The organism is Ahrensia sp. R2A130, assembly GCF_000179775.1.
Taxonomy (GTDB): domain Bacteria; phylum Pseudomonadota; class Alphaproteobacteria; order Rhizobiales; family Rhizobiaceae; genus Pseudahrensia.
This window is the reverse complement of the sequence record NZ_AEEB01000022.1, coordinates 57,672-288,357: the sequence shown is the minus strand read 5'-3', so window position 1 is coordinate 288,357 and position 230,686 is coordinate 57,672. Positions and strand designations below refer to the sequence as shown.

Genomic DNA, 230,686 nt, shown 5'->3' with positions numbered 1-230,686 from the left:
GCAACGTCCAATGTCGATCCTGACCTGCTTTACAAAGACGGTCTTAACCGTTCGTTCTTCCTGCCGTTCATCGATGTGGTGAAAGACCGGATGCATGTTGTGGAACTGGCTTCCGACACCGATCACCGTATGGAAAAGCTCATCAACACCGACGTGTATTTCGTTGATGATCGCGCCGGGTTCGACGCTTTGTGGGCCGATATGCGCGGCGAGAAACCGGAAGGCGAAGCCGAGATCGAATTGCGCGGGCGCAAACTATCCGTCGATAAAGCAGCCGGTGGCGTGGCGCGTATGGGTTTCGATGCGCTGTGCCGCGCGCCACTTGGTGCGGGCGATTATCTTGCGCTGGCCGAACGCTTCCACACTCTGTTTATCGACGGTATTCCGGTGATGGAACATGCCGACCGCAACGCCGCCAAACGCTTCATCACGCTGATCGACACTTTGTATGAGGCACGTCGCGTGGTGATCGTGGAAGCGGCAGCGCGGCCATCGGGCTTGTACCCCATTGCCCACGGCACAGAAGCCTTTGAATTCGATCGCACCATCTCGCGATTGCGCGAAATGCAGTCGCGTGAATGGCTGGATGGCGCGAAAAGTTAGAGCCTCGCGCGCCATCCATGTTTTATTCGTTCGGCAAATCATTCCAATCGGAAGGTTTGATCGAGCCTATGATGTCGAACTCACCATTCGTCCTCGGCTTCAAGATGTAAGCCACGCCCTGCGGTTCTGGATATATGCCGGTTGCTGCCTCGAACGGATCATCGTGGCCGACTATAACAGTATTGGTGCCGTCAGCCGGTGCGGTGGTGAGGAAGGGTATGACCCTGCCGCGCATAGCCTCCATCTGCTCGGGCGTGAAGTCTTCAGCCGGTTCGAAATTCAACGCGGCTGTCTTTACTGGCGTACCGAAAGCCAGCCGTGCTGTCTGCCATGCGCGGCAATACTGGCTTGAATAGAGTGCGCCAACCGGCAGATCGAGCCTGCGGAACGCTGCTCCTATGCCTTCCGCTTCCCGCCAGCCGTTCTCGCTCAAAGTGCGCTGGGTCGAACAATCGTTGGGGTCTGCTTTTACCTGATCGGCATAGTCTTTTTCTGTGCTGGCATGGCGAATATAGATAATGTGCCCGCCGGTTTTCAAAGTGCTGGCTATCTGGGCAGGTGTTGGCCCGTCCGCTGCGCCTGCCGGTGAACAAGTGGCCAGCGCAATCAGCATGGCCGCCATGGTGGATGGCCACATGGTTGATTGTTCGATGGGGCGCGGGGCTTCGTTTTCGAATGTCATGGTCGTCTCCAATAAGCGGGGTTCAAAGCCCCGCAACCAAAGTTTGCCTGTCGTTACGACCATGCAAATATGTTAAAATCAACAATAAATCAGTAGGTTAGAATTTTTCTATTTCTAAATTAGATTATTATAATCCAGTTTAATGCGTTCTATCAGCTGCTTGACCAACACGATTGCAGAAATCCCGATGAAATTTTTTTTGTGGGCTTCGCCAATTCAAACGATGCAGTGCCAGTTCATACGTTGGGTGCGGTTGCCTTAGCCGGTGGGTTTTGCAAGGTTCCCCGCGACCGCAGCGGGGGCAAACCCGACTGCAACAACAGCACTGTTTCCACGAAGGATTTCTCCATGGCTCGCAATAAGATCGCACTCATCGGCTCCGGCATGATCGGGGGCACGCTCGCCCATTTGGCTGGCATGAAGGAACTGGGCGACGTTGTGCTGTTCGACATCGCGGAAGGCATTCCGGAAGGTAAGGCGTTGGATATCGCCGAATCCTCCCCCGTCGATGGTTTCGATGTGAAACTGTCCGGTACACAGTCCTATGAAGCGATTGCCGGTGCCGACGTTTGCATCATCACCGCAGGCGTTGCCCGCAAGCCGGGCATGAGCCGCGATGACCTGTTGGGCATCAACCTCAAGGTCATGGAGCAGGTGGGTGCTGGCATTAAAAAATACGCGCCCGACGCTTTCGTCATCTGCATCACCAACCCGCTGGATGCGATGGTCTGGGCGCTGCAGAAGTTCTCCGGTCTGCCCAAGAACATGGTCGTCGGCATGGCCGGTGTGCTGGATTCATCCCGCCTCAAGCACTTCCTTGCCGATGAATTCGACGTGTCCATCAAAGACGTGAACGCCTTCGTGCTGGGTGGCCACGGCGACACCATGGTGCCGATCGCCAAATACACCACGGTTGCCGGTATCCCGTTGCCCGACCTCATCAAGATGGGCTGGTTGACCAAGGACCGGATGGAAGAAATCTTCGACCGCACCCGTAAAGGCGGCGGCGAGATCGTGGCCCTGCTGAAAACCGGCTCCGCCTATTACGCGCCCGCTGCGTCCGCCATCACCATGGCCGAAGCCTATCTGCGCGACCAAAAGCGCGTGCTGCCCTGCGCTGTGAACCTGAAAGGCGAATACGGCATTCAGGACATGTATGTCGGCGTTCCCGTCATCATCGGTGCCGGTGGCGCAGAGCGCGTTCTGGAAATCGAAATGAGCAAGAGCGACGAGAAAGCGTTTGCGAAATCCGCTCAGGCGGTTGCTGATCTGTGCGAAGCCTGTGCCGAGATTGCGCCTAACTTGAAGTAGTTGCTTGAACTCTTTTCACTAGTTTCGATAGCTCTTGCTCTGGGGCACGTGATCGCGCCGTGGATTTGTCTGAACTCGGCGAAGCGAATGATATTTGCTTACGCCAGTTCTTTGGCATTATTCATCGTCGCCATTTCAGTGTTTGTTCGAGTGCACAGTAGCTTCTCCGAAACCGAGCTACCTGAAGATGATTCTGACCTAGGGTTGGCTCTCACTTTCGGCTACACATTGGTAGCCGGGGGCTTGTCTATGATGCTTGCCTTGGTGAGTCATCTTGCGCGTAAGTATCTCAGAGGGCGGTGATGCGGCAGTGATTTCTCTCAGCTTCGTTTTCCTGCTGGTTCTCATCCCACTGTGCTGGCCCGGCATTCTTAAGAATAAGAAGCTGCGTAACATTCGGCGTTTTTTGCTGGTGGCCTATGCGCTCGGATTGCTCTCGCTTGCAGGGTATTTGTTCTTTGGGAGTGACTTCGAACATCGGGAAGAGCTTGGTATCGTGATGATGCTGGTTCTCGCTACAGCGAGTTTGCAGATTGTATTGGCGTCTCTGTTGGCAATAGCGGCGAACAAGGCGCGGCCTACAGAAACGCCGGAGGCGCTGAATCTATAGGCTCGCATTGTGACATCGCTCACAGTGCGCACCACAAAAACATTGCAGGCTGGGCCGGTGTTCATCACTTGTCCGGCCTTTTTCATGCGCTTTTCAATTGCTCTTGCCGCTCTGCTTCTCGCCCCGACCCTTGCCACCGCGATGGATCGCACCAGCGTCTACACAAAGCTCGATAGTGCCGACTGTACGCAGTACGCCCCGCCTGCCGTGGCTGAAGACGAGCCTACGCTGGAAGAGGGCAAGCTGGTTTGTCAGGGGCCGGGGCAGATGACAGCTACGATCAATGTCTATGACGGTCGTTCTTATATGTCGTTCGGTGAAGATGATGTGCGTGAGCGGTTGTTCATGTCTTTCGATCATCCCGGTCCTGCGATGGAATGGCGACTGCATGACGGGGTGCCGGTGGCGATGATCTTGCGGTTCAAGCTGGGCGGTCTTTCGGTGGGTGGTAACGATAATGTGCAGGGCAATGTGTTGGTGGTTCACCGGCTCGTTAGTAAGGCGGGTTCGTCCTGTTTGGTCGGTTGGGTGGACGCCAGTGCCAACAAGGCTGCCAATGAAATGGCGCGGGAAATGGCCGATGCTGCCGCCGCTTTTCGCTGCGGAACAGACAAGCCGCACACATTCGGCGAGCGTTCGCCGCTGATCGAAATGGAGGCAGAGGCGGCAGGGTTGGAGCCTCTCTAAAACCGGCCCCTCTCAATCATATCGATTGAAGATCGTGCCCCACCGGAAAACCGCCGAAAGTCGAACTGTTTCAGGCCTTCGCGTCCTTTCATCCTTGGGAAAAGGTCTCTAGGGTTCCCTCGTCTTTCAGGCGCACCGTTCGAGGCGAACGGGCTTGCGCGGTCCACACAATACGGTCGTTGCGACCGGGGAGCCCTCCATGAACATTCACGAATATCAGGCCAAACAGGTTCTTGCCGGTTTTGGCGCTCCCATCGCACAGGGCGTGCCGATCATGACGGCAGCCGATGTGGATGCTGCTATAGAAGCGCTGCCCGGCCCGCTTTACGTGGTGAAATCGCAGATCCACGCCGGTGGACGCGGCAAGGGCAAATTCAAGGAACTGCCGGAAGACGCAAAGGGGGGCGTTCGCCTCGCCTTTTCGCCGGACGAAGTGCGTTCCCATGTGGCTGAAATGCTCGGCAACACGCTGGTCACGAAACAGACCGGGCCGGAAGGCAAGCAGGTCAACCGGCTCTATCTGGAAGACGGGGCCGATATCGACCGCGAACTCTATTGCTCCATCCTCGTGAACCGCGAAACCGGCAAAGTGTCCTTCGTGGCCTCCACCGAAGGCGGCATGGACATCGAAACGGTGGCCGAAGAAACACCGGAGAAAATCCACACCATCGACATCGACCATTCCGCCGGTGTGACCGATGCGAACGTTGCTTCGCTGGTTTCCGCCTTCGACCTTTCCGGCACGGCTGCTGACGAAGCGCCGACCCTTTTCCGCCAGCTCTATAAAGCCTTCACCGATACCGACATGGCGATGCTGGAAGTGAACCCGTTGATCGTGATGGAAAACGGTTCGCTGCGCGTGCTGGACGCCAAGGTCTCCTTCGACGGCAATGCAGAATTCCGCCAGGCGGACATTCAGGAATTGCGCGACCTTACCGAGGAAGACGATAAGGAAATCGAGGCTTCCAAATACGACCTCGCCTATGTGGCGCTGGACGGTGATATCGGCTGCATGGTCAACGGCGCGGGCCTTGCCATGGCGACCATGGACATCATCAAACTCTACGGCGCAGAACCTGCCAACTTCCTCGACGTGGGTGGTGGTGCCACCACTGAAAAGGTGACGGCAGCGTTCAAAATCATCACCGCCGACCCCAAGGTGAAGGGCATTCTCGTCAACATCTTCGGCGGCATCATGCGCTGCGACACGATTGCCGAAGGCGTCGTGACAGCAGTGAAAGAGGTCGGCCTGCAGGTGCCGCTCGTCGTGCGTCTCGAAGGCACGAAGGTCGAAGAAGGCAAAGCGATCCTGAACGGCAGCGACGTCGATGTGGTTGCAGCCGATGATCTAGACGATGCCGCGCAGAAGATTGTGAAGGCGGTGAAGGGTTAGTGGCAGGCGGCGAACATTTGAGCAGCCAGATGCTTGCCTTTACCGCGCTTTCAGCGCCGACATGGGCTACTGCCGGAAGTTTTCTCGTAACTGAAAACCCTCGCGGCCCCTGGATAGGCGCTGTTATAGGTTGGGCTCTGCCAGTGTTGTCTCTTGCATATTTGGCATATTGGAGAAATGACGGAATTTCCGTTCAAGATGCTTCAACACTGTTACTGGTGGCGGCGCTGTTTGCCCTTGTTTCGGCACTTTGCGGTTGGATCGGAACGCACGCTATGAACAGGATTGCCAGTCGATGAATTTTGTTCGCCAAGGCATTGGGTCAATGGTTCTTGGTGGCTTCGCCCTGCTGCTAACGGGGTGTGGCGATGCCGTAACCGTGACCGCAGAGGAGCGGTCTGCGTGCGACGAGAAAGTGAAAGAACTATTTGGCCGAGCAGGCGTTGGCGAGCAGGTTGGCTACCACGTCAGGACTACTAATGGGACGAAAACTGCACGACTGATTTACCAGCAGACAACTGATTTTCCCGGCGCTCAATGCGACCTCCTCGAGGGGAAAGTGGTCAGCGTCGTGAAATTTGAGCAAATCTTTCCGACGCCCGGAGACAAAATCTAATGCTGCCGTTCCGTTTTCTTTTAGTTGTGCTGGCTTCACTCGCTCTCGGTTTTCCGAGCGCCCACGCCCAACAGGCCAACACGACCCTCGGCCAGACCGACGAAAACCCTGACCCGGTGTTCGTCTTCAACCGCATCTGCTATTCGCAGGTGCCGAGTGTGAAGGCGATTTCGGATATGGCGTTGAAGCTGGCTTGGAAGAGTGTCGACCGCACGGAGGTCGAGCAGTTCCGGTCCTATCCCGACCCGACCACGCTGGAAGGCTGGGACGTGCAGGTTGGGGAACGGTTGTTCCGCGTGGGGCTGACGCAAGCTGCGCCGCCGCCTGAGATGGTCGAGGGGCTTTCCGGCTTCGACAAAGGCACGGCCACGTCATGCTCCATCGTGTTGGACGATCAACAGGATGCGGCGGACTTCATGCCCAACATGCAGACGCTTGCTGGCAAGGAACCCGTATCGCGCGATGTGCCGGAAGGCCTGTTGCAGACGACAACCTGGGCGGGCGGCAATGATGACATCAAGGTTTTCCTCATCGCCAAAGCGCCGCCCACCGGCAAGGGCGGGTTGCTGAACGTGACCATTTTGCAGAAGTGATGGAGACGTTCTTTGCCTTTCTGCCGCTCATCATCATCTTCGCAGCGCTGGCATGGCTGGCGCGGTGGCAGATGCGGACCTACAGCACCCACATCGCGCACGTGAACACGATCAACCAAGAAATTCTCAATTCGAACCGCGAGATGATTGCGGAACTGAAAACACTCAATCAGACCCTGAAAGACCGAGGCTAATGTCCATTCTCATCGACAAGAACACCAAGATCATCGTGCAGGGGCTGACCGGAAAAACCGGCACGTTCCACACCGAGCAGGCGCTGGCCTATCACGGCACGCAGATGGTGGCCGGTACGCATCCCAAGAAGGGCGGCACCGATTGGGAATCTGCTGACGGTGCGAAACTGCCCATCTTCACCACCGTGGCCGACGCCAAGGAAAAGACCGGCGCGAACGCCTCCGTCATTTACGTGCCGCCAGCGGGTTGCGCGGCTGCCATCGAAGAAGCGATCGATGCGGAAATTCCGCTCATCGTTGCCATCACCGAAGGTGTGCCGGTTCTCGACATGGTGCGCGTGAAGGAAAAACTCGACAAGTCGAAGTCGCGCCTCATCGGCCCGAACTGCCCCGGCGTCATGACACCGGACGAGTGCAAGATCGGCATCATGCCCGGCTCCATTTTCAAGGACGGCAATGTCGGCATCGTCTCGCGCTCCGGTACTTTGACCTATGAAGCCGTGTTCCAGACCACCAATGCTGGCCTTGGCCAAACCACCGCTGTGGGCATCGGTGGCGATCCTGTGAAGGGGACGGAATTCATCGACATGTTGGAAATGTTCCTGGCTGATGAAGAAACCAAAAGCATCATCATGATCGGCGAAATTGGCGGCTCCGCCGAAGAAGACGCCGCGCAGTTCCTGGCCGATGAAGCCAAGAAGGGCCGCATGAAGCCCACCGTCGGTTTTATCGCCGGTGTCACCGCGCCTCCAGGTCGCACCATGGGCCATGCCGGTGCTGTTGTGTCCGGCGGTAAAGGCGATGCACCGTCGAAGATCGCTGCCATGGAAGCTGCCGGTATCCGCGTGTCACCATCGCCTGCCAAACTGGGCGAAACGCTGCTGGACCTTCTTAAAGGCTAGGCGCACACTGAAATCCTGCGGCCTGCACATGCCGCGCTGAACACCACTGAGGGAAACGGGCCAAACCGCCCGCGCACATATCATGGCAAGAGAAGCCGCTAACGAAGCCTTCGCCAACTCCTCGTTCCTGTTCGGCAGCAATGCCGGATATATCGAGGAACTTTACGCCCAGTGGCAGGACGATCCTGCCGGCGTTACCGGTGAATGGCAGGAGTTTTTCTCAAGCCTTGGGGATGATGCTGCCGATGTGCTGAAGAACGCCGAAGGTGCGTCGTGGAAAAAAAGCCATTGGCCGATACATGCCAATGGCGAGTTGGTTTCCGCGCTGGACGGCCACTGGGCAGATGATGATGTGCCGTCCGACAAAAAGGTGGCCGACCGTTTGGCAGCGGCCACTGGCAAAGCCGCGTCTTCCGAAGATGTGCAGCAGCAAACGCGGGACTCCATACGCGCCATCATGATGGTGCGCGCCTACCGGATGCGCGGTCATCTGCACGCCAATCTCGACCCGCTGGGTATTGCAGGGCCGAAGGACGATCACAACGAATTGCACCCGTCCGCCTACGGTTTCACCGAGGCTGACTACGACCGCGAAATTTTCCTCGACCATGTGTTGGGGCTGGAATTCGCCACCATTCCGCAGATGCTGGAAATCCTGAAGCGCACCTATTGCTCGACGCTCGGCACCGAGTTCATGCACATCTCGAACCCCGACGAAAAGTCGTGGATTCAGCAGCGCATCGAGGGGCCGGACAAGAGCATCGAGTTCACCGAGAACGGCAAGAAGGCCATTCTCAACAAGCTGGTGGAAGCGGAAGGTTTCGAGAAATTTCTCGACGTCAAATATAAAGGCACCAAGCGTTTCGGCCTCGATGGCGGCGAAAGCCTCATCCCCGCGCTGGAGCAGATCATCAAGCGCGGCGGGCAGCTTGGCCTGCAAGACATCATTTTGGGCATGCCCCACCGTGGCCGCCTGAACGTGCTGACCAACGTGATGGGAAAGCCGCTGCGCGCGGTGTTCCACGAGTTCATGGGCGGCTCGTTCAAGCCGGAAGCTGTCGAAGGGTCCGGCGATGTGAAATACCATCTCGGTGCTTCTTCCGACCGCGAGTTCGACGGCAACAATGTTCATCTGTCGCTGACGGCGAACCCCTCGCATCTGGAAATCGTGAACCCCGTTGTGCTGGGCAAAGCGCGGGCCAAGCAGGACCAGCTTCGCCCCAAACGCGAGGACGGTACGCGCGATCGTTCCACCGTTCTGCCACTGCTGCTGCACGGCGATGCGGCATTTGCCGGTCAGGGTGTGGTTGCAGAATGCCTCGGCCTGTCGGGCCTTAAGGGTCACATCACCGGCGGTTCGATCCATGTGATCGTCAACAACCAGATCGGCTTTACGACGAACCCGCGCTTCTCGCGTTCTTCGCCTTATCCGTCAGACGTGGCGAAAATGATCGAAGCGCCGATTTTCCACGTGAACGGCGATGATCCTGAAGCCGTGACTTACGCGGCCAAGATCGCCATCGAGTTCCGCCAGAAGTTCGGCAAGCCGGTCGTCATCGATATGTTCTGCTACCGCCGTTTCGGCCACAACGAAGGCGACGAGCCATCGTTCACGCAGCCGATCATGTATCGCAAGATCAAGGATCACCGCTCGACGCTGACGCTTTACGGCGAACGGCTTCAAAAGGAAGGCGTGATCGGCGAGGGCGCCATCGACGAAATGCGTGCAGAATTCCGCGCAATGGTCGACACCGAATTTGACAATGCTGATGGCTACAAACCCAACAAGGCCGACTGGCTGGATGGTGCATGGTCCGGCATGAAGGCGGCTGAACGGACAGACGACCCGCGCCGTGGTGCTACCGGTATCACCATGGATCGCTTGCGCGATCTGGGCGCTCAAATTACGAAAATTCCCGACGAATTCGAAGCCCATAAAACGATCAAACGCTTCATGGGCAACCGCGCGAAAATGATCGATACGGGCGAAGGCATCGACTGGGCGACCGCCGAAGCTTTGGCCTTCGGTTCGCTGCAACGCGATGGCCACAAGGTTCGACTGTCCGGTCAGGATTGCGAACGCGGCACGTTCTCGCAACGTCACTCGGTGCTCTACGATCAGCGCAACGAGAACCGCTACATTCCGCTCGACAATTTGACCCCCGCGCCTGCTGACCAAGGCGGTGCAGATACTGTTGCTGGTTACGAGGTCATCAACTCGATGCTGTCTGAAGAAGCGGTGCTGGGTTATGAATACGGTTACTCGCTGGCGGAACCTTCCGCACTCGTGATCTGGGAAGCGCAGTTTGGCGACTTTGTGAACGGCGCGCAGGTGGTGATCGACCAGTTCATTTCCAGCGGCGAACGCAAGTGGCTTCGCATGTGCGGCCTCGTGATGCTTCTGCCCCACGGTTACGAAGGGCAGGGGCCGGAACATTCCTCAGCCCGTGTCGAGCGCTTCCTGCAGCAATGTGCAGAAGACAATATGCAGGTCGCCAACTGCACGACGCCTGCCAACTATTTCCATATTCTGCGTCGCCAGATGAAGCGGGAATTCCGCAAGCCGCTCATCATGTTCACGCCGAAAAGTCTGCTGCGTGCCAAACGTGCCGTCTCGAAGCTGGAAGAGTTCGGCGATGATAGCAGCTTCCACCGTTTGCTGTGGGATGATGCGGAAGCGAATCCGGATGCTGGCGAGATCAAACTGGTGGCTGACGACAAGATCCGCCGCGTCGTGATCTGCACCGGTAAGGTGTACTACGATCTTTACGAAGAGCGTGAAAAGCGCGGCATCAACGACATATATCTGCTGCGCATGGAACAGCTTTACCCGTTCCCGAAAAAGGCGCTCACCACTGAACTCGCCCGTTTCAAAGGCGCTGAAATGGTGTGGTGCCAGGAAGAGCCGCGCAATATGGGCGCTTGGGAATACGCCAATCCACGCCTTGAAAAAGTGCTTGTGGATATCGGTGCCAGCCACACCCGCCCGCGCTATACGGGCCGCAAGGGTGCTGCATCTCCAGCCACTGGCCAGATGTCATTGCACTTGAAACAGTTGGCAGAATTCCTCGAAGACGCACTCGGCTAGAGCGCTTCTCGACAAGACAAACCGGCCATCCGGCCTGACTAAAAAGACGTAAAAAGGAAGCCGAAATGGCCGACGACGAAGGTGAACTGATCGACGTGATTGCTCCAAGCGCGGGCGAATCCGTGACCGAAGCGGAAATCGGAACGTGGCACGTCAAGGTCGGCGAAGCGTTGGCCGTCGATGATCCGGTGGTTGAATTGGAAACCGACAAAGCGGCCATGGATGTGCCCGCGCTGCGGGCTGGTACGCTGGCTGAAATTCTGGCTGAAACCGGCACGATCGTCGAGCCCGGCGATGTGATCGGCCGCATTAAAATCGGCGGTACGGCTGCTGCGCCTGCTGAAGCAAAAGCTGCGCCAGCCAAAAGTGAAGCCGCGCCGGAAACCGGCGATAAGGATCAGGCTGCCAGCTACACAAAACCATCGCCAGCCGGTTCCATGGAGCCTTCCCCTTCTGCATCGAAGATGATTGCGGAAAAGGGGATCGACTCCACGAAGATAGAAGGCTCCGGCAAACGCGGTCAGGTGCTCAAGGGCGACGTTATCGACGCTATCGAAAAAGGCTCTGCCGCGGCTCCGGCAAAGACGGCTGATGTACCACGCACCAAACCGTCTGAGCAGGACGAAGTGCGCGAAGAACGTGTTCGCATGACACGCCTGCGCCAGACCATCGCGCGCCGCCTGAAAGACGCGCAGAACACCGCCGCCATGCTGACCACCTTCAACGAGGTGGACATGGGTCCGGTGATGGACCTGCGGAAGCAGTACAAGGAATTGTTCGAAAAGAAGCACGGCGTGAAACTCGGCTTCATGGGCTTCTTCGCCAAGGCTGTGTGCCACGCGCTTAAGGAAATTCCTGCGGTGAACGCTGAGATCGACGGTACCGACCTCATCTATAAGAACTATGCCCATATCGGTGTTGCTGTCGGTACCGATAAAGGCCTTGTGGTCCCTGTCGTGCGCGATGCCGACCAGATGAGCATTGCTGAAATTGAACAGGAAATCGGCAACCTTGGCCGCAAGGCGCGGGAAGGGAAACTGTCCATGGCCGACATGCAGGGCGGTACGTTCACCATTTCCAACGGTGGTGTTTACGGCTCGCTCATGTCGACGCCGATTTTGAACGCACCGCAATCCGGTATTCTCGGCATGCACAAAATCGAGAACCGCCCGGTCGTCCGCAACGGCGAAGTCACCATCGCACCGATGATGTATCTTGCCCTGTCCTACGACCACCGCGTCATCGACGGCAAAGAAGCCGTGACGTTCCTGGTGCGCGTGAAAGAAAGCCTGGAAGACCCGCAGCGTTTGGTGCTGGATCTTTAGGTCGGCACGCTAGGACGACAAGATGACCAGAACCTACCTCATCACCGGCGCGTCTCGCGGAATTGGCGCGGCTTGCGCCAAGCTCGCAGGCGCTGAAGGTGCGAATGTGGTGGTGAACTACGTCGCAAATTCCACCGCTGCAAATGACGTCGTCACGGCGGTTGAAGCTGTTGGTGGCAAGGCGATTGCCGTGCAGGGCGATATGTCGAAAGAGGCTGATATTCTGGCCGTCTTCTCCGCTTGTGATGAAGCGTTTAGCAAGCCTGATGTCGTCATCAACAACGCTGGCACCGTGGCGACCGAGGGCCGGTTGGATACGATGGATGGCGACCGCATTTCGCGCATCATCGACCTGAACACCACTGGCGCGATCATCGTCGCGCGGGAAGCGGTGAAGGCCATGTCCACCAAGCATGGCGGTAAGGGCGGCGCACTGGTGAACATTTCATCGAAGGCCGCACTGCTCGGCTCGCCCAACACCTATATCGATTATGCGTCGGCCAAGGGCGCCATCGACACGCTGACCTGGGGTCTGGCGCAGGAAGTCGCGCGCGAGGGAATTCGCGTCAACGGCATTCGGCCCGGCTTGATCGACACTGATATTCACAGCGCTGGCGGCAACCCGGATCGCGCTGCCAAGCTGGGCGATACTGTGCCTATGGGGCGTGCCGGTACTGCCGAGGAGGTGGCGAAGGCTATCCTCTGGCTGGCATCGGATGATGCGTCATATGTCACCGGCTCGACGCTGGATGTTGCAGGCGGTCGTTAACAACCACACATCAATAATACAGGTCTCGTATCGGGGCCAAAGAGGGAAATCATGTCCGACCAATATGACGTCATCATCATCGGCTCTGGCCCCGGCGGCTATGTTTGCGCGATCAAATGTGCGCAGCTGGGCATGAAAACTGCCATCATCGAGAAGTGGCCGACGCTGGGCGGCACGTGTTTGAACGTGGGCTGCATTCCGTCGAAGGCACTGCTGCACGCTTCTGAAATGTTCCACGAGGCTTCGCACGGGTTTGAAAAACTGGGCATCGGCGTCGGCACGCCCAAGCTCGATTTGAAGGCGATGATGGCGCACAAAGACGGCGTGGTGAAAGCCAATGTTGATGGCGTGTCTTACCTGATGAAGAAGAACGGCATCGACGTTCACCACGGCTTCGGTAAGCTGTCCGGCGATACGGAAGTGACCGTGACTGCAGATGATGGTGCTGAAACAAAACTGGCCGGTAAGAACATCGTGATCGCCACAGGGTCCGAAGTGGCGGGTATTCCCGGCGTCGAAGTTGAGTTCGACGAAGACACGATCGTTTCTTCCGACCACGCTATCGCGCTGCCGAAGGTGCCGAAAACCATGGTCGTCGTCGGTGGCGGCGTGATCGGATTGGAACTTGGTTCCGTCTGGGCGCGGCTGGGGGCAGAGGTTACGGTTGTCGAATACCTCGACACCATTTTGGCAGGTATGGACAAGGGCACGGCCAATGCCTTCCAGAAAATTCTGAAGAAGCAAGGGCTGAACTTCCACATGAAGTCCAAGGTCACCGGCGTTGCCAAGAAGGGCAAGAAAGGCACCGTGACATTCGAACCCGTAGCCGGTGGCGACGCGCAGACCATCGAAGCCGATGCGGTGCTTGTGGCGACAGGCCGTCGCCCGTTTGCCGATGGCGTGGGCGCGGAAGATTTCGGTATCGAGATGGAACGTGGCCGCGTGAAGACCAACGCCCAGTGGCGCACCAACAAGCCGAACATCTACGCCATTGGCGACGTGACCGAAGGTCCGATGCTGGCGCATAAGGCAGAAGACGAAGGCGTTGCGGTGGCGGAAACCATCGCCGGTCAGCACGGCCATGTGAATTACAACGTCATTCCCGGCGTCGTTTACACCATGCCGGAAGTGGCTTCGGTGGGCGCGACGGAAGAGCAGTTGAAAGCCGATGGTGCCGATTACGTGGTCGGCCAGTTCCCCTTCATGGCCAATGGCCGTGCGCGGGCGATGAATGCGACCGAGGGCTTTGTGAAGTTTCTCGCCGATGCCAAAACTGACAAGGTTCTGGGCGCTCACATCGTCGGCTTCGGCGCTGGCGATCTCATCCACGAAGTTGCGGTCTTGATGGAATTCGGCGGCTCTTCGGAAGACTTGGGCCGAACATGCCACGCGCACCCGACGTTATCTGAAGTTGTGAAAGAGGCGGCGCTCGCCACCTTCGACAAGCCGCTGCATATCTGATGATCCTGCACTGCGTGCTGCTGGACCTGCGCGATGAAGCGGGTGCTGAACTGTCGGACGCCATGCACCGCCTCACCGCACTGGTGGGCGTCATTCCCGGCATGACCGCGTTTCGCCACGGCCCCAACCGCGATTTCGAAGGCTTGTCGCAAGACTATGCCTACGGTTTCGTCGTTGAATTCGACAATGCGTCCGATCTCACCGGTTACGCAGAACACCCTGAACACAAGGCTATTGGCGAAGTGCTGGTCGGTCTGTGCGCCGGTGGCGTCGCGGGTATTCAGGTGTCCGATATCGACGTCGCTTAAAACTAAAAACCCCGCATCGCCGTCAAGCAATGCAGGGGTTTCCTGTGTCCTCACAGATGAGGCGACGTTGTTTACTCGGCTTCGAGCTCTTCCAGCGGTGCTTCGGTGGCTGCTTCAGCTTCGGTGTCGAAGGCTGGTTTTTTGTCCGGGTCGAATGTCGACATAGCGGTGACTGTTTTCTCTTCCACCTTCACCGATGCGGTTACTTCATGCTTCATCTTGGCGGATTTATAACCGCCGCAGCCCTCGGCCAGAGCCGGGGAGGCGAAGAGGGCGGTTGCGAAAAGCGCAGCGAGTGTCGTCTTCATGGCAGTCTCCTTTTCAAGCGCATCATCATGATTGCGACCAAAGGCTAACAGCGGACGGCGAAATCACCAAACCCGCCCGCTGCGTCATTTCGGAACACTCTTTTTGAACTCACGCTGTCGGGCTTCGCCCTGCGCTGCGTTGGCGCGGCGCATTAGCGCCGGTCTGTTTTTGCGTTCACGCTGTCAGCCCTTTGGACTTTCGCTCCACGGGGGCGGCGCGATTGCGCGCCGGACGGCTCTTCGCCATCTTTTGCCTGATCGTTGTGTGGCGTCAGTAACCGCAGGTGTTGTCGGCAGCGCGGCCAGCATCGCGGGTGCAGCGCAGTTTGCTGTCGCAGAACAGGCCTTCATGCTTGGAATAGGTGATGATGCCCGCGCGAACCTTGTTGCCCTTACGCTCGCAGCGCAGGACGATTTCAAGGATGAGGCCTTTGTCCGTCACCATCTCTACAAAGGCGTCGCGGTCGAGAAAGCCGGGATACAGCGTGAAGTTCGCGGCCTGTGCCGATGAGGCGGCGCTGGCGGAAAAGATGAGGGCGGCGGCAAGAAGGGTACGCATGAAACAAGCTCCGGTTGGCAAGGCGCGGTAAGCGCCGTTGTCCGAAGTGTTGCAATCATCGTGCCAGCTTTTGCGTCCCGTTTCGGGACGGTAACGCCAAACACCATTGTCATCCCCGCGAAGGCGGGGACCCACTTTTCAACAAATGACTATTTGGAAAGAGGGATGCGGTGTTGCACCGGCGATGCGACTAACAAGCTGCCGCATTTGTCGATGAGTGGGTCCCCGCCTGCGCGGGGATGACAGCGGTGGAGGTTGGAGAATTTGGTCTTACGGTCGTTCTACCGTGAACCCCTTGTCTTCCAGCAGCTTCAACACGCCCTTTTCACCGGGCAGATGCAGTGCGCCCATGGCGATAAAAGCGCCGCCTTCCGTGGCGAGCTCTGCGGATCGCTCGGCCATGCCGACGTTGCGGTTGTCCACGATGGCCACCTGAAACTGGGTGTAGGAGCTTTCCGTCGATGCCTCCACATCAGCATCCGCAAAGGCATTGGCTTGTTCCAGCTTGGTCAGCATGGTCCATATTTTTGCGATCTCACCTTCGGTGTAGAGCACCAGCATGGTCTCGAAGAGATCGTCGATCCGCTCGCCCATTTTGGCAGTGTCCACCAGCGCTTTGATCATCATGTCTTCCGGCAGCGATGACATGGCTTTCAACTGGCCTTCCAGCGACTCCAGCCCTTCGATGCGCTTGCCATCCGCCTTGGCGCGGTTACCGAGGTCCATATCGAGGAAGGGTTTACCAGCACGTTTTCGCGCGAGCTCGCAGCCGGGAAGCGCGATGGCACCCATCACGGTCCATGGTTTCAGTTTTGCAGCAACGCTCCACGGCAGGCCCGCTGCTTCGCGTAGGCGTTCCGTCACCATGGCGATGTCATCAGGCTTCATGCGGCTGTCGAGTGTCGAGCCGTCGAGATAGGCGGTGTATTGCATCATCATCATCGCCTGACCGGCCATCTTGGACGGGTCGAGGATTTCGGTGATTTCCAGCGCCAACGTTGTGGATTCTGTGAATGCGGCCTCAGCTTTTTCCGGCAGTTCCAAAAGGCGCGGGTCGGACATGTGCATGGTGCCGAAAATGTAGGACGGCTTGGCGTCGCCCTTCGTCACCTTCCAAAGCAGGCCTTTGCCGTAGGGGACTTCGGCGGCGGCCTTGTCGATCTCGTCGGCGAGTTCCGGTTGGGTGCGGGCGATCTCTTCCATCAGGTTCTGGCCGGTGCAGACGAACTCTGCGGGTGTATCGGCCTTGGGCGTTTCTTCCGCAAAAGCTGCGCCGGAAAGGGCAAGCGTGAGACTTGCTGCGAGGGTGAGTGATTTCAGCATGGTAATCGGTCCGGTTACTGGAAAGAGGTTTACGCGCGTGGGTGAGCGGCGGCCCAACTGGCCATCAGGCTTTCGGTGTCCACGGCGGTGTATTTTTGCGTGGTGGACAGGCTGGCATGGCCCAATAATTCCTGGATGGTTCGCAAGTCACCGCCATTACCCAACAGATGCGTGGCGAAGGAATGGCGAAGCGCGTGTGGCGTTGCTGTGGATGGCAGGCCGAGCGCACCGCGCATCCGCGCCATGGCCCGCTGGAATACCGCCGGTTGCACCGGCCCGCCGCGCATGCCGCGAAAGATCGGGGCGTCGGCTTCGATAACGTGCGGGCAAAGGCGCAGGTAGCTTGCGATTGCTTCGCCCACCACGGGCAGCAGAGGCACCAGCCGTGTTTTGCCGCCCTTGCCGGTGATGCGGAGTGTATCGGTGGTGACAGTGGGTGCGGCCATGTTGGTGATGCCGAGATCAAACGGCGTGAGACCCAACGCTTCGCCAAGCCGCAATCCGCAGCCGTAAAGAAGTGTCATGAGTGCCGCATCGCGGGCCGCGATCCATGGCTCTTCGTGAAGCTGCTCGCTAGTTTCCGTTAAACGCAGGGCTTGGTCAGCGCGCACCGGCTTGGGCAGAGTACGCGGCTGGCGTGGCGCGCGCATGGCTGTGATGCCCGCAGATGATGCCAAGCCTTGTCGCTCCAGATGGCGAATAAAAGATCCGATGCCCGCCAGCCCACGCGCCAAGGTGCGTGGCCCCGCACCGGTGTTACGGCGTTGGGCGAGATAGGCGCGCAGTGATATGGGGCGAAGGTCTGCAAAGTCTTTCACCTTGGCGGGGCGGCCATGATAGTCGGTCAGGAACAGGCAGAACTGTTGAAGGTCGCGGTCGTAGGCTTCCATCGTGCGCGCTGCCATGCGGCGTTCGGTTTCCATCCAGCGCAGCCAGCGCTCGCGGGCTTTCTGTTGGCAGGAGGCGGCACAGACCAGAAGGTCCGGCTGCTTTAGGGCGGTGGAATCGACGGTGTTCATGGTGCCAAACTGCTGCGTCAGTCTTGATATTTCGTGCATTTGCGTCGCTCATTTCACCACGTTGTGATCGTGATGGACGGTAAGTCGCGGCAGTTGACCGCAGGAGCGCTGCAAGCATCTCGCCAACGCCGCATTTGCTGATAGAGTGGTGGGATGATCGATGCGCCCCACATAGATGGCGACCGCAACAAGGTCGTCGATAAGAGCCGCCTCCAACGCGCCCGTCAGGCTGCGCGCTCTGCATTGGTGTGGGAGCGGCTTTGGCCGGTTTTAATGCCGTTCGCCATGGTTGTTGCGCTGTTTGTTGCGGCCTCGCTGTTCGGGCTTTGGCCGCGCGTCTCCGACACCGTCCGTTATCTGGGTCTTGCTGCTTTTGCCGCCGCTGCCGTCTGGGCATTGCTTCCCCTTCGCGGTTTGCGCGTTCTTCCAACCGCTACCGAAGTCGATGCCCGCATCGAACGTGCCTCCGCGTTTCAACACCGGCCCGTTACGGCACAGGCCGACAAGCAGGCCGATATGGGCGCAGAAGATGACACATTCACCCGCGCTTTGTGGGCGGAGCATCGTCGCCGTGCCGCATCGCAATTAGGGCCGCTGCGCTCCGGTAAGCCGGACCCGCAGGTTTCCGCGCGCGACCCCTACGCGCTGCGCGCGGTTGCTATTTTGCTGTTGTTCATGGGCGCTGCTGCAGGGTGGGGCCAGTGGGGCAACCGCATGGGCGACGCCTTCCGCAGCCACGTCGTCGTGGCGGAAGTCGATACCGGTCGCATCGATGCCTGGGTAACACCGCCTGCTTATACAAACCGTCCCCCGATCACGTTGACCCGAGGCGGTTCCAGCGACGATGGACGCCTTGCCGTTTCCGTGCCGGAAGGCAGCGAGTTGGTCATCCGTGTGTTGGGTATCGACCAGCCGAGTGTAACCGTTGGCGGTGTGTTGCTCGATGCTGACGGCGAAACCGACGCTAAAGATGCTGCCAGCACGACTTATAAAACCACCGTCGAACGCGAGGGCGCTGTCGAGCTGAAATCCGGTGAGGCGCTTGCTGCCCGCTGGCAATTCACGGTCATCGCAGATGAAAACCCGACGATTGCGTTTGAGGGCGAACCGGCCACGGCCACCCGTGGTGCGCTGGAACTGAACTACCGTGTGGGTGATGATTACGGCATCGCGTCTGCCCGTGCCATAGTCGAACAGGCATTGCCGCCGGAACAAATGACCGCCGGTCGCAAGCCGCGCCCGCTGGTGGAAGCGCCCGAAATCGCGCTCGGCCTGCCGCGTCGCAACGCCAAAGAAGGTGTTGCCAAGATTAGCAAAGACCTGACCGCACATGCCTGGGCGGGTGCCGAAATCGAACTGACATTGGAAGCCACGGATCAGGCCGGTCAGCTAGGGGTTAGCGATGCCGTTCGTATGACATTGCCGGAACGTGTCTTCATCAAACCGCTGGCTCAAGCTATCGTCTTTGAGCGTCGCCGCCTCGCGCTGGACGCCAACACATCGCGCCGTGTTGCCCGCATGTTGGGTATCATTACCGATACGCGGCCTGACATTTTCCTGCCGGATGTGGGCGTTTACACCAGCCTGCGTGTTGCGCAGAAAATGATCGCTCGCGCCCGGTTTGACGACATCGAAGAAGGCGACAAACAGCTTCGTGATGCGATGGACCTGCTGTGGGAGATCGCGCTGAAAGTAGAAGATGGTGATTTGTCTGCCGCTGAACGCCGGTTGCGGGACGCGCAGGAGCGGTTGGCCGAAGCGCTGGAAAATGGTGCGTCGGATGAAGAAATCGAACGGCTGATGGATGAGCTTCGCCAAGCCATGTCGGAATTCATGCAGCAGATGGCCGAGCAGATGCAGCGCCAGCAGCAGAACCAGCAAGCCATGCCGATGGACCCGAACACGCAGGTTATGCGCCAGCAGGATATCGAGCGCATGATGCAGCAGATCGAAGATCTGGCGAAGTCCGGCTCCAAGGATGCAGCACGGCAACTGCTGGAAGAGTTGCAACGCATGATGAACAACATGCAGACCGCGCAGCCCCAACAGCAGCAGCAACAGGGGCAGGACGAGTTCAGCGAGCAGATGAACAAGCTGTCAGACATGATGCGCCAGCAGCAGCAGTTGATGGACGAAACATTTCAGATGCAGCGCCAGCAGCAGCAACAACAGCAGGGCCAGCAAAATCAACAGCAAGGTCAGCAGCAGCAACAAGGCCAACAGCAAGGCCAGCAACAACAAGGCGAAGGCCAGCAGCCCATGACGGCTGAGGAGTTGGCCGAGGCTTTGAAGGAATTGCAAAAACGCCAAGGCGAGTTGCAGAAGCAGATGGATGAAACAATGCAGGCGCTGCGCGAGCAGGGCCTCGACCCTGGTAAGCTGGGCGAGGCCGGTGAAGCTATGGGTCAGGCTGAAGGCGAGCTTGGCCAAGGTGAAACCGGTAAGGCCACCGGCCAGCAGGGCCGGGCGCTACAAGCAATGCGCGAAGGCGCGCAGCAGATGATGCAGAACATGCAAAATCAGGCTGGCGAACAAGGCCGTCGCGGTGAACGCGGTCAGCACGGTGAACAAACACGCGGCGAGCGCGATCCGCTTGGTCGCCAAAGCCGTAGCCGCGGCCCGCAACTTGGTGATGAAACGCAGGTGCCTGACGAGATAGACGCCCAACGCGCGCGCGAAATTCTGGAAGCTATCCGCGAACGCCTCGGCGAACAGTTCCGTCCGAGCCTTGAACTGGACTATCTCGACCGGCTGTTACCGACGCGCTGAGCTTTATGATGCTGGCATAAAACTCGTGGATCAAATGGGTGCCCGAGCCCTTATGGGAAGCACAGTTGAACGCTTTTGATATCGCCTGTTTGGAAAGTGGCCTGAAAACAGCTTCACAACCGACCCGTTAGTGGAACGCTGGATTGATCTATCAGGCAGATTTCTGGCTGAGCGGCCTATCATTCATGGCCAGTTTGGGAGCGGCATTCTCGATGAGGCTAACGTTTGGCACGGTTTTGTCGAAATCAGCGAAAGCTGGCATGTCGGAGACCGGGCCGAACATTTCCCGAAGTTCTATGGGATGAACACGCCAGAACGGGTTGCGCGTCAGCACTTCATCCCAGACTTCGCGAATAGTGCAGGTGGCGATAACCAGTTCCACGTCCAACGGTTCGTAAAGTTTCGGTGGGGCCAGTGGCTTGGCGCGAAACATACGACGGTAGAATGGCGCGTGGGAGCGGCGCACAATGGACAGACATTCGTCAGCCGGGAAATGCTGACAGGCAGCCACCGGAATGCGCATCATAAGGAATGGCAGCTCCGGGCAACGGTCTGCGACTTCGAGGTCTGCCACCAGACGGGCAGGGTCGATCAGTGTCTTGCCACTGCTCAATAATCGCTTCATTTCGTTGGGGAAGAATTCGCCCCATTGGCTTTGCGGATAGGCGGAATTGATGATCGATACTTTGCAGGCTCCAACCAACACGCGATCAAGAAATAGCCCAATGGTGACTGCGTTCTGCTCGTCGGGAGAATCCATGAAATTTTCGACGAAGGCGTTGGTGTCTCCGTTATGACGACCGTAGGCGCGTTTGCGCAATTCAAGCACGGCGTTGCGGTCTTCGATGTCTTTCATCCGGCGATATTCAATCCGGTGATCCAGCGCTGCGATGCGCTGGGCCAGTGATAGCCTTACATTCCCGTCAGGTTCGACCCTCTTGATTAAGGGGGGGGAATTCGAGTCTGGATGATACATCGCTTGAAGCTCCGGATAACAGTTCGCCCTTGCGACCACGACTGTGCTTCCGTCGTGATCAACTGACCGGGTTTCCCCGATAAGGAATTATTAACTGTGTCTGAGCGGCGGTAAAGGCTGTGGCGGGTTATCCTTAAAATTTACTTAAAATGAGGTTAACAGGCCGCAGTCAGGCTGCGATAAGCTTGCTGTTGCTCTTCGCTGTTCTCATCATCCGCATCATTTCTGCACGGTCTGCGGATCCGGATACAAGTTGGCGCGCAACAGCTGATGCATCTTGTGGTCTTGAGAAATGGTAGCCTTGAATTTCATCGACCGGCGCTTTCGCCAACAGTAGAGCCAGCTGTTCGTCCGTTTCGATACCTTCAACCACGACCTTGAGGCCGAGTTTTTGCGACAGTGACGTGACTGCTTGAACCATGGATACCGACCGTTCGTCCGTCTGAAGATTGACCACAAAGGAGCGGTCGATCTTCACTTTGTCCAACGGCAGTTGGTTCATGTAGCTGAGGCTGGAATAGCCCGTGCCAAAATCATCAAGTGAGATGCGGACGCCTCGGTCTTTAAGCGACTGCAGCACGGAGATGGTCGCTTCGACATCATTGAGCATCAGGCTTTCGGTGATCTCCAGCTCTAGCCGGTCGGCTGCGAGGCCGGACTTGATCAGTGCCTCATCTACAACCCTTAGCAGTTTGCCGTTGTGGAATTGTAGCGGTGATAGATTGACCGCAACACGAATGTTGTCCGGCCACGTTGCGCAAATTTTGCAGCTTTCATGAATGATGAAATCGCCGATTGAGCTAATCAGCCCCATCTCTTCTGCAACCGGGATGAAGATGCCAGGTGGCACCAGATCGCCATTGGCACGGCGCCAACGCAACAGGGCTTCGCAAGTGGTCACTTGCCCGGTGACTGTGGAAACAAGGGGTTGGAAAAAGGGCTCAAGCTCGCCGTTATCAAGTGCAGAGCGCAGGTCTTCTTGAAGCTTGTGTTGCTGCTCCATATCCTGACGCATCTGTTGGTTGAAAATCTGCCAATTGCTGCTTGCGCTGCGTCGTGCAACTGCCATGGCAACCGCAGCCTCTGTCAGCAAAGCGTCGCAATAGCTGGGCTTGCGGTGATTTTCCTCATCCGACACCGCGATGCCGATCGATGTGCCTACATCAAGTTTTTGCTTTGTAGGGCCAACTATCCAGGGCATGTCCGTCGCTTCGCTCACCAGATCTGCGACGTGGCGAGCAAGGTCGGCGCACCGCGGAGCGCGCAAAACGACGACGAATTCGTCTCCACCAAAACGGGCGCAATTGCCTCGTGGCCCCACGATTTGTTCCAGTTTTTCTGCAAAGGCGCAGACCAGATCGTCGCCAATGCGCATGCCGTGCAAATCGTTCAATTCCTTGAAGCGGTCGATGTTGAACACCATCACCGCAACCTGCTGGCCGGCAATTGCATGGTTTAGTTCTGCTGTAATATGATTTGGCACCTCGTTGCGGTTCATCAGGCCGGTGAGGGTATCAAAGCGCTTCATGTAATCGATCTGGCGGGCAGCGCGCACCTCATCAGTTACATCGTCCATGGTGATGACGATGCCGCCATTTTCCAAGCGAACGGATTTGAAGCGAACAGTGCAGGTGCCCTTGCGTTCCAGCGTGAAGGTGGCTGAGAAACTGGATCGTTCACCGGACGCCATCCACTGGTCGTAACGGTCGAATGTTTCTCGGTCGAGATTGAAGGCACTCTGAAAGCGCAGAGCAAGTTCCGGCAGCGGCTTGCCCAGCAGGTCGTCCTGAGACATGCCCACGAAGCGCGCGATTTGTTCGTTCACCACCTGCGTGGTTCCATCGGCATCGAACATGCACATGCCCTGCGGGATATTTTCCAATGCTGTATGGATGCGGCTGGCAAGGGCTTGCGCTGTTTGGCGCTGGATGACGTTTTCCAACAAATTGCCGCGCTGGCGCTGTGCCAGAAGCATTACGCTTATGAGATATGGTGTTAGGAGTATGGCCAGCCAAGCATACATGCCTCCAATCCATACCAAGCAGGCAATCAGCGGCACACTTGCCGCAATGGCCTGTCCATTCACCAAGCGCTTAATCGGAAATGCTCGCCCGCTCACGCCTATAAGGTTGGCGAATGTCACAGTGAATGCGGTGAACAGGGCGAATTGATTGCCGGTATATGTTGCCACTGCGCACCATGCACCGAACATCAAAGCGTAAAATGTGGCCAGAAGCGTGTGATGAAGTTCCCAGCGCCTATAGGCCCAGGTGTTGCGACCAAGCTTTTCCTGGGCCGCTTCAAAGCGTTTGCCCATGATGTAGCGGCCCAAGCCTATGACGAACATCATGGCGGCCACGGCATAAAGTGCCGGAGATTTAGCGGCGTAAGCGGTCAGCATAACAGCAAGCGCTGTTGCCGGTACTCCGACCATGTTCAACCGATAGTCCTGAAAAACAGCGCGCACAAATGTGCGGTAAATCGCTTGTTTATCAATCCTTTCGGTTCTGACCCCTTGCTGCATATGGATAGTCCCGCGCCCTGGCTACACCCAATTTCACCGACCCCTTTTGGGCAGGCTTGTTGGTAACATGCCCGGAGATCGTAAAAATCCCGTTCACTTGTTACAATTGATTACAAATTTCATTTGTCACACAACGGCTTGAGGCTTTTCGGGCTCTCCGCTAGTCTCCGGCTCTACGACGACACTGCAACGCGCGGCGGTTCCCTCCGATGAAACGGCTCGATGACGCCCGCATTCTCATGTACAGCCATGACACGTTTGGACTCGGCCATTTGCGCCGCAGTCGGGCTATTGCTCATGCGCTCGTGGATCGCTTCAAGGGTCTGAATATCCTTATTCTTTCCGGCTCACAGATCGCCGGTGCCTTTGACTTCAAAGCGCGGGTGGATTTTGTGAAAGTTCCCAGTGTCATCAAGCTGTACTCCGGTGAGTACACCTCGGTTTCTGACCACATCGACATTGCCGACACTCTCGCCATGCGGGAAAGCCTGATCCGTAAGACGGCCAAGCTCTTCGATCCTGACATCTTTATCGTCGATAAGGAGCCGATGGGATTGAAGGGTGAAATCGAAAGCACATTGGAAATGTTGCGCGAGCGCGGCTGCAAAACTGTGCTTGGCTTACGTGACGTAATGGACGCGCCACATTTGCTGGAAGAGGAATGGCGCAAGAAAGAGGTGATGGACAAGATCGCCGCGCTCTATGACGATATCTGGATTTACGGCCCTGCAGATTTTTACAATCCGCTGACGGGCCTTGATGTGCCGCAAAGTGTGACCGATCGTCTGACCTATACCGGCTTTCTGGAGCGCGATATGCCTGCGACCGAAAAAGCCCTGCCGTTGCATATTGCGCCGGGAACGATCCTCGTCACGGCCGGTGGTGGTGGGGACGGCGCAGATATTATGGCAATGGTGTTGGCCGCCTGCGAACACGACCCCAGCCTGACCACACCGATGTTGCTGGTCTGCGGCCCCTTCATGGCGGCAGAACAGCGCGACGAAATTCACGCACGAGCAGCAAAGCTTTCCCAAGTCGAAGTGCTGGATTTCGACAACACGATGGAAGCTATTTTAGAGCGCGTGTCAGCGGTGGTGGGCATGTGCGGCTACAACACGTTTTGTGAAATTCTGTCGTTCGATAAGCCGACGCTTTTCGTGCCGCGCACTCACCCGCGTCAAGAACAACTGATCCGTGCCAACCGTTCTGCCGAGCTTGGCCTGACACAGGTTATCGATGCCGATACGGCGCAAGACGTTAACCAGATGGTTCGGGCACTGCATGCTTTGCCGCAAGCGGCTGCGCCGTCTCAAGCTGCTGGTGAAATTGACCTCGGCGGTCTCGATGCCGTCTGTGACCGTGTGGAATTGTTGTTGTCTGGCGCTGGCGCATGAACGGTACGTTGGTCATTTTCTTGAAGGGTTATCCGCGTCTTTCGGAAACCTTCATAGCGCAGGAAATTCTCAATCTGCAAAAGGCGGGACTGAAGTTGCAGTTGGTGTCTCTGCGACACCCGACAGACACCAAGCGTCACCCCGTTCATCACGAAATCACAGCGCCGGTGCTTTATCTGCCCGAATATGTGCACGATGAATGGAAGCGGTGTTTGGCCGGTTGGTTGAAGGCGAGGCGATTGCCCGGTTACCGGCAGGCCCGCAACATTTGGCTGAAAGACCTCCGCCGTGACTTTACCCGTAACCGCGTGCGCCGTTTCGTGCAGGCCATGGTTGCCGCTGTTGAAATTACAGAAGATGCCGGTTGGTTCTACGGCCATTTCATCCACACGCCCGGTTCGGTGACACGTTACGCCTCAACCATGCGGGGCCTGTCGTTCTCTATTTCGGCTCATGCGAAAGACATCTGGACGTCGCCTGACTGGGAGCTTTCTGAAAAACTTGATGATGCCCGCTGGACAGTCACCTGCACCGGAGGTGGCGCGTCTCACCTTCGTGGCTTGGCTGCTGGCGAAAATGTTCATCTCGTCTATCACGGCCTCGATCTGTCGCGCTTTGCGCCAAACGACCAGCCGTCTTCCACCCGTGATGGTTCGGATGCTTCGGACCCCGTGCGCTTGTTGAGCGTTGGTCGTGCGGTGGAAAAGAAGGGGCTCGACACGCTGCTTGATGCGTTGGCGCAATTGCCTGCCAAGCTGCATTGGCGGTGGACTCACATTGCTGGTGGCCCGCTATTGGCGGAGTTAAAAGCGCAGGCGGAACGACTTGGCATTGCCCACAAGTGCCACTTTGCAGGCGCACAGGCGCAGGCCGACGTGCTGGCCGCCTACCGCGATAGCGATATGTTTATTTTGCCATGCCGGATCGCTGCTGATGGCGATCGTGACGGTTTGCCCAACGTCATCGTTGAAGCGCAGAGCCAGCGGATGCCGGTTATCTCCACGCCGATTTCTGGCATTCCTGAACTCATCGTGGACGGAACGAACGGTGCTCTTGTGCCGCCGAATAATGTTGGCGCTTTGGCGCAAGCCATCGAGCGCCTTGCTCGCGATCCGTCACTGCGCGCTTTGATGGGGGAGGCGGGTGAGACGAGAGTTCGCAGTGAATTCGACGCTGCCCGTGAGATAGACCAGCTGCTCGAATTGTTCGGCGCTGATAGCCGCCCCGCCGCTGATGGCTAACCGTCCGCACCTGCTGTTCTATTTCCTTCACCTGCTTGGCGTCGGCCACGTTTTTCGCGCACAACGGTTAGTGAAAGCGTTTCTGAACGCGGGCTTCGATGTGGATATCATCTACGGTGGCAAGCCGGTTCCGGGCTTCGATCCCGGTGACGCGCGCGTTCACTATTTGCCACCGATTTCTGCAGCTGATGCGAGTTATAGCCAATGGCTGGATGGCAATGGTGATGCGCTTGGTGATGACTGGATGGAGAAACGCTGTGCGGTTTTGCTTGATGCAATTGCATCGTTGCAGCCGGACGCCGTCCTAACCGAAGCATTCCCCTTTGGCCGTCGTGTGGTGCGTCACGAAGTGACCGCGATGCTGGATGCGCTTGCCGCCAAATCGAGACCGCCATTGGTCACTTCGTCGGTGCGCGATATTCTACAGCCACGCACAAAACCGGGTCGCGATCAGGAAACGGTTGATGTTCTCCACGCCCGCTATGACCAAGTTCTTGTCCACAGCGACCCCGCCTTAGTGACGTTGGAAGAGACGTTTCCCCTGACCTGTGAGATTGAACCGATGCTTGGCTATACAGGCTTCGTCGTGCCGGCGAACTTGCTGGAAATCGAACCTTCGGGCGCAGCAGTGGATATAGTCGCTACGGCTGGTGGCGGTGCTTTCGGAGGAGAGATGCTGGACGTCGTCGTGCAACTTGCAGCTCTGCGACCGGAGCTGAATTTCCTTATCGCAACCGGATCTGAAGCGAAAGAAGGCGCGATAGCGAAGCTTATCGAACTGGCAGGACCAAACGTGCGGATCGTTAAGCGTATCAATGGTTTGGCTGGTCAGATGGCCGCGGCGCGCCTCTCGATTTCGCAATGCGGTTACAACACCGCGATGGATGTTCTGGCATCACGCAGCCGCGCAGTGTTCGTGCCTCACGATACAACGGGTCAGAAAGAACAAGCTCTTCGGGCGGCAGTGTTGGAGCGCGCGGGCGTTGCTGTGTCCCTGCCCCAATCGCGATTGACGCTGAAAGCATTGAGCGATGCTGTCATCCAAGCCCTGGTCTTGCCGAAGCCTGCCCTCGACGTCGACTTTGATGGCGCAGCCAATTCCGCAAAGTTGGTGAAGCTTTGGTTGGCTGCACGGGCATGACGCGGCTGGCGTTTCACGCGGCCATCAAACCGCCGGACCATCCCATCGCGTCCGGTGATCGTTTGATTGCGGCAAACCTGATGAAAGCGCTTGGGCTTGCTGGTTATGATGTGGAGCTCGCCTCCCGCTTCATCGCTTATTCCAAGCGTCCTGAAGCAGACATTCTGGCCGCGAGAAAAGCCGATGCTTTGCAGGAAGCGGATCGTATTATCGCCGATTGGCAGAAACGGCCCTCAATCAAACACCCTTCTGCATGGATCACCTACCACCCCTACTGCAAAGCGCCGGATTGGCTCGGCCCGCGTGTGGCGGAAGCTTTCGATATTCCGCTCATTACGGTTGAAGCTGCACGAACAGGGCAGGGGTTTGAAAATGGTGGCGACCTTTGGGCGAACTGGCGGACGGAAGCCCAGATTGGCCTTCGAGCGGCAGATATGCATCTCGCTTTCAAGCGCGATGATGCTGACTATCTGCTGTCGCTGGGCATTCCCGACGAACGCATCACCATGATCGCTCCTTTTATCGAGGTTCCGGTGAACCTGCCGTCCCGCGCTTCATCCGACCCGCCTGTTCTGCTGGCGGTCGGGCAAATGCGGCCCGGTAAGAAATTGCGTAATTACGAGATTTTGGCGCAGGCTTTGACGATGTTGCCCGACATGCCTTGGCGTTGTTTGCTGGTGGGTGACGGACCGGAACGGGACAATATTGCGGGGCTTTTTGAACCTTTTGGCAATCGCGTCACACTCACCGGTGCTATTCCTCATGATGAGGTGTTGCAGCATATGGCCAGCGCCTCGCTGTTCGTTTGGCCGGGTTGGAAAGAACCCATCGGCATGGTCTATCTCGAAGCGCAAATGCTGGGCCTGCCTGTCGTGGCGTTTGACGAAATGGGGCCGCCTCTTGTTGTGGCCAATGGCGAAACGGGCGTGCTGACCAAAGCTGATGATGTTGCCGGTTTTGCTAAAGTCATTAGCGATTTGCTGCGTGATGATTATGGCCGCAAACGCCTTTCAGCGAATGGTCCCGCCCATGTGAAAAAGCAACATTCTCTCACATCTGCTGCAATCGCCCTCAAAACGACCCTTTCCGCTGCTGGACTTGCGCCTTAAAGAAAGGCATCGCTCCAAAACACGATATGCACATGCGCTCCATCATAGCTTTTTTCCTGACCGCTTGGCTGGCTTTGCCCGCCCACGCCTTGCCGCATATTTCTGTAGATCTGGATTCTGGTCGCGTGCTGTCTGCGCAGCAGGCTTTCGACCTGTGGCATCCGGCTTCTTTAACGAAATTGATGACAGCGCTGGTCGCTTTCCGCGCCATCGAGTCCGGTCGGTTGACGGCGGACCATCCGGTTATTGTGAGCGATAATGCGCGTAAGGCGCCGCCATCGAAAATGGGTTATTCGCGCGGCACTACGATGCGGCTGGAAGATGCGTTAAAGCTGCTGCTCATCAAATCTGCCAACGATATTTCGATTGCATTGGCTGAATCAGTTTCCGGTTCGGTGCCGGCCTTTTCGCAGGCCATGAATGCAGAAGCTGCGCGTCTCGGCATGACGGGGTCCAACTTCGTCAATCCCCATGGATTGCATGACCGTCGGCAGGTCACCACTGCGCGGGATATGGCTATCCTGCTGCGGGTTCTGCACAAGCAATATCCGCAATATAAAGCGATGCTGTCGACGCCTTCGCTGCTGGCGCCCAGCCGCACAAAAAACGGCAAGACGATCCAGCGCGTTTATTACTCCTACAATTTACTGCTGGAGCGGTTTCGCGGGGCGGATGGATTCAAGACCGGATTTGTGTGCGCGTCCGGTTACAACTTCGCCGGTGCTGCCACGCGCTCAGGCCGTCGTATTGCAGCGATTGTTCTCGGCAGAGACGGGCAGACATCGCGGGCGGTGGACGCAGCGAAATTAATCGAAGAAGGCTTCCGGCTTCCCACCACGACTGGCACACCAATTACAGAATTGAAGCCCAACGGCGCGGTTCCCTCAGGTCCACGCAATATGCGCAGCGTGATGTGCACCGAGGCCGCACGTGCTGCCCGCTATGAACCGGGCGCAGGGCAGGCGGTGATCGATTCTCCGTGGCTGCAGGAGCGCAAGGTGATGGGCTCTCCTCTGGTGGTGAAATTGCTCGGTCGACAGGCTGCGGCGCTGGCGTCCGCCCGTGTGACGCTGCCAAGCTTCCGTCCTGATTTTACGTCGGTTGCTGTCGCTGAGATCCGTACCGCTCCGGTTAACGTTGCGCCGGTTGATGCAGCGCCCGTGACCCCTGTGGAAGTGCCAGAGCCAACTGCTGCACCGATTGCCAACATTATCGAAGCATCGAACCGTCCGGTGGCTCTCCCGACATTCCGGCCAGCATCGTGAACGCCATTCCGGTATCTGTATTGACGGGGTTTTTGGGTTCCGGAAAAACGACATTGCTGAACCGGCTTATCAAGTCGGGTGGTCTGTCGGACACCGCGTTCATCATCAACGAATTTGGCGATGTTGGGATTGACCATCTGCTCGTGGAACAGTCGGACGAAGGTATCGTCGAATTGTCCGATGGTTGCCTGTGTTGCACCATTCGGTCCGACCTCGTGGACACGCTGACACGTTTGCTTAACCGCGACGGTGGTGCGCCCGCCCGTATCGTTATTGAGACGACCGGCCTCGCTGACCCTGCGCCCGTGCTGCACGCGCTTATGGCGCACCCCGTACTGTCAGATCGACTTAGGCTCGACGGTGTTATCACCACCGTTGATGCTGTGAATGGTTCAGCCACGTTGGACGCACATGAAGAAGCGGTGAAACAGGTTGCTATGGCTGATCGGCTGGTGGTGACAAAGACGGACCTCACGAAAGCGGAAGACGTTACAGGCCGTCTGCGCGCGCTTAATCCGTCTGCTCGCATAGTTATGCCAGACGCCGGTTTTGCTGAACTCTTCGATTGTGGTCTCTACAACCCGGCCACGAAGACTGCGGATGTTTCGCGCTGGTTGGGAGAAGAAGCGGCGAAGGACGGCCATCATCATCACCACCATGATGTGAACCGCCACGACGCCCGCATTCGTGCTTTTACGCTGGCAACTGACGATGCTGTGGACTCTGTTACGCTGGCCGGTTTTCTTGATTTGCTACAAGCTGCCCACGGCCCGAACCTGTTGCGGGTGAAGGGTATCGTTCGGTTGAAGGAAGACCCTGATCGACCCGTGGTGATCCACGGAGTGCAACAGGTGTTTCACCCGCCCGCGCAATTGCCTGCGTGGCCCGATGATGACCACCGCACACGGTTGGTGATGATCACCCGCGATCTCGAACCAGACTTCGTACAGCGTCTGTTTGATGCGTTCACTGGGAAACCGCAGATCGATATGCCGGACCGGGCTGCAATGATGGACAATCCGCTCGCGGTGCCTGGCGTCAAACTCTAGCTTTTACAGCTTGCCTTCGACGCGGCGGATTGTGAAACGGTTTACGTCGTCGCCCTCGCTCGTCTGGGTTACCAATTCTTGTTTCTGCTCGTTGCAGAACGCTGGAATATCTAGACCTGCTAGCGGATCGTCAGTCAGAACCTGAAGCTCGTCGCCCGCTGCAAGTTTCCGTAAGCGTTGGCGCGTTTTCAGCACCGGCATGGGGCAGCGCAGGCCGCGCAAATCTAAAATGGTTTCGTCGCTCATGGTGAAATCCGGCTGGCTTTTGCTGCTGTTGGGCATAGATTGTTCCCATGCCCTGCCGCAAGAGACCGGACGACACATGAGCCAAGATCCATCCGCCGCTGACATCATCGCTTTTTGGAAAGAGGCTGGCCCGAAGAAGTGGTGGAGCAAGGACGAGGGGCTGGACGCGGAAATTCGCGAACGCTTCTTCGGCCGTCATTCCCACGCTGCTAACGGTGCCTTGGATCACTGGCAGGACACGGCAGAGGGTGCGCTGGCGTTGGTGCTGTTGCTGGACCAGTTTTCCCGCAACCTGTTTCGCGAAACGGCACATGGTTGGGCGTTTGATCGGCAAGGTTTAGCGGTGGCGAAAAGGGCCATTGCCGACGGTTTGGATATGGAGATGGACCCTGACTTACGCAACTTCATCTACCTGCCTTTCATGCATAGCGAAGTGTTGGCAGACCAACGCGCCTGCCTTCGTCACATGGAGCGCGGTGGTGAAGAGGGGAACATCAAAGCGGCGCTAGAGCATCTCGATATCATCGAGAGATTTGGTCGCTTTCCCCATCGCAACGTGCGTCTTGGGCGCAAAACTAGCCTTGAGGAACAGGCGTTTCTTGATGGTGGTGGTTTCAAAGGCTGATGTCTTGGTAAGCTGTTAACCCCGTTACCAGTTGGCCCTGCTGTCACCACGGTAGGGCCTCAAAACGCCTAAAATCTTAAACGAATTGCGCGAGGCTTGTCTGGTCTTAGTGCGTGCTTTTGCGCGTGGTTTTCAATTCGGAAATTTCTTCGTGTCCACATTTGTGCCTTCACATTTTGTCGATCTTGTCGTTCCTGGTGCGGTGAAAAACCGTCTTGGCGAGCGTTACGAAAAAGCTTTGCGTAAGGGCGATGCGATCTGGCGCGGTGACGACGAGGAAGCCGTTTCAGCCCGCAATGCGATGTTCGCATTTTCCATCCGTATCGCGTCGGCCTTCATTGCTTATTTAAGCCAGGTGTTAATGGCCCGCTGGCTGGGTGCCTATGAATTCGGCGTTTTTGTTTGGGTGTGGACCGCAGCCTTGTTGATTGGCTCGCTGGCCTGCATCGGACTGTCTACGGCTATCCTGCGCTTCATTCCGGAATATCGAACGGCGGGCGATGGGTCCGCACTGCGCGGCGTCATATTCGGCTCGCGGGTCTATTCTTTTGGCATAGCAACTCTGATTGCGCTTCTTGGGATGGGCGCGATATCACTGTTCGGCGATAGCATGTATCAGGCTCATGTGATGCCGCTGTTTCTCGCGCTCATCTGCGTGCCAATGATCGCTTTGGGCGACATACATGATGGTATCGCGCGGGCAAATGACTGGATGAAGCTGGCGCTTTCGCCGACATTCCTGGCAAGGCCGGTGGTTATTCTGATGATTATGGCGGCTGCACTGGCGGCTGGTTTCCCGCATACGGCGAGCACTGCCATGGGCGCGACCATCGTTGCCGTCTGGTTGGTCGGTTTCATTCAGATGCTGGTTCTTAGCCGTAAACTGTCGAAAGTGGTCGAGCCTGGTTCGCGCAAGATGCAGACCGGCTTCTGGATCAAGATCGCGCTACCGATTTTCCTAGTCGACGGGTTTTTTAACCTGTTGTTCAATGTCGATATTCTGATGGCGGGAATGCTGCTGTCGCCCGACGAAGTGGGCGTCTATTTCGCCTGCGTGAAGGTGTTGGCGCTTATTCATTTTGTCTATTTTGCCGTTCGGGTAGCCTCCGCCCACCGCTTTTCGCAATATCATACGGAAGGCGACAAGCTTCGGCTGGATGCATTCGTGCATGATACAGTGCGGTGGACCTTCTGGCCGTCGCTGGTGATGGCGTTGTTCCTGATTGTTATCGGTAAGCCGGTCTTGATGTTGTTCGGTCCGGCCTTTGCGGACGGCTATCACCTGTTGTTCATTCTGGCGATTGGCATTGTTGCCCGTGCAAGTGTTGGCCCCGGCGAGGCCTTGCTCAGCATGTCTGGTCACCAGAACGTTTGCGCGATGCTGTACGGCGTCACGCTCGTTGTTGCAGTCGTTTTGAACCTTGCTTTCATCCCGCTCTATGGCCTCACGGGTGCTGCAATCGCTACTGCATCAGCGATGATATTCGAGGCCCTGGCTTTATATTCGGTCGTGATGCGGCGGTTGGGTCTCCACCTTTTTGTCTTTTTTCATCCGGCAAAACCTGCACCGGAGGCACGCTGAACAATGAGTGTTTTTGAAACCGTGATGAAAGAAGCCAGCCGTAAACGTGACGGTTTGGGTGGCGTTTTGGACCGGCGTAGCGAAGTGCGTATGCCGTGGTTGCGGGCTTCACAAACCGGGTTGACCAGCCATCTGTGGGAGCTGGAATTGGTGCCTGCAAAGTCGCTCGACCGCATCATGGGTCCACTTGAAAAATTGGCTTTGCGGTCGATTGATCACAATATTTTCTTTGCCCCTAAAGTGCTGGAAGCGGCTTGGCCCCGCCTCGTCAATCTGTTGGCGCCTAAAGGGTGCTGGATGGCAGCGGTTTGGGAGACGACCGGTGAAGGCCGCGAGATGCGGTTGTTCGTTCCATTACAGATCGTGACACAAGGCGTGCCTCGCCAGCGCATGTTGAAAGTGCTGTCGAACCCTTTCATGCCGCTTGGCACGCCGCTGATGGACCCCGATTGCGCTGGCGAAGCGTGCGAAATGCTGTTGCGTCTGCTGGGTGATCCGCAGCTCGGCCTGCCGCCGGTTATAAACTTCAGTCATCAGGACGAGGGTGGCGACAGCTTTGCCCTGCTGCGTGACGCAAGTCGTTCGCTCAGCCTCGCTTCAAGTGAAGTCGACAGTTATGCGCGAGCTGCACTGCTGGCGCGCCAACCGTTTGATGAAGACGCTACTGCTGATGATATGATCCGCGCCGTTTGCGGGAGAAAACGCACGCGGGAAAGCGCGCGCAAGCGTCGTCGTTTTGAAGATGATGGCCATGAATTGAAGTTCAAATGCGCACGCGATCTGGAAGACGTACTGGATGCATTCGAAGCTTTCATGACCATGGAACTGCGGAGCTGGAAAGGGCGCAAGGGTACGGCGCTTTACAATCATAAAAAAATCTCTGCCTTTTCCCGCGAGATTATTGCCAAGCTCGCGCAAACAGGCTCATGCGAAATTTTTACGTTGGAGGTCGATGGTAAGCCCGCGGCCGCTCTTATCGTGTTGGGCCATGGTGGTTATTACGTGCCGTGGAAAATCGCTTTTGATGAAGGTCAACATGCTATCTCTCCGGGCGAACAGGTGATGATGTACGCCACTGGCGAGTGGCTCACCCGCGCGGATTTCATCGCGGCTGACTCTCTCGCGGTTCCTGGCCACGGCATGGCCGAGCAATTGTGGAGCGACCGTATTGGCATCACCGATTGGTTGGTTGCCCTGACGCCGGAAGCAGCCACAAATTTGCAGAACACCCGCAAGGCGCTCACACGTTTGTCGGACATCAAAGACAAGCTCCGCCCGTTTGCGCAAAAGCTGGGTTTGCGCTGACGGCAAGCAATTGCTGAAGCATAGTTGCCTTTGCGGTCGACTATCTAGCCACGCAAACTTGATGCTGGTGTCCGTACCTATAATCTGTGACACCCAAATAATGGGGTGTTGGCGTTAGCGACCCGTCGCAACGCAGTGCGCTATTATCAAGGGATGTCGTATTGCGTCCTTAAATGCCGAGTTCTCTGTTCCTTACAAGCGTATGCTAGCGCTTCACGGTATGGTTCTTTTAATCGCCAGTCCGCTCACTCGCTTGGTGGTGTTTCGGTTGCTGGATTATTTTTCGCTTGTTTTTTAGTCCTGTCATCCGGTTTTTCAGCTATGGCGCAGGAGCATTCGATACAGGCATGCCGTGCCTTTCAAACTGCGTTTTACGACAGCCTATCCCATCGCAAAGCTCTATCGCAGACCATCGGTAAATCCTCAGTCTCGGATCTGGTGGAAGAGCTCCGGTCATCCATAGTCGCGATGAAGGCGCTGCCATATTTCCAGCAGCTGAAAATTGAGAAGAGTGAAAGTGTTCCGGCTGCGCTAACGGTGAAGTTCATTATCGAGACCCAGAGTCTGTTGCAGCGGTATCGTGGTGGTGCGCGTCTGGATAAGAGGCAATGGCTTGCGTCTTCGGCCATGGAAGACGTGGTGGTCTCGCAACTTTGCAATACGGAAAAAGATATGGCCCGCGCCGATAGCGGGTTTCGCGTTCTGGACTACGCTTTGGCGCAGAATTATGATCGGACCATTTCCAAACCGCGCCCGACCGAAAACAAACCATCCGATCTGGGCTTCACATCCGGATCGAAGCCAGCCGCGATTTTCTTGGGCGTTTTGGCACTCGGTTTAGTGCCTGCGTTGATTTTTCTCGACAAAATGGAAAGCCGGAAGGCGCGGCGCTATAAACTATCGCTGGAAGCGGTCATGGTGCTTGAAGGGCGTGAGACAATCGCCTTTATCATTGATCTCAGCAGTAGTGGTGCGAAGTTGGAGTGTATTGCGACGGTCGAAAAAGATACCCGCATCAAGCTTCTGGTTGATGATCTCGAAATTCCTGCGCGTGTCGTATGGAGCGGCGGCGGCAACATCGGCCTACAGTTCACCACACCGTTACCCAAGCGAGCAGTGAAGGACCTGCGTGGGGCCAGCCGGACTAAGATCAGACGCCGTTGACGCGGCTAACCCTATCAAAACTGAGATGAGTTCATCGCAGATTCCAGCGCTGCAGAAGCAAGCAATGTTGTTGCTGATGTAGCAGACGGATGGTTACGCTTCTCCTGATACTTGGGCCACCATCGTGGTGGCTGGCGGGAGATGGTTTGGCATGTCGAAACGCAGTGGTGGTCGGGCGCAACGCTACATTCAACGGGCGGCAAAGCTGGCGCTCAAGACGACGGCAAAGGAAGGGTCACTTTTCCCCGCTCTCTCGTAGAAGACGCGATTGCAAAAGCGGCCAAGTCGTTCACGCTAAATGGTCGCGATGAAAGCCGCTCAATTGAAGTTGGTGGCAAGTAGGTATATTTAGGCACCGGCGGTGCGGCGGTTCAAACGCGTGACCTGGATAGTTGCCTCTACTGTCCGTCCACCCTTGCCGATCTGCATGACTTGACGCCTCTGCAGGACACGTTGGCCAATGTTAGCTGATACACGCGCTGCTATGTGGCGACCGATGTGCCGGATAATTTTGACCTCGACGTCAACACTGCATACGCGCTGCTGCGCAATACTCGAAGCCGCCGGCAACGTCGTTCACGCTGGCGGAATACGTCGATCCTGTCGTTATAATGCTCGATATAGCAGCAGGCGGGGAAGGGGAGTTTTTCAAAGCGTCCCTTCATGAAGGTGCATATAAGCCCCGTCATTTCACGCATGCGCTACGGCGAGTATGCGGGTGATGTTGTCTACGTATGCATCAAGCACAATATCCCGATGTTTTGTATTACAACGGCGCAGGCAGGTGCTACTGCCCCGGCGATCATGGCCGGATTTCTCGCCCAATCACTGGCGGAGACGCTGGCCAGTTTGGTGATGGTGCATGGCATCTCGCCGGGCTACCCGATGGTGTTTTCCAATTGGCCGTTGGTGATCGACTTGCGGACCGGCGCATTTTCCGGCGACAGCGGCGAAAGTGCACTGTTAAACGCCGCATCAGCGCAATTATCGAATTGGCTCGATCTACCTTCCAGCGTGGCGTGTTCGATGACTGATGTCAAAGCCATCGATGCACAATACGGCGTTGAGAAAGGAATTAGTTCGCTTGTCGCTGCGTCGGCTGGCGGCAACTTGATTTACGAAAGCTCAGGCATGACTGCATAGCTTTTAGGTGCAAGCTTCGAAGCCTTCTTCCTTGACGAGGAAATGCACTCAAACACTTACCGCACGTTAAGCGGAATCGAGGTGAGCAACGACAATTTGGCGTTCGACGCTATCAACGAAGCTGTTCTGGGAGTAGGCCATACGATTGCGGCCATGGAGCGCGACTATTTCTACACATCACTGGCCGATCGTTTGGAATCCAGGACGTTGGCAGAGAACGGCGCGAAGGATGCCTGGACTGTTGCGCGTGAGCGGGTGCGGGACGTGTTGGCCAACTATCATCCCGATTATCTATCTAGCGATCAGGACGCTGCGATACGCCGACGTTTCGACATTCTCTGAATTTTCAAAACTCACTGCAGAGTAGCGAAGCGACAATCTGTGAGCGTTTTTGTTGTGCGCATCGTAATGGTAGTTGTTTTAGGGTTGTAAGAAGCAGTCAAGTGGCCCCGCCACACTCCTACTGGAAGTCTAATATTCTGTAATATATGTGAAAAATATCGTCGTATTCGGTAAGGTACCCCCAATTATACCCCCAAAACGTATTTTGGGTGCCTTTCAACCGCTGACTTCTGAGCTCTCAAATTCCATTTCTATAGTTTTCATGATGCGGTCGGTCTCCGACAGGATTTTGATGATCTTCTGGTAGTGACGGATATCGTCGAAGGACAGGGTGCGACCCTTTCGGTCCTTCAGCCATTTTTGCGCTGGTTGGTAGCCGCCGATGAAGAACTCCCACGCGATTTTCGGCACGTTTTGGAAATGCTGGCCCGGCGATGATGCGGTGCCGTTGATGGCCACGAGACCTGTCCCTTTCCCCGTTTCCACGAACTGCGGCTTGGCCACGCTGCCGTCTTCACCGTCCGGTGCCTCGCCCTCGAAGGGGAAGGGCGTATCACCGATTGCGGCCTCTTCCATCAGGTGCAACCGGCGCAACTGCGTGCCCTTGGCGGAAATATCGGCGAAGGTTTCCGGTGAGGCGGGATAGAGAATGCGCGGGAAATCTATCTTGAGAAATTCCGCATAGGTTTCGCGATAGGCGGGGCAGTGCAGCACGCCGTAGATATAATCGAAGATCGCCACCTCATCCGGCACGTCCCCACCATCAGACGTCGCGGCCTTCTCGATCTCTGCGCGGATTTTCGGATCGAAGTTCACGCGCCGGGTTTGGTCGAGTTCGGGCTCGTCGGGATAGAGGTAGAGGGGGAAAACTTGGTTCGCCTCGCGGCTTTTTGTCGAAACAAAGCAGTCGTTTGCAGGATATTTCGCTGTAAACGCATGACGGAAGCCAACCGTTGATTGCTGCCTCGATACAGTAAGAGCCAGATTGTCTAAACCTAGAAAGTTCTTCACAATTTCTGTTCGTGGGTAGTCCATCGTGACTTCATCCAGAAAGCAATAGCGCGTGTCGAATGGTCGATAGTCGCAAAGGGAAACAAAATCGTTTGGTTTCTCATATTGAGCTAACCGTTCTCGGGCTTGCGACAGGTTCCAATCTCTGTTGTCTCGAACCTTATATTTTTCCCTTAGAGTAGCGTCGGTGAGATTTTTATTTGAAAGATCTTCAATTCGAGAATTTAGTTCTTTCAAAGTTTCAGCGATTGCAAAACCATCTCGGTGAGTTTGAAATCCCAGTACATTAGAAGAAAACAAATTGGGTAACGAAAAACCCTTTTGGTAAGTCTCGTTCAGTTCGTGATCAAACTGTGTGAGACTGAACCATGGTGCACGGGGGTCCAAAGTAGTGGGCTTAAGCGACTTGAGTCCGCTGCGCTTAAGACTGTCATACTTTGATTTTCTGGTACCCCAGAGATCGCTTCGAAGAACCGATTTGGCTTTTGGTCTGTTCTGACGTTTGACTGCAATTATCATTGCGACGCCCGGCATTATATCGAAGACATTCGTATCGGCCGACCCGTCCGGCGAAACCTCTTTCTTCTTTGAACTTCCGTGCAGGTCGATCACCCAAATCTTGTCGAAGGTGTTCAGCAGGTGCCAGCGCATTCCCCGGAAGGTCGGGTTGTCGAGATAGCCGTGGTTGGTGATGAAGCCCAGCACGCCTTCGCCCGTCTTCTCGATCATGTGTTCGGCAAAGCGGATGAATTTGACGTAGTCGTCATTGATCCATTTTGGGTTGCGCTCTTTCAGTTTTTCCTTGCCGCCCGGTTCCTTCTTGTAGGCGTCCATCAGGTCGGTAATCCATTCGAACCCTTTGCCCTTGTTGGAGCTTTCGCCCGAATAGGGCGGGTTGCCGATGACGCACATGATGGGGGTCTGGTTCTTCACGTCGTTGGCGGCGCGGGCCTCTTCCGACAGCCAGCGGGCCATCAGCAGGTCCGGCACCTCGCGCTCGCCCTCTTCCAGCGTGTTGGTCAGATAGACGTTCAGGCGCGGCGGTGTGGCGGTGGGTTTGTAGTCGAGATCGGACAACATCATGTCCAGTTTCATGTGGCACATTGCGTAGCTTGCCATGAGCAACTCGAACCCGTGCAGGCGCGGGATGAGGTGCTCTTCCACATAGCGGTTCCAGGTGGCCCCGCCAGTTTGTTTGATGCGCGGCGCTATCTGCTTGATGACCTCGGCAAGGAATGTGCCCGTGCCCGCTGCGGGGTCAAGAATCTGGACGCGATGAACGTCTTTTTTGACGATCTCTGGAACCCGGACATCGGCCATCTTGCCAGTCTTCTGGTTCTTGCGTTTTACGGTAATTTCATTGCCGGTATCCCAATCCACGGAAACCTTTGACGTATCGGCCAGTCCGTCTTGAAGGCCGAATTCTTCCTTCAACACATCATCGACAGCACGCACGATGAAATTCACCACAGGTTCCGGCGTGTACCACACACCACGCGCCTTCCGTTTCGCCGGATTGTACGCAGCAAGAAAGGTTTCGTAGAAATGGATGAATGGGTCGTTGCGCTGTGTGAATGAACCGAAATTCTCAAACAGCTTTTCCAGATCGGTGGCCTGGAAAATTTCGGCCAGTTCGTCAACGGTGATGGCCAGCGCCGGGTTCAGGCTTGGCCCTGCTACGAATTCGAATAGCTTTCGTAGGAACGGGTTGGATTTTGGCAGCAACGTCAACGCTTCGCTGCGTGAAAATGTGGCTTTCGTGTCGTCGTGCAGCCGCGCAGCGAACATTCCGTAGGCGATAGTTTCAGCATAGATATCGGCAAATTGTTCGATATCTAGATCGTGAATGAGCTGGCTTTTGAAGGCGCTGAATTGACCGGCCAGTTCGGTGGTCAACTCAGCATCCGCCTCCAGCGCCTTTAGCAACACGTCGCGGGTCAGCAGGGCCTTTCCGGCCATCATCTGCGCTAGGCGCTCCGCAGAGGTGATGGTCTGCATTCGCTCGGCCACAAAGTCGCGAAGCAGATTCCATAACGGTGCGAACTGATCCGGCTTCGGTTGGATACCCATAAGCATGTCAGCGATAGTGATCTCGCCCACCAGTTGCGGCTTGCCGTCTTTGTCGTGGCGGTAGAAACGCCAGTCCAGACAATTGGTGTAAATCAAATTGGGCAACGCGCGACTGTAGCGGTCGAATTGGTCCTTGTTGGTCCCCTTCATGCCGCGTGGCGAGATATCCAGTCCAATATCCTTGGCCTCGCAATGGCCGGTGGTTATCGCTGTTCCATCCTCCTGCTGGCGCAGGAAAACGAAATCCGGTCGCCCGCTTTTGCCTTGGCTTGGTTCGTTGACCGTGGACACATCAGCAGTGATAGAATCGAACAATTCCCCCAGCGCTCGTCGGTAGGAGTGTTCTGTGGCGTGGCCCTGCTCATGCAGGCGCTGAACTTCGGCGACAAATTCCGCAATCGTCATAAATCGATATCCTTAGCTGACAGTTCAAATAGTCAGCTAGGTGAGGAAATTGAAAGACCAAATGTCAGGGTCGCATCCCGCGAATAATCTCAGCCTGCCGTTCAGGAGAGACCGGCATGTAGGAACCGACCGACGTCACGACGCTGGTGTGTCCAATGTTCACGGACCAAGCCTTGAACGACTCGCGGTCCTTGCAATGTTTGTCTCCAAACATGATCAAAGTTTTTCGGAAGCTATGGGGGCCAAAAGCTGGCAATCCTGCACTGGTGAAGGCATTTTTGATGATGCTGCAGATCTTTGCTCCGCTTGCATAGCACTCGCGGGATAGGCCCAAGACGGCAAACCCGCCGCTTTCGCCTAAACCCATGGCGGGCTTTGGAAATAAAACATCGTCGTGGCCAAACAAATTGTCATGGCGCAGCTTGTTCACCCAACTTTCAAAACAGTCGTAATAGGCACGATCAAAGGGAAGAAACGTGGTCGTGATGGTTTTCGAGTTCTTGGTGTCAACGTCGCGGCCATCCTGAAAAACCGAACCGGAAACAAGATCGATATGCTTGAGCCTCAAGGTCGCGATGGCACCGTCTCGCGCGCCCGTTAGCATCAGGAAAGCGAAGATCGCCCTGTTGCGCTGATCGAAAATGGTTTCGCTCGGCATGAGGCTAAAGGCGTGCCTTGCCTGTTCCATCGTGGGATATGGAATGTCGCGCTTGGTGTGAGCTGCACGTGCGTCCTTCATGTTGTTGTTAAAATACTCGCAATCCGCATGTTTGATCCGGGAAGTGTAGCCGGGCTTGTCTGCCAGCCATTTGAAGAACGTCTTCACACAGCGGAGCGTGCTGTCGATTGTCGCCTTGCTTAATGGATTGCCGGTGCGCTGGTTCTTCGACTTTGCCAAGAACGATTTGAACCCGGTTGCTTGGTCAATGTGGAAGGCTTTGAAGTTCTTGGATTTGGTGCTTTCCTCAAAGCGGAGAATGGCGGAAAGAGCCTTTTCGACAGATGTGTTGTCTTGCCCTTTTGCCTCTCTCAACCAAATGCCGTGGCGACGTTTGATCCGTTCATTCTCGTCGTTGATTTTGCGCATCATCTACCGATCCTTTCGAAGTGATAGTTTTAGGGGGGATTGCTGGTATCGTTTAGGGGCACTCAGCGCGCCGTACGGCGACATCCAGAACCGCCTCGTATTCAATCAATTTGGCTTGGTTGACGAAGAGCTGGACTGGTCTTTCACAGTCGGCACATAGACCCGCCAACTGCCCTCTCATCGCCGTCGTTGGCACGTAGTCCGCCATGTCGCCCATAGGCTTCACAGGTTGCCTACAGGGCGCGCAGTAGAATTGGCCTTCAGCCAAGGGACGTTTGCGGGAAGCGGCTTCGTTCAGCAGAAACTCTTTCAGGACAGAGCCCACGATCAAGTAGGGTCGTTGATCCTTGATCAGATGCAATCCACGCGCTTCCCAGCTTCTCACTGTGACAATTGAAACGCTCAACAGTTCCGCTGCTTCCTCAATTGTGTAGGTCCGCATCGACTTGACTGCGCGCGCGTTGGCTCGCTTAGGCATGATGATCGTCCGCCGTTGTGAACAACGCCCGAATGTCTTCTGCGCGCCAGACGGTCGTTCGGGGGCCTAGTTTGTGGGGCTGGGGAAAACGCCCATCCTTTACGCCCTGCCACCAGGTTGATTTGGAAACTGGGATCGGGCCGCGCGGGGCTAATATGTGCGCAAGCCGAACTAAGCCCGTATTTGGAAAGCTGGGGGTATCAATTTGGGGGGCGGGGGTACCGCTGGGGGTATGCATGTTTATGTTCTCCGGACCGATAGTGGTCGAAGAACATTTGGCAGGTCCGATAGGATGGGTGGACGAATGGTGATGGGCTAAGCCGAATAGAAATTTACAGACTTATTCGGCCAAAGCTGCACTCTTAGCCTGAGTTATTCGTCCTTAGCGGCCTCTGGGAGAATAGCTGCCGCTTCTCGCAACCACTTGCGAATTGTGGCTGGGTCCATGTCTAACCCATTCAACTGCATGGCACTTCGGATTTGATTCGGAATCGGGCTTTTTACTGCCTTCGGATCGTATCCGTAGCCATCTACAGCCAAGATGATAATCAACTTAAGCAGGCTATCTCGCTCTCGTCCTTCAAGAGATTTTTCGGGCAGTGAGTGCGAAGTCGGTTCAGGACTATCGGTCTTTGCATTCAATAACGCTAAAACTTCTGAAATCATTTCATCAGGGATTTCGATCTTCTTCTCAATTGCCCAGCGGCAAAAATCGAGCGGTGCTACCGGCTCGAGGACTTGTAAGGAAAATTGCTTTCTGAAAAATTTGAGGCGAACCAGTTCTTGTCGGCGCTCAAAGAACTTTAATGCCCTAGGGTCCATCCTTTCCGCATAGGGGCTCTCGCTGAAATCTTCAGGCTCGACGCCGATCGATAGGCAAGTTGCTTGGGTCAATCCCCAACCCTCCATCTTCGCCCAATATTCGAAATCAGCTTCATGTCCAGCAACTCCAAATCCACCCGCATACCATTCCGGCGGTTGGCTCAGTTCTTTTCGTAAGTCAAAGACTTCGCACCGAGCCGCATCGGCTTTGGATGAAACCTGAAAATCAAACCCACCGCGAAACAAGTATGCATATACTTGGCTTAATTCAGGTGAGCTTAGTGCAGAAAGTGCCGTGTTTGCGGCACCTAAGACGAATTTGATGTTAGACGCGTGCGTGACAAACGCGTCATCGTAAAATGGAGATGGGCTATTTATTCGCGTTGGTTTTTCCCAATCGAGCGTTTCGCCGAAAACTCTTTCAATTATCGCGTCCTTTTGTTCTTGTTCGGTCATTCTGTTTCTCGGGGCGCTTAAGTCTGGACGTATTCATTGTGTCCTCAAATCTGAGAGCAAGCCAGACCACCAGTTGGCCATCCTGACTCTTTCATCCCAATACTGCCCCCGCGCATATGCGCCGCGCACCTTGTTGGCTTCGACGTGAGCCAGTGCTTTCTCGATAGCATCAGGGTTCCACAGACCGCTTTCGTTGGCGATTGTTGAGAACGTGGCCCGAAAGCCGTGTGAGGTCATTTCATCGCCGCCGTAGCCCATGCGTCGTAACGCGGCGTTCATGGTGTTTTCGCTCATGGGGCGAATGCTTGATTTGATTGACGGGAGAACCAGTTGGCCCCAGCCGTTTAGCATTCGAAGCTCTTCAAGGATTTCCAGTGCTCTAGCTGGCAACGGTACAAAGTGAGGTTTGCGCATTTTCATGCGTGGTGCAGGAACTGCCCAAACTGCTTGGTCGAAATCGAATTCCTCCCACCGCGCATGTCGCAATTCGCCCGGGCGAGTAACGACAATTGCTAGCAGTTCCATCCCTAGGCGAGTTGTCGTTTGACCATCAAAACCGTCGATAGAGCGCATAAGCCCACCGAGAACTGCTTTGTCCAAAATTGCCGCTCTAGGTGTGGCTTTGACGTTCACTAGCGCGTCACGAAGAGCAAATGTTGGATCGTTTTCAGCTAGGGCATTGGCAATCGCGAAACGAAAGACTGCTCCAATTTGGGAGCGCAGACGTTTTGCAGTCTCATAGTTTCCCTTGGTCTCTACCTTCTTCAGGGTATGCAAAACCATCGGTGAAGTGATCTCGGTAATGGGCTTCGAGCCTAGATCGGCATTTGCCATATCCATAAGCCAATCGATCTTGGCGAGTGTCGATTCTGCTCTGCCTTCTTTGATGATTTTCGCCATGTATTGTTCGGCAATCTTCGAAAACGAATTTCCATGGCTGATCTTTGCCGCAAGGGTCTTTTGGCGCTTCGTATCGTTGGGGTCTTGCCCTTGGGCTAACCGTTCTCTTGCGTCGTCCCGTGCCTGGCGGGCATCTGCCAAACTCACAGACGGGTACTTTCCCAGCGTCAGCAAGCGCTCTTTGTCCATGAAACGGTACTTTAGCCGCCAGAGCTTCGAGCCATTGGGATTGGTGAGAACGTAGAGGCCGTCATAGTCCGCCGTCTTGAACGGCTTTTCGCGTGGTTTCAGATTGCGAATTCGCGCGTCGGTGAGTGCCATCTGGGGGTACTGCCCTTTCAAATGGGGGTATCATACCCCCAGAGAGTTTTGGCCTTACCCCCGATTGTACCCCCAAAGCGGCTGGATACCCCCAGACTGCTTCGGATACTATCGGACAATGTAGAGCCGCAAGCCCATGTGTATCATGGGTTTGTCGGCTTTTACAGGATTTGATTGGATAGCTTGGTGGTGCCCCCCGCCGGAATCGAACCGGCACTCCGTTAGGAACGGGATTTTGAATCCCGCGCGTCTACCAATTCCGCCAGGGGGGCGAACCGGGTGTATGCGGGCGGAGATATAGTATTCGGGGCGGGTTATGCAACCGGTTCGATGGTCAATTTGCAACGGCCATGTTGTTGCCACGGCGGCTTGGTGTAGGAAGCGACGACGCCACCATTTCCACCGGTAGAATTGAACATGCAAACCCTCGCATTTCGCTGGGCCGAAAGGCCGATGACCGCTGGTCCTTCGCAGGCTGCGGCCATGATGGTCGTGCTTGCGGGAATGGTTGCTGTGGTGGGGGGAGCCTTGGCCTTTGAGCATATCGGTGGCTATGCGCCGTGTGCGCTGTGTCTGGAGCAACGCACTCCCTACTATTTAGGGATTCCATTTCTTGCGTTGGGCATCATCGGCCAATGGTCGCGTTTGCCTGCCAGCGTGCCGCGTGGGGCGTTGACTATTGGTTTGGTGTGTTTGCTGGCGACCGGCGCGCTGGGTTTTTATCACTCAGGTGTCGAATGGGGATTTTTCGAGGTGCCAGCGACTTGCGGTGCAGGAATCACCGGTACGAGTAGCGATGCGGGCAGCCTGCTGGACAGCCTGTCCAACGCCAAACCGCCGCGTTGTGATGATGCGGCAGGGCGGTTTCTCGGACTGAGCTTTGCAGGCTGGAATGTAGTTGCTGCTGCTGGTCTTGCGGCTGTCGCAGCAAAGGGCCTGTTCGGTAAGCCGGTCTAGTGTGAAGAGTGGGTTCTGTTCGCTGTCGCGAGACACACGCAGCTCAGATCAATTTATAGAACAGCAACCAAACTATCGAAATGCAGCAAACACTCCTCTTTCCGGTGCGCCCGTATTAAGGCGGGTAAGCCCGCCCGGCGATAATTCGCCGCCGCCGCGGAGCGCCTGCGAAGCAGGCTGCGCGAGCGCAAACCAAAAGCCTTTGGAAGCCTACGGCTCCACCTTTGATCTCGCCTACGGCTCGAGCGGCGCGTCCCAATACAAATAATCCATCCAGCTTTCGTGTAGGTGGTTGGGCGGGAATTTGCGACCTGCGTTATGCAGGTCGTGAACCGTCGGCACCCACGGCTTGCGGTTGGGTGTCATGCCAGCATCTTTCGCCAGCTTGCCACCTTTGCGCAGATTGCACGGTGAGCAGGCGGTGATGATGTTTTCCCACGTTGTTTGTCCGCCGAGCGAGCGGGGGATGAGGTGATCGAAGGTGAGGTCTTTTTCTTCGACACCGCAATATTGGCATGTGAACCCGTCGCGCAGGAACAGGTTGAAGCGGGTGAAGGCCGGGTTTCGCTGGGGCTGGATGTATTGCTTCAAGGACACGACGGAGGGCAGTTTCATCTGGAAGGATGGGGACGACACGGCAGCATCGTATTCCGACACGATGTTCACACGGTCGAGAAAGACGGCCTTGATGGCGTCCTGCCAAGACCAAAGCGAGAGCGGATAATAGGACAGCGGGCGGTAATCTGCGTTCAGCACCAGTGCGGGGTGCATTTCCGGATTGACGGCAATCGTCACCGATTGGCTCCTTCAAAAAATTCGGGCGTGCCAGGCCGCGTAAATTAATAATGTCGAAGCGAGTGTAGGACCGTTGCGACAGGAATGTGAAGGCGCATGAATGCCGCATTCCACCATTTGTTTTGAGGCTGGTTTTGGCTTGCGCTAGACGGGCAAAGCGCCACGCCTAAGCCTGGCGTAACGGGCATAGAACAGGCGGGCGGCGGCGCTGCGGTGGGGTTGCCAGCGTTGGGCGATAGCAGTCAGCGCCTTGGCATCGGGGCGGTCGGGCAGGCCGAGGTGGTCCTGTACCGCGTGTTGAAGGGCGATGTCTCCAGCGGGGAAGATGTCGCGGTGCCCGGCACAGAACAGCAGAAAGACCTGCGCGCTCCACGGACCGATGCCGTGTAGGGCGGTGAGGGCAGCCATGGCGTCTTCCGCGGGCAGAATTGCTGTTGCAGCGGGATCGAATCCGTCGATGCAGGCGCGTGCAAGGGCGAGTACGGTTTTCTGTTTGGGCCGTGATAGTCCAGCTTCGACCAGCGGTGGTTCGGCACCATCGAGGACGGTTTGCGGTGAAGGCGCAGGATAGATTCCGATGAGCCGCACCCAGATGGCTTCGGCGCTGGCGCGTGACACTTGTTGGCCGGTGACGATGCGGACGAGGCCAGCGAAATCCGCAGTTTGTTTTCGTAGCGGAAGCGGAGACAGGTCTGCGATCATCGGAGCCAGTGACGGATCGTGAATTGCGAGAGCGGCAAGCGCCTCTGCCAGGCTTTCATCACTGTCTATCGGCTGGTTCAATTCACTGCCTGCTTTTGCTAAAAACGCTGCGGTCGCTATCACGTTGCTATGGATCAGCCTGTTTCGCCACTTTTTCGTTTTGCCCCCAGCCCTAATGGCGCGCTGCATTTGGGCCATGCGCATTCTGCGCTGGTGAACCGAGATTGGGCGGATGCGCTTGGCCGCGACCAGGAAAGTCAATTGCTGTTGCGGATGGAAGACATCGACACCACGCGATGCACGCCTTCATTGGCCGATGGCATGCGTGGTGATCTTCATTGGCTGGGCGTGACATTCGATGGTGAGGTGGAGCCGCAGTCGCAGCGATTTGCTGCATATCAAAAAGCGCTGGAGCGGTTGCAGGATATCGGGTTGGTCTATGCGAGCTTCATGTCGCGTGGTGAGATCAAGCAGGCGGTAGCCGGAAAGCCAGACTGGCCGCGCGATCCAGATGGCTCACCGCACTATCCTGGTGATGAACGGAGTTGGAAAGAAGAAGAGCGACAGGCGCAGATCGATCTCGGCAAACGAGTTGTCTGGCGGCTGGATATGGCGAAGGCGGTTGCGTGGGCAGGGCGATTGGTCTGGACCGAGTTGGCCAATCCCAGTGATGCAGGAACCGCCATAGAAGCGCAGCCGGAAAGGTGGGGCGACGTGGTGTTGGCACGGGCGGATGTGCCGACGAGTTATCATCTTTCGGTCACGGTTGATGACGCGGCGCAGGGCATTACCCATGTCGTTCGTGGTGAAGATTTGCGCGCCGCGACGGGTGTGCACCGGCTGCTGCAACATCTACTTGGTCTGCCAGTGCCGCTTTACCATCACCATGGGTTGGTGCTGGGGGATGACGGCAGGAAACTATCGAAGTCCGATGGTTCGACCAGTCTGGCTGCTTTGCGCGAAAGTGGGGTCACTCCTGACGGAATTCGCCAGCAACTAGACCGCCTGCGCGCCCACCCATAGCCAGAACGGTATTGTGATGATCGAGCCCATCAGCGCCATGACGATGGTGTTTGTTGCCAAGCCCTCGCCGGTGCGGAAATAGCTGGCGATCAGATAGGCGTTCACACCCGTGGGGCAGGATGCGCCGAGCAGCGCAACCTGAAACCAGAGCACCGGCATCTGCACCACTTGTTGTAGCGCGACGACGGTTGCGGGCATGACGATGAGCGACAGAAATGTGAGCGCAGCGGCGGGCGGCAGGTTGCCTCGAAATCCGTATTTCACCAATCCCATGCCCAGCGCGATCAACGCCAGCGGTCCGGTGCAAAGTGAGACGAGATCCAACACTTCCAATACGAAACCCGGCAGAGGCAGGCCGGACACGCGGATGACGACGCCGGTGACGATGCCGACAATGATGGGGTTCACCGCGAGGTTGTGCGCTAGTGATTTCATCACGGTCAGCGGGCGCATTGCGGTGGCGTCCATACCGTCAGCGCGCACCGCCCATTCCATGGCGAAACTGGAAGCGGTCATCATGAAAATGAGATGAACCGACAGCAACACGAACAGGACCTGCAGGCCGGGCTGGCCGTAGGCGAGTTGGATAAGCGGAATGCCGAGCAGAACGAGATTGGAGAACGACGCTGCAACGCCAGCGATGCTGGAGGCCCGCATGTCGCGCTTCCACACCAGATGGATGAGGATGGATGCCGGTATCCATGCAGCGAGGATCGCGCCGAAATAGACCGCAACCATGGTCCATGGCAGGTCACCGGAAAATTCTGCCGTCGCCAGCGATTTTATCAACAAAATAGGTATGGCGAATTTTATTACGAAATCGGTCACGCCTTCGCCCACAGCGGGTTTCAAATAGCCGGACCGCACGGCGGCAAAGCCGAGCGCGATGAGGCAGAAGACCGGAATGACGATGGTGGCGATGGAACCCATATCAACTTGCTAGCCGAGGGTGCTGGCCCCGTCACGAATAAACTCGTCACCGCTTGAATCACCTCATCTGTGAGAAGCGCGATGAGGGCTTGGCAGATTGGTGGGTGAGGCAGATGGTGCGCTGGTTTTTGCTAAACCTGTCGCGCCTTTCATGTCTTCCACCTCTCAAAACTCCACCGACCGAATGGCAGCATTCGCCCCTATCGTCTTCGTGTGGCTGTGGGGCACCGGGTTCGTGGGCGCGCGTTTGGGCATGCCTTACAGTGAACCGGGCACGTTTCTAACGATCCGCTTTTCCATTGCCTGTCTGTTGTTGTTGGCGCTGGCCTTTGCAATGCGGGCCAAGTGGCCGGACCGAGCGACGATACTGTGGTGCGTGGCTATCGGCTTTGCGTTGCACGGCATCTATCTCGGCGGGGTCTTCTGGGCGATTGATGGCGGTATGTCGGCTGGTGTTGCGGCTGTCGTAGTGGGGTTGCAACCGCTGTTGACGGCGGTGCTATCCGGCTTTCTGTTGGGTGAAGTCATTACGAGGCGGCACTGGTTGGGTCTTGCCGTTGGTATCGCTGGCGTGGTTCTGGTTTTGTCGCCTGGCCTTGATCTGTCTGCACCTGGCATCACTGTCGCAACGGTTGCAGCCTGCGCCATCGGTATGGTGGCCGCGACTCTGGGGACATTGGGGCAAAAGCGTTTTGCTGGTGGGGTCGACTTACGGGTTGCCACTGCGCTGCAATATGCAGGCGCCACGATACCGGTCGCCTTGCTCATGGCGTTCACGGAAACTCGCGAGGTCAAGTGGAGCGGCGAGATGATCGTGGCGCTGGTATGGTCGATCTTTGTGCTGTCCTTCGGTGCGGTGTTCCTGCTTATGTGGCTCATCAATCGCGGGTCGGTGGCGAAGGTTTCTACTCTGCTCTACGCTGTGCCCGCTGTCGCTGCCTTTATGGCGTGGTTGCTGTTCGACGAAGCTCTGACGCCAATACAGTTGGTGGGCATGGCACTGTGTGCCGTGGGCGTTGCGCTTGGTGCCCGCGCTGCATCACCGCCGCGTGTTCGCACTTAGCGCGATTCACCCACAACTGCGGCGCAGATGCCGCGTTGTGTTCATACGGTGCAGGTGCCAAACACCCGCCGAAGCAAATGGTGAGATAAAGGCAAGCCCATGGAATACGGACAAATTCTTCTTCTGGTGGGTTGCGCCATTGTTGGCCTTATCCTGCTGCGCGGCCTTTGGAACATGCTGCAAAACGGCCCTGGCAACACCTCGCAAAAGCTGATGCGCATGCGTGTCATGGCGCAGGGGCTGGTTATCTTCGCAATCGTGGTTGTTGTGTATTTGTCACGATAGAAGTGCGGCCTTAACCCACGTGGCGGGTTGTGCTTGTGGAATCGCCCACGCTTTGCGAAACGTGGCAGGAACGTGACGCCGGCCCGGGCAGGGGCCAATGTGTTACCTGTCCAATTCAAGTGCGGATGCCATGATGACTTTCACCAAAAGCGCAATTGCAGCTCTGCTGATCAGCACCGCAGCTTTCGCAGCACCTGCATCGGCCAATGATTTTGGTCTTGATGAAGCCCGCTTCGGTGGCACTTGGGCCCAGCCTGACTGGCTGGACGCGAACCACGCTGAAGACGATCAGTTTGGTATCAACGCCGAACTTCTGTTCCGTCCTATCAATATCGACCTGTTCGGTGTTGCTGATGGCGAGACTGAAGGTTTTCTCTACAGCATCATGAATCCACGCGCCCACCTTGGTGGCATGGTGAATTTCGACGATGACGGCACAAGCTACGGCTATGCCGGTCTGACGTGGCAATTTGGCCTGACAGAAGCTCTGTTTCTTGAAGGCGGCTTTGGCCTCGCCCTCAACAATGGCGAAGAGCGCCCATCAGCTACGCGGGCCGGTTTGGGTTCAGCTATTACCTTCCGCGAATCCATTGCGCTGGGCGTAAACGTGACCGAAAATATCACGGCGCTCATTCAGCTAGAGCATCTCTCCCACGCTGAAGTCTTCGACGATCAAAACCGCGGTCTGTCGAACATCTCTGCCCGAATCGGTTATAAATTCTAAATTCTCACGCCCGCGTAGCGAGCGATTTTTTGCACTCACGCTGTCGGGCTTCGCTGCGTTAGCGCGGGTTGGCCGCCCGGCTCGCTCTTTGCTCGCTGTCGCTAGCTCTGACATTTGAACTTTGCCCGCTTCAAAACCGAGCTTGCCATCCAAACTCGTGAATAGACGCCGTGTCGCATGGCCTTGCGCTGCAGCACCGCGTTTGAGAAACCAAGTCTTCTCTTCCGCGCGGAAAATACATCATGGTCGTTCTGAACAAAATTTACACAAAAACCGGTGACGACGGCACCACAGCCTTGGGCACAGGCGAGCGCCGCTTGAAGTTCGACCTTCGTGTTGAAAGCTACGGCACGGTGGATGAAACCAACGCGACACTCGGCATGGTTCGCCTTCACACTGCGGATACCGATATTGATGGTATGCTGTCCCGCATCCAGAATGATCTCTTCGATCTCGGTGCCGATCTCGCCACGCCCGACACTGGCGAAAAGCTGGAATACGAACCGCTGCGGATGATCGAATCGCAGGTCACGCGCATCGAGCAGGATATCGACAAGCTGAACGCTGATCTTGATCCGTTGCGTTCGTTCATTCTACCCGGCGGCTCTCCCGCTGCTGCCGCGCTGCACGTTTCCCGCACCGTCGCGCGTCGCGCAGAACGTCTCATTGTGCATTTGGGGGAAACTCCGGGCGAGCATGTGAACCCGCATTGCATCCGTTACATGAACCGCGTCAGTGATTTTCTGTTCGTGGCCGCCCGTCATGTGAACGATGGTGGCAAGGCTGACATCTTGTGGGTGCCCGGAGAGAATAGATAAATTACACGAGAACCGCTAAGGTCTCTGCCTAGTTAAGTGCCATAAGTGCACTAGGGGATCGCGCCATTTTCATTCCGCTCCACGACGGCAAGAAGCTCAAGCACGTGCGCCTGCAATGGGTCACGCTGACGATTATTGCGCTCAATGTCGGTATCTATCTCATTGGTCTAATTGGCTGGCCGGATCATTACGGCACCAATTTTGCCACCATTGCATTCGGCCATGTGCCTTCAGTCATCAACGACTTGAAGACGCTTCCGGCGCAATACGCGGTGGTGCCTGACGACTTCTATTGGGTGACCGCGATAACCGGTGCGTTTCTGCATGCTGATATCTGGCATCTGGGCGGCAACATGCTGTTCATCTGGGTGTTCGGCGACAATGTTGAAGACGCGATGGGCCATTTCAAATTCGCGATCTTCTATCTGCTATGCGCCTTTGCAGGCTCGTGGTTTCACGCCTTTTCTTTCCCCGCATCTGACGCGGCACTCATCGGTGCTTCTGGTGCAGCGGCCGGTATTATTGCCGCCTATTTGATGCTGCATCCCAAGGTCTGGGTTTGGGTTCTGTTCGCTGCGCGTATTCCGCTGCGTCTGCCTGCATGGACAGTTTTAGGTTTCTGGCTAGGTATGCAGGTGTGGATGTATGTCATGTCCAGCGACGGCGAGATTTCCTGGGCAGCCCATGTTGGCGGCGGGCTGACCGGGATCGTTTTAACGCCCATTTTGAAGCGCTGGGCTGTGCCGCTGTTCGACCGTGAGGTCATTGTGCCCGGAGCTGTTGTACTGAAGGAAGACGCCGATCTGCCGCCGAAGGTCGAACCACCACGATGGGGCCGGGGCGCTGTTGCAAAGAGCAATTGACGTTAACGTAAGAATTTGCCAATCAGGCAGGGCCAAACGTATCTATTGTTGTGGCGCAAATTCATAGCGCGATGGCGCTTCCGCCACGTTCCCATAAGGGCTGTCTTGCACTAGGCTGCCCGCCAAATGCGCCAAATGGCGCGGACCACACGCACATCCTTCGACAAGAGGCATTACCCCATGAAGATCATCGTCCCCGTCAAACGGGTTGTAGACTACAATGTGAAAATCCGCGTGAAGGCAGACGGCTCCGGCGTCGACCTCGCCAACGTAAAAATGTCGATGAACCCCTTCGACGAGATCGCCGTCGAAGAAGCGCTTCGTTTGAAAGAAGCCGGTAAAGCTGAGGAAGTCATCGTTGTTTCCATCGGTCCTGCGAAGGCTGCTGAGACCATCCGCACCGGCCTCGCCATGGGCGCTGACCGTGGCATTCTGGTGGAGCATGATGACATCGTCGAGCCGCTGGCCGTCGCCAAAATTCTCAAAGGCATCGTTGACGAAGAGCAGCCGCAGCTCGTGATCTTGGGCAAGCAGGCCATTGACGATGACGCCAACCAGACCGGCCAGATGCTTTCTGCATTGCTCGGCTGGGCACAGGCCACCTTTGCTTCCAAGCTGGAAATCGAAGGCAATAGCGCCAACGTGACGCGCGAAGTTGATGGCGGCTTGCAGACGATCAAGGTCGATATGCCCCTTATCATGACCACCGACCTTCGCTTGAACGAGCCGCGTTACGCTTCGTTGCCCAACATCATGAAGGCCAAGAAAAAGCCGATGGATACGAAAACACCTGCTGATTACGGCGTTGATGTTTCCCCGCGCATCGAGGTCGTCACCACAGTTGAACCGCCTAAGCGCGAAGCCGGTATCATCGTCGCAGACGTCGCAGAACTCGTCTCCAAACTGAAGAACGAAGCGGGCGTGCTGTAACGGGTTTTACCTGTACGCCTCCGCTCTTCAATTCGATTAAGGACAAACAAGATGACCACTCTTCTTCTCGCTGAACACGACAACGAAACTCTCTCCGACCAGACCAATAAGGCCATGACAGCAGCCGCTGCAATGGGGTCCGACGTGCATGTGCTGGTTGCCGGTAACGGTTGTGCTGCCGTGGCTGACGCTGCTGCAAAGCTCGACGGTGCCGCCAAGGTGCTGCTTTGCGAAGCCGACTTTCTGACTAATCGGTTGGCCGAACCGATGGCCGCGCTCATCGTCTCCATCGCTGGTGATTACGACGCCATCGTTGCTGCCGCCACCACGGACGGCAAGAACATCCTACCCCGCGTCGCAGCTTTGCTTGACGTGATGCAGATTTCCGATGTGACCGATGTGAAGGGCGCCGACACTTTCGAACGCCCGATCTACGCCGGTAACGCCATCCAGACTGTGAAATCGAATGACGCAACCAAAGTCGTCACCGTGCGCACCGCGACTTTCGCCGCTGCCGGTGAAGGTGGTTCTGCCTCCGTCGAGAAAATCGACGCGGCCGCCAATCCGGGCCTGTCGGAATTCGTGTCGGCAGCACTTTCCGACAGCGACCGTCCGGAATTGACCTCCGCCAAGATCATCCTGTCCGGTGGTCGTGCGCTCGGTTCTGCAGAAAAGTTCGACAGCGTCATCACACCGGTTGCAGACAAGCTGGGCGCTGCCATCGGCGCATCCCGCGCTGCGGTCGATGCGGGCTACGCCCCCAACGACTGGCAGGTTGGCCAGACCGGTAAGGTCGTCGCACCAAACCTTTACATCGCAGCCGGTATTTCCGGCGCGATCCAGCATTTGGCCGGTATGAAAGACTCGAAAGTCATCGTCGCCATCAACAAGGACGATGAAGCGCCGATCTTCCAGGTTGCCGACTACGGCCTCGTTGGCGATCTCTTCGAGATTCTGCCGGAGCTTGAAAAAGCGCTGTAATTTCCAAACACCATTTCGCGGGCAACCGCGATCTGACATGATTGCGTCGCCCGGACATTTTGTTCGGGCGAAGTCATTTTGACCATCGTTGGAGAAACGAACATGAAAACCATCGGTATCATTGGTGCAGGGCAAATGGGCAGCGGTATCGCTCATGTTTGTGCGCTGTCCGGCTACGACGTTTTCATGCACGACATCGATGAGACAGCCATCGAAAACGGAATGGCGACTATTTCTGGAAATATGGCGCGTCAGGTTGGCTCAGAGCGTATCACCCGCGATGAGCGACACGATGCGCTTAACCGCTTGCGCGCCACGCCAAAGGTCGAAGATCTTGTTAAATGCGATATGGTCATCGAAGCGGCTACCGAAAACGAGAAGGTGAAGCAGGCGATCTACAAGACCGTCTGTCCGCACCTGAATGCTGATGCGATTTTGGCGACCAACACATCGTCGATCTCAATCACCCGTTTGGCTGCCGTGACCGACCGTCCAGAGCGTTTTCTCGGCGTTCACTTCATGAACCCTGTTCCGGTGATGCAGCTTGTTGAACTGGTGCGCGGCATCGCCACCGATGATGCGACCTTCCAAACCGCCCGCGCGTTTTGCGATAAGCTGGGCAAGGAAGTTTCGGTTTCTGAAGATTTCCCGGCCTTCATCGTCAACCGTGTTTTGATCCCCATGATCAACGAAGCTATTTACGTTCTTTATGAAGGCGTTGGCACCGTGGCAGGAATCGATAAAGCTATGAAGCTTGGCGCGAACCACCCGATGGGACCGCTCGCGCTGGCCGATTTCATTGGCTTGGACACCTGTCTCGCCATCATGCAAACGCTGCACGACGGTTTGGCAGACACCAAATATCGCCCTTGCCCATTGCTGGTGAAATACGTCGAAGCCGGTTGGCTTGGTCGTAAAGCTGGCAAAGGCTTCTACGACTATGCGGGCGAAGAACCCGTGCCGACACGTTAGCGCACCGGCACTTTATTAACTCAGGTGTAACTGACGATCTCGAATTCTACGCCATCATCGCCGTCGAAATAAAAACGGCGGCCTGGCTCGTAGTCGCCGTGATTTTGTGGGTGGTAGCCCGCGGCTTTCACCTGCGCTTCCATGGCGTCGATATCATCGACAACCACAGCAACATGGTTCAGCCCTCCAGCGGTGATGTGGCTGCTGTCGATGTTGCGCCCGCTTTGGTCTTTGGGCTCGTACAGCGCGAGGTAGCTGCTCTCGTTGCCGACATGAATCGTGTAGCCCACACCGTTCATCGCTTCTCCCTCCCAACGTACTGCCCATCCAAAAAGCTTGCACAGGGTCTGGGCTGTCTCGGCTGCATTCGAGACGGTGTAGTTGACGTGTTCCAGTGTTGCGGTGGTCATGATGATGCTCATTTGCAAGGTTGATTTGCGCCATTGTGCTTCCTCAAGTTAAGTTGAGGTCAAGCGGTTTTTGGAAATATTTCAATGACGAAAAGCTCCCTGCAAATCGGTGATGTCGCGGCTCGTACTGGATTGTCCGTTTCGGCAATTCGGTTTTACGAAGAGCGAGGACTAGTTCATCCTGATCGTTCGATGGGTGGACGACGAGTTTTTGAGCGTGCCGATATTCGTCGACTTTCCTTCATCCGTATTACGCAGGAGCTCGGCTTTTCGATCTCGCAGATTGCAGCGGCGTTAGACGGGTTGCCACAGGGGCGCACGCCGACGAAAGCTGACTGGGCTAAGCTGTCCACCATCTTTCGTGCCGATCTTGATCGACGGATAGAGGTTATGACGCGACTCCGTGACCGGCTGGATGGTTGCATCGGCTGCGGCTGCCTGTCGTTGGAGGCTTGCCATCTTTATAATCCTGAAGACCGCGAAGGAGCGGCAGGCACCGGTGCGCGCCTCGTGCTTTCAAGGAGCGAAACTTCATGACGAACAGACAACTGTTTCGAACAGGCCTTACTGGCGCTGCCATCGCCGCCGTCTGCTGCTTTACGCCTTTGCTGGTTTGGTTGTTTGCATTGGCTGGCGTGTCTTGGGCTGTGATCTATGTAGATATCATAATGATTCCAGCGCTGGTGTTTTTCATCGCGCTGGCTTTGATCGGCGGGTTCCGGCTGCGGCAGCGTTAGCGATCACTCATCCGGTAAATTATCAGGCTCGACCGTTGGTGCAATATCAGCGAACGGACCTGCAGGCGCGATGCTGCCGGTTATCAGTTCCGGACTGTATGGTGCGCCATTGGGCACGGTGCAGCCGGTGACGGTTGCCAATGCGATGGCGAGAACGAACAAGCGCAATGTCTTTTCCTTCGCCCGCCCGGCGTGGAAGCTTTCCACCGTCACACTAGCGCCATGGCGTTAGAAGGTGTTCTGCACGTTCGTTACAATTTTAACGAACGTGCAAACGTTACAATGCAGCCTTTATCAAGCGCTTTGCATCTTCGCTTGCCCATTCGGCGGGGCCGTTCAATGCGCCTAGAACGCAACCGTTACCATCGATCAGGAAAGTGACTGGTAGGCCCAGCGCGAGGCCTTCGTTTTTGAAGGTAGAATGCACGCCCATCTGGCCATCATGCTGGAATGGTAGGCCATCAAGTTTCATTTCTTCGTAAAAGCGTTTGGGTTTTTCGTCTGTGCCTAGATCGAGGCTGATTGGTACGACCTCGAAATTTTCACCCCCGAGCGTTTCATTCAACTCTTCCAGCGCGGGCATTTCGGCGCGGCAAGGCGCGCACCATGTGGCCCAAAGGTTCAGCAAAACAGTTTTGCCTTTGCGGTCTGACAATTTTGCGGATGTGCCGTCTGCATTGTTGAAGGCCAGTGCCGATGCATCGAAGGGGCGGTCCACCGTCCCGAAGGCAGCGACATCGCCGATGGCTGCGGCGTCCAACTTCGTGGCGAGTTCTGCATTTATGCTGCAGTTGCCGGCGCTGGCCGACTGCGTGTTGCCACCGACCGTGGACCATGCGTAAAAACCCGCGGCTGCGATGACGACTGCGCCGATGGCTGCAATCGCTACGATGCGCCCGCTGTTGCGGGTGCGGGGCGCGTTAGGTGCTGGTTCTGGAGCGTCGTCTGCCATAAGTATCATCACGAAATCGAACGGGCGAATGCGCCCAACTGTCGAAGCGGAAATGGGCATGACCAAGAACGGGTTGCAAGGTGCAGACGTGACGCATGACGATCAAAATACTGTGGGTTCATCTGAAAAAGCCAACTCCATGTGGGGCGGGCGTTTCGCGGAAGGGCCGGACGCTCTGATGGCGCGCATCAATGCTTCCATCAGCTTCGACCAGAAGATGTACGCGCAAGATATTGCTGGCTCCTTGGCCCACGCCGAAATGCTGCGCGATACCGGTATCATTTCTTCAGAAGATCACGCGGCAATCGCAGGCGGTCTGGAAACCATTCGCGGTGAGATCGAAGGTGGGACATTCACCTTCTCCACCGCGTTGGAAGACATCCACATGAATGTGGAATCGCGCCTTGCCGAACTCATCGGCCCCGCTGCTGGCCGTCTCCACACAGCGCGTTCGCGCAACGATCAGGTGGCGTTGGATTTCCGGCTCTGGGTGCGGGAGCGGTGCGATATTGCCGGTGAACTCATCACCGAATTGATGGGCGTGCTGCTGAACCAGGCTGAACGCCATGCAGATACCGTGATGCCCGGCTTCACCCATTTGCAGACCGCGCAGCCGGTAACCTTTGGCCATCATCTGCTGGCCTATGTGGAAATGCTGTCTCGGGATGCCTCACGTTTTGCCGATGCCCGAAAGCGGATGAACCTTTGTCCGCTCGGCACAGCAGCGCTGGCCGGAACGGGCTTTGCGATTGATCGTCACCAGACGGCTGCTGCGTTGGGCTTCGACGGACCGACGCGCAATTCACTCGATACAGTGGGCGATCGTGATTTCGCGGTGGAATATCTCGCCGCCTGCGCGATCACCGCCACGCATCTTTCGCGGCTGGCTGAAGAACTTGTCATCTGGTCGACGCCGCAATTCGGTTTTGTCGGCATGTCGGACCGTTTCTCCACCGGCTCCTCCATCATGCCGCAGAAGAAAAATCCTGATGCTGCTGAACTGGTGCGTGGCAAGATTGGCCGTATCACCGGTTCGCTGGTCGGGTTGCTCACGGTGTTGAAGGGGCTTCCGCTGACGTACTCGAAGGACATGCAGGAAGACAAAGAAGGCGTGTTCGACGCTGCTGAAACGCTGGAAGTCTGCCTTGGTGCGACGGCGGGCATGATCGCCGATATGGCGGTGAAGCCCGATGCTATGCGCGCGGCTGCAGGGTCCGGCTATTCCACGGCGACCGATCTTGCGGACTGGTTGGTGCGAGAAGCAGGCATTCCCTTCCGCGATGCCCACCATGTAACCGGTCGTGCGGTCGCCATGGCGGAAGAGCGGGGCTGCGAATTGGCAGAGCTGCCACTGGCAGAACTGCAAGGCTTGAACGCCGCCATCACAGATGCCGTCTACGGTGTGTTGACCGTTGATGCCTCTGTGGCCAGCCGTACCAGTTTCGGTGGCACTGCGCCGGACAATGTACGTGCGCAGATCACGTATTGGCGTGAAAGCCTGTAACGGGTTTCGCAATTTCATAAAGCTGATAGAACAATCTTCATGGCCCGTTTGACCAACATCGCTGTCACCCTAACTTGCATCGTTGCACTCGCAGTTGTGACCGGCTGTGGCCGTCGCGGTTCGCCGGTTACGCCGTCGCAGGCGGCGGTCGATCAGGCGAAGGCGGACAAACGTCCTGCGCCCGCGCGGCCTACGCCAAACTCGCAGAATCCCGAAAAGAAATTCATTCTCGACGGTCTGCTGAAATAGAGCTTCGGCTCTCTTTATTTTCGGAAAATCACCGTGAACCATTTTGATTATCGCAACGGCATTTTGCATGCTGAAGATGTTTCCCTGCCGCGTATTGCAGAAGAGGTGGGTACGCCCTTCTACGTCTATTCTTCCGCCACGCTGACGCGGCATTACACGGTGTTTGCCGATGCGTTTTCCGAGCTGGATGCGCTCGTTTGCTACGCGATGAAGGCCAATTCCAATCAGGCCGTGCTGGAAACTCTGGCGCGCCTAGGTTCTGGTGCCGACGTCGTATCTGGTGGTGAACTCACCCGCGCGCGCCGTGCGGGTATTCCCGCATCCAAGATCATGTTTTCCGGTGTTGGCAAGACCGTGGCCGAAATGGACCTCGCGTTAGGCGAAGAGATCCTGTGCTTCAACATTGAGTCCGAGCCGGAACTCGAAATGTTGTCTGCGCGCGCTGCAGCGATGGGCAAGACGGCTCATGTGTCTTTCCGCATCAACCCCGATGTGGACGCGAAGACCATCGAGAAAATTTCTACCGGCAAGAAGACCGATAAATTCGGTATTCCCCACGAAGAAGCGTCACGCATTTATGCGCGTGCTGCGGAACTGCCGGGTATCAAAGTCACCGGTATCGACATGCATATCGGATCGCAGATCACTGATCTTGCGCCATTCGATACGGCGTTTGGAAAGTTGGCCGATCTCGTCGGGCATCTGCGCGGCGAAGGGCATGACATCCAGCATGTGGACGTTGGTGGTGGTCTCGGTATTCCCTACCACGATGACAACAACCCGCCGCCGAACCCGGATGATTACGCGGCTGTCGTGAAAAAGCATGTGACCGGTTTGGACGCGAAGGTGATCTTCGAGCCAGGGCGCTTGATCGCTGGCAATGCAGGCCTGTTCGTCACCAAGGTGATCTACGTGAAAGAGGGCGATGCGCGTTCTTTCGTCATCGTCGATGGTGCCATGAACGATCTCATCCGCCCGACACTTTACGAGGCATACCACGAGGTACGGTCGGTCGATGTTAACCGTGGCAACGGTCCGCGCTTCACCGCTGATGTTGTCGGTCCGGTTTGCGAGTCCGGCGACTACCTTGCCAAGGAACGCGAAATGCAAAAGCCGCGCCCTGGTGACCTTATCGCGCTGGGCTCAGCCGGTGCCTACGGCGCTGTGCAGGCCGGCACCTACAACACCCGCGCGCTTGTGCCGGAAGTAATGGTGAAGGGTGACCAATACCACGTCATCCGCCCGCGTCTTTCGCTGGACGAATTGATTGATCTGGATTCGGTGCCGGACTGGTTCGACGACTGAGTCCTTACTTGTAAGGGTCTGCCGCGTCTCGCAGTCCATCGCCCAGGAAATTGAAGGCGATGATGACGAAGATGACGGGCACGACCGGTAACATCAGCCACGGGAAGACCGCGACCACGTTGATGGACTGCGCCTCGTTGAGCAGCACACCCCAGGACGTGATCGGTTCGCGCAGGCCAAGGCCGAGGAACGAGAGTGCCGTTTCGCCCAAGATCATCGTCGGAATGGTAATCGTTGCCGATGCGATGAGGTGGCTCATGAAGCCTGGTACCAGATGGCGACCAATGATGCGGGGGGCTTTTGCGCCGATCAGCTGGGCTGCCAGCACGTAATCTTCCTCACGCAAACTCAAGAGTTTTGAACGCACGGCGCGCGCAAGCCCTGTCCAGTCGAGCAGCCCCAAGATGATGGTTATCCCGAAATAGATCAGGATCGGCGACCAACTCGCGGGCATGATGGCTGATAGCGTCAGCCATAGCGGGATCGTGGGAATGGATTGCAGAACCTCGATCACGCGCTGCACAATCATATCGACCCATGAGCCATAATAGCCCGCAGCGCCACCGATCACGATACCGAGGAAGAAGGATACTGTGATTCCGATGAGGCCGATGGTCAGCGAGATACGCGCGCCTTGCAGTATGCGCGAGAGCATATCGCGGCCCAGCCTGTCCGTTCCCAAAAGATAAAATGGTGCGCCTTTCGGCGCACAAACTAGATGGTTGTCAGCAGGTATGAGGCCGAACCAATTGTATTTGTCGCCGGAGCAGAAGAAGGACAGTTTTAGCGGCTTAGACTCATCAACCGTATACTCACGCGTCATGGTCTCAAGGTTCAATTTGCGCTTCAGATCATAGACGAAGGGGCCTATGAACTCGCCATCGTGGAACAGATGCACACCCTGTGGTGGCACATAGATGTGCTTGGAATGGCGGGTTTGGTAGTTCCACGGCGACAAGAATTCGGAGATGAAAATCGTCGAATAAAGCACCAGCAGGAATACGCCGGACCATACGGCAACGCGGTGCTGCCTGAATTTCCACCACATGAGCGTGAGCTGCGAGGCGAAGTATATTTTCTCCTGCTCGGGCGTCAGCTGCTCGACCGACTGCAAATCGAAAGGCGCAGTGGAGACGAAGTGGGGCAGGGCGCCTGCGCCTTCTGCTGGCAGTGGCGAACCGGTTTGTGTGCCTTCCGGCAGATTGGCTTTCATCCGCGCTGCAGCAGCGGCGGCTTCTGCGCCGGATGTTTCGTCCACGGTGAGGGGTGTATTGCTATCGGCTGCGAAGGTCTCCGTGCGCGCCGTATCCACCGCATCGCTGGTCAACGTGTTGCCGGTGAGAACGCTTTTACTTTTGTCATCACTCATTTCGATGCCCCTCCGGTCAAACGGATACGGGGATCTAGGAAGCCGAGCAGAATGTCGGACAACAGCACGCCGATGACTGTCAGTGTTGCGAGGAACATGAGGAAGGAACCGGCCAGATACATGTCTTGAGACTGCAACGCGGCGATTAGCAATGGACCTGTGGTTTGTAGCGACAGCACTATGGCGACAATTTCTGCCCCCGAAATGATGGCAGGCAGGAGCGAGCCGATATCAGCCACAAAGAAATTCAGGCTCATGCGGAGTGGATATTTCACCAGCGCTTTGAATGGCGGCACGCCCTTGGCGCGGGCCGTGGTGACGTATTGCTTCTGCAATTCATCCAACAGGTTCGCGCGGATGCGGCGGATCATGGCAGCCGTGCCCGATGTGCCGATGACAATCGTTGGCACGATGAGGTGTTCGAGAATGGATTTGAATTTATCCCAGCTCATCGGCTGGTCGATATATTCGGCGTCCATCAACCCACCGATGGAGACGCCGAAGATGGTCTGGGCGAAATACATCATCACCAGTGCCAGCAGGAAGTTGGGTGTCGCCAACCCGAGCAGGCCGAAGAAGGTGAGGCCGTAATCGCCCCAGCTGTACTGGTGGGTTGCAGAGTAGATGCCGATGGGAAAAGCGATGACCCATGTGAGAATGATCGTGGCAAATGACACGAGGATCGTCAGCCAAAGGCGGTTGCCCACGACCTCGGAAACGGGGCGCTGATACTCGAAGGAATAGCCGAAATCGCCGGTGACGAAATTGCCGATCCATAGCAAATAACGCTTCCACATTGGCTGATCGAGCCCGTATTCAGCGCGCAGATACTCCACCCGCGCCATGTCCACGCTTTCGCCCGACGCTAGGAGCTCGCCGATATAGGTCTCGACATAATCGCCCGGCGGAAGCTGGATGATCGTGAAGATGACGAGCGACGCTAGAATAAGCGTCGGTATCATGGCGGCGCATCGGGTCAGGATGTAGCGAAACATGCTTGGCTATTCCTGTCCGTTGGGGTGGGTGAAAGGGTTTGTCATACTCACTCGGCCATGAAGTATGTGTCAGGCATGGATTGGCCAAAATAGAGCGTTGGCTCGAAGGCCCATACCGCCGTTTCAGGAACATTCTTCAATTTGTTGGATACAACGACCGGCTGCAAACCACCTGATACGACGCCGATGGTGTAAACCTGATCGGTGAAGATGGAGAGCATCTCATCCCAGATCTTGGTTTGCTCTGCGGTATCGCCAGCTTTGCGCCAGGACGTATAGAGCTCGGCAAGGCGTTTGATTTCCGGCGTGTTCGGTGCGGTGCCGGTGGAGCCCTTGGATTCGTAGTGCAACCCGTAAGACGGCCACTGCGCCTGCACAGGTGAGATGGGCGCCAGTTCTTCGGGGTTCATTTGTGCCGTGGCCAAGCCGCGGTTCAGACCCTGCCAGGTGGACATTACGGTTTCGCCGTTGGACACACGACCGCGCAGGATATCGCGCTGGGATGGTTTGACGAAAAGCTTCACGGCGATCTGTTTCCAATGGTCGGCGATAAGCTGGAGAATATCTGTTTCCTGGCTGCTCTCGCCTGCCGTTTCCACGATGATTTCAAATGGACGACCATCGGGCATGATGCGGAAGCCTTCACCGTCTTTCTTGTCGAAACCGGCTTCATCCAAAAGCGCATTTGCCTTGTCGAGATCGCGCATGGCCCAGGCGTCTGCGTATTCCTGTTTGAACAGCGGGCTGTCCGGAAGAACGGAGTTAGCCTGCGGGCGGCCAAGGCCAAAGAAGATGGCTTCGTTGATCTCGTCGCGGTCGATGCCCATGGACAAGGCGCGGCGAACGCGGACATCTGCCATGGCGGCGCGGAAGCCCTCATCCTTGGTGTTGAGGTTCGGCAGCAATGTCATTTCCGAACCGCGCCCCGATGGCCACAACAACACGTTGTAGCCGCCCTTGTCGGCACCCTGTTTCAGGAAGGCGTAATTGTCGAAGCGGATGTAACGGGCCTGAAGATCGGTTTCGCCAGTGCCTGCCTTGGCCGCGATGATGGCGGAGGACGCCATGTTGAGAATGACCTCATCGAGATAGGGCAGTTGCGTGCCGTTTGAATCAACGCGGTGATAGTTCGGGTTGCGCTTGAAGATGATGCGCTCGCTGGGCAGCTTTGTGGAGTTCGTCCACGGCTGCAGGCTCGGCATGTCGGGGTTTTCCGGGCGGTACTGGCGGGTGAAACGCTTGTGAAGCGAGGTCCAGTTCTGGACTTTTTCAGACTCGATCAGCGACGTTATCTTGGCTGGATCGGCGTATTTTTCGTGATACTGCCGAGCAAAGTGGGCGGGCATATAGATGTAGGTCGGGCTGGCACCGGCAAGTGCTGTCAAGAACACCGGGTTCACCGTCTCCCACTCGTAGCGCACTGTCAGTTCGTCGATGAACGTGACCTTTGGCAGTTTGCCGTCCACCAGCATTTCACGTGGCGGGCCGCTAGGTTCAAGCTGATCGTTTTGCGCCACGTCTTCCCACCAATAGCGGAAATCTTCGGTGGTGAAGGGCTGACCGTCGGACCACATGTGTCCCTTGCGAAGCTTCAGTGTGAAGATGCGGTTTCCCTCTACCTCGATGCTTTCAAGAATGTCCGGGGTGAGGTTGTAGTCCTGATCCCAAGTCACCAGCCGCGCGCCGCCATAGACGGTGATCCAGCGGACATCTTTGGGCTTTGCCATAAGCGTGGTGAGCGTTCCACCGCGCTTGCCGATGGTTTTTCCCATCGCGTCAAAGTCCAGCACACGGGGCTGTTCCGGTGGGCCAGCGAAGGCTGCTGTCGCGCTGACAGCGGTCACGGCAAGTGCGGAAACGAGGCTTTTGAAGAAGGTCATGGTTGGCCTTTCATACTCTAAGACTGGGTAAGATCTGCGGGTGTTGTGCCTGCAAGGGCGCGCACGGTGTGGGTCGGCGATAACCGCACCATTGTCATGGTGTGATCATCATCGGGATGTGAGGCTTCGAAGGGTGCTGGGAAATGGACGGGGCCTTCGCCGGTGTCCTGTTCGTAGGCTTCGAAGTCGAGTGGGTGATCAAGATCAGCGTGGGGCACCACTTTCAGCAGCGCCTTTGTGTACGGGTGGACCGGGTTTTCAAACAGTTCTCTGCGGGCTGCCATTTCCACCAGTTGTCCGCGATACATCACACCTATGCGGTCCGCGATGTAGCGGACGACCGCGAGATTGTGGCTGATGAAAATGTAGGTGAGACCGAGTTCGGCCTGTAACTGTTTCAGCAGGTTCAGCACCTGCGCCTGTACGGAAACATCAAGCGCGGAGACGGGTTCATCCAACACAAGCAATTGCGGGCGAAGCGCGAGGGCGCGAGCGATGCCGATGCGTTGCCGCTGACCGCCGGAGAAGGAATGTGGATAGCGGCCAAGATAAGTGGGCGTTAGGCCCACCAGCCGCAACAGTTCGGCTGCATATTGCTTCTGCTCTTCACTGTTGCCGATATTGTGCACTTCCAGCGGCTCGCGCAAAATGTTCAGCACGGTGGAGCGTGGAGACAGCGACGAGAACGGGTCTTGAAACACCATCTGCAATTTCTTGCGGAATTCCTGCAACTGGTTGTCGCTGATCGACATCAGATCGGTGCTGTCTCTGCCTTCGTGCCATAGCACCTCGCCACTGTCTGAAGTCAGCGCGCGGACGAGTAGTTTCAGTGTCGTGGTCTTGCCGCAGCCGGACTCTCCAACCAACCCGAAACATTCGCCGCGACGAACTTCAAAACTGACGTCATCTACGGCGTGGACTTTGGTGGCAGTCTTGCCGAACAGGCCTTTGTTCTTTTTGGCGATGAAGGTCTTCGACAGGTTCTTCACTTCAAGCAGAAGGTCATTGTCATGATCGCTGCCTGCCGATACTCCGCCCGCCATCGAGGCTGGGATTTCGTGGTCGATGTCGCGCAGCGATTGCAGCTTTTCGTCGTAGCCCATGGAAAGATCGGGCACGGCTTCGAGCAGGGCTTTCAAATAGGGATGCTGCGGGTCACGGAAAATGGCTTCGCGGGTGCCCGCTTCCATGATCTGCCCGTGATACATGACGACAACTTCATCGGCCATATTGGCCACCACGCCGAGATCGTGCGTGATGAGAAGAACGGCCATTCCAAGCCGTTCCTGCAAGCTTTTCAACAGCGCCAGAATGCGGGCTTGCATGGATACATCGAGGGCCGTCGTCGGCTCATCAGCGATCAGAAGCGCGGGGTGGCAGATCAACGCCATGGCGATCATAGCGCGCTGGCGCAGGCCGCCGGACAACTCCATGGGATACATGGAGTAGGCAGCTTCAGGATTGGGAAAGCCCACCAGATCGAGCATGTCGACCACGGTTGCCCGCGTCGCGTCGCCCTCTATGCCGCCGGGTACATCGCGGTGCAGCTTGAAGGCTTCGCCGATTTGGTTGCCGATGGTGTGCAGCGGCGACAGGGACGTCATCGGCTCCTGAAAGATGATCGACATCTTGCCGCCGCGGAGCGCTACGCGCTCGGGAGCACGGTCGTGCAATTTGGCTAGGTCGAGCGGCGCGTCGTCAGGTAATTCGCGGTACCAGATCGAGCCGGATTTAATGCGTGCCACATTGGGCAGAATACCGAGAATGGCTTGCGACAGTATCGACTTGCCAGAACCGGACTCTCCAACCAGTGCGACGGTCTTGCCAGCCGGAATGCGAAAAGACGTTCCGCGCACCACGTCGAGATCAGCCCCCTTCAGATCAATGGAGATGTGCAAATCGTCGATGCGTATGATGTCGTGGGGTTGCGCCGTCGCATCGGCACTAATATCGGCGCCACGCGCCTGTGCAGCGATAGTTTTATCGCGCAGCGACTGCCCTTGTTCCAACACCAACTCCCTTGGCCTCGCATAACGTGGCCTCACCGCCACGCGTATCCGCTACGATACGGATGTTGACGGAACTGTGACACGATTTGTGCAGAGGTTCAAAGAGCAGAAACACCTTCCTCCCCGAATAGCTGAAACTGTGATTTGTCGAGCACATAAAGGCCTTGATGAGGGATCGCGGCTTGCGCTGCCTCTGCTTGCGGTTGTTGCCCCAATTCATGCAGCAATATGCGCAACACGACAGCATGGGTGACGACGATGCTGTGGGGTGGAAGCCCTGCTACGGCTTGCATGATTGAGGTTGCTCGCTCGGCCATGCTTTCACCGCCATCTGCAGCTGCAAATGTCCACCGGTTGGTTTTGCGACCTTTCCGCTCCTTGTAGAAGCGGTCTTTGACCTGTTGACTGGTCAGTCCTTCCCAGCGCCCCATAGACAGTTCGCGAAGCCTGTCTTCGACTTGAAGAGTATCTTCGTGGCGCCCCATATGGGCGGCAATTTCTGTGGCGCTCTGTCTGGCGCGCACAAGTGGTGATGACACGAATAATAGTTGGTTGCGATCCAGCGTCTCCAAATCGCACAGTCGTTCGATCAAAGCAGCCTGACCAAGCATCATACGTCGTCCGTCCGCCGACAACTCGATATCCGTGCTGCCCTGATAGCGGGCTTGCCGGTTCCAGTCGGTCACGCCGTGACGCAGGAAGACCAAAGGTTGGGGAAATGTCATTGTTGCTTTCTGCAGAAGCCTGCCGTCCGGGACAAGTGCCTTGCGAGGGGCTGGAGGTGCGGTCATGGTCTTTCGATGAAACAGATTTTATCCATATTCCTCATCGCGCTGTCTCTTATCGGGGCTGGTCTTCAACCGTCATTTGCTCAAGTGGGAGTAGCCAGTAAATTGCTGGCGGAGGACGGCGCAAAAGATGGTCTGAGCCAACTTATTGAAGACGCTAAACGCGACGGCTCAACCGTTATCGTTGTGCGTCCGGGGCAGGACGACAAGGCTGCGCCGGACACGTCGATGTTCGATGCGCAGCGCGCGCTAAAAATTCGAGAGCGCGTAAGGCAGATTTTGGCGCTTACCCCGCAACTGCCGGAAACGCTGGGCAAGGTTCTGTCCGCAGAGATGGGGCCGAAGGGTGGCAAGGGGTGGCTTTATAATGGGCTGTTCAATGCAGCTCTGGGGCTGGGCATAGCTTGGGTCATCATGCGCTCGGTTATTCAGGCTACCCGTCGCCGCTTTTCCCATATGCACCACGCGGAACCGCATACTGCGGCAGACAAGGTCAGATATCTTTTGTTCAGGGCGCTTATGTCGGCCCTGTTCGCGCTAGGGTTCGTGGTGATCGCTGGCATTATCGCGATCCTGCTTCACAATGGTGATCCGCGAACTCGCATCGTCACCGTCGAAATCATCATCGCCTACGCCATCTACCGAATGTTGCGTTACGGCGTGTCATGGAACTTGCTGGCGTATGACGCGCCGAAGCATCGCTTGGTCAATCTCAGCGATGAAGAAGCGAAGCGGATGCACCTGCATTGGTGGGTGATGGTGGCGCTGGTGCTGGTTGCAACCGCCATAACCCGCTTTTTTGTGTTGATCGGCTTCAATTCAGGCAACGGCGAATTCAACGGCAACGGCCTTTTGTCGCTTGGTGAAGCGCAGCTTCTATATATCTTCAATGCCGGTTTTGCAGTTTCGATGCTGATTTTGATCACGGTGATAAACTGGCGTGCGCTGTCTCACGTCGTTGCACCAAGTTCTGCTGGCATGGCGTTTTACAAGGCGCGCACGAATTTGGCGCGTTTGGTTCCGCCTTTTATTGTCATCTACGCAATTGCTGCGTTTGTCATGTTCACGTGGCGGGTTGCATCGCTTCAGCCGAACGCTGGTGCCTTCATCATCGGGCCTTTTGTCGTCTCTTATGCGGCGCTGATCGCACAGGGCGTGGCACTGCTGGTCATCCAGCTTCTCTACCAACGCCGTGAGCAGAAGTTTTATGAGCGCCAAGCGATGGAACTCGAGCGGCAACGAGAGCAGGCCGCTATAGCTGCTGCTGCAATGCGGGCTGACTATGATGGCGAAGAAGAAGATGATGTAATTCCCCCGCAAGAGGGTGAGGAAATGTTGGTGGCCGAAGCCGGTGCGCCGCCTGCCGAAGAAGCCGAGGTTCAATTCGAATATCAGCCGCTGCTGCGCGGATTGATCGAACGCTCGGTCGGAGCAATTGTGATCGTGTTTGCGCTGGGCGAATTGGGCCGCATCTGGGGCATCGATGTTATGGCGCAAAATAACTGGTGGGCGTCTTTCCTCGACATCATTCTGGTCAGTGCTTTGGGGTGGTTTGCCTATCGTGCTGTGGGTCTGTTCGTCGACCGGAGAATGGAAGCTGAAGGTGGTATGCCAACAGAAGATGCTGGCGAAGGTGAAGGCGGCGGCGCTGGCGCATCGCGCATGGCGACCCTGCTGCCCATCGTGCGCTACGTGTTGATTTCCATCATCGTGTCGATTGCGCTGATGATCGTGCTGTCGGAACTCGGCGTTGATATCGGGCCTCTGTTCGCTGGTGCCGGTGTGGTGGGTATTGCCGTTGGTTTCGGTTCGCAAAAGCTCATTCAGGACATGTTCTCCGGCGCGTTCTTCCTGTTGGACGATGCATTCCGGCGCGGGGAATATGTCGAGATCGAAGGCATCAAAGGCACGGTGGAAAAAATTTCCGTTCGCTCCTTCCAGCTTCGCCACCACCTCGGCGCGCTGCACACATTGCCCTTCGGCGAGATCAAACAGCTCACCAACTATTCCCGCGATTGGGTGCTGATGAAACTGCCGCTGCGGGTGACCTATGACACCGATACGGAAAAGGTCCGCAAGCTGGTGAAAAAATTGGGTCAACAACTGCTGGACCATCCGCAGGTCGGCCACACCTTCATGCAGCCGCTGAAAAGCCAGGGCGTCTATAAGATGGAAGACAGCGCGATGATCATTCGTGTGAAATTCATGACCAAGCCCGGCGAACAATTCGTCACCCGCAAGGTGGTCTATGAAAGCATTCAGGATCTGTTTGCCCGCGAAGGCATCCACTTTGCCCATAAAGAGGTGACGGTGCGTTTGGCCGAAGATGCCAACAGCGACCGGCTTAATGAAGAAGAGAAAAAGGCGGTCACTGCCGCAGCCCGTTCCGTCATAGATGCCGAAGAAGAAGCGATGGCTGCCGCTGGCGGAAAAGGAGACGGCGGTGGTCGGTAAGGGGGCGACGCTCGACACGGTAACGCCGTTTGGTCGTTACACGGCGACGTTTTCTGAGCGGTTCCGCTGGTCGGTTTCAGACTGGCGGGTGATGCCTGCGAAATGGCGGCAGAAGCTGCGGAAGAAATTCGCGCGGCCTGTTGCGGGTCCATTTGACGTGGAATTTGAGGGCATGAAGCTGCGGCTGTACCCTTCGGAAAACCATTGCGACCGCATCATATTCGGGCGTTCGGACTTACCTGAACGGGAAGAGCATGAGGCGCTTTTGCCTCATCTGACACCCGGCATGGTGTTCGTTGATATCGGCGCGAATGTCGGTTCCTACTCCTGTTTCGTCGGCACCAGATGCGGTGGTGATGCCACGCTCATTGCGCTGGAGCCACATCCACGCACGGTGGAGAAACTGCGCTTCAACCTCGCTGCCAACGGTTTGCCGACCAGCCATGTATTTCAGGCCGCTGCCGGTCCTGAAGTTAGCGAAATGGAACTGTGGTCCGATGGTGGTTCCAATATCGGCCACACGTCATTGCTGCCGGAAGGCACGGCGAATGCGAAGGTGAGCGAACGGGTTTCGGTGCGCCCATTGCTGGATATCGTGATGGAAAGTGGTGTGTCGAAAATCGATATGCTGAAGATCGACGTGGAGGGTTTTGAAGACCGGGCGCTGGCCTCGTTTTTCGATTCTGTGCCGGATGAGTTGTTGCCGAAACACATCCTCATCGAGGTTGCTCACGAAGCGCTCTGGGAGCGAGATTTGATGTCGATTTTCAAGGCGAAAAACTACGAAATCGGCTTCCAAAATCTGGAAAACCGGCTGTTTTCGCTAAAATAGCAGCTGTTTTCCCGAAGTTTTGGCGGGAGGACGATTTATCCAATAAAAAGAACGGCTACGACGGGCAAAAGAGGGAGAAGGCCTTTAGCCCGTCGCGGCCAAGTTCTCGTCGTCGCGCATCCTTGAAGGAACCGTTCGGCCCTGCAAGGCGGAGTTCACCGCCTGGCGAATGTGCTTCAACGTAAAGGGTTTCGAGACCACATCGATGATGATCGCATCGAGATTATCGGCCCGTTCGCGCTGGTCGGCATAGCCGGTCATCATCAGAATTTTGAGATCGGGATAATGTTTGGCGGCCTGCTCGGCGAGTTCGATACCATCCATGAACGGCATTTTCACATCTGTAAGCAAAAGGTCGAAATCGCCCTCATGTTCGATCAGGCGGTCGTAACCGTCTTCACCATCATCGGCTTCGGTGACGGTATGACCGTCAGCCGCAAGTGCGCGAGCAACGAAGGCGCGCACTGCCGAATCATCTTCTGTGAGTAGAATCCTTGCCATGTGTTAACCATGGCGAAAGGCTGGTTAACGAAACGTAAACGCTGCGTTAATTCCTGTTAATTTCTGCTTCAGGCATCACCTTCGACGACACCCACAAAGGGAAGTTCGCGGAAGGCGTAAGCGACATCCATGCCGTAGCCGACGACGAAGTGATCGGGGCAAACGAAGCCCGTATAGTCTGGGTTTATATCGGCTTTTCGCTTGGACCGCTTGTCCAGAAGCACTGCAATTTCAACGCTTGCCGCACCGCGTTCCATCATCAGATCGCGGGCGAATTTCAACGTGTTGCCGCTCTCCAGAATATCGTCGATCAGCAGCACATCGCGGTCTCTGGGATCGCTGTCGATGTCTTTCACGATGGTGACGCCCACCGATTCTGTGCCCTTGCCGTAGGATGACAGGGTGATGAACTCGACCTCTGGCGCCATGCCGCGCAGATGCATAGCGCGGATGAGATCAGCTGCGAAAATGAAGGAGCCTTTGAGAACCGCGATCACCAGCAGGTCGCGTTTCATGCGGTGGTTTGTGGTGTCGGCTGCTGCCTCCGCCATCGCTTCTGCCATGGCGAGATTACGCTCGTTGATCTGTTCCGGTGAAAACAGTGTCGAGATGCGTTTGCCCCGCACCACGATTTCGTTTGAAGCATCGGGTGCGGTGTCATTCATGGGGGTGTTCGCTATTTTGGCGGCGTAAAGCTCACCTTTACATCGCGCACGCCCTCGGGGAAACCGTGGGCGACCGCTGTGAAGCGACCTTTTTCACCAGCGCCCAGTTGTGACGCTGATGCGGTGACGGTCCATTGGTACAGTTTGTCTGAACCTTCACCCAACATGACGAGATCGAGAGACGGCACGGGAACGGGACCTGAAGCGACGTTCTCGATTTCACCGCGCACGATAAGTTTGCGGATACCGTCGCGGGTTTCCTTCACCGTGGTCACCCGCGCGATTTTTAGACCCGGATGATCGGACAGAAGACCGGCAGCACGATAGACCTGTGCTGACTGCGGTACGTTCTCCACAATCGTGTCTTTCAAGCCAACGCCCAAAACGCCAACCATGAGCAGGCAAAGACCGGCCAGAGCAGTTTTCGGCCACGGTGCGGAAGGGATAGCTTCGGGCGGCAGTGAATCCACGAAGATCGGCTCAGGCCGTTCTTCGGCAATGACAGGCAGATTCCGGTCCCGACAAGCGGTGTCCATCAGGTCTTCCATGGTCGGATCCATGGAAGGGGCTGCTACGATCATGCGGCCTGTCGTTTCAGAAACGGGTGTCCATTCGTGATCGCAGGCGCTGCATTGCAGCGGACGCGCTTTCACGACGATCTCTTGCGGTGGATCGCGGAAACGGGCGTCGCAGGCTGGGCAGATCACGGTCATAGCGAAACTCACTCACGTCTGGCAGACGCAAAGAGGGCGTCTTGATACCGCCTATTTATGAATGGAAATGGTTAATGCTTCGCTTCCAAAACCCGGCTGTGGAGCCGATCTTTATACCGTGTTAACCACGATTTAACCGTGCAGGGGTGAACGCTGCATCCGATAAACCGACCGCACTTCAAGAGGGAGCGCCGCATGATCCGATTCGATGAAGTCGGCGTTCGCTATGGAGCGGGCGAAGAGGTGCTGCGCGACCTCAACTTCACCATCGGCAAAGGCTCGTTCCAGTTTCTTACAGGCCCATCAGGTGCGGGCAAGACCAGCCTGTTGCGGCTGCTGTTCGCGTCCATGAAACCGACGCGGGGCAAGGTGGAACTGTTTGGACAGGACAGCGCCATGCTGGATCGTGAAAGCCTTCCTGCGCTTCGCCGCCGCATTGGCATCGTGTTTCAGGATTTCCGCTTGCTGGAACATCTCACACTTTACGAAAACGTCGCCCTGCCGTTGCGGGTGCGCGGTGTCGAAGAAGTTCGCTATCGGCGTGATGTGATCGATCTGTTGAAGTGGGTTGGCCTGTCCGCGCGCATTCACGCTCGTCCCTCCGTCCTTTCTGGTGGCGAACAACAACGTGCTGCTGTCGCACGAGCCTTGATCGACCAGCCTGAACTGCTGCTGGCGGATGAACCGACCGGCAACCTCGACCCGACATTGGCGCGTCGGTTGCTGCGACTGTTCATAGAGTTGAACCGCTCCGGCACGTCTGTCGTCATCGCGACCCACGACCTTGCGCTGATGGATCAGGTAAACGCGCGGCGCATGGTTTTGAACCACGGCAGGCTGGCGATCCATGATTGAACCGAAAAAGAAGGTCGGGCCATTCGTGGTGGACGAGAATACGGGCGAGTTCGAAAAACCAGCAGTGGTCGAAAAAACTGCGCCGAAACCGGATGTTGCAAAACCTGCTGCTGCCGAGCAGTTCAAAAAGCCGTCGCGGATCGCAAGCTTGGCCAAGCGGCGCGGTTGGAGCGGCAAAGCCGTCAAACCATCAACGGCAGCAGAGGGCGGCGAAGATGACCGGCCTCAACAATCCATCGTGCCCCATGCTTCCGTCGCCAGCACCGCGCTGACGCTGGTGGTTGCGATCATGACATTTCTTGCCAGCCTGACTTTGGGCGCGGTGACGTTGGTCAACGATTCTGCGCGCGGTTGGACAAGCGATGTTTCCCGCGAAGTGACAGTACAGATTGCACCTGCTGAAGGTCGCGATCTCGCAGCCGACATTTTATCGGCGCAAACGATTGCTGGCGCGATGGTTGGTATCGTCTCGGTCAAGGTGATGGATGATGCTCAAGTGTCAGAACTGCTGGCACCCTGGTTGGGTGCTGGCCTTGATCCTGCGCTCGGCGGCGTTGCCGATGCATTGCCCATTCCTGCGATGATCATGCTCGGTATCGACCTATCGAACCCGCCCGACCTCGACACGTTGCGTGTGCGGTTGGAAACAGAAATTCCCACCGCAACGTTGGACGATCATCGTGCATGGGTCGGACGCTTGGCTACAATGGCCGGCTCGATGATCGCTATCGGTATCGTCATCTTCCTGCTGGTGGTGGCCGCCACCGTTCTCATCGTGGTGTTTGCCACACGCGGTGCGATGGCGGGCAATGCCCATGTGATCGAGGTGTTGCATTTTGTGGGTGCTGAACCGCCCTATATTGCAGGGCAGTTTCAGAAGCACTTTCTGCTGCTTGGTCTACGGGGTGCCGTTGTTGGTGGCGTGGCTGCGATCATATCCTTCATCGTGATGGGGTACTGGACCGGCACATCTGTCGCCGATCCGGCAGCGGAGCAGGTGCGTGCACTGTTCGGTACGTTTTCAGTGGGGCCGGCAGGTTATCTCGGTGTCGCTATTCTCATTTTTGCTGTGGCGCTGCTGACAGCCTTCACCTCGCGCTACACCGTCATGCGCCATGTGGGCGGGCTTGATGGTACGGTTCGCTCGCGGGATTAGTTGGTGATAAAAGGGTTCTGGCAACTGTGACCGGAAGCTCTTCCCCCGCGCTGCAAACTGCGTGATAATAAGATGTAAGAGCTTTTCTGGCGGCGGAAGAGCGGTGAGATGTAACCGCGTTTGGTGCCCTGCAGGGGAATCCAATGCATAAGAAAGCGGGTGTATGGCTATGGCCGAGCCGCATGCCAATGATGGCAATGATTTAGGGCGTACCCGCAAGGTTGCGCGCGGCACGGGCCGTGGCATCGGGTTTCTGTTCCGTTTGTTTTCTCGTTTGTTTCTGGTGCTTCTTTTCATTGGCGTCGGGCTGCTTGTCGGCGGTTTCCTCAAGTTTTCAGACGGTGTGACGAGCACTGAGCAATTGGAAGCTGCGCGCGTACCAGCCGCTGATGCTGTTGTGGTGTTGACCGGCGGTTCGGCCCGCATTGCAGAAGGGTTGGACCTGATTGCAGCAGGCAAGGGCAAGCGGTTGCTGATCTCCGGTGTGAATGAAGATACAAGCGTGGCTGCGCTGAAGGCCATCAATACAAATCACGCGCCGCTTTTTGATTGTTGCGTCGACGTTGAACGTGCTGCGCTGGACACAATCGGCAATGCCCGCGAAACGGCAAAATGGGTGGCCGACAAGGGTTACTCATCACTTATTGTGGTCACATCCAGCTATCATATGCCGCGCAGTCTGCTGGAATTCCGCCGCACTATGCCCAAGCTTAATATCAAGCCACACGCCGTTATTTTGGAGCCACTGGCCCGCGAAGGCTGGTGGAAAAACCCGGAGACTTTGCGTTTTCTCGTCGTGGAATACGTGAAGTATGTCGGGGCAGCGATGCGTGAGTACCTGAAGCCGCAAACCATTAGCGCATTGCGCGGGTCCATGCTGGGCGGCTAGAGCGAAGCATCACGCTCGTCTCAAGCTGAAATCGTCATTATGCTCGCGCTTCGCTCCGTTCTCTTCAACATCGTCTGGGTCTTCAATCTGATTTTTCAGATGGTCATCCAAACCCCGTTTTATTTCTTTATGAGTTTTGAGGGTGCCGAGGAAGTGCCGAAGCGATGGGCACGTAGCAGCTATTGGCTGCAGCGTTGGATGGTCGGTACGAAGATGGAGATTTTGGGTCGCGAGAATATTCCGGTTAGTGGACAAGGCGCGCTGATAGCGGCCAAGCACCAGTGCAACTGGGATTTTTACGCCATCAATGAAATGCTGCCCAGCTCGGCGTTCGTGCTGAAGGAACAGCTGATGAAGCTGCCGTTTTTCGGCTGGTATGTCGCAAAACTGCGTCACATTCCTATTCGTCGTGAAGATAAGGGCAAGGCCATGCGCCGTATGCTCAAGATTGCGGCTGAACGCGTGGAAGAGGGGCGACAAATCCTGATCTTCCCTGAAGGCAGCCGTATGGCAGCAGGCGCGCCTCCAAACTACCGTTACGGCATTACGCGCATGTATCTCGACCTTAATACGCCCGTGGTTCCGGTGGCGCTGAACAGCGGCCTTTACTGGCCGCGTCACAGTTTCAAGCGCTACCCCGGTACGCTGCGCTGCGCGTTTCTTGAACCCATCCAACCCGGACTCGACAGCGAGACATTCGCGGCCGAACTGGAACGCCGCATCGAAGAGGGCTGTGAAGATCTCTACCTCATGGCGACCCGTGACGAGCATGTGCCGCCCATGTCAGCGGAGGTGAAAGCAGGTGTCGAGCGGGCCCGTCTTCGCGAAAAAGCCCGGTTGGAGACAACGGGCGAGGGCGCTTCCGCCTAGCGCTTCCACCCGCTTAGACGGGCGTCGAAGGGTAGAATATTTTCCCATTCACACATTTTGTTCTTGTAACGTTCCATTAACCAGTTCACTTTACGTTCTTAGGAACAAAACGGGATCATGGCGCAGGGCCACGAACTCCGGATGAAAGGAACTGATACCATGACCGCGCTGCAACACGTTCTTCCGCTTCATGTTCATACGCTTGTACAGGCGCAGGTAGAGCAGATTGCCGAGCGGCGGTCGGCCAACAAGGTTCGCAAAGTCTCTATGGCGCGGTGTGCTGCAACGCGGGCAGGGCTTGGGCGTTTCGTTTATCTGCAAGGCCAATCCGGTCGCCGCTACGTGTTTTCCGCAATCACGGCGGAACAGGCTTTGCTTTACGGCAACGGGGTGTTCGCTGCGCAGTCGGGTGAAGCTGGCGAGGTGGAAATTGGTTTCTCGGCTCATCGTGCAGTGGGGCGCGGCGCTTTGTTCGTGCATTTGCCCGATGATAACAGCGCTGCTGGCAACCGCGCTGTTCTGGCCGACCTATAATTCGCTAGCCGGGGCGAGATAAGCGGGCAGCCACAGCTTCCATACGTTCGTCGTGGATTTCCATTTCCCGCATCTTCTCCACGGTATCGAGGATATAGTCCTCGTTCTTGCCTGACTGCCCTTCCGCTCCGGAAATTTGGGCGACCAGCGCATCGATGGATAGATTGTCTGCATATTGCTGGTGCGTGGTGTCAGCCACGTAGCACAACATCGGCACCGTCTCGCCATTGTCCAAATGCCCCTCGCGGGTGACCTCGATATAGACATTGGTGACGAGCTCACGGGCGCGCAGATAGTCCACGACCTCGCGCTGTTGGTTCATGTTCACCTTAAACGCGACGCCCTCGCAAAACCCGCCCTCATCCAAACCCATGACGATGCCCGGGCTTGCTACAGTGCCGCGATGGACCCATGAGAAAATGCAAGGTGAACGGTGGACGCCGTGCATGGTCGCACGCTGGCGTTCCAGATAGTCAAATCCGGGCTTCCACATCAGGGAGCCGTAACCGAAGACCCAAAAATGGTCTGCTGGCACTTGGTCTTGTGTCATGCTGGTTTGTCCGCTCTCACCGCCGCGCTCAATCATTTTGCGCGTTGCCCAACTCCTGCCGGATCGGAAGCTCATTTAACAGCCCCTTACGGGCTTGCTAAAGTAGCTGCAGCGGGATTGAACGACGCATGAAAATTCTTCTCGCCCTGATTGTATTGATCGTCGCCGGATGGAGCGCCGCTTGGTTCGCACTCGCCGCCTATATTGGTGGCCAAACCGACGACGTCATCTCACGTTTGCGGACTGCCGGAACCGACGTCACCTGCGCGGACCGCGCTACCAGCGGCTTTCCTTTTGCCATGAAAGTGACCTGTGATTCGGTCGAATTTCAATCGCCACAACTCGTAGCTCCGGTCGCCGCTGGCCGGATGGCCGCGGGAATCGAACTGCCAGAACCCCGTAGACTGACCATCGATCTGGCTTCGCCCATCGCACTCGGCGCTTCGTCTCTGCGCTTCGACAATGCAGAGGCGATTATCGATGTGCGAACGGATGGTGGTTTTGATCTTGCCCGTTTCGGAATGCCGTCACCAACCCTGGCCTTTGGCGCCATCACAGCCAAGGCGGATATGTTGTCAGGCGAAGCGCAACGCAACGAGGCTGACCTTACGGTAAGCCTGCGCGGTAACAACGTGGCGAGCACCATCCCTCAGATTGGTAACCTTGCCCCCGCAACAGTCTGGCTGTTTGCCACGCTGACCGATGGTTATCGCGACATCGTAGAGCGCGGGCTGTCTTGGCGCGAAGTGCTGGCGGATGGTGGCAAACTCAACCTGCGTCGGCTCGATTTGAAAACCCGTGATAGTGGACGGCTGACAATTGTAGGCAATATCGACCTGTTGCCCGACGGACGATTGAACGGCCCGGTGCGTATCGCGGTGACCGATCCCGATGCTTTGCGCCGCTGGGTACAGCCGCTTGGCCCGCAAGCCGAACAGGTGGTCGCGACCCTGACACAGGCAGTCAATGGTATGGGGCAGGCGCGCGACTTCGATGGTACATCCATGCGCAGCATCGACGTAATGCTGGATAATGGCGCGCTGCGCCTCGGCTTTATCAAGATTGCCGATATTCCGCCGCTGAAACTGAACTAACTATCCGTTTTATAACGCCCGAAGTTCGGTTCCGACGTTTCCTGCCCGGCCTCAATGATTCCGCGACGAATTTCCCGCGTTCGTGTGAAGTGATCGAATAGAAGATCACCGTCCCCGTGACGGATAGCCCGCTGCAAGGCCGCTAGATCCTCGGAAAAGCGCCCCAGCATCTCCAGCGTCGCGTCCTTGTTGTGCAAAAACACGTCGCGCCACATGACGGGATCGGAAGCTGCGATGCGGGTAAAATCGCGGAAGCCGGATGCCGAATATTTAATGACTTCGGACTGAGTGATCTCGGCCAAATCATCCGCCGTACCGACGATGTTGTAAGCGATCAAATGCGGAATATGACTGGTCACGGCCAGCACGCGATCGTGGTGTTCCGGGGTCATTATATCGACCTGCGAACCAAGCGCGCGCCAAAATGCAGCGAGTCGTTCGGTCGCTTCAGGGTCGGTGCTTTCAAGTGGTGTTAGCAACTGCCAGCGGTTATCGAACAGCGTTGCGAAACCGGCTTCGGGACCAGAATGTTCAGTCCCGGCAATCGGGTGGCCGGGTACGAGATGCACGTTATCGGGAATGTGCGGTGCTAGTTGGTCGATGACCGAGCGTTTGACCGATCCCACATCGGTGACGATTGCGCCGGGTGCGAGGTGACCGGCCATACGCTCGCCAACCGAGGAGAACGCGCCAACCGGCACGCACAATATAACGCAATCGGAGTCGGTCACGGCTTCGCTGACACGGTCGGTATAAACGTCCCCCAAGTTCAACTCGCGGGCTTTGTCGAGCGTCTCGGCACGGCGGGTGCAGATGACGATTTCGTCTGCCAAGCCATCGCGGCGTGCGCGCAATGCGATGGATGAACCGATCAGGCCGATGCCGATCAGCGCCAACCGCTTAAAGGGTTGGAAGTTGGATGTGTCAGCCATTGAGGAATTCCTTCAACGTCGCGACCGTGCCTTTGCAGGCTTCTTCTGTGCCGATGGTCATGCGCATGGCATCGGGCAGGCCATAGCCTGCGACGCGGCGCAAAACGTAGCCGCGCGAGGTTAGAAAATCATCGGCTTCCGCCGCGGTGCGTCCGGCTTCCTGCGGGAAATGTATGAGGATGAAGTTGCCGACCGACGGTGTGACCGTGAGGCCCAGCGCTTCGATCTGTTCCGTGACCCAAACCAGCCATTCGTCATTATGGGAAATCGCCTTGTCCACCATGGAGCGGTCTGCGATGGCCGCTTCAGCGGCTGCTAAGGCTGCAGCATTCACGTTGAAAGGCCCGCGCACACGGTCGATGGCGTCACAGATTTCGGCGGGCGCAAACATCCAACCCACACGCAAAGCGGCAAGGCCGTGGATCTTGGAAAAGGTGCGGGTCATGACGACGTTGGAGTTTCCTGCCACCAATTCGATGCCGCTTTCATAGTCGTTGCGGCGCACATATTCCGCGTAGGCCGCATCAAGCACCAGCAAGACATTTGCCGGCAAGCTTTCGTGCAACCGGCGAACCTCGCTCATCGGCACATATGTGCCGGTCGGGTTGTTTGGGTTGGCCAGGAAAACGATTTTCGTCTTGTCTGTGACGCAGGCGAGAATGGCATCGACATCAGCCGTCTTATCGGTTTCCGGCGCGACAACGGGCGCAGCGCCAGCGGCCAGAATACCAATGCGGTAAACCAGAAAACCGTGCTCGGTGTAGATCGCTTCATCGCCTGGGCGCAGATAGGTTTGAGCCAACAGTCCAAGCAATTCGTCTGACCCGTTGCCGCATAAAATGTTGTCGGCGTTGATGCCGTGAGCCTTTGCGATTGCCGCACGCAAATTGCTCGCGGACCCGTCAGGATAATCCTCAAGCCGTTCGGCCAGTGCCGCGAAGGCAGCCTTTGCAGCGGGGCTTGGGCCGAGTGGCGTTTCGTTGGCCGACAGCTTGTGCAGCTTCACGCCAGCGGGCGCCTTCGACTTGCCCGGAACATAGGCAGCGATATCCATGACGCCGGAATTGGGTACAGGTTTTGTCATGGCTGCTTCTCGAACTGGGGTGGCGTCGGTGCTGTTGAGGTGTCGTTTAGATCACTAGCTTGCGTTTGGAAACGCCAGCGTTCTTCGCGGACGGCGTGTCGCGGCCAGTTCTGTTTGTATTGGAGCCAGTGCTGCTTGCCCCCTGTGGTGCGAGAACTGGCACAAACACACGGCGTGACTGCCGCTGCCGCACGGGCAAGCCTTGATAGACCTGCTTGGTTGCTTCCACCACCAATACGCCTGCAAAGGCAGGTACGAACCGGCGGCCAAAACGCTCCATGGTTGGCGCAAAACGGCTGGCCAGTTTTTTCGATGATGGCGGAAAGTGCAGCGCGTCCGACCAAGATGTCGGCGTGAACATGTGGCTGCGCAGAAGCTTCGACAATTGTCCGCCACTCCATGGTCGGCCGGAACCGTAAGGCGTGTGTTCCATCCGTGCCCAAACGCCACGTCGGTTTGGCACGACGATAATCAGCTTGCCGCCGGGAGCGAGTACGCGCCAGATTTCCGACAGGGCTTCATCGACATTTTCAAAATGTTCCAGCGCATGGACAAGCAACATGCGGTCGATGCTGGCGTCGGCCAGAGGCAGGTCTTCATCGAAAACCAAGGCCGTGGCGCAATCTTCGCCAAACGGCCAGTGCACTGCGCCTTGCCGCGCGGGCATCAACGCCAACGTGCGTTCTGCGTCTGCACGGAAAGCGTCCAGCCAAGGTGTTGCGTAACCGAGGCCGACCAAACGTTCCGATGTGAGCGGTTTCCATAGGCTCGTCAGCGCCAATTGCACGGAGCGACGTGCCATCGCACCCAGAGGTGTGGCATAGAACTGGCGAAGATCAACGATATCCATCTGCATGTGAGAGAATTACAGCTTTTGTTTCCCTTTGGGAAACGCTGTAATTCTCTCACATGCATAATATTTGCGCTCACGCAGATCGGCTTTGCCGATCGCTCCGCGAGGGCGGCGCGAGCCACGCGCCGGACACCTCTTCGGTGCCTTGCTGACTGACCTTACTGCAAGAAAGATAGATAGATGACCGATAGCACTCTCCAGATTTTCCAGTTTCCCTGCCGGAGCGACAATTATGGAATCATCATGCGGGAGCGTGGGGCTAAGGAAGCGATTTGTATCGATGCGCCGGAAGTGGAGCCCATTGAGGATGTGTTGGAAGATAAGGGGCTGCATTTGCACACGCTGCTCACGACCCATCACCACCAGGACCATGTTGAGGGCAACAAGTCGCTGAAAGCCTCGCAAAAGTGCACAATCATTGGGCCTGCGGAAGAAGAGGACCGCATTCCGGGCATCGACCAGTCTGTAAACCACGGTGACGAAATCGAGGTTTTGGGACGGCGTGTTCAAGTCATAGGAACACCCGGCCACACATTGGGGCAGGTGGCCTATTACTTCCCTGATGATGGTGTGGTGTTTGCAGCGGACGCGCTTTTTGCCATGGGCTGCGGACGCATCTTTGAGGGCGATGCAGAGATGATGCACACAGCCCTCCAGCGTCTTGCGCGACTGCCTGACGAGACGAAGGTTTACGCAGGCCACGAATACACGTTGTCTAACGCGAAGTTCGCTGTCTCGGTGGACGGCACCAATAAGCGGCTTCTGGAGCGTGCGCGCGAAGTTGAGCTTTTGCGCGATGAGGGAGCGCCTACGCTGCCGACGACCATTGCAGAAGAAAAAGCGACAAACCCGTTTCTGCGTGTGAAAGATCCCGCCATTCGCGCTTATCTAGGCATGGAAGATGCCGACGATGTGGACGTGTTTGCCGAACTACGCGTGCGCAAGGACCGCTTCTGATGGAGGGGTTTTCAGTAGCGGAGATCGTGGCTCAACTCGATCTTGCCCCACATCCTGAAGGCGGCCATTTCCGCGAGACGTTCCGCGATGAACACGGAACGGCAATCCTGTATCTGTTGGAAGCTGGCGAATGTTCCCATTGGCATCGTGTGATGGGCAGCGCAGAGACCTGGCACCATCTGGCGGGTGGGCCGCTGGCGTTGACGCTTTCGCCCAACGGGCATGACGCGGAAGCGCATCGGCTTGGGAAAGCGTTGGCGATGGGGGAGATGCCGCAGCACACGGTGCCAGCGGATTGGTGGCAGACGGCGGAAAGCCTTGGTCACTGGACATTGTGCGCCTGCACCGTCGCGCCTGCGTTCAGCTTTGAAAACTTCGAGATGGCCCCGCCGGACTGGCGACCGATGCCGCGGAGCAGTTAAATTTCTTCGATAATTTCGGGCACTGCTGCCTCTTCGGCAGGCCGATCAATGGGCCATGGCAGTAGTTTGCGCGGGCGGCCATAGGCGAAGCCCTGTAGGTAATCGACGCCCCATTCCCGCAGCATTTTTGCGGTCTCGTCGTCCTCGACCCATTCCACAACGGTGCGCGCGCCGTAGAGACTGGCCAGCTTTACTAGAGACTGAATAAAGGTCTGGTTCTCGACGCTGTGTTCCAGATCGACCGCGAATTGTCCGTCTATCTTGATGACATCGAAGGGCAAGGCTTTCAGCGTTCGAAACGAAGTGTAACCGGCACCAAAATCGTCCAATGCAACGCGACATCCGAGGTCTGCGAGTGAATTGATGAAACGGCGGGCCTCGTCATCGGATTCGGCAGCGTGGGATTCGGTAATTTCGACGATCAGGCGTTTGGCAATGTCGGGGCATTCATGGATCGCGTGTGCGACCTTCGACAGCCATTCGGGGTCGCAGGCCGTTTCGTTTGATACGTTTAGCGAGAAGGTTGCGGTGCTGCATCGCTTCATCGTTTCCAGCGCCAAATCGAGCGCGTGGTGGTCCACAAGCCGGATTAGTCCGAGACGTTCTGCGATGGCCACGAAGTCGCCAGCCTCGATGGATGTGCCGTCATGTTCTTCTAACCGCACAAGAGCCTCGTGGAAGGCCACTTCGCCGGTTTCTGCATCGACTATGGGTTGCCAGACCAGATGAATGCGGCCTTCGCGCAAGGCGTTGATGATGTTTTCTGCCATGATGCCAGCTTCGAGCCGAAGGCGTTCGCGTTCCGGGTCAGGGCGATAGACAGCCACGACATTGTCGCGGTTGCGGCGGCTTTCTTCCAAAGCCTGATTGGCTGCCATAAAGGCTGTACGGCATTCGCGCGCGTGCTGTGGAATGGAGACGCCGCCTATGGAAATGGTGAGCGCGATTGAGCCGCAATCGGTGATGATAGGCTCATTGCGTAAGACATTGAGCATACGATAGCCGGCAATCAGCATGTCTTGGTCATCGCATTCGGGCAGCACTACGCCGATTTTTGCACCGGAAAAGCGGCCCACAATATCTGTGGCGCGCAGGTTGGCTGTAATGCGGCGGGCGGCTTCGCTCATCACGGCGTCACCAGCTTCAAAACCATAGACTTGATTGACGAGGTCGAAGTGTTCCAACCCCAAAAGGATGAAAGATGCAGGCTTCCCGTCATCCACGAGGGTGGAGAAAAGTGTGTCCAGCTCGACGGTCAGGCGCGCACGGTTGAGAAGACCAGTGAGAGGGTCGAAGCGCGACATGCGGTCGACACGCTCTTCGCGTTTGCGGCGCTCGGTGACGATGCGAATTACACCATGCGCCCGTGCTGGACGCCCGGTTTCAGGATTGGCGAACCAACGGCCAGTGTCTTCAAGCCACACGTCTTGCCCATCACGAAGATGACCGCCGGAAAGTGCGTATTGAATCTGATAGGGAACGCCGGTGCCGTCGTCGGTCTGTTCGCTTTCGGCCAGTGCTGCGCCACGGCTGTTGACGCTACCCGGCACGAGAAGCGCTTCCCAGTTCCGGTTGGTCATCATCATGCCGGTATCTGTTATGCCCAGCAGATCGCTCGTGCCTGTGCTCCAATCGAGATAATCGTTGGCCAGGTTCCATTCGTAAACGGCCTCACCAACGGAATTCAGAACACCGTCAGCAGAAAAGCGTCGCTCCGCCGTTTGCGGCTGCGCGTGTAGTGCTTGGACATTTGCAGTGATAGACATTTGTGTCCTGTGGGCGCGCGACATTCCGCAAACAACATAGCTTTTAACGGTTAACGAAGCGGTAACCACGTTGGTGCCGATGCGGGTTTTAAGTGTTTATGATTTCGCGCAATGCCGCGTTCCACTGCGCGTCATCACCCTTCCATTCACTGTCGTCGCTAGACAGGAGTTGAACATCTATTCCGTCGGGAAAATCGCCTGTGAAGCGGTCTTTTCTGGAGACTGCCGCGAGGTTGATAGGTGATCGGAAAAGATTGGTGAGTGATGCTTTCAGGCTCAACAGACGGTTAGCGTCGAAGGTTACGCGATCTATCTCATTGCTATCGAAAACGTCGCCAATCAGATTGTTCTGGGTGTTGGAGATAATGAACAACGTTCTGGTCGGATCGAGCGCCAGAAATTGCGCCCGCTGGTTGGCAAATTTTGCGGCTTCCCGCTCGAAGGTTTCCTCCAATGCCAACTCGCGCAGATCGCCTTTGCGTTTCATGTATCCGTGCCAGAACCACAGGTCATGACGGGGCCAGAAAACGTGGTTGCGTCTAATTTCCAGCTCCGTCAGTTGCGGCGCATCCAGCTTGCTGTCGAGCAGGGAAATACTGCTGTCAGCTGGACAAATTAGCCAGTCGAACGGGCCTTTTTTGAAGGTAACAATTTCGGGATTTTCAACTGCAAAACGCGCCAGTTGGTGGGCGCTTTGACAGGACATGCCAAGGCTGACGATATCCATTTTTGCAGTGGGTTTTGACTCGTTCATCGCCGAGTATTACCGCTTCGTACAGGCCTTGCGCAAATCGCTCGGCCTGACCTCTCTCAGTCCAACAGTACCGGCCAGATGCTTGGCCTGTGAAAGGGTGCACATGGCCGCGTATGAAGATTTGATGGCCCACATGGCCCGCGTACAGGCACTGTCTCAAGTGGCCGGAATTTTATCGTGGGACCAAGAGGTGATGATGCCGCCCAAGGGTGCTGCAGCGCGGGCCGAACAGGCTGGTGCGCTGGAGGCTGTGTCCCACGGTTTGCGAACGGATGCGCGTATCGGCGAATGGTTGGCGGCGCTCGATGGCGGTGATCTAAACGACGTGCAGGCGGCAAACGTGCGGCTGATCCGCAGGTCATTCGACCGCGATTCCAAAGTTCCGGCACGATTGGCCGAGGAACTGGCCCGCACCACGACCCGCGCGCAGGGCGTGTGGGCGGCTGCGCGGGCAGCGAACAGCTTCGCTGATTTTGCGCCGGAGTTGAAAACTATCATCGCGCTCAAGCGTGATGAAGCAGCCGCTATCGCTGCGCCGGGGCAAAGCACATACGACGCTCTGTTGGCGGATTTCGAGCCGGGCATGACGGTCGATGTGCTGTCGCCGTTGTTGGAAGGCATGCGCCCACGGCTTTCCGCGCTGCGTGCAGCGATTGCCGAAAGCGGTCGTCAGGCCCCTGCGATGAGCGGTGATTTCCCCACCGATGGGCAGATGAAACTTGCCCATCTGATGGCTGAAAATGCGGGCTACGATTTCGAGGCCGGACGGCTCGATCTTTCCGTCCATCCGTTTTCCAGCGGCACGATGGACGATTCGCGCATCACCACGCGGCTGGAAGATGATGATCCGCTGGGCTGCCTCTATTCCACCCAGCACGAGGTCGGCCACGCGCTCTACGAACAGGGCTTGCCGCGCGACCATGCGCTGACGCCTGTCGGCACTCATGTTTCCATGGGTGTGCACGAGTCCCAGTCGCGGCTTTGGGAAAACCAGATTGGCCGCAGCCACGCTTATTGCCGTTGGCTCTTTCCACACTTTCAAGAGCATTTGGGTGATGGTGGACTGCTGGACGAGGATGCGTTTTATGCTGCGATCAACCGTGTCGAGACGGGTTTCATCCGCACCGAGGCGGATGAAGTGCATTACAATCTCCACGTTCTGCTGCGCTTCGAGCTGGAGCGCGATTTGATCGGTGGGGCGCTGGAAGTCGATGATCTGGAAGCGGCATGGAACGAACGTTTCGAGCGCGATTTCGGTCTGGCCGTGCCCGATGCTGCCCACGGCGTGCTGCAGGATGTGCATTGGTCGGTGGGGCTGTTCGGCTACTTCCCGACCTATTCGCTGGGCAACATCTATGCAGCGCAGTTGAATCTCGCGCTGCGTGAAACGGCCCCTGATCTCGATGAGCAGATTGCGGCTGGCGATACGTCCACAGTGCTCGCGTTCCTAAGGGAGCGGGTGCATGTGAAAGGCAGTTTGCTGGAACCGGCAAAGCTTATGCAGCAGGCGTCCGGCCAAGCGGTTTCCAGCAGCCCGTTGCTCGATTATCTGGAACAGAAATACTCTGCGATTTACGGGCTGAATTTGTGACCATTTTCGACAAACCATTCACCCAACAAGAACCCATCGACGAAGCAACCATCGCCCGTGTTGGCGACATCCTTCGCACGGGTCGCCTGCATCGTTACAACACTGTGCCGGGCGAAGTGTCGGAAGCTGCTGCGTTGGAGGCGGAATATGCAAAGTGGCAGGGGGCAGATTATGCACTTGCTTGCGCGTCCGGCGGTTACGCGCTTGCGGTGGCGTTGAAAGCTGCTGGCCTGAAGGTGGGCGATCCCGTGCTAGCCAATGCCTATACGCTGGCCCCGGTGCCGGGCGCGATCCACAATGCCGGTGGCGTGCCGGTCTTCGTCGAGATCGACGAGGAGTGGCACATCGACATTGCTGATCTGGAAGCCAAGGCTGCATCTTCAGGCGCGAAGTTTCTCATGCTGTCCCACATGCGCGGGCATATCGCGGATATGGATGCAGTAGGGGACATCTGCGAGCGCTACGGCATCACCATGGTGGAAGACTGCGCCCATACGATGGGGGCGCATTGGAGGGGCAAACGCTCCGGAAATTTTGGCCATGTGGCCGCGTTTTCACTGCAAACCTACAAGCACATCAACACCGGCGAGGGCGGGTTGCTGACGACGAACGACCCGCAGATCGCCGCCCGTGCCACCATAATGTCAGGCTCCTACATGCTCTACGGCAGCCACGGCGCTGGGCCTGATGAAGCGGCGTTCGACGGTATCCGCACGGCGACACCCAACTATTCCGGTCGCATGGACAATCTGCGTGCAGCCATTGCTCGTGGACAGTTGGTCGGGCTGGATGAGAAGGTGGAGCGGTGGAACAGGCTGTATCGTGCGCTCGATACCGGCCTGCGCAAAAGTAACGCCATCACCACGCCCGTGCGCCGCGATCACGAACATTACGTTGGTTCGTCGCTACAGTTCCGCCCGGCGCTGGATGCATCGCAATTTCCCGATTTCATCACTGCCTGTGCCAAACGCGGGGTGGACGTGAAATGGTTCGGAGCGAACAAACCGACAGCGTTTACCAGCCGCTACGATTCTTGGGAATATCTGGGCGAACCGCAGGACCTGCCGCAAACCCGCAACGTGTTGTCCAACACCTGCGATATACGTGTGCCACTGACATTCGATGAGGCGGATTGTGCGGTGATCGGGTCCATCATCGTGGACGAGTGCAGCCGGGCAACAGGCCATGTCTAAAGCACTTTGTCATCTATGACGCGTTGAGCCTGTGCTGTTCATCACTGTATGATGCTGCCAAGCGAGGCAGTATCGCGATATTATTTTGATGTTCAGGGGAACATTCATGTTTGGCAAATTCTTGACCGCAACAGCTTTTGCGTTGGTGGCTTTAGTTCCGTTTCACGCAAACGCCTCAGAGCCCACCGTTCAAAATGCCGCGGCGCCTACGACCATCGTCACGGCGCCCTACATGGCTGCAAAGCCTGCTGACGGCATCTACGACATCGTTATTTTGGGTGACTCGCTGGCTGATGGTCTGCATCAGGGTTTGACGCAGTTGAACAAGGATGACGACACGTTTCGCACCGTGAAAAAATCCAAGGTGAACACAGGTCTCGTGCGGTCCGATCGCTATGACTGGAACAAGGCTGCGCGCAAGATTTCTCAGTCGGGAAAATACGACATCGCCATCGTCCAGCTTGGCCTCAATGATCTTCAGTCCATCCGCGAAAAGGGCAAGAAGCACCATTATCCGTCCGACGGTTGGAAGGAGCGTTACATTGCTCGGGCCAAGGCGCTGGCTGATGATTTGAAAGCGTCCGGATTGACCGTTTACTGGACAGGCATCCCTATTGTTTCGCAGAAAAGCTATCCTGAGGACTATGCTTTCGTGAACGGTATTCTTGCCGATGTAGCCCGGCAAACAGGTGTGAAATTTGTCGATACCTGGACGCCACTGGCGGACGCGAAGGGCGAGTTCAGCCCTTACCACAAGGACGCTGACGGCAAGACGCAGGAGATCCGCAATCGCGATGGCGTTCACTTTACGCCTAGCGGCTATCTGATTTTTGCCGGAATTGTAGACGATGCTATCAAGGCCGATATCGCCGCGATGACCGCTTCGAACTAGCTTCCTGCTCCATATTGGGAGTGCGTTGCGGTTCCTGTGGTCGCTTTTCGTTAACGCTGTTCGGTTAGTTTTCGTTAAGGCGCGGTGTTGCCCGCCATAGCGTTTTAACAATCGTTCAGCAGGTCTCGTTCATGCGTCGACAAGCGGTTTTCAGCTTGAAACTCGCCACCGCTTTTGTCGGTGTCGCAGGTATAGGTCTTTTGGTTGGTTGCCAGCAGGCGGGGCAAAGCAAATCCAACTCGCCGTTCGCAAACGTGGCGCAGAACCGTCCAATTCAATCGCAATTTCCCACCGCTACACCGACGCAGCGGGCAAGTGCCATCCGCACCGCGCGTGATGGGTTGCAGAAGCAAAGCAGCGAACTGACAGAAGCGACAGAAGAGGTCGAGCCGACACCGGTGGTCGTTGCAGCGCTTACCCCGACGGACGTCTCGCCGCCCGCACAACGCGCTACAGATGCAATCGCGTCGCCCCGCCCGCCAAAATCAAAGCCGGAAACGGTAGCCCGTCAGAACGGAAAACCGCTGGCTGGTTTCCGTGCGAAACTGGCTGGTCTGAAATCCGGAAGCCGCACCAAGCCGGTGACAGTGCTGCATATCGGCGACAGCCATGTGGCATCGGATTCTTTTACCCGTGGCATCCGGCGGGCGTTGCAAAATGAATACGGCAATGCTGGTCGTGGTGCGGTCATTCCGGCCAAGGCGTTCAAATACGGTGTGGCCGATCAGGTGCGGATGACGTCCAACGGTTCATGGAAAGCGCGCACCGCTTTGCGTGTTAAAGAGCAGCGCTTCGGTCTGTCCGGCGTGTCGGTCGCCACTCGTTCCTCGCGGGCGAAAATGACGTTGCTCAGCCAGAACGGCACGTTCGACTGGGCGCAGGTCACGGTCGTATCCGGCCCATCGCAGGGGCGTGTGGTTGTGTCGGCAGGCGGTGTCGAAAAGACATTCGATGCTCGCGCGGCGTCCAAAGGTTCCAAGACATTCCGCATCGACGCCAAGGGCAGTGAACTCATCGTGCGCGGCGGTGGCGGCTCGCGCATCGAAGTTCTGTCATGGGCCACAGGTCGCGAAACGCCGGGCGTGCGCTATGTGAATTTCGGGCTCATTGGGGCGACGGTGAACATAACTCGTCGGTTTGATCCCAAGCTCGTGGCGAACGATGTGAAGGCCATTGCGCCGGACCTAATCGTCTATGGTTACGGCACGAATGAAGGCTTCAACGATAATCTCGATCTGAAGCGCTACGCGAAACGCGGCAGCGCTTTCATGCAGTCGCTGGCCGATGCAGCGCCGCAAGCCGATCTCGTTTATATTGGCGCCGCCTCCGGTCTTCGCCGCAAGGGCAAAGGTGCAAGCTGTGGTGGCGGCTGGAAAGAGCCGCGGAGGCTCGGCCCACTGCGCGATACCGTGCAGCAAATGGCCAAGCGCCAGAACGCGGCCTACTGGGATTGGTCCGAGGCTATGGGTGGCCGCTGCGCCATCAATCAATGGGCTTCGAAGAAGCTCGCTGCCAAGGACCGTGTTCACCTCACATCGCGCGGCTATGCCCGCTCTGCCAACGCCTTTGCAGCCTTCCTGATGGGCGGCGATGTGACTGTGGCGCAGAACTAGGTTTCGCGTCCCGGGTAACGCCCTGATTTCGCATCGGCAAAAAACACCCTAGAAGGTGTTGCATCACTTCACGCCGGTTTCGCCTGCCTTGCTGTTTCCAACTCCCACATTCGCGATATTCTTCCCGTTGGTCTTCGCTGCCGCATGGGCGCTGCGGGAGCGGGAAGTCGCGCGCAAATGGCTGTTGCTGGGTGCGAGTTACGTCTTCTACGGCTGGTGGGACTGGCGCTTCTGTTTCCTGCTTCTGCTGGCTTCGCTGGTGGCGTGGGCAGCGGGTTTGGCGCAGCGTGATGGACCTCGAAAGGGCGTCGTCACGGTCGCCGTTATTGCGCTGCTCGGCATTCTGGCGGCGTTCAAGTACTACGGCTTCTTTCTGCAGAGTTTGCAGGATGGACTGTTCGCGCTGGGCTTGCAGCGCGACCTTCCGTTCATGCAGATCGTGCTGCCGGTGGGCATATCCTTCTTCACGTTTCAGGCGATCTCTTACGTAGTAGATGTCTATCGCCGCGAGGTGATCGCCCGCGAAGCACCGCTGGATGTGCTGCTTTACATCGCCTTGTTCCCGCAGTTGGTCGCTGGTCCCATCGTGCGGGCTGCGGATTTTCTGCCGCAGTTGGAACGACGGGCGGAACTGACGCGCGCTGCCATCTCCGTCGGCTTTACGTTGATCGCCTTCGGGTTGTTCAAGAAAATGGTGGTGGCGAATTACTTGGCCGTCGATCTGGTGGACCCGGTGTTTCTCGATCCGCAAGCGCAATCGAGCCTGATGCTGCTGCTCGGCACCTATGGTTACGCGATGCAGATCTATTGCGATTTTTCGGGCTACAGCGATATCGCCATCGGCACGGCGGCGTTGCTGGGTTTTCATTTTCAGAAGAATTTCGATCAGCCCTATCGCGCATCATCGCTGCAGGATTTCTGGCGGCGTTGGCACATCTCTCTGTCGCAATGGCTGCGGGATTATCTCTATATACCGCTGGGCGGTTCGCGCTTCGGCACATGGAAGACCTACAGCAATCTGCTCACCACGATGGTGCTGGGCGGATTGTGGCACGGGGCCGCTTGGAATTTTCTGATATGGGGCGCGATCCATGGCGCGTGGTTGGCGACGGAGCGGGCGCTGGGTTGGCGTGGTGGTACGGGTGCAGGGCGGATGCTTGGTTGGCTGGTGACATTCCATCTGGTTTGCGCCGCGTGGATATTCTTTCGCGCTGCCGATCTCGATGTGGCGCTGACGATGTTTGCGGGTCTGGCGGATTTCACCGTTGGCACCGGCGAACTGGCATGGTTCACGCTGGTGGTGCTTTTCGTGCCGTTTCTGTTCCAGTTCGGGCCGCGCATGCTGGCTGAAAATGTTGCGGCAAAGTTGACTGCGGTTCCTCTCTGGTTGGCGGGGGGGGCGTTCATCACGGCGATACTCGTGATCGTGTGGCTATCACCGCCGGGCACTGCGCCCTTCATCTATTTTCAGTTCTGAGGAGCCGACATGCTTGCCACCCGTTGCCTCGCGATTTTTCTCTTCGGCCTTTTGACGCTTGCTACTTTTCAATCATCAGCAATCGTTACAACGACGTATGATCTGCCGGAAAGTGAGATGAATGAGCGCGTCGTGCTGCTTGCTGAAACATGGCATGGCTGGATGCAGGAGCTTGGCCTGGCTGGTATCACCGAGGCTATTTCCGAACAGCTTGAAGAATGGCGTGAGCAAACCATCGCAGCGACGTGATGCAAGATGTGATGGTTGTGCATGGCAGGGCTGTTTGAAACCGGCGTGCGCAGGCCTAGATGTGGTGAGACAGATCCGGCCCCACTTTCAATTTTCGATTTCTCGGCGGCACGGACCCAAGAGTAAGACCATGACCTTCAGACCAGTAGCATCTCAGTCTCAGGCCGTTCCCACCATGGAAGGCGCGGGCGTTCATCTGCATCGCGTGTTCGGCTTCGACGAGCAGAACCGTTGCGATCCGTTTTTGATGATGGATGATTTTCGCAATGACGACCCGGCCAAATATGAAGCCGGTTTCCCGTGGCACCCCCATCGTGGCATCGAAACGATAACTTATGTGCTGGAGGGCACGGTCGAGCACGGCGACTCGCTGGGCAATCGCGGTGTGCTGGGCGCAGGTTCGGTGCAGTGGATGACCGCTGGTTCCGGCATCATGCATCAGGAAATGCCATCGGGTAACGAGCGCGGGCAGATGCACGGCTTCCAGCTTTGGGCCAATCTGCCGTCTTCGTTGAAGATGACCGATCCGCGCTATCAGGATATCTCGGGCAAGGAATTTCCGATCATCACGGATGACGACGGCGTGGCGGTGAAGATCATCACCGGGGAATTCTGGGGTACAAAAGGACCGGTGGACGGTATCGCAGCCGATCCGATGATCCTTGATGTGTCCATGCCGGCCAACACCCGCAAAGTGTTGCCGGTGGATACCTATGCTTCGACCTTCGCCTACATTTTCGCGGGGCAGGGAACGTTCAAGGACGCGTCCAATCCCGTAGGTGTGAAGGTGGAGAAGGTGTTTGCGGGCGAGGAACTGAACATTCGCGATATGTCCGGCAACCGCACGCTGGTGCGCTTCGATACGGGCAACGAGATCGTTGTGAACTCCGGCCAGGATGGAATGCGGTTTCTTCTGGTCTCCGGCCAACCGATACAGGAGCCGGTGGCGTGGCACGGGCCGATCGTTATGAATACACGCGAGGAACTGCACGAGGCTGTGCGTGATCTGCAGCAAGGGACGTTCATCAAGAAGGGTGCCAGTGGCGTGCCGGGGGCTGCTTAAATAAAAAGGGCGGGAGTTTTCTCCCGCCCTTTTCAAATGTCTGGCTAGCTCTGGCCTAAGTCGGCCAACCGCCTACTGCCTTCACTTCGAGAAACTCGTCCAAGCCCCACTTGCCGCCTTCACGGCCGTTGCCGGACTGTTTCATGCCTCCGAATGGTGAGCCTGCACCGCGGCCCTGGCCGTTCATGTCCACCATGCCGGTGCGAAGCTGGCGGGCGACACGTTTGGCTTTTTCGGGGTCGGTGGTCTGCACATAGTTGGTGAGGCCGTAATCGGTGTCATTGGCGATGGCGATTGCTTCTTCTTCGGTGTCGAAGGGCATCATCGACAGAACGGGGCCGAAGATTTCCTCACGCATGATCTGCATATCGTTGTTGCAGTCTGCAAACACCGTCGGGCGCACGTAGTAGCCACGGTTCAAACCGTCCGGGCGGCCCATGCCACCGGCGACAAGTTTCGCGCCCTCATCGATGCCGACCTGAATGAGATCCTGTACCTTGTCGAACTGCATCTGCGAGACCAGTGGACCGATGTGACGGCCTTCTTGCGACGCGGAATTGACCGATGTGGCCTCCGCTGCGGCCTTGGCCTGTTCCACCGCTTCGTCGTAACGCGAGCGTTCGACCAGCATACGGGTGGGGGCGTTGCAGGACTGGCCGGTGTTGTTGAAGCAGCGGATGATGCCCTGTTTCACGGCTTTCTCGTCAGCATCGGCGAAGACGAGGTTCGCGCCTTTGCCGCCCAGTTCCAAGGACACGCGCTTGATTCTGTCGGCGGCGGCTTTGGTGATGAGACGACCGGCGCGGGTGGAGCCGGTGAAGGACACCATGTCCACGTCTGCGTGGTCGGTCAGCTGCGAGCCGACGCCCGGGCCGTCGCCGTTGAGCATGTTATACACGCCGGCGGGAACGCCAGCTTCGTGCAGGATTTCGGAAAACAGAATGCCGGACAGCGGCGACTGTTCGGATGGTTTCAACACCATGGTGCAACCGGTGGCGATGGCGGGCATCACCTTCAGCGCGATCTGGTTCATCGGCCAGTTCCAAGGGGTGATAAGGGCACAAACGCCAATGGGTTCATGGATGATCTGTGTGCTTTCATCACCTTCGCGCAGCGGATGTTCGAATTCGAACTCCTTCAAAGCCTGAATGAACGCCTTGATGTGGCCTGCACCAGCACCGGACTGCTGCTGCTTCGCCATATCGATAGGCGCGCCCATTTCGCGGCTGATGGTTTCGCCCATCTCGTCGGACCGTTTGGCGTAGATCGCGAGAATGTTTTCCATCAGCTCGAGACGTTCGGCTTTTGTGGACCACTGCCACTTCACAAACGCAGCTTTCGCTGCTGCGACGGCAGAATTGGTGTCGGCTTCTCCGCCGAGCGAAATCTGCGTTACGACCTCTTCGTTCGACGGGTCGATCACGTCGAATGCGGTTCCGGCCTGTGGAGCGACCCATGCGCCGTTGATGTAGAAATTGCCTGCGTTTTTCATGAAATGCGCCTTTCGCCCCGAATTGCGGGGTCAGAATTTGTCTTCTGCCTTCAGATAGGGGGCAAAAGGCACAATGTCATGCACCAGTTCCGTCGCACCCGTCTTGCCAGCGACATTTGTGGCCAGTTGACGGGTGATGACATTGCGGTGAGCCGGTATGGACTGGCGTGTCGGGTAGCCTATGTTTGCGTGAAGTTTCCAAAAGGAGTTTGCGACATGGCACTCAATAAACGCGCTTTTATAGGCTTTCTGGTGGCTCTGCCTGCTGTTGCGGTGCTGTCGTGGTATCTACCGGCAGGCGCTGCGCCCAACATCTACGCTGAAAGCGGCGTTGCTATCGACGGCACAGACACGGTCGCTTACTTTACCGAAGGAAAACCTGTGCCGGGCAAGCGTGAGTTCAGCCACGAGTGGAACGGCACGACATGGCTTTTTGCCAATGAAGAAAACCGCGCGAAGTTCGCAGCCGACCCTGCAGCGTTTGCGCCGCAATATGGTGGCTACTGCGCTTATGCGGTTAGCGAAGGTTACACGGCCAGCACGGTTCCGGACGCTTGGAAAATCGTTGATGGCAAATTGTATCTGAATTACTCGAAAGGCGTGCAGTCGACGTGGGAAGAGAACCAGTCGAAACGCATCGTGGATGCTGACGGCAATTGGCCATCCGTCCTCAAGTAGCACTCCTTCAAACGCGTGACCCCAATTGGATTCGAACCAATGGCCTCGGGATTAGGAATCCCGCGCTCTATCCTGCTGAGCTATGGGGCCGCGCGAGGCGCACCATAGTCTTGGGTTAGATGAGCTTCAACACGGCAAATCCACCGATCAGCAATGCGAGAGCTATCAACGATAGTGGGCCGAACCAGCGGTCGATCATGGTTTTGATGAACGGGCCGAATTTCCACAGAAGCAGAGCAACCAGGAAAAATCGTGCGCCGCGCCCGACGATGGACGCGATCAGGAATGTGCCGATGTTCAGGCCCGTGACACCGCTGGCGATGGTGATGACCTTGAAGGGCAGGGGCGTGAAGCCACCCGCGAGTACGATCCACGCTCCCCATTCGCCGTAAAGGGCGGAGAATTTCGCGAAGGCTTCTTCGCCGCCATAGAAGGCCAGAAGCGGTTGGCCCGCGATGCCGAACAGCTGCGCCCCGATGAAATAGCCGAACAGGCCGCCCGCTACCGAAGCTGCGGTGGCAACGCCTGCCAGTAGAAAAGCGCGGCGCGGTGCGGCGATGATCATGGGGATGAGCATCACGTCAGGCGGAATGGGAAAGAACGATGATTCTGCAAAAGCCACCAGTGCCAAAAGCCAAACGGCCTTCGGGTGAGCAGCAAGCGCGAGGGTCCAGTCGTAGATCGGGCGCAGGAAATTCAAAGGGCTAGCTCCAAGATATACGAGGCAATACGGACGAGGCGTGGCTGGCTTTAACCGACACGGTTGCAAGCCTCAACATGGCCGCCCAGACTGAAGAAATGGTTCCCGTTTTCATCATTGCCGCCGTTGTTGCCAGTTTAGCGACTTCTGCGTTTGCAAATTGCCGTTCAGCAAAACCGGTCTCGGGCATAATCGCTGATGGCGGTACCTCGTTGGGGTTTCAACTGCGGGTAGGCGAACAGCGTTACGTTATTGCAGGCCTGCACAGCGAAAGGCCGATCGCGATGAAAAGCGAGGCCATTTCGCTGCACCCAATTTCCGAACCCGACCGCTACGGGCGCATCGCCGTTATGGTTGGGCAAGGCGATTCGTTTTTACAGGAAACTTGGCTCAAAGCTGGAAAAGGCATCATTTACAGCCGTAACCTGGCTGGTGAGTGTCTTAAGCAGTTACGGAAGGCGGAAGATGCCGGTCGCGCTGCAAAATTGGGGTGGTGGCGTGAAAACATGGCGTTTCCTGCCGAAAATCCAGCCGCAATTGCTGAAAAGAAGGGCCTGTTTGCCGTTGTTTCCGGTCGTATTCTATCGATTGGCGACCGAAAAAGACGCCTCTATCTCAATTTCGGCCAGAACTGGGCCGAAGACTTCACCATATCTGTTGCCAAGACGGGGGCAGGCCGGTTCAACGGAAACGTGGATGAGCTGATTGCGGCGCAAGGGCGTCGGGTCGAAGTCCGCGGTTTGGTCGAATTGGCTCGGGGGCCCCTCATCCGGTTGTTTCATGTTTCTCAAATCCGTTTTCTCAATGAACCTGCCATTCGCCGTTAGGTCGAAACGCGCTGTGTTGCCGGTTTTGCTTTGCTCGCTGCTGGCGTTGCAGAGCTGTCGTTTCTTGTCCGGTGAAGATTCCATCGAGTCCGCATTGCTGCCTAACGAGGGCGCGCGGGTGGAAGGTGAGGTGGGTAATGAACAGGTCACAGTGGATTCCGTGCAGGCCCGCGATCCGCAGGCAAAGCTTGGTGCGCAAAATCACGAACGTATAGTGGCGCAAAATGGCGGTGCTTATTCCGACCGGCAGTTGGAGGAACTCGTGGCCTTGGTGACGGCGGACCTTGTGTCCCAAACACGTGAGAAAAACCGCGCCTATTCCGTCACCATTCTCGATTCGCCTAAGGTAAACGCCTTTGCGCTGCCCGGTGGCTATTTGTACATCACGCGCGGGTTGCTCGCGCTGGCGAATGATGCGGCTGAAGTTGCTGCCGTTCTGGCGCATGAAATGGCGCACGTTGCGGCCAATCACGGTGTCGCCCGCAGTCGAAAATCCAAGACGCAGGACTTGGCCAATCAGGTGGCAACCAATGTGGTATCAAACCCTATCGTTGGCCGGTTGGCGCAAAAATCTACAAAAGAACGGTTGCAGGCCTTTTCGCAAAACCAAGAGCTGCAAGCGGATGCCATCGGCATCAAATTGTCGGGCCGTGCTGGCTTCGACCCTTACGCGGCGGCGCGGTTCTTGCGCTCTATGGATGGTTTCACGGCATGGCGTTCAGCGGTCAATCGCGTGTCCAACGACATGTCGACATCGCACCCCTCTACACCTCGCCGTATCGAAATTGCTGAACGCCACGCGCGGGCTTTCGGCCAGCCAAGTGTTGGCGACACGCGCCGCGACCGGTTCCTGAAGGGCATCGACGGCATGGTGTTCGGTGAAAATGCGTCGGGGGGAACAGTGCGAGGCAACCGCTTTGCCCACACCGCGCTGGGGCTGACGTTTCAGGTGCCTGAGAATTTCAGCCTGACGAATGGTGATGCCGCGGTTTTGGCAACCGGCCCCCGCGAGATGGCGTTGCGCTTTGATTCTGTGGAACGCAAAGGCCTGCCTAAAAGCGCGGTCGATTACATATCATCGGGTTGGGTAAACGGGCTTGATGAAAGCTCCATAACGCCGGTCACAATCAACGGAATGAAGGGCGCAGTGGCGCGCGCACAGGCAGGTGATTGGCAGTTCTCAATCCACGTTTTGCCGAAGGGTGACAATTACTACCGCTTCATTCTGGCAGCGCCACGCACCAATGCGGATATAGGTCCGATAGGAAAATCTATCGTGAAAACCTTCCGTGGTTTGAAGAAAACGGAAGCGGCCCGTTTTGCGCCTTTGCGTCTGCGGGTGGTGACGGTTGGTGCAAATGACAGCGTCGCGCGGCTATCCAAACGAATGTTCGGTGTATCTCGTCCCGAAGAGCTTTTCCGTGCGCTGAACGGGCTTGGGGCGAGTGGCGCTGTAAAGACCGGAGATCGCGTGAAAATCGTGACCGGCGGCTAAGTTTCAGCTCGCTAATGCGAGGGGGTGCGCCGTTTCGACCAGGTCGCGCAACCGTTCTTCTAGAACATGGGTATAGATTTGGGTTGTCGCGATATCGGCATGGCCGAGCAATTGCTGCACGGCACGCAGGTCTGCACCGTTTTGCAAAAGGTGGCTGGCAAAGGCGTGGCGCAGCACGTGTGGTGACAGCTTTGATGCCGGCAGCCCTGCAGATGTAGCGAGCGCTTTTAAATCACGAGCGAAGTGCTGGCGGGTGATGTGGCCTGCTGCACTGCGGGAGGGAAACAGCCAGGCAGAGGGGGCTTGTTTGTGGTCACGCGCGGCTTGCCGGTAGGCTTCGACCGCTTCCAGCGCGGCAGCACTGATGGGCACCAACCGCTCCTTCGCGCCTTTGCCGGTCACGTTTACGAAGCGTGTTTGAGGCGTGATAGTGGCGGAACGTAAAGCCACGAGTTCCGAGACGCGCAGCCCGGATGCGTAAAGCAATTCGAGCAGCGCCAAGGTCCGCGCGGCCCGCAATCGTGCGGCAGAAGTTTCTCCTTTGCGGGCGGCGTCTTGGGCTGCACCCAGCAGGCGGTCCACGTCGATTTCGCTGATGACCTTCGGCAACGGCCGTCCGGTTTTGGGGCGATCTACGGTTGCGGTGGGGTCGTCTTCACGCAGGCCGTCGGAGAAGAGGAAGCGGTAAAGTTGGCGAACGGCGGACAATTTGCGCGCTTGCGTGGAGGCTGCGCAGCCGCTGTCTGCAAGACGCGCCATCCAGCCCCGTACATGCTCTGCACCGGCGTCCATAACTGTGGTGCGGGTGTTGCGGCAGTGGGCGGAATAGTCTGCGAGATCGCGGCCGTAGCCGGACAACGTGTTGGCGGCTGCCCCACGTTCGGCGCTCATCATTTCAAGAAAGGATTCGATGGTCAGGTCATCACGCATGGGCGCAAGTGTCGCCGAACATGGTTTCCAAGTTGATAATTTGGGTGCCAGTTGGCTGGATTTATACCTTGTCCCGACGGTCCAGTTTCGACGCTGCTTCGCGAAGCTGGTTCAAACCGGAATGCCCCTCCGCGGCGGCAGTTTTTAACGCTTCATCGACCCCCTTATAGGCCAAATCGAACTGTCGCTCGCCCTTGCTCCATTCCAGAAACCCCATGCCGGGCATGACCGGGATGGGCATGATGACGTCATCACCGAGTTCGATCTCGTTCATAGTTCGGCGTGCTGTCACCACCATGGTTCGCATGAGAATTTGAACGATGGTGGGGAACTTTGGTCCCCGCCTAAGGCCACGACGGAAGGGAGCTGAAACGACCTGCCAGACCGTACCCAATCTTGTTGGCATGGCGTCATAGTCGGAATGGACACGCCAGTCGGACCCGGCGCTAAACGTCAGGATCAGGTTCGGTCCTGCTTTCAATTGGCGCATTGTGGCGAGGGGAACATTGTCCACCAAGGCGCCATCAATCAGCACCTCACCTTCGTCCGTCACCAAAGGAGGCAAGACGGCTGGAATAGAAGTCGAGGCACGAATCGCGCGCCACAGCGGGCCTGAGCGGTGAATTTTTGCGTCATTCGTGGACAGGCTGGTGGATAGCGCGAAGAAATTGACCGGAAGATCTTCGATAGGTCCGGTGCCGTATTGTGTACGGAACTGATCGTCGAAAAATTTGTGATCGATGAGAGAATGGATTGGCAGCGTGAAGCGCCGCATCGCGCCGCTTTTGACGAAGATATTGACCGTTCGCCGCATGATCTCGCGTGGTTCTAACCCTAGCGCCAGCGCGCCTGCTGTGCCCGCGCCTGCGCTCGTGCCGCCCATCACATCGAAGTGGAAGCCGTTATCCTGCAGTGCCGCGACTGCACCCAATTGTGCGGTGGCAAGCGCCCCACCACCGCTGAGAACCAGCCCCAAAGCTCCATCATTGAAAAACCGGACCAGCCGCGCAAAGCACTGCGGATCGTCTCTGGCTATGTGGTGGCGCAGGCATTCTGGTTTTCCTGCATCTGCGGCGGCAAGCCAAGGCGGCGGGTCGCCTGCATGTTCGCGCAGAATTATGATCTGGTCTGCAGGAGATGACATCGTGCCGTCCGGTGCTGACTGGCTTGTATCAAAGAAGGCGAGGCGGGTGTCGCAGTTATCACGGATGGCCTTGCGGTAGGCTGCGCTGTCATCTCCGCTTGAGATAACGATGAGGCTGCCGTCACCTTTTTCCATATCCCGCAGCCAGCTTTCGACTTCTTTATTCGATATGCCTTTTTTCGGCAGATCGGACGCTCCAAGCAGTGTCATATTGCTGTTTGGAGTTAGTGCTTTTTCCAAGGCTTCAAGGAATGGCAGGGGCACCAGCGTATCCCCAACACCTTCGATTGCGATAATATGACCGGCTCTTGGGGCGAGCGTCTGGGACCGTGCGGTAAGGCGCGACATACGGTCAGCGACTGATTCCAAGATATGCTGCGTGAGAAGCGGCAGCTCTTGCGCGAGTGCTTCGTAGCCCGCGCGTTCGATGGCAAGCACCGTTGAGGTTCGCGCCGCAACCACGTCTGCCGTTCGTTTGCCGCGGGCAAAGAAAGCAAGTTCGCCAACCGGTTCGCCCTGTTGCAATTCGGCTATCTCACGATTGTCCAACAACACGACAACCTTGCCGCGCAAGATGACGAACAGTGTGTCGGCAGGGCCGCCTTCGCGGATGAGGACCTCATCACGGTGCAGCGTCAGGCGCGATGAAAATTGTGCGATGCGCGATAATTCATGATCGGTCAGTTGCGCAAAAAGCGCGACGCCCTTCAGCAAGGCAAGTTCGGTCTGTTCGCCCCGGTCCGTCAATTCAGTTTACGGATTGATCTTCTTGGATGGAATTTTCACGCGCATCTCACGCTGTTCCGGTTCGACCATTGTGGCGAGCGCAAACATGCCGCCGTAAGCGAGCCCTGCGAGGACCGCCAGAAAAACGATAAAGCGAATCAGACTTGGCATTCGTGGCTCCCTAAGCGCGCGTGTTGCGCTGCCACCGGCTGCACCATCACTGGGTTTCCTTATGGCAAATGGGCATGGCGACTGGCAAGCGATGAGGGATTGCTCTTTCAATTGCGGGGTAGCAAAGAGGCCTAACTGTCCGATCAGACTTGACGAATGGGGTGTTTTGCGGTGATTGACCGCTGACTCCGCCCTCCTTTTCAATAGAAGAAGCCGAACCTACACCCGTGAGCACAGCTACCACCCAAGACGTAAACCGCGCCGTTATCGCCGACCGTTCCAGCACCATTCGCCGCGCGCTGGGTGGTCGTTCCATCGTGCTCGTCGGCATTATGGGTGTCGGCAAGTCCACCATCGGCAAGCGGCTCTCGCAATATCTCGACATCGAATTCGTCGATGCGGATAAGGAAATCGAAAAAGCTGCCGGCATGTCCGTGCAGGATATTTTCGACCAGTTCGGCGAAGAAGCGTTCCGCACGGGCGAAAAGAAGGTGATCAAGCGCCTGATGGGCGAGGGGCAGAAAATTCTCGCCACCGGCGGCGGTGCCTTCATGAACGAAGATATCCGCAACGATATTGCTGAAGGCGGCGTGTCCGTATGGCTCAATGCCGATATCGATATTCTGATGAAGCGTGTTCAGCGTCGCTCTGATCGCCCGCTTTTGAAGACGGAAGATCCCGAAGCCACCATGCGTGCCATGCTGGAAGAGCGGAACCCGATCTACGCGCTGGCCGATGTGCAAATCGAATCACGCACCGTTTCGCGTGATGTGATCGCAGGCGAGGTGGTCGATCTGCTGGCGGAAAACCTGCCGGCCATCGCTGAAAAGCGCGACTGGAAGTAATTAAACTCTCTACCAATGGATGCTGACATGATGGCCAACACAATCACTGTGGAATTGGCTGAACGGTCCTATGACATTGTCATCGGCGATGGCGTCCTCACATCCATAGGCGAACGGATAGCGCTGAATTTCCCCGGCAGCCGCGCCGTCATCGTAACCGACGAGACAGTTGATGCTTTGCACGGCGAAACTGTTCGTGGGTCCTGCGCATTTGCAGGCGTCGAGACTGAGACCGTCAGCGTCGCGGCTGGCGAATCTTCTAAAAGCTACGCCACGCTGGAAACCGTGGTCGAGGGTATTCTCGATGCGGGTATGGAGCGCGGCGACGTGTTGCTCGCGCTGGGCGGCGGTGTGGTCGGCGATCTGGCAGGCTTCGCTGCCGGTATCGTGCGGCGCGGAATGCCGTTCATTCAGTTGCCGACTTCGTTGCTGGCGCAGGTGGATTCGTCTGTCGGCGGCAAGACAGGTATCAACTCGCCCCACGGCAAAAATCTCGTCGGGTTGTTCAACCAGCCGCGTTTGGTGTTGGCCGATACCGCTGTTCTCGACACATTGTCGGAGCGCGAAATGCGCGCTGGTTATGCCGAGGTCGCAAAATATGGATTGATCGACCAACCGGAGTTTTTCAGCTGGCTGGAAGACAATCATGCAGCAGTGTTCGCCGGTGGTGAAGCGCGGGCGCATGCGGTTGCGACATCGTGCAAGGCCAAGGCCGAAGTGGTGAAAGCCGATGAGCATGAGCACGGCTCCCGCGCCCTGCTCAATCTCGGCCATACCTTTGGTCATGCGTTTGAAGCAGCCGTTGGTTACGACGCGACCCGGCTCGTGCATGGTGAGGGCGTGTCCATTGGCATGGTTATGGCGCTGGAATTTTCCAACCGCTTGAACCATTGCGGGCCGGAAGTGGCGGAACGTGCCGAAGCCCATCTGCGTGCCGTTGGTCTGCCAACCCGCATTTCGCAAATTCCCGGCCATGAAGCGTTCACCACCGAGCGGTTGATGGACGCCATCGCGCAGGACAAGAAAGTGTCGCGCGGTGCGCTGACGTTCATTCTGGCGCGGGGCATCGGCGAAAGTTTCGTTGCCAATGATGTGCCAGCGGACGCTGTGCGCAGCCATCTGGATGCCGCGCTGACACTGTAAAATTTCACATGGTAGCGACGGGCTGTTCGCACCTATATGATGCAGTGCGTCCGACATTCTGGCGCGCGAATTTCTTCCGTTTCAGGACTACTCCATGACGCTTGCCATCGGCATTACCGCCCTTTCGATTTTGTTTCTCATCATGCTGTCGGGCTTTTTCTCCGGCTCGGAAACGGCGCTCACCGCCGTATCGAAGGCGCGCATCCATTCCATGGTGAAGGCGGGCAACCGCCGCGCGCGGCTCGTGTCACGGCTGATCGATATTCAGGAAAAACTGATCGGTTCGCTGCTTCTGTCCAACAACCTCGTCAACATTCTGGCATCGGCCCTGGCCACCAGCATGTTCATCACGCTCTTCGGCGATCTGGGCGTGGTCTATGCGACCATCGGCATGACGATCCTCGTCGTTATCTTCGCCGAAGTTTTGCCGAAGACGTGGGCCATTTCCAACGCCGAACGTTTTGCGCTTGTGGTGGCACCGGTGGTGAACATCATCGTCATCATTTTTGGGCCCATAACATTCGTCATTTCGCGGATCGTGCGTTGGGTGCTGAAAACCCTCGGCGTCGATCTCGATGATGATGTGAACGCGCTGTCCGGCCATGACGAATTGCGTGGCACCGTCGATGTGCTGAACCGTGACGGCTCCGTCCATAAAGACGACCGCGACCGTGTGGGCGGGGTTCTCGACCTGCACGAATTGGAACTGTCCGACATCATGGTCCACCGCACTGTAATGACGAGCGTGGATGCCGATGACCCGCCCAAGGATCTGGTGGCGCAAATTCTGGCAGCACAGCACACGCGCCTGCCGGTGTGGGAGGACGATAACGACAACATCATCGGCCTCATCCATGCGAAGGATATGCTGCGGGCGCTGGCGGCTCTTGATTATGACGCGGAACGTTTCGACATCCGCCAGACCATGAGCGAGCCGTGGTTCGTGCCGGAATCGACATCTTTGCGGGACCAGCTCAACGCGTTCCTGCGCCGCCAGGCCCATATCGCGCTCGTGGTTGACGAATATGGCGAGGTGGAAGGACTGGTGACGCTGGAAGATATTCTGGAAGAAATCGTTGGCGATATTTCAGACGAACACGACGAGGAACTGCCCGGCCTGCGCCCGCAGGTGGATGGCTCCGTCATTGTCGATGGTGGCCTGCCGATCCGGGACATCAACCGCGCACTGGACTGGGATTTGCCGGACGATGAGGCGACCACGGTAGCCGGTCTCGTCATTCATTGCGCCCAGATGATCCCCGAAGAGAAGCAGACCTTCACCTTCTTCAACAAGCGCTTCGTCGTGCTGGCGCGAGAGAAGAACCGCATCGCGCAACTGCGTATCCGCAACGTCGTTCCGGGAACCGGAACAGGTGCTGCTGCGGCGCGAACCTAAGCGGTTCCCTTCACGTCGATAGCCAGCGCGTGAAGGCCGGCTTCGAATTCGTCGGCGCATAGGGCGTTCACCTCACGGTGGATGTTCACGCGGCTCATGCCGTTGAAGTGATCTGCCGTCATACGAATGCGAATATGGCTTTCGCCCTGCCCATCAAAACCCGGCTGGTGACCGGCGTGAAGATGGCTTTCGTTGATGACGTCCAGCGTCGCTGGATTGAACGCTTCGTTCAGCTTTTGCTCCAGTTGGGTAACGAGTGGGCCTTTTTCGCTCATGGTCTTATCCTGTCTTGCGGGCTTGTGTCGCGCCAGCACAGTCCCATCTTGAGAGACTGCATCTGGCCTTTTGCTCATGACTGGGCTAGAAGTCTTGGCCTCGTAATACAACCGTATGCGGCAAATCTGCCGGTGGACCCTCGCTTCGCGTGTCGCGAAGCGCCGACCGGAATTTGCCGTCCCTCCTGCTGGAAACCGATACACAGATCATGGCATCCAATTCCGACATCTTCGATAAAATCCGCATCAAACCGCGCGGTGCGCGCAAGAAGGAAGAGGAGGCGAAAGCCGCCAACACATGTGCGTGGGAAGGTTGCGAAGCCCCCGGTGCGCACAAGGCACCCATGGGCCGCAACCGCGAAGGGCAGTATCTCAATTTCTGCATCGAGCACGTTCGCCAGTACAACAAGAATTTCAACTATTTCTCCGGTCTGGCCGATGATGAGATCGCGAACTTCCAGAAGGAAAATTCGTCGACCGGCGGTCGTCCGACATGGAAGATGAGCGGCCGTAAGTCTGGCGAGGCCGTGGACCCATCCACGCTACGCGCAACGCCGGGTTGGCATTCCAAGGTGAAGACCCGCTACACGCCGGACGGCAAGCGCATTCCGCAGGGCAATGGCCCGCGCAAGCTGAAGCGTCTGGAAGAAAAAGCGCTGCACGATCTTGGCCTGCCATCCACCGCATCCTCCGAGCACATCACCAAGAAATACAAGGCCCTGGTGAAGCAGAACCACCCCGATGCAAATGGTGGTGACCGTTCTTCCGAAGAGCGTTTGCGCCAGATCATTCAGGCCTACAAACATCTCAAACAAGCGGGTCTCTGCTAACCAAACTGCCAGTTCGTTTTCTGGTCCGGTGCAAAGCGCCATTGTGGCGCACACCGCACCCTTTGCGCCGCGCGCTGCCCCTGCTAGGGGAAACGCGACGGCCTCAACGCCAACATTTCCTGCCACGATACGGGTGATTTGCACCCGACATGCCGAAAGCCTTTTCCATGAGCGATCACGCCAATCTGCCAGACACCGAAGTTTCCGTTCGCGAAGTTTTCGGCATCGATTCCGATCTGAAAGTGCCCGCTTACAGCGAAGTGACCGAGCATGTGCCGCCGGTGGACAAGGACTACCTGTTCGACCACGACACCACGCTGGCGATCCTTGCAGGCTACGCCCACAACCGCCGCGTCATGGTCACCGGTTACCACGGCACGGGTAAGTCCACCCATATCGAACAGGTCGGTGCGCGCCTCAATTGGCCAACGGTTCGTGTGAACCTCGACAGCCACATTTCCCGTATCGACCTTGTCGGTAAAGACGCGATTGTTCTCAAAGACGGTAAGCAGATAACCGAATTCAAAGACGGCATTCTCCCATGGGCGTTGCAGACCAATGTTGCGCTGGTGTTTGACGAATACGACGCCGGTCGCCCGGATGTGATGTTCGTCATCCAGCGTGTGCTGGAAGTTGCTGGTCGCCTGACATTGCTCGACCAGAGCCGTGTGATCGAACCGCACCCTGCCTTCCGCCTGTTCGCTACCACCAACACCGTTGGTCTTGGCGATACGTCGGGCCTCTATCACGGCACACAGCAGATCAACCAAGGCCAGATGGACCGTTGGTCCATCGTCTCGACGCTGAACTATCTGCCCCACGACCATGAGGCAGGCATCATTATCGCCAAGACGCCGACCTGGCAGAACGACAAGGGCCGCGAAACAATCGACCGTATGGTGCGCGTTGCCGACATGACCCGCGCTGCTTTCATCAATGGCGACCTATCCACCGTCATGAGCCCGCGTACGGTGCTCACATGGGCAGAAAACGCGGTGATCTTCGACAACATCGCCTTCGCCTTCCGACTGACCTTCCTGAACAAATGCGACGAACTGGAACGCTCATTGGTTGCCGAGTTCTACCAGCGCGCCTTCGGCGAAGAGCTGAAGGAAAGCGCCGTCAACGTGGCGCTGGCTTAAGCGGAATCCTCGATGGCCCAGCTTCCCAAGTCACCGCCCACCGTTCAGGGCGCAACTATCGGTGACAACTCCCGCAACACCGCGTCGATTGCCGATATGGAGCCGCTGAAGGTTTCAGTGGCGACTTGTATGCGTGCGATTGCGCAGGATGCGGAACTGGAAATTACCTATGGCAAGGAAAAGCCGGGGATCGCTGGGCAGCGCGTTCGTTTGCCGGAGCCTTCCCGGAATCCTTCTGCTGCCGAGATCGCAGTTACGCGCGGTCTTTCGGACTCCATGGCACTGCGCCGAGCGAAACATGACAGCGGCGTCCATGCCAGACATATGCCGCAAGGCGACAATGCTCGCGCAGTGTTCGACGCCGTAGAGCAAGCCCGTGTTGAAGCTATCGGCTGCCGTGCGATGGACGGCATGGCCGATAATCTGGGCCATATGCTCGAAGATAAATATATGCGCGCCGGCCATGCTGACGTCACCAACCGTGACGATGCACCGTTGGAAGATGCGGTTGCCATGTTGGTGCGCGAGAAGCTGACGGGCCGTGCCGTGCCGCGTTCCGCCGAAGCGGTTGTCGACCAGTGGCGCGACTGGGTCGAAGGGCGTGCAGGCGATGCCTTCGACAAGTTGGGCGATCAGCTGGATGATCAGGATGCCTTTGCCCGAGCGACCCGCGACCTGCTGCAAGACCTCGAAATGGGTGACGAGCTAGGCTCCGACGGTTCCGATAATGAGACCGAAGAAGACGGTAACGACGACGAACAAGAGCAGGACCAGGAAGACCTCGAACGCGAGAACGAGGAATCCACTGGAACCGAAGAAGCTCAACCCGACGATCAGGATGCCGAGGGCGACGAGCAAGAAACCGGCGACATGGACGCGCAGGAGACCACCGGCGAAGACATGATGGACGATGACGAGGAGCCTGCGGAAACGCCTGGCGAGACGCAGCGCCCCGACACTCCGTTTTCCGATATGCCGCCGAAGATCGACTACAAGGCCTACATGACCGAGCACGACGAGGAAATTCGTGCTGAAGACCTTTGCGAAGAGGCTGAATTGGAACGGCTGCGGGCGTTTCTCGACAAGCAGCTTGCCCATCTTCAGGGCGTGGTCGGCCGGCTCGCGAACCGTCTCCAGCGTCGCTTGATGGCGCAGCAGGATCGCGGTTGGGATTTCGATCTGGAAGAGGGCTATCTCGACTCAGCCCGCCTGACCCGCATCGTCACCGATCTCACCGCGCCGCTGTCGTTCAAGATGGAACGAGACACAGACTTCCGCGACACTGTCGTGACGTTGGTGCTGGACAATTCCGGCTCCATGCGCGGACGCCCGATCACGGTTGCTGCAACCTGTGCCGACATTCTGGCCCGCACGCTGGAACGCTGCGGCGTGAAGGTCGAAATTCTCGGCTTCACCACCAAAGCGTGGAAGGGCGGGCAGGCGCGTGAGGCGTGGTTGAAGGCTGGTAAGCCACAAGCTCCGGGCCGTCTGAACGATCTGCGTCACATCATCTACAAATCTGCAGATGCTCCATGGCGTCGTGCGCGGCGCAACCTTGGTTTGATGATGCGCGAAGGCTTGTTGAAAGAGAATATCGACGGCGAGGCGCTGGACTGGGCGCATCAGCGTCTGTTGGCACGACCTGAACAGCGCAAGATTTTGATGATGATTTCAGACGGCGCGCCGGTGGATGATTCCACACTGTCCGTAAACGCTGGCAATTATCTGGAGCGCCACCTTCGCCATATCATCGAGGAAGTGGAAGAGCGCTCACCAGTGCAGCTTCTCGCTATCGGTATCGGCCATGATGTGACGCGCTACTACAAGCGCGCCGTCACGATTGTGGATGCCGAGGAACTCGCTGGCGCGATGACCGAGCAGCTTGCAGCGCTCTTTGAAGAAGAAGAGCCAAAACGCAGACGCCCCGCGAAACGCCGCAGGGCTTCTGCAATGATTGGCTAAACTTTTCTGCGCTCACGCTGTCGGCTTATCAGCCTTCGCTACGCGAGTGCGGCGTATAAACGCCGGTCGGCTCTTCGCCTCCTATGCACTCTGCATCTGCCGCTTGGCGAAGATGCCGTAGGGCACCAGCATCGCCAAGCCCACCGCGATTTTCACAATGAAATCGCCGGCTGCTAGTGAAATCCACAATGGCGTTTCTGCGCCAACACCCAGGAATGGCACGCTAAAACCGAGCGAACCGGGTTCGCCGCCAAAGTCCAGCATTGCAAAGACCGGTGCGAATGCCAGCGCGAAGAACAGCACTGTATCAAGTGCCGAGCCGATAAGGCTGGAGAAGAGCGGGGCTTTCCACCACTGGCTCGCACGCAGGCGGTCGAAGACCGAGACGTCCAGCAGTTGAGCGGTCAGAAAAGCTGCGCCGGATGCAATCGCGATGCGTGGTGTTGCCAGCCAAATCGACAAGGCAACCGCCAGAAAGAAGCCTGTCAGGACAACCATGCGGGCGCGGGACTTACCGAAATTTCGATTCGTCAGATCGGTCACCAGGAACGCGATGGGATAGGTGAACGCACCCCAAGTCAGCAGGTCGGCGAGATTTACGCCGCCGAGCGTGGCCTGTAGCGGAAACTGAACGAGATAGTTGGATGCAATCACAACCACAGCCATGGCTGCGATGTAGGGTGCTATTGAGCGGAACATGATGTGCTTTCGGGGTTTGACCGATTGTAGGGTCGGCCTATTGCGGTGCGATAGCGCAAGGCTGTCCGAAATGAAAGGCGCTATTCGGCTGTTTTGACCGAGCCTGTCGTCTGGATATCACTTGCCGCAGCCTGCGTCGTGCTTGTGGCGACCGGGACGGTTTCGGCAGGCTCCGTCGGATCGATCGTGGTGGGTTCCACGGGTGCAGGCTTGGGCGCTGGCTGCTCCACGGTCACGCCGGGCAGAACATCTTCGAGCGTCAGGGGTGAAAGAGCGACCGGCTTACGCTTCTCTGCCTTTGCCAACAGTTCTTCGAACGCTTCCGCATTTTTCGACTGGTTCTGAACGAAAGCCAACGCGGTGCTGCGCGGCATTTTTCGGATCGGGCAAGCGCCGGATGACGGGTAGCGAGCGGCGGAGTCCGTGTTGAACTCGTAGCGCTTTTCGCAGACATCCACCTTCGGCGGCACTTTAGTAATCTCGAAGTGGTCGTGACCCTTTTTCAACATCTGCCAATAGGCGAAATGTTGGTTGTCGCGGTTCGCAACCATGTTCTCTTCCGTCATACGGAAGGGGAAGGCCTGGATCTGAAAACCCTTTTGCCCGCCTTTGAACGCATCGCGGGCGAGGGCGTAAATCACTTCGACCTGCTGGTCTGTCATCGCGTAGCAACCCGCCGACGAACACGCGCCGTGCACCATCAGGTGTGTGCCGGTGCGTCCGTGGGAGCGGTCATAGGCGTTGGGGAAGCCCATGTTGAACGCCAGATGGTACTGGCTTCTCGGGTTCATCAATGCGGGTGTTACGTTGTAGAAGCCCTCCGGCGCTTGCCGGTCGCCTTCCTTGAATTTCGGTCCCAGTTTGCCGGACCATTTACAGATTTCGTAATCCGCCAGCATGGCATAGCGGCCATTGCGGGTTTTCTTCCAGATCTCCAGCGTGTTTTCCTGCTTGAAGATGCGCACCATGATCGGCGCGTTGGTGGCCATATTCTTGGCCTTCATCTGGCGCACGAGCTTTTGCGGAACAGGCACGCTGGCTTTCGTATCCAGCCCGGCCAGATTGTCCTGACAGCCCGATAGCACCAGCCCGGTCACGGCAAGCGAGGCCAGCAACATGGCAGGTCGTTTCAACGCTGTGGGTATAGCTGGAAACTTCATGGGGCTCGTAATCTGGACAGCGCCGGAAATGACGTTGAAACTAATTAGCGCGTTAATATTGACGTTGTCTTGACGCTGCAGGCGGTCTCACGCGCAAGTGAGCGCGGATTGAACGCTATGTGGCCACTTTGCTACAGATCGCTAGTCTAAAGGTTGCGACCGATAGCTAGGAATTTCTGGCGACGTTCTGCGCGCAGTTCATCACCTGATTTTCCGTCGAGCTCTTTTAGCGCGTCCTCAATCATATCGGATGTGGCGTCTATGACGTCCGAACTTCCGCGATGGGCACCGCCCACGGGCTCGGAAATAATACCGTCGATTATCCCAAGGCGCTTCAAGTCCTGCGCGGTGATTTTCATCGAAGTCGCAGCTTCCTGCGCCCGCGTTGCGTCGCGCCACAGGATCGAGGCGGCGCCTTCCGGCGAGATGACCGAATAGATGGAGTGTTCCAACATGAACACGCGGGACGCGGCAGCAATAGCAATCGCGCCACCGGACCCGCCTTCGCCAATGATAACGGAGATCATCGGCACTTTGAGATTGAGGCAGGCTTCGGTGGAACGGGCGATAGCTTCTGCCTGTCCACGTTCTTCTGCTCCAATTCCGGGATAGGCACCTGCGGTATCGACCAGCGTAATGACGGGCAGATTGAATCGCTCCGCCATTTCCATGATGCGCATGGATTTGCGATAGCCTTCGGGGCGCGCCATACCGAAATTGTGCTTAAGGCGGGACTGCGTGTCATGGCCTTTTTCGTGGCCAATGACAGCAACGGAACGGCCGCGGAAACGCCCGATACCGGTTTGAATAGCGTGGTCGTCGGCATAGGCGCGATCACCGGCAAGCGTCTGGAAGTCTTCGATCATCGCAGCCGCGTAGTCTTTGAAATGCGGGCGGTCGGGATGGCGGGCGACCTGCGTTTTCTGCCACGGGTCCAATTTTTTGTAGAGATCAGAAAGCGCTGTCTGCGACTTGGCCTCCAGCTTGGCGACCTCGTCGTCAATTTTCACGGCGTCATCCGCCTCGCCCATGGTGCGCAACTCACGCACCTTGCCGTCGAGGTCTGCGATCTGTTTTTCGAATTCGAGATAGGTCTGCATCGATGGGTCCGGTCGGCGCGTGGGCTTTGAAAAATAGATGTCAGATGCGGCCTGTTAAAGGCCGCACCGAAGAAGTTGCAGCCGATTAGGCCGCTGCTTCTTTTTTGTCGTCGGCACCATCTTCTTCTTCACCTTCAGGCTTTGGTCCGCGACGCGGCCCTTTTGCCAGATTGGCTTCGATGAGCTGTACGGCTTCCGTTTCGGAAATTTTCTTCACGACAGAAATTTCGCGCGCCATGCGCTCCAAAGCCGCTTCATAAAGTTGGCGTTCGGAATAGGACTGCTCTGGCTGCGTGTCGGAGCGGAAAAGATCGCGGACAACTTCTGCAATCTGAATCAGATCACCGGAATTGATTTTTGCATCGTATTCCTGGGCGCGACGGCTCCACATGGTGCGTTTGATGCGGGCGCGGCCCTGTACGGTCATCAGCGATTTGTCGACAAGCTTCGGCTCGGCAAGTTTGCGCATGCCGACGCTTTCGATTTTCGGAACTGGAACACGCAACGTCATCTTGTCCTTGGCGAATTCGATGACGAACAATTCCAGCTCGAAACCTGCCACTTCCTGCTGCTCGATTTCGGTGATCTGACCCACGCCATGCGCTGGATAGACGATGAATTCACCCGTTTTAAAACCCTGTCGCTGAGTAGCTTTCTTAGCGGCCATGTGTCTGTCACTCCTGCTGGATGCACGGTCGTTTAACGCCTGATGCACCACAATTCCAAAATCGCTACGCAGTTGCCCTGCTTGCAGCGTGTTGCTTCCCCGGCTTGCACAAGGTCTTTCACGTCGGACCGCTTAGCGACCGGCGCAAGGACATGTCGTTCGTGTTGGAAAGCTGCATTCAATGTTGCCCGGCATGGAGCCATGGCACTGGAATGCAGCCAAAGTTCGGCATCAGGACAAAGTCGCGACACCCCACATGAACAAGAAAGCTGGCGTTGCGAAACCCATACACTAAAAACGGCCTGTTTTCAACGTTATCGGGGGCTATTGCATTGGAAGCTTAGGTCTTGTGGTGAAGACGCCTAGTTGCCTTCGCCCGGCTCTGCCGAGAAGTATTTCTCGAACTTGCCCTTTTCGCCATCAAACTTTTCAGCATCTCCCGGCTGCTCGCCCTTGGCGATGATGTTCGGCCATTTTTCAGCGAACTCGGTGTTCACTTTCAGCCAGTTGTCGAGGCCCGGCTCGGTGTCCGGCTTGATGGCGTCGGCCGGGCATTCCGGCTCACAAACGCCGCAATCAATGCATTCATCCGGGTGGATGACCAGCATGTTCTCGCCTTCGTAGAAGCAATCTACGGGGCAGACCTCCACGCAATCCATGTATTTGCATTTGATGCAGTTGTCGGTGACGAGATAGGTCATTTGAGGCGCTGGCCCCCTCAGGCTGGATGAATATGCGTTCTGTTCAAGTCTGTTAACGGCGCAATTGCGTGAAAACAAGCGATGGAATGCCACGGACGATCACGCTTGCGAAACAGCGTTCCAAAGTGGCGCTTTGATGGCTTTATAAATCGGTGTCGCGCAGGCGGTTCAACTCACGGCGTTCCTTCTTACTGGGGCGGCCTGCGCCCTCTTCACGCACGGCTTGTGGCAACGGGCGGGTGGCAGGGTCCCGCTTTGGTATGACGGGCGACAGGTCTTCATACATATGCCGCGCCTCTTCGTACGGCCCGCGCCTCTCTGGCATGTCCAGCACCTTCAGCACCTTGATCTGGCGGTCGAGTGTGACGGTGAGGACGTCGTCTGCCACAACCGCGCGGCTGGGCGAGGCGACCCGTTCGCCGTTCAACCGCACACCGCCACCACGGATTAGAGAGGAGGCGAGGGACCGCGTTTTGACAACACGGCAGAACCACAGCCATTTATCGACGCGCAGTCGCGGCAGGGTTTCGAAATCAGGCAAGTTCGGCGCAAGACAGCAACGTGCTATTTGCCCTTTTTGGGTTTGCCGCCCTTACCGCCTTTTGACGGTGAAAGGTCGTCCTTCAAGGCCATGAGTGCGGCAAACGGATTATCCGGGTCGATTGGTTTTTCGACCTTTGGCGGACGTTTGTCGTTGCGTTGAGCGCCACCGCCGCCTTTTCCACCTTTGTTGTTGCGCGGTGGGCGGTCGCCGCGCGCGTCTTGCGGCTTGCTGCCACCACGGTTCTGGCCCTGCCTATTGTCGCGGCGCGGCGGACGACCGCCTTGGGGGCGACGTTCGCGGGCGGGGCGCCAGATGTCGATGCGCTTTTCTTCCTCGACGGTTTCGTTCTCAGGCGCCTTTTCGGCAGCAGCGACTGCTTCTTCGGCTGCAGCTTCTGCAACCATGGCAGCGGCTGCGGTCTCGACGCCGGGTGCACCTTCGATGTGTTCGGCGACAGCCGCAGCAGCCGATGCTTCGACTTCCGTGGTTTCGGGCGCTTCTATCGGATCGTTGGCGGGTTTCGTGTCGGGCGTTTCTTTTGCGGGCTCCGCTGCAACCGCAGGCTCGACCAATTCAGCGACTTCCGGTGTTGCTTCTATATGTTCGGCAACAACGGCTGCTGCCTGCGCTTCCACGGCGACATCAGGCGAAATATTTTCTGCCGTCGTCTCCTGTCTTTTATGTTTTTCCGGCTCCGCCTGTTTAGGCGCGCGGGCGGCAATATCCCATTGGTCCTGCTTCCGTTCTACGGCGTCAGCCTTCATGCTTTCGGCTTTATAGCCGAGGCCGCGCAGCACATCGGCCATGTCGTCATGGGTCGCGCCCAAAATCGACAGCATGGCGTTGGTGACGGTGAAGCCCGCGCCATCCCATGCGCCTTCGGGGCGGTCGGTGGGTTTGTCGTTATTGTAGCGCCACGAGATCGCGGGGCGGATGAAATCTGCCAGCCGTTCCAGAATGTCGATACGGACCGCTTTTGCGCCCAATGCGCGGAAACCGGCGAGGCGGTAGAGGTCGTTGTCGTAGGACGTGTCCACCACCATCGACGTGCGGCCATTGGCGAGGCCGGTGACGATTTCGACGCGACCTGGCGCTTCCATCTTGTCGTTCTTCAACGCCCAAAGCAGTGTCACGAGACCTGCTGGCGCTGGCTTGAGGAGCGCTGGAATGAAGATGTGGTGCGCGCCGAAGCGAACGCCTTTGCGGCGAAGCGTGGCGCGGTGGTTTTGCTCCAACCCTTTTATGTCGTCTGCAATGTCGGGACGGGCGACGGTGCCGAACGCTTCGATCAATCGGAAAGCTACGCCACGGGCCATGCCTTCCATATCGCTGTCATCAGCCAGATCGCGCAGCGGTTTCAGCAGCGTGTCGATGTGATGGGCGATCCAGCGGTCGAGGCGGGCCGATACTTTATCGCGCGCCGGGCCGGAAAGCTGTTCGTCAGCGAGCAAAATCACGCGAGGGTTCAGTGCGTCTTCGCTGGCAGAAAGACGACCCACCGGTGCGCCGATCCAGCGCAACGTGCCGTCACTGTCCAGCACAACATCGGAATTGGGAGACGCGCCCATGCGGTCTGCGCGTTTGTCGATCTCGGTCGCCAGCGCTTTTTGCGCTGCGCCAAGCACAGCCTTGGCGTCCGGCCCATCTGCACTTGCGTCCAGCGTGAAGCGGAATCCTGCCAATTCACCCACATGGTGCCCTTCGACGGTGACCTCACCGGTGGCAGAAATTTCAGCTTCCAGCATCGCGTTTTCCCGCAGCCTTTTCATCAACACGGATGTCCTGCGGTCCACGAATCGTTTCGTCAAGCGGTCGTGCAGAGCGTCCGACAGCCGGTCTTCGATTGCCCGCGTTTCTGCCTGCCAATGCGGGCCGTCTTTCAACCACCCCATGCGGTGCGAAACGAAGGTCCATGTGCGGATATGGGCGATGCGATTGGACAGGGCGTCTATGTCGCCGGACGTCACATCCGTCTGGTTCACCTGCGCGGAAAACCAGTCTTCATTGATATGTCCGTCGTCAGCCAAGTCGCGGTAGATCGTGCCCAACATGTCGGAGTGGTTGGCGGGTGCAATCTTCCGGTAATCCGGTATCTGCGCGACCTGCCACAACGATGCCACCTGTTCCGGCGTTTGGGCGCGGTCGCGAATATCGCGCGTCGCGGCCATCGCTGTCAGCGCGCGCTGGTCGGTCGCGGTGGGGGCTTTGACGAGAACCGGATTGTTCGACGGTTGGTCGAGGCTGTTCATCAGGTTCGTCAGGTTGCTGAAATCGAGATCGCGGTTGCGCCATTGCAGCAGTTTTTCCGGCGGGAATTCGTGGGCCTCCAGCCGCTTGACCAACTCGTCTTCAAACGGATCGACATTGCCGGTGACGCCAAAGGTGCCATCGCGCAAGTGACGGCCTGCGCGGCCCGCAATCTGGGCGAATTCAGCTGGTTTCAAACGGCGGTGGGTGTAGCCGTCGAACTTGCTGTCCTGCGCAAACGCAACGTGATCGACATCGAGGTTCAGGCCCATACCGATGGCGTCCGTCGCCACCAGAAAATCCACGTCGCCGGATTGGTACAACTCCACCTGGGCGTTGCGGGTGCGTGGCGACAGCGACCCCAGCACAACGGCTGCGGCACCGCGCTGGCGGCGGATGAGTTCGGCAATGGCGTAAACTTCGTCTGCTGAAAACGCGACGATGGCCGAGCGGCGGGGCAGGCGGGTGATCTTTTTAGACCCAGCATAATGAAGCTGGCTGAGGCGCGGGCGGGTGACGATGTTGATGCCCGGCAGCAGCGCCTCGAGCGCTGGACGAAGAATGGCGGAACCCAACAACATGGTTTCGTGCGTGCCGCGCAGGTTCAACAGCCGGTCTGTGAACGTATGCCCACGGTCGAGATTGGTGGCGATCTGCACTTCGTCGATGGCTAGAAAATGCACATCCACATCCGGTGGCATGGCTTCCACCGTGGAGACGATGAAGCGGGCACCTTTGGGGCGGATTTTTTCTTCACCTGTGACCAGTGCGACAGCTTCCGGCCCGACACGTTCCACCACGCGGGAATAGACCTCGCGGGCCAGCAACCGCAGCGGCAGGCCGATCATACCCGTGGGGTGAGCGAGCATCCGCTCGATGGCAAGGTGGGTCTTGCCGGTGTTGGTGGGGCCAAGAACCGCCGTCACGCCGCGCCCAACGCGGGCGTTCACCGCGCGCGACGCTGTTTGCAGATCCGGATGGGAGTGGAGGTTCATGGCCGGGCTCTTTTTACGCGCCGCAACATGCGGGTGTTATGCAACGCAACGTGCGGGTCTCGCTCATTCCTTACCTTAAAGTAAATCAGCGGTGCCGGTCTATCCGGCTCAGGCGGCGTCCCCGTTCATTTAAGGAACGGGGCAGGAACGGAGCGTGTCCGAATCGCCTTTGAAGCTGTGGACCTGTTTCGTTCTCCACCAGATATGGGGTTGGCTTGGCCTCAGGCAACACCAGCGAGCGATTGCTTTGATCGATGGCTCGTCCTCTGTGAAGGCCATCGTTTCACACTGGTACGCTTTTGATGCCACTGCTGCGGTTACGGATGTTTCGAGTGTGAACGAAGTGTGAAATCTGCTGACCGAGAATTCGTCAGGCAATCCTATTCTATCAGGAATGAGACCATAGGTGGAACGAACCGTGCCCGAATCGGTGAATGCCGAGTGTTCCTGTTCCGATCACCCCCACATGTGGTGGGTAAAAAGGAGGTATTGGCACAAGCGAGTCATCGCGCCGATGACCGTGCGGTGCATTGTAAATGAAACCGTCCCGAACGGGGACAGATCATTGGTTTGCGGAAAATACCGTTGCCATGCCGCTGGCAGTGCCCTGGCGAGTGGGCACTTTGAAGCCGTAGAGCGCGAAGACGTTAGTTTTGCCGACGCGGGCCATGGTGACTTCGACGCCGCGATTCTGCTTCATGCGGTTCAACGTTCGGGACTTCAGCCGAACACCGGATACCGGTTTGTAGCGGACAGAACATGTGTGGGTGACGCCGTTGAACCCCTTCGCCACGCGCTTCTTTGACGCTTTGTGCCGGAAGACAAGATCAATGCGGGCCTTGCCGTCGAACACCGGCAACGTGCGATTGCACACCGTTGCACCGCTGGCAGATGCGCCGTTCTTCACGGGGAAGATGAGCGCCGTGACGGGGTCGACCACGTCTTTCTTGTGGCCCGGCAAAACAGGCACGCTATCAGGCTTGTATTTAATAGCGGGCGAGGAATTGATTGAACGCACCGCGCCGCCTGCAAAGGACATGCTGAACTGGCCCTTCTTCTTGCGGCTTTTATAAGTATAGGCGTGAGCGTTCGGCACAGCGCGGGTACCGCTGATACGCCCCGATGCATTCCAGTCTGCGCGGCTCTTGGTCACCACCGACGCAAGCTTGGTGGCTTTCGCCTTGCCCGATAAAGCGTAGCTCGTGCCATCCACCGTGACCGACTGGTTCATGGTCGCCACGCCCAGACCGATCCAATTGACCGGAATAGACACCTGTAAATGCGTTTTGGCGGTGGCGTCGGAAACCGACAGCAGCGCGCAGAGGCAACCGATAGACAGGGCGGAAACGGAAAGAGCCTTGATGGGGCTGGCGGCGTGGCGTCCAAAAGGTTTGCGCATATCGATCTTATCCATAACTGTGCCGGTTGCCCTGCTTGGTGCCCCGGATCATGTGTCCCGGATCATGTGTCATTGTCGGTTGGGGGGCAATTCCGGCGAAATTCGGGAATTGGTCTGTTCACATCTGCTCTATCTTCTCGCTTGTGGCATATGAACCGGGTCTGAACGGTTCAGGCTTGACGATTGGGCTTGACGATTGGCGGTGGCCTGTTAGGAAAGCGCGAGTTTTTCAAGCGATGCTTGGTTGAGACGCCTTTTGCTATGCGCAGTTCGTGCAGCGGGGGTTTCTGCGGTTGGCCGATACGGACCGCGAGATCAGGTGACAATCGCCGTTCGATGAAGAGAGAAGATCAATGTCCCGCAAGTGCGAACTGACTGGCAAGGCCGTCATGACCGGCAACAACGTGTCTCACGCCAACAACAAGACACGTCGTCGCTTTCTGCCAAACCTCGTGAACGTCACGCTGTTGAGCGAAGCGCTGGAAAAAGGCGTGCGCATGCGTATCGCTGCTTCTGCTCTTCGCACCGTAGAGCATCGCGGTGGCCTGGACGCTTTCCTGATGAAGGAAAAAGAGGTCAACCTTTCGCCAAAAGCTGCGCTTATCCGCAAGGAAGTTGCAAAGAAGCTGGCAGAAGCTGCCTAAGCAAACACTGACATTCGTGTCAGCTTAAGAATTTCAAAAGCCCGTTGCGAGCAATCGCGACGGGCTTTTTCGTTTTAGGGGTAGGGCGGGCCTTCTCATCATCTCAGTTGTCCCCGCCTTTGGCCCTTGGTCTGCACTATCTCCATACCCCATTGTCATCCCCGCGGAGGCGGGGACCCACTTATGCGCGAGACGTGGCATATGTTTGTTGTGGGATGTCGAATGCTGGAAAACGTCAGCATTTGCTTTGCTCTTCCCGTTTTGTTGCGAAGTGGGTCCCGGCCTTCGCGTGGATGACAGCGGTGGGTGGAATGTAAGCGTACGAAAACCTCGACCCGTCTCACGACGTTCGAACGAGGAGCAAGGTGTCGCCGTTTGCCTTTGGCAAACGAAAGCGACCCCGTAAAAAATGAGCCAGCGGGACGAAGAAGTCTGCCGTTAGCCTGTATTCTCAGGCGAAAAGGCATGACACCTTCGCCCCGCTCGATCCTGCTGCGGATGTGTCTCAACACCATTCCCGTCACCTCCCCGAAGATGAGAACCCGAAAGTCCCCATCGGCCTTGCCTTCGGCCTGCCATTACTGACGTTCGACGTCCGGTCCCGAAGCTGTTGTGGCAGCTCTGCCGGTGCGACATAGAGCTCCGCCCGATGCCGTTCGTTACACGGCCTGCGACGGAAGGATCGCTTCCACGCAACGATCAGGACGGTCCGGACCGTCGGCTCATGCGCGAAAGAGTGGATAGGATAAGGGAGGTGGGTAGTGCGGGGATAGAAAACTTGGCCCTTGCAGAATTATGGGCGCACGAAAGGCACTTTTGAGTTCGATTTACCGGAATCTGGAATGTCGCATTCAGGCTGTTCCCCCAAGTTTTCCATGTTAAGATCTCGTAAATAAAACGAAAATCACCCTGGGGGAGAAACTATGTCAATCAAACCAGCATTCACAGATCTAGAGATCAGGAGGCAGGACAGCGGTTTCTACAAAGATAACAGCTTGCCCATCGCCCTTATAAGCAAAGGCATTATGGTTGCGCTCGTGCTTTGGGCGCTTGTTTTACCTGCACAGGCCAACGGTGCGCTCGGCAGCTTGAACTCTGCGATTCTTGCGATTTTCAATCAGTTTTACATCGTCATTGTCGGCTTTTTCTTTTTCTTCCTGATGGCGGTAGCGATCATTCCTTCCACAGGGCGTCGCATTATGGGCACGCCGGGTGAAAAGCCGGAATTCTCGAACTTCTCATGGTTTTCCATGATGTTCGGTGCTGGTCTGGGTGTTGGCCTTATGGTGTTCGCCACGGCTGAACCACTGGGCCTGTGGGGTTCCAACCCTTTGACGGTTTCCGGCGAAGTTGCGCCGAAATCGGCTGAAGCGGTTGAGTCTGCCTATCGCTATACGTTCGCACATTACGGGTTCCACGCTTGGGCGATTTATGTCGCGACCGGTCTTTCGCTGGCCTATTACGCTTACACCCGCGACATGCCACTGACGATTCGCTCTGCGCTGACGCCCTTGTTTGGCAAGCTCATGAATGGCGCATTGGGGCATCTGGTCGATGTTCTTGGCGTTGTGGCCACCATTCTCGGTGTGTCGGTGACAATCGGTTTTGGCGTAAGCCAGTTCATCGATGGCGTTTATGCGATAACCGGCATGGAATGGATTATGAACCTGTCGGGTGATGTTCCAACGCCGAGTAAGGTGGGTCTGGTGGCCGGTCTCTTGGTTATTATGGCGCTGTCGATTATTTCGGCTGTTTCCGGTGTTGGGCGCGGAGTAAAATACCTCTCCAATCTCAACCTCGTCTTGTCGTTCATTTTGCTGGGTACGTTTGTGATCTTCGGTTCATTTGCGTTTGCAATGTCGACCTATGCGTCGGCCTTCATCGACTACATCATCCACATTTTCTCGATCAGCTTTGGTGCTTACGGTCCGCAGAGTGCGGCTGAATTCTCAGCTGCGCTTCCAGCAGCAGCCCAACCATTGGCGAGTGATTTGATGGCCGGTGCTACCGGGCCATGGGGCAGCTTTGAAAGCTTCAAAAGTGGTTTGACGGGTGCTGCCGCTGCGCTTGATGATGAGACGCTGAAGGCGGCCTATGCAGCCGGTAACGAGGGACGCCAGTTTGCATGGCAGGCAGCGTGGACCACGTTCTACTGGGCTTGGTGGATTGCATTCTCACCATTTGTCGGCCTGTTTTTGGCCCGCATTTCCAAAGGTCGCTCCGTGCGCGAGTTCATCATCGGATGCGTTATCGCACCGGCGCTGGTTTGCTTTGCATGGATGACGATCCTTGGTGGTACAGCGATTGATCTGGAGCTGTCCGGTGCTGCACAGGGCGCTATAACCGGTGCTTCACAGACCAACCAGTTGTTCGCAACGCTGGGCCAGATGATCAGTGGTGGCTTCTTGTCCGTGCTGACCATCATGTGTGTCGTGCTCATCATGACGTTTCTTGTCACGTCAGCAGACTCGGGCATTCTGGTTATGAACACCATCATGTCCGGTGGTGCTCAGGAGACAGGTATCAAGCACCGCATCGTTTGGGGGCTCATCCTCACCGCTGTGATCGGCACGCTGATTTTGGCCGCTGGTAAGAACAACCCGATGGATGCCTTGAAGAACGCCATGATTATCGGCGCTCTACCGTTCACGATGGTGATGGGCCTGATGTGCATCGCTTTGACCAAAGCGCTCTACCGCGATGGCCTGCGTGACAAGGCCGCTTCGTCACCCGATGCCGTTAGTGCACCTGCCGAATAAGGCAACTGCCAATACTGAAAAACACCCCCGGTTCATTGAGCCGGGGGTGTTTTTTTATGTCAGCAGACAGAATTTTGTATAGCCAGAGCCGCCTGACAATGGCGCAGGCCGTCACGGGCGATCAGCTTCGAAGCTTATGAATGGCGGCGATGCCGCAAGTGCAATGAGGTGTTTGAGAACGTTCGTAGCCCCGTTAGCCTGACCGGCACTCGATAGAGGCCTTAGGTCATCTTCCCATGACAGTGCTTGTATTTCAGGCCACTTCCACACGGGCACGGCTCATTCCGGCCTACTCGGCCCCATGTCGTTTCATCGTTAGGGTCGCGACCGTCTTCGCCTTCGGCGCGGGATGAGGCTTGGAAGGCGCGGCCGTAGTTGCTTTCGCCTTCGTCGTCGATGAAGCCGTCTTCGCCGAACTCTCCATCACCGTGACTGGCGAACATTTCGGGGGTGTCGAAATCGTCTTGGGCGGCTTGCTGCACCAGTTCGACGCGCATCATCTGTGAGGTAACGGCTTGACGCAGATTGCCGAGCAGGGAGTTGAACAGCTCGAAGCTCTCCGACTTGTATTCGTTCAGCGGATCGCGCTGGCCGTAGCCGCGGAAACCGACGACGGAGCGCAGGTGTTCTAGATTTTCCAGATGCTCGCGCCACAGGTGGTCCAGCGTCTGCAGAAGGATCTGTTTTTCGACCATGGTGGAGACTTCGGGGCCGAAGCGCTCGGCGCGATCAGCAGCGGCCTTGTTGGCAGCTTCCAGCATGCGTTCGCGCACGCCTTCCTCGTCGATACCCTCTTCGTCGGCCCATTCGTGCACCGGCAGATCAAGGTTGAGATATTGCTCGACGCCTTCTTTCAGTTCGTCGAGTTTCCAGTCTTCAGGATAGGCCTTGGGCGGCATGGTGGCGGTGATGAGACCCTCGATCACGTCTTCACGCATGTCGGAGACGATCTCGGAAATGTCTTCCGCTTCCATCATGTCGATGCGCTGCTCGAAGATCACCTTGCGCTGATCGTTCATCACGTCATCGTATTTCAGCAGGTTTTTGCGGATGTCGAAGTTGCGCGCTTCCACCTTGGATTGCGCTTTTTCCAGCGCCTTGTTGATCCACGGGTGAACGATGGCTTCGCCTTCTTTCAGGCCCAGCTTCGTCAGCATGCCGTCCATACGGTCGGAGCCGAAGATGCGCATGAGATCGTCCTGCAGCGACAGGAAGAATTTGGAGCGGCCCGGATCGCCCTGACGACCGGAGCGACCGCGCAACTGGTTGTCGATGCGGCGTGATTCGTGACGCTCTGTCGCCAGCACGTAGAGGCCACCGGCTTCCAGCGCTTCGGTTTTCAGCTTTGCGACTTCAGCGGTGATGCGCTCGCGCAGTTCATCAGCCTTCTTGCCGGTCTTGTCGCCGATCTCTTGTTCAAGGCGCATGTCGAGGTTGCCGCCCAACTGAATGTCGGTGCCGCGACCGGCCATGTTGGTGGCGATGGTGATGTGGCCGGGTCGACCGGCCTGGGAGACAATGAACGCCTCTTGTTCGTGGTAGCGCGCGTTCAACACCTCATGCTTCACACCGCCGGCTTTGATGACCTCGGTGAGCGCTTTGATGCTGTCTTCGTAGAAATCGCGCAGGTCTTGTTCTTTGCCGGGTTTCAACTCGGCAAGGCGCGCTTCGATCATGGCCTTGATGGCGGTGAGCTGCTTTTTGTCGGACAGCATGGCTGCCAGCATTTCCGATTTTTCGATGGAGGTCGTGCCGACGAGAACCGGCTGGCCCTTGCGCTGGGAGTGTATGATGTCGAGCACCACGGCTGCGTATTTTTCTTCCACCGTGCGATAGACTTCGTCGCTCTCGTCGATGCGCTGCACAGGCTTGTTGGTAGGAACGTCCACCACGTCGAGTGAGTAGATGTCGCCGAATTCGGCAGCTTCCGTCATGGCCGTACCGGTCATGCCGGCCAGCTTTTCGAACATGCGGAAATAGTTTTGGAACGTGATGGATGCCAGCGTCTGGTTTTCCGGCTGGATCGTCACGCCTTCCTTGGCTTCCAGCGCCTGGTGCTGGCCTTCGGAGAAACGGCGGCCCGTCATGGCACGGCCTGTGAACTCGTCGATGATGACCACGTCATCGCCGACGACCATGTAGTCCTTGTCTTTGGTGAAGAGCTTGTGGGCCTTCAGCGCGTTGTTGACGTGGTGAACCACGGACACGTTTTCCACGTCGTAGAGCGAACCGGCTGTGAGAATTTCTGCTTCTTTCAGCATATTCTCCAGCTTCTCGGTGCCGTCTTCGGTGAAGGAAACGGAGCGCTGTTTTTCGTCCAGCTCGTAGTCTTCATCGGCGATGTTGGGGATGAGCGCATCGACAGAGAGGTAGAGGTCGGATTTGTCGTCGACAGGGCCGGAGATGATGAGCGGCGTGCGGGCTTCATCGATGAGGATCGAATCCACCTCATCGACGATTGCGAAGTTGTGGCCGCGCTGGACCATCTCTTCGATGTCCATCTTCATGTTGTCGCGTAGATAGTCGAAGCCGAATTCGTTGTTGGTGCCGTAGGTGACGTCGCAATTGTAAGCGTCCTGACGGGCCTGATCGTCCATGTCGTGAACGATGACGCCGGTGGTGAGGCCGAGAAAGCCATAAACGCGGCCCATCCACTCGGCATCGCGGGATGCGAGGTAATCGTTCACGGTGACGACGTGGACGCCTTCGCCGGACAGCGCGTTCAGGTAAACGGCCAAGGTCGCCATCAGCGTCTTGCCTTCACCGGTGCGCATTTCGGCGATCTTGCCTTCGTGCAGCACCATGCCGCCGATCAGCTGAACGTCGAAGGGGCGCATGCCCAGCGCGCGCAACGCACCTTCGCGGGCCACGGCAAAAGCTTCGACTTCAAGGTCGTTCAGCGTTTCGCCAGCTTCCAGCCGGTCGCGGAAGGCTTCGGTCTTTGCGGCGAGCGCTGCATCATCCAGCGCTTTCATTTCGTCTTCGAGTGCGTTGATGGCATCGACGCGCGGCTGATATTTTTTCACCACCCGATCATTTTCCGAACCGAACAATTTTCGTGCAAGACCACCGAAGCTGACCATGAATGAACTTCCCTTGAAGACCCCGGCATCTCACGGCGTGAGGCGGGCGAAATGGATGCGGAACTTTCCGGTGCGAACGCTGGGTTCACAACCGGCGGAAAAAGCGCGGCAAAACGCGCAATTCAGCCCCGACGAGGTGGTGGACAGATAGGTTTGAGACCCCGCGATGTCAACGAATTGCAGGCTTCGTTTTGGTAAGGCCATTGCCTACAGCCACATGCTATAACGAAGCCGATGACGAACAAGTGTTTGCGAGAACCGCTCTGCTGTGAGAAGCCAGCGTTGGAAGCGACTTGCGATGCCCGTATTGTTGCCGTTTTAGACCTTCAACAGCCCACCAAACCGAATGGGCGAGTGCCCCGAACCTGACGCGAAACAGAAAGCCAGACCATTATGAACAAGCTTACATTCCGCTCCGCCGTTGCTGCCTCCACGCTTGCATTGCTGGTGGCTCTTCCTGCTTCTGCACAGGAAGACAAGATCGTTGCCAAGGTTGGCAGCGAAGAAATCACCCAGAGCGAGCTGGATCAGGCCATGGCAGATATGGCGCAACAGTTCGCACAGTTTCCCGAGCCGCAGCGTAAAGCGCGTGCGCTGGATGCGCTGATCGACATCGAAGTCTTTGCGGCACTCGCGCGGAAAGAGGGCATCGACAAAGACCCGAAACTGCTGGCTCGGATGGAGCTGCTGAACAAGCGCGCACTGCATAACGGCTACTTCACCCAGAAAGTGCAGGCCGGTATCACCGACGAGCAGCTGCAGGCCCGCTACGACAAAGAGATCGGCAGCGCGCCCCGCCAGAAAGAGGTGAAGGCCCGCCACATTCTCGTGAAGACTGAAGAAGAAGCTAAAGCCATCATCGAAGAGTTGAAAAGTGGCGCTGATTTCGTAGAGCTTGCCAAAACCAAATCCACCGGCCCTAGCGGCCCGCAGGGTGGCGATCTTGGTTTCTTCAAAAAAGGCCAGATGGTTCCCGAATTCGAAAAAGCCGCTTTCGAGCTGGAAGCCGGCAAGGTCACCGAGACACCTGTGAAGACGCAGTTCGGCTTTCACATCATCAAGGTGGATGAAACCCGTGACACGCCTCTGCCGACTTTCGAGCAGTCCAAAGAGCAGTTGCGCCAGCTTGTGCTGACGGAAGCTTACGCTGAAGCGATCAAAACTGGTCGTGAATCCGTGGGTGCCGATGTGCTGGACGGCAGCCTGAAGCTGCCTGCCGGTCAGTAAACCGACCTAACGCTTACGGAGTACGACGGATGTCATTGACTGTTTCGCCATTGGCACCGGCTTCCACGCCGGACATGCCGCCTGTCGCCGGTGTGAAAATCGCTAGCGCGAAAGTGTCCGGTCGCTACGGTGATCGTGACGACATGATGCTGATGGTCTTCGACCAGCCTGCATCGGTCGCGGGCGTGTTCACCACGTCCCGCTGCCCGTCCGCACCGGTGGACTGGTGCCGCGAGCTTTTGAAAACGAACGGTGCTGCAGCTCGTGCTGTGGTGGTGAATGCGGGCAACGCGAACGCATTCACAGGATCGCGTGGCGTCGCTTCGGTGGAAGCAACGGCTGCTGCCGCCGCAAAGGCTGGGGGCTGTGCCGAAAACGAAGTCTATATCGCATCCACTGGCGTAATCGGGGAGCCTCTGAACACGGATGGGTTCGGCGAAGCCCTGGCCGCATTGGCCGGTGATGTGCAAGGCGATGGTTGGAACCGCGCCGCCGGTGCCATCATGACCACCGACACTTATGTAAAGTGTTCCACCACGCAGATCAAAATCGGTGGCGAGACCATCACCATTAACGGTATCGCAAAAGGCTCCGGCATGATCGCGCCCGATATGGCGACGATGTTGGCGTTCGTGGTGACAGACGCGGAAGTCTCATCCGCCGATCTGCAAGCGATGTTGAGCGAGCACAACGCCACGACATTCAATGCGGTGACGGTGGATAGCGACACCTCCACCAGCGATACGGTTCTGGCCTTTGCTACCGGCGCTTCCGGCGTTTCAGTGTCTGGCGGCGATGCGGAATTTTCCAAAGCGCTGCACGGCGTCCTCCACGATCTTGCCATGCAGGTCGTGCGCGACGGTGAAGGCGCAACGAAGGAAGTCGAGATCAGCGTCACGGGTGCTGAGGATGATCGCGCCGCAGGCGTTATCGCCCGTACGATTGCCAATTCTCCACTGGTGAAAACCGCTATCGCTGGTGAAGATGCAAACTGGGGTCGTGTCGTCATGGCCGTCGGCAAGGCTGGCGAGGCCGCTGATCGTGACAGGCTCTCCATTTCCTTCGGTGATGTTCGCGTGGCCGTCGATGGGATGCGCGACCCAGACTACAGCGAAGACGCTGCGAGCGCTGTCATGCTGCGCGATGAAATTGCCATCCATGTCGACGTCGGCATCGGCTCCGGCAAAGCGCGGGTTTGGACCTGCGATCTGACGAAACAATATGTTGCCATCAATGGTGATTATCGAAGCTGATATGAAACCCGCCGCGCGCCCTTTGCAGATGACCGATTCGCCGCTGCCAACGGTGCGGCGTCTGGAGGCGGTCGGCTTCCGCTCATGGCCATCTGCCACCACCCGCTACGATGGAGCCTGGTGCTTGCGCCTCACGGCCAGCCATTCCTCCAAGCGCCTGAATTCGATCAATTGCCTCGATGCGGCCGATACGTCCGACATCGACCGCCGCCTTCGCAGCGCTGCGCGGGAGTTTGAAAATTTCGGACGCCCCGTGATTTTGCGCCAAACGCCGCTGACGCCACAGCCACTGGTGGATGTGGCCGACAGCAATGGCTGGTCACGCATCGACACCACCGACGTGATGCGTCTCGATCTTGCGTCTTGGAAACATGCCGATGAGGCCGTCATTCGTGTGCCGCATCAGGATCGTGGCCACTGGCTCGATCAGGCCGTTGCCATCGGTGAGGTGACAGAGTTGCGCCGCGCTGGAATGGCGGAATTGCTGGCCAATGTTCAGGGTGAAGTCGCGCTGTTTCTCGCCGAGGATGCCAATGGCTCACCGCAAGCGGTGACCATGGCTGTGCGCTTTGCCGATCTGTTGGGCCTGTTCACAATCGCCTCGCATCCTCATTTGCGAGGGCAGGGCCATGGCCGGTCTATCCTGCGTTCCGCGTTGGCATGGGGTGTGAAAACCGGTGCACGGCGCGCGTGGCTTTCGGTCGAAGCTACCAACACGCCCGCTCGTACCCTATACGATGCAGAAGGCTTCAAGCCGGTTTACGATTACACTTACTGGCAAGCCCCCGATGGACATTTCGACTGACACCAGCGCCGCGACGTCCACTTCCAAACGGATGGTTCTGGTCGTGGCGTGTGCGTTGATCGACGCCGACAACCGCATCCTCTTGGCTCAGCGCCCCGAAGGCAAAAGCATGGCCGGGCTGTGGGAATTTCCTGGTGGCAAAGTCGAAAATGGTGAGATCCCCGAAGAAGCGCTCATCCGTGAATTGAGGGAAGAGCTTGGCGTCGAAACCAAACGCGCCTGCCTCGCGCCGCTGACCTTTGCCAGCCACGAATATGATAATTTTCACCTGCTCATGCCGCTCTACATTTGCCGCAAATGGTGGGGTGAACCGGTTGGCCGTGAAGAGCAGGCGATAAAATGGGTGCGCCCCATGAAACTGCGCGATTACCCCATGCCGGAAGCCGATTTGCCACTCATTTCTCCGCTGCAGGATTTGCTGTGAACGGTCGATAAAACGACGATGGTAAACGGGATGTTTACCACGTGGCGCCCATGTTGAACCGCAAATTGCGGCGCACGGAACAAAATCATGGCCACCGATCACGAAAAAATTGCTCGCGCCTTGAAGGCATCCGACGCGCGGGAATCCATTTTGGGCTTTACGCCCATTCAGGCGGCCTTCGGGTTTTGCGCTGTGGCAGGCCTTGGTTCGTTGCTGATTTTGCCGCTTGCTCCAACGGGCGGACAGTCCCTACCGGTGGCGCAGGATCGTATCGCCTTGGATGGCCGCAACATCGACCGCACCGCAGTCGGCTCGATCCAGTCTTCATCCAAGCGCCGCTATTCCGTTCGCCGCAGCGTGTTGAATCCTGACCCGCAGACACCTTGCGTCATCTTCGATAACGGAACCTACGAGGGCTCTTGCCCGACACGCCGCAAGCCGACAAATTAGGTTTAGCGCGGTAGCTTTTCTTCCGGCACGGCGAGAGCATCGGCCAGTCGCGATTTCGCGCTGCCGGGTTTCGACGGTTTTTGCTGGCTTTCATGCGGCACCCAGCCCGATAGCGAAATGAACGAGAACGTCGCGCGAATACGCCCGTCAGGATCGCTGAAACGCTCGAGATAGAGTTCGATCATTCTTGCAACGATTGCTTTGCTCAGGGGCGGATTGTCCTTGGCCGTCTTCAACTGATTGGTCGCGCCGAAGCGCCGTAAATCCGTGATCAGTGCAAGCGGAGAAGTGTAACGCACCACCACCTCTTCGCGATCCAGCACAGGCAGTGCGAACCCCGCCCTTTGCAGCAGTGAGCCTGCATCACGGATGTCTGTAAACGGGTCGACGCGCTGGCCTGCGCCGCCGCGAATATCGCTTTCGGCCTGCAACAGGCACTCGCGCAGTTCCTTCAACGTGTCCGGTCCTGGCAGCATGGCAAGGAAGAGACCGTCGGGCTTGAGCGCACGGCGAATTTGGACGAGTTGACCGGGAAGGTCTTCGCTCCAGTGTAGCGTTAGCGGTGCGATGGCGAGATCGGCTTCGGCTTCCGGCAGTCCCAGATCATCGTGGTCTGCGATATGGTCAGCGATGCTGTGGTGAGCCGTCCGTTCAACGCGGATAACTTTGCCCACGTTCTCCGCGTTGTTCAGTGCGTCAGCAAGCGCAGGCGTCCGCCCGAACAGGGCCAGTGCATGATTGAACTGTCGCTGCACCGCACCAAGACGTTCCACCATTTCTTGCGTCGCCCGCGCGACGAGAAAATCATCGCCGGGCAGTGCGATGCGGGCGGCGCGTTCAAGCGCTAGGCGTTGGCGGTTGGGGTCGAACACGATGGACTTTCAGATTGGCATAGACGTTGGCCGGAGCAAGCGGCACCATGGCTGCGATGAACGAAGTTGCAAACCCACAGAAGGTCGCCCTGCGACGATTGGCGAACCGTATCGGTAAGCTGGCCGTGCGCGGCGCCGTAGGAACGCGCGATGCGATCTGGCCTGCGGTCTGTCTGGCCTGCGAACGGCCGGTGGATAAGCAAGGCTCGCTTTGCCCTACATGCTGGGGTGAGATGCGCTTTATCGAACGACCTTACTGCGCGGTTATGGGGTCGCCTTTTACCTATGATCTTGGTGAAGGCGCATTGTCGGCAGAGGCCATCGCCGATCCGCCGCCCTTCGACCGCTGCCGTTCTGTCGTGCTGTATGATGATGTGGCCCGCCGAATGGTATCCAGCCTGAAATTCTCCGACCGCACGGAGCTTGCGCCGTGGATGGCGCAATGGATGGTGCGGGCGAGTGACGGCATGTTCGATGAGCCGGAGAGAGTGGACGTAATACCCGTACCGCTTCATCGGCGCAGGCTATTTGTGCGACGGTTCAACCAGTCTGCTGAAATTGCTCGCGCAGTGGCCGCGCTTACCGGAGCGACCTATCTGCCGGAACGTTTGCAGCGGTCGCGGCCAACGCCACAACAGGTGGGGCTTGGTCGCAAGGAGCGCGATGCCAACGTGCGCGGGGCGTTTCGCATTCCCAAAGGCGAGAGCGTTTTGCTCAAAGGCCGCCATGTCGTGCTGGTGGATGATGTTTACACCACCGGTGCAACGCTCAAGGCCTGTGCCCGGGCCGTGCGGCGGGCGGGTGCTGCAAAAGTCGATTGCCTGACCTTTGCTCGTGTTGCCACCGGGGTTGCCGTCACCGAGCTGTAAACTCTATATCCGGTTAGTCTTTATTGTTGGCCATTTTGCCGACTTGCCGGAGCGCCCCATGAGTGATGTCACCATCTACACCCGCCAATTGTGCGGTTTCTGCAGTGCAGCCAAAAATCTGCTCTCCAAGAAGGGCGTTTCCTACACGGAAAAAGACGCGACCTACGACCCGGAGCTTCGCAAGGAAATGATCCAGCGCGCGCAGGGTGGTTCGACATTCCCGCAGATTTTCATCGGGGATATTCATGTCGGCGGTTGCGATGATCTGATGGCCATGGAGCGCGGCGGCAATCTCGATAGATTGCTGAAAGGCGCCGCTTGATGAGCGGCTCGCCATTCACCGCCGCCGTGGTGCAGATGCGCTCCACGACGGATATGACGGAGAATGTCGAAGCTATGGATGCGGCTGTTCGCGAAGCGGCTGCCCAAGGCGCAACCTATATTCAAACGCCCGAAATGACTGGGCTGGTGCAGGCTTCGCGAAAACCGTTTTTCCAACAGGTTGTGGCGGAAGACAACGATCCGGTAGCGGCGCGTGCTGCGGCGCTCGCCAAAGAACTGGGCGTTACCCTGCATATCGGGTCGACACCCGTTCTGGTGAGCGAAGGCCGTGCTGCGAACCGTGCGCTCATCTACTCGCCAAGCGGTGAACTGCTGGCGCGTTACGACAAGATTCATATGTTCGACGTCGATCTGGACAATGGCGAAAGCTGGCGCGAATCCGCCGTCTATGAACCGGGTCGCGAAGCGGTGATGGTGGAGATTGCCGATGCACTGTTCGGCATCGCGATTTGCTACGATTGCCGCTTTCCTGAACTGCACACGGCCTACGCCAAGGCGGGTTGCACGGTGCTCACCGGCCCGTCCTGTTTCACCCGCCAGACCGGTGGCGCGCATTGGCACACGCTGCTGCGCTCGCGGGCCATCGAAACCGGTTCATGGATGATTGCTGCTGCGCAAGGCGGTGACATGGCTGATGGCCGCGAGACCTATGGCCATTCGCTCATCATCGATCCTTGGGGTGTGGTGGTTGCAGAAGTTACCGGCGAAGAGCCGGGTATTGCGCTGGCGGAAATTGATCCCGCAGCAGCATTGGCCGCCCGTCAGAAGATACCGAATTTGAAGAATGGTCGTGCGTTTGAATTGAAGAGCGCAGCTGCAACCCTGCGATCCGCATGATCAAGTTCTCGCTTGCCTGCGAAAAAGACCATGCCTTCGACGGCTGGTTTTCGTCGTCGGACGATTTCGACGCGCAGAAGAAACGCAAGTTGGTCGAGTGTCCGTTTTGCGGGTCGCATGAGGTGGATAAGACGCTGATGGCACCATCCGTGTCCACAGCCCGCAAGCAGGCGGCGACCTTGGAGACCATGCGGAAACAGGTCGCGGGCGAGTTGAAAAAAGTTCGCGATCACGTGACCGAAAATTTCGAAGATGTGGGCGAGCGCTTTCCAGAGGAAGCGCGGAAAATCCATTATGGGGAAAGTGAAGCCCGCGGAATTTATGGTGCCGCGAGCAAGCCGGAAGTCGAGAGCCTTATCGATGAAGGCGTAGAAATCGCGCCACTTCCATCAGCGCCGGAAGACGCTAATTAGGTTTCGCTTACGCGGGCCGCTTGAGCAGCATCATGTAATTCACATCGGTGTCGGACGAACGGTTCCAGCTGTCGGACAGAACGTTGTAGAAAACGCCGCTGGTCTCGACCTTCTCCAAACCGACCGCAGCGCAGGGCTGTTCGATCTCTTCGGGGCGGACGAGTTTCTCGTATTGGTGGGTGCCTTTTGGCAGCCAACCCAAAACGCGCTCGGCCATGAAAATAGCAAGTGCCTGCGCTTTGCGTGTACGGTTGATCGTGGCGACCAGCATCAGACCACCGGGCTTCACCATGTTGGAGCAGGCGGTGAGGAAGAGGTCCACATCGGCCACGTGTTCCACGACTTCCATGTTCAACACGACGTCGAATGTTTCGCCGGATGCGGCAAGCGCTTCGGCGGTGGTGGCGCGGTAATCAACGCTCACGCCGGATTGTGCTGCGTGGAGTTTGGCCACTTCGATGTTGGTTTCGCCAGCATCCGCGCCGACGACTTCTGCCCCCATTCGGGCAAGTGGTTCGCACAGCAGACCACCGCCGCAACCGATGTCCAAAATGCGAAGACCTGCCAGTGCATCCGGCGCTTTCGGGTCGCGGTCGAACTGTTCGCATAGCGTTTCGCGGATATAGGTCAGGCGTACGGGATTGAATTTGTGTAGCGGCTTGAACTTGCCGGTCGGGTTCCACCACTCTTTTGCCAGTGACGAGAAATGATCGATCTCGGCTTGGTCGATCGTCGAATTCTCGCTCACGGGAATGCGTGCGGCGGATGCGGTCATGGTATTTCCCTCGTAGGCAATGTCGATTGCTGCGCAGTGCTACAAACTCTTTACGTTGCAAGACAATGCGTCAAATACGCAGTTTAACGTCAATCAACGTATATTCCTCAATTATAACAAGGCCCGACCGGGATTGGTTGCGTAGTAAGCAGACGCGCTACCGGTCGTCTTGCCGCAGCGGCCCGCCTCGGCTAAACCGCCGCCATTCGGCTGTTTGGGTCGAACGCAATCTTTCCTTCCAACCGGAGCCTTTGTCCTTGGCCCGTCTAGTCATGAAATTCGGCGGCACGTCGGTGGCCGACCTGGAACGCATTCACCGCGTCGCGCGTCACGTGAAGCGTGAGCACGATGCCGGCCATCAGGTCGCCGTGGTGGTGTCTGCCATGTCTGGCAAGACGAACGAGCTTGTGGGCTGGGTCAATGAGATGCCACGCGTGGTGGGTAGTGATGTGCCGGGCTTCGATGCGCGCGAGTATGACTCCGTTGTGGCTTCCGGTGAGCAGGTTACCGCCGGTCTGCTGGCCATCGCGCTTCAATCTATGGGCGTCGATGCGCGGTCATGGCTTGGCTGGCAGATACCGCTGCGGACCGACCACGCTCACGGTGCTGCGCGGATCGCAGAGATCGACGGCGGCAATATCATCGAACGCATGGGCGAAACCCACGGACGGCAGGTTGCTGTCGTTGCCGGGTTCCAGGGTATCTCGCCGGATAACCGTATCGCCACGCTGGGGCGCGGTGGATCGGACACGAGCGCCGTGGCGCTGGCCGCCGGTATCGAAGCGGACCGTTGCGACATCTATACGGACGTCGATGGTGTCTATACCACCGACCCGCGCATGGCGCCGAAAGCACAGCGGCTCGACAAAGTGTCCTACGAAGAAATGCTGGAACTGGCATCGCTCGGGGCCAAGGTGCTTCAGGTGCGCTCGGTCGAACTGGCCATGGCTTACAATGTGCCGACATTCGTGCGCTCCAGTTTCGAAGACCCGGATTCAATCGACTCCAGCGAAGGGGCGACCCCGCCCGGAACGCTTATTTGTGCAGAGGACCAGATCGTGGAACAGCAAACCGTTACCGGCATCGCCTATGCCAAAGACGAAGCCCAAATTTCACTGCGCCGGGTTGCCGATAAACCTGGTATTGCGGCTGCCGTTTTTGGCCCGCTGGCGGATGCTCAGGTCAACGTCGATATGATCGTGCAGAACGTGTCTGAAGACGGGTCCGTCACCGATATGACGTTTACGGTTCCTGCCGCCGATCTCGACAAGGCGCTGTCGACGCTGGAAAAGTCGCACGATGAAATCGGCTATGAGGTCGTCCAGTCCGACCCCGGCATGGTGAAGGTTTCCGTCGTCGGCATGGGTATGCGAAGCCACGCCGGTGTTGCCTCCACCGCCTTCAAGGCGCTGGCCGACAAAGGCATCAATATCCGCGCCATCACCACGTCTGAAATCAAGATTTCGATCCTGATCGACGGCGATTATGCAGAGCTTGCAGTCCGCACTTTGCATTCGGTCTATGGGCTGGATAAAAGCTGAACCCAACGCCCCGCGAAACGTTCATCTGAATGCGGGGCAGTCTTTCCTCCCGCTTTCGGGAACAATCGTATGCTCGTTGAAAAAACCGGCCCCCGGGTTCTGCTAAAGAGCCTGCGCGAGGCGATGGCAGAACAGTTGGGACCGCAGGAGCGGCTCGACCGTATCACCCAGCAGATTGCTGCGGCGATGGCAGCGCAAGTGTGTTCCGTTTACGTGCGCCGTGCAGATGATGTGTTGGAACTGTTCGGTACATTTGGTCTGAACGCCGAAGCGGTTCACCGCTCGCAACTGCGCGTGGGGCAGGGGCTTGTTGGTACGATTGCCGGTTCCGGACGGGCGCTGAACTTGTCTGATGCGCAATCTCATCCCGCATTCGCCTATCTGCCGGAAACGGGTGAAGACCCGTTCCAGTCTTTCCTCGGCGTGCCCATGAAGCGTGCCGGACGACCGTTGGGCGTATTGACGGTTCAGAACACGGAAAGCCGAAATTACAGCGAAGAGGATGTCGAGGCGCTGGAAACGGCGGCCATGGTGCTGTGCGATCTGGTCGTTTCCGGTGGGTTCAAGAACCTCGCCAACGAAGGCGCGCAACTCGATCAATCCCGCCCCATCAGCACAACGGGCACCGGGCTTGCGGAAGGCATTGCGCGCGGCACGGTTGTTCTACACGAGCCGCGCGTCGTGGTGGAAAACCTGTTTGGCGACGATGCCGAGCAAGAAACCCACCGTTTGGCGCAGGCCATTTCATCATTGCGCGCATCCGTCGATGCGATGGTGGAACGCACCTCGGCCAACGATAAAGATGACACGAACCACGACCATATCGATGTGCTGGAAAGCTACCGCATGTTCGCCCACGATCGTGGGTGGGTGCGGCGCATCGAAAGCGCTATTCAGGACGGCCTGACGGCGGAAGCTGCTGTCGAAAAAGTAAGCCAGGAAAACCGTTCGCGTCTGCAGGGGTCGCCCAACCCTTATCTGCGCGAACGGCTGACCGATTTCGACGACCTTGCCCGCCGCTTGATGAAACAGCTCATGGGTCGCGCTGCGGCTGAAGGTGTCGAGGAGCCGTTCATCGTGGTCGCCCGTTCGATGGGTGCTGCTGAACTGCTGGACTACGACAATGGCCACCTGCGCGGTCTCGTCATTGAGGAAGCGACGGCCACCAGCCATGTCGTCATCGTTGCGCGGGCCTTGGGTATTCCCGTCGTGGGGCAGGTCGAAGGCTTCGTCTCGCGGGCTGAAAATGGCGATGCGATTATCGCAGATGGCGACGAGGGTATCGCCCACCTGCGCCCGGCTGATGATGTTGTGGCAAGCTACGACGAGCGCATGGAATTCCGTGTTGCCCGCGCGGCGCGCTTCGATGCGCTTCGTGGACAGCCTTCGGAAACGCGTGACGGTGTGCCTATCAATCTTATGCTGAACGCCGGCCTGACGATGGATCTGCAACAGTTGGAAACTTCCGGTGCAGCGGGCATCGGTCTGTTCCGCACCGAGCTGCAATTCATGATCGCCAGCAAGCTACCGCGCCTTGACGAGCAGACGCGGTTTTACCGCACGATCATGGACGCTGCTGGCGACAAGCCGGTTACGTTCCGCACGTTGGATATCGGTGGTGACAAGGTGCTGCCATACCTTCGCACCGTGAAAGAGGACAATCCGGCGCTTGGCTGGCGGGCCATTCGGTTGGCCATCGACCGGCCCGGCCTGCTGCGCGTCCAGCTTAGGGCGCTCATCAAAGCTGCCGCCGGGCGACGGTTGAAGATCAAAATTCCCATGGTCACTATGGTGACGGAGATCGATCAGGTGCGGGTCATTCTCGACCGCGAAATGGAAGCGCAGGCGCGTTTCGGCCACGATCTTCCTGCGTCCGTCGAACTGGGCTGCATGATCGAAGTGCCGAGCCTGCTGTTCCAGTTGGACGAGGTGATGGAGAGGGTGGACTTCGTGTCTGTCGGCTCCAACGATTTGTTCCAGTTCATGGCGGCCAGTGACCGCACGAACTCCTATCTCGCTAACCGTTTCAACCCGTTGTCGCGGCCCTTCCTGCGGGCGCTGCGGGAGATCGTTCGCGCGGCAGACCGGCACGACACGCCGCTACAGCTTTGTGGGGAATTGGCGGGCGATCCGCTGTCGGTTCTGGCGCTTATCGGTATCGGCTACCGCACGATTTCCATGCCACCCGCCGCCATCGGCCCGGTAAAGGAACTCGTTCGGGCCATGGACTGCGCGCACGTTTGCGCCCATGTGGGGGCGATGGTCGATGAAACAATCGGCACGCGCACGGTGCCTGAAGTGCTGCGCGACTTTGCCGATGAAAACGGATTGCCGGTCTAAACGGCTGTAAGGAAGAACGACATGCTGCCGCCAGAAAAGATCGAACAACTCGTTTCCCGCCATGCAGAAGTGGCGCGGCTGATGAGCGAAAACCCCGATCAGGAAACCTACGTCAAACTGGCGAAGGAATATGCCGAACTCGACCCCGTGGTCATCAAGATTGGTGAGATGCAAGCCGCCCAAAGCGAGTTTGCTGATCTGGCTGGAATGCTGGCGGATGGCGACACCGATGCCGAGATGAAAGAAATGGCGCAGGCCGAGATGGAGCCGTTGAAAGCGGCTATCGAAGAGCATGAGGCCGAGTTGCAAATTCTGCTGCTGCCCCGCGATGAGGCGGATGCGAAAAACGCTATTCTGGAAATTCGCGCGGGCACCGGCGGATCTGAGGCGGCGCTTTTTGCTGGCGATCTTTTCCGCATGTACCAACGCCACGCGGAAACCTCTGGTTGGAAGGTCGATGTCCTGTCGGAAAGCGCTGGCGAGGTCGGTGGTTATAAAGAGATCATCGCGTCCATCAACGGCACGGGCGTGTTTGCGCGATTGAAATTCGAGTCCGGCGTTCACCGCGTGCAACGCGTACCGGAAACGGAGTCGGGCGGACGTGTTCACACATCGGCGGCCACAGTCGCCGTACTGCCGGAAGCGGAAGACGTGGACATCGAAATTCGCAACGAAGACATTCGCATCGACACCATGCGCGCATCCGGTGCGGGCGGTCAGCACGTCAACACAACGGACTCGGCGGTTCGGATCACCCACATTCCCACCGGCGTCGTGGTGTTGAGCACCGAGAAATCGCAGCATCAGAACCGTGCCAACGCGATGAAGGAATTGCGGACCCGCCTCTACGATATGGAGCGGCAGAAGGTCGATCAGGAGCGGGCCGATTCCCGCAAAGGGCAAGTTGGTTCCGGCGACCGATCCGAACGCATTCGCACGTATAACTTTCCGCAAGGCCGCGTCAGCGATCACCGCATCAACCTGACGCTCTACAAGCTGGACAAGATGATTGCCGGTGAGGGATTGGACGAAATGCTCGACGCGCTCATCACCGACCATCAGGCGAATTTGCTGGCGTCGCTCGGCGACGAGGTGTGAGCCATCACTCGAGCAGGCATGGAGCGGTTCGCGACGCCATTGTAACGCTCGAGACTGCCGGTCACGAAGCGGCTGATTTTGCTGCCCGTGCGATCATGGCCCACGTGACGGGTGACGATGCGGGTATGGTTATGGTCCGTGAGGACGTAGCGTTCAATGCTGCTGATGCTGCGGTCTTCCAAAACCTCGTGCAGAAAGTTGCATCCGGCACGCCTCTCTTTCGCGCCATTGGTGTTCGGGAATTTCACGGGCTCGATTTTGCCTTGAGCAAAGATACGCTGGAACCGCGCGATGATACGGAAGCGCTGATTGAAGCCGTGCTTTCACAATCGCCACCCGCCAAATCGCGCTTTTCTGACCTTGGAACGGGGAGCGGTATCGTTGCCATTTCGCTTCTGCATGAGCTTTCAGAAGCGACCGCTGTTGCAACGGATATTTCAGCAGGAGCGCTTCAAACTGCAACCGCAAACGCTGCGCGCAACGGTGTTGGTGAGCGCTTGTCCACCGCCCAAGGTTCTTGGTGTGAGCCGCTTGAAGGTGCGTTCGATTTCATGGTCTCCAACCCGCCCTACATCGCCAGCGACATCGTTGATGGCCTCGATCAATCCGTGCTGGACCATGATCCGAGACGGGCGCTTGATGGTGGTGAGACTGGGTTGGAGGCCTATCGCGAAATCCTTTCACAAGCAGGAAGTCTGCTTCGGCCAGGCGGATTTCTGGCGTTGGAAATCGGATACGATCAGGCGGAAGCTGTAACCGCGCTGGCGCAACAAACCGGCTGGCGACGACTGGCACTGTATCACGATCTTCAGGGCCACGACAGAGCGTTGGTTTTCGCGCCTGTCTGATGAAGTGTCTTGATCTGGAAAAGTGCAAATAGGGCTTGCAATTTACTGTGCCATGGGTACCTGTGATGTAACAAGCAGCGCAGGGCGCTGGTGTTACCCCGAAAATCTGATGTGTCCTTGGTGCCTTCGTATGGGCCAAACATCACGATAGAACATTCGGGTGGCATTCAATGCGGATCAAGCAGGGAGCAATCCGCAGGGCAGGGCTTTGAACGAAGCCGTCACGTATTTTTCGCAAAGGTTCTCCAGGCGAGACCTGCAGGTTGAAACGCTGCTGAACTTTGCGAAATCCTTTCACCGGTTTGCCCGCTATGGCGATTGAACCGATACCGCGGGATGAACATCATCCCAGTCCCGGCCTCATCTCTTTTATGAGTGGGCCTCTCCGCCGACACCCGATCATCGCTCGGGCGGCGTACCAAAGAAGAAGTTTCTTATGAGACAGGGTCAGCCCCAAAACCGGCAGCGCGGTCGCGGCCGTAACAACAATAACAACAACCAGAATCAGAACCGCAACAACAACCGCAACCAGCTCAACCGCTCGATGGAGAGCAACGGGCCGGATGTGCGTATCCGCGGTACTGCAGCCCATATTGCGGAAAAATATCTGTCGCTCGCCAATGACGCGCAGACCGCTGGTGATACGGTGATGGCGCAGAGCTATTTCCAGTTTGCCGAGCATTACAATCGGGTGGTTGCCGCAGCCCAGGCCGTGCAGGAAGCGCAGCGCGAAGAGCAGCAGGCTCGCCAGGCGAAACAAGACGCCAGACAGGACCAGAACAATCAGGGTAATGGCCCGGCCAGCAATGAAGATGGCGATGACAACCGGTCCCGCAACGACGACAAACGCCGTCGCCGCAACCGCGATGATCGCGACGAAGACGACAATTCTTCCAAAGATGAGGACGGTGAAGATAACCGGCCACGTGGTCGTAGAAAGAACCGTGACCAGAGCGAAGAGCAGCAGCCCGATATTGCAGCCAGCGATGATGCGTCCGATGAAGACGAAAAGCCGGTCAAACCGAAGCGTCGTGCCAAGCGCAACCGCGAAGAAGACGGCGATGACGTTGCCGCAGCAGAAGCCAAATCATCTGATGATGGCGACAGCGAAGAAGAGGCACCCAAGCCCCGTCGCGCCCGCCGCCCTCGCAAGACCGAAGAGCCGTCCAGCGATGATGCCGCCGAATTGCCCGCTTTCGTTAGCGGTGGCTGAAACAGCTCAACAAGCTGTGTGAATTTTGTGGGGCGCGTTTCCGGATTGGAAGCGTGCCCCTCTTCATTTCGAAATTCCGCTTCCTACATATCATTCGAACCGGGCTTGCCGATTGCGGAAGCCCTTGTCTCGAATGTGCCGTTTTCGCTTCGGGTGAACGGCCAGTGTCAGGATGTTGGATATGAATCTCGAAAATTACACAGAACGGATGCGCGGCTTCGTGCAGTCCGCACAGTCCCGTGCTTTGGCCGACGGGCACCAGCAATTCACTGCGGAACATATGTTGCGCGTGTTGCTGGAAGACGAACAGGGTCTTGCCTCCCAACTGATCGACCGCGCTGGTGGCGATGCCAAAGCTGCGTTGATGGCAACGCAGGCTGCCGTGTCGAAACTGCCAAAGGTTTCCGGTGGTGGCGGCGGTGTTTATCTTGGTCAGGGTCTGGCGAAGGTGTTCGAGCAGGCCGAGAAGGTTGCCAAAAAAGCTGGCGATAGTTTCGTGACCGTGGAGCGTTTTCTGCTTGCCATGGCAATGGAGAGTGGCGCCGGTACACATAAAATTCTGAAAGCTGCAGGCGTTACTGCCAACGGTTTGAACCAGGCGATAGAAAGCGTTCGCAAGGGCCGCACAGCTGACTCCGCATCTGCTGAAGACGGCTACGATGCGCTGAAGAAATACGCGCAGGATCTCACCGCGCTCGCCCGTGAAGGCAAGCTCGATCCGGTGATCGGACGTGACGAGGAAATCCGCCGCGCCGTGCAGGTTTTGTCGCGCCGGACCAAGAACAATCCGGTGCTTATCGGTGAACCAGGCGTCGGTAAAACGGCGATTGCGGAAGGCTTGGCTCTTCGCATCATCAATGGTGATGTGCCGGAAAGCCTGCGCGACAAGCAGCTCATGTCTCTCGATATGGGGTCGCTGATTGCAGGCGCGAAATATCGTGGTGAATTCGAAGAACGGTTGAAAGCCGTGCTGTCGGAAGTGACCGCAGCCAATGGCGGCATCATCTTGTTCATCGACGAAATGCACACGCTGGTTGGCGCGGGCAAAGGCGACGGCGCGATGGATGCGTCGAACTTGCTGAAGCCGGCCCTTGCGCGTGGCGAGTTGCACTGCGTCGGCGCGACCACTTTGGACGAGTATCGCAAACACGTTGAAAAAGACGCGGCATTGGCCCGTCGTTTCCAGCCGGTGTTCATCTCCGAACCGACGGTGGAAGACACGATTTCCATCCTGCGGGGCATCAAGGAAAAGTATGAACTGCACCACGGCGTTCGCATCGCGGATTCCGCGCTGGTGGCGGCTGCGACACTGTCCAACCGCTACATCACCGACCGCTTTCTGCCGGACAAAGCCATCGACCTGATGGACGAGGCCGGATCGCGGTTGCGGATGCAGGTGGATTCCAAACCGGAAGAATTGGACGAGCTAGACCGTCGCATCATCCAGTTGAAAATTGAGCGCGAAGCGCTGTCGAAAGAAAGCGATACCGCATCGAAGGACCGGTTGGAAAAATTGGAAGCTGACCTGTCCGATCTTGAAGACAAGGCGCAGGAGCTTTCGGCCAAATGGATGTCGGAGAAGGACAAGCTGTCCTCTGCCCGTGATCTGAAAGAGAAGCTCGACCACGCGCGGTCCGAGTTGGAAATCGCGCAGCGCGAGGGCAATCTTGGTCGTGCGGGCGAGCTTTCTTACGGCGAAATTCCGCAGCTCGAACGGCAGATCGCCGAAGCGGAAGGTTCTGAAGACGAGGCGCAGATGGTGGATGAGGCGGTGACGCCCGCGTCCATCGCCCATGTGGTTTCCCGCTGGACCGGCATTCCCGTTGACAAAATGCTGGAAGGCGAGCGCGAAAAACTGTTGGCCATGGAAGACGAGTTGGCCCGCCGCGTGGTGGGGCAGGGCGAGGCCGTGCAGGCTGTGGCCAAAGCGGTTCGCCGCTCACGTGCCGGTTTGCAAGACCCGAACCGGCCCATGGGTTCGTTCATCTTCCTCGGTCCAACTGGCGTTGGCAAAACCGAGCTGACCAAAGCGCTGGCGGACTATTTGTTTGACGATGACAGCGCGATGGTTCGCATGGATATGTCGGAGTTCATGGAGAAACATTCCGTGGCCCGCCTCATCGGTGCGCCTCCCGGTTATGTCGGTTACGACGAGGGCGGTGTGTTGACCGAAGCGGTGCGAAGGCGTCCTTATCAGGTCGTGCTTTTCGATGAGATCGAGAAAGCGCATCCCGATGTTTTCAACGTGCTGTTGCAGGTTTTGGACGATGGTCGTCTGACCGATGGACAGGGCCGCACGGTGGATTTCCGCAACACGCTCATCATCATGACGTCGAATCTGGGTTCCGAATATCTGGTCAATCTGGGTGAAGGCGAAGATGTGGACGGCGTACGCGACGTGGTGATGGATGTGGTGAAAGCCTCTTTCCGCCCGGAATTCCTGAATCGTGTGGATGAGACGATACTGTTCCACCGTCTGCAGAAGACGAACATGGCGGCGATTGTTGAGATTCAGCTGCGTCGTCTCGAAAAGCTGCTGGAAGAACGCAAGATTTCCATCGAACTCGATGGCGATGCGATCCAGTGGCTGGCGGACAAGGGGTACGATCCGGCCTATGGTGCGCGGCCACTCAAGCGGGTGATCCAGTCTGCGGTGCAGGACCCGCTGGCTGAGAAGTTGCTGGCCGGTGAGATCGGTGATGGCAACACAATCGCTATCACGTCGGGAAGCGACAAGCTGCAGTTTCGGGTGAAAGGCTCCAAGCCCAAGCCTGTCGACGGCACGTTCGAGGTGCAGACAACACCTGCTGCTGATGATGAGCAGAGCGCGGCTTGAATCGATAATTCGGGAACAACGAGAAGGGCGGCGGTCGCAAGATTGCCGCCCTTTTTGTTTCTCACTTCATTTTGAAAGAGCGGCGTGATCGCCCCTTCAGGCTCCGTTCATGTTGCGTGGTGTATTGAATGGTGAATGACCCGTGAAGAACGGGCGTATGTTTCGAGTTTCACCGGAGACTGCACCATGATTTTGCGTAGCCTCGCGTTTGCCGCGATCCTGTCGATTTCACCCATGGTGCTGCTGTTCAGCAAAGCTGATGCGATGCCGCGAACGGTATCCATCGAAGCTGCATCGCCGGTGATCGCCATTCAATCAGGCGATTACGATCTGTTCGTGGACGAACGCGGTCGTCGCTATCTCGTCGACCCCTATACCGGCGAAGCTGTTGCCCGCGAGAACGGGCGCGGTCTTTCACCGCGTGAAACGCGACGTGTGGAACGAGCCATCCGCCGCGCAACACGTCGCTCGAATCTTGAGCGTGAGCTGGGCGGTCTTTTCGATTTGTTCGACGCACCCCGCCGCCAGCGCGACACGATCCGTCGCCCGCGCCGTGATAATGATGATGGTTTCTACCTTGATGAACGTGACGGCTCCCGAGATGCCCGTCGCGATGCCCCGCCCAACGATTGGCGTCGTGATGATGGTTATCCCGACTCCGAGCTTGCCCGCCCTACCGCGCCTAGTCCTGAACGTGATATTGAAGTTGCGCGTCTGCCCGAAGTTGAACAGCAACCGGTCGACCGCGCCATCAGCCCCACAACATCCAAGCCACGTTTCGGCGCAGCACAAATGGCCGAACTCCAGGTGGTGTTGGACCGTGAGGGTTTCTCGCCCGGTGTGATCGACGGCCAATGGGGATCGAATGTCGCCAAGGCGATGGACGCCTACCGTGAAGCCAAAGGCAGCTTGCCCATTGCAAAAACCATCGGTTTGCAGACGGCCTTGGCCCAGACGGGCGGCGATGCGCTGACCAGCTACACGATCACCCGCAAGGATGTTGCCGGCCCCTTCGTTTCGCGCATCCCAATCGACTATGCCCGCAAAGCCGAGTTGCAATCGCTGGCCTACACCGATGTGATCGAGATGCTGGCCGAGCGTTTTCACATGAGCGAGGGCTTTTTGAAGCGCCTCAATCCCGGTCGCGATTTCCGCCGCCCCGGCACTACGATCACCGTGGTGAAACCCGGCGCCAAGAAGAAGCGGCCTGTGCATTACATCGTGGCTGATAAGGCTCGCAAACAGGTTCGCGGCTATGATCGCAACGGCAAGCTGATCGTGGCTTATCCTGCGACCATCGGTTCTGCTTCAACGCCTTCGCCGACCGGCAAGCATTCGGTGGCGCGCATCGCGCTTGATCCGGAATACACCTACAATCCGAAGAAGAATTTCCAGCAGGGCACGAACGACAAGATCCTACGCATTCCTCCCGGTCCCAACGGCCCGGTGGGCAGCGTTTGGATCGCATTATCGAAACCGACCTACGGTATTCACGGCACACCGGACCCTTCCAAGATCGGGAAAACGGAAAGCAATGGTTGCATCCGCCTGACCAACTGGGACGCAAGGGAACTGGCCGCCAATGTCCGCAAGGGCGTGACAGTGGAATTTGCGGAATAGGCTGCGCGTTGTGGTTCAACCAAGTTGGCGATAGCGTCTGTTGGTCTGCCGCTATTTGGAGCTTGCCGCTTTGCTGATCCTTCAAACCTTTTCCCCTTTTCGCGGAACGCTCTTTGCCAGTCCCTTCGCCTGTAAAGCTGATGCGTTGCTGCAGATGGCTGGCCTGCCATACGAACGTGAGTTTGCTGATGTGCGTAAGGCTCCAAAGGGCAAACTTCCCGTCTTGAAAGACGGTGAGCAGTTAATTCCTGATAGCGACCATATTCGACACCATTTGGAACGTGTGCATGGTGTGGATTTCGATGGGCATATGAATGACCACGACCGCGCCATTGGCGTTGCGGCACAACGGGTGATCGAGCAACACGCCTACTTCATCAATATGCATTTTCGCTGGAGCACTTATCCTGACATCATTCGCGATGAGTATTTCGCAGACGTGCCGGGATTTATGCGCGGCTTCGTATTCAACCTAGTGGCCAAGCAGTTGGCCAAGACCGTTCGCATGCAGGGTCTCGGTCGACACAGTGAAGACGAGTTGCGCGAATTTCTACTTGAGGATTTCGCAGCGATTTCGCAATTGCTCGCAGATCGTCCGTTCTTCGGTGGTGAAAAACCTTCGTCTTATGATGCTGCGATTTGGGGCGCGCTCCATGGCATGTTGGCCTGCAATCTTCCTTCGCCTGGCAAAACGATTGTCGAAGAACATTCGAATCTCGTTGCTTACGAACAAAGGTTCCGGGACAGGGTTTATGGAGATGGATGGCCTGAAGACTTGATCGGCAGCGCGTGACCCAATCGTCATCGGTCGCTTCGACACAAGCCAACAGTCCCCGCTTCTTCGTTCTGGCCTCTGCGATTTTGGCCAGTGCGATGGGCTTTATTGATGGTTCCATCGTCGCCATCGCGCTTCCGCAAATGCGCGTTGCTTTGGATGCAAGCTTCGTTGAAGCGCAGTGGATCGCCAGCTCTTATGTATTGATGCTGTCGGCTTTGATTATGCTGGGTGGTTCATTGGGTGACCGCATAGGTGTGCGACGGGCCTTTTCATTCGGTGTCGTAATTTTTGTCATCGCATCGCTTGCCTGTGCGGTGGCTCAAACTTCCGAGCAATTGATCTTATTTCGCGCGTTGAAAGGCATCGGCGCTGCGGTGATGATCCCCGGGTCCATGTCGTTGATCGCCGTAAACGTTCCCCGTGCTGAACGAGGCGCGGCGATGGGTATCTGGATCGCAGCATCGTCCATCACCACCGCATGTGGGCCTCTGTTGGGCGGGTTGCTGCTCACCTATGGCGACAATTCCGCGTGGCGGTGGATTTTTGCGATCAACCTACCGTTAGGCGCAGCCGTGTTGGTGATGCTCTACACCAAGGTGCGCGATGACCACGTGGAAACGGGCGAGCCGAAAGCGCCGGTGGATTGGGCGGGAATTGTTCTGTCGGTCGCGTCACTTGGTTTGCTTGCAGGCGGGCTAACCGCACTGGGGGAATCAGATGCTGGCGGATTAGCGGTCGCTATGATTTGCGCAGGGCTGGTTCTTGTCGCTGTCACCGTGGTTGTGCAACTCAAGCTGCGCCATCCCATCATTCCGGTTCAACTGTTTGCCAACCGCGCCTTTGCAGGGGCGAACCTCTTTACGCTGTTGGCATGGATGCCCATCGCAGCCGTCGTTTTCTTTTTGCCCATGGTTTTGATCGTTGGATGGCAATTGCCGCCCAGTTATGCGGGCGCAATGTTCCTGCCGATGTCGGCGCTCATCGCCATTTTCTCCCCGCTTGCCGGACGCATGGCGGATAGGGTTGGCACTTTGCCGATGCTGGTGAGTGGAGGCGTGGTTTTAGGACTGTCTTCATTGGCTTTGGCGGCGGCAGTTTTCTACCAGCAGTTCTGGCTCGGTATTTTGCCTTCGCTTGCGTTGTTGGGTGTGGGCATGGGTCTTGCCGCATCGCCCATGTCCACGGCTATCATGAATTCGGTCGATGACAGTCAGGTTGGGTCGGCCTCCGGCATCAATAATATGGTGGCGCGAATGGCGAACCTGTTTGCGATTGCCGGGCTTGGTGCTTTGGTAGCCTATGTCTATGCGCTGATCGTGCGTGCAGGCAGCGTGCCGGAGATCGTGCGCGATGGTTTGTTGGAAACCGGGTTCGGCGAACGGCTGACAGGCGGGCTTTATGTTGAGCCTGCTGTGCGCTTGCAAAAAGTCGCCATGGACCACGCCATGATCGCGCTTTGTCTGGCATTGGCGGTTTTGTGCGTTATCGCATCGCTGATCGCTTGGGCATCTTTGCCAAAGTCCGGCAAGGAAGAGCGCGAGGCTGAAGCGGGTTAGTTCAACGCTGCAACCGTCTGGGTGCCGCCATTACGACCACGGTCGAGCAGAGCATCAATGCGTTCGCGCTCTTGTTTGAACGCGGCAAGTTCGAGACCTTTCAGAACCTTGCCTTGCGGCAGTCGGATTTTCATCGGGTTCACGAAACGACCGTTCACCTTCACCTCGTAATGAAGATGCGGGCCGGTGGAATAGCCGGTAGAGCCAACTTGTCCGATGACCTGACCCAGTCTTACTCGCGTGCCGACCTTCATGCCGCGGGTGAAACGGTGCTGGTGGCTATAGGTCGTTTCATATCCATTGGCGTGACGGATCGTTGTTTTGCGACCGTAACCGCTGTTCCAACCGATTTTCGTAATCACGCCATTGCCCGCAGCGATAATCTTCGTGCCGCGGGGGGCAGGGAAGTCCACGCCATTGTGCATTTTCACAACCCGCGAAATGGGGTGGCGACGGGGGCCAAAGCGTGAGCCGATTCGGGTGGCATTGGGTACAGGATTGCGAAGCAGGAACTTCTTCGATGATTTTCCGTTCTCGTCGAAATAGCCAACCTGTCCGTCCTCGCCGGTTTTGAAGCGGTAGTAGCGATTGGTGCGTCCCTTGACCGTGAGGCCGATGAACAGAATCTCGGAATTTTCCGACGCTTCTGTCTCGCCTTCATCAAGTGAGTAGAAAATTTCCAGATTGTCGTCCGGCGAAGCCTTCTGGCGGAAGTCCACATCAAAGGCGACGGTGCGGACAATGCGGCGGGCCTGATCTGCGTTCAGTCCCTGGCTCATGGCGGCGCGGTAGAGACCGTCATATAGAGACGGCAGTTTTGCGTTGGCGACGGTGCGGACGTCATTTTCAGGAATCACATCATCGGCAGCGGTTGCTGGAATATCAGCAGGGGCTTCTGCACGCACAACGCGGTCGGCATCATCAATGGCAAAAGACACCAGATGGGTGCCGCGCCGGTAAACGCTGATGCGACGTGCTTCGCGGGTTGGTCTGGCAAGTTGGACGCCGGGCAGGGATGCTGTTTCCACCGGCATCCGCTCCCACGCTATGCGCAGTTTCAATCTGTCACTGGTGGCGACATCGCCAAGGTCGACTTCGAGAGGGGTGAGCAAACGTTCAAGCACTGCCGGTTTCAGGCGCAAGCCATTGAGAGCGGCTTCGATGGTCTGGTCGCTCTCCTTGACCACGACCCGTTCGACAAAATTACGTCCGGCATTGGCATCATCTTGCGCGGCGCTGGACACGTTTTCAGCCACGATACGGATATCGAGTGCTGAAGGTGGTGCGATGTCGGTGTCTTTAAGTGCGAACCGGTCGGTGTCGAGATAGGCCAGCGCGGTCACCATGACCTCACCGTCCTTCATAGAGTCTAGTGATTCCCGAACTGAAAGCTCTGCTTCGCGGTCGGTAATGACAGTGGTGCGGGCGTAGAGGTTGGGGGTGTAAGGAAAGGCGACGGTTTCAAGCGCAACTTCGCTCTCCACGTCTGCGCCATAAATTACGTCGCTGGACGCGACCTGTTTGTCGACGCCGGAAGCACGGAACACGGTAAGCGGGTTAAAGCGGGGATATTCGCCAATATCGGCGGCTTCGATTGCCAGCGGAGCTTCCGCATAAGCGAAAGGGCGTTTGCGAATAACGTTGCGGTTTCCATCACGGGTGACCGTGGGAACCTGAAGAATTTTTTCATTCAGCGGTTTCAGCGCTAACAATCGGGCAGGGCGGTCGCCTTTTTCGCCTGCTTTATCCAGTGCGAGGTCGCCGGTGGGGGTGGAACTAGCGGGTCTCGCCAGGCTTTGGCGGCCATCGAGAGCTGCATGAAGTGCGCCGCCCATAAGAAGTATCGATGTAACGCCGGTGAGAATCGATCCAGCCATCCAGCGGAGGCTAACTCCACGCCTGTCCGGCCGGCGTCTGCCCTGGCCGGAAACCAACGGCTCTATATTGCCCAATTGAAGGCGTGCGGAACCTGATCTGCGGCTGGGCTGCCCGGAAGGACGGGCATTGGAAGCCGATTCTGTCGTTTGCACCGAATTGTCCGCCTTCTTATCGACCATGAGGCCCCGTTTTTTGCGCCTATATAGAGTGAAGCACACGACGTGCCTGCACAAGATGGCCAGATCGCGTCGGATTATTTGAAAATTCTGGTCGATTTACACGCGTTTGGAATCGCCGATTCCATGAAAAATACGGCTTTCAGAGCGATCGATCCGTTTAGAAGCCTACAGACCTGAACTTGAATGCCTTGAAAGAGGGCAGGCGCTTGCCCACCTTAGTCGAGCACGAGAGTGAAAAGCCCCGTTTTACGGGGTTTTGAAGCCCTCTGAGAGGCTCGAAGAACTTTTTTGAAAAAAGTTCGAAAAGTTTCAAAAAGCGTGTTGACGGTTTCGATGTCCTGATCTAAAACCCGCTCACCAACGACGCACTGACCGGCTCCGAGCCAAACAGTCAGCGCCAACTTGGAACCCCGGAAAGGCGCCGCTAAGCGGAGACCTACCTTAGATCAGGTAAGCGGCTAGCTTTGGCTACTTCTTGCTTCGGTCGACGAAACACCCTTGGGTGCTTCTGTTATTTGATAATTTAATATGAAGAAAGAGAAACGTGGGTGGCGGAGTTGCTGCTGAACGGTCTGGTATTTCCTTTTACCAGATGCGTTCGATAAGAGACTTCGGCGGACACGTTTTTCGAGAATGTTATAAATACCTAAAGGACCGGCTTCGGTTGGTCCTCAGGTGTGTAAAAAATGTTCTCGTCAATTCGTTGTCTCCAACCCAGCCGGGATGGATGACAACAATTTCAGTCGCAAGACTGGAAGCGTGACCACTTCAATCCATTGAGTGCCCTGCTTGCAGGGTTCGGATTGAAGGATTTAGCCGGAACAAATCTCAGATCAAACCTGAGAGTTTGATCCTGGCTCAGAACGAACGCTGGCGGCAGGCTTAACACATGCAAGTCGAACGCTCACTTCGGTGAGAGTGGCAGACGGGTGAGTAACACGTGGGAATCTACCTATCTCTGCGGAACAACACATAGAAATGTGTGCTAATACCGCATACGCCCTCCGGGGGAAAGATTTATCGGAGATAGATGAGCCCGCGCTTGATTAGCTAGTTGGTGAGGTAATGGCTCACCAAGGCGACGATCAATAGCTGGTCTGAGAGGATGATCAGCCACACTGGAACTGAGACACGGTCCAGACTCCTACGGGAGGCAGCAGTGGGGAATATTGGACAATGGGGGCAACCCTGATCCAGCCATGCCGCGTGAGTGATGAAGGCCCTAGGGTTGTAAAGCTCTTTCGCAGGTGAAGATAATGACGGTAACCTGTAAAGAAGCCCCGGCTAACTTCGTGCCAGCAGCCGCGGTAATACGAAGGGGGCTAGCGTTGTTCGGAATAACTGGGCGTAAAGCGTACGTAGGCGGATTGGAAAGTTAGAGGTGAAATCCCTGGGCTCAACCCAGGAACTGCCTTTAAAACTATCAGTCTAGAGGTCGAGAGAGGTGAGTGGAATTCCGAGTGTAGAGGTGAAATTCGTAGATATTCGGAGGAACACCAGTGGCGAAGGCGGCTCACTGGCTCGATACTGACGCTGAGGTACGAAAGTGTGGGGAGCAAACAGGATTAGATACCCTGGTAGTCCACACCGTAAACGATGGAAGCCAGCTGTCAGGATGTATACATCTTGGTGGCGCAGCTAACGCATTAAGCTTCCCGCCTGGGGAGTACGGTCGCAAGATTAAAACTCAAAGGAATTGACGGGGGCCCGCACAAGCGGTGGAGCATGTGGTTTAATTCGAAGCAACGCGCAGAACCTTACCAGCCCTTGACATACCGATCGCGGATTTCAGAGATGATTTCCTTCAGTTAGGCTGGATCGGATACAGGTGCTGCATGGCTGTCGTCAGCTCGTGTCGTGAGATGTTGGGTTAAGTCCCGCAACGAGCGCAACCCTCGCCTTTAGTTGCCAGCATTAAGTTGGGCACTCTAGAGGGACTGCCGGTGATAAGCCGGAGGAAGGTGGGGATGACGTCAAGTCCTCATGGCCCTTACGGGCTGGGCTACACACGTGCTACAATGGTGGTGACAGTGGGCAGCGAGATCGCAAGGTCGAGCTAATCTCCAAAAACCATCTCAGTTCGGATTGTTCTCTGCAACTCGAGAGCATGAAGTTGGAATCGCTAGTAATCGTGGATCAGCATGCCACGGTGAATACGTTCCCGGGCCTTGTACACACCGCCCGTCACACCATGGGAGTTGGTTCTACCCGAAGGCGCTGCGCTAACCGCAAGGAGGCAGGCGACCACGGTAGGGTCAGCGACTGGGGTGAAGTCGTAACAAGGTAGCCCTAGGGGAACCTGGGGCTGGATCACCTCCTTTCTAAGGATGTTTCTTCAGCCACTTCGCTTCGGACAAGTTTCGGCTTGGATCGTTGGGTAAGCTATTGGAACGCTTGGAACATAAGATGCAATCAAGTCATGATTGACATCGCTGACTACACAGAGCGGTAACCCGCCCCCTTCGTTTCTCTTTCTTCTCGGATGCATACCACTCCTCGTGGTGCGGCTTATCCCGCATCGTGAGTGCTGTTGGCCAGTATGGAAATTGGGCCGGTAGCTCAGTTGGTTAGAGCGCACGACTGATAATCGTGAGGTCGGAAGTTCGAATCTTCCTCGGCCCACCACCTTCCAAACGTCATGCGCTCCAAAAAGATATGGGGCCATAGCTCAGTTGGGAGAGCGGTAGCTTTGCAAGCTTCAGGTCGTCGGTTCGATCCCGTCTGGCTCCACCATCGCTTTTTGCTTTGGACGTCTTATGCATCCAGAAGATAGATACGTTATTGCACGTGTCGTTTGCCGCGTTCGCGCGGCTCGTCATGTGCCTGTTCAAGAATATTGTTAAGAGAAGATCTGATCGACCGGATTGGCTGCTATTTTTAGCCGGCGGCCTTTCCTTACGAAACGGCGTGTCTAACGCATGCCCGTCCTTCAGATCTCGTGAAACTGGTCTTTCGTTGATCAGGATAGTGCCAGCAGGCACGCTCTCAAGTCCTGATCAACATTTCGACACATATGCACCCTGGTGACGCACAAAGATCCGGGGTTGCGTGTCGATGAATGATTGTTTGTCGATGAAACACACCTGCGAATTCAAAAGGCGCAGGAGGTGGTCATCGGTAATGAGAACGATCAAGTGTCTTAAGGGCGTTTGGTGGATGCCTTGGTATGCACAGGCGATGAAGGACGTGATACGCTGCGATAAGCGTCGGGGAGCTGCGAATAAGCTTTGATCCGGCGATTTCCGAATGGGGAAACCCACTTCAGAGACCGTTATTTTGACCATTTCAGGCGCAAGCTCGAAGTGGTCGAATTAACGGTTTCAATGAGAAGTATCTACACATGAATACATAGTGTGTAAGAAGCGAACGCGGGGAACTGAAACATCTAAGTACCCGTAGGAAAATACATCAACCGAGATTCTGTTAGTAGCGGCGAGCGAACGCGGATCAGGCCAGTGGCAATTTGAAGACAAGCGGAATGTTCTGGAAAGGACAGCCATAGTGGGTGATAGCCCCGTACGTGTAATTCTTCTTTTTGTCCTTGAGTAGGGCGGGACACGTGAAATCCTGTCTGAACATGGGGGGACCACCCTCCAAGCCTAAATACTCGTGCATGACCGATAGTGAACAAGTACCGTGAGGGAAAGGTGAAAAGCACCCCGACAAGGGGAGTGAAATAGTCCCTGAAACCGAATGCCTACAAACAGTCGGAGCCCTTTATGGGTGACGGCGTACCTTTTGTATAATGGGTCAACGACTTAGTCTAACAAGCAAGCTTAAGCCGATAGGTGTAGGCGTAGCGAAAGCGAGTGTGAATAGCGCGTTTAGTTTGTTGGATTAGACCCGAAACCTAGTGATCTATCCATGGGCAGGTTGAAGGTGCAGTAACATGCACTGGAGGACCGAACCCACGCATGTTGCAATATGCGGGGATGACTTGTGGATAGGGGTGAAAGGCCAATCAAACTAGGAAATAGCTGGTTCTCCGCGAAATCTATTTAGGTAGAGCGTCGAATGAATACCCTCGGGGGTAAAGCACTGGATGGGCTATGGGGGCTTACCGCCTTACTGATCCTAACCAAACTCTGAATACCGAGGAGTACTATTCGGCAGACACACTACGGGTGCTAACGTCCGTAGTGGAGAGGGAAACAACCCTGACCGCCAATTAAGGTCCCCAAGTTATGGCTAAGTGGGAAAGGAAGTGAAGTTCCCAAAACAACCAGGATGTTGGCTTAGAAGCAGCCATCATTTAAAGAAAGCGTAACAGCTCACTGGTCTAAATAAGGAACTTTGCGCCGAAAATGTATCGGGTCTAAAGCCATACACCGAAATTGCGGGTGCATATTTATATGCGCGGTAGCGGAGCGTTCTGTAAGCCTGTGAAGGGATACCTGTGAGGGGTCCTGGAGGTATCAGAAGTGCGAATGTTGACATGAGTAACGATAAAAGGGGTGAGAGACCCCTTCGCCGAAAGTCCAAGGTTTCCTGCTTAAAGTTAATCTGAGCAGGGTTAGTCGGCCCCTAAGGCGAGGCAGAAATGCGTAGTCGATGGGAAACGGGTTAATATTCCCGTACCTGGTGGTAGTGACGGATCGCGTAAGTGGTTCACTCTTATTGGATTGAGTGGGCAGCGAAGCGGTTCCAGGAAATAGCTCCACCGTATAGACCGTACCCCAAACCGACACAGGTGGACAGGTAGAGAATACTAAGGCGCTTGAGAGAACTATGCTGAAGGAACTCGGCAAATTGCATGCGTAACTTCGGGATAAGCATGACCATGTTGGACGCAAGTCTTTCATGGTGGCACAAAATTGGGGGTAGCGACTGTTTATCAAAAACACAGGGCTCTGCGAAGTCGCAAGACGACGTATAGGGTCTGACGCCTGCCCGGTGCTGGAAGGTTAAAAGGAGAGGTGCAAGCCTTGAATTGAAGCCCCAGTAAACGGCGGCCGTAACTATAACGGTCCTAAGGTAGCGAAATTCCTTGTCGGGTAAGTTCCGACCTGCACGAATGGCGTAACGACTTCCCCGCTGTCTCCAGCATAGACTCAGTGAAATTGAATTCCCCGTGAAGATGCGGGGTTCCTGCGGTTAGACGGAAAGACCCCGTGCACCTTTACTACAGCTTCACACTGATATTAGTGATAATATGTGTAGGATAGGTGGTAGGCTTTGAAGCGTGGTCGCTAGATCGCGTGGAGCCATCCTTGAAATACCACCCTTATTATTATTGATATCTAACCGCGACCCCTTATCGGGGCCCGGGACATTGTGTGGCGGGTAGTTTGACTGGGGCGGTCGCCTCCCAAAGAGTAACGGAGGCGCGCGATGGTTGGCTCAGTCCGGTCGGAAATCGGACGTTGAGTGCAATGGCATAAGCCAGCCTGACTGCGAGACTGACAAGTCGAGCAGAGACGAAAGTCGGTCATAGTGATCCGGTGGTCCCGAGTGGAAGGGCCATCGCTCAACGGATAAAAGGTACGCCGGGGATAACAGGCTGATGACCCCCAAGAGTCCATATCGACGGGGTTGTTTGGCACCTCGATGTCGGCTCATCGCATCCTGGGGCTGGAGCAGGTCCCAAGGGTTTGGCTGTTCGCCAATTAAAGCGGTACGTGAGCTGGGTTCAGAACGTCGTGAGACAGTTCGGTCCCTATCTGCCGTGGGTGTAGGAATATTGAGAGGATCTGTCCCTAGTACGAGAGGACCGGGATGGACATATCACTGGTGGACCTGTTGTGGCGCCAGCCGCATTGCAGGGTAGCTATATATGGAATAGATAACCGCTGAAGGCATCTAAGCGGGAAACTAACCTCGAAACGAGTATTCCCTTGTAGAGTCGTCGAAGACTACGACGTTGATAGGCTGGGTGTGGAAGTGCCGTAAGGTATGAAGCTTACCAGTACTAATAGCTCGATTGGCTTGATCGTTCTCATTAACAATGATCTCCTGCCATCCAATGGGATGGCACACCGACAAACAATTAATTCCAGTTTCACAACATATGATGCGCTTTGCTGACCTGGTGGTTTTTGCGAGATGGCTGCACCCGATCCCATCCCGAACTCGGAAGTGAAACGTCTCAGCGCCGATGGTACTTTGTCTTAAGGCACGGGAGAGTAGGTCGCTGCCAGGTCTGCTAATCGCATCATATGAAATTCTCTCAACAAACTCTGAAAAGCCCCCGATCATTCGTGATCGGGGGCTTTTCGCGTTTTGGGCGCTGTTTACTTTCGTGTGCGGGAACTGATGATATGAAAACGCTTGCCGAATTGACCGCGCAGTTTCCAAGATCGGGTCGTGTTGAGTGGATCGGCGTTCGTCCGGCTCGCCGCGAGGCTCTGATCGCACTGAAGAAAACTGACGTTACCGAAAACGGATTGGCGCAGGATCGCCGGACCAAACCTGGCAAGCGAGCTGTGACGCTCATTCAATATGAACATTTGGCAGCGATCGCGGCACTGTCAGGGTTGGATGAGATCGATCCGGCATTGCTGCGCCGGAACATAGTCGTATCAGGCATCAATCTTCTGGCGCTGAAAGACCGCGCTTTCACTGTCGGAACTGTCCAGCTGCAAGGCACGGGCATATGCGCGCCATGTTCTCGCATGGAAGAACTGCTAGGCGCTGGTGGGTATAACGCAATGCGGGGCCACGGCGGTATTACAGCAAGCGTTACGGTTCCCGGCGCCCTGGTAATCGGATCAGCGGTAGAGTTCGTGAAACCCGTCTAAACGCGCTCGTTCGCCTGAGCCGCCAATATCTTAGGTATCCGCGCCGCGCGTCCTTTCGCTATCGTGTGAGCAGCGCGGATGCCATAGAGACCACCTGTGATGTGACGCTTTAGAAGTGCATAACGAAACAGTAGCACCGGGTATTCGATGGGCCGCCGCAGCCAGAGCTTCCACGCCGGTCGTCGGATCTCTTTGGCTTGCAATGTCGTGTAGCCATCCAGCTTGCGCGCCAGATGGTCCAGCGAACGCCACGACCAATGAAGGCAATCCCCCTCGAACCGTCCGATCTCGTGACCGTCACTGTCCACGACATCATGCACGAGAGAATTTCTGAACCGCATCACGCGCCGGTCATAGAGCCGGACGTAAGTGTGATGGTCTGCAAAAGGGCGCGGCTTCGCCCTACCGGGATAAACGGTTGTTTGTCTAAAACGATAGCCAGACAATTGCGGTACGGTTCGTTTCCAAGTTGCAATCTCATCGAGCAACTCCTGTGTCGGCACCTCATCTGCATCGAGGTTCAATATCCAGTCGTGTGCAGCTTGATCTTCGGCGAACCGTTTTTGTGGTCCGTAACCCGGCCAGTCATTGTGAACCACACGCGCACCAAGGCTTTCGCAGATCGTTTGTGTGCCGTCTGTGGACCCTGAATCTACAACCACTATTTCATCACAGACTTTCCCAGCAGCACTTAACGTCTGCGCGATACGGTCCGCTTCATTGAAGGCGATGATGGTACAACTGATAGCGGGCAAGAATATCTGCATGGTGGCAACGAGGAGCATTCCTCCCGTGCCACGGTAAGCACCGCACGGCAAACCCCATGCAGAAGCATCTCCGATGCGTCTAGCTGCTGGGTACATTTGATAGTGGCTCGCCACTTGCCAAAAATTACCGATCTAAAGCGAGGTTTCGCCCCTAATAGGGGTTCCCAAACCGAACGGCTCTCACTATATCAACCAAGCGCTGCACGAACGTTCAGCGCCTGTCGCGGGGTGGAGCAGCCCGGTAGCTCGTCAGGCTCATAACCTGAAGGTCGTAGGTTCAAATCCTACCCCCGCAACCAGTATTTCATGGGTCCTTGGCCCAACGAGCCATGTGCTTGAAATCATCCTTCCTGATTGCATATTTTTATTGAGATCTGAATGGCGCTGCTTTGCGAATCGCATTGTGACCGAGCGCTCAACTGCGCCAACCAATTTTCATTGCGTTGGCCTAGAGCAGCATTGATTAACATTCACGCACTTCTACATTCTGAAACGAAAGTGCGCCGCCAACGTCAAAGCAGGTTCGATTTTTGGTCGACCTGCTTTGAGTGACTTATTCAGTTCATGCCCAACCGAGTTCCTTCAGGGCGTGAGTGTCGTTCCAGATTTTCGTCATATGTGAAATCTTCCCCCCGGCGAATTCCATGGCGTAAACATAGTCAGATGCTGTGGCTTGCCCTGTCGGGTGCACGGGGCCACCTTCGCCGCTATTTGTGCCGTGGAAGACGGCGAACGCCATCACCACACCTCGTTCCTCGTCGGCGGCAAAGCCTTTAAGTTTGTAGTGCCCGTCTGGGACTGGGGTCAGTAGCCCTTTCATCCACTCCGCATATCCGGAAAGTGTGGTGACGTTGGCAAGCGCTTCAGCCTGGCAAGCAAAGGTGGCTGTCCCGTCGCAATGGGGTGCGCAGGCGTCCCAACCCTTGCCGGTTTCGCAGGCTTCAAAGAACGTCTTGGCAGTGTCCAGCATGTTCATGTTGGTATCTCCTGTTTTGTGGGGAAAGGGCCAATCCCTGCCCAACCACGCTGCCATATTCGCCTGTCGTAGCTTGCTGTGGCATCCCGCAAACTGCGCAGTTGATGGAGGAGAAATGTAGGGTAAGCTTACCGTTCATTTGTAGGAGGCCGACTGAGTTGGACCAACAGATCAACGCGCTTGAAACGCTTTCTAAACGAGAGATGGAGATTGCAGCTGCCTATGCTGATGGCGGCAGCAACAAGGAAATTGCACGCGATCTGAGCATTTCGCCAACAACGGTGCGCTCGCACCTTCGCACCGTTTACGGAAAGCTTGGCGTGACGTCGAAGATCGCGCTTGCGAAGGCGTTGGCCAATCCTGCCGACACTCCAAATCGCAACGCCGCAGGCGATGAGGAACTGACCGCGGACCTTGCTTTAGAACTCGACGAGGCCATGCGCCGTGAACGTATGATGGCGCGGGTGCTGCGCATCATCAGCAATAAGGATGCCGATCTCGACGAGGTGATTGACGAAGTCATCTCCCAAGCGCTCGAAATCTGCGAGGCGGAATTCGGCGTGCTGTTTGAATATCATGGCGATCTGAAATTCAGCGAAATGCGTTCGCAGAACATCACCAAAGCTTTTGCTGACTGGTTGGTCGAGCAGAACAGCTTTGAGGTGGAGCCATTTACCGGCCTCGGTCGCGTGGCCACTCGGTTGGAAACCGTCAATATCGCCGATCTTCGCAGCGAAGGCTTACAGGAAAGCGGTTCGGCCCTGCGGGTAGCCACATGCGATTTGGGCCATGCCCGTTCGTTTGCAGCCATTCCCATGATGGCCGGTGATCGCCTACTGGGCACGTTTTGCGTTTATCGCACCCGTGTTCATCCGTTTAACGAACGTGCATTGGAACTGGCGCAGGCCTTCGCCGATCAGGCTGCAATCGCGCTGGAGAACAGTCGCCAGTTTAACGAATTGCAGGAACGGCTCGACCGCACGGCGGCAACGCAAGAGGTGCTTGAGGCTATCAGCAACTCGCGTGACGACGAGGCCCCGGTTTTCGATGTCATTCTGCGTAACGCTCGCGCCCTGTGCGATGCTCCTTTTGCCGCGTTGGCCTTGGCGACGGCGGAAGATGCCCATCAGGTGATGGCTGCGCATCACGGTGCTGTGGCGAGCACGGTGGATCTTTACGCGGCTGATGAGGTGCCGATGGACGCAAAGCGTTCTTTCGCAGCCCGAGCGATTATCGAAAAACGGACCATCCATCTGGCCGATATGCGCGATACGCCGGAATACCGCGAGGGCGTGCCCAACATGGTCGCTATTTGCGACGGGCAGGGTATTCGCACCAATCTCTTCGTGCCGTTGGTTGCGGGTGGCAAAGGCATTGGCTGTTTCATTATATTTCGCAACGAGGTGCATCCCTATAGCGACGAGCAGGTGGCCTTGGTGGAAACTTTTGCCGCTCAAGCGGTTATCGCGATTGAGAACGTGCGCCAATTCAACGCGCTGCAAACGCGGCTGGAGCGGGCCAAGGCGACGCATGAAGTGCTGGAGGCGATAAGAGATTCACGCCAGGACGAGGGACCGGTGCTCGATGTCATCCTGCGGCGGGCCGCTGAGCTTTGCGGTGCGGATTCTGCCGCGCTCACATTGGGTAAGGCGAGCGAAGATACGCGTCAGCGCCTTGCAGCCGCCTTCGATATGCATCCAAAAACACGCGCGCTGTACACCGATGGCAAGGTGTCGATGAACCCTGAAACCTCTCTGGTGGCACGGGCAATCGTGACGGGCCAGACCCTGCATGTGCCTGATTATGCCGACACGGACGACTACCGCGCAGGCGAAGAAGTATTCCGCTCGTTGGTGGACGACACCGGGCTTCGCACAAGCCTGAACGTGCCTTTGTTATCCGGCGGCAAGGGTATCGGCGCGTTGGTGCTCTACCGCAAAAGCGTAAAACCCTACGCAGCAGACCAGATCGCTTTGGTAGAGACCTTCGCTGCGCAGGCCGTCATTGCGTTAGAAAATGTCGAGCAGTTCAAGACATTGAAAGCGCGCACCGCCGAAGTGCAGGCGCTTAATGCAGGGCTTGAATCAAAGGTGGCTGATCAAGTGCGCGAAATCGCCCGCATGGGCCAGTTGAAACAGTTCATGTCGCCCGCTGTCGCTGATGCTTTCATTTCATCGGGTGATGATAGCGCGCTTAAAAGCCATCGGGCGATGATCGCGACGCTGTTCTGCGATATTCGAGGTTTCACCGCCTTTTGCGAAAGCGCGGAGCCCGAAGAAACCATCGAGGTTCTGCAATCCTATCATGAGGAGATGGGCAATCTCATCGCGGCCCATGGCGGCGGCGTCGATAAGCGAATGGGTGACGGCATCATGGTCATCTTCAACGACCCGCTGCCGCATGAAGACCCAGCAGGCGAGGCGGTGCGGCTGGCTATCGCTATGCGCGGTTGCATGGAACGATTGTGCGCAAAGTGGAAACGGTTGGGCCACCGTTTGGGCTTCGGCGTGGGTATATCACTGGGCTATGCGACCGTAGGCATGGTGGGGTCGGAAGGGCGCTTCGACTACACCGCATCCGGTACTGTGGTGAACACCGCAGCGCGCCTGTGTGATCTCGCCGAAGACGGCGAAATCCTACTCTCCCCCCGCGCTTGGGCTGCCGTCGAAGACGAATTCGAAGCCAGCAGCAAAGGCGAGGCGGAGATTAAGGGTATCCGCGAGCCTGTGGAGCTTTTTTCCATAAAAGCAGCGGCATGAATTTACGATAGCGATACCGCAGGTTTGAGATGAACGCTTTTCCGGCTACAGCGTCGGCGGAGGCTACGTCAGATATTTGTTGAACCAGCCGATCGTGCGATCCCAAGAAAGCTGCGCCATTGCTTCATCGTAACGGGGCGTGGAATCGTTGTGGAAGCCGTGGTTGGCGTTTTCGTAAATATAGGCTTCGTAGGTTTTCCCGTGTTCCTTCAGCGCAGCCTCATAGGGAGGCCAGCCGGCGTTGATGCGCTCGTCGAGCTCACCATATTGCAACAGTAGAGGGGCTTGGATGCGCGGCACGTCTTCCACTGCAGCCTGCCTTCCATAGTACGGCACCGACGCGCCCAATTCCGGATAGGCAACTGCCAGCGCGTTGCAGACGCCGCCACCGTAGCAGAAGCCTACGCAACCAACCTTGCTGGTGGTTTCTTCGCGGCCAACGAGGTTTTCATAGCCTGCAAAGAAGTCGTTCATCAGTTTGGTGCGATCGACCGTGCGTTGTAGTTCGCGGCCTTTCTCGTCATTGCCGGGATAGCCGCCAACGGAACTCAGACCGTCAGGTGCCATAGCGATGAAACCGGCCTTTGCCACTCGGCGCGCGACGTCTTTGATATATGGATTCAAGCCACGGTTTTCGTGGATCACCAGAACTGCAGGAAGAGGGCCTTCCTTATTTGTGGGTCGCACGACGTAAGCTTCTACATCGCCGTTTCCTTCCGGTGAGTTGTAGATCTCGTAGATGGCTTTGATGTCGGGATCATTGAACGATACCTGTTCGGCCAATGCGTAATTGGGCTTCATCATATCCAGCAGCATGACGGCTGTGGCGCCGCCAACGGCGAACTTGCCTGCGCGGTTGAGAAAATCCCGTTTGGTGATCTTCCCGTGTGCGTAGAAGTCGTAAAGTTCCAGCAGCTCTTGGTCGAAATCCTTGGCGGTCAATCGCTTCATCGGTTCACTCACGCTGTGGTTTTATGTTCTGAGCGTAAGTCGCATGGAGAGTTCCTGCAAAATTAATTCTCTGCAACGTTGGATGCGGTGGGTTCTTGCAAAAAAAATTCAAACGCTATCCCGTTCGAGTCATTCAGCTTTCGCTCAATGCGTCATTCACAGCCCCTGTGGATACTTCAAATTCAATTGACGCTCCGGCAGAATCGCCATGTTGTGCAATGTATCAGCGAGTGCGGAGTGTGTGGCTATGACGACCGGACAGAATGATCTTCTCGACACCATCACGGCATACGCCATCAGCGCATTTGGCGAAGATGGCGCGGCCAAGTGGTTGCGGCATCCTTGGCGGGTTTTTGATGATCGCCGACCGATGGACATGTTCAGCCACCCGACGGATGCCGAGCGGGTGATTGCCTATTTGCGCGAATTGTTGGGGGCGGAAACTTCGCTGTCTCAAGCAGGTTTGCGCCCAAACGAAATCTAGGTTCAGATTTCTACTGAAACGCAGTTTCGTAGAAGCTGCGGAGCTTGCGGGAATGCAGCCGTTCCGGCGGCATGTCGCGCAGCTTTTCCAACGCCCTGATCCCTATCTGCATGTGCTGCTTCACTTGGCTGTTGTAGAAATCAGTCGCCATGCCGGGAAGTTTTAGCTCGCCATGCAGCGGCTTATCAGACACGCAGAGCAACGTTCCGTAGGGCACGCGGAAGCGAAAACCGTTGGCTGCGATTGTAGCCGATTCCATATCCAAAGCGATGGCGCGGGAGATCGACAGGCGCTGCACGGGGCCACGCTGGTCACGCAATTCCCAGTTGCGGTTATCGATCGTTGCAACGGTGCCGGTGCGCATGACCTGTTTCAGATCATAACCTGTGTAACCTGTCACCTCTTCCACGGCTTGTTCCAGCGCGACCTGAACTTCGGCAAGGGCAGGAACCGGCACCCACACTGGCAAGTCAGCGTCCAAAACGTGATCTTCGCGCACATAGGCGTGGGCCAGCACGTAGTCGCCCAAACGCTGCGAGTTTCGAAGGCCGGCGCAGTGCCCCAGCATGATGAAAGCGTGGGGGCGCAACACCGCGATATGGTCGGTGGCGGTTTTTGCGTTGGAGGGGCCGACGCCGATGTTCACCATGGTGATGCCGGAGCCGTCTTCGCGCACCAAGTGATAGGCTGGCATTTGCGGCATGCGCGAGGGTGTTTCGCCGGTGGTGCCGCTGGCTGTCGTGATGCGGTTTCCCGGCTCTACAAAGCGCACGTAAGTGCCATCGCGCACGGCCGCTTGGCCAAAGGCCACGAACTCGTCGATGTAGAATTGGTAATTGGTGAACAGCACGTAGTTTTGAAAATGGTGCGGTTCGGTCGCCGTGTAATGCGTCATGCGGTGCAGTGAATAATCGATCCGCTGTGCGGTAAAAGGCGCGAGCGGATGCACATCGTCTGCGGCGAGTTCCAGTGAGCCATTGACGATTTTGTCATCGGTTGACGCGAGGTCGGGTACATCGAAAATATCGCGTAATGGGCGCGATAGGGCTTCGGCCAATGCGGCCTCGACATAAGTGCCTTGATTGAATGCGAAGTGCAGCGGGACGGGTGTGTCCGAGATGCCAATCGTAACCGGAACCTCATGGTGGCGGACCAGCAGGTCGATCTGGTTGCACAGGTAGTCGTCGAACAGGGTAGGGCGCGTGACTGTTGTGGAGTAGCGGCCCGGTCCACCGACGTAGCCGAAGGCGAGGCGGCTATCGACGCGGGTGTGACTTGCCGTTGCAAAACGGATTTCGGGATAAAAGGCGCGGTAGCGGAATTCCGACTGTCCGGCGGCTAGAACTTCATCGAAGGCGTCGCGCAGGAATTGTGTCTGCGCTTCGTAGATTTCTGTCAGATAGGCCACCGCTTCAGCACCGCTGTGGAACTCGCGCGAATTGGCAGCTTTGGGTGAACGGATTGGCAAATCGTTCACGGCCAATCGCGGCAGCGGTGAGGTGCTTTTATGATCCGTTGTGTCCATGCGCGTTGGTCCTTCTGCAGCGGTTCAGCGCTGATAGCATCTTTGCCGGTGGCGTGGATATGTTTGCTGCCAGTGACAGATGAGTGACCGAACGATGACGCCGGTTTTACATCACCTGCTTGGCACGCGTTTTAGTTCTGATGCGATAAAGTCCGGTGGACGCGGTGATGATGAGCGCGTCTAACGCCTTGCCCGAAAAACAGAAGTTGGTCGATTTCTCCGGCATCAAAATAACACCGAGACAGTCGGCATCGGCGGTGAAGATATGTACGCCACCGGGGCCATTGCAGAACAGGTTACCGTCTATGTCGACCTTCATGCCATCGGGCACCCATTTGCGCGTTCCGCCAAGAACGATGCCACCGGTTACGTCTGCCCAAACCTCGTCACCGGTGAGCGTGCCGTCTTCGTTTACGGCAAAAGATCGTATGCAAGGGCGGGCGGAATCGTTGATAAAAAGCGTGGTCTCGTCGTTCGACAGGCACAGGCCGTTCGGCTGCTCGAAGTCATCGGTGACAAGGTGCAACGCACCATCGGGGTCCAGCCGATAGACGCCGCGGCAGGCCTGCTCTTCCTCGCGCACAATGCCCAGTTCAGGGCGCTGCCGCCCGAACGAAGGATCGGTGAACCAGATCCGTCCCTTGCTGTCGCAGATGACGTCGTTCGGGGAGTTCAACTCGCGACCATCAAAATGGGTGGCAATGGGCGCAATGAGCTTGCCTTCGTGGTCGTGCCGGATGACTTGGGACGCTGCGTGTTCGCAGGTAATGACGCGGCCTTGTCTATCGAAGCAGTTACCATTGGCCTGATTGGATGGACGGCGGAAGACAGACACTCCGTCTACTTCACTCCAGCGATATTGAACGCTGGCGGCTATATCCGAAAAGAGAGCATAGCCCTCCCGCTCGTGCCAGATGGGGCCTTCTGTGAAGACGAAGCCTGTGGCCAGACGTTCGAGTTTTGCTTCGGGCGCGATGATGTCGTGAAAACGCGGGTCGCGAATTTCAAAGCCCGGCTGGGTCGGTTCCGTCATATTCGCTCTCTGCTGCGTGTGCCAGAGCGCTTTTATATTCCATGATGGGGGCAGGCACCATCACACGAATGCCGGGCGCTCTTAGCCTGAAATAAGGCGCGCCCTGTCCCGTGCGCTTGGGCTTGGTGCGAGCTCTGGCGCAGCTTCGATTTTCTGACGCAACGTGGTGCGGTCGAAAACGGTCACCATGGTTTTGCTCACCGCTTCTGCGGGCGCGGGCTTGGCGTAGAAGAAACCTTGGCCACGGCTACAACCCATTGCTGCCAGTTGTGCAGCTTCTTCGCGGGTTTCAATGCCCTGTGCCACCGTACTGTAACCGAAGTCCTTGGACATTTGGATCAATGCGCTGACGATGGAACGATCCTTGGGGGACACGGTCATATTGCCGATAAATGACCGGTCGATTTTCATGATGTCGCACGGCACATTCTTCAGTTGCTGAAGCGATGCCGCATGCGTCCCGTAGTCGTCGATCGCGATCAACACGCCGGCTTCCCGCAGGCGGTTGATGTGGTCGGTTACTTCGGGAGAGGGCGTTTGCAACATTACGGCTTCCCCGACCTCAAGCATCAGGTGGCGTGGTGAGAGACCACGATCTTCCAGCAATGCCAAAGTGCGTTGTGAAAACTGGTCCTGTTGCAGATCAAGTGCCGTGACGTTGATACCAACGCTTCCGAAGTGCAGGCCCTGACGATGCCACGTCGCCATGTCGTTAGCGATTTTTTCCATGATCACGTGGGACAAGCGCACGCAAATTGCGGAATCGTCGAACACCTGCATGAACAGGTTTGGCGCGATCAGCCCACGTGTGGGATGGTTCCAGCGGGCAAAGGCTTCGAAGCCTGAAAGCTTACCGCTGTCGAGGCAAATGATCGGATGGTAGTAGGGGACGACTTCGCCGTTTTCCAAGGCATCCTGAAACTGTTTGGCGACCTTGGCGCGTCGTTTCTCGTTTTCCCTCAAAGCCGGTGAGTAGGACACCACGCTTGCACCGGCATGGGTGCGTGCGGTGCGCAGGGTCAGTTCAAGATCGTCCGTTATGTCAGTGGTGCTCGTCCGGTTGCCATCCAGCCGTAGCCAGCCGCAGCGTATCTGCATGGTCATGACAATGCCGTCGGCGCGGCGGAGGCGTGAAAGGGTCGTGATGTGATGGAGAACGATTTCTGAAGCATCTACGCCTTCAGGTTCCTCGATAATCAGCATGAACCGACCGTCATTGAAGCGGGCTGCAAATCCGCCACGCTGGCGAATTGCGCTGGCAAACGTTCGCTGGATCGTGTCGATCTCGTTTGGTGATGTTCCCGGTGCGATAAGCAATTCCAGAACGCACACAATTTGTGTTTTTGGCTGCCCGTCGCACGCCTGTTGCTCATCAATGAAGTGCTTAAGTTTGCGGTTCATACCATGTTCGTTGGGCAGGCCGGTGAGCGGGTCATGGTAGGCTTTTCGTTCAACCTGGCGCTGCTGAAGCACCGTCTCTGTTACGTCCTCCAACGTCCCAAACAGCTGCAAATTCTCGCCATCTCGGCACTCCGGACAACCAACGGAACGCACCCATTTGCGCTTGCCCTGCACATCAAAAGGCAAAATGAGTTCGTAGCGCCGGTTTTCAGCAATCGCGCGTTCCATCGTTGTTGTCAGCGCGGCTTTGGCGTCTTCAGGAAAGGGCGCCAGCGTGAGTTCAAGGGTGACTGGTTCGTCCGGCTTCGTGCCGTAGATCGCTGATATTTCGGACGACCATTGCACCGCTTCCGTTTCGGGATCGTAGGACCAAGAACCGACCCCCATCATTGCGCCCACTGTGTTGGCCAATTGATCTTGCTGCTGGTCTTTATCGTGTGTCATCGGGTTGGCTCCGTGCCGAGCTGAGATATCTTTATGAGGCGGTGCTGTTGGCGTGGGCGCTAGCCGATGGAAGCAATCGCTCTGTTGGCCGGTTGGAACTCTGAAAATGTGCCGATCATTTCCGGCGCACAGCCCGGCCTGTGGCGAAATTTGCCGGTCGATTTCACAAGTTTATATCCGCTGTAGGCACGCTTGAGCCGAAGTACGAATCGGAACGCGCTTTTGCGTGTAATGGCCTCTTCAATGACCTGCGGAAGGTACTGCTGGTCTTCGGGGTGGTAGCGGGAAATTGCCGCTTCAAGATCTACAGGCCCATCTACCTGGGGCAGTTCGTGGATACGGAAAACGTCTTCGCTCCACGAGACCTGTGACGTTTCAATATCAAGCCGCCACATTCCGTAATTGTCGAAAGCCGAGAGGATGTTCAGCAGCTCTGCGCCGGAGACATCGATGTCGTCGATCATTTGCGGATTACGCGCTCGCTCACGGAAGTCGAGATTGAGGATGTCGTTGATCGATTCCATGCCAAATTCGACGTCGGCGACACTTTGCATGGCGGGCATTCCTGTTCGTTAAATGATCTTTTCGTCTTGCTCTCAATCTGACGCGCAGGCCCAATTCCGCAATTCCCCACAATCGGTGGGAAGCCGCTTAACCTTTGATAAAGGTGGCTGTTAACGAGTTGGTAAGACTAAATATGCAACTAAAAGTTGTATTACCGGGCGGGTAAAACCTTTTCATTGGAAGGTCGAAACACCATGCTCGCCAATAAACTGACTGATTATGTTGATGAGATATCCCGCCTTGAGACAGCCTATGATGTGTTTCGATATGCGCGCCGTTTAGGCAACGACTTTGGTGCTAGCCGATTCTCCATCTTGACGCTCGACAAGCAAACCAGCGCGATCTCGGACCTTGGCGTCGTCAACAATTGGGACCCCGAACTTATTGCCGTTTATGATGAAAACGGTCTGTCCAAAGCCTCGCCAGTTCTAGGGCATTTTGAGACGGGCAATCGGGTGATGACCTATGATATGGATACAATGTTGCAGGAGCGTGCGCCTGAAAGCGCAGCGTTGGCGCGTGAACTGTTCAACGATTTCGATATGAAATATGGCGCGTGTTGTCCGGTTAATGATGGTAAGGGCAATCGTGGTGGCCTTGTCTTTTCCGGCAATGAACTCGTCCTGAACCCTGATGATGGTGCCATGCTGCATTTGCTGTCGAATTATCTGTACGACCACCTCGTGCAGATTTCGGCCACCTCGGTTACCCGCTCCGAAATGCCGTCGCTTTCAGGTCGTGAGATGGATTGTCTGTCTCATGCTGCTTTGGGTAAGACGTCTAAGGAAACCGCCCGTGATCTTGAATTATCGGATCATACCGTGACGCATTACCTTGCGCTCGCATGCAAGAAACTGGAAGCGGTAAACCGCGTTCACGCGGTTGCGAAAGCATTGCGCTTGGGGCTTCTCAGCTAGACAGCTTCCAAGGTGAGGTTTTCGCTTTCGAAGGTCTTGCGGCATGCGGTCATGTCCACGCCAAACATCGCTTCCAGCTCTTCCAGCACATCGTGGCCATCGCCTGTGCTTCTGGCCTGCCATGCAGACCGGTTACGCTGCGTTTCGAGCTGCGCTTTAGCATCCTCGTTGGCCGGATATGACAGGACACGGCTGTTTTTGTCATCTGCGATAAGGTCGTAGCGGTAGAGCGTTCGCGTGCTGTCGTCGATACCGTCAGTAATGCCTGTGTCGGTCGTCTGTACTACGATGCCTAAGTCGCTCAATGCTGCCACGCCATCAGCTTCGCCATACCCGCTGATGACATCATAATCATGAGACCGGGCGTAACCTATGCATGCTGTGATAAGCTTGCGTAGGTCATCGCACGGTGGTGTTGCGGAAGCATCGAAAGCTGACGCGAAACATACCCGCTCCAGCTCCATCCGCATGCTGGGACGTGAGGAATTGAAATTTCCTCGATTAGGGCGGGGGTACATTCTGGCATAGCCGATGATTTCCCCGCCATCGTACCACTGAACCACATGAACTGCCAGCTCATTGTCGCTGGAATCGCCCGGCGAAGATGTTCGTTCCATTTGTCCAAGCGATGTGCCGCGATGCTGCGCACCCATTTTCCTCAGTTCCAGGCATTGCTCCCAAACTTTCCAGTTCGATGCCAATGCATGATGGGTGAGGAACTCGATCATGGGGTACTCCTTAGCCGACTGGATGATATCGCAATTGCCAGTTTGCGTATCCGATAGACTGTTTATGGCGGAGGTTTCTGATCTGCGCGTTTGTAAACCGTCACATGATTGCCTAGCGAAATTTAAGGGGTAACGAGTTCGCGCAACGCACAAGATTCCTGCTGCAGGTTGGAGCAACGACAATTGTTTCAGGATGCCCTATGCGCTTTTTTGATGCGTTCTCGCAGAACCTTTCATCTGCCGGTAAAAGCGAACTCGCCTTCGACCATTGCGGCTTCAACCGCCCGTGCGAGGAGAGTTTCGCATATGATAGCTCCCAGCCGATCTATTTCCCTGACGATGACAAATTTTGCATCGCCGCGCAGGCTTCGCTAGGAGATGCCACCGCTTCCCGTCTGCAAGGCTACCGCACATGCAAATCCTCATCCTCGGCGCATCCTACGGCTCACTTCTGGGTACGAAACTCGCCATGGCGGGCCATGACGTCGATCTTGTCTGCCGTGAAGCCACAGCCAAGCTGATGAATGATGAGGGTACGGTCGTCCGTATCAAACTGCGCGATGAAGACGAGCATCGCTCGATTTCGTCCAAAGGCCTAGCGGGTAAGGTTCGTGCGATCACGCCGGAAAATGTGAATGCCGAAGACTACGATCTCGTGGCGATGGCCATGCAGGAGCCGCAATACGGTGCTGGTGCTGTCGCCGACCTGATGGGCCGCATAGCGGCTGCTAAAAAGCCATGCCTGTCGATCATGAACATGCCGCCAATGCCGTATTTGAAGCGCATTGAAGCTCTGACCGATGTCGATCTCACAGCTTGCTACACCGCCCCCGCAGTATGGGAAGCCTTCGAACCCGGCCTGGTGAGCCTGTGCAGCCCGGACCCGCAGGCGTTTCGCCCGCCGGAAGAGGGCGCAAATGTTCTTCATGTCGGCCTGCCCACCAACTTCAAGGCGGCAACCTTTGCCCATGACGCTCACAACACGATGCTGCGTCAGTTGGAAACTGATATCGCTGCCGTAACGCTGGATGGCAACGACGTGCCGGTGAAGTTGCGCGTGTTCGATTCTCTCCACGTGCCACTGGCCAAATGGTCGATGTTGCTCACAGGCAATTACCGATGCGTTCAGGCCGATGGCGAGCAGGCCATCCGTGATGCCGTTCATGGTGACCTCGAACGTTCCCGCGCTATCTACGCATGGGTTGATGGCGTGGTTCAAAAGCTCGGTGGCGACGCGGCTGATAGTGTGCCGTTTGAAAAATACGCCAAGGCTGCTGAGCAGTTGCTCAAGCCGTCATCTGCGGCCCGCGCCATTGGTGGCGGTGCGACGAACATCGAACGCGTGGACCGGCTCGTCCAAACCGTTGCGCGTGGGCTGGGCATCGACACGTCGTTGATCGACGACACCGTTGCCACCGTGGATGCACGCCTAGCGGCTAATTCCCGTTAGGCCGAACTGGCTCGCCGGTGCGACGACTGTTGGTCGTCATTTGAATTGCATCGCCGCACGCATTTGCTAATGTCGATTTGCCGGACAGGGTTCCCGGCCGACCGTTGAGCCGGTGGACGCCCCAGTCCACGCATTCGGACAGCGTGTCACCAAATCTCAGCACATGCATTTGCGGCCCCGCACAGGTCGCGCCGGAGGGAACCCCATGCTCGACCGCCCCGATCAAGGTAGATCCAAACGCCGCAATCCGGCGCTGCCGAAAGGCCGCCAGTTGGACGATGGTGCATTGGCCAATGTTCGCGCGCTGCTGGGCGACCGTAAAATCCAACGCGACCATCTGATCGAATATCTGCACCTCATTCAGGATGAGTATAAATGCCTGTCCGCAGCCCACATCCGTGCGCTGGCCGAAGAGATGCGTCTATCGCAGGTGGAAGTCTATGAGGTCGCCTCTTTCTACGATCATTTCGATGTGGTGAAGGAGGGTGAGCCCGAGCCCGCGCCGCTCACCATTCGAGTGTGCGATTCCATCACCTGTATGATGATGGGCGCTGAAGCGCTTCATGCTGGTCTCGAAACCGGTATCGACCGCAACGCCGTTCGTGTGGTCCACGCCCCGTGCATGGGCGCATGCGATGTCGCTCCCGCCGCCCGTATCGGTGACCGTGAGGTTGGCAACGCCACAGTCGATGGATTACTTGCGATGGTCGAAAGCGGTGAGATCGGCGTCCTCACACCCGACTATAAAGACCTCGCCGCCTACCGCGCTGAAGGTGGCTACGGGCAATATGAAAAGCTGCGCGATGGTGGCACGAATGCTGACGCTGTGATCGAAACCCTGTCCGACGCATCACTGCGCGGCATGGGCGGTGCGGGTTTTCCCACCGGCAAAAAATGGGGTTTCGTGCGCGGCTATGAAGGCCCGCGCCTGATGACCATCAACGCGGATGAAGGCGAACCCGGCACGTTCAAGGACCGTTTCTACATGGAGCGGAATCCCCACGCGATGTTCGAGGGCGCGCTCATCGGTGCACACTGCGTCGAGGCCGAGCGCATCTATCTCTACATGCGCGACGAATATCCCGCCGCGATCAAAGTCATGGCCGAGTGCATCGCCGACATCGAAGCGGCTGGCTTGGCCCCCCCCGGTTTCATCGAAATGCGGCGCGGTGCGGGTGCGTATATTTGCGGCGAAGAGAGCGCGATGCTGGAAAGCATCGAAGGCAAACGCGGCCTGCCGCGCCATCGCCCACCTTACATCGCCGAAGCGGGCCTGTTCGGTCGCCCGACGCTGAACAACAATGTCGAGACGCTGTATTGGGTGCCGGAAATTCTGGCGAACGGCGTCGAATGGTTTACTAGCCAGGGCAAGCCCGACCATCCCGGCATGCGCAGCTATTCCGTCTCCGGTCGCGTTGCGAACCCCGGCGTGGTGAAAGCGCCTGCCGGTTCCACGGTCAACGAATTGATCGAGATGTGCGGCGGCATGGCTGCCAAAGAAGATGGGTCAGTCCAGACCTTCAAAGCCTACCTGCCGGGTGGGGCGTCCGGCGGAATTCTGCCAGCAGATAAGGGCGATGTGCCACTGGATTTCGGTGGTGAACTCGCCACGCTTGGTGCCTTTGTCGGCTCGCATGCGGTTGTCGTGTTTTCAGACGCGGACTCCATGAAAGATGCAACGCTCAATCTCATTGACTTCTTCACCCACGAGTCCTGTGGCCAATGCACACCATGCCGTGGCGGAACCGAAAAAATGGGCAAGCTGTTGCGCGCTTCGTCAAATGGGGGTGATGCGTTGGACGAGACCGCAATCCGCGATCTCGAAGACGTCATGCGCGACGCTTCCATCTGCGGCCTCGGCCAAGCTGCACCCAACCCTGTGAACCACTTGCTCACCCATTTCCGGAAGGATTTGTGATGAAGATCGCGATCGCACTGACTGCCGCTGTCTGTCTTGCCATCGGCGGGGCCGCTGGTTTCTACGGACCCGAAATTTTGCGCCATGCAGCCAAGTCCTCCGCTCCCTATGCGGGGCAACAGGAGCGGGCGGTGACGAGCCTGTCGTCCAAGGACATAGAGCAGCTTCGCGCCGGTGCGGGTTGGGGGCTTGCGAAACCTGCGGAGTTTAACGGTTATCCCGGACCCGCCCACATCATCGAATTTGCCGACAAGCTGGACCTGACTACAAGTCAGCGGCAGAGCATCGATGCCGCCTTTGCCGCCATGCAAGTGCGCGCCAAGCAGTTGGGTGCTGCGTTAATTGATGCAGAACTGGCATTGGATACGGCATTTCGCGAGAACACCATCGACCGTGCTTCGCTGGACGATCTGCTCTCCCGCACCGAACAGGTTCGCGCGCAACTCAGGTCTGTCCATCTGGCGACCCATTTGGAGGTAACGCCTGTGTTGAACGAGACACAGAAGGCCCGCTACGCGCAGTTGCGTGGCTATGCCGGTGGACATGGAGGCCATTGAGATGACCGATCAGATCACTTTCAATCTCGACGGCGTTGACGTCACAGCTTCTCCTAATGAGTCCATCTGGACCGTCGCCAAGCGGGAAGGCACGCGGATTCCGCATCTTTGCCATCTCGACCAGCCCGGCTATCGCGCTGATGGCAACTGCCGTGCCTGCATGGTGGAAATCGAGGGCGAGCGGGTGCTGGCTGCATCGTGCAAGCGCAAGGTCTCAGACGGCATGGTCGTGAAGACCGACACGGAACGCGCTGATAAGTCCCGCCGTATGGTGTTCGAATTGTTGCTGGCCGACATGCCGGAGCAAGCGGTGGACGCGAAGTCTTCGTTCCACGATTGGCTGGGCGAGTTCTCCATCGAAGGCGGTCGTTTGCCGTCGAAACATGCCGACAATGGCGCGGCAATCACCCTGTCGCCTCTGCACGACGCCTCCAACCCCGCCATCGCGGTGAACATGGACGCTTGCATCGCGTGCAACTTGTGCGTGCGCGCCTGCCGCGAAGTCCAGGTGAACGACGTGTTGGGCATGGCCGACCGTGGCCACCACTCTGTGCCGGTGTTCGATATTCACGACCCGATGGGCGTTTCCACCTGTGTGACATGTGGTGAATGCGTCCAAGCCTGCCCAACCGGCGCGCTGTTTGAAAAGACGTTGATGGATGCCGACAACCGCACCCGCGTCATCGAAGACTTCGACGCTAAGACGGATAGCGTTTGCCCGTTCTGCGGTGTTGGCTGCCAGACAACCGTTTATACTAAGGACGAGAAAATCGTGCTGGTCGATGGTCGCGATGGCCCCGCCAACGAGAACCGTCTCTGCGTGAAGGGTCGCTTCGGCTACGACTACGCCATGTCGAAAGAACGCCTTACGACGCCTCTCATCCGCCGCGACGATGCGCCAAAGGCTGGCGACATCGACATGCGGTTCATGGAGGTCTCCGACATTTTCCGCGAAGCGACATGGGAAGAAGCGCTTACGCTTGCGGCTTCCGGCCTGACGAAAATTCGTGACGAACGCGGCGGCGGTGCGCTGGCTGGGTTCGGCTCGGCCAAGGGCTCGAACGAAGAGGCCTATCTCTTCCAGAAATTTATCCGTCAGGGTTTTGGCACCAATAATGTCGATCACTGCACCCGGCTGTGCCACGCATCCTCCGTTTCCGCGCTGCTGGAAGGCGTGGGCTCCGGCGCGGTGTCCGCTCCGTTCATGGATGCGGGTAAGGCCGATTGCGTCATTGTCATCGGCGCGCGCCCCGCGACCAACCATCCTGTCGCCGCGACCTATTTCAAGCGTGCTGTGAAAGACGGTACGAAGCTCGTGGTCATGGACCCGCGCGGGCAGGATTTGATGCGCCATGCAGAACATTCGCTGCGCTTCAAACCCGGCACCGATGTCGCCATGTTGAACGCGATGATCCACACGATCATCGACGAAGAACTCTACGACGAGCAATATATTCAGGCGAACGCGGATGGTTTCGAGGCTTTGCGCGAGAAGGTGAAAGACTTTTCACCAGAAGAAATGTCGGATGTCTGCGGTATCGATGCTGATACGCTGCGCGCCGTCGCCCGCCTCTATGCCACGTCGGAACGCTCCATGATCTTCTGGGGTATGGGTATTTCCCAGCACACCCACGGTACCGACAATTCCCGTTGCCTCATCGCGCTGGCGCTCATCACCGGTCATGTCGGTCGCGCGGGCACCGGTCTTCACCCGCTGCGTGGGCAGAACAACGTGCAGGGTGCGTCCGACGCCGGTCTCATCCCCATGTTCTTCCCCGATTATCGGTCGGTTGAAAACGGTGACATTCGCGGCGGCATGGAAGATTTCTGGGGCCGTGCGCTCGATCCGAAGAAGGGCCTCACGGTGGTAGAGATCGTTGATGCGATCCACGCGGACGAAATTTCCGGCATGTATATCATGGGCGAAAACCCGGCCATGTCCGATCCCGACCAGCACCACGCCCGTGGTGCGTTGGCGAAACTCGACCATCTGGTTGTGCAGGATATCTTCCTGACCGAGACCTGCTGGCATGCTGATGTCGTGCTGCCCGCTTCGGCGCATGCGGAAAAGCTCGGCACATTTTCCAACACCAACCGCCAGGTGCAGATCGGTCGTCCCGCGCTTCCGTTGCCGGGCGATGCACGGCTCGATCTCGATATTCTCATCGATCTTGCCAACCGTTGCGGTCTCGATTGGACTTACGAAAACGGTGCGCCGGACGTCTACGAAGAGATGCGGCAGGTTATGAAATCGCTCGACTACATTCCGTGGGAGCGGCTCGAAGCGAACGAGAGCGTCACCTACCCGTCGCTTCCCGATGGCACGCAAAAATGGGTCGTTTTCGACCAAGGCTTCCCGACGGAAGACGGTCGTGGTCGCATCGTGCCTGCTGATTTGCGCGCGCCTGACGAGGTTCCGGACGCCGACTTCCCCATGGTGCTGACCACCGGTCGCGTGTTGGAACATTGGCACACCGGCGCCATGACGCGCCGCGCCAACGTGCTGGATGATATCGAGCCGGAAGGCTTTGCTGCCATGAACCCGCGCCAGATCGACAAATTGGGCATGGAAGCGGGCGATATGATCACCGTTTCCACCCGTCGCGGCACCATCGAAGCGCTGCTGCGGGCCGACCGCGAAGTGGCCGACGGGATGATCTTCATCCCCTTCTGCTTCAACGAAGCCCCCGCCAACGCGCTGACCAACCCGATGTTGGACCCGTATGGAAAAATCCCCGAGTTCAAATTCTGTGCTGCGAAAGTGGAGCGGGCAGTGATGCGCGAGGCTGCGGAGTAGCTTCGCCTACATCGTGAGAATGATCTTCCCGCGATGTTCGCCTGCTTCCATCATCTCGTGAGCGCGTTGTGCTTGCCTCATTGGCACTGTCGCGAATGTGTTGGTTTTCATCATGTCCTTGGCGAACCACGGCCAGACGAAACGCTCCAGCTCCGACGCCATCTTCGCTTTGAATTCCGGCGGGCGGGGGCGCAGCGTCGAGCCGGTGATGGTGAGGCGTTTCAGCATGACGGGCATCAGGTTCACCTCGACTTTCGACCCGGCATTGAAGGCCAGTTGCACTATGCGCCCGTCCGGCGCTGAGGCTGCTATATTGCGCGCCACGTAGCCGCCGCCGCGAATGTCCAAAATCAGGTTCGCGCCGCCATCGGCCTTTACGATCTCGACGAAGTCTTCTTCGAGGTAGTCGATGGCCCGGGTTGCACCAAGGCTTTCGCAAAATGCTTTGTCGGCTGCCGAGCATGTGGTGAAGATGCGCATGCCAACCGCCGCGCCGAGCTGGATTGCGGTCGACCCGATGCCGCCTGCGCCGCCGTGGACGAGGAACAATAGCCCTTTGTCGGCAGCGTGGTTGGTGAAGAAATTGCTCCACACCGTGAACAGCGTTTCGCACAGGCCCGCCGCGTCGACTGGATCAACACCCTGCGGGATCGGCAGACATTGGTCGGCAGCGATGGTCACATACTCCGCATAACCACCGCCGTTGGTGAGCGCACAAATCTTGTCGCCAACCTTCCAGCGTTCCACGCCGTCGCCTAGCGCCACCACTTCACCGGAGACTTCCAGGCCCAGCAGATCGGACGCGCCTTTGGGCGGTGGGTAGTGGCCACGCCGTTGCACGATATCGGGGCCGTTCACACCGGCAGCGATCACCTTTACCAGCACTTCGCCAGCGGCTGGTGTCGGCAATTGGCGTTCGCCCGCTTCCAGCATTTCCGGTCCGCCGTGTTCGCGAATTTCAATCGTCTTCATCGTGTCGGGCAGGGGCATGGCGGGGTCTCGTGCGTGGAATTTCATCTGCGGTTACGGGATTGTGGCAACGCGTTCAAGGAAGCCGCTTGCCTTTCATAGCATCTCACGGTTCAAAAGGGTTCGTTTCGACACCGCAGAAAGTTCGCGCCATGAAGGCTCTCGAAGGCATTCGTATTCTCGATTTCACCCACGTCCAATCCGGGCCCACATGCACGCAGTTGCTGGCATGGTTCGGCGCTGACGTCATCAAGGTGGAGCGGCCCGGTGTGGGCGATGCCACGCGCAAGCAATTGCAAGACGTGCCTGACGCGGACTCGCTCTATTTCACGATGTTGAACCACAACAAGCGGTCCATCGAACTGAACTCGAAGAACGAGACGGGCAAGGAAGTTTTGACGCGGCTTGTCGAGGAATGCGACGTGCTGGTGGAGAATTTCGCCCCCGGTGCGCTGGACCGTATGGGCTTTGGCTGGGAACGGCTGAACGAGATCAATCCGCGCCTCATCATGGCGTCGATAAAAGGTTTTGGCCCCGGCAAATACGAAGACTGCAAAGTTTATGAGAACGTCGCGCAATGCGCTGGCGGTTCGGCTTCCACCACCGGTTTTCGTGACGGTCCACCGTTGGTGACGGCGGCGCAGATCGGTGATTCCGGTACTGGCCTCCATCTGGCACTGGGCATCGTGACCGCGCTTTTCCAGCGTGAGAAATCCGGTCGTGGCCAGAAAGTCGATGTTGCCATGCAGGATGGTGTGCTGAACCTGACCCGTGTGAAACTGCGCGACCAGCAACGCTTGGACCGTCACGGCGATCTGCCGGAATACAGTCAGGCCGGTGCCGGCATTCCTTTCGGCGAAGCCACGCCACGCGCGGGCAATGATTCCGGTGGCGGCCAACCGGGGCGCATTCTCAAATGCAAAGGTTGGGAAACCGACCCGAACGCCTATACCTATTTCATTACGCAGGCCGCCGCTTGGGAGGGCGTCTGCGAAGCCATCGGCAAGCCGGAATGGAAGACAGACCCGGCCTATGCCAAGCCACCGGCGCGTCTCGACAAGCTGGACCATATCTTCGAGACCATCGAAGAATGGACCAAGACGAAGACGAAATTCGAGGTCATGGACATCTGCAATCCGCTGAACATTCCCGTTGGTCCGATCCTTTCGATGAAAGAAATCGCCGAAGATGAGGGCCTCTACGCCACCGGTACGATGGTGAAGGTGCCTCACCCCGAACGCGGTGAATATCTTTCCGTCGGTTGCCCGATCAAGATGTCCGACAGTGACGTTGAGGTGGAACGCTCACCACTGTTGGGCGAACATACAAACGATATTCTGACGGATGTTCTAGGGTATTCAGGCGATGATCTGGAACGCGTGAAAGCGTCCGGTGCGGTGGGCGAAGCGAAGGATTAGTCTTTCTCTAAAACTTCATTGTCATCCCCGTGCAGGTGGGGGCACTTTTCAAACGGATGATGCGTGTGTTTTATTCCGTCACCTTTCGACCGCCACTCTAACATTTAAGTCGAGCCTGCGGATAAGTGGGTCCCCGCCTGCGCGGGGATGACAGTGGAAGGTTTCGCAGTTGGCTACGATTGAATGAGCGCCGCAATCAGCGGCTCGACAGTCGTCGCGCTTTCAGTTTCCCAGACTGTGCGTAGCGTGCTGTTCGCCTCCGCTTCCCCAAGCACCGGCGTCGTGAAATCTACGAATTTCTGCCTCAACACATCATCGTTCACGGGGTTTTCAGGATCGCCGATGGCCTCCATCACCGGCGACACCAATTCCCGTCCATCCTTCAACCGCAAGGTGGCGCGGGCGTAGCGTTTCATGGGGAAGGCGGTGTTGAATTCATCCGTCTCGCCGATTGTGATACCGTTGCGAAGTGCGGCCATGTTTCCGTTGTTCAGCGCGCTATCGCTTAGATGTTCTGCCGTGAATCCATCATGAGCGAGCGCGACGCCGACTGCATATGGCAGGGAATATTGCGCTTCGTCCGATGTTGCAGGGTGGTGCGTGGCCAAACGGGCTGCTTCGTGAAACGTGTCGATACCGGTGGCTTCCACGTCGCTTGCGCCAAACCCATGCTCCTGTTTTAGAGCGAATATCGCCTCCACCGGCGGTTGCGCCCAGCGGCAACAGGGGTAGAGTTTGATGTAGTGCTCTTCCATGCACCAGCGGCTGCCCAAATCATTCCAGAAATGTTCGGCGCGGTCCTCCTCCATGGTGATGGCGGGTGCGCCGGTGAAGCCGCCGCGGGCGAGATAGGCGGCTGAAATTCCTGCCATCGCGCCCCAGCCTGAACCGTCTTTCAACATCGTGGGATGATCGATGCAGCGCATCATCTGGCTGCGGGGACCGTGATATTCCGCGATACCGAGCGCGTGGCGGGTCTGTTCCGCGTTCAGTTTCAAATAGCGCGCGCCGATGGCGGCGGCGGCCAGCGCGATCCATGCGCCGGAGGTGTGGTAGTCGGAGACCGTGGCGTGCAGCGCGGTGCCAGCGCGGGTGCCGATTTCGTAGCCCATCACCATGGACGCCAGAAATTCTTCAGTGTCGAGCTGCCCGGTTGCCTGCGCCATGGCGACCAGCGCTGGCAACACGCCGCACCCAACATGGCCCTTGGTTGGTTTGTTGCCGTCATGGGCGTCGATGGAATCTATCGTCATGCCATTGGCGAGCGCGGCACCTGCAGGCGAAACGATGCGCCCATCGCGCCAGAGTGATGCGCCTTCACGATCACCCGCGCCGAACTGTGAAGCGGCATGATCGCAGATGATTTTCGCGGTGGGCGTAACAGTCGCCGAAATCGCTACGCCGACCGTATCCAACAACGAACGCCGTGCAGCGTGTTGGGCGGACACCGGTATATCACGCCATTGGAGGCCGTGGATGAAGTCGACCGGAACGGCCATCATTCACTCGGTGATCTGGTCGTAGGCCAATGCAGCGACGATATGCACACGCCGCGTTTCACCACCGTTCAGCGCGGTGTGGTAGCCGCGGGTGTCTGTGAAATAGACCGAACCATCGGCGGGCAGGTGGGTGACGTGGTGGTTCACCACGAAGAGCGAACCGGGGTTAGTGACCACCGGAATGTGCAGTCGCGGTTCGGGATCGCGGTGCCATGAATTGCAGTTGTACAGGCCCTTGGACAGCACGCGGACACGCCCGATGGGAAAGCGTTTGGCGAGTTCTGCATGCACGTGTTCGAAATAGGTACCAACGAACAGCGGGTTGAAGGTGTTGAACTGCGCTTCGGCGACAAGGTCTTCGCGGCGTGCTTCTTCGTAGCTGTCGGCCTCGCGCAGCCAGTAGCGGCCGGAGAGATCGTTGGACGTCCATTCTGTCTGTCCGGGGCGCTGGGTCAGGGGTAGGGCGGCGAAGCCCTGGTCCTGTTGCTCACCTTGAAATTCCGAGCGATTGAGGCACTCGTCCAACGCGGCTTGAAGCTCACCGATGTTGAACTTCATTTCCAGCCGCTCGATACCGGGGCCGGGTTTGAAGCCCGCTACAGATTGTGTGTCCGGCCGTGAGGCCATCCAGCGTTCGACAGCATCGACATCCGTATCGCGAATCCGGGTTTCCATATCATCAGCCTCCCAACTTGTTCGGGTGGGAGGCTGTCAGAAACTTCAGCGTTTGCCTAGCGCGGTTCTTTTCCAAACACTCGGACATATTCATCGCGCCCACCCTTGGCCAAGGCCTTGGCCTGTTTGACCCAGTCTTCGCGTTCGATGCGGCCACGGAAGCTGAGGTGGTTATCCACCCAATCGCGTTCCGCCTTCTTCCACTTCGACACCTGCTCGAACGTATAGACACCCAAACCGTTGAGGGTGGTTGCGAGCTTTGGACCGACGCCTGCAATCATCGTCAGGTCGTCCGGCTTGGTGGGCTTGGCCATACGTTCCGGTGCGCCGGTGGACGTTTTTCTTGGTGTATTGGATACCGCCCGCGGCGTTCTGGTTGTCTTGGTTGCGGTCGCTCTTACAGTTTTGCTCGCAGCAGTTTTCGGCTTGGCCGGGGCACGGCTGGCAGCCGCGCTGAGCAATGCCGCCCGCATAGCTGCGGTGCCGCCGGTAACCTTCGCTTTGGTTTTCGCGGGTGCCTTTGAAGTCGTTTCGGCTTTAGCTTTCGCGGGCGCTTTGGCCGCAACTTTAGCAGGAGCCTTTGCTGTGGCTGCTGCTGGAGCCTTGGCTTTTACTGGTGTCTTCGCGGTTGCTTTTGTCGTGACTTTGGCAGTGGCTTTGGCCTGTGTCTTCGGTTTGGATGCAGGTGTTTTCGCTTTTGGCGCTACCTTTGTCTTAGCAGGCGTTTTCGTCGCGGGTTTTGCGCTGGCGACGGGGGCAGTGGCGCCTTTGGCCGGTGCTTTCGTGGTCGCGCGTTTGGGTGCCACTTTTGTTTTGGCCGGTGCTTTTGTGGTGACCGTTTTCGCCTTGGTGGCAGCCTTGGCCTTCGGCTTTGCTACGGCCTTCGCCACTTTGGCGACGCCGACTGCGGCAACCGCTGCGACGGCGGCGCTGGCTGCAACTTTGTCCCCTTTGGAAAGTCCGATTTTTTTCGGCATTCTAGGTTTCGGCTTGCGTGGGCTTTTGGGTTTTGGCGTGTCGCCTACATCGGATGCTGCACGGTTCTGTGAAGAGCGGTCGCGGGGTGAACCATCGTCGTTCAACGCGATATCGGAACCTTGCGCCGGGGCGCTGGCTTCTGCGGCGCGGCGTATGCCGATTTCGGAACCGGACAATTGGCCGTCTGGCAGATGCGCGGATGCTTCGCCGCTATCGGCTTGTCCGCGGGACAGCACGGCCCCGCCGAGTGCAGCGCTGGCTGCGGTGACCGTGTTTCGGTCATCGTCGGAAGTCGAGCCGATCTGGCCGTCTTCCACCAGGCCTTGCGTTACAACGGTGCGCGTCTTCGTGGCTTTGGTGCCGCCCAACACGATGACAGGTTCCATGATGGAAAGGTCTGCGTCGGACAGGTGGCATTTCACCTGATGACCCGCGCCGAGGTCGCGCACCGGCGGGACGGTGGTTTCACACAGATCGCCGGGCACCTGCGCTTTGCGTGGGCAGCGTGTTTGGAACGGGCAACCGGAAGGCGGGTTGAGGGCGGAGGGAATGTCACCGTCCAGCACGATGTGCTTCTTCTCAACGCTGGTATCGGCGATAGGAATCGCGGAGAGGAGCGCCTCGGTATAGGGGTGGTAAGGCGGCGCGAAAATGTCGTCGGTCGTGCCTTGCTCGACGATATGGCCGAGATACATCACCACCACACGGTCGGCGATGTAGCGCACGACGGAGAGGTCGTGGCTGATGAACAGCATCGTGGTTTTGGCTTCGCGCTGGATCTCCATGAGGAGTTCCGTGACAGCGGCCTGCACCGAAACGTCGAGTGCGGAAACGGGCTCGTCGGCCACCACCACTTTGGGTTCACCTGCAAATGCACGGGCTACGCCGATGCGTTGCTTCTGCCCGCCGGACAGCTGGCGTGGCATGCGGTCGGCGAAGGCGCGGGGCAGTTTCACCAAGTCGAGCAGTTTCAGCATCCGGTCCTGCCGGTCGGCGCCGGGAGTGCCGATGTCGAATTTTTCCAACGTGCGGATGATCTGGCTGCCGACGCTGTGGCTTGGGTTCAGCGTGTCGAAGGGGTTCTGGAACACCATCTGCAACGAGGCTACGGAGTTAGGGCCACGGTCGTTCACTTCGGTGTTGGCGATCTCTTTTCCATCCAACATGACGGAGCCGGAGGTCGCTGTTTCCAGACCCAGCAGCACTTTTGCGAGCGTGGATTTTCCGCAACCGGATTCTCCCACGATGGCGACGGTTTCCGCCTCACGGGCTTGGAACGTGATCGTCTCGTTGGCCTTCACCGTGCGGGTGTCGCCGCCGCCGAACATCTTGTTGGCGGCCACGTCGTAGTATTTTTTCAGATCGCGGATATCCAAAACCACGCGGCCCGGTTCCACCGGATCGGTGACGACCTTGCGTTCGGCTTCCTTGTCCCAGTCGATCTGCTCGATGCGTTCACATCGCGAGCGGTGGTCCGGCTCACCGGGAACGGATTGCATTTTGACAGGATGGGCGTTGCATAGGTCTTCGATGTAATGCTCGCAGCGCGGGCCGAAATTACAGCCGTGGGGCCGCGCCATTGGCAGCGGCAGTTGGCCTGGAATAGACAGCAACGGCTTGGCGTTCTTGTCGGCCCCGGGAAGGGGAATCGAGTTAAACAGACCCTGCGTATAGGGGTGCCGCATGCGGTCGAAGACCTCGTGCACGCTGCCGGTTTCCACCGCTTCGCCGGAATACATGACCGTAATGCGATCGCAGGTTTCCAGAATGAGACCGAGATTGTGGCTGATGAACAGCATGGATGTGCCGGTGGTGCGGCCCAATTCTTTCACCAGTTCCACGATGCCTGCTTCCACCGTCACGTCGAGCGCGGTGGTGGGTTCGTCCAGCAGCAGCAGGTCGGGTTTCGACATCAGCGCCATGGCGATGACGATGCGCTGTTGCTGGCCGCCGGAAATCTGGTGCGGATAGGCGTCCATCACGCGGGCTGGGTCCGGCAGTTTTACCTTGTGGACCATTTCTAGCGCGCGGTCGTAGGCTTCCTGTTCCGACACGTCCTCGTGAATCAGCGGCACTTCCATCAACTGGCGGCCGATTTTCATTGCCGGGTTCAGGGATGCCATCGGCTCCTGATAGATCATGGCGATTTTCGAGCCGCGAATATCACGCAGCTCGTCATCGCTCATCTCGCCCATGTCGCGGCCTTTGAACTTGATCTTGCCGCCGACGATTTTACCGCGATTGCCCATGTCGCGCATGATGCCCAGCGCAACGGTGGATTTACCGCAACCGGATTCCCCCACCAGACCCATGGTTTCGCCCGGCATGACCTTGCAGGAAAAATCCATGACGGCAGGAATTTCACCGGCGCGCACGAAGAACGAAATGTTGAGGTCTTCGATCTCTAGGACGGGTTGTTGGTCGTCTCTATTTGAAGTGCTCATCTCATCAATCCTTCAGCGATTCTTCGCGCAGGCCATCGGCCAGCAGGTTCAACCCGAGCACCAGCGACATGAGCGCCAGCGCGGGGGGAAGCGCGAGATGGGGATAGAGCGAGAGCAGTTTGCGGCCCTCGTTGATGGTCATACCCCAGTCGGGGCTTTCCGGCGAAACGCCGAGACCAAAGAAGCCGAGCGTGCCCAGCAGGATTGTGGTGTAACCAATCCGCAGGCAGAAATCGACGATCAGCGGCCCGCGGGCGTTGGGCAGAATTTCCCACAGCATGATGTACCATGGCCGTTCGCCCCGGGTCTGCGCTGCCGCCACATAGTCCCGCGTTTTGATGTCGATGGTTACACCGCGAACGATGCGGAACACCGTTGGTGCGTTGACGAAGACCACCGACACGAAAATGTTCAGCAGATTGGGGTCCATATAAAAGACGCCCAGCGGGTCCGCATTGAACACCAGTCCGATATAGGCCCAGCCCCCGATCAACAGCGTGAGACCGACTGATAGGAACAGCTTGTCCTTGCGGTGGCTGTATTTCGACGTCCACAGCACCAGAAAGAAGACGATGGGGAAGAGGAACAGCACCAGCGCCAGAATGTTCGGCACCGAGGCGATCCACGTTCTGCCGCCCCACAGTTGATAGACCGTGCCGTCGTTGCGGATTTCCGGCGTCACCAGCAGGAAGAACAGCAGGATGACCGGGAAGGCGAGCACGAGGTTGGCGAGGAATGTCAGCACCGTGTCGGTGCGCCCGCCGCGGAAACCCGCTGGCAGGCCCAGTGTGATGCCCACCATGAAGGCGAAAAGCGTGGCGGCAGGCGCGATAATCATCACCTGACGCGAGCCCAGCACGAGGCGGGAGAACACGTCGCGGGCGAGGTTGTCACCGCCCAGCCAGTAGAACTCGCCTTCCAGCCCGCGCACGGGCCAGCCGGGTTTCTTGTTCTTCATGCCCGACACCTGATCGAGCGCGTCATAGGGCGCGATCTGGTCGGCAAAGATGGCGGTCAAAATCCAGAAAAGGACCAGGATCAGACCGAACATACCGATGGGGCTGCCGAAGAGTTTGCCGTAGAGGCCAAGTTTACCACGGAAGATCCATGAGAGGACGAGGATTACCGCAAGGCCGATCCACACGGGGGTGAAGGCGCCCAAAATGGCGGTGGTGATTTCTAAGGTCGTAAGACGTTCCATGTGGCTATCCCCCTCAGCTTACGCGGATGCGTGGATTGAGGAAGACGTAGCCGATGTCTGAGATCAGCTGCGTGATGAGCACGACGAACACGGCCACGACCGATACGGCCATCATGGTTTCGATGTCGTTGTTGCCGACCGCCTGAACCAGCGTCCAGCCGAAGCCCTTGTAGTTGAACAGGGTCTCGATGATGACGACCCCCGTCAGCAGCCACGGTATCTGCAACATGATGACGGTGAAGGGCGCGATGAGCGCGTTCCGCAGCGCATGTTTCAGCACCACGGAATAGAAGCCGAGGCCCTTCAACCGCGCGGTGCGGATGTATTGCTCCTGCATCACTTCGGCCATGGAGGCGCGGGTCATGCGGGCGATGTAGCCCATGCCGTATAGCGCCAGCGCGATCACCGGCAGGGTGAAGTTGGAGAACGTTGCGTTCTCCATGGCGGACGCCGCCGTGCCGTTGAACCATCGCAGCCCCGTCAAGCGGCTGGCGAAGACGACGATGAGAATGACGCCCGACACATATTCGGGCGTCGATGTCGTCAGGATCGAGAATGTCGACAGCGTTCGGTCGGTTTTCGACCCTTCGCGCATTCCTGCGATCACGCCGATCACCAACGCGCTGGGCACCATTACCAGCAACACGAAGAACATCAGCTTGCCGGTCAGCCCCAATTTGTTGAGCACGATGCCGCCCACCGGTTCTTTGAACACGGTGGAGAAGCCCCAGTTGCCCTGCAGCAGGCCGCAATAGCTGGCCGCCTGTTCGGCCTGTTCTGCCGGCACCGGCGTGCGGCCGATGCAGCGGCCTGCGGTGGCGCCTTCATCTGTGGTGCGGGTCCAGCCGGGCATGACGCCCAGCCATTCGCCGTAGCGTTTTACCAGCGGCTGGCGGTAGCCGTTGCGGTCCAGCCAGCTTTCCACCTGCGCGTCCGTCATGCGCTGGTTGCCCTCGCTCTTGGCGAGTTTTTCCAGGTTGGGATCTAGATTGACGAGGAAGAAGACAACAAAAGTGAGGCACAGCGCCGTTAGCAACATCACCCCGCTGCGACGCAAAAGGAAACTCAACATTCAATCACTACCCCCGGGACTGATCGTACCCGGGTGATGCCTGCGGGGCATTCACGCATCGGGCCGTCTGTTCTTATCCGTTGGGACTTACTGTTTCAGGCCGTGGACGTGGTTGCAACAGTGAGCGCGCGTCATCTGGTGACGGTTTGGATAGGTGAGTGAGTGGTTTGGAGCGGTGAGGATTATAGGTGTTTTATACTCCTGTTTTAGTTGATCCTAATGGCTAGCATTCCTTTGTCGCCCTGCTTCGACCTTTGGTCGCGGCCTTTACCCACACACTGCTGTCATCCCCGCGAAGGCGGGGACCCACTCATCTGCAAGACGTGGCGATGGATGAGAAGTGAACGCGGGGCAATATCGACTTTCGCTTTTACCGTCACGTTTCGTTGCGAAGTGGGTCCCCGCCTTCGCGGGGATGACAATGGAGTGTGGGATTTTGGACAAGCGAAAACCTCGACCCGCCTCACGACGTCCGAGCGATAGGCAGGCGGCGAAGAGCCGCCCGGCGCTAGTTGCGCAGCGAAGGCCACTTTTGGCCGACAGCGTGAGCGCAAAGATGAGCCAGCGGGACGAAGAAGTCTGCCGTTAGCCTGTAGTCCTCAGGCGAAAAAGGCATACGCCTTCGCCCCGCTCGATCCTGCTGCGGATGTGTCTCAACACCATTCCCGTCACCTCCCCGAACATGAGAACCCGAAAGGTCCCATCGGCCTTGCCTTCGGCCCGCCATTGCTGACGTTCGACGTCCGGTCCCGAAGCTGTTGTGGCAGCTCTGCCGGTGCGACATAGAGCTCCGCCCGATGCCATACGTTACACGGCCTGCGACGGAAGGATCGCTTCCGCGCAACGATCAGGACGGTCCGGACCGTCGGCTCATGCGCGAAAGAAGGGGCAGTATGAGGTGGTAGCGGAGAGCGGGGATAGGTTTTTCCGCTTGCCCTTAAAACGCGTAGCCGAGGGAGATGCTGCCGGAGAGAGCTTGGCTGTCGTCGCCATCAAGCGCAAAGCGGTATTGGCCTTTTGCACCAACTGACCAGGGGGATGTTCCTTGTGCAACAGAAAAACCAGCAGAGATGATACCGTCTGTTCCGCTTGAATCGAAGCTCTGCCCGACGCCTGCTACGGCGAAATCGACATCGTTGTCGAAGGTGTGAGCCACTTGCGTTTTTACGTCCGCAACGTAGCGCGCACCGTTATCGAAAACGCCGCGATAAATGAAAGCTGTACCGGCTTGTAGCTCCACTTGGGTGTTATTGCTGTAGGACACCGTTGTGCCGCTGCTGTCGGTGAAGTCGTCAATGTCCACATGGACCGCACTCAGTTGAACATGCGGCAGGAGCGACCAACCGTTTGACAAGGCGAACTCTTTGCCCAGTTCACCGGATACCGAGAACGAGTGCATATCAGTTGTACCGGTTGCGCCGGTCGCTGTTTTCACCCGGGCATCGTAGAAAGTTGTCTGAAGTGCCAGATCAGCGACAAGACCCTCGTTTCCGATGTAGGTCATGCTGATGCCAACGCCGGAACCGTCCAGATCGAAACTGCCGCGCTTTGCGCCGGTTGCATCTTCGATATCGTAGTCGCCGGTGGCGTAATGCGCTTGAAGAGATGCAACTATATGGCCAGAGGCAAGGTCTGTCAGCCGACCTGCGACACCTGCCTGAATGAAGCCCATCGTTCCATCAACTTCGCCGAAGCCGGTTGCGGCTGTTAGACCGCTGATGTTGCCGTCTTCTTTCACTGCGCTGCCGCCAACGCGCAGGAACATTCCGCCCGTGCCATTGATGTAAGGGTTTGCGGAGCTGACATCGGTCGTCAGACCATATGTCGAGCCGAAAGTGCCATCATCGCCTGCGGCAGGAGCTGCCAGCGAAGCGAACGAGGCAGAGCGGCGTTCAGCGAGAGAACCCAATATCATTGATGACAAATCGGCTGCTGCGTTAGCGACCGGACCGGCAAGGAATGACTGGTCGCCATCGGCGATCAATTGGAAAAGGAAGATCAACTGCCATTGGTTGAGCTGGCCAAAGTCTGAACCGGCATCATCCACAATTTCCAGACTCCATACGCCAGCAGCTTCTTCGCCGTTAAAGTCAGCAAGCACCTGCGTGTCATCGCTATCGGTTTGATAACTGCCAACTACGACATTGTTTCCTGCGTCACTTACAGCAGCGGTGAAACTAACGGCTGCCTGATCATCAAACGTGTAAACACCAGCCCAGTCTCCGTTGCTGCCGTCATCTCTTGCTAAAGTGACTATCGTTCCGTTGGGTGAAGTAAGCTCGATATCAAGGTCGGCGGAAAAGCTGTGCGTCGCATCGAGTGAGACATTCAGATCGCTGATGATGCCCATGGAGGCGACGTTGATCGTGGTGACAATCGTGCCTGCTGAACCAGACGCCGGTATTCTCAGCGGCGTATCAGCAGATGTGAACGTCTGCGCCGAGGCGTATGACGTCATCGCTGCGGACATTGCGGCAGCGGACACGGCGGTGGCTAGTGTGAAGGCGACGCGTGATATTTTTGACATATTGTCAGAACCCCTGAATCTGATTCATTTAGTCGCCCGAGCGCAACTAGGTGCAATTTCAGATCCGTCACAAGCTGCCGATGTTTCGTTTCATCGGGAAAGATGTGTTTATGAACAAAGCGTTGCTGAATTGCCTCATTACAACCGCATTACAACCGCATTTGGCGACGTCACTACATCCCAGGGTTGTGTTAAATTCTGAACAGGATTTATCGGTAGTCATAATCCATAGAAAAAGGGGCCGCTTGCGCGACCCCTCTCTTTATTTTCAGCAATGTGCTGGCTCCGTTTACGCGGCGCTTGTTTGTGCTGGTTCTGCTTACGCGGCCCAGAACATATCCTGTGGCCAGTACTCGAAGGAGATGTGGTGGGCGGTGCCCATCAGGTTCTTCTTGGAGTGGTTGGTCAGGGTGCGCCAGTACGGCTGGATGGTGACGCCGTCGTCGCGCATCATCGTTTCCAGCTTTTTCATCGTTTCGGTGCGGGCCTTCACGTCAGCCTGTGACAGGGCTGTTGCCAGCGTCTTGTCGAACTCAGGGTTGGCGTAGCCGGCCTCGTTCCATGCTTCACCGGAACGGTAAGCCAGCGCGAGGATCTGCACGCCCAGCGGACGGTGGTTCCAGTTGGTGGAGGAGAACGGGTACTTGACCCAGTCATTCCAGAACGTGGAGCCGGGCAGCACGGTGCGTTTCACCTTGAAACCAGCCTTACGCATCTGGTCGGCCACCGCGTCGGTGGTGTCCTTGCGGTAACCGGCGTCGATGGAGATGAGCTCGTGCTCGAAGTCCATCATGCCCGCTTCTTCCATCAGCTTTGCAGCGGCTTCCGGATCGTGCGGTGCTGGACCGATGTCGGCATATTCGGGGTGCATTGGGCCAACGTGGGTGTTGTTGGCGGCGATGCCGAGACCGGAAATGCCAAGCTCGAGCAGAACGTTGTTGTCGGTGGCAAGCTGGATGGCGCGGCGAACGCGGACATCGGAGTAAGGCTTCTTGCCGTCGATTTCAGCCTGCTGGTTTGGACGCACAACGATGGTCGCGGCGGTGACGATATCGTCCCGCTTCCACTCTTCGAGCTGGTCGAAGATTTCGATGAATTCACCTTCGATGGAATAGGTGGAGTCCACCTCATCGGATTCGGCTGCTGCAACCCATGCTGCGGGCTCCGTGCCGTAGTCGATATATTCCAGACGATCGATGAAGGCACCGTTGTCTTTGTTCCAGTAGCTGTCGATGAAGTCCGTGTTCTTCACCAGCACGCCTTTGACGCCAACTTCCAGTGATTCCGGCAGATATGGGCCGGTACCGATCGGGTTGGACAGAGCGGTTTCTGCGGTGAAGGATTTGTGGACGATCGCTGCCGGATAGTCGGACATGCCCGGGATGAGCGAGATGTCGGCCTGTGGCAGGTTTAGTTTGACGGTCAGCGGATCGACGACTTCGATTGCGCCCGGGATGGCTTTATCGGTGCCGTTGGGGTTGGCGTCGGACTTGGCGTCGATCAGCGTGGCGAAACGGCCAGCCATCGAGTTGCCTTCAACGGTTTTATCGCACCAGCCTTCGATGTTGCGAGCAACGTCTTCAGCGGTGAAGTCTTCGCCGTTGTTCCATTTCACGCCGGGACGAACCTTCAGAGTGTAGGTTTTGGCATCGTCGGAAATTTCCCAGCCTTCGAGCAGGTAAGGTGCGAAGGTGGCGTCGTTGTTGTAACGAACCAGATATTCGAGCCAGCCGCGTGAGAAGTTGGCGATCTGCGACCAGTCATAGGTGCGTGGGTCTTTGAGCGCGCGCACTTCCTGCTGCATGCGAACGGTGCCGCCGGCTTTGGCGTGGGCAGCAGCCTGTGCCGGCGCGTTCATGCCGATCATGGCGTAGGCGGTAACCGTGGTCGCGCCGAAGGCGGAGGCCAAAGCCAGGAATTCGCGGCGGCTTGGTCCGTCAGTCACATCGTCGGCCATCGCCACGATATGTTCTGGCATCGGATTACCGTTGCGTTTGAAAAACTTCATTGATTGTTTCTCCCGTTGACGCCCCATCTTTGCGGAGCGCTCGTTTTGCTTCAGGTCGCGGAAGCGCGCGGCGCAGGATACCCCCCTGCATGTTGGGTGCATGGCGAAGCCGTTTCCGGCTCACGCAACGCAGTTGAATGAGAAGCTAAAGGCGCCCCACAAAGACCGTAACAAGCCAAATGTGGCGTGACAAATGCTGTTTGCGCCATGGGTTAAGGCGTCAACGGCGCGTTTCGACCCGTTTATACAGCGGACCGAGCAGAATCGGCGTCAGATACATGGGTATCTGATAGCAGCCGATGAACAGCAGCATGGGGTCGATGATCGAGGCCGGAAGGGCTGCGATGTAAAGCGCCATGTTGCGGTTGCCCCCGATGACAGCGAATCCAACGGCCTCATGCACTTGCGCCAATTTTTGCCCGACAGACGAGCGCCAGAGCAGCAGCGCCAGCACTTGCAGGCCGAGGCTGGTGGCGGTGGCTATGGCCAATATCTGCAACACGAGAAGTGGCGTGTCGCGGAGCGCAGGGCTGACCGCGCCCATGAGACCCACGACGATGACCACAAGCATGATGGTGGACAGACCGTCCACGGTGGCGAGGTCGCCGTCGTCCGGTTCGCGCATGAAAAGATGACGCAGTGCGAAACCGACCGCTGTCGCCAGCACGATATAGGTGAATAATTTTGCCGACACCCACGCCACCGCGGCGGGTGAGCCGAGTTCCGGCAACAGTGTGAACACCGGAATGCAGGTCAGTGGCAGCATTGCCATGCCGATGACCAACAGGCGCAGTGCAGGCGCTTGGTCATGGCCCGTCAGCAGCACGATGTTGATGTTGGCGGTGGTGGACGCGGCGGATGCCAGAAGCACGATGGCTAGAGGCACAGTGCCGGTCCAGCCGACGGCATCGAAGATGGCGAACAGCGCCAGCGGCACGGCAACCTGATACAGCAGAACCACCAGCCCCAAGCGTCCGCCGCCCCGTGCGGCCAACACGGGTTTCGGCCCCAACCGCATGGCGGCGAGCGCCAACAGTATTAGCACCACTAGGCCGAGCCATGGTTTGATTGCATCGCCCAGAACGGGAAAGGCGATGCCGACGACGAGGCCGAAGGGCAGGGCGATCTTTCCCCTTGCAGCAATGGCCCGCAACACTGTCGTCATGCGTGTTTATGCACCCCGTCTAAGCATTGGGAGTATTCCGCAGCACGTCTGGCAGCCACGTTGCCATCTCGGGAAATGCGATGAGCAAGAATGCCATGAGAACCATGATGAGGAACATGGGCAGGGCTGCTTTCGCGATGTAGCTCATGGGGTGTTTGGTCAGCCCCTGCATGACGAACAGGTTGAAGCCGATGGGCGGGGTGATCTGCGCCATTTCGATGACCACGGTGACGAACACACCGAACCAGATAACGTCGATGCCCGCATCGCGGATCATCGGTTCGACAATGGCCATGGTGAGAACGATGGACGAGATGCCGTCGAGGAAACAGCCCAACACGATGTAGAACACCAGCAACGCCATGAGCAGTTCGAAGCGGGAAAGCTCGAACGTGGCGATAGTGTCGGCCAGCGCCCGGGGCAGGCCTGTGTAACCCATGGCGAGTGACAGGAAGGCGGCACCGGCCAAAATGAGCGCAATCATGGCCGATGTTCGTACAGCCCCCATCAGAGATTCCTTGAAGGCATAAAGCGTCAACGAACCCTGTGCTGCGGCCAACACCAGCGCGCCGATGACACCGAAGGCAGCAGCCTCAGTTGCGGTGGCGATACCGGCATACATGGAGCCGATGACCACCACGATGAGCGCGATGACCGGCAGCAGAAAGCGTGAGTTCCACAGCTTCTGCTTGATGTTCATGCGCTCGTCTTCGATGGGGTTCCACTTCTTGGAAATCAGCGCGTAACCGCCGACATACAGCATGAAGAGACAAGCCAGCACGAGGCCGGGGATGGTGCCCGCGATGAACAGTTCGCGGATCGATTCATTGATGGTGACGCCATAGACGATGAACATCAGCGAGGGCGGGATCATTAGACCCAGCGTGGCCGCACCTGCCAATGTGCCGACGACCAGATGTTCGGGATAATTGCGCTTTCGCAGTTCGGGAATGGACATGCGCCCCACGGTTGTGAGGGTCGCTGCAGACGAGCCGGAGACGGCGGCAAAGACCGTGCAGCCGACGATGTTGGTGTGCACCAAGCCGCCGGGCAAACGGCCAAGCCAGGGCGACAAGCCTTTGAACATATCTTCGCTCAAGCGTGTTCGGAACAGGATCTCGCCCATCCAGATGAACAGCGGCAAGGCGGTTAGCGTCCAAGAAGACGAAGCGCCCCAGATGATGTTGATCATCGCGCCACCGGATGCGCGACCGGCGATCAATTCGATGCCGACAAAGGCAACGCCCATGAGCGACAGACCCACCCAAACGCCGGAGCCGAGCAAGACAAAAAGAAATGTGATGAAGATGATCGATGCGGTGAGCTGGTCCATAAGTTAGTTCCCCCGCTTTGCGTGTATATCGGCAACGGCGGGGGCTGGTTCTTCCAGCCCTCCCTCATTGATCGCGGACTTGCCCGTCAGCAGCAGGGTGATGAAATTGTCGATGAAGGCGATTGCAAAAACCACGGCACCGATGGCCATGGCCATCTGCGGTATCCATAGCGGTGTCGCGTCGAGCCCTTGGCTCACGTCTTTGAATTTATAGGTCTGCCACGTGAACAGGCAGGCGTGGTAGGCGAACCAGATCGCGACGACCATGGAAAAGCCGTAGCACCAGACCTCACCCCAGAAGCGGTGTCGGCCCAACACGGACAGCAGCAGCGACACGCGAATATGCGCCCCGTGTTGCAGCGCATAGGCGAAGCCGAAGAAGGACGCGGTCGCCATGGCGTAGCCCGCATATTGCGCGCCGCCCCTGAAAGCGAAGCCGAAATACCGCGCCGCAACCTGCGTTAAAATGATGGCGACGATAGCCATGATCGCAACAGCCGCAATGGCTCCGCAGGCGGTGTATAAGGCATCGAGTGCGCGACGTATTTTGGGGGGCATGATGAGCGTCCGGCTTTTGGTCAAAAAGAAAAAAGGGCGGAGATTTCTCTCCGCCCCTTTCAGGCTTTTGCTTACTTGTTGAACTCGTCAACGATGGCCTTACCGGCGTCGCCTGCCGAGGCGAGGAACTCTTCGGTCATCGTTGCGCCGATGGCCTGAAGTTCGGTTTTGAGGCCGTCGGACGCTGGTTCGACCGTCATGCCGCCTTTGCGAAGGCCGTCATAGGTGAACTGCGTGTAGTCTTTCGACTTCTGCAGACCTGAGGCTTCTGCGGTCGCGGCGCATTCCGTAAGTGCAGCTTTCTGATCGTCTTTCAACGACGCCATGGCGTCCTTGTTGACGAGGACGGAGTTGCGCGGAAGCCATGCGTCGACTTCGTAGTAGTTGGTGACGCCGGCTTCGAACACCTTGCGGTCGTAGCCGGTGGCACCGGAGGACACCATGGATTCGACAGCGTTGGTCGAGAACGCCTGCTGCACTTCGGCAGCTTCGATCTGCGTTGGCTGCATGCCGGTGAGTTCTGCAAGGCGCGAGGTGGCCGCGTTATAGGCGCGGAATTTCAGGCCTTTCATGTCGGCGACCGAGTTCACTTCTTTTTTGAAGTAGAGACCCTGTGGCGGCCACGGCACGGAATACAGAAGTTCGAGGTTCTGTTCGTCGAGCGCTTTTTCCAGCTCTGCCTTGGCGATGCCGTGCAGTTTTACGCTATCGTCGAATGATGTGGCGAGGAAGGGAACGCTATCGATGCCGAAGACGGGGTTTTCATTGGCGTGGGCCGACAGAAGACGTTCGCCGATTGGGGCCTGACCGGTCTGGATGGCGCGTTTGATTTCGCCGCCCTTGAACAGCGAACCGCCGGGATGGGTGACGATTTCCAGCGCGCCGCCAGATTTTTCGCCAACGCATTTGGCGAATTCTGCCGCGTTTTCGGAATGGAAGTTGGATGCGGAATAGGCCAGCGGCATATCCCATTTCTTGGCGTGGCCATCGGCCAATGCGGCGGTGGCGGTGAAGGCCATCGCGGTGGTCGCGAGCAGTGCGGTGGTGAGTTTCATGGTAGTCTCCCTGTTGTGGCGCTCAATTTAGGCAGCGCGCCGGTTGAACCTTGTGGGTGAAAAGGCGGCGAGGTCCGCGTTGGGAACATCGCCGGTGATGAGGCCCGCGATCCACCGGCCCGTCTTGGGGCCAGCGGTGAGGCCGACATGCTGGTGGCCGTAGCCGGTGAAGACGTTCGATGCGGAAGGCGTTGCGCCGATGACGGGCAGCGAGTCCGAAGTTGAAGGGCGAAAGCCCATCCAGTCGGTGGTTTCGCAATCGCCCAGTTCCGGCACCAGCGCGAGAGTGTTTTCGCGCAGTAGATCGAGCGGGGCGCTGCTTTTGTCCGGTGACAGGCCGCCGAATTCCACGATGCCCGCGCAGCGAAGCCTGCTTGTTTGTCCTTGGCCCATCGGGGTCAGAACATATTTTTTCGATGCGACCATAACGGGCGCTTTGGGCATGACGGGCGGGTCGATGAATTCCATGTGGTAGCCGCGCTCGGCTTCCATGGGGACGGAGACGCCGAGCTTCTCCGCCAGCGGTTTCGACCAGATGCCGGTGGCGAGAACCACGGCGTCAGCGTCTATTGTGCCACTATCGGTGGTGACGCCTTTGGCTGTTCCATTTTCCACCACGACATCGCTCACCGCTTCTGAAACGAAGGTTGCACCTTCGCTTTCCAGATGGGCAGCAAGGGCTTTCACATAAGCGCCGGGGTCGGTGATGCGGCCATGGTTGGGGCAGCGCACGGCGAAAGGGAAGCGGCCTGCCATGAAGGGGTCGAAGGCAGCGATCGCAGTTTCATCCATGGGCTCGAATTCGAAACCGTGGTCGGTGCGGATGTCCCAAGAGAATTTGTCGGCGTGGAACGCGGCTTCGCTGTCATAGCCGAACAAGTAGTCGCCCACGTCGACATAATTTTCTGCACCCGTACCTTTGGATACGGCGACGTGTTGGTCTGCGGTGTCGTGCAGAACGGCGGCGAGACCATCAGCGATTTTGCGCGTGCGGTCTTCGCGGGCGTAGGGCAGATATTTGGTGAGGAACGGCAGGAGTTTCGGCAGATAGGACCAGCGCATGAACAGCGGGCTTTTTGGATCCATCAGATATTTCGGCGCGGTTGCCATCAAGCCCGGCGCTGTGACTGGGATGATGGAGGACGCGGCCAGCACACCGGCATTGCCGTAGGATGTGCCACCAGCGGGACCGTTGGGATCGATCACCGTCACCTTAACACCGGCGCGCAGCAACCAGATGCCCGCCGATACGCCGACAATGCCCGCGCCGATGATGACGACGTGCTGGATTTTGGCTTTCGGTGATGGCGAAGTCTGGCTCATACGATAACGTGCCCTCCCAAGCGCGTGATAGGCAACGTCGAATAACGATGACAATTTGTCAACAAATTATCGAGGTATTGTGGGTGAGGCAGTTTCCAGCCGTGTCTCAGGCTGTTCAAAGTGCCTGATCGTATTGCTTCTAAATCTGGCCCGACAATCGGCATCATCATGCTGGACACGCGCTTTCCCCGCATTTTGGGCGATATCGGAAACCCTGCGACGTGGGATTTTCCGACCCTTTACGAAATTGTCGATGGCGCATCGCCAGAACGGGTGGTGACGCGCGGTGCGCCCGGGTTGCTGCGGCCTTTCATCGATGCAGCGCGAAAGCTGGAGCAGCAGGGCGCGCAGGCCATCGTGTCGACCTGCGGGTTTCTGACCTTGCAGCAAGCGGCGCTGGCCGAGGCTGTATCAGTTCCGGTGGTGACATCGTCGTTGTTTCAGGTGCCGATGGTGGCGCGCACCTGCGGGCCGGATGGCCGTGTGGGCATTCTCACCATCGAACCCAAGAGCCTGACGCGGGCGCATCTGGGTGCTGCCGGTGTCGCGCCGGACACGCCAATCGGCGGCACCGATCCGCAAAGCCATTTCAACCGCGTCATCCTCGGCAACCTGCCCGAACTCGATGTGGAACAGGCGCGACGGGACAATGTGGACGCTGCAAAAAAGCTCGTGGAAGCAGATTCGCAGATTGCCGCTATCGTGCTGGAATGTACGAACATGGCCCCCTACGCGTCAGATATTTCTGCGGCTGTCGACCGCCCTGTCTGGTCGATGAACACAGCAGTAAATGCGCTTGCCGCATCGCTTCCGCCCTTATGAAACGGTGATTTTGGGAGAGTGGACAGCGCGTTAAAGACACTTATCCGAGCCACTGGAAGACGCCTTGTCACACGTCAGACCACTTGCTAGCGTCAACGTCGAACAGGGAGGGGCTGTCATGGGAATGGCTCCACGTTCTTTTAATCGATCTGGGAGGATCACATGAAACTGCTCAAAACCCTTACCGCTGCCCTCATGGGTACGGCGATTGTCGCTGCCGCTGCAACGACTGCAATGGCCGACGCCCACGCGAAAACCAAGCTGCGCATCCAGACGCATTACGCGCCTGAAACCACATCCGGCAAATTGCTGACCGAGATGTTTGAAAACATCCAACTGATGTCGAACGGCGAAATCGCCATCGAAGCATTCTATTCCGCTGCTGTTGTGAAGTCGGTGGAAACTTTTGACGCTGCCGCAACCGGCATCCTCGATTGCGATGCCACGGGTGGTGGTTATCAGACAGGTAAAAACCCTGCCTTCCAGTTCGTCGGCGACATCATGGGCGGTTACGCAACCCCCGCACAGCAGTTGTCATGGCTCTATTATGGTGGCGGTCGTGAAGCGGCACAGAAGCTTTACAACAAATACGACATGCAGCTCATCGGCTGGATTGTTTACGGTCAGGAAAGCTTCGCTTCCACCAAGCCAATCGCTGGCATTGCTGATCTGAAAGACTGGAAGTTCCGTTCCCCTCCAGGCATGGAAACGAAGATTTTTGAAAAGCTTGGCGCCAAGCCAATCGTGATGGATTTCACCGAAATCTTCACCGCGCTTGAGTCCGGTATCATTGATGGTGCTGATGCTTCGGGTCTGGCCAACAACGTTGGTCTGGGTCTCTACGACATCGCGAAATACGCTAACTTCCCCGGCTTCCATTCCATGCCTTCCGACCACCTGGCGTGCAACAAAGCTGTCTGGGACGCGATGCCCGCTCACCATCAGGCCATTATGTCCACCGCCGTTTCCGACATTGCTTTGAAGTCGGCTTTGATCTTTGAAAAAGAAAACGCGGAAGCTGTTGCTAAACTGACAGCCGATGGCGTGACGATTTCGGCTTGGTCTGCTGAAGACCTGCAGACTTTCCGTGATGCAGCACAGGCAACATGGCCTGAATTCGCCACCACACCGGAAGCGAAAGAGCTTGTCGCAAGCCACATCGCTTACCTGAAGCAGCTGGGCCTCGTGAAAGAGTAAACCCTGCGCTTTGAATGAAATCGGGCGGTCCTTCGGGGCCGCCCTTTTTTTTGGAAACTGAAATGAAGATTACCGCCATCAAAAGCCATGTGCTTGCTTACGATCTGCCCGATGGCGAGTTGGGGTATTCGCAACAATATTACACCCGCCGTACCGCGCATCTGGTGGAGGTTTCCACCGATGAAGGTGTGACAGGATGGGGCGAGTGTTTCGGTCCCGGCGGTGTCGCACTGGTCAACCGCACCATCGTCGAGCAGGTGATTGCTCCGATGTTGATCGGGCGAGATCCGCTGGAACGATCCGCTTGCTGGCACCAAGTTTACAATCTGCTGCGCGACCACGGCCAGAAGGGCATGCCGATGCAGGCGCTGTCCGGTGTCGATATCGCCCTGTGGGATATTGCCGGAAAGATAGCCGGACTGCCGCTTCACGCGATGATCGGCGGCAAGCAGCGCGACCGTGTTGGCGTTTATGGCTACGGCATGATGTTGAAGCGTGAGAGCACGGACGATCACGTTGCCCGCTTCAAAGATGAAGCGCAGGTGATACGAGACGCCGGTTTTCACGCCACCAAAATGAAGGTCGGGCTTGGGCTGCGCGCTGACATTCGCCTTGCACAAGCCGTCCGCGAAGGGGTTGGCGATGATTTCCCGTTGATGGTGGATGCCAACCATTGCTACACTGCGGGCGATGCGCTGCATGTCGGCCAAGCGCTGGATGAGCTGAATGCGTTTTGGTTCGAGGAGCCTGTCGCGCCGGAAGATCACGACGGGTACCGCTTTTTGCGTGAACGGTTGACCACGCGCATCGCCGGTGGTGAGGCTGAGTTCACGCGCTTTGGTTGGCGTGATTTGCTGGCCTCGAAAGGCCTTTCACTGGCGCAACCGGAAGTTTGCGCGCTGGGCGGAATATCTGAATATCTGAAGGTTTTGGCGCTGTGTCAGGCGAACATGGTGCCGGTGATGAACCATGTCTGGGGATCAGCCGTGGCGGTGGCCACCAACATTCATCTGGTCGCGGCACTTGAGCCGATGCCGGGTGGGCTTTTTCCGTCTGAGCCGTGGCTGGAGTTCGACACTACGCACAACGCCTTCCGCGATGAGTTGCTGGAAGAACCGCTGCACATTCAAAAACAGGTGGCGGCCGAAAAAGGTACGGTAGCAGTGTTGAACAAGCCCGGAATCGGGGTTGACCCGGACCGCGACTTTCTGGCCCACTACGCAGTAGAGAGCGAGAGGCCGTAAGCGGTACCGTTCAGGCTTGGGAGGGCCGCATGCAAGAACATAGACACACTGGTCCAGTTGACCGGTTGACCTGGACTTTTTCGCGGATTGCCATGTGGGGCCCCGCCTTTATCGTCTCCATCATCTTCTATGAAGTTTTCATGCGTTACGTGCTGTCGAAGCCGACGCTTTGGGTCAACGAGATGTCCCTTTGGGTGGGCGGCATGATCTACGTGACCGCTGGTCTCTATGCCATGCAGCAGCGCAGCCATATCCGCATTTTCGTCATCTACGATCTGGCGCCGCTTTGGCTGCGTCGGGTGTTCGATATTATCTCCACGCTTTGCGTCGTCATTTTCGCCATCGCAGTTGTTTGGGGTGGTTTTGGCGAGGCGCTTGCGAAATTCTGGCGCTGGGAAGCTTTTGGCACCGCGTGGGATCCACCCATTCCGGCCACCAACAAGCCGCTTATTTTGCTCACCGTCGTTGTGCTTGCAATGCAGGCCACGTCCAACCTCATTCGTGATTGGCCGGCGTCCAAACTGGTGCGCAGAATTTTTGACATTGCCTGCACCCTCGGTGTGATTGCCTTGTCTGTGATGGCGCTCCCTGCACTGTTTAGCGCAACTGACGGTGACGGAATGTTGAAGGCTCCGCTGCACTGGCGTGTGTTCTTGAGCTGCCTCATCGTCTTTTCAGTGGGGCTGATGGTCTACGGGTTGGTGAAAGACTTTAACGACGAACCGCAGACCTTGGACGAGTTCGAAGAAGATCACGGCATTCCCGATCAGGTTTTATCTGGAAACCCGCCGCCGGTGGATTCTGCGGCAGGCCGCGTGGCTGCAAAAGACAACGCGGGCTAACGCGCAGACCACGCCCTTTGGGGCATGACTACAATTACCGCGCCCAGCGTGGTTGAGGACACGCAAAACGCGGCCTCAAATCGGTGCCGTGCGACGTGCGGTTTTGAATATACGCCCCGCAATGCGGGGTTGGGGAGGAATGACTTATGGATATCGGCACAATCTCGCTGATCCTTTTGCTGGGTATGTTGACCCTGCTTGCGATCGGCATGCCGCTTGGCTTTGCCTCCGGCTTCTTGGCCGTGATGGTGCTGGTGCTCAAATTCGAACCAACGCTCATCACCGATCCATTCGTTCATGGTTTCAATTTTGAAGCCTGGAAGGTGGGTGAGGGCATCCTGACCCGAGACTTCGGGCGAGGGCCGCTCAATGTGCTGGCCCAACGATTATATGGCATCACGACGAACTACGTTCTGATTTCCGTGCCGCTGTTCATCTTCATGGCGGTGCTGCTGGAACGTTCCGGCATTGCACGTGACATGTATTCTTCGCTCTCCATGTGGATGAACCGCCTGCGCGGCGGCATCGCTGTTGTTACCGCCATCATGGCCATCGTCATGGCTGCAATGTCCGGCATCATTGGCGGTGAAGTTGTTCTGCTCGGTCTTATCGCGCTGCCGCAGATGTTGCGTTTGGGCTATGATCAGAACCTCGCCATCGGCACCATTTGTGCCTCCGGTTCGCTGGGCACGATGATCCCGCCGTCTATTGTTTTGATCTTCTACGGACTCATCACCGAGACCTCGATCCACGCGCTGTTTCAGGCTGCGTTCGTGCCCGGCTTCATTCTGGCCGGTTGCTACATCGTCTATATTCTCATCCGCACGCGGTTGAACCCGTCGCTGGCACCACTGCCGGAACCCACTGATGATGACCTGACCCAAGGTCAGAAGAAGACGTTGGGTCTGACGTTGTTGGCCCAGATCGGCCTAGTTGCCTGCTTCATTTTGTTGGCGCGTTTCACTTTCGTGCAAATGGAATGGGTGAAAGTCGAAGAGACCACATGGTTCCAGACCATGCGGGTGGCCTATATCGCAGGCCCGATCTTCTTGTTGTCCGCCGCATGGCTGACCTTCGGCGTGAACCTTGAGACTTCAAGAGAAGCATGGGCGAAGGGCAAGGGTATGGTGCAACCGCTGCTCGTGGTCTTCATCGTGTTGGGGTCCATCTATGGCGGTGTCACCGGCATCACCGAAGCTGCGGCCATGGGCTCCATCGCGGTGCTGGTTCTGATCGTGCTGCGCGGTGAGTTCTCTTTCACGCTGCTGCGCGAAGCTTCCATGCGGACGTTCAAATCGACCGGCACAATTATCTGGGTCACGCTGGGCGCTACCGCGCTGGCCGGTGCCTACACAATTGCCGGCGGCCCCACCTATGTGGCGAACCTCATCGTCGGCTACGAGCTGCCCACCATGGGCGTGTTGCTGGTGATGATGGTGATCTTCCTGTTCCTCGGCGCGTTCATGGACTGGACCGGCATCGTGTTGCTGGTCATGCCCGTGTTCCTGCCCATCGTGCTGAAACTGCCGATGGATGAGATCGGCCTTTTCGGTGGTCTTGATTCGCGCACCGCTGTGCAGGTTTGGTTCGGCATATTGTTCTGTGTGAATATGCAGGTCAGTTTCCTGTCACCGCCCTTTGGGCCGGCAGCGTTCTACCTGAAATCCGTCGCACCGCCGCACATCACCCTGCCGGATATTTTCCGCGGCTTCCTGCCGTTCATCGCCATCCAGCTTTGCATCCTGACGCTTATCCTGCTGGTGCCGAGCATCACTACGCTGTTCCTGAATTAGGGAGGGTGGGATGCTCACCGCAGCCCAGTTGGAGAGCTTCGAGCACGAGGGCTATCTCGTTGTGCCGGACGTTTTGGACGACGAGGTGCTTGCGCCCATACGCGCGGAGTACGAAGCTTTGCTCGATGCTCTTTATGCCGGTTGGCAACGCGATGGTTTGGTTGAAGACGTCGATGGTTTCGAGCCTAAGTTAAAAGCTGCATATGCGGCCGGATTGGACTGGTTCCAGCCGATGGACATCTCGCTGCCGTTTTCAAAGATCGAGTACGACACGCCGATGCATTTCAGCCAGCCGTTGCTGAATATGCTCACCGCACCAGCACTGCTGGATATTGCCGAAAGCATGGTGGGACCGGAACTGACGTCGAACCCCATTCAACACGTCCGCATCAAGATGCCAGGCAACGTGGTGAGGGCTGACGAGACCAGTGCCCATATGGGCAACACGTCGTGGCATCAGGACCGCGGCGTGACCCATGACGAGGCGGACCAAACCGATATGGTCACCGTGTGGATCGCCGTGACGGATGCCACGGAAGAGAACGGCTGCCTCATCGCGCAGCCGCGTTCCACCACGGGCAACCATCTGCGAGACCATTGCCCCGTGCAAAACCAGCCCGCCATTCCCGCCTCACAGCTGGATGAGGCCGCTACAGTTTCGCTGCCGGTGAACGCCGGTGGTATCGTGCTGCTGCACCCGATGACTCCCCATGCGGCGCTGCCCAACGTCTCGGACAGCATCCGTTGGTCGTTCGACATTCGCTACAACGTCACCGGCCAACCCACGGGCCGCAGCCACTTCCCCGATTTCATAGCCCGCTCCCGCGCGCATCCCGACCGCGAATTTCGTGATGGCGATGCGTGGCGCGACATGTGGAAAGAGGCGAGGGCGCAGCTTGCTGTGCAGCCCCATATCCCCATTCATCGTTGGGACGGAACGGATGCCGCCTGTGCCTGAAAATTCTTCATCCTCAGAACGCCTCACGGTCCGCCTGTCGCCTGCCGACAATGTGGTGTCTGCCATCCGTGCGCTGGAGGTCGGGGTGACTACGGACGGCATTGTCACATCCGCAATGATCCCGCGTGGTCATAAGATTGCGACTAGCGCAATCGCGCAGGGCGAAGCGGTGATGAAATACGCGCAGTTGATTGGCTATGCGGCGCAAGATATCGCGGCGGGCGATCACGTTCACACCCACAATGTGGAATTCCGCAACACCGATCAGGACTATCGCTTCGCCACCGACCTACGGCCTGTCGAACCGGCAAAAACCGTCGATACATTCATGGGCTACCGCCGCGCAAATGGCAGTGTCGGCACCCGCAACCATATCGCGATCATCACCAGCGTGAACTGTTCGGCCACTGCTGCGCGGCGCATTGCTGAAGCCTTCGGGCCGGAGGACTTGGCAGCTTATCCCAATGTCGATGGCGTCACCGCCTATGTGCACGGCACCGGCTGCGGCATGGCTGGCGCGGGCGACGGGTTCGACGCGCTGCAAAGGGTGATGTGGGGTTACGCCCGCCACCCCAACCACGCCGCCGTGCTGATGGTGGGTCTCGGTTGCGAAATGAACCAAATCGACTGGCTGCTGGAAGCCCATGGCATCACGCCCGGCCCGCTGTTCCATGCCATGAACATTCAGGATGTGGCCGGGCTCCAGCGCACGGTCGATCGCGGAATAGAAAAAGTGCGCGCGATGTTGCCGCTCGCCAACGAAGCGCAGCGGGTGGAATGCCCTGCGTCGGACCTCATGGTCGCGCTGCAATGCGGCGGCTCGGACGCATGGTCCGGCATCACTGCCAACCCCGCTGTGGGTTATGCCTGTGATCTGCTGGTGGCACAGGGTGGCACAGGTGTATTGGCGGAAACGCCGGAAATCTACGGTGCCGAGCACCTGCTCGCCGCCCGCGCGGTGGACGCCAAGGTCGGCCAAAAGCTGATCGACCGCATTCGCTGGTGGGAGGATTATACGGCGCGCAATATGGGGTCGATGGACAACAATCCGTCCCCCGGCAACAAGAAGGGCGGGCTGACGACAATCCTTGAAAAGTCGCTGGGCGCATCGGCGAAGGGTGGTACCAGCCCGCTTACCGGCGTTTATCTTTACGGCGAGCAGGTCGACAGGCCAGGCTTCGCGTTCATGGATTCGCCCGGCTACGACCCTGCTTCCGTCACGGGCCAGATCGCGTCCGGTTGCAATCTCGTCACCTTCACGACTGGTCGCGGTTCAGCATTCGGCTCCAAACCCGCGCCCTGTCTGAAGGTCGCCACGAACTCTGTTCTCTACGGGCGCATGACCGACGACATGGATTACAATGCAGGCCGTATTCTTGATGACGAGGTGAGCGTCGAAGACGCTGGCCGCGAGATCTACGAGATGTGGCTGCGCGCCGCTTCCGGTGAAGTCAGCAAGTCCGAGGCCCAAGGTTTGGGTGACTACGAATTCGTGCCATGGCAAATTGGCGCTACTATGTAGCTCCTATTTGCCATGGCTTGTGCTTTGTGTTCCGGCTCCGCCGGAGTGGCAAATCGGTGCTTGCCGCCGCTGATGCTGAACGTTTTGAAAGAAGAAATAACATGACCAAACCATCCATCGGATTTATCGGCCTCGGCCTTATGGGCGCTGCCATGGTGGGGCGCTTGCAGGACAAGAGCTACGATTTGCACGTCGTTGCCAACCGTTCGCGCGAGGCTATCGACAAGGCTGTGGGCCGCGGCGCAACCGAACATGGGTCCGCCCGCGAGGTCGCTGCAGCATCCGACATCACCATGATGTGCATGGACACGTCCGCTTCGGTGGAAGCGCGAATGATGGGTGACGATGGCATCATCGCAGGTCTGTCTGATGGCAAAACGGTCCTCGACTTCGGCACGTCGCTACCTGCCTCCACCCGCATGTTGGGCGAGAAGGTTGCCGCTGCCGGTGGTACTTATCTCGACGCGCCGTTGGGCCGCACGCCAGCTCATGCAGTCGACGGTTTGCTCAACATCATGGCGTCCGGCGACAAAGCTGCTTTCGACAAGGTTGAACCTGTGTTGCAGGATTTGGGTGAGAACGTCTTCCATCTGGGTGCGTTGGGTTCCGGACATACGATCAAGCTCATCAACAATTTCATCGGCATGACCACAGCTTGTGCCGTGTCGGAAGCGTTTGCGATGGCCGACAAGGCAGGCGTCCCGCGCCAGCAGGTTTATGATGTGATGGCAGCCGGTCCGGTGCATTCTGGGATGATGGATTTCGTCAAAGCGTTTGCCGTCGATGGCGACCCGACCAAGCTAGCCTTTGCGATCAAGAATGGCCGCAAGGATGTCGGCTATTATGCCACCATGGCTGATGATGCCGGTGTCACATCGCTGATGTCTGGCGGCACTAAAACCGCACTCGGCATGGCGCGGGATAGCGGGCAGGCTGACGACATGGTCTGCCAGATGGTCGATTTCTTCGCCAATCTGTTTGACGAAAAGACCGGTAAGTAGTCAGGCGCACGGCGGGTGCCGGTCGAGCTACCTCACGTCACCGCCCCATCCGTTGGGGCGGGCGGCGTGCCACGCAGCACGGTCGCGCCGTTGAGCGACCGTCCGCTGCTGGGCATCTCGTTCATGCTGGTCGCCTATTTTTGCTTCTCGCTCATCGATACGTCGGTGAAGTGGCTGGCGATTGCTGGCTTTCCGGCCATGCAGCTCGCCTTCATGCGCTACTTCGCTCACTTCGTAATTGCCACCGGCTTGCTAGCTCGCGATGGCTTGGATCGCGACACATTCCGTGCGCCGCAAATTGGTTGGGTGGTGTTTCGTGGGTCGCTCATCATGGCGTCCACGGTCTGCAATTTCTTTGCGGTCAAATACTTGTCGCTGACGCTGACATCGACCATCCTTTTTGCTGCGCCTCTCATAGTCTGCGCGTTGTCGTGGCCGTTGCTTGGAGAGCGCGTGGGGCCGGTGCGATGGGCGGCAATTATGCTCGGCTTTGTTGGTATCGTCATTGCTATTCGGCCCTTTGATGATAGCTTCCACTGGGCTGTTTTCCTGTCGCTGGCTGCAGCCAGTTGCTTCGCGCTTTATTCGATTTTGACACGCAAGCTGGCGGGCAAAGTGTCCACCAACACGATGCAGTTTTATTCCGGCGCGGTCGGGTTCACCACGCTGCTGCCCTTTGCGGTGGCGCAATGGGTGTGGCCGGAAAGCTGGTTGCACTGGGTGTTGCTTGTGGCGCTTGGGGTATGGGCTTGGGCCGGTCATCAACTGCTCACCGCAGCACACCGTTTCGCGCCGGCCAGCACGCTGACGCCATACGCCTATTGCTTCATCGTGTATCTGGCGGTGTGGAGCTGGTTGCTGTTCGATGATTTGCCTGATCAATGGACGATCCTAGGCGCTGCCATTATCGTTACGGCAGGCATCATCATCTGGTTCCGGGAGCGGCAGAAAGCTGCCATTCGGCAAGTGGTTTAAGCCACTATTGCTTGGCGCGTTGCTGTCTGATTTGCCAATTTCAGCACCGATGAAGGCGCAGTCGTCTCGCCTGTTGCCATCCAGTTGCGAAGCGATGTCGGCAGCGGACGGCTCATAGCCATGGAAAGTGGAACGGCGAGGCAAAGGCTCACCGAGATTGGAAGAAGCCAGAGCGATACGAGGCCGGCAAACATGCCCATCGCCAGTACGATGCCCAACACAGTTTCAGCTGCGTGAAACCGCAGTGTCGCCATGAAACCGTGGGTGCTGCCGTCGCGATTCTGCGGCGCCCAGCCGGTGTCGATATTGACCACGGTGCGCAGCACTGACCCGACATGCTGCACCATCATGATTGGGGCTAGCAGGAACGACAGTAGAATTTCGCTGGTGGCTGATAGCGCAAGCTGCAAACCGCCACCGAGACGCTTCACCTGTCGTGCGTCACCTGCGGTTTTTGTCAGCGCCATAACTTTGGGGGCGAGCAAAAGCGTTGCCATAATGCCGACCACAAGTGCGCGGCTAACGGCATCGACATGTGGCCAGGCAGGGAAGAAGGGGTTGGCGGCGGTAAAGTACACGACGACGTTTTCGTTGGCACTGACGCCCATAAGAACCCACAAAACCAGCAGCGCAAACCAGCCTACAGAAGCGATATAGGCCATCGCGCCCTGCAACATGTGGAAGCGTGATGCGGCGGTGAGGCCGGGTGTGGTGAGCAGACGTAGATGTTGCAAATTGCCCTGACACCAGCGGCGATCACGGATGACGTAGTCGATCAGCGTTTGCGGTGTGCCTTCGTAAGTTTCTTCGATGTCGGGCAGCAGGCGCACGTCCCAACCAGAACGGCGGAGAAGTGCGGCTTCGACAAAATCGTGGCTCTTGATCGTGCCGCCCGTTGCACCGCTGCCCGAAAGGCGCGGCAGGCCACAGCAGGCCGCAAAAGCTGCGGTGCGAATGATCGCGTTATGGCCCCAATAGTTGCCGTCCGGGCCGGACCATTGGCGAAGACCACGGGCGAGAACACCACCATAAACGTTGTTGGCAAATTGCTGGGCCCGGGAGAACGCGCTGTCGGCATCCATAAGGCGCGGCACGCTCTGTATCAGGCCTGCGCGGCCGTCTGCCGACATGGCATCGGCAAGGCGTGTGATAGCCTCGGCCGACATGACGCTGTCAGCGTCCAGCGTAATGAAAGCGTCGTGGCGCGCGCCCCAACCCATTATCCAGTCTCGGATGTTGCCGGTTTTCCGTTCGGTGTTTTTGTTGCGGTGGCGGTAGTGGATGGCGGTGGTGTAGCGCTTGTCATGCTGCCAGAACGCAGCCTGTTGCCGCTCGCGTTCGGCGATCTCTGGACGGTTCGTGTCAGACAGAATGTAGAATGTGTACCGGTGGGCGGAGGTTTGCCGTGCAAGCTCGGCCACCATGGCGCGGATGCGGCTGAACACGGCGTTCGTGTCTTCGTTATAGACCGGCATCAGAAGGGCGATATTGAGAGCGTTGTCCGTTGTTGCAGGTGGCGCAATCTCATCGGCGGGTGCCAGCATACCCAAGGCGCTGGTGGTCACCGAAATGGCAATCCAGAACGCGGAAATGGCGACGATGGCGATGATCATCACTTCCAAAGCCATGTAACCGTCGGGCGAAAACCAGTCAGCGAAGATGGCGACGAGTGCCGCTGCCATGGCAAATGCTGGCCAAAAAACTGCGTTGCGCGCCCAGCGTCGCATCAAGCGCACAGGACGGCGACCGGGAGCATGAGGGTCCTTGAACGGCTGCGCGAGGTTCTGCTCCGGCATCGCCATCGGTGCAGGATGTGGCATCAGCGGGTGGCGTTGGCGGGCGGTCATGGTGTCCACCTGTAAAGCCAGACTTCGGACGCCTGCTTGCCTTCGACCACCAGCTGCGCGCGCAATTCGACCGCTGCGCGGTCGCCCGGTTCGAAGGTGAAGGAAAGCCGCGCGCCGCCGGTTGTCGGATTGCGTTGCAAGATGCCGACGCTCGTTTTCACGCCGTTGGAACTAACATGAGCGGTGATTTTCGACAGGTCATCCGGCAATCCGTCCATGCCCACAAAATCGATTGCTGCTAGCTCCTTGCCGTCGAAATTCTTACCCATGCGGGTGCGAGTAACCTTGGCAATGCTTGCTGTGACGGGGGCTGCATCGGTCCATTCCAAACGATAGGAAAAGTCGTGTCGGCTGCCCGGTGCCATCGGCTCGCGGGGACGCCAATAGGTGACGATATTGTCGTAGATTTCCTTGTCAGCAGGAATTTCCACCAGCGTCACTGCGCCTTTGCCCCAACTGCTTTTCGGCGTGACCCAAAGACCGGGGCGCTTGTGATAATTGGCCTCAAGGTCTGCGTAATCTTCAAACTCACGGGGGCGCTGCATAAGGCCGAAGCCGCGTGGGTTGTCGTCAACGAAGGACGAGATCTGCAATGCACGCGGATTGGCGAGTTGCCGCCATATACGTTCGCCAGCGCCATTTTCGATGAGCAAGCCGTCGCTGTCGTGGACTGCTGGTCGGAAGTCGTCGAAACGGTCGCGGTCAGTCTCATCGAACAGGAACATGGACGTCCCCGCCGCGATGCCTGCGTGGTCCAGCTCGACGCGGGGAAAGAGGCGCGCTTCGACATCCATTTGCGTCGAGCGACCCGGCTGGATGGTGAAGGAATACAGGCCCGCGACGCTTGGGCTGTCCAACAAGGCGTGGACGATGACTGCGGAATCACCCGCAGCCGGTTTTTCGAGCCAGAATTTTGAGAAGAGCGGAAACTCCTCGCCGCCGGCATCACCGGTGCGTAGGGCAAGCCCACGGGCTGATAGGCCGTAATTCTGGTCGCGTCCGATAGCGCGGAAATAGCTTGCGCCCTGAAAGACCACGAATTCCGATTTGTGTTCGGGATCATTTATATTCGCGTTCAGCCGGAAGCCGGAAAATCCGAGATCATCACTCACCGGCAGGTCGGGGAAATCGTCTGCGAAGATGTCGAACAGGCCTATGTCGAAAAGCACGGCGCGGGACTGGCCGTCCTCGACAACCGACACCTGCACCGGTTCGGGGAAGTAGAGACCAGGTGCAAAAAACTCTGTTTCGAAAGGCAGTTCGGTGTCTCGCCACAGGGCGGACAGATGCTTGAAGTTCAGCGCCTTGTACTGGTCGTAGGTGATATCAAGCCATGGCTGCGGCACCTTAGGTTGGGCAACATAGGCTTCCTTGGCAAGGCCGCGCACCTGTTCGGTCAACTCGCCTACAGAGAATGGTGTGGCCTCGCCCAATCGCACTTTGGGTGAATTCACCGTAGCGGTGGAACCTTCTGCGCCTACAGTTGTGGGCAGCATAGCGGTGAGACCTGCAAGAGCGAGGATGTCGCGGCGATTCATCATGTGGTGTTTATCATTCCGGAAAGCGCGCGACCGCGCTGTTGGGCGGCAAGACACCACTAGAATGTGGAGCGGGCGTGGCGGTTCCTGTTTGGGCGATCACCTTCTGTTTACGCCACGGTTGAGACTTGAACCACGACACCGCAAATGCCACCGCGATGAGGGCCGCAAAGCCCACCAGATTGCCGATCAGTGCCTGCCAGAAGCCGTTGCCCCAATAGCGGAAGGCTGCGCCGATAATCTGCGCCACAACCAGCGATGACATGAAAACGGCAAGCGATTGCTGGCCGACTTTGCGGATCGTATCGACCACGACCTCAAACCGGCCCCAGTTTTTCAACCGCGAGCCCATGGGCCCGACGGCAACCCAAGCCAGATAGGCTGTGGCGAGGAAGTGAATGTAGCGGAATATACCGAATTGCGACTTGTTGATGAGCGGCTTCAACGCTTCTCGCCCCTCTTTGAAGATGGGCGATAAGTCGGTGTAAAGCGCTGCGGTTGGGGCGGCGTTGTAAATGCGGAACCACGCGAAGGGGATGGTGGCGACAACGATGATCGCTGCCAGCCAGATCAAGCTTTTTGTCACCGGCGGCTGCGGAATCCAGCCGCGCATGAAGGCAAAGCCGGTGAAGAAGACCAACTGCCAGCCCAAGGGATTGAAGAACCACTGACGTTGCGACCATGGTTCGGCGGGGAAGGTGATGGGGTCGAGACCCAACAAGGGCAGATTGGCGAGGCCCCAGACGCCGACAACAAAGGCTGCAACGGCCCAGAGCGAGATGCGCGAAAGCCCCATGACGATTGGTACCATGGCCAAAATCACCAGATACATCGGCAGAATATCGAAATAGTTCGGTACATAGGTGAGGGTGAACAGGCCGGGAATGAGCAGTTCGGTCTTCGTGTAAAAGTGCTGCAGGTTCAGTGATGCAACATAGGAGCCGTTCCAGCCATCAGCATCCTTGAACAGGTTGTAGGCGTCGAACATCGTGATCAGCAGAAGAACCGCGAAAAATAACCCGATATGTGCCCAATAGACCTGCCATATGCGGTGGGCAATGCGGGCTGCGCCCATCCACCAGCCGCGCTTTTGAAACACGGCACCAAAGGCTATGGCCGATGCCATGCCGGAGCAGAAAACAAAGGTTTCGGTTGCGTCGGAAAAGCCGAAGCGTGCGGGAATCCATAGCGCCCACCAGTCGCGTGGCGTGTGCGCGATGAAGATGACAAACATCGCGATGCCACGAAAGAAATCGAGCCTCGGATCACGCGTCGTGCGGCCTGAAGTGCCTGCGGCTGCGGCAACATCTGGAATGGTTTTTTGTTGTGTCGACATGAGCGATGGAATGGCGGCAAAGCCTCAATTAGGCAACAGGTTTTAGATCAGGCTTTTGCGATCACATGTTTGCGACTGTTGCTGTTTGTGCCGATGAACCGTCATCAAGCAGCGCGTAGCGTTCAGCAGCGTAGCGGTCGACATTGCCGTTGCGGCGGGTGGAGCGGTCATCGAGAAAGCGCCTTGCGCTGTCGTGGTAACCACCACGAAGGGCAGCTTCGATGGTGAGCTGTTCGAAAACATCACGTTGGGCATGGCTGCCGCCGATGTCGCACATTGCGTCGCGACCACCTGCGAGATGGCGGAATGCGGAGACGAAATCACCTTCGCCAAACGCTTCCAGACCCTGTGCTGCATCCAAACCCGGCTTGGCGAAGATGGCGGCTGTTTCGGAAGCTTCCATTCGGCTGTCGCGTTTCATGCGGCTGATCAGGCGTTGTGTTGCGTCGTCGCGACCACCACCGGTCAGGGCGAGAACGTAGTGCAGGTCGGCGAAGGCGAGGCAGCCATCATCGGTGCGCTTTTCGCAAAGATCAGCAAGTTCTTCCCAACGGTTGCCGACTTTGTGACCATCCAGCTCAAGACGGGCCAGCAGGGATGCCGCGTTTGAAATGTCGCGGTAATCGTCGGTGTGGTCGGCGCGGATATGGCGGTCATAGAGTTCGAAAACGGCGTCGATCTCGCCGCGGTCCAGACGCATCAGCGCCAGATGCCACCACACGTGATAGCGGAAGTTGTTACAATGCGCCCATGCGCTGCGGCGGTTGGACAACCATTCAATGCCATCGTCGATGGCGTTGGTCATGTCGTGAACGTGGGCCACGGCATGAAGGCCCCAAGCGTCGTCCGGGCATAATGCTACTGCTTTCCGCCCGATCAATTCAGCGTTGTAATAGTCTCCGGTCTCTTCGAGCGTGAAGGCGTGACAGCCCAGCGCGTAGCCGAAGGCGGGCCCGTTTTTGTCGAAATGCGGCAGGCACAATTCGATGGAGGCGCGCATGCCGGTGGCATCGCCAAGCATGAAGCGGATGGCTTGCACCAGTTTCATCGCCAGCATGTCGTTGCGGTGGTGCATGAGTGACTGATCGAGCGCATCGGCAGCGCGGCGGGGGTTGCCGGAGCTGTAATCGGACAGTGCGGTGAGGAACACCATTTCGCGCGCTGTCACCGGGCGACGGGCAATGGCGGCGCGGGCCTCACGTTCGCAGGCGGCTGCCGTTTCATATAATTCGCGGCGACCGAGAAGCAGCGTGAACAGCCCTTTGCAGATAAGCGGCATAGCGAAGTCAGCGTCGCTTTCGATTACCTTGGTCAGGCTGTCTGGCGTGGCCGCGCTGTGGGCGAGAAAGCCCAACTGCATAGCATTCCATGCTTCCATATCGCCGGAAGCCGACAGGGTGACGGCTTGGCCGAACAAATCGGTGCGGGTGGCGGACATGTGCAATTCCTGAAATTGATGTACCGACGAATGTCGGTTCGGGTTCGGCGTCACGTTTCCCAATCTGCATGGCCCAGAACTGGGGCAATGCTGAAATGAAATGACGTGACATAATCGTGATGCGCCGAAAGGCTCATCGTGAGCATATTTTGCTTTGGTTCACGTAGGAGACGAAAATGGGGCGCTTACCGGTGCCTTGCGATCACGATATCGTGCCATCGCACAATTTGTGTGAACCGCACCTGAACGAGAGGCGCCGATGTCACGGTCCACTTTATTGCCAACAGCTCCTACCACTTCTGTTTCTTCCGGAATGGGACACGGTGGTTTTCAGACTGGGCCGCTTGTTTTGGCTGGTCTTGGGTTGCTTTTCGTCGCTGTGATGGCTTGGCCATTCGGTGGCCCACGCTATGGCGTGGCGGTTGCCATCGGTGCACTGGCGGGTTTTGCGCTTTATCATGCGGCTTTCGGGTTCACGGGTGCTTGGCGGCGCGTGGTTTCTGAAAAGCGCGGGCAGGGGCTGCGCGCGCAGATGGTGCTGCTGATTGCTGCTTGCGCCTTTACATATCCGCTCATCGCCTATGGTGCGCCTATCGACGGTCTCCGCAGCGGCGCTTGGGTGCTTCCCTTTGGGGTTACGGCTCTGGTCGGTTCATTCTTGTTCGGAGCCGGTATGCAGCTTGGCGGTGGGTGCGGGTCCGGCACATTGTTTACGGTGGGCGGTGGCTCGACGCGGATGGTGGTGACGTTGTCTGCTTTCATAACCGGGTCTCTAATCGGCACATGGCATCTACCGGCTTGGCGAGGCTTGCCGCGTCTCGAAGCGTTTTCGGTTGTGAAGGAATTCGGACCTTGGGCGGCTGTGGCGATTGTTGCGGTGCTGGGCATCGCTATCATCGTGTGGTCGGTGCGGCGCGAGCGTGCAGCGCATGGTGAGTTGGAACCGCGACGGCAGGGCGGGTCGGTTTTTGGCGGGCCGTGGAGCCATACGCTGGGGGTGATCGCGCTGGTGGTGGTCAGCGTGGCAACGATCCTGACGCTGGGGCGACCATGGGGCATCACTTCCGGCTTTGCGCTGTGGGGTGCCAAAATTGCCAGCGGTATTGGCATCGATGTGACGTCGTGGAGCTATTGGTCCGGCGGACGGTCACGGGCGTTGGAACGCAGCGTGTTTGCCGATGCGACATCTGTAATGAATTTCGCCATCATTTTTGGCGCAATGGCCGCTGCTGCGTTGGCAGGCAAATGGTCGCCGGTTATGCGGATTGGCTGGCGTGATTTGGCGACGGCGGTGATCGGCGGCCTGCTGATGGGCTATGGTGCGCGCCTTGCTTACGGCTGCAACATCGGTGCCTATCTCGGCGGCATCGTGTCCGGCTCGATGCACGGCGTGTTGTGGGGCATCGTCGCCTTCACCGGCAGTTCGATGATGGTGAAGGCGCGAATGCGGTTTGGGTTTTAGCCTGCCTGTTTTCTAGAACGTCCCGTCATAGGCATGGCGACCGATACGGCAGGCCAGCACTGTGAACGTGTCTTTTTTCAACGCTTCGGTTGCGGCTTGGGCCAACGTGGCGGCATCGTCGATCCAATAGCCTTCGCCACCCATGGCGCGGGCGACGGACGGGAAGTCAGTGCCGGAGAATTCGACGCCTGCGTTGGGACGCTGGCTGCGGCGCTGTTTGATTTCGATCAGCGCGAGTTCTTCATCCACCATCACACATATGATGACGGGAGTTTTCAGATCGCGCAGGGTCGATAGTTCGCCCAAGCCCATTTCCATTCCTGCGTCGCCGACGAAAGCGATGACGGGCGCATCGGGGTTTGCCAGTTTGAAGCCAGCGGCCAGCGGCACGGCGCAACCCATTGTGCACAGCGCGGTGGATTGGAGCACGGCGTGGGGCTGTTTGGATTGCCAGACTTGCGACACCAGAATGCGGTGCGCGCCGGCATCGGCTGTCATCACCGTGTCGTCGGGCAGGATGTCTGAAAGCATTTCGAACGCTTGCCCCGGTCCCCAGGTTTTGAAGCCGGTGAACATGGCCTGCAATTCTGCGCGGGCCGTTGCCGCTTCGTCGTTCGGCCAGCGGGGGCGCACGTCCATGGCGGCATACAGCTGTTCCAACGTGCCGCTGATGGAACCGCGCAAAGTGTGGGTAACGCGGTGAACGCCGTGGTCCCGCAACTGCGGCGTGACGTCGATCACCTTGGCATCATCGGCAAACGGATCACGCCAACCGATGCGCATTTCGATGGGGTCGTAACCTGCCAGTATGACAACGTCGGCGCGCTTCACCAGCGGCAAAACCACCGTGTCGGATTTCGGCGACAAGCCGTGGCCGCCGAGTGAAAGCTCATGGCTTTCATCCAGCAGGCCTTTACCCTTGTAGGTGGTCACAATCGGGATGTTGTGCATGAGGCAAAGCGCGGTGATTGCCTCGCTCGCCCCATCGTTCACGGCATCGACGCCTGCGATCACCAGCGGGCGTTCTGCGCCGTTCAAAGCTTCCAGAATTTCGGCAAGCTCCGGTCCGGGACGCTGCATGGCTGGCGATACCATCGGCGGAAGTGGTCGGGCGATTTCGTCTGTTTCGTTTTCTGCCACCGCAATTGGCACATCTATATGCACCGGGCCGGGTTGGCCTTCGAAAGCGATGGTGAGCGCTTTGTCCATAACCGCATCGAGCGAACCGGCATTGGCGCGGAAGCTGGCTTTCACAATGGGACGCAGCATTTGCTGGTGGTCGAAAACCTGATGCGTGTAAGTGTCAGCTTCCGCACCATCAATGCAGCCGGTGAGGAAGATCAGCGGCACTCGATCCTGCATCGCGTTGGCGATGACGTTTGTCGCGTTCGCCACGCCGGGGCCAACTGTGGCCAGCAAAATGGCGGGAGCGCGGTTGCCCTCAGGCTTTGCGTGCCAAACGCCCTCGGCCATAAAGCCCGCCGCGTTTTCGTGCTTTGCAAGGTGGAAGGAAATGCCCGCCCGCTCCAACGCTTCCAGCAGCGCTAACACCTCGCCACCGGGAATGCCAAAAGCGCGGTCCGCGCCGCTGGCGGCCAGTTTGCGCGCGATGATATCCGCGCCCGTGGTGCGGGTATTGGAGTCGGACATTATATTTCCTTTGGGTGCCGCTTAGGCGACGGAAGCGAAGTCGGTTTCGAATTGCAGCTTTGCGAGGCGGGCGTAAATGCCGCCACGCTTCACGAGTTCGGCATGGGTGCCTTCTTCAACAATCGTTCCGGCGTCCATGACCACGATACGGTCGGCCTTCAGAACTGTGGCGAGGCGGTGGGCAATGACGACTGTGGTGCGGTCGACCATCAGGCCGTCCAGCGCTTTCTGAACCAGCTTTTCGCTCTCCGCATCCAACGCGCTGGTTGCCTCATCGAGCAGCAGCAATGGAGCGTCTTTCAAAATGGCGCGGGCAATCGCCATGCGTTGGCGCTGGCCGCCGGACAATGTGATGCCGCGTTCGCCAACGGTTGTGTCATAGCCATCCGCCATTCCTGATATGAAGTCGTGAGCCAGCGCTAATTTCGCTGCTTTCTCAACATCTGCATCAGATGCATCGGGTCGCCCGAAGCGTATATTTTCACGCGCGGTGGTGGCGAAGATAACGGTGTCCTGCGGAACAAGTGCAATGCGGTTTCGCAAGGCTGCGGGGTCTGCATGGGCAATATCGACACCATCCAGCGTGATGTTGCCAGCGGTGGGGTCGTAGTAGCGCAGCACGAGATTGAACAGCGTACTTTTGCCCGCGCCGGACGAGCCGACAACGGCCACGGTTTCACCGGCCTTGATGGCTAGCGACAGGTCTTTGACCACGGGGTCGTCCATACGTGTGGGGTAGGCGAAAGCGACGTGATCGAAGATCAGTTCGCCGCGCGCTGGTTCCGGCAAGGCTTCGGGGTTGGTCGGTACGGCTATCACCGGTTCCGTCGCCAGCAATTCGGATAGACGTTCTGCTGCACCAGCGGCTTGCGACAGTTCTCCCCAGACTTCTGACAAGGCACCCAGCGCACCGGCAGCCATGACCGAGAAAATAAGGAACTGACCCAAAAGGCCCGGCGTCATCGTACCTTCCAGCACAGCGCCAGCACCAATCCACAACACGCCAATGACGCTGGTGAAGATCATGAAGATCGCGAAGGCCGTCAGAGTTGCGCGCGCTGCGACCGACGAGCGGGCAGCGGAAAACGAGCTTTCGATGGCGTCGGAAAAGCGGGTGGATGTCAGCGTTTCGTTGGTGAAGGCCTGAAGCGTTTTGACCGACGAGATGCTTTCCGAAGCAAAAGCTGTGGCATTGGCCAATTCGTCCTGCGCGAAACGGGATTTCTTTCGCACGTTGCGGCCAAACGCGAAGATGGGCAGCACGATCAGCGGAATCGCGGCCAACACAATGAGAGACAGTGACGGCGAGCTCCAGATCATGCCCGCAATCGCGCCGATAATCAGCACGACATTTCGCAATGCCATGGAAGCTGTGGCTCCGGCAGCGGATTTGATTTGCGTGGTGTCAGCCGTCAGCCGTGACACCAGTTCGCCGGTGCGGGCGGTGTCGAAAAAGTCTGCCGACAGTGTTGTGATATGGGCAAACACATCACTGCGAAGGTCCGCCACCACACGCTCACCCAACCAGATAACGAAATAATAGCGTAGGGAAGATGAGATCGCGAGCAGGGCAGCGATTGCAAAAAGTGCGTAGAAATACTGGTTCACGAAAACGGCGTCTTCGTTGAGGAACCCGTTGTCGATCATAGACCGTACGGCCAGCGGCAGCGACAGCGTGGTGAGCGCTGCTATGAACAGGAATACCAACGCGCCCAACAGGTGGCCGCGGTACCGCATTATATAAGGTACAAGATGGCGCAATGGTGCCAGGCCCGTGCGGTCCTTCTGCGTCTCTTCGCTCACGTCATACGGCTCCCGGCAGTAAATAATGTAGGGCCAGCTTCGTGCGGGTGAAGCAAGCCTGCTGCACACGGCTTGCCGTATGCTTAAACCCGATGTAAAGCCTCCTCGACTAAAAACAAAGGTGATCGTTGTGCGCCATTTGGACCATATGGTCGGCGCGGTACGGACATCTTCCCTCAACAGTCGTTTTCACATGGAAGCCCGAAGGCTGCCATGGTTGCGCAGAGATTTAAGGCATACGGACATGAAGGCCGATATTCACCCAGAATACCACACCATCAAAGTTGTTATGACCGATGGCACCCAATACGAAACCCGCTCCACCTGGGGTAAAGAAGGCGACACGATGAACCTCGACGTCGACCCTCTGTCCCACCCGGCTTGGACCGGTGGAACCGGTACCGGTCTCGACCGCGATGGCCGCGTGTCGAAGTTCAACAAGAAGTTCGGTGGTCTGGGTATCTAATTTTCCCAGTCGCAATGAATTTGGAAGGCCCGTCGGTGGAAACCGGCGGGCTTTTTTCTTTTGGGGCTGCGCTGTTTTGACCATGTCGTGATGGTGGGCTGTCTTCATATTGCCATCGGTCAGACCTAAGTTAGTCCTCGGGATGTTCCACACATTTGCAAGGATGACCGTATGACAACTTCAAAGATTGATCGCCGTTCTCTCATCATTGGTGGTGGCCTTGCTGGTGCCGGCCTTATTGCTGGTGCGTCAGGTTTGATTGTTCCTGCTGCTGCCAGCAGTGGTTTTGCTCCGACGCAAACCATGCGCGGTGGCGCCAACAATTATCGCGCCGGTGCGCCGCTGGTTGATAAGCTGGGCAACGGCTTTTTCATGTCCGGTAAAGTGCTGAAGGCTGGAACCGGCGAGCCGTTGGAAGGTGTTCGTATTCAGATTTGGGCGGCAACGACACTTGGCGGTGAGCGCGAACCGCGCAACCACGGGAGTGTGCTGACGAAAGCAGACGGCACTTATGTGCTGGAGATGGAGCAGATTGTTCCGAATTTCGGCCAGCCGCACGCGCATCTGGCTTATGATGATCCCGAGTTCGACACCGTCTTCCTGCGCCCCGTCATGCCGAGTGCGAAGGACACGAGCCTGACGGCAGACTTCGTTCTCGCGCCCGCCTGATAACTGGTTTCAAAACGTCATGTCTGCGAAGTTGCGGTCTGCAGCGATATGGACCGCGCTCGGTGCGCTTACGCTTGTTCCAATAGCGCTGATTTTCGTCAGCCCCTACTTACCTAGCCGACAGCTGCCTTACATTGTTGCTAGCGTGGCGGGCGCGTTTGCGCTGGCGATTACCCTAGTCCAACCGCTTTTGGCGGGTGGTTATCTACCCGGCATGACCATATTGCGGGCGCGGGCTTGGCACCGATGGACCGGCACTGTGCTCATCATCGCCGTCGTCATGCATGTTGGCGGTCTATACCTCACCAGCCCGATGGACGCGGTGGATGCGCTGTTGCTGGTGTCGCCGACGCCGTTTTCGATTTACGGTGTCGCGGCCATGTGGGCGGTTTTTATCACTGCGCTCTTCGTGGCTTTGCGGCGTGTGTGGCGGATGCGCCCGCGAACGTGGCACGTAATCCACAACGCGCTAGCGCTGGTGATCGTGGTCGGAACCGTGGTCCACGCGCTTTTAATAGAAGGCACGATGGAAGGCTGGAGCAAGTGGGCCTTGAGCCTCGCTGCACTTGCAGCGACGGCTGTTGTGACCTTTCAACTGCGGGTCTTAAAGCCCGCCCGTCGCACTAAACCTTCACCTTCAGCCTAGCTTTCCTCTAATCATTCCACGGTCCGTGGTGGTCGCCATCTTCATCGAAGCGTTTGAAGCTGTGCGCGCCGAAAAAGTCGCGCTGGCCCTGCACCATGTTGGCGGTGCCACGGCTGGTGCGCATGATGTCGAAATAGGAGAGAGCGGCTGATAGTGCGGGCACTGCGTTGCCGGACAGCGAACCTTGCGACACGACCTTGCGAAGGTCGTTGTGGCTGTCCTTCATCAGGCCGGTGAAAGGCTCGGTGAACATCAGGTTCGTGTCTTCGTTGCCGTCCAATGCGGTCGCCATATCGTCCAGCATGGATGAGCGGATGATGCAGCCTTCGCGCCATACTTTCGCGATTTCGGCCATGGGCAGACCCCATTCATACTCGGTAGAGGCCGTTTGCAGCATGGCGAAACCCTGCGCATAGCAGGCAATTTTTCCGGCAAGCAGCGCCTGTTCCAACATTTCCATCGGCAGGTCGCCTGCGGCGATGGCTTGTGGCGCGGCGTCGAACAGTTCTTCACCGCGCTTACGCTCGTCCATGCGGGACGACAGGTTGCGGGCGGCCACTGCGGCATCGATGGCTGTGACGGGTGAGCCGATCATCAACGCTTCGATTGCGGTCCAGCGGCCAGTGCCTTTCTGGCCTGCGCTATCAACAATGATGTCCAATACAGGCTTGCCGGTTTTTGCGTCATCGGCTTTCGCAACGGCTGCGGAGATTTCAATCAGGTAGGAGGAAAGCTGGCCCTCGTTCCACTTTTCGAACACGTCGCCGATGGCTTTGGCGTCCATCTGCAAGCCGTCGCGAAGGAAACCGTAGATTTCAGCAATCATCTGCATGTCTGCATATTCGATACCGTTGTGAACCATTTTGACAAAATGGCCGGCGCCGCCTGCGCCCATATAGGTGGCGCATGGTATATCTTCATGTTTGGCGGAAATGGCCTGCAGCATTTCTTCCACACGATCCCAAGCCGCCTTGTCGCCGCCACCCATGATGGAAGGTCCGTGGCGTGCGCCTTCGGAACCGCCGGATACGCCGATGCCGAGGAAATGGCCCGGCTTGTTTTGCGCGTCTTCGGCACGACGGTTGGTGTCGTGGTAGTTCGCGTTTCCCGCATCAATGATCAGGTCGTCGTCACCCAACAGCGGGCGTAATGCTTCGATCTGTTTGTCCACCACAGGACCGGCAGGGACCATAAGGATGATGTTGCGGGGTTCTGCCATGGCATCCACGAAATCTTCCAGCGTCTCTGTGCCGGTCAGCTTTGAAGCAAGGTCGGCTGCATCGGTCACGAAGTCTTTCGTTACCTGCGTCGTGCGGTTGAAGACGGCGAGGTCGTATCCATTATCGACGATGTTGAGCGCGAGATTAGCGCCCATGGTGCCGAGGCCGATGAGGCCGTTATGCGGTTTCGTATCGGCCATGTTCGGCTCCCGTTCAGGCGGTTTGTGGGTTTAACTCGGCAAGCGATGCTGTGGCTTGCGCGATAATTTTTGTCGGCTCTGCGGATATATCCACGCGTATGAAGCGCTCGTCATGTTGCGGTGGTTGCAGATCTGCAAACTGGCTGTCGAGCAGCGACGTTGGCATGAAATGTCCCTTGCGCGCGCTCATGCGACCTTCGATCAATTCGCGCGATCCATCTAGATAGACGAAAGTGACTGGGGCTTCGGCCTCGTTACGAATGTGGTCGCGGTATATTCGTTTCAGCGCGGAACACCCCACAAAAACGGGGCCATCCTGTCGCTTGCTGTGCTCCACAAGCGCTTGGGCGATCTTCGTCAGCCACGGCATGCGGTCGTCGTCGTTCAAAGGTTCGCCCGCGCTCATCTTGTCGATGTTGGCCTGCGGGTGCAGCTCATCGCCTTCGACGTAAATGCCACCGAGTTCGCCCGCTAAACCTTCGCCTATGGTGGACTTGCCGCAACCGGCAACGCCCATGACGATGTGGATTCTAATCAAAGCGATACCGTTATGCCGCCGTCCACGAACAACGTGTGGCCGTTGACGAAGCTGGATGCTGCCGATGACAAGAACACCGCAGCGCCAACCAGTTCAGGGATTTCGCCCCAACGACCGGCGGGGGTGCGTTTTTCCAGCCATGCGGTGAATTCGGGGTCGTCCACCAGCGCTTTGTTCAGCGGCGTATCGTAGTAGCCGGGCGCGATGGCGTTGCACTGCAAGCCGTATTTTGCCCAGTCGGTCGCCATGCCCTTGGTCAGGTTTGTGACCGCGCCTTTGGTTGCCGTGTACGGCGCGATGCCGGGGCGGGCCAGCGCGCTTTGTACCGACGAGATGTTGATGATCTTGCCTTCGCCGCGCTTGATCATGTGGCGGGCAACGGCCTGTCCGACATTGAAAACCGACGTGATGTTGGTGGTGACGATGTTTGCAAATGCTGCCGCGTCGAACTCTTCCAGCGGGCCGCGATGCTGCATGCCGGCATTGTTGATGAGAATATCGATTGCGCCATGTTCGGCTTCAAAACCATCCACCGCGGCTTGCGCTGCTGCATGGTCTGTTACGTCGAAGGGCAGTTCGTGGACCGTTGCACCATCGGCCCGCAATTCCTCTGCAGCGGTGGTCAACCGTTCGGCGTTACGGCCATTTACGATGATTGTTGCGCCAGCTTCCTGCAGCCCCTTCGACAAGCCGCGTCCGATGCCCAGCGACGAGCCGGTGATGAGGGCTGTCTTGCCGGTGAGGTCGAAAAGCGGGGAGGGGCTGGGCATGGGCGTGTTTCCGGTAGGATCTAGATTGTCTTGATACCTTTGTGGGTTATCGGACCAGTTGTCCGCAGTCCAGATGAACAGCGCAGCATGCGGGGGATGAACATTGCCGCTCACGGCCTTTTGCTTGCACAGCCATCGCTTGTCCGGCATCAAACCCGCCATGGCCTTACCCGACCAAAAAACCGCTGAAAGCTCGATGTGGAATCGCTTGCGCCGCCTGCCTGAACGCAGGAGCAGCGGCTCACGTCGCAAGCGCATCAGTTGGTGGCGCCCGTCTGCATTGAATGCTGCCATCGCAATTGCTGCGGTTGCAGCGCTTTCTATTTGGGCAATACTAAGCGGACGCGGGTTGGCACGGGGCGGATTTCTCATTTTCACCATGCTGCCTTTGGCCGGACTGCTGGCCATTGGTGTTCATATTCGCCTTCAGGAGCGCATCGATATGCGTAGCGATGCGGAGCCATTACAGCCGCTCAACCCCATACGCGGTGCCGATGTGGACGAACTGTTATGAGAAGCGGTAATCGCGAACTCAACACCAGCCGGCGGGCGCTCGTCGTTCAGTGGTTTTCAGGCGCGGCTTTTCTGGCTGCGATTCTGGTGTTGATGTTGCTGGATCGCTTGGGCTTGCCGCTGGGTACGGGTTTATCCGTCTTAAGCGTGGCCCTGGCGCTGTTGGTTATCATTATCGTGCTGGCGGGTACGACACTTTCCAGCCCTTTGTTCTTTTTTGCAGGTCGTAAGCTGGACCCAAGCGTGTTGGGCATCGGTGGGGCTTCCGATTTTGTCGGTGCCGCCTTTTTGCTGGCCGTGCTTGGCATGCCCTCGGGTCAGCAGTCTGTGCTTGTGGCAGCTTTAGTCACGGGCATGGTGGTGCAGGCGGTGTTGTTCGTACCGATTTTCCAGCGCGCGCAAATGGCCACGCTCACCGGCTTCATGGGTGTTCGTGCCCGCGGCGTCGGTGAAGCGCGGGTGGTGGCGCTGATGACGATGGTTATTTCAGGTAGCGTGCTGGCCGCAATGTCTGTGGCGGAATATGGCGCGCTGCAATCACTGTTCGATGCGCTGCAGGCGTCTGTGCCACCGCTTCGCAGCGACAACGTGCGCTACGGGCTTATCGCTATTGTGGTAGCTGCACCCGTTCTGGGCGGTTGGCGTGCACTGGCTGTGGTCAATGGCGCACTCGTTATGGTGGTCGTGCTGTGTCTGCTTGTGCCTGCTGTTGCCACCGGATTTTTCGAAGGCTGGCTCGGCGCGCTTGCCCCAAAAAGTGGAACAGTCGCGCTGGTTGATCATTCATGGACCGCAGTTTCCATGTCCGGTCCTGATCGCGGCATGAACTATGCTGAAGGCTTGTTGGCCTGGTTGCTGGCAAGCCTCGGCTTTGCCGCAATGCCCCATGCTCTGGCGCGCACTGCGCTCAATCCTTCACCACTGCGCGCACAGGAATGCCGGGCATGGAGCGGGCTTGTGATTTTCCTCATGCTGAGTGCTGTTGCCCTGTCGCTGGGTCTGTTGGGCACACGGCCAGTCTGGCCTGATCTGGCAGCATTGCTGCGTCAACAACCCGTGCTGGCAGCGCTGCCCGTCATCGGTCTCGTTCTTTTGGCGCTCAACGCATTGGCGGTGACGTTGTTTGTGTTGGCCGGTTCGTTGGCCCGTACGCTGCGGCGGGCGCGCAATCTCGACCCCGGTTTGCGCTCGATGTTCGCCACGCGTTGTCTCATCATCGCCTTGCTAGCTGCCCTTCTGTTCTTGCCCGACTTGAGAACGGTTCCGCCGGAACTGGCATTGGGCGTTGCCTTGGTGTTGGCAGCATCCGGTCTGTTCGTTCCGCTTTTCGCCACCATCTGGCTTTCCACAGTACCACCCTTTGCGGCAAGTGCCGCTGGCTTGGCTGGTGCAGGGCTCGCTACGTTCATGCTGGTGTTTTTTGCAAGCTCCCCCATGGGGCTCGTTACGTCCGGTGCGGCAGGTCTTGCGCTCACAACAGCGCTCACATCACTGGCGGCAGCTTGGAGTATTTTGCCCGCGCAGAAGCGTAAGCGTGAGGCCATAGCATGACCTTGATCATTGATCCGGCTCTCTTTCGCGATGACGCCATTCCAGAACACATCTGTGCTTTCAACGCTGAACTGTTGGCCACAATCAGCGCTGGTGGCGACATGTGGGCGATACCGGCTGCGCAGGTGCGGGCGAACCGGTTGGAAGGTAAGGGGCCGTTTCCGTTGGAAGCTGAATCCACGCGTGCACGCACTTTGCTTGCGCCGCGCGCGAACGGTGATGGTGATATTGTTTTGCGGCTCATCGAGCCGATCGGACGGCCTATGCGCGGGCTTTATTTGCACATTCACGGCGGCGGTTGGATGCTCGGCGCAGCTGATGCTCAAGACGAGCGCCTGCAAGAAATTGCCGAAGCAACGGGACTAGGTTGCGTCTCGGTCGATTACCGCCTCGCGCCGGAATATCCCTATCCCGCCGGACCGGACGATTGTTACGACGCTGCGCGTTTTCTGCTGGAAGCGGAACACGGTTTGCCGAACGAGATAATGACTATCGGTGGCGAAAGCGCGGGTGCGCATCTTTCGGTTCTCACACTGTTGCGGTTGCGTGATGCCGGCCATGGTGGCCGGTTTTGCGCTGCGAATTTGACCGCCGGTGTCTATGATCTGGGGCAAACTGCAAGCTCTCTAAACTGGGGCGCTGACCGGCTTGTGCTCGCCACCCGCGACATGGCGAATTTTGCCAGTGCATTTCTGGCCGCAGATGAAGACAGACGGTCGCCTGTCGTGTCGCCTCTCTTCGCTTCATTGAATGATATGCCACCAGCCCTTTTCAGCGTTGGCACTAAAGATTTGCTGCTGGACGACACATTGTTGATGGCAACGCGCTGGCATGTTGCCAACGGCAATACCGAATTGGATGTGACACCAGGCGGTGTTCACGTCTTTCAGTCGTTTCGCCACCTCGATATAGCGCAAGCGAGCAATGCTCGTATCGACGGGTTTTTGAACGCCGCCGCCAACCGCAAGGAACCTTCTTCATGAGCCGTACGATCTATAAAATCGCCGAACGCAAGGCTTGGGAGGACGCCGTTGAACTGGGCGTGTTCGAAGGTGCGCCTGTCGATAAGGCTGATGGGTACATTCATTTTTCAACGGCCGGGCAGGCCAGCGAAACTCTGGAAAAACACTTCGCTGGCCAAGCCGACCTGTTATTGCTGGCGTTCGATGCGGACGCGATGGGCGAGGAACTAAAATGGGAGCCGTCACGAGGTGGCGCACTTTTTCCGCATCTCTACGCGACGCTAGACCCTGCGCTGGCAACAGCAGAGTTCGAACTGGTTCAAGACGAAGACGGTAACCCCATGATGCCGACCGAAAAGGAATTGAACGCGCAATGAGCGGATTGTTTTCTGCGATTGGCCGTCAGGCGCTCTTTTCGCTCGACCCCGAAAAAGCCCACGGTCTTTCTATCGGTGCTCTCCAATCCGGTCTGCATCCGCGATTCGACGCTGCCCGCGATCCGGCATTGGCCGTTGATGTTGCCGGTCTGCGTTTCGCCAATCCGATTGGCATGGCGGCAGGCTACGACAAGGGCGGGCAAGCGTCTGCGGCGCTGCTGGCCATGGGTTTCGGCCACACCGAAGTTGGTACCGTTACGCCGAAGCCGCAGTCGGGCAATCCCAAGCCGCGCGTGTTCCGACTGGTGGAAGATGATGCCGTCATCAACCGCCTTGGCTTCAACAGCGAAGGCCATGCGGTGGTGCGTGAACGCTTGGAGGAGAAGGGGCGACCCGCTTCTGGCCTGCGTGGCATCAATCTGGGTGCAAACAAGACAAGCGATGATTTTGCCGCCGACTACGTGGCGGGTATCGAAGCCTTTGCTCATCTGGCTGATTATTTTACGGTCAACATTTCATCTCCCAACACGCCCGGCCTGCGCGCGCTTCAAGGTGCCGATCCACTGGCTGACCTGCTGTCTCGCGTATCGGATGCGCGGGACGGTCAAACAAATGCCTACGGGCGAAAACCGCTGTTCTTGAAGATCGCGCCCGATCTCGACCAGAACGAGCTGGATGCGATTGCCAAAGCGTTGGATGGCTCCGGCATGGATGCGTTGATCGTGTCCAACACGACGTTGGGTCGTGATGGTTTGCGCTCGCGCAACCGCGACGAGACGGGCGGACTGTCCGGTGCGCCCCTGTTCGAGCTTTCGACAATCCGGTTGGCGCAGATGTATCAGCGCGTGGGTAAATGCTTGCCGTTGGTGGGCGTGGGCGGAGTTCGCGATGCGGAAACTGCGTGGCAAAAAATCGAAGCGGGTGCTTCGCTGGTGCAGCTTTACACTGGCATGATCTACGCCGGACCAGGCTTGTCGGCGTCCATCATCAAAGGCCTTTCGAAACGCCTGAAAAGTGATGATGCATATTCGATTGCAGACGTGACCGGGCGTAACGCTGCTGAATGGGCCGCGCGCTAATTCAGCTTGTGATTAAGCGATCTGATGTCTTGCCCGCGCGGCAGTTTCCAGCGCGACGGATGTAAGGCGATCCAGCTTCAAATGCTGGCGTAGCAGTTGCAGCAACCGCACTTCCTCTGCTGAAACATTACGGTCTGCCGCGGCAATTTCTGTTGCCAGTGCGTAGGCGGTGGAATGCAGATGCGCGGGTAGTTGGCCCGCGATCTGCAGCACTGTTTCCATACCTTCATCGGCTTGCAAAATATCACGGCAGGCTTTTGCAGCTTCCACAAGCCGGTCAGGGTCATAATTTTCGAACACGGGCAGCGTTTTGACGATGTTGCCGATACGCAACATTTCTGCCTCGCGCATGTCGCTGTCCACGGCAGAAACCGAGACCATGATATAGACGAGCGTGTCGGGGACGGAGATGGCGTTCATGGCGGTGCGGCTTTCGGTGATCGGGTGGCCATGAATACCGCAGCCACGATGGCGGTTTCAAGGCGCAGCACGCATCGTTTGACGCAATGCGCGGCTGTTGACGCTAGGCCCGCGCGGCCATACCACCTGCAAGGCTTATCTTCCTGCACACGCTGACCGTATCATGTCCAACACATCCTTTTCGCCGCTCACCATTTCCGACGATCTCGTTGATGCTGCACACGCCTCCAAGGCCTGGCCGTTCGAGGAAGCGCGAAAGATCGTCAAGCGGTATGCAAAAGGTGGCTATCCCGACCATGGCGTTTTGTTCGAGACAGGCTACGGCCCATCAGGTCTTCCCCATATCGGCACGTTCGGCGAAGTTGCGCGCACCACGATGGTCATCAATGCCTTCCGTCTGCTGACGCGTGACGAAGTTGCGGTGCGGCTGGTGTGCTTTTCCGATGATATGGATGGCATGCGGAAAATTCCTGACAACGTGCCCAATCAAGATGTGCTGAAAGCCAATATCGGTAAGCCGCTGAGCCGTGTGCCGGACCCGTTTGCGGGTGAAGGCGAAGAGGGGCATGGTTCCTTCGGCTATCACAACAACGCCAAACTGCGCGCTTTTCTCGACCGCTTCGGCTTCACCTATGAGTTCGCCTCGGCCACGGATTACTACACGTCCGGCAAGTTCGATGATGCGCTGACCGCGGCTGCAAAAAAGAATGACGATATTCTCGCCATCATGCTGCCAACGCTGGGCGAAGAGCGCCGCGCGACCTATTCGCCGTTCCTGCCTATCTCACCTGCATCAGGCAAAGTGCTCTACGTGCCGTGTGAGGTCGATGGCGACGCAGGTACCGTGACGTTTGCTGACGATGATGGCGATACCAAAACGCTACCCGTGACCGGCGGTAACGTGAAGCTGCAATGGAAGCCGGATTTCGGCATGCGCTGGGCGGCGCTCGGCGTCGATTTCGAAATGTACGGCAAGGACCACCAGAACAATTCGCAGCTCTACGACCGCATCTGCCGGGCGCTGGGCGCACGTGCGCCGGAACATTTCATCTACGAGCTGTTTCTTGATGAAAACGGCGAGAAGATTTCAAAGTCCAAGGGCAATGGCATCACCATGGATCAGTGGCTTGCCTATGCGTCGCCTGAAAGTCTGTCGCTGTTCATGTACGCCAAGCCGAAGACGGCCAAGCGGCTACATTTCGATGTCATTCCACGCGCGGTGGACGAGTATTTCCAGCACCTTGCCGCATACCATAAGGCCGATGATGAGAAGACGAAGCTGAACAATCCGGTTTGGCACATTCATGCGGGCAATCCGCCGACACTGGATATGCCGGTGCCGTTCTCGATGTTGCTCAACCTCGTCAGCGCGTCGAACGCCGAAGATAAAGAAACGCTTTGGGGCTTCATCAGTCAGTATGATGCCGCCGCCACGCCGGAGAATAACCCCAAGTTGGATGAGTTGGTGGGCTATGCCATCGCCTATTTCCGCGACTTCGTAAAACCGGCCAAAAGCTTCCGCGCACCGACTGATCAAGAGCGGTCGGCGATGGAGGATCTGGCGTCACGGTTGGATGCCATGCCCGATGATGCTGATGGCGAAGCGTTGCAGACAGAAGTGTATTCGGTGGGTAAAGATCACGGTTTCGAGAACCTACGCGAGTGGTTTCAAGCGCTGTATCAGGTGTTGTTGGGGCAAGATCAGGGACCGAGATTTGGTTCCTTTGCCGCGCTTTATGACAAGAGCCGTACCGTTGCGATGATCCGCGAGGCCTTGGAGCGGTAATCGCTCGACCTACCTCTGTCATCCCGCGTGGGCGGGGATGGTAATCTGATTTGGGTTTACTGGCTGACCCACATAATTCGAGCGACCCAATCGACTTCAGTTAAATCAAAGGTCCGTTTCTGGTGCTCTGGGTTTTCTGAATCCAGCTCCACCGTTTTCGCCGTTTGTCGAGCCAGAGTCTTGGCCATGATTTCCCCGTCGCTTGTGCGGACGACCACGCGGTCGCCGCGGCGAACGGATGCGGTGGGGGAGACAACGATACGGTCGCCATCGCGGTAAAGCGGTTCCATGGAATCGCCCGCGATTTCCAAGGCATAGAGTGGTTCGCGGTCGGATTGTGGGAATTCTACCGCTTCCCAGCCTTCGCCTGTTGGCAGCCCCGCATCATCGAAAAAGCCGCCGCTGCCTGCCTGTGCCAAACCGAGCAGGGGGATGGAAACGGGCACCGGGTGTCCGGGGGCATCAGGCACGTAAGTTCCGCCAGTTTCGCTCATGCCTGCAAAGCCCGCAGCAAAACTGGCTTGCCCGTCGCGCATGGTGGCCATGAAACCGTCGATATCGGTTTTTGTGGCATCCATGATTTTGGATAGCGACTCGGTGGATGGCCAGCGTTGCCGACCATCGGCGCCTATGCGTTTGGACTTGTTGAAGGTAGTCGCATCCAGCCCGGCGGTGCGGGCGAGTTTGGAGACGGACATATCGTTGTCCTGCGCCAGCGCGTCGATGGCAGCCCAAACCTGTTTGTGAGAGAACATGGCGAATCTCAACGTTAAGAAAACTATCCTACGTTATTGTGCTTGTTTCGCCATGTCCATCGGGTGGTATTTTTGTACACAATCGGCCGATTATCCGGCTTTGTAAGGCTCACGTCCTGTGGTGAGCGCATGGTCCAGCAGGTCGATGCGGTCCTGACCCCAAAAGACTTCGCCGTTCAACACATAGGCTGGAACACCCACAGCATCCGCATCGATTGCGGCCTGTGTGTTGGCGGCGCGGATGGCTGCGGTGTCTTCCGATTGCGCGGCGGTGATGATGGTGTCCGGGTCGAAGTCGCATTCGGCCAGTTTATCGGCGATCTGCGCTTCGTTGGACATATCGAGATCGTCCAGCCAGACACCTTTGCCCACCGCATCGAGGAAGGCTTGCGGGTCTTTGCCGCGTTCCGCGATGGCGATGACGCAGCTGTCTGCCAGTGTCATATCGACGGGAAAGTGTGCCGGTTTCAGATTGACCGGGCGCTCGCGTATTTCTGCAATGCGCTGCAGTTCCAGCAGGCGGTAGCGCTGGCGAACGGGTGGGCGCTGGCCGGGAGGGACTGCGCCGGAAATTTCCCACAGACCCATCAGGTTCACGGGCTTGTAGTTCAGCGTCGCGCCGTGCTTGTCAGCAACTTCGCGTATCGCGCCGTTGCCGAGATAGGTGAAGGGGGATGCGCCGTAAAAGTAGTAGTCGATGGTGGCCATTTTGGTCCGTCCGCTATTTGAGAAACGGACGGACCTGATCGGTCAGGCGGCCTGCTTCTGCTCTTCGTGTGAGAAGCGACC

General features: G+C 57.4%; 202 protein-coding genes, 5 tRNA genes, 3 rRNA genes and 1 pseudogene (2 of these 211 only partly in view). 123 read left to right on the top strand and 88 right to left on the bottom strand.

Going from position 1 to position 230,686, the window contains the following annotated elements:
* Positions 1-603 carry the 3' portion of a cell division protein ZapE gene (gene zapE / locus R2A130_RS14750; RefSeq protein WP_050786175.1) on the top strand. 528 nt of this gene lie to the left of the window's left edge, so the window shows 603 of its 1,131 coding nt (coding positions 529-1,131); the start codon falls outside the window, past its left edge; its stop codon occupies positions 601-603.
* Between the two features lie 22 nt (positions 604-625).
* On the opposite strand, the gene R2A130_RS14745 is transcribed toward zapE, so the two are convergent.
* Entirely contained in the window at positions 626-1,285 is a 660-nt protein-coding gene (locus R2A130_RS14745; protein WP_009758602.1) for a histidine phosphatase family protein, read from the bottom strand.
* A 348-nt stretch (positions 1,286-1,633) separates the two neighbouring features.
* On the opposite strand from R2A130_RS14745, the gene mdh reads away from it, so the two are divergent.
* The 13 genes from mdh to R2A130_RS14675 all read left to right on the top strand — a co-directional run bounded on the left by mdh (position 1,634) and on the right by R2A130_RS14675 (position 14,542).
* Entirely contained in the window at positions 1,634-2,596 is a 963-nt protein-coding gene (mdh, locus tag R2A130_RS14740; protein ID WP_040306241.1) for a malate dehydrogenase, read from the top strand.
* A 274-nt stretch (positions 2,597-2,870) separates the two neighbouring features.
* Positions 2,871-3,206 (top strand): hypothetical protein, encoded by a 336-nt coding sequence (locus tag R2A130_RS14730; RefSeq protein WP_156798548.1) that lies wholly within the window; start codon positions 2,871-2,873, stop codon positions 3,204-3,206.
* A gap of 9 nt (positions 3,207-3,215) precedes the next feature.
* Positions 3,216-3,893: a hypothetical protein gene (locus R2A130_RS17780; RefSeq protein WP_009758599.1), complete on the top strand. Its 678-nt coding sequence runs from the start codon at positions 3,216-3,218 to the stop codon at positions 3,891-3,893.
* A gap of 199 nt (positions 3,894-4,092) precedes the next feature.
* A complete protein-coding gene (gene sucC, locus R2A130_RS14720; protein WP_009758597.1) occupies positions 4,093-5,286 on the top strand; it encodes an ADP-forming succinate--CoA ligase subunit beta in 1,194 nt (397 codons plus the stop codon).
* A 295-nt stretch (positions 5,287-5,581) separates the two neighbouring features.
* Positions 5,582-5,902, top strand: a complete 321-nt coding sequence (locus R2A130_RS14715; protein WP_040306107.1) for a hypothetical protein — start codon at positions 5,582-5,584, stop codon at positions 5,900-5,902.
* Positions 5,902-6,495 (top strand): hypothetical protein, encoded by a 594-nt coding sequence (locus tag R2A130_RS14710; RefSeq protein WP_009758594.1) that lies wholly within the window; start codon positions 5,902-5,904, stop codon positions 6,493-6,495. Before R2A130_RS14715 ends, R2A130_RS14710 begins: the two co-directional genes overlap by 1 nt.
* On the top strand, positions 6,495-6,689 hold the full coding sequence (locus tag R2A130_RS14705) for a hypothetical protein (RefSeq protein ID WP_009758593.1): 195 nt from the start codon (positions 6,495-6,497) through the stop codon (positions 6,687-6,689). The genes R2A130_RS14710 and R2A130_RS14705 overlap by 1 nt, the downstream gene beginning before the upstream one ends.
* Positions 6,689-7,591: a succinate--CoA ligase subunit alpha gene (sucD, locus tag R2A130_RS14700; RefSeq protein ID WP_009758592.1), complete on the top strand. Its 903-nt coding sequence runs from the start codon at positions 6,689-6,691 to the stop codon at positions 7,589-7,591. The genes R2A130_RS14705 and sucD overlap by 1 nt, the downstream gene beginning before the upstream one ends.
* Before the next feature lie 82 nt (positions 7,592-7,673).
* Entirely contained in the window at positions 7,674-10,679 is a 3,006-nt protein-coding gene (locus R2A130_RS14695) for a 2-oxoglutarate dehydrogenase E1 component (RefSeq protein WP_009758591.1), read from the top strand.
* 65 nt (positions 10,680-10,744) lie between these two features.
* A complete protein-coding gene (gene odhB, locus R2A130_RS14690; protein WP_009758590.1) occupies positions 10,745-12,004 on the top strand; it encodes a 2-oxoglutarate dehydrogenase complex dihydrolipoyllysine-residue succinyltransferase in 1,260 nt (419 codons plus the stop codon).
* Positions 12,005-12,026: 22 nt separating this feature from the next.
* The gene (locus R2A130_RS14685) at positions 12,027-12,773 is read left to right on the top strand and encodes an SDR family oxidoreductase (RefSeq protein ID WP_009758589.1); all 747 of its coding nucleotides are present in this window, start codon (positions 12,027-12,029) and stop codon (positions 12,771-12,773) included.
* Between the two features lie 51 nt (positions 12,774-12,824).
* On the top strand, positions 12,825-14,234 hold the full coding sequence (gene lpdA / locus R2A130_RS14680; protein WP_009758588.1) for a dihydrolipoyl dehydrogenase: 1,410 nt from the start codon (positions 12,825-12,827) through the stop codon (positions 14,232-14,234).
* A complete protein-coding gene (locus R2A130_RS14675; RefSeq protein WP_009758587.1) occupies positions 14,234-14,542 on the top strand; it encodes a Dabb family protein in 309 nt (102 codons plus the stop codon). The genes lpdA and R2A130_RS14675 overlap by 1 nt, the downstream gene beginning before the upstream one ends.
* Before the next feature lie 71 nt (positions 14,543-14,613).
* Here the strand turns inward: R2A130_RS14675 and R2A130_RS14670 are convergent, their stop codons facing one another.
* The 4 genes from R2A130_RS14670 to R2A130_RS14655 all read right to left on the bottom strand — a co-directional run bounded on the left by R2A130_RS14670 (position 14,614) and on the right by R2A130_RS14655 (position 17,751).
* The gene (locus R2A130_RS14670; RefSeq protein ID WP_009758586.1) at positions 14,614-14,850 is read right to left on the bottom strand and encodes a hypothetical protein; all 237 of its coding nucleotides are present in this window, start codon (positions 14,848-14,850) and stop codon (positions 14,614-14,616) included.
* Between the two features lie 271 nt (positions 14,851-15,121).
* Positions 15,122-15,409: a hypothetical protein gene (locus R2A130_RS14665; RefSeq protein WP_009758585.1), complete on the bottom strand. Its 288-nt coding sequence runs from the start codon at positions 15,407-15,409 to the stop codon at positions 15,122-15,124.
* 270 nt (positions 15,410-15,679) lie between these two features.
* The gene (locus R2A130_RS14660) at positions 15,680-16,732 is read right to left on the bottom strand and encodes a TraB/GumN family protein (RefSeq protein WP_009758584.1); all 1,053 of its coding nucleotides are present in this window, start codon (positions 16,730-16,732) and stop codon (positions 15,680-15,682) included.
* Between the two features lie 29 nt (positions 16,733-16,761).
* Positions 16,762-17,751, bottom strand: coding sequence for a tyrosine recombinase XerC (locus R2A130_RS14655; RefSeq protein WP_156798547.1), 990 nt, complete (start codon positions 17,749-17,751; stop codon positions 16,762-16,764).
* Between the two features lie 153 nt (positions 17,752-17,904).
* Between R2A130_RS14655 and R2A130_RS14650 the strand changes: the two genes are divergently transcribed.
* Positions 17,905-20,520 carry a TIGR02302 family protein gene (locus R2A130_RS14650; protein WP_009758582.1) on the top strand — a complete coding sequence of 872 codons (2,616 nt, stop codon included), beginning with the start codon at positions 17,905-17,907 and terminating at the stop codon, positions 20,518-20,520.
* A gap of 151 nt (positions 20,521-20,671) precedes the next feature.
* Here R2A130_RS14650 and R2A130_RS17775 read toward each other — a convergent pair whose 3' ends face one another.
* Together R2A130_RS17775 and R2A130_RS14640 are read right to left on the bottom strand one after the other, a co-directional pair.
* The gene (locus R2A130_RS17775) at positions 20,672-21,376 is read right to left on the bottom strand and encodes a hypothetical protein (protein ID WP_009758581.1); all 705 of its coding nucleotides are present in this window, start codon (positions 21,374-21,376) and stop codon (positions 20,672-20,674) included.
* A 289-nt stretch (positions 21,377-21,665) separates the two neighbouring features.
* Complete coding sequence (locus R2A130_RS14640; RefSeq protein WP_247869281.1) at positions 21,666-23,930, bottom strand: bifunctional diguanylate cyclase/phosphodiesterase; 2,265 nt, start codon at positions 23,928-23,930, stop codon at positions 21,666-21,668.
* A 299-nt stretch (positions 23,931-24,229) separates the two neighbouring features.
* Here R2A130_RS14640 and R2A130_RS14635 point away from each other — a divergent pair, with 299 nt between their 5' ends.
* From R2A130_RS14635 to R2A130_RS14610, 6 genes are read left to right on the top strand one after another with little or no spacing between them, the layout of a single operon-like run.
* Positions 24,230-25,414: a glycosyltransferase family protein gene (locus R2A130_RS14635; protein ID WP_009758579.1), complete on the top strand. Its 1,185-nt coding sequence runs from the start codon at positions 24,230-24,232 to the stop codon at positions 25,412-25,414.
* Positions 25,411-26,655, top strand: coding sequence for a glycosyltransferase family 4 protein (locus tag R2A130_RS14630; RefSeq protein ID WP_009758578.1), 1,245 nt, complete (start codon positions 25,411-25,413; stop codon positions 26,653-26,655). Before R2A130_RS14635 ends, R2A130_RS14630 begins: the two co-directional genes overlap by 4 nt.
* On the top strand, positions 26,648-27,796 hold the full coding sequence (locus R2A130_RS14625) for a glycosyltransferase family protein (RefSeq protein ID WP_009758577.1): 1,149 nt from the start codon (positions 26,648-26,650) through the stop codon (positions 27,794-27,796). The genes R2A130_RS14630 and R2A130_RS14625 overlap by 8 nt, the downstream gene beginning before the upstream one ends.
* Positions 27,793-28,905 (top strand): glycosyltransferase family 4 protein, encoded by a 1,113-nt coding sequence (locus R2A130_RS14620; RefSeq protein WP_009758576.1) that lies wholly within the window; start codon positions 27,793-27,795, stop codon positions 28,903-28,905. Before R2A130_RS14625 ends, R2A130_RS14620 begins: the two co-directional genes overlap by 4 nt.
* A 32-nt stretch (positions 28,906-28,937) precedes the next feature.
* Positions 28,938-30,170, top strand: a complete 1,233-nt coding sequence (locus tag R2A130_RS14615) for a D-alanyl-D-alanine carboxypeptidase family protein (protein ID WP_198008762.1) — start codon at positions 28,938-28,940, stop codon at positions 30,168-30,170.
* The gene (locus R2A130_RS14610; protein WP_040306104.1) at positions 30,164-31,219 is read left to right on the top strand and encodes a GTP-binding protein; all 1,056 of its coding nucleotides are present in this window, start codon (positions 30,164-30,166) and stop codon (positions 31,217-31,219) included. Before R2A130_RS14615 ends, R2A130_RS14610 begins: the two co-directional genes overlap by 7 nt.
* Positions 31,220-31,222: 3 nt before the next feature.
* Here the strand turns inward: R2A130_RS14610 and R2A130_RS14605 are convergent, their stop codons facing one another.
* Complete coding sequence (locus R2A130_RS14605; protein ID WP_009758573.1) at positions 31,223-31,501, bottom strand: sulfurtransferase TusA family protein; 279 nt, start codon at positions 31,499-31,501, stop codon at positions 31,223-31,225.
* Between the two features lie 40 nt (positions 31,502-31,541).
* On the opposite strand from R2A130_RS14605, the gene R2A130_RS14600 reads away from it, so the two are divergent.
* The 6 genes and pseudogenes from R2A130_RS14600 to R2A130_RS18965 all read left to right on the top strand — a co-directional run.
* Complete coding sequence (locus tag R2A130_RS14600) at positions 31,542-32,090, top strand: DUF924 family protein (RefSeq protein ID WP_009758572.1); 549 nt, start codon at positions 31,542-31,544, stop codon at positions 32,088-32,090.
* Between the two features lie 151 nt (positions 32,091-32,241).
* Positions 32,242-33,672, top strand: coding sequence for a lipopolysaccharide biosynthesis protein (locus tag R2A130_RS14595; protein WP_156798546.1), 1,431 nt, complete (start codon positions 32,242-32,244; stop codon positions 33,670-33,672).
* A gap of 3 nt (positions 33,673-33,675) precedes the next feature.
* Positions 33,676-34,977, top strand: coding sequence for a GNAT family N-acetyltransferase (locus R2A130_RS14590; RefSeq protein WP_009758570.1), 1,302 nt, complete (start codon positions 33,676-33,678; stop codon positions 34,975-34,977).
* A gap of 108 nt (positions 34,978-35,085) precedes the next feature.
* The gene (locus R2A130_RS14585) at positions 35,086-36,141 is read left to right on the top strand and encodes a PilZ domain-containing protein (protein ID WP_156798545.1); all 1,056 of its coding nucleotides are present in this window, start codon (positions 35,086-35,088) and stop codon (positions 36,139-36,141) included.
* Between the two features lie 141 nt (positions 36,142-36,282).
* Positions 36,283-36,483, top strand: coding sequence for a trimethylamine methyltransferase family protein (locus tag R2A130_RS18840; RefSeq protein ID WP_009758567.1), 201 nt, complete (start codon positions 36,283-36,285; stop codon positions 36,481-36,483).
* Between the two features lie 303 nt (positions 36,484-36,786).
* Positions 36,787-37,626 (top strand): annotated as a pseudogene (locus tag R2A130_RS18965) (trimethylamine methyltransferase family protein); the annotation flags it as partial.
* A 216-nt stretch (positions 37,627-37,842) separates the two neighbouring features.
* Here the strand turns inward: R2A130_RS18965 and R2A130_RS14575 are convergent.
* The 7 genes from R2A130_RS14575 to R2A130_RS14545 form a co-directional block, all read right to left on the bottom strand.
* Positions 37,843-41,112 (bottom strand): type ISP restriction/modification enzyme, encoded by a 3,270-nt coding sequence (locus R2A130_RS14575; RefSeq protein WP_009758564.1) that lies wholly within the window; start codon positions 41,110-41,112, stop codon positions 37,843-37,845.
* A gap of 64 nt (positions 41,113-41,176) precedes the next feature.
* Entirely contained in the window at positions 41,177-42,202 is a 1,026-nt protein-coding gene (gene xerC, locus R2A130_RS14570) for a tyrosine recombinase XerC (RefSeq protein ID WP_009758563.1), read from the bottom strand.
* 49 nt (positions 42,203-42,251) lie between these two features.
* On the bottom strand, positions 42,252-42,677 hold the full coding sequence (locus R2A130_RS14565) for a hypothetical protein (RefSeq protein ID WP_040306100.1): 426 nt from the start codon (positions 42,675-42,677) through the stop codon (positions 42,252-42,254).
* Positions 42,670-42,915: an AlpA family transcriptional regulator gene (locus tag R2A130_RS18160; protein ID WP_083804335.1), complete on the bottom strand. Its 246-nt coding sequence runs from the start codon at positions 42,913-42,915 to the stop codon at positions 42,670-42,672. Before R2A130_RS18160 ends, R2A130_RS14565 begins: the two co-directional genes overlap by 8 nt.
* A gap of 134 nt (positions 42,916-43,049) precedes the next feature.
* Positions 43,050-43,955: a hypothetical protein gene (locus R2A130_RS14555; RefSeq protein ID WP_009758562.1), complete on the bottom strand. Its 906-nt coding sequence runs from the start codon at positions 43,953-43,955 to the stop codon at positions 43,050-43,052.
* A gap of 33 nt (positions 43,956-43,988) precedes the next feature.
* The gene (locus R2A130_RS14550) at positions 43,989-45,176 is read right to left on the bottom strand and encodes an integrase arm-type DNA-binding domain-containing protein (RefSeq protein ID WP_009758561.1); all 1,188 of its coding nucleotides are present in this window, start codon (positions 45,174-45,176) and stop codon (positions 43,989-43,991) included.
* A 187-nt stretch (positions 45,177-45,363) separates the two neighbouring features.
* Positions 45,364-45,448, bottom strand: a tRNA-Leu gene (locus R2A130_RS14545).
* A gap of 181 nt (positions 45,449-45,629) precedes the next feature.
* Here R2A130_RS14545 and R2A130_RS14540 point away from each other — a divergent pair.
* Positions 45,630-46,133, top strand: a complete 504-nt coding sequence (locus tag R2A130_RS14540; protein WP_009758559.1) for a disulfide bond formation protein B — start codon at positions 45,630-45,632, stop codon at positions 46,131-46,133.
* Between the two features lie 234 nt (positions 46,134-46,367).
* Here the strand turns inward: R2A130_RS14540 and R2A130_RS14535 are convergent, their stop codons facing one another.
* Together R2A130_RS14535 and R2A130_RS14530 are read right to left on the bottom strand one after the other, a co-directional pair.
* Positions 46,368-46,928 (bottom strand): HNH endonuclease, encoded by a 561-nt coding sequence (locus R2A130_RS14535; RefSeq protein WP_009758558.1) that lies wholly within the window; start codon positions 46,926-46,928, stop codon positions 46,368-46,370.
* Between the two features lie 144 nt (positions 46,929-47,072).
* Complete coding sequence (locus R2A130_RS14530) at positions 47,073-47,711, bottom strand: DNA-3-methyladenine glycosylase (protein ID WP_040306227.1); 639 nt, start codon at positions 47,709-47,711, stop codon at positions 47,073-47,075.
* 48 nt (positions 47,712-47,759) lie between these two features.
* On the opposite strand from R2A130_RS14530, the gene gluQRS reads away from it, so the two are divergent.
* Positions 47,760-48,653, top strand: coding sequence for a tRNA glutamyl-Q(34) synthetase GluQRS (gluQRS, locus tag R2A130_RS14525; RefSeq protein ID WP_009758556.1), 894 nt, complete (start codon positions 47,760-47,762; stop codon positions 48,651-48,653).
* Here gluQRS and R2A130_RS14520 read toward each other — a convergent pair.
* Complete coding sequence (locus tag R2A130_RS14520; protein WP_009758555.1) at positions 48,627-49,583, bottom strand: AEC family transporter; 957 nt, start codon at positions 49,581-49,583, stop codon at positions 48,627-48,629. The two genes, gluQRS and R2A130_RS14520, sit on opposite strands and share 27 nt — an antisense overlap.
* Positions 49,584-49,734: 151 nt before the next feature.
* Between R2A130_RS14520 and R2A130_RS14515 the strand changes: the two genes are divergently transcribed.
* From R2A130_RS14515 to R2A130_RS14480, 8 genes are all read left to right on the top strand, one after another.
* Positions 49,735-50,646 carry a DMT family transporter gene (locus tag R2A130_RS14515; protein WP_198008761.1) on the top strand — a complete coding sequence of 304 codons (912 nt, stop codon included), beginning with the start codon at positions 49,735-49,737 and terminating at the stop codon, positions 50,644-50,646.
* Between the two features lie 99 nt (positions 50,647-50,745).
* Positions 50,746-50,931, top strand: coding sequence for an HIG1 domain-containing protein (locus tag R2A130_RS14510; RefSeq protein WP_009758553.1), 186 nt, complete (start codon positions 50,746-50,748; stop codon positions 50,929-50,931).
* Between the two features lie 130 nt (positions 50,932-51,061).
* Complete coding sequence (locus R2A130_RS17770) at positions 51,062-51,655, top strand: acyloxyacyl hydrolase (protein ID WP_198008760.1); 594 nt, start codon at positions 51,062-51,064, stop codon at positions 51,653-51,655.
* 242 nt (positions 51,656-51,897) lie between these two features.
* Positions 51,898-52,473: a cob(I)yrinic acid a,c-diamide adenosyltransferase gene (locus R2A130_RS14500; RefSeq protein WP_009758551.1), complete on the top strand. Its 576-nt coding sequence runs from the start codon at positions 51,898-51,900 to the stop codon at positions 52,471-52,473.
* Between the two features lie 104 nt (positions 52,474-52,577).
* On the top strand, positions 52,578-53,336 hold the full coding sequence (locus R2A130_RS14495) for a rhomboid family intramembrane serine protease (protein ID WP_009758550.1): 759 nt from the start codon (positions 52,578-52,580) through the stop codon (positions 53,334-53,336).
* Positions 53,337-53,516: 180 nt separating this feature from the next.
* The gene (locus tag R2A130_RS14490) at positions 53,517-54,266 is read left to right on the top strand and encodes an electron transfer flavoprotein subunit beta/FixA family protein (protein WP_040306222.1); all 750 of its coding nucleotides are present in this window, start codon (positions 53,517-53,519) and stop codon (positions 54,264-54,266) included.
* Between the two features lie 51 nt (positions 54,267-54,317).
* Positions 54,318-55,247, top strand: a complete 930-nt coding sequence (locus R2A130_RS14485; RefSeq protein WP_009758548.1) for an electron transfer flavoprotein subunit alpha/FixB family protein — start codon at positions 54,318-54,320, stop codon at positions 55,245-55,247.
* Between the two features lie 102 nt (positions 55,248-55,349).
* Complete coding sequence (locus R2A130_RS14480) at positions 55,350-56,219, top strand: 3-hydroxybutyryl-CoA dehydrogenase (protein WP_009758547.1); 870 nt, start codon at positions 55,350-55,352, stop codon at positions 56,217-56,219.
* Positions 56,220-56,239: 20 nt separating this feature from the next.
* On the opposite strand, the gene R2A130_RS14475 is transcribed toward R2A130_RS14480, so the two are convergent.
* Complete coding sequence (locus R2A130_RS14475) at positions 56,240-56,629, bottom strand: VOC family protein (RefSeq protein ID WP_040306220.1); 390 nt, start codon at positions 56,627-56,629, stop codon at positions 56,240-56,242.
* An 84-nt stretch (positions 56,630-56,713) separates the two neighbouring features.
* Between R2A130_RS14475 and soxR the strand changes: the two genes are divergently transcribed.
* Together soxR and merF are read left to right on the top strand one after the other, a co-directional pair.
* Entirely contained in the window at positions 56,714-57,166 is a 453-nt protein-coding gene (gene soxR, locus R2A130_RS14470) for a redox-sensitive transcriptional activator SoxR (RefSeq protein WP_009758545.1), read from the top strand.
* Positions 57,163-57,366, top strand: a complete 204-nt coding sequence (gene merF, locus R2A130_RS14465) for a mercury resistance system transport protein MerF (RefSeq protein WP_009758544.1) — start codon at positions 57,163-57,165, stop codon at positions 57,364-57,366. Before soxR ends, merF begins: the two co-directional genes overlap by 4 nt.
* A gap of 3 nt (positions 57,367-57,369) precedes the next feature.
* On the opposite strand, the gene R2A130_RS18555 is transcribed toward merF, so the two are convergent.
* Positions 57,370-57,573, bottom strand: coding sequence for a hypothetical protein (locus tag R2A130_RS18555; protein ID WP_156798544.1), 204 nt, complete (start codon positions 57,571-57,573; stop codon positions 57,370-57,372).
* Positions 57,574-57,643: 70 nt separating this feature from the next.
* Positions 57,644-58,378, bottom strand: a complete 735-nt coding sequence (locus tag R2A130_RS14460) for a TlpA disulfide reductase family protein (protein WP_009758542.1) — start codon at positions 58,376-58,378, stop codon at positions 57,644-57,646.
* A gap of 79 nt (positions 58,379-58,457) precedes the next feature.
* On the opposite strand from R2A130_RS14460, the gene argH reads away from it, so the two are divergent.
* From argH to lysA, 3 genes are read left to right on the top strand one after another with little or no spacing between them, the layout of a single operon-like run.
* Positions 58,458-59,822, top strand: coding sequence for an argininosuccinate lyase (gene argH / locus R2A130_RS14455; protein ID WP_050786188.1), 1,365 nt, complete (start codon positions 58,458-58,460; stop codon positions 59,820-59,822).
* Between the two features lie 39 nt (positions 59,823-59,861).
* On the top strand, positions 59,862-60,071 hold the full coding sequence (locus R2A130_RS14450; RefSeq protein ID WP_009758540.1) for a hypothetical protein: 210 nt from the start codon (positions 59,862-59,864) through the stop codon (positions 60,069-60,071).
* Positions 60,072-60,104: 33 nt separating this feature from the next.
* Complete coding sequence (gene lysA / locus R2A130_RS14445) at positions 60,105-61,376, top strand: diaminopimelate decarboxylase (protein WP_009758539.1); 1,272 nt, start codon at positions 60,105-60,107, stop codon at positions 61,374-61,376.
* A gap of 4 nt (positions 61,377-61,380) precedes the next feature.
* On the opposite strand, the gene R2A130_RS14440 is transcribed toward lysA, so the two are convergent.
* The 5 genes from R2A130_RS14440 to R2A130_RS14420 all read right to left on the bottom strand — a co-directional run bounded on the left by R2A130_RS14440 (position 61,381) and on the right by R2A130_RS14420 (position 68,354).
* Complete coding sequence (locus R2A130_RS14440) at positions 61,381-62,589, bottom strand: ABC transporter permease (RefSeq protein WP_156798566.1); 1,209 nt, start codon at positions 62,587-62,589, stop codon at positions 61,381-61,383.
* Between the two features lie 152 nt (positions 62,590-62,741).
* Positions 62,742-63,740 (bottom strand): ABC transporter permease, encoded by a 999-nt coding sequence (locus R2A130_RS14435; RefSeq protein ID WP_009758537.1) that lies wholly within the window; start codon positions 63,738-63,740, stop codon positions 62,742-62,744.
* A gap of 47 nt (positions 63,741-63,787) precedes the next feature.
* A complete protein-coding gene (locus R2A130_RS14430; RefSeq protein WP_009758536.1) occupies positions 63,788-65,620 on the bottom strand; it encodes an ABC transporter substrate-binding protein in 1,833 nt (610 codons plus the stop codon).
* A gap of 17 nt (positions 65,621-65,637) precedes the next feature.
* On the bottom strand, positions 65,638-67,596 hold the full coding sequence (locus R2A130_RS14425) for an ABC transporter ATP-binding protein (RefSeq protein WP_371179398.1): 1,959 nt from the start codon (positions 67,594-67,596) through the stop codon (positions 65,638-65,640).
* 131 nt (positions 67,597-67,727) lie between these two features.
* Positions 67,728-68,354, bottom strand: a complete 627-nt coding sequence (locus R2A130_RS14420) for a histidine phosphatase family protein (RefSeq protein WP_009758534.1) — start codon at positions 68,352-68,354, stop codon at positions 67,728-67,730.
* 75 nt (positions 68,355-68,429) lie between these two features.
* On the opposite strand from R2A130_RS14420, the gene R2A130_RS14415 reads away from it, so the two are divergent.
* Entirely contained in the window at positions 68,430-70,871 is a 2,442-nt protein-coding gene (locus R2A130_RS14415) for a mechanosensitive ion channel family protein (RefSeq protein ID WP_040306097.1), read from the top strand.
* Positions 70,861-71,703 (top strand): FkbM family methyltransferase, encoded by an 843-nt coding sequence (locus R2A130_RS14410; protein ID WP_009758532.1) that lies wholly within the window; start codon positions 70,861-70,863, stop codon positions 71,701-71,703. Before R2A130_RS14415 ends, R2A130_RS14410 begins: the two co-directional genes overlap by 11 nt.
* Positions 71,704-71,787: 84 nt before the next feature.
* On the opposite strand, the gene R2A130_RS14405 is transcribed toward R2A130_RS14410, so the two are convergent.
* The 3 genes from R2A130_RS14405 to R2A130_RS14395 form a co-directional block, all read right to left on the bottom strand.
* Positions 71,788-72,204: a response regulator gene (locus R2A130_RS14405; RefSeq protein WP_009758531.1), complete on the bottom strand. Its 417-nt coding sequence runs from the start codon at positions 72,202-72,204 to the stop codon at positions 71,788-71,790.
* 68 nt (positions 72,205-72,272) lie between these two features.
* Complete coding sequence (gene hpt, locus R2A130_RS14400) at positions 72,273-72,869, bottom strand: hypoxanthine phosphoribosyltransferase (protein ID WP_009758530.1); 597 nt, start codon at positions 72,867-72,869, stop codon at positions 72,273-72,275.
* A gap of 11 nt (positions 72,870-72,880) precedes the next feature.
* Positions 72,881-73,582: a zinc finger-domain-containing protein gene (locus tag R2A130_RS14395; RefSeq protein ID WP_009758529.1), complete on the bottom strand. Its 702-nt coding sequence runs from the start codon at positions 73,580-73,582 to the stop codon at positions 72,881-72,883.
* A gap of 195 nt (positions 73,583-73,777) precedes the next feature.
* Between R2A130_RS14395 and ftsE the strand changes: the two genes are divergently transcribed.
* The 5 genes from ftsE (at position 73,778) to R2A130_RS14370 (ending at position 77,886) form a co-directional block, all read left to right on the top strand.
* A complete protein-coding gene (gene ftsE / locus R2A130_RS14390; RefSeq protein WP_009758528.1) occupies positions 73,778-74,437 on the top strand; it encodes a cell division ATP-binding protein FtsE in 660 nt (219 codons plus the stop codon).
* Positions 74,430-75,593 carry an ABC transporter permease gene (locus tag R2A130_RS14385; RefSeq protein WP_009758527.1) on the top strand — a complete coding sequence of 388 codons (1,164 nt, stop codon included), beginning with the start codon at positions 74,430-74,432 and terminating at the stop codon, positions 75,591-75,593. The genes ftsE and R2A130_RS14385 overlap by 8 nt, the downstream gene beginning before the upstream one ends.
* Positions 75,594-75,762: 169 nt before the next feature.
* The gene (locus tag R2A130_RS14380; protein ID WP_198008753.1) at positions 75,763-76,482 is read left to right on the top strand and encodes a YdcF family protein; all 720 of its coding nucleotides are present in this window, start codon (positions 75,763-75,765) and stop codon (positions 76,480-76,482) included.
* A 39-nt stretch (positions 76,483-76,521) separates the two neighbouring features.
* Positions 76,522-77,352, top strand: a complete 831-nt coding sequence (locus R2A130_RS14375; protein WP_009758525.1) for a 1-acyl-sn-glycerol-3-phosphate acyltransferase — start codon at positions 76,522-76,524, stop codon at positions 77,350-77,352.
* Between the two features lie 159 nt (positions 77,353-77,511).
* Entirely contained in the window at positions 77,512-77,886 is a 375-nt protein-coding gene (locus R2A130_RS14370) for a hypothetical protein (RefSeq protein WP_156798543.1), read from the top strand.
* 4 nt (positions 77,887-77,890) lie between these two features.
* On the opposite strand, the gene R2A130_RS14365 is transcribed toward R2A130_RS14370, so the two are convergent.
* Positions 77,891-78,436, bottom strand: a complete 546-nt coding sequence (locus tag R2A130_RS14365; RefSeq protein ID WP_040306203.1) for a gamma-glutamylcyclotransferase — start codon at positions 78,434-78,436, stop codon at positions 77,891-77,893.
* A 128-nt stretch (positions 78,437-78,564) separates the two neighbouring features.
* Between R2A130_RS14365 and R2A130_RS14360 the strand changes: the two genes are divergently transcribed.
* Positions 78,565-79,530 carry a DUF2125 domain-containing protein gene (locus tag R2A130_RS14360; RefSeq protein WP_009758522.1) on the top strand — a complete coding sequence of 322 codons (966 nt, stop codon included), beginning with the start codon at positions 78,565-78,567 and terminating at the stop codon, positions 79,528-79,530.
* Here R2A130_RS14360 and R2A130_RS14355 read toward each other — a convergent pair.
* The 3 genes from R2A130_RS14355 to R2A130_RS14345 are packed head-to-tail and all read right to left on the bottom strand — an operon-like array spanning position 79,527 to position 82,402.
* The gene (locus tag R2A130_RS14355) at positions 79,527-80,462 is read right to left on the bottom strand and encodes a prephenate/arogenate dehydrogenase family protein (protein ID WP_009758521.1); all 936 of its coding nucleotides are present in this window, start codon (positions 80,460-80,462) and stop codon (positions 79,527-79,529) included. The two genes, R2A130_RS14360 and R2A130_RS14355, sit on opposite strands and share 4 nt — an antisense overlap.
* Positions 80,455-81,546: a histidinol-phosphate transaminase gene (gene hisC / locus R2A130_RS14350; RefSeq protein WP_009758520.1), complete on the bottom strand. Its 1,092-nt coding sequence runs from the start codon at positions 81,544-81,546 to the stop codon at positions 80,455-80,457. Before hisC ends, R2A130_RS14355 begins: the two co-directional genes overlap by 8 nt.
* Before the next feature lie 46 nt (positions 81,547-81,592).
* The gene (locus R2A130_RS14345; RefSeq protein WP_009758519.1) at positions 81,593-82,402 is read right to left on the bottom strand and encodes a class I SAM-dependent methyltransferase; all 810 of its coding nucleotides are present in this window, start codon (positions 82,400-82,402) and stop codon (positions 81,593-81,595) included.
* 177 nt (positions 82,403-82,579) lie between these two features.
* Between R2A130_RS14345 and gloB the strand changes: the two genes are divergently transcribed.
* Positions 82,580-83,356, top strand: coding sequence for a hydroxyacylglutathione hydrolase (gene gloB, locus R2A130_RS14340; protein WP_009758518.1), 777 nt, complete (start codon positions 82,580-82,582; stop codon positions 83,354-83,356).
* Positions 83,356-83,778, top strand: coding sequence for a cupin domain-containing protein (locus R2A130_RS14335; RefSeq protein ID WP_009758517.1), 423 nt, complete (start codon positions 83,356-83,358; stop codon positions 83,776-83,778). Before gloB ends, R2A130_RS14335 begins: the two co-directional genes overlap by 1 nt.
* On the opposite strand, the gene R2A130_RS14330 is transcribed toward R2A130_RS14335, so the two are convergent.
* Both R2A130_RS14330 and R2A130_RS14325 read right to left on the bottom strand, forming a co-directional pair.
* Complete coding sequence (locus R2A130_RS14330) at positions 83,775-85,544, bottom strand: bifunctional diguanylate cyclase/phosphodiesterase (RefSeq protein WP_009758516.1); 1,770 nt, start codon at positions 85,542-85,544, stop codon at positions 83,775-83,777. The genes R2A130_RS14335 and R2A130_RS14330 overlap by 4 nt on opposite strands.
* A gap of 88 nt (positions 85,545-85,632) precedes the next feature.
* Complete coding sequence (locus R2A130_RS14325; RefSeq protein ID WP_009758515.1) at positions 85,633-86,298, bottom strand: hypothetical protein; 666 nt, start codon at positions 86,296-86,298, stop codon at positions 85,633-85,635.
* Positions 86,299-86,401: 103 nt separating this feature from the next.
* Here R2A130_RS14325 and R2A130_RS14320 point away from each other — a divergent pair, with 103 nt between their 5' ends.
* The 7 genes from R2A130_RS14320 to R2A130_RS14290 all read left to right on the top strand — a co-directional run bounded on the left by R2A130_RS14320 (position 86,402) and on the right by R2A130_RS14290 (position 94,376).
* Positions 86,402-87,889 (top strand): carboxypeptidase M32, encoded by a 1,488-nt coding sequence (locus tag R2A130_RS14320; protein ID WP_009758514.1) that lies wholly within the window; start codon positions 86,402-86,404, stop codon positions 87,887-87,889.
* On the top strand, positions 87,886-89,082 hold the full coding sequence (locus tag R2A130_RS14315; protein WP_009758513.1) for a DegT/DnrJ/EryC1/StrS aminotransferase family protein: 1,197 nt from the start codon (positions 87,886-87,888) through the stop codon (positions 89,080-89,082). The genes R2A130_RS14320 and R2A130_RS14315 overlap by 4 nt, the downstream gene beginning before the upstream one ends.
* Before the next feature lie 106 nt (positions 89,083-89,188).
* On the top strand, positions 89,189-89,974 hold the full coding sequence (locus tag R2A130_RS14310; RefSeq protein WP_009758512.1) for a DUF459 domain-containing protein: 786 nt from the start codon (positions 89,189-89,191) through the stop codon (positions 89,972-89,974).
* 131 nt (positions 89,975-90,105) lie between these two features.
* Entirely contained in the window at positions 90,106-91,587 is a 1,482-nt protein-coding gene (locus tag R2A130_RS14305; protein ID WP_040306096.1) for a GDSL-type esterase/lipase family protein, read from the top strand.
* A 55-nt stretch (positions 91,588-91,642) separates the two neighbouring features.
* Positions 91,643-93,064 (top strand): MBOAT family protein, encoded by a 1,422-nt coding sequence (locus R2A130_RS14300; protein ID WP_009758509.1) that lies wholly within the window; start codon positions 91,643-91,645, stop codon positions 93,062-93,064.
* 9 nt (positions 93,065-93,073) lie between these two features.
* Entirely contained in the window at positions 93,074-93,313 is a 240-nt protein-coding gene (locus R2A130_RS14295; protein ID WP_009758508.1) for a hypothetical protein, read from the top strand.
* Between the two features lie 130 nt (positions 93,314-93,443).
* On the top strand, positions 93,444-94,376 hold the full coding sequence (locus tag R2A130_RS14290) for a pirin family protein (protein WP_040306095.1): 933 nt from the start codon (positions 93,444-93,446) through the stop codon (positions 94,374-94,376).
* Positions 94,377-94,431: 55 nt separating this feature from the next.
* Here R2A130_RS14290 and R2A130_RS14285 read toward each other — a convergent pair whose 3' ends face one another.
* Complete coding sequence (locus tag R2A130_RS14285; RefSeq protein ID WP_009758506.1) at positions 94,432-95,868, bottom strand: aldehyde dehydrogenase family protein; 1,437 nt, start codon at positions 95,866-95,868, stop codon at positions 94,432-94,434.
* A gap of 216 nt (positions 95,869-96,084) precedes the next feature.
* Between R2A130_RS14285 and R2A130_RS14280 the strand changes: the two genes are divergently transcribed.
* Complete coding sequence (locus R2A130_RS14280; protein ID WP_009758505.1) at positions 96,085-96,546, top strand: YHS domain-containing (seleno)protein; 462 nt, start codon at positions 96,085-96,087, stop codon at positions 96,544-96,546.
* A gap of 16 nt (positions 96,547-96,562) precedes the next feature.
* Here the strand turns inward: R2A130_RS14280 and R2A130_RS14275 are convergent.
* A tRNA-Arg gene (locus tag R2A130_RS14275) sits at positions 96,563-96,636 on the bottom strand.
* Positions 96,637-96,661: 25 nt separating this feature from the next.
* Positions 96,662-97,246: a YqaA family protein gene (locus R2A130_RS14270; RefSeq protein ID WP_009758504.1), complete on the bottom strand. Its 585-nt coding sequence runs from the start codon at positions 97,244-97,246 to the stop codon at positions 96,662-96,664.
* Between the two features lie 77 nt (positions 97,247-97,323).
* Between R2A130_RS14270 and R2A130_RS14265 the strand changes: the two genes are divergently transcribed.
* Both R2A130_RS14265 and R2A130_RS14260 read left to right on the top strand, forming a co-directional pair.
* The gene (locus R2A130_RS14265; protein WP_009758503.1) at positions 97,324-98,073 is read left to right on the top strand and encodes a nuclease; all 750 of its coding nucleotides are present in this window, start codon (positions 97,324-97,326) and stop codon (positions 98,071-98,073) included.
* Positions 98,027-99,568, top strand: a complete 1,542-nt coding sequence (locus R2A130_RS14260; protein WP_198008751.1) for a M48 family metalloprotease — start codon at positions 98,027-98,029, stop codon at positions 99,566-99,568. Before R2A130_RS14265 ends, R2A130_RS14260 begins: the two co-directional genes overlap by 47 nt.
* A gap of 3 nt (positions 99,569-99,571) precedes the next feature.
* On the opposite strand, the gene R2A130_RS14255 is transcribed toward R2A130_RS14260, so the two are convergent.
* The 3 genes from R2A130_RS14255 to R2A130_RS14245 form a co-directional block, all read right to left on the bottom strand.
* Positions 99,572-100,498 (bottom strand): site-specific tyrosine recombinase XerD, encoded by a 927-nt coding sequence (locus tag R2A130_RS14255; RefSeq protein ID WP_009758501.1) that lies wholly within the window; start codon positions 100,496-100,498, stop codon positions 99,572-99,574.
* 61 nt (positions 100,499-100,559) lie between these two features.
* Positions 100,560-102,389 (bottom strand): cyclic nucleotide-binding and patatin-like phospholipase domain-containing protein, encoded by a 1,830-nt coding sequence (locus R2A130_RS14250; protein WP_009758500.1) that lies wholly within the window; start codon positions 102,387-102,389, stop codon positions 100,560-100,562.
* A gap of 6 nt (positions 102,390-102,395) precedes the next feature.
* The gene (locus R2A130_RS14245; protein WP_009758499.1) at positions 102,396-102,539 is read right to left on the bottom strand and encodes a hypothetical protein; all 144 of its coding nucleotides are present in this window, start codon (positions 102,537-102,539) and stop codon (positions 102,396-102,398) included.
* A 227-nt stretch (positions 102,540-102,766) separates the two neighbouring features.
* Between R2A130_RS14245 and R2A130_RS14240 the strand changes: the two genes are divergently transcribed.
* From R2A130_RS14240 to R2A130_RS14230, 3 genes are all read left to right on the top strand, one after another.
* A complete protein-coding gene (locus tag R2A130_RS14240) occupies positions 102,767-103,384 on the top strand; it encodes a shikimate kinase (RefSeq protein ID WP_009758498.1) in 618 nt (205 codons plus the stop codon).
* 15 nt (positions 103,385-103,399) lie between these two features.
* Complete coding sequence (gene aroB, locus R2A130_RS14235; protein ID WP_009758497.1) at positions 103,400-104,527, top strand: 3-dehydroquinate synthase; 1,128 nt, start codon at positions 103,400-103,402, stop codon at positions 104,525-104,527.
* A 94-nt stretch (positions 104,528-104,621) separates the two neighbouring features.
* Entirely contained in the window at positions 104,622-105,923 is a 1,302-nt protein-coding gene (locus R2A130_RS14230) for an HlyC/CorC family transporter (RefSeq protein ID WP_009758496.1), read from the top strand.
* Here the strand turns inward: R2A130_RS14230 and R2A130_RS14225 are convergent.
* Positions 105,920-106,198 carry a BolA family transcriptional regulator gene (locus R2A130_RS14225; RefSeq protein ID WP_009758495.1) on the bottom strand — a complete coding sequence of 93 codons (279 nt, stop codon included), beginning with the start codon at positions 106,196-106,198 and terminating at the stop codon, positions 105,920-105,922. The two genes, R2A130_RS14230 and R2A130_RS14225, sit on opposite strands and share 4 nt — an antisense overlap.
* Positions 106,199-106,407: 209 nt before the next feature.
* Between R2A130_RS14225 and R2A130_RS14220 the strand changes: the two genes are divergently transcribed.
* The 3 genes from R2A130_RS14220 (at position 106,408) to cobT (ending at position 110,132) form a co-directional block, all read left to right on the top strand.
* Positions 106,408-107,028, top strand: a complete 621-nt coding sequence (locus R2A130_RS14220) for a J domain-containing protein (RefSeq protein WP_040306195.1) — start codon at positions 106,408-106,410, stop codon at positions 107,026-107,028.
* A 167-nt stretch (positions 107,029-107,195) separates the two neighbouring features.
* On the top strand, positions 107,196-108,170 hold the full coding sequence (cobS, locus tag R2A130_RS14215) for a cobaltochelatase subunit CobS (protein WP_040306193.1): 975 nt from the start codon (positions 107,196-107,198) through the stop codon (positions 108,168-108,170).
* Between the two features lie 12 nt (positions 108,171-108,182).
* Positions 108,183-110,132, top strand: coding sequence for a cobaltochelatase subunit CobT (gene cobT / locus R2A130_RS14210; protein ID WP_009758492.1), 1,950 nt, complete (start codon positions 108,183-108,185; stop codon positions 110,130-110,132).
* Positions 110,133-110,213: 81 nt separating this feature from the next.
* Here the strand turns inward: cobT and R2A130_RS14205 are convergent, their stop codons facing one another.
* The 7 genes from R2A130_RS14205 to R2A130_RS14175 form a co-directional block, all read right to left on the bottom strand.
* Positions 110,214-110,831, bottom strand: a complete 618-nt coding sequence (locus R2A130_RS14205; protein ID WP_009758491.1) for a VUT family protein — start codon at positions 110,829-110,831, stop codon at positions 110,214-110,216.
* A gap of 80 nt (positions 110,832-110,911) precedes the next feature.
* Positions 110,912-111,991: a murein L,D-transpeptidase family protein gene (locus tag R2A130_RS14200; protein WP_156798542.1), complete on the bottom strand. Its 1,080-nt coding sequence runs from the start codon at positions 111,989-111,991 to the stop codon at positions 110,912-110,914.
* 146 nt (positions 111,992-112,137) lie between these two features.
* A complete protein-coding gene (locus tag R2A130_RS14195) occupies positions 112,138-113,091 on the bottom strand; it encodes an acetyl-CoA carboxylase carboxyltransferase subunit alpha (RefSeq protein WP_009758489.1) in 954 nt (317 codons plus the stop codon).
* 85 nt (positions 113,092-113,176) lie between these two features.
* Entirely contained in the window at positions 113,177-113,758 is a 582-nt protein-coding gene (locus R2A130_RS14190; protein WP_009758488.1) for a CarD family transcriptional regulator, read from the bottom strand.
* A 362-nt stretch (positions 113,759-114,120) separates the two neighbouring features.
* Positions 114,121-114,459, bottom strand: coding sequence for a ferredoxin FdxA (gene fdxA / locus R2A130_RS14185; protein ID WP_009758486.1), 339 nt, complete (start codon positions 114,457-114,459; stop codon positions 114,121-114,123).
* Positions 114,460-114,601: 142 nt separating this feature from the next.
* Positions 114,602-115,000: an RNA-binding S4 domain-containing protein gene (locus tag R2A130_RS14180; RefSeq protein ID WP_009758485.1), complete on the bottom strand. Its 399-nt coding sequence runs from the start codon at positions 114,998-115,000 to the stop codon at positions 114,602-114,604.
* Between the two features lie 23 nt (positions 115,001-115,023).
* Entirely contained in the window at positions 115,024-118,245 is a 3,222-nt protein-coding gene (locus R2A130_RS14175; RefSeq protein WP_009758484.1) for a helicase-related protein, read from the bottom strand.
* A 154-nt stretch (positions 118,246-118,399) separates the two neighbouring features.
* Here R2A130_RS14175 and R2A130_RS18550 point away from each other — a divergent pair, with 154 nt between their 5' ends.
* Positions 118,400-118,594 carry a hypothetical protein gene (locus tag R2A130_RS18550; RefSeq protein WP_009758483.1) on the top strand — a complete coding sequence of 65 codons (195 nt, stop codon included), beginning with the start codon at positions 118,400-118,402 and terminating at the stop codon, positions 118,592-118,594.
* Positions 118,595-118,807: 213 nt separating this feature from the next.
* Here R2A130_RS18550 and R2A130_RS14170 read toward each other — a convergent pair whose 3' ends face one another.
* Positions 118,808-119,644 (bottom strand): DUF3108 domain-containing protein, encoded by an 837-nt coding sequence (locus tag R2A130_RS14170; protein WP_198008744.1) that lies wholly within the window; start codon positions 119,642-119,644, stop codon positions 118,808-118,810.
* 353 nt (positions 119,645-119,997) lie between these two features.
* Between R2A130_RS14170 and rpmB the strand changes: the two genes are divergently transcribed.
* Positions 119,998-120,288, top strand: a complete 291-nt coding sequence (gene rpmB / locus R2A130_RS14165) for a 50S ribosomal protein L28 (protein WP_009758481.1) — start codon at positions 119,998-120,000, stop codon at positions 120,286-120,288.
* 923 nt (positions 120,289-121,211) lie between these two features.
* Positions 121,212-123,047 (top strand): BCCT family transporter, encoded by a 1,836-nt coding sequence (locus R2A130_RS14160; protein WP_009758480.1) that lies wholly within the window; start codon positions 121,212-121,214, stop codon positions 123,045-123,047.
* 221 nt (positions 123,048-123,268) lie between these two features.
* On the opposite strand, the gene secA is transcribed toward R2A130_RS14160, so the two are convergent.
* Positions 123,269-126,130, bottom strand: a complete 2,862-nt coding sequence (gene secA, locus R2A130_RS14155) for a preprotein translocase subunit SecA (protein WP_009758479.1) — start codon at positions 126,128-126,130, stop codon at positions 123,269-123,271.
* 393 nt (positions 126,131-126,523) lie between these two features.
* Here secA and R2A130_RS14150 point away from each other — a divergent pair, with 393 nt between their 5' ends.
* From R2A130_RS14150 to R2A130_RS17765, 5 genes are all read left to right on the top strand, one after another.
* Positions 126,524-127,357 (top strand): peptidylprolyl isomerase, encoded by an 834-nt coding sequence (locus R2A130_RS14150; protein ID WP_009758477.1) that lies wholly within the window; start codon positions 126,524-126,526, stop codon positions 127,355-127,357.
* A 29-nt stretch (positions 127,358-127,386) separates the two neighbouring features.
* Positions 127,387-128,610, top strand: coding sequence for a bifunctional glutamate N-acetyltransferase/amino-acid acetyltransferase ArgJ (argJ, locus tag R2A130_RS14145; protein WP_009758476.1), 1,224 nt, complete (start codon positions 127,387-127,389; stop codon positions 128,608-128,610).
* A 28-nt stretch (positions 128,611-128,638) separates the two neighbouring features.
* Complete coding sequence (locus R2A130_RS14140; RefSeq protein ID WP_040306189.1) at positions 128,639-129,415, top strand: N-acetyltransferase; 777 nt, start codon at positions 128,639-128,641, stop codon at positions 129,413-129,415.
* A complete protein-coding gene (mutT, locus tag R2A130_RS14135; RefSeq protein WP_009758474.1) occupies positions 129,399-129,839 on the top strand; it encodes an 8-oxo-dGTP diphosphatase MutT in 441 nt (146 codons plus the stop codon). The genes R2A130_RS14140 and mutT overlap by 17 nt, the downstream gene beginning before the upstream one ends.
* Positions 129,840-129,926: 87 nt before the next feature.
* On the top strand, positions 129,927-130,289 hold the full coding sequence (locus tag R2A130_RS17765; protein ID WP_009758473.1) for a hypothetical protein: 363 nt from the start codon (positions 129,927-129,929) through the stop codon (positions 130,287-130,289).
* A 2-nt stretch (positions 130,290-130,291) separates the two neighbouring features.
* On the opposite strand, the gene R2A130_RS14125 is transcribed toward R2A130_RS17765, so the two are convergent.
* Entirely contained in the window at positions 130,292-131,161 is an 870-nt protein-coding gene (locus tag R2A130_RS14125) for a methyltransferase domain-containing protein (protein ID WP_009758472.1), read from the bottom strand.
* Between the two features lie 47 nt (positions 131,162-131,208).
* Between R2A130_RS14125 and R2A130_RS14120 the strand changes: the two genes are divergently transcribed.
* The 4 genes from R2A130_RS14120 to R2A130_RS14105 are packed head-to-tail and all read left to right on the top strand — an operon-like array spanning position 131,209 to position 133,622.
* Entirely contained in the window at positions 131,209-132,030 is an 822-nt protein-coding gene (locus R2A130_RS14120) for a ComF family protein (protein ID WP_009758471.1), read from the top strand.
* A 58-nt stretch (positions 132,031-132,088) separates the two neighbouring features.
* The gene (grxC, locus tag R2A130_RS14115) at positions 132,089-132,352 is read left to right on the top strand and encodes a glutaredoxin 3 (protein WP_009758470.1); all 264 of its coding nucleotides are present in this window, start codon (positions 132,089-132,091) and stop codon (positions 132,350-132,352) included.
* Positions 132,352-133,209, top strand: a complete 858-nt coding sequence (locus R2A130_RS14110; RefSeq protein ID WP_009758469.1) for a carbon-nitrogen hydrolase family protein — start codon at positions 132,352-132,354, stop codon at positions 133,207-133,209. Before grxC ends, R2A130_RS14110 begins: the two co-directional genes overlap by 1 nt.
* Entirely contained in the window at positions 133,206-133,622 is a 417-nt protein-coding gene (locus R2A130_RS14105; protein ID WP_009758468.1) for a DUF1178 family protein, read from the top strand. Before R2A130_RS14110 ends, R2A130_RS14105 begins: the two co-directional genes overlap by 4 nt.
* A gap of 7 nt (positions 133,623-133,629) precedes the next feature.
* Here R2A130_RS14105 and ubiG read toward each other — a convergent pair whose 3' ends face one another.
* Positions 133,630-134,397, bottom strand: coding sequence for a bifunctional 2-polyprenyl-6-hydroxyphenol methylase/3-demethylubiquinol 3-O-methyltransferase UbiG (gene ubiG, locus R2A130_RS14100; protein ID WP_009758467.1), 768 nt, complete (start codon positions 134,395-134,397; stop codon positions 133,630-133,632).
* Positions 134,398-134,654: 257 nt separating this feature from the next.
* Between ubiG and R2A130_RS14095 the strand changes: the two genes are divergently transcribed.
* The 9 genes from R2A130_RS14095 to R2A130_RS14055 all read left to right on the top strand — a co-directional run bounded on the left by R2A130_RS14095 (position 134,655) and on the right by R2A130_RS14055 (position 148,227).
* Positions 134,655-135,938 (top strand): aspartate kinase, encoded by a 1,284-nt coding sequence (locus tag R2A130_RS14095; protein ID WP_040306089.1) that lies wholly within the window; start codon positions 134,655-134,657, stop codon positions 135,936-135,938.
* Between the two features lie 69 nt (positions 135,939-136,007).
* Positions 136,008-138,278, top strand: a complete 2,271-nt coding sequence (gene ptsP / locus R2A130_RS14090) for a phosphoenolpyruvate--protein phosphotransferase (RefSeq protein ID WP_009758465.1) — start codon at positions 136,008-136,010, stop codon at positions 138,276-138,278.
* 21 nt (positions 138,279-138,299) lie between these two features.
* Positions 138,300-139,376, top strand: coding sequence for a peptide chain release factor 1 (gene prfA, locus R2A130_RS14085; RefSeq protein ID WP_009758464.1), 1,077 nt, complete (start codon positions 138,300-138,302; stop codon positions 139,374-139,376).
* Positions 139,373-140,224: a peptide chain release factor N(5)-glutamine methyltransferase gene (gene prmC, locus R2A130_RS14080; protein WP_009758463.1), complete on the top strand. Its 852-nt coding sequence runs from the start codon at positions 139,373-139,375 to the stop codon at positions 140,222-140,224. The genes prfA and prmC overlap by 4 nt, the downstream gene beginning before the upstream one ends.
* Before the next feature lie 436 nt (positions 140,225-140,660).
* A complete protein-coding gene (locus tag R2A130_RS17760; RefSeq protein ID WP_009758461.1) occupies positions 140,661-141,437 on the top strand; it encodes a DUF4167 domain-containing protein in 777 nt (258 codons plus the stop codon).
* Positions 141,438-141,618: 181 nt separating this feature from the next.
* Positions 141,619-144,273: an ATP-dependent chaperone ClpB gene (clpB, locus tag R2A130_RS14070; protein WP_009758460.1), complete on the top strand. Its 2,655-nt coding sequence runs from the start codon at positions 141,619-141,621 to the stop codon at positions 144,271-144,273.
* A 186-nt stretch (positions 144,274-144,459) separates the two neighbouring features.
* Positions 144,460-145,893, top strand: coding sequence for a L,D-transpeptidase (locus R2A130_RS14065; RefSeq protein ID WP_009758459.1), 1,434 nt, complete (start codon positions 144,460-144,462; stop codon positions 145,891-145,893).
* Between the two features lie 70 nt (positions 145,894-145,963).
* Positions 145,964-146,686: a glutathione S-transferase family protein gene (locus R2A130_RS14060; protein ID WP_009758458.1), complete on the top strand. Its 723-nt coding sequence runs from the start codon at positions 145,964-145,966 to the stop codon at positions 146,684-146,686.
* Positions 146,683-148,227, top strand: a complete 1,545-nt coding sequence (locus tag R2A130_RS14055; RefSeq protein ID WP_009758457.1) for an MFS transporter — start codon at positions 146,683-146,685, stop codon at positions 148,225-148,227. Before R2A130_RS14060 ends, R2A130_RS14055 begins: the two co-directional genes overlap by 4 nt.
* Here the strand turns inward: R2A130_RS14055 and R2A130_RS14050 are convergent.
* Positions 148,224-150,104, bottom strand: a complete 1,881-nt coding sequence (locus tag R2A130_RS14050; RefSeq protein WP_009758456.1) for a peptidoglycan DD-metalloendopeptidase family protein — start codon at positions 150,102-150,104, stop codon at positions 148,224-148,226. The genes R2A130_RS14055 and R2A130_RS14050 overlap by 4 nt on opposite strands.
* Positions 150,105-151,119: 1,015 nt before the next feature.
* Between R2A130_RS14050 and R2A130_RS14045 the strand changes: the two genes are divergently transcribed.
* From R2A130_RS14045 to R2A130_RS14020, 6 genes are all read left to right on the top strand, one after another.
* A 16S ribosomal RNA gene (locus R2A130_RS14045) occupies positions 151,120-152,605 on the top strand.
* A gap of 227 nt (positions 152,606-152,832) precedes the next feature.
* Positions 152,833-152,909, top strand: a tRNA-Ile gene (locus R2A130_RS14040).
* 32 nt (positions 152,910-152,941) lie between these two features.
* Positions 152,942-153,017, top strand: a tRNA-Ala gene (locus tag R2A130_RS14035).
* A gap of 395 nt (positions 153,018-153,412) precedes the next feature.
* Positions 153,413-156,217 (top strand): 23S ribosomal RNA (locus R2A130_RS14030).
* A gap of 91 nt (positions 156,218-156,308) precedes the next feature.
* Positions 156,309-156,423, top strand: a 5S ribosomal RNA gene (gene rrf / locus R2A130_RS14025).
* Together the 16S, 23S and 5S rRNA genes with 2 tRNA genes alongside form the textbook arrangement of a ribosomal RNA operon.
* A gap of 118 nt (positions 156,424-156,541) precedes the next feature.
* Positions 156,542-157,021 (top strand): MOSC domain-containing protein, encoded by a 480-nt coding sequence (locus tag R2A130_RS14020; protein ID WP_009758452.1) that lies wholly within the window; start codon positions 156,542-156,544, stop codon positions 157,019-157,021.
* Here the strand turns inward: R2A130_RS14020 and R2A130_RS14015 are convergent.
* Entirely contained in the window at positions 157,018-157,806 is a 789-nt protein-coding gene (locus tag R2A130_RS14015) for a glycosyltransferase family 2 protein (RefSeq protein ID WP_009758451.1), read from the bottom strand. The genes R2A130_RS14020 and R2A130_RS14015 overlap by 4 nt on opposite strands.
* 204 nt (positions 157,807-158,010) lie before the next feature.
* Between R2A130_RS14015 and R2A130_RS14010 the strand changes: the two genes are divergently transcribed.
* Positions 158,011-158,087 (top strand) — tRNA-Met (locus R2A130_RS14010).
* A 263-nt stretch (positions 158,088-158,350) separates the two neighbouring features.
* Here R2A130_RS14010 and R2A130_RS14005 read toward each other — a convergent pair.
* Positions 158,351-158,764 (bottom strand): nuclear transport factor 2 family protein, encoded by a 414-nt coding sequence (locus R2A130_RS14005; protein ID WP_009758450.1) that lies wholly within the window; start codon positions 158,762-158,764, stop codon positions 158,351-158,353.
* A gap of 158 nt (positions 158,765-158,922) precedes the next feature.
* On the opposite strand from R2A130_RS14005, the gene R2A130_RS17755 reads away from it, so the two are divergent.
* Complete coding sequence (locus tag R2A130_RS17755; RefSeq protein ID WP_009758449.1) at positions 158,923-161,523, top strand: GAF domain-containing protein; 2,601 nt, start codon at positions 158,923-158,925, stop codon at positions 161,521-161,523.
* 63 nt (positions 161,524-161,586) lie between these two features.
* Here the strand turns inward: R2A130_RS17755 and yghX are convergent, their stop codons facing one another.
* Positions 161,587-162,474 (bottom strand): YghX family hydrolase, encoded by an 888-nt coding sequence (gene yghX / locus R2A130_RS13995; RefSeq protein ID WP_009758448.1) that lies wholly within the window; start codon positions 162,472-162,474, stop codon positions 161,587-161,589.
* Positions 162,475-162,721: 247 nt separating this feature from the next.
* Here yghX and R2A130_RS13990 point away from each other — a divergent pair, with 247 nt between their 5' ends.
* Entirely contained in the window at positions 162,722-162,958 is a 237-nt protein-coding gene (locus tag R2A130_RS13990; protein WP_009758447.1) for an MbcA/ParS/Xre antitoxin family protein, read from the top strand.
* A gap of 10 nt (positions 162,959-162,968) precedes the next feature.
* Here the strand turns inward: R2A130_RS13990 and R2A130_RS13985 are convergent, their stop codons facing one another.
* The 4 genes from R2A130_RS13985 to R2A130_RS17750 all read right to left on the bottom strand — a co-directional run bounded on the left by R2A130_RS13985 (position 162,969) and on the right by R2A130_RS17750 (position 167,915).
* On the bottom strand, positions 162,969-164,483 hold the full coding sequence (locus R2A130_RS13985; protein ID WP_009758446.1) for an AMP nucleosidase: 1,515 nt from the start codon (positions 164,481-164,483) through the stop codon (positions 162,969-162,971).
* A 106-nt stretch (positions 164,484-164,589) separates the two neighbouring features.
* Positions 164,590-165,516: an SMP-30/gluconolactonase/LRE family protein gene (locus R2A130_RS13980; protein WP_009758445.1), complete on the bottom strand. Its 927-nt coding sequence runs from the start codon at positions 165,514-165,516 to the stop codon at positions 164,590-164,592.
* An 81-nt stretch (positions 165,517-165,597) separates the two neighbouring features.
* On the bottom strand, positions 165,598-167,361 hold the full coding sequence (locus R2A130_RS13975) for an EAL domain-containing protein (protein WP_009758444.1): 1,764 nt from the start codon (positions 167,359-167,361) through the stop codon (positions 165,598-165,600).
* Positions 167,362-167,420: 59 nt separating this feature from the next.
* Positions 167,421-167,915 (bottom strand): PAS domain-containing protein, encoded by a 495-nt coding sequence (locus R2A130_RS17750; RefSeq protein ID WP_009758443.1) that lies wholly within the window; start codon positions 167,913-167,915, stop codon positions 167,421-167,423.
* A 204-nt stretch (positions 167,916-168,119) separates the two neighbouring features.
* Between R2A130_RS17750 and R2A130_RS13965 the strand changes: the two genes are divergently transcribed.
* Positions 168,120-168,842, top strand: a complete 723-nt coding sequence (locus tag R2A130_RS13965; protein ID WP_009758442.1) for an autoinducer binding domain-containing protein — start codon at positions 168,120-168,122, stop codon at positions 168,840-168,842.
* On the opposite strand, the gene R2A130_RS13960 is transcribed toward R2A130_RS13965, so the two are convergent.
* Positions 168,839-169,570, bottom strand: coding sequence for a hypothetical protein (locus R2A130_RS13960; protein ID WP_009758441.1), 732 nt, complete (start codon positions 169,568-169,570; stop codon positions 168,839-168,841). The two genes, R2A130_RS13965 and R2A130_RS13960, sit on opposite strands and share 4 nt — an antisense overlap.
* A gap of 412 nt (positions 169,571-169,982) precedes the next feature.
* Here R2A130_RS13960 and R2A130_RS13955 point away from each other — a divergent pair, with 412 nt between their 5' ends.
* The 4 genes from R2A130_RS13955 to fdhF all read left to right on the top strand — a co-directional run bounded on the left by R2A130_RS13955 (position 169,983) and on the right by fdhF (position 176,292).
* Entirely contained in the window at positions 169,983-171,020 is a 1,038-nt protein-coding gene (locus tag R2A130_RS13955) for a ketopantoate reductase family protein (RefSeq protein ID WP_009758440.1), read from the top strand.
* 205 nt (positions 171,021-171,225) lie between these two features.
* On the top strand, positions 171,226-172,938 hold the full coding sequence (locus R2A130_RS13950) for an NAD(P)H-dependent oxidoreductase subunit E (RefSeq protein ID WP_009758439.1): 1,713 nt from the start codon (positions 171,226-171,228) through the stop codon (positions 172,936-172,938).
* Positions 172,938-173,495 carry a Spy/CpxP family protein refolding chaperone gene (locus tag R2A130_RS13945; RefSeq protein ID WP_009758438.1) on the top strand — a complete coding sequence of 186 codons (558 nt, stop codon included), beginning with the start codon at positions 172,938-172,940 and terminating at the stop codon, positions 173,493-173,495. The genes R2A130_RS13950 and R2A130_RS13945 overlap by 1 nt, the downstream gene beginning before the upstream one ends.
* 1 nt (position 173,496) lies before the next feature.
* Positions 173,497-176,292: a formate dehydrogenase subunit alpha gene (gene fdhF / locus R2A130_RS13940; RefSeq protein ID WP_009758437.1), complete on the top strand. Its 2,796-nt coding sequence runs from the start codon at positions 173,497-173,499 to the stop codon at positions 176,290-176,292.
* A gap of 6 nt (positions 176,293-176,298) precedes the next feature.
* On the opposite strand, the gene R2A130_RS13935 is transcribed toward fdhF, so the two are convergent.
* On the bottom strand, positions 176,299-177,282 hold the full coding sequence (locus R2A130_RS13935) for an NAD(P)H-quinone oxidoreductase (protein ID WP_040306087.1): 984 nt from the start codon (positions 177,280-177,282) through the stop codon (positions 176,299-176,301).
* Positions 177,283-177,413: 131 nt separating this feature from the next.
* On the opposite strand from R2A130_RS13935, the gene frc reads away from it, so the two are divergent.
* Positions 177,414-178,679 (top strand): formyl-CoA transferase, encoded by a 1,266-nt coding sequence (frc, locus tag R2A130_RS13930; protein WP_040306084.1) that lies wholly within the window; start codon positions 177,414-177,416, stop codon positions 178,677-178,679.
* Positions 178,680-178,852: 173 nt separating this feature from the next.
* Here frc and R2A130_RS13925 read toward each other — a convergent pair whose 3' ends face one another.
* From R2A130_RS13925 to R2A130_RS13865, 12 genes are all read right to left on the bottom strand, one after another.
* Positions 178,853-180,181: an MmgE/PrpD family protein gene (locus tag R2A130_RS13925; protein ID WP_009758434.1), complete on the bottom strand. Its 1,329-nt coding sequence runs from the start codon at positions 180,179-180,181 to the stop codon at positions 178,853-178,855.
* The gene (locus R2A130_RS13920) at positions 180,182-180,853 is read right to left on the bottom strand and encodes a hypothetical protein (protein WP_009758433.1); all 672 of its coding nucleotides are present in this window, start codon (positions 180,851-180,853) and stop codon (positions 180,182-180,184) included.
* A gap of 56 nt (positions 180,854-180,909) precedes the next feature.
* Positions 180,910-184,275, bottom strand: a complete 3,366-nt coding sequence (locus R2A130_RS19150) for a dipeptide ABC transporter ATP-binding protein (RefSeq protein WP_009758432.1) — start codon at positions 184,273-184,275, stop codon at positions 180,910-180,912.
* Positions 184,276-184,279: 4 nt separating this feature from the next.
* Positions 184,280-185,476: an ABC transporter permease gene (locus R2A130_RS13910; protein ID WP_009758431.1), complete on the bottom strand. Its 1,197-nt coding sequence runs from the start codon at positions 185,474-185,476 to the stop codon at positions 184,280-184,282.
* A 13-nt stretch (positions 185,477-185,489) separates the two neighbouring features.
* On the bottom strand, positions 185,490-186,548 hold the full coding sequence (locus tag R2A130_RS13905) for an ABC transporter permease (RefSeq protein ID WP_009758430.1): 1,059 nt from the start codon (positions 186,546-186,548) through the stop codon (positions 185,490-185,492).
* Between the two features lie 937 nt (positions 186,549-187,485).
* Entirely contained in the window at positions 187,486-189,075 is a 1,590-nt protein-coding gene (locus tag R2A130_RS13900) for an autotransporter domain-containing protein (protein ID WP_009758428.1), read from the bottom strand.
* Between the two features lie 319 nt (positions 189,076-189,394).
* Entirely contained in the window at positions 189,395-191,083 is a 1,689-nt protein-coding gene (locus tag R2A130_RS13890; RefSeq protein ID WP_009758427.1) for an ABC transporter substrate-binding protein, read from the bottom strand.
* Between the two features lie 220 nt (positions 191,084-191,303).
* Positions 191,304-192,248 carry a hypothetical protein gene (locus R2A130_RS13885; protein WP_009758425.1) on the bottom strand — a complete coding sequence of 315 codons (945 nt, stop codon included), beginning with the start codon at positions 192,246-192,248 and terminating at the stop codon, positions 191,304-191,306.
* Positions 192,249-192,267: 19 nt separating this feature from the next.
* The gene (locus tag R2A130_RS13880; protein ID WP_009758424.1) at positions 192,268-193,581 is read right to left on the bottom strand and encodes a TRAP transporter large permease; all 1,314 of its coding nucleotides are present in this window, start codon (positions 193,579-193,581) and stop codon (positions 192,268-192,270) included.
* Between the two features lie 3 nt (positions 193,582-193,584).
* Complete coding sequence (locus R2A130_RS13875) at positions 193,585-194,139, bottom strand: TRAP transporter small permease (protein ID WP_009758423.1); 555 nt, start codon at positions 194,137-194,139, stop codon at positions 193,585-193,587.
* 71 nt (positions 194,140-194,210) lie between these two features.
* On the bottom strand, positions 194,211-195,194 hold the full coding sequence (locus R2A130_RS13870) for a TRAP transporter substrate-binding protein (RefSeq protein ID WP_009758422.1): 984 nt from the start codon (positions 195,192-195,194) through the stop codon (positions 194,211-194,213).
* Positions 195,195-195,221: 27 nt separating this feature from the next.
* Positions 195,222-196,517: an FAD-binding oxidoreductase gene (locus tag R2A130_RS13865; protein WP_009758421.1), complete on the bottom strand. Its 1,296-nt coding sequence runs from the start codon at positions 196,515-196,517 to the stop codon at positions 195,222-195,224.
* A gap of 120 nt (positions 196,518-196,637) precedes the next feature.
* Here R2A130_RS13865 and R2A130_RS13860 point away from each other — a divergent pair, with 120 nt between their 5' ends.
* The 9 genes from R2A130_RS13860 (at position 196,638) to R2A130_RS13820 (ending at position 206,871) form a co-directional block, all read left to right on the top strand.
* Positions 196,638-197,339 carry an aspartate/glutamate racemase family protein gene (locus R2A130_RS13860; protein WP_009758420.1) on the top strand — a complete coding sequence of 234 codons (702 nt, stop codon included), beginning with the start codon at positions 196,638-196,640 and terminating at the stop codon, positions 197,337-197,339.
* Positions 197,340-197,501: 162 nt separating this feature from the next.
* Positions 197,502-198,536 carry a TRAP transporter substrate-binding protein gene (locus R2A130_RS13855; RefSeq protein WP_009758419.1) on the top strand — a complete coding sequence of 345 codons (1,035 nt, stop codon included), beginning with the start codon at positions 197,502-197,504 and terminating at the stop codon, positions 198,534-198,536.
* A gap of 62 nt (positions 198,537-198,598) precedes the next feature.
* The gene (locus tag R2A130_RS13850) at positions 198,599-199,780 is read left to right on the top strand and encodes a mandelate racemase/muconate lactonizing enzyme family protein (protein WP_009758418.1); all 1,182 of its coding nucleotides are present in this window, start codon (positions 198,599-198,601) and stop codon (positions 199,778-199,780) included.
* 29 nt (positions 199,781-199,809) lie between these two features.
* Positions 199,810-200,622 carry a TRAP transporter small permease subunit gene (locus tag R2A130_RS17745; RefSeq protein ID WP_009758417.1) on the top strand — a complete coding sequence of 271 codons (813 nt, stop codon included), beginning with the start codon at positions 199,810-199,812 and terminating at the stop codon, positions 200,620-200,622.
* A gap of 146 nt (positions 200,623-200,768) precedes the next feature.
* Positions 200,769-202,415: a TRAP transporter large permease subunit gene (locus tag R2A130_RS13840; protein ID WP_009758416.1), complete on the top strand. Its 1,647-nt coding sequence runs from the start codon at positions 200,769-200,771 to the stop codon at positions 202,413-202,415.
* Between the two features lie 10 nt (positions 202,416-202,425).
* Entirely contained in the window at positions 202,426-203,373 is a 948-nt protein-coding gene (locus tag R2A130_RS13835; RefSeq protein ID WP_009758415.1) for a phytanoyl-CoA dioxygenase family protein, read from the top strand.
* Positions 203,366-204,895 carry a UxaA family hydrolase gene (locus R2A130_RS13830; protein WP_009758414.1) on the top strand — a complete coding sequence of 510 codons (1,530 nt, stop codon included), beginning with the start codon at positions 203,366-203,368 and terminating at the stop codon, positions 204,893-204,895. The genes R2A130_RS13835 and R2A130_RS13830 overlap by 8 nt, the downstream gene beginning before the upstream one ends.
* A 101-nt stretch (positions 204,896-204,996) precedes the next feature.
* A complete protein-coding gene (locus R2A130_RS13825; RefSeq protein WP_040306166.1) occupies positions 204,997-205,896 on the top strand; it encodes an NAD(P)-dependent oxidoreductase in 900 nt (299 codons plus the stop codon).
* Between the two features lie 66 nt (positions 205,897-205,962).
* Positions 205,963-206,871, top strand: coding sequence for a DMT family transporter (locus R2A130_RS13820; RefSeq protein ID WP_247869277.1), 909 nt, complete (start codon positions 205,963-205,965; stop codon positions 206,869-206,871).
* Here R2A130_RS13820 and mdoH read toward each other — a convergent pair.
* The 4 genes from mdoH to R2A130_RS13800 all read right to left on the bottom strand — a co-directional run bounded on the left by mdoH (position 206,868) and on the right by R2A130_RS13800 (position 213,030).
* A complete protein-coding gene (mdoH, locus tag R2A130_RS13815; RefSeq protein WP_156798540.1) occupies positions 206,868-208,718 on the bottom strand; it encodes a glucans biosynthesis glucosyltransferase MdoH in 1,851 nt (616 codons plus the stop codon). The two genes, R2A130_RS13820 and mdoH, sit on opposite strands and share 4 nt — an antisense overlap.
* Positions 208,715-210,259 (bottom strand): glucan biosynthesis protein, encoded by a 1,545-nt coding sequence (locus R2A130_RS13810; protein ID WP_009758410.1) that lies wholly within the window; start codon positions 210,257-210,259, stop codon positions 208,715-208,717. Before R2A130_RS13810 ends, mdoH begins: the two co-directional genes overlap by 4 nt.
* Positions 210,260-210,269: 10 nt before the next feature.
* On the bottom strand, positions 210,270-211,592 hold the full coding sequence (locus R2A130_RS13805; RefSeq protein ID WP_009758409.1) for an OpgC family protein: 1,323 nt from the start codon (positions 211,590-211,592) through the stop codon (positions 210,270-210,272).
* Between the two features lie 61 nt (positions 211,593-211,653).
* Positions 211,654-213,030 (bottom strand): tetratricopeptide repeat protein, encoded by a 1,377-nt coding sequence (locus R2A130_RS13800; protein WP_009758408.1) that lies wholly within the window; start codon positions 213,028-213,030, stop codon positions 211,654-211,656.
* Positions 213,031-213,412: 382 nt separating this feature from the next.
* Between R2A130_RS13800 and R2A130_RS13795 the strand changes: the two genes are divergently transcribed.
* Complete coding sequence (locus R2A130_RS13795) at positions 213,413-214,492, top strand: YeeE/YedE family protein (protein ID WP_247869276.1); 1,080 nt, start codon at positions 213,413-213,415, stop codon at positions 214,490-214,492.
* Positions 214,493-214,504: 12 nt separating this feature from the next.
* Here the strand turns inward: R2A130_RS13795 and R2A130_RS13790 are convergent, their stop codons facing one another.
* Positions 214,505-216,142 carry a thiamine pyrophosphate-binding protein gene (locus R2A130_RS13790; RefSeq protein ID WP_009758406.1) on the bottom strand — a complete coding sequence of 546 codons (1,638 nt, stop codon included), beginning with the start codon at positions 216,140-216,142 and terminating at the stop codon, positions 214,505-214,507.
* Positions 216,143-216,163: 21 nt separating this feature from the next.
* On the bottom strand, positions 216,164-217,945 hold the full coding sequence (locus R2A130_RS13785) for an ABC transporter transmembrane domain-containing protein (RefSeq protein ID WP_009758405.1): 1,782 nt from the start codon (positions 217,943-217,945) through the stop codon (positions 216,164-216,166).
* 244 nt (positions 217,946-218,189) lie between these two features.
* On the opposite strand from R2A130_RS13785, the gene rpmE reads away from it, so the two are divergent.
* The 3 genes from rpmE to R2A130_RS13770 all read left to right on the top strand — a co-directional run bounded on the left by rpmE (position 218,190) and on the right by R2A130_RS13770 (position 219,726).
* Positions 218,190-218,411 (top strand): 50S ribosomal protein L31, encoded by a 222-nt coding sequence (gene rpmE / locus R2A130_RS13780; protein ID WP_009758404.1) that lies wholly within the window; start codon positions 218,190-218,192, stop codon positions 218,409-218,411.
* A gap of 171 nt (positions 218,412-218,582) precedes the next feature.
* Positions 218,583-219,080: an intradiol ring-cleavage dioxygenase gene (locus R2A130_RS13775; protein ID WP_009758403.1), complete on the top strand. Its 498-nt coding sequence runs from the start codon at positions 218,583-218,585 to the stop codon at positions 219,078-219,080.
* Between the two features lie 19 nt (positions 219,081-219,099).
* Entirely contained in the window at positions 219,100-219,726 is a 627-nt protein-coding gene (locus R2A130_RS13770; RefSeq protein WP_009758402.1) for a ferric reductase-like transmembrane domain-containing protein, read from the top strand.
* A 7-nt stretch (positions 219,727-219,733) separates the two neighbouring features.
* Here R2A130_RS13770 and gndA read toward each other — a convergent pair whose 3' ends face one another.
* The 3 genes from gndA to R2A130_RS13755 are packed head-to-tail and all read right to left on the bottom strand — an operon-like array spanning position 219,734 to position 222,454.
* Positions 219,734-221,146, bottom strand: coding sequence for an NADP-dependent phosphogluconate dehydrogenase (gene gndA / locus R2A130_RS13765; RefSeq protein WP_009758401.1), 1,413 nt, complete (start codon positions 221,144-221,146; stop codon positions 219,734-219,736).
* Between the two features lie 13 nt (positions 221,147-221,159).
* Positions 221,160-221,663, bottom strand: coding sequence for a gluconokinase (locus tag R2A130_RS13760; RefSeq protein ID WP_050786166.1), 504 nt, complete (start codon positions 221,661-221,663; stop codon positions 221,160-221,162).
* A 17-nt stretch (positions 221,664-221,680) separates the two neighbouring features.
* Positions 221,681-222,454 carry an SDR family oxidoreductase gene (locus tag R2A130_RS13755; protein ID WP_040306157.1) on the bottom strand — a complete coding sequence of 258 codons (774 nt, stop codon included), beginning with the start codon at positions 222,452-222,454 and terminating at the stop codon, positions 221,681-221,683.
* A gap of 160 nt (positions 222,455-222,614) precedes the next feature.
* Between R2A130_RS13755 and R2A130_RS13750 the strand changes: the two genes are divergently transcribed.
* From R2A130_RS13750 to R2A130_RS13730, 5 genes are read left to right on the top strand one after another with little or no spacing between them, the layout of a single operon-like run.
* Positions 222,615-222,968 (top strand): hypothetical protein, encoded by a 354-nt coding sequence (locus R2A130_RS13750; RefSeq protein ID WP_040306079.1) that lies wholly within the window; start codon positions 222,615-222,617, stop codon positions 222,966-222,968.
* Entirely contained in the window at positions 222,965-224,518 is a 1,554-nt protein-coding gene (locus R2A130_RS13745) for a hypothetical protein (RefSeq protein ID WP_009758397.1), read from the top strand. Before R2A130_RS13750 ends, R2A130_RS13745 begins: the two co-directional genes overlap by 4 nt.
* Complete coding sequence (locus tag R2A130_RS13740) at positions 224,515-225,501, top strand: alpha/beta hydrolase (protein WP_009758396.1); 987 nt, start codon at positions 224,515-224,517, stop codon at positions 225,499-225,501. The genes R2A130_RS13745 and R2A130_RS13740 overlap by 4 nt, the downstream gene beginning before the upstream one ends.
* On the top strand, positions 225,498-225,857 hold the full coding sequence (locus R2A130_RS13735) for a DUF952 domain-containing protein (protein WP_009465119.1): 360 nt from the start codon (positions 225,498-225,500) through the stop codon (positions 225,855-225,857). Before R2A130_RS13740 ends, R2A130_RS13735 begins: the two co-directional genes overlap by 4 nt.
* Positions 225,854-226,936: a quinone-dependent dihydroorotate dehydrogenase gene (locus R2A130_RS13730; protein ID WP_009465118.1), complete on the top strand. Its 1,083-nt coding sequence runs from the start codon at positions 225,854-225,856 to the stop codon at positions 226,934-226,936. Before R2A130_RS13735 ends, R2A130_RS13730 begins: the two co-directional genes overlap by 4 nt.
* 12 nt (positions 226,937-226,948) lie before the next feature.
* Here R2A130_RS13730 and R2A130_RS13725 read toward each other — a convergent pair whose 3' ends face one another.
* The gene (locus tag R2A130_RS13725) at positions 226,949-227,356 is read right to left on the bottom strand and encodes a tellurite resistance TerB family protein (protein ID WP_009465117.1); all 408 of its coding nucleotides are present in this window, start codon (positions 227,354-227,356) and stop codon (positions 226,949-226,951) included.
* A 163-nt stretch (positions 227,357-227,519) separates the two neighbouring features.
* On the opposite strand from R2A130_RS13725, the gene R2A130_RS13720 reads away from it, so the two are divergent.
* Complete coding sequence (locus R2A130_RS13720) at positions 227,520-229,142, top strand: lysine--tRNA ligase (RefSeq protein ID WP_009465115.1); 1,623 nt, start codon at positions 227,520-227,522, stop codon at positions 229,140-229,142.
* A gap of 56 nt (positions 229,143-229,198) precedes the next feature.
* Here the strand turns inward: R2A130_RS13720 and R2A130_RS13715 are convergent, their stop codons facing one another.
* The 3 genes from R2A130_RS13715 to R2A130_RS13705 all read right to left on the bottom strand — a co-directional run.
* Positions 229,199-229,897 carry a helix-turn-helix transcriptional regulator gene (locus R2A130_RS13715; RefSeq protein WP_009465114.1) on the bottom strand — a complete coding sequence of 233 codons (699 nt, stop codon included), beginning with the start codon at positions 229,895-229,897 and terminating at the stop codon, positions 229,199-229,201.
* Positions 229,898-229,987: 90 nt separating this feature from the next.
* Positions 229,988-230,605 carry a 2-hydroxychromene-2-carboxylate isomerase gene (locus R2A130_RS13710; RefSeq protein WP_009465113.1) on the bottom strand — a complete coding sequence of 206 codons (618 nt, stop codon included), beginning with the start codon at positions 230,603-230,605 and terminating at the stop codon, positions 229,988-229,990.
* Between the two features lie 42 nt (positions 230,606-230,647).
* Positions 230,648-230,686: the final stretch of a 3-hydroxyacyl-CoA dehydrogenase NAD-binding domain-containing protein gene (locus R2A130_RS13705; RefSeq protein ID WP_009465112.1), read on the bottom strand. 2,169 nt of this gene lie beyond the right edge of the window; 39 of the gene's 2,208 nt are visible here — the last part of the coding sequence; its start codon lies off the right edge, out of view; the stop codon is at positions 230,648-230,650.

Bases quoted from the DNA above. Each gene is read 5' to 3' on its own strand.
- R2A130_RS14745 (WP_009758602.1), bottom strand. From the start codon at position 1,285: ATGACATTCGAAAACGAAGCCCCGCGCCCCATCGAACAATCAACCATG.
- mdh (WP_040306241.1), top strand. From the start codon at position 1,634: ATGGCTCGCAATAAGATCGCACTCATCGGCTCCGGCATGATCGGGGGC.
- sucC (WP_009758597.1), top strand. From the start codon at position 4,093: ATGAACATTCACGAATATCAGGCCAAACAGGTTCTTGCCGGTTTTGGC.
- R2A130_RS14715 (WP_040306107.1), top strand. From the start codon at position 5,582: ATGAATTTTGTTCGCCAAGGCATTGGGTCAATGGTTCTTGGTGGCTTC.
- R2A130_RS14710 (WP_009758594.1), top strand. From the start codon at position 5,902: ATGCTGCCGTTCCGTTTTCTTTTAGTTGTGCTGGCTTCACTCGCTCTC.
- R2A130_RS14705 (WP_009758593.1), top strand. From the start codon at position 6,495: ATGGAGACGTTCTTTGCCTTTCTGCCGCTCATCATCATCTTCGCAGCG.
- sucD (WP_009758592.1), top strand. From the start codon at position 6,689: ATGTCCATTCTCATCGACAAGAACACCAAGATCATCGTGCAGGGGCTG.
- R2A130_RS14695 (WP_009758591.1), top strand. From the start codon at position 7,674: ATGGCAAGAGAAGCCGCTAACGAAGCCTTCGCCAACTCCTCGTTCCTG.
- odhB (WP_009758590.1), top strand. From the start codon at position 10,745: ATGGCCGACGACGAAGGTGAACTGATCGACGTGATTGCTCCAAGCGCG.
- R2A130_RS14685 (WP_009758589.1), top strand. From the start codon at position 12,027: ATGACCAGAACCTACCTCATCACCGGCGCGTCTCGCGGAATTGGCGCG.
- lpdA (WP_009758588.1), top strand. From the start codon at position 12,825: ATGTCCGACCAATATGACGTCATCATCATCGGCTCTGGCCCCGGCGGC.
- R2A130_RS14675 (WP_009758587.1), top strand. From the start codon at position 14,234: ATGATCCTGCACTGCGTGCTGCTGGACCTGCGCGATGAAGCGGGTGCT.
- R2A130_RS14670 (WP_009758586.1), bottom strand. From the start codon at position 14,850: ATGAAGACGACACTCGCTGCGCTTTTCGCAACCGCCCTCTTCGCCTCC.
- R2A130_RS14665 (WP_009758585.1), bottom strand. From the start codon at position 15,409: ATGCGTACCCTTCTTGCCGCCGCCCTCATCTTTTCCGCCAGCGCCGCC.
- R2A130_RS14660 (WP_009758584.1), bottom strand. From the start codon at position 16,732: ATGCTGAAATCACTCACCCTCGCAGCAAGTCTCACGCTTGCCCTTTCC.
- R2A130_RS14655 (WP_156798547.1), bottom strand. From the start codon at position 17,751: ATGAACACCGTCGATTCCACCGCCCTAAAGCAGCCGGACCTTCTGGTC.
- R2A130_RS14650 (WP_009758582.1), top strand. From the start codon at position 17,905: ATGATCGATGCGCCCCACATAGATGGCGACCGCAACAAGGTCGTCGAT.
- R2A130_RS17775 (WP_009758581.1), bottom strand. From the start codon at position 21,376: ATGAAAGACATCGAAGACCGCAACGCCGTGCTTGAATTGCGCAAACGC.
- R2A130_RS14640 (WP_247869281.1), bottom strand. From the start codon at position 23,930: ATGGTCGGAGTACCGGCAACAGCGCTTGCTGTTATGCTGACCGCTTAC.
- R2A130_RS14635 (WP_009758579.1), top strand. From the start codon at position 24,230: ATGAAACGGCTCGATGACGCCCGCATTCTCATGTACAGCCATGACACG.
- R2A130_RS14630 (WP_009758578.1), top strand. From the start codon at position 25,411: ATGAACGGTACGTTGGTCATTTTCTTGAAGGGTTATCCGCGTCTTTCG.
- R2A130_RS14625 (WP_009758577.1), top strand. From the start codon at position 26,648: ATGGCTAACCGTCCGCACCTGCTGTTCTATTTCCTTCACCTGCTTGGC.
- R2A130_RS14620 (WP_009758576.1), top strand. From the start codon at position 27,793: ATGACGCGGCTGGCGTTTCACGCGGCCATCAAACCGCCGGACCATCCC.
- R2A130_RS14615 (WP_198008762.1), top strand. From the start codon at position 28,938: ATGCGCTCCATCATAGCTTTTTTCCTGACCGCTTGGCTGGCTTTGCCC.
- R2A130_RS14605 (WP_009758573.1), bottom strand. From the start codon at position 31,501: ATGCCCAACAGCAGCAAAAGCCAGCCGGATTTCACCATGAGCGACGAA.
- R2A130_RS14600 (WP_009758572.1), top strand. From the start codon at position 31,542: ATGAGCCAAGATCCATCCGCCGCTGACATCATCGCTTTTTGGAAAGAG.
- R2A130_RS14590 (WP_009758570.1), top strand. From the start codon at position 33,676: ATGAGTGTTTTTGAAACCGTGATGAAAGAAGCCAGCCGTAAACGTGAC.
- R2A130_RS18840 (WP_009758567.1), top strand. From the start codon at position 36,283: ATGGTTTGGCATGTCGAAACGCAGTGGTGGTCGGGCGCAACGCTACAT.
- R2A130_RS14575 (WP_009758564.1), bottom strand. From the start codon at position 41,112: ATGACGATTGCGGAATTTGTCGCCGAAGTTCAGCGCCTGCATGAGCAG.
- xerC (WP_009758563.1), bottom strand. From the start codon at position 42,202: ATGATGCGCAAAATCAACGACGAGAATGAACGGATCAAACGTCGCCAC.
- R2A130_RS14565 (WP_040306100.1), bottom strand. From the start codon at position 42,677: ATGCCTAAGCGAGCCAACGCGCGCGCAGTCAAGTCGATGCGGACCTAC.
- R2A130_RS18160 (WP_083804335.1), bottom strand. From the start codon at position 42,915: ATGCATACCCCCAGCGGTACCCCCGCCCCCCAAATTGATACCCCCAGC.
- R2A130_RS14555 (WP_009758562.1), bottom strand. From the start codon at position 43,955: ATGACCGAACAAGAACAAAAGGACGCGATAATTGAAAGAGTTTTCGGC.
- R2A130_RS14550 (WP_009758561.1), bottom strand. From the start codon at position 45,176: ATGGCACTCACCGACGCGCGAATTCGCAATCTGAAACCACGCGAAAAG.
- R2A130_RS14540 (WP_009758559.1), top strand. From the start codon at position 45,630: ATGACCGCTGGTCCTTCGCAGGCTGCGGCCATGATGGTCGTGCTTGCG.
- gluQRS (WP_009758556.1), top strand. From the start codon at position 47,760: ATGGATCAGCCTGTTTCGCCACTTTTTCGTTTTGCCCCCAGCCCTAAT.
- R2A130_RS14520 (WP_009758555.1), bottom strand. From the start codon at position 49,583: ATGGGTTCCATCGCCACCATCGTCATTCCGGTCTTCTGCCTCATCGCG.
- R2A130_RS14515 (WP_198008761.1), top strand. From the start codon at position 49,735: ATGTCTTCCACCTCTCAAAACTCCACCGACCGAATGGCAGCATTCGCC.
- R2A130_RS14510 (WP_009758553.1), top strand. From the start codon at position 50,746: ATGGAATACGGACAAATTCTTCTTCTGGTGGGTTGCGCCATTGTTGGC.
- R2A130_RS17770 (WP_198008760.1), top strand. From the start codon at position 51,062: ATGATGACTTTCACCAAAAGCGCAATTGCAGCTCTGCTGATCAGCACC.
- R2A130_RS14500 (WP_009758551.1), top strand. From the start codon at position 51,898: ATGGTCGTTCTGAACAAAATTTACACAAAAACCGGTGACGACGGCACC.
- R2A130_RS14490 (WP_040306222.1), top strand. From the start codon at position 53,517: ATGAAGATCATCGTCCCCGTCAAACGGGTTGTAGACTACAATGTGAAA.
- R2A130_RS14485 (WP_009758548.1), top strand. From the start codon at position 54,318: ATGACCACTCTTCTTCTCGCTGAACACGACAACGAAACTCTCTCCGAC.
- R2A130_RS14480 (WP_009758547.1), top strand. From the start codon at position 55,350: ATGAAAACCATCGGTATCATTGGTGCAGGGCAAATGGGCAGCGGTATC.
- R2A130_RS14475 (WP_040306220.1), bottom strand. From the start codon at position 56,629: ATGACCACCGCAACACTGGAACACGTCAACTACACCGTCTCGAATGCA.
- soxR (WP_009758545.1), top strand. From the start codon at position 56,714: ATGACGAAAAGCTCCCTGCAAATCGGTGATGTCGCGGCTCGTACTGGA.
- merF (WP_009758544.1), top strand. From the start codon at position 57,163: ATGACGAACAGACAACTGTTTCGAACAGGCCTTACTGGCGCTGCCATC.
- R2A130_RS14460 (WP_009758542.1), bottom strand. From the start codon at position 58,378: ATGCCCATTTCCGCTTCGACAGTTGGGCGCATTCGCCCGTTCGATTTC.
- argH (WP_050786188.1), top strand. From the start codon at position 58,458: ATGTGGGGCGGGCGTTTCGCGGAAGGGCCGGACGCTCTGATGGCGCGC.
- R2A130_RS14450 (WP_009758540.1), top strand. From the start codon at position 59,862: ATGGCCCGTTTGACCAACATCGCTGTCACCCTAACTTGCATCGTTGCA.
- R2A130_RS14440 (WP_156798566.1), bottom strand. From the start codon at position 62,589: ATGAAAGCCAATCTGCCGGAAGGCACACAAACCGGTTCGCCACTGCCA.
- R2A130_RS14435 (WP_009758537.1), bottom strand. From the start codon at position 63,740: ATGTTTCGCTACATCCTGACCCGATGCGCCGCCATGATACCGACGCTT.
- R2A130_RS14430 (WP_009758536.1), bottom strand. From the start codon at position 65,620: ATGACCTTCTTCAAAAGCCTCGTTTCCGCACTTGCCGTGACCGCTGTC.
- R2A130_RS14420 (WP_009758534.1), bottom strand. From the start codon at position 68,354: ATGACATTTCCCCAACCTTTGGTCTTCCTGCGTCACGGCGTGACCGAC.
- R2A130_RS14415 (WP_040306097.1), top strand. From the start codon at position 68,430: ATGAAACAGATTTTATCCATATTCCTCATCGCGCTGTCTCTTATCGGG.
- R2A130_RS14405 (WP_009758531.1), bottom strand. From the start codon at position 72,204: ATGGCAAGGATTCTACTCACAGAAGATGATTCGGCAGTGCGCGCCTTC.
- hpt (WP_009758530.1), bottom strand. From the start codon at position 72,869: ATGAATGACACCGCACCCGATGCTTCAAACGAAATCGTGGTGCGGGGC.
- R2A130_RS14395 (WP_009758529.1), bottom strand. From the start codon at position 73,582: ATGACCGTGATCTGCCCAGCCTGCGACGCCCGTTTCCGCGATCCACCG.
- ftsE (WP_009758528.1), top strand. From the start codon at position 73,778: ATGATCCGATTCGATGAAGTCGGCGTTCGCTATGGAGCGGGCGAAGAG.
- R2A130_RS14385 (WP_009758527.1), top strand. From the start codon at position 74,430: ATGATTGAACCGAAAAAGAAGGTCGGGCCATTCGTGGTGGACGAGAAT.
- R2A130_RS14380 (WP_198008753.1), top strand. From the start codon at position 75,763: ATGGCCGAGCCGCATGCCAATGATGGCAATGATTTAGGGCGTACCCGC.
- R2A130_RS14375 (WP_009758525.1), top strand. From the start codon at position 76,522: ATGCTCGCGCTTCGCTCCGTTCTCTTCAACATCGTCTGGGTCTTCAAT.
- R2A130_RS14370 (WP_156798543.1), top strand. From the start codon at position 77,512: ATGACCGCGCTGCAACACGTTCTTCCGCTTCATGTTCATACGCTTGTA.
- R2A130_RS14365 (WP_040306203.1), bottom strand. From the start codon at position 78,436: ATGACACAAGACCAAGTGCCAGCAGACCATTTTTGGGTCTTCGGTTAC.
- R2A130_RS14360 (WP_009758522.1), top strand. From the start codon at position 78,565: ATGAAAATTCTTCTCGCCCTGATTGTATTGATCGTCGCCGGATGGAGC.
- R2A130_RS14355 (WP_009758521.1), bottom strand. From the start codon at position 80,462: ATGGCTGACACATCCAACTTCCAACCCTTTAAGCGGTTGGCGCTGATC.
- hisC (WP_009758520.1), bottom strand. From the start codon at position 81,546: ATGACAAAACCTGTACCCAATTCCGGCGTCATGGATATCGCTGCCTAT.
- R2A130_RS14345 (WP_009758519.1), bottom strand. From the start codon at position 82,402: ATGCAGATGGATATCGTTGATCTTCGCCAGTTCTATGCCACACCTCTG.
- gloB (WP_009758518.1), top strand. From the start codon at position 82,580: ATGACCGATAGCACTCTCCAGATTTTCCAGTTTCCCTGCCGGAGCGAC.
- R2A130_RS14335 (WP_009758517.1), top strand. From the start codon at position 83,356: ATGGAGGGGTTTTCAGTAGCGGAGATCGTGGCTCAACTCGATCTTGCC.
- R2A130_RS14330 (WP_009758516.1), bottom strand. From the start codon at position 85,544: ATGTCTATCACTGCAAATGTCCAAGCACTACACGCGCAGCCGCAAACG.
- R2A130_RS14325 (WP_009758515.1), bottom strand. From the start codon at position 86,298: ATGAACGAGTCAAAACCCACTGCAAAAATGGATATCGTCAGCCTTGGC.
- R2A130_RS14320 (WP_009758514.1), top strand. From the start codon at position 86,402: ATGGCCGCGTATGAAGATTTGATGGCCCACATGGCCCGCGTACAGGCA.
- R2A130_RS14310 (WP_009758512.1), top strand. From the start codon at position 89,189: ATGTTTGGCAAATTCTTGACCGCAACAGCTTTTGCGTTGGTGGCTTTA.
- R2A130_RS14305 (WP_040306096.1), top strand. From the start codon at position 90,106: ATGCGTCGACAAGCGGTTTTCAGCTTGAAACTCGCCACCGCTTTTGTC.
- R2A130_RS14295 (WP_009758508.1), top strand. From the start codon at position 93,074: ATGCTTGCCACCCGTTGCCTCGCGATTTTTCTCTTCGGCCTTTTGACG.
- R2A130_RS14290 (WP_040306095.1), top strand. From the start codon at position 93,444: ATGACCTTCAGACCAGTAGCATCTCAGTCTCAGGCCGTTCCCACCATG.
- R2A130_RS14285 (WP_009758506.1), bottom strand. From the start codon at position 95,868: ATGAAAAACGCAGGCAATTTCTACATCAACGGCGCATGGGTCGCTCCA.
- R2A130_RS14280 (WP_009758505.1), top strand. From the start codon at position 96,085: ATGGCACTCAATAAACGCGCTTTTATAGGCTTTCTGGTGGCTCTGCCT.
- R2A130_RS14265 (WP_009758503.1), top strand. From the start codon at position 97,324: ATGGCCGCCCAGACTGAAGAAATGGTTCCCGTTTTCATCATTGCCGCC.
- R2A130_RS14260 (WP_198008751.1), top strand. From the start codon at position 98,027: ATGTTTCTCAAATCCGTTTTCTCAATGAACCTGCCATTCGCCGTTAGG.
- R2A130_RS14255 (WP_009758501.1), bottom strand. From the start codon at position 100,498: ATGCGTGATGACCTGACCATCGAATCCTTTCTTGAAATGATGAGCGCC.
- R2A130_RS14245 (WP_009758499.1), bottom strand. From the start codon at position 102,539: ATGCCAAGTCTGATTCGCTTTATCGTTTTTCTGGCGGTCCTCGCAGGG.
- aroB (WP_009758497.1), top strand. From the start codon at position 103,400: ATGGATGCTGACATGATGGCCAACACAATCACTGTGGAATTGGCTGAA.
- R2A130_RS14230 (WP_009758496.1), top strand. From the start codon at position 104,622: ATGACGCTTGCCATCGGCATTACCGCCCTTTCGATTTTGTTTCTCATC.
- R2A130_RS14225 (WP_009758495.1), bottom strand. From the start codon at position 106,198: ATGAGCGAAAAAGGCCCACTCGTTACCCAACTGGAGCAAAAGCTGAAC.
- R2A130_RS14220 (WP_040306195.1), top strand. From the start codon at position 106,408: ATGGCATCCAATTCCGACATCTTCGATAAAATCCGCATCAAACCGCGC.
- cobS (WP_040306193.1), top strand. From the start codon at position 107,196: ATGAGCGATCACGCCAATCTGCCAGACACCGAAGTTTCCGTTCGCGAA.
- cobT (WP_009758492.1), top strand. From the start codon at position 108,183: ATGGCCCAGCTTCCCAAGTCACCGCCCACCGTTCAGGGCGCAACTATC.
- R2A130_RS14205 (WP_009758491.1), bottom strand. From the start codon at position 110,831: ATGTTCCGCTCAATAGCACCCTACATCGCAGCCATGGCTGTGGTTGTG.
- R2A130_RS14200 (WP_156798542.1), bottom strand. From the start codon at position 111,991: ATGAAGTTTCCAGCTATACCCACAGCGTTGAAACGACCTGCCATGTTG.
- R2A130_RS14195 (WP_009758489.1), bottom strand. From the start codon at position 113,091: ATGCAGACCTATCTCGAATTCGAAAAACAGATCGCAGACCTCGACGGC.
- R2A130_RS14190 (WP_009758488.1), bottom strand. From the start codon at position 113,758: ATGGCCGCTAAGAAAGCTACTCAGCGACAGGGTTTTAAAACGGGTGAA.
- fdxA (WP_009758486.1), bottom strand. From the start codon at position 114,459: ATGACCTATCTCGTCACCGACAACTGCATCAAATGCAAATACATGGAT.
- R2A130_RS14175 (WP_009758484.1), bottom strand. From the start codon at position 118,245: ATGAACCTCCACTCCCATCCGGATCTGCAAACAGCGTCGCGCGCGGTG.
- R2A130_RS14170 (WP_198008744.1), bottom strand. From the start codon at position 119,644: ATGCGCAAACCTTTTGGACGCCACGCCGCCAGCCCCATCAAGGCTCTT.
- rpmB (WP_009758481.1), top strand. From the start codon at position 119,998: ATGTCCCGCAAGTGCGAACTGACTGGCAAGGCCGTCATGACCGGCAAC.
- R2A130_RS14160 (WP_009758480.1), top strand. From the start codon at position 121,212: ATGTCAATCAAACCAGCATTCACAGATCTAGAGATCAGGAGGCAGGAC.
- secA (WP_009758479.1), bottom strand. From the start codon at position 126,130: ATGGTCAGCTTCGGTGGTCTTGCACGAAAATTGTTCGGTTCGGAAAAT.
- R2A130_RS14150 (WP_009758477.1), top strand. From the start codon at position 126,524: ATGAACAAGCTTACATTCCGCTCCGCCGTTGCTGCCTCCACGCTTGCA.
- argJ (WP_009758476.1), top strand. From the start codon at position 127,387: ATGTCATTGACTGTTTCGCCATTGGCACCGGCTTCCACGCCGGACATG.
- R2A130_RS14140 (WP_040306189.1), top strand. From the start codon at position 128,639: ATGACCGATTCGCCGCTGCCAACGGTGCGGCGTCTGGAGGCGGTCGGC.
- mutT (WP_009758474.1), top strand. From the start codon at position 129,399: ATGGACATTTCGACTGACACCAGCGCCGCGACGTCCACTTCCAAACGG.
- R2A130_RS17765 (WP_009758473.1), top strand. From the start codon at position 129,927: ATGGCCACCGATCACGAAAAAATTGCTCGCGCCTTGAAGGCATCCGAC.
- R2A130_RS14120 (WP_009758471.1), top strand. From the start codon at position 131,209: ATGGCTGCGATGAACGAAGTTGCAAACCCACAGAAGGTCGCCCTGCGA.
- grxC (WP_009758470.1), top strand. From the start codon at position 132,089: ATGAGTGATGTCACCATCTACACCCGCCAATTGTGCGGTTTCTGCAGT.
- R2A130_RS14110 (WP_009758469.1), top strand. From the start codon at position 132,352: ATGAGCGGCTCGCCATTCACCGCCGCCGTGGTGCAGATGCGCTCCACG.
- R2A130_RS14105 (WP_009758468.1), top strand. From the start codon at position 133,206: ATGATCAAGTTCTCGCTTGCCTGCGAAAAAGACCATGCCTTCGACGGC.
- ubiG (WP_009758467.1), bottom strand. From the start codon at position 134,397: ATGACCGCATCCGCCGCACGCATTCCCGTGAGCGAGAATTCGACGATC.
- ptsP (WP_009758465.1), top strand. From the start codon at position 136,008: ATGCTCGTTGAAAAAACCGGCCCCCGGGTTCTGCTAAAGAGCCTGCGC.
- prfA (WP_009758464.1), top strand. From the start codon at position 138,300: ATGCTGCCGCCAGAAAAGATCGAACAACTCGTTTCCCGCCATGCAGAA.
- R2A130_RS17760 (WP_009758461.1), top strand. From the start codon at position 140,661: ATGAGACAGGGTCAGCCCCAAAACCGGCAGCGCGGTCGCGGCCGTAAC.
- clpB (WP_009758460.1), top strand. From the start codon at position 141,619: ATGAATCTCGAAAATTACACAGAACGGATGCGCGGCTTCGTGCAGTCC.
- R2A130_RS14065 (WP_009758459.1), top strand. From the start codon at position 144,460: ATGATTTTGCGTAGCCTCGCGTTTGCCGCGATCCTGTCGATTTCACCC.
- R2A130_RS14050 (WP_009758456.1), bottom strand. From the start codon at position 150,104: ATGGCTGGATCGATTCTCACCGGCGTTACATCGATACTTCTTATGGGC.
- R2A130_RS14020 (WP_009758452.1), top strand. From the start codon at position 156,542: ATGAAAACGCTTGCCGAATTGACCGCGCAGTTTCCAAGATCGGGTCGT.
- R2A130_RS14015 (WP_009758451.1), bottom strand. From the start codon at position 157,806: ATGCTCCTCGTTGCCACCATGCAGATATTCTTGCCCGCTATCAGTTGT.
- R2A130_RS14005 (WP_009758450.1), bottom strand. From the start codon at position 158,764: ATGAACATGCTGGACACTGCCAAGACGTTCTTTGAAGCCTGCGAAACC.
- yghX (WP_009758448.1), bottom strand. From the start codon at position 162,474: ATGAAGCGATTGACCGCCAAGGATTTCGACCAAGAGCTGCTGGAACTT.
- R2A130_RS13990 (WP_009758447.1), top strand. From the start codon at position 162,722: ATGACGACCGGACAGAATGATCTTCTCGACACCATCACGGCATACGCC.
- R2A130_RS13985 (WP_009758446.1), bottom strand. From the start codon at position 164,483: ATGGACACAACGGATCATAAAAGCACCTCACCGCTGCCGCGATTGGCC.
- R2A130_RS13980 (WP_009758445.1), bottom strand. From the start codon at position 165,516: ATGACGGAACCGACCCAGCCGGGCTTTGAAATTCGCGACCCGCGTTTT.
- R2A130_RS13975 (WP_009758444.1), bottom strand. From the start codon at position 167,361: ATGACACACGATAAAGACCAGCAGCAAGATCAATTGGCCAACACAGTG.
- R2A130_RS17750 (WP_009758443.1), bottom strand. From the start codon at position 167,915: ATGCAAAGTGTCGCCGACGTCGAATTTGGCATGGAATCGATCAACGAC.
- R2A130_RS13965 (WP_009758442.1), top strand. From the start codon at position 168,120: ATGCTCGCCAATAAACTGACTGATTATGTTGATGAGATATCCCGCCTT.
- R2A130_RS13960 (WP_009758441.1), bottom strand. From the start codon at position 169,570: ATGATCGAGTTCCTCACCCATCATGCATTGGCATCGAACTGGAAAGTT.
- R2A130_RS13955 (WP_009758440.1), top strand. From the start codon at position 169,983: ATGCAAATCCTCATCCTCGGCGCATCCTACGGCTCACTTCTGGGTACG.
- R2A130_RS13950 (WP_009758439.1), top strand. From the start codon at position 171,226: ATGCTCGACCGCCCCGATCAAGGTAGATCCAAACGCCGCAATCCGGCG.
- R2A130_RS13945 (WP_009758438.1), top strand. From the start codon at position 172,938: ATGAAGATCGCGATCGCACTGACTGCCGCTGTCTGTCTTGCCATCGGC.
- fdhF (WP_009758437.1), top strand. From the start codon at position 173,497: ATGACCGATCAGATCACTTTCAATCTCGACGGCGTTGACGTCACAGCT.
- R2A130_RS13935 (WP_040306087.1), bottom strand. From the start codon at position 177,282: ATGCCCCTGCCCGACACGATGAAGACGATTGAAATTCGCGAACACGGC.
- frc (WP_040306084.1), top strand. From the start codon at position 177,414: ATGAAGGCTCTCGAAGGCATTCGTATTCTCGATTTCACCCACGTCCAA.
- R2A130_RS13925 (WP_009758434.1), bottom strand. From the start codon at position 180,181: ATGATGGCCGTTCCGGTCGACTTCATCCACGGCCTCCAATGGCGTGAT.
- R2A130_RS13920 (WP_009758433.1), bottom strand. From the start codon at position 180,853: ATGGAAACCCGGATTCGCGATACGGATGTCGATGCTGTCGAACGCTGG.
- R2A130_RS19150 (WP_009758432.1), bottom strand. From the start codon at position 184,275: ATGAGCACTTCAAATAGAGACGACCAACAACCCGTCCTAGAGATCGAA.
- R2A130_RS13910 (WP_009758431.1), bottom strand. From the start codon at position 185,476: ATGGAACGTCTTACGACCTTAGAAATCACCACCGCCATTTTGGGCGCC.
- R2A130_RS13905 (WP_009758430.1), bottom strand. From the start codon at position 186,548: ATGTTGAGTTTCCTTTTGCGTCGCAGCGGGGTGATGTTGCTAACGGCG.
- R2A130_RS13900 (WP_009758428.1), bottom strand. From the start codon at position 189,075: ATGTCAAAAATATCACGCGTCGCCTTCACACTAGCCACCGCCGTGTCC.
- R2A130_RS13890 (WP_009758427.1), bottom strand. From the start codon at position 191,083: ATGAAGTTTTTCAAACGCAACGGTAATCCGATGCCAGAACATATCGTG.
- R2A130_RS13885 (WP_009758425.1), bottom strand. From the start codon at position 192,248: ATGACGACAGTGTTGCGGGCCATTGCTGCAAGGGGAAAGATCGCCCTG.
- R2A130_RS13880 (WP_009758424.1), bottom strand. From the start codon at position 193,581: ATGGACCAGCTCACCGCATCGATCATCTTCATCACATTTCTTTTTGTC.
- R2A130_RS13875 (WP_009758423.1), bottom strand. From the start codon at position 194,139: ATGCCCCCCAAAATACGTCGCGCACTCGATGCCTTATACACCGCCTGC.
- R2A130_RS13870 (WP_009758422.1), bottom strand. From the start codon at position 195,194: ATGAAACTCACCACCGCACTGCTCGCGACCACCGCGATGGCCTTCACC.
- R2A130_RS13865 (WP_009758421.1), bottom strand. From the start codon at position 196,517: ATGAGCCAGACTTCGCCATCACCGAAAGCCAAAATCCAGCACGTCGTC.
- R2A130_RS13855 (WP_009758419.1), top strand. From the start codon at position 197,502: ATGAAACTGCTCAAAACCCTTACCGCTGCCCTCATGGGTACGGCGATT.
- R2A130_RS13850 (WP_009758418.1), top strand. From the start codon at position 198,599: ATGAAGATTACCGCCATCAAAAGCCATGTGCTTGCTTACGATCTGCCC.
- R2A130_RS17745 (WP_009758417.1), top strand. From the start codon at position 199,810: ATGCAAGAACATAGACACACTGGTCCAGTTGACCGGTTGACCTGGACT.
- R2A130_RS13840 (WP_009758416.1), top strand. From the start codon at position 200,769: ATGGATATCGGCACAATCTCGCTGATCCTTTTGCTGGGTATGTTGACC.
- R2A130_RS13835 (WP_009758415.1), top strand. From the start codon at position 202,426: ATGCTCACCGCAGCCCAGTTGGAGAGCTTCGAGCACGAGGGCTATCTC.
- R2A130_RS13825 (WP_040306166.1), top strand. From the start codon at position 204,997: ATGACCAAACCATCCATCGGATTTATCGGCCTCGGCCTTATGGGCGCT.
- mdoH (WP_156798540.1), bottom strand. From the start codon at position 208,718: ATGACCGCCCGCCAACGCCACCCGCTGATGCCACATCCTGCACCGATG.
- R2A130_RS13810 (WP_009758410.1), bottom strand. From the start codon at position 210,259: ATGATGAATCGCCGCGACATCCTCGCTCTTGCAGGTCTCACCGCTATG.
- R2A130_RS13805 (WP_009758409.1), bottom strand. From the start codon at position 211,592: ATGTCGACACAACAAAAAACCATTCCAGATGTTGCCGCAGCCGCAGGC.
- R2A130_RS13800 (WP_009758408.1), bottom strand. From the start codon at position 213,030: ATGTCCGCCACCCGCACCGATTTGTTCGGCCAAGCCGTCACCCTGTCG.
- R2A130_RS13795 (WP_247869276.1), top strand. From the start codon at position 213,413: ATGGCTTGGCCATTCGGTGGCCCACGCTATGGCGTGGCGGTTGCCATC.
- R2A130_RS13790 (WP_009758406.1), bottom strand. From the start codon at position 216,142: ATGTCCGACTCCAATACCCGCACCACGGGCGCGGATATCATCGCGCGC.
- rpmE (WP_009758404.1), top strand. From the start codon at position 218,190: ATGAAGGCCGATATTCACCCAGAATACCACACCATCAAAGTTGTTATG.
- R2A130_RS13775 (WP_009758403.1), top strand. From the start codon at position 218,583: ATGACAACTTCAAAGATTGATCGCCGTTCTCTCATCATTGGTGGTGGC.
- R2A130_RS13770 (WP_009758402.1), top strand. From the start codon at position 219,100: ATGTCTGCGAAGTTGCGGTCTGCAGCGATATGGACCGCGCTCGGTGCG.
- gndA (WP_009758401.1), bottom strand. From the start codon at position 221,146: ATGGCCGATACGAAACCGCATAACGGCCTCATCGGCCTCGGCACCATG.
- R2A130_RS13760 (WP_050786166.1), bottom strand. From the start codon at position 221,663: ATGGGCGTTGCCGGTTGCGGCAAGTCCACCATAGGCGAAGGTTTAGCG.
- R2A130_RS13755 (WP_040306157.1), bottom strand. From the start codon at position 222,454: ATGCCCAGCCCCTCCCCGCTTTTCGACCTCACCGGCAAGACAGCCCTC.
- R2A130_RS13750 (WP_040306079.1), top strand. From the start codon at position 222,615: ATGGCCTTACCCGACCAAAAAACCGCTGAAAGCTCGATGTGGAATCGC.
- R2A130_RS13745 (WP_009758397.1), top strand. From the start codon at position 222,965: ATGAGAAGCGGTAATCGCGAACTCAACACCAGCCGGCGGGCGCTCGTC.
- R2A130_RS13740 (WP_009758396.1), top strand. From the start codon at position 224,515: ATGACCTTGATCATTGATCCGGCTCTCTTTCGCGATGACGCCATTCCA.
- R2A130_RS13735 (WP_009465119.1), top strand. From the start codon at position 225,498: ATGAGCCGTACGATCTATAAAATCGCCGAACGCAAGGCTTGGGAGGAC.
- R2A130_RS13730 (WP_009465118.1), top strand. From the start codon at position 225,854: ATGAGCGGATTGTTTTCTGCGATTGGCCGTCAGGCGCTCTTTTCGCTC.
- R2A130_RS13725 (WP_009465117.1), bottom strand. From the start codon at position 227,356: ATGAACGCCATCTCCGTCCCCGACACGCTCGTCTATATCATGGTCTCG.
- R2A130_RS13720 (WP_009465115.1), top strand. From the start codon at position 227,520: ATGTCCAACACATCCTTTTCGCCGCTCACCATTTCCGACGATCTCGTT.
- R2A130_RS13715 (WP_009465114.1), bottom strand. From the start codon at position 229,897: ATGTTCTCTCACAAACAGGTTTGGGCTGCCATCGACGCGCTGGCGCAG.
- R2A130_RS13710 (WP_009465113.1), bottom strand. From the start codon at position 230,605: ATGGCCACCATCGACTACTACTTTTACGGCGCATCCCCCTTCACCTAT.